Annotated in this window: 225 protein-coding genes, 1 tRNA gene, 2 pseudogenes and 2 riboswitches (1 of these 230 cut by a window edge); of the genes and pseudogenes, 146 read left to right on the forward strand and 82 right to left on the reverse strand. The window is 45.1% G+C overall.

Features of this window, described 5'->3' with window-relative positions; translation table 11 throughout:
* Positions 1-259: 259 nt before the first annotated feature.
* On the reverse strand, positions 260-1,348 hold the full coding sequence (locus tag BM358_RS12310) for an HD-GYP domain-containing protein (protein WP_028540988.1): 1,089 nt from the start codon (positions 1,346-1,348) through the stop codon (positions 260-262).
* Between the two features lie 215 nt (positions 1,349-1,563).
* A complete protein-coding gene (gene gyrA, locus BM358_RS12315) occupies positions 1,564-4,128 on the reverse strand; it encodes a DNA gyrase subunit A (protein WP_028540987.1) in 2,565 nt (854 codons plus the stop codon).
* A gap of 466 nt (positions 4,129-4,594) precedes the next feature.
* Between gyrA and BM358_RS12320 the strand changes: the two genes are divergently transcribed.
* On the forward strand, positions 4,595-5,422 hold the full coding sequence (locus BM358_RS12320) for a YheC/YheD family protein (protein WP_028540986.1): 828 nt from the start codon (positions 4,595-4,597) through the stop codon (positions 5,420-5,422).
* 141 nt (positions 5,423-5,563) lie between these two features.
* On the opposite strand, the gene gyrB is transcribed toward BM358_RS12320, so the two are convergent.
* The 6 genes from gyrB to dnaA all read right to left on the reverse strand — a co-directional run bounded on the left by gyrB (position 5,564) and on the right by dnaA (position 11,884).
* On the reverse strand, positions 5,564-7,474 hold the full coding sequence (gene gyrB, locus BM358_RS12325; RefSeq protein ID WP_013308100.1) for a DNA topoisomerase (ATP-hydrolyzing) subunit B: 1,911 nt from the start codon (positions 7,472-7,474) through the stop codon (positions 5,564-5,566).
* A 30-nt stretch (positions 7,475-7,504) separates the two neighbouring features.
* Positions 7,505-7,756, reverse strand: a complete 252-nt coding sequence (gene remB / locus BM358_RS12330) for an extracellular matrix regulator RemB (protein WP_007433255.1) — start codon at positions 7,754-7,756, stop codon at positions 7,505-7,507.
* A gap of 16 nt (positions 7,757-7,772) precedes the next feature.
* On the reverse strand, positions 7,773-8,888 hold the full coding sequence (gene recF, locus BM358_RS12335) for a DNA replication/repair protein RecF (protein WP_013308098.1): 1,116 nt from the start codon (positions 8,886-8,888) through the stop codon (positions 7,773-7,775).
* Positions 8,889-8,942: 54 nt separating this feature from the next.
* Complete coding sequence (gene yaaA, locus BM358_RS12340) at positions 8,943-9,161, reverse strand: S4 domain-containing protein YaaA (protein WP_023986416.1); 219 nt, start codon at positions 9,159-9,161, stop codon at positions 8,943-8,945.
* A gap of 47 nt (positions 9,162-9,208) precedes the next feature.
* Positions 9,209-10,351 carry a DNA polymerase III subunit beta gene (gene dnaN / locus BM358_RS12345; protein ID WP_023986415.1) on the reverse strand — a complete coding sequence of 381 codons (1,143 nt, stop codon included), beginning with the start codon at positions 10,349-10,351 and terminating at the stop codon, positions 9,209-9,211.
* Positions 10,352-10,537: 186 nt separating this feature from the next.
* Positions 10,538-11,884, reverse strand: coding sequence for a chromosomal replication initiator protein DnaA (gene dnaA / locus BM358_RS12350; RefSeq protein ID WP_023986414.1), 1,347 nt, complete (start codon positions 11,882-11,884; stop codon positions 10,538-10,540).
* 1,072 nt (positions 11,885-12,956) lie between these two features.
* Between dnaA and rpmH the strand changes: the two genes are divergently transcribed.
* From rpmH to BM358_RS12405, 11 genes are all read left to right on the forward strand, one after another.
* A complete protein-coding gene (gene rpmH, locus BM358_RS12355; protein WP_007433250.1) occupies positions 12,957-13,091 on the forward strand; it encodes a 50S ribosomal protein L34 in 135 nt (44 codons plus the stop codon).
* A 264-nt stretch (positions 13,092-13,355) separates the two neighbouring features.
* Positions 13,356-13,706: a ribonuclease P protein component gene (gene rnpA / locus BM358_RS12360; RefSeq protein WP_013312817.1), complete on the forward strand. Its 351-nt coding sequence runs from the start codon at positions 13,356-13,358 to the stop codon at positions 13,704-13,706.
* 71 nt (positions 13,707-13,777) lie between these two features.
* Positions 13,778-14,644 (forward strand): YidC/Oxa1 family membrane protein insertase, encoded by an 867-nt coding sequence (locus tag BM358_RS12365; protein ID WP_023991157.1) that lies wholly within the window; start codon positions 13,778-13,780, stop codon positions 14,642-14,644.
* Positions 14,641-15,402: an RNA-binding cell elongation regulator Jag/EloR gene (gene jag / locus BM358_RS12370; RefSeq protein WP_028540985.1), complete on the forward strand. Its 762-nt coding sequence runs from the start codon at positions 14,641-14,643 to the stop codon at positions 15,400-15,402. The genes BM358_RS12365 and jag overlap by 4 nt, the downstream gene beginning before the upstream one ends.
* Before the next feature lie 128 nt (positions 15,403-15,530).
* Positions 15,531-16,907: a tRNA uridine-5-carboxymethylaminomethyl(34) synthesis GTPase MnmE gene (gene mnmE / locus BM358_RS12375; RefSeq protein WP_013312814.1), complete on the forward strand. Its 1,377-nt coding sequence runs from the start codon at positions 15,531-15,533 to the stop codon at positions 16,905-16,907.
* A 95-nt stretch (positions 16,908-17,002) separates the two neighbouring features.
* Positions 17,003-18,892: a tRNA uridine-5-carboxymethylaminomethyl(34) synthesis enzyme MnmG gene (gene mnmG / locus BM358_RS12380; protein WP_028540984.1), complete on the forward strand. Its 1,890-nt coding sequence runs from the start codon at positions 17,003-17,005 to the stop codon at positions 18,890-18,892.
* Entirely contained in the window at positions 18,892-19,614 is a 723-nt protein-coding gene (rsmG, locus tag BM358_RS12385) for a 16S rRNA (guanine(527)-N(7))-methyltransferase RsmG (protein ID WP_028540983.1), read from the forward strand. The genes mnmG and rsmG overlap by 1 nt, the downstream gene beginning before the upstream one ends.
* A gap of 431 nt (positions 19,615-20,045) precedes the next feature.
* A complete protein-coding gene (gene noc, locus BM358_RS12390; protein ID WP_013312811.1) occupies positions 20,046-20,864 on the forward strand; it encodes a nucleoid occlusion protein in 819 nt (272 codons plus the stop codon).
* 186 nt (positions 20,865-21,050) lie between these two features.
* Positions 21,051-21,812, forward strand: a complete 762-nt coding sequence (locus tag BM358_RS12395) for a ParA family protein (RefSeq protein WP_023991152.1) — start codon at positions 21,051-21,053, stop codon at positions 21,810-21,812.
* A complete protein-coding gene (locus BM358_RS12400; RefSeq protein WP_013312809.1) occupies positions 21,805-22,647 on the forward strand; it encodes a ParB/RepB/Spo0J family partition protein in 843 nt (280 codons plus the stop codon). The genes BM358_RS12395 and BM358_RS12400 overlap by 8 nt, the downstream gene beginning before the upstream one ends.
* A gap of 198 nt (positions 22,648-22,845) precedes the next feature.
* Positions 22,846-23,367, forward strand: a complete 522-nt coding sequence (locus BM358_RS12405) for a DUF4446 family protein (protein ID WP_023991151.1) — start codon at positions 22,846-22,848, stop codon at positions 23,365-23,367.
* On the opposite strand, the gene yyaC is transcribed toward BM358_RS12405, so the two are convergent.
* Positions 23,321-23,926 carry a spore protease YyaC gene (yyaC, locus tag BM358_RS12410; RefSeq protein WP_023991150.1) on the reverse strand — a complete coding sequence of 202 codons (606 nt, stop codon included), beginning with the start codon at positions 23,924-23,926 and terminating at the stop codon, positions 23,321-23,323. The two genes, BM358_RS12405 and yyaC, sit on opposite strands and share 47 nt — an antisense overlap.
* Positions 23,927-24,177: 251 nt before the next feature.
* Between yyaC and BM358_RS12415 the strand changes: the two genes are divergently transcribed.
* The 3 genes from BM358_RS12415 to BM358_RS12425 all read left to right on the forward strand — a co-directional run bounded on the left by BM358_RS12415 (position 24,178) and on the right by BM358_RS12425 (position 25,510).
* Positions 24,178-25,128 (forward strand): mechanosensitive ion channel family protein, encoded by a 951-nt coding sequence (locus tag BM358_RS12415; RefSeq protein WP_025723136.1) that lies wholly within the window; start codon positions 24,178-24,180, stop codon positions 25,126-25,128.
* Positions 25,118-25,342: a DUF951 domain-containing protein gene (locus BM358_RS12420; RefSeq protein ID WP_025723137.1), complete on the forward strand. Its 225-nt coding sequence runs from the start codon at positions 25,118-25,120 to the stop codon at positions 25,340-25,342. The genes BM358_RS12415 and BM358_RS12420 overlap by 11 nt, the downstream gene beginning before the upstream one ends.
* A 77-nt stretch (positions 25,343-25,419) precedes the next feature.
* Positions 25,420-25,510 (forward strand) — tRNA-Ser (locus tag BM358_RS12425).
* A gap of 185 nt (positions 25,511-25,695) precedes the next feature.
* Here BM358_RS12425 and BM358_RS12430 read toward each other — a convergent pair.
* Complete coding sequence (locus BM358_RS12430) at positions 25,696-25,956, reverse strand: hypothetical protein (RefSeq protein ID WP_028540982.1); 261 nt, start codon at positions 25,954-25,956, stop codon at positions 25,696-25,698.
* Between the two features lie 267 nt (positions 25,957-26,223).
* Between BM358_RS12430 and BM358_RS12435 the strand changes: the two genes are divergently transcribed.
* A complete protein-coding gene (locus tag BM358_RS12435; protein WP_028540981.1) occupies positions 26,224-26,589 on the forward strand; it encodes a hypothetical protein in 366 nt (121 codons plus the stop codon).
* A gap of 81 nt (positions 26,590-26,670) precedes the next feature.
* Here the strand turns inward: BM358_RS12435 and BM358_RS12440 are convergent, their stop codons facing one another.
* Together BM358_RS12440 and BM358_RS12445 are read right to left on the reverse strand one after the other, a co-directional pair.
* A complete protein-coding gene (locus BM358_RS12440; protein ID WP_013312804.1) occupies positions 26,671-26,988 on the reverse strand; it encodes a hypothetical protein in 318 nt (105 codons plus the stop codon).
* Between the two features lie 367 nt (positions 26,989-27,355).
* The gene (locus tag BM358_RS12445; RefSeq protein ID WP_028540980.1) at positions 27,356-27,550 is read right to left on the reverse strand and encodes a YjzC family protein; all 195 of its coding nucleotides are present in this window, start codon (positions 27,548-27,550) and stop codon (positions 27,356-27,358) included.
* Positions 27,551-27,869: 319 nt separating this feature from the next.
* Between BM358_RS12445 and rpsF the strand changes: the two genes are divergently transcribed.
* The 32 genes from rpsF to BM358_RS12605 all read left to right on the forward strand — a co-directional run bounded on the left by rpsF (position 27,870) and on the right by BM358_RS12605 (position 61,212).
* A complete protein-coding gene (rpsF, locus tag BM358_RS12450) occupies positions 27,870-28,154 on the forward strand; it encodes a 30S ribosomal protein S6 (RefSeq protein WP_013312802.1) in 285 nt (94 codons plus the stop codon).
* 49 nt (positions 28,155-28,203) lie between these two features.
* Entirely contained in the window at positions 28,204-28,695 is a 492-nt protein-coding gene (ssb, locus tag BM358_RS12455) for a single-stranded DNA-binding protein (RefSeq protein WP_028540979.1), read from the forward strand.
* A gap of 21 nt (positions 28,696-28,716) precedes the next feature.
* The gene (gene rpsR / locus BM358_RS12460) at positions 28,717-28,989 is read left to right on the forward strand and encodes a 30S ribosomal protein S18 (RefSeq protein WP_013312800.1); all 273 of its coding nucleotides are present in this window, start codon (positions 28,717-28,719) and stop codon (positions 28,987-28,989) included.
* 524 nt (positions 28,990-29,513) lie between these two features.
* On the forward strand, positions 29,514-31,253 hold the full coding sequence (locus BM358_RS12465; RefSeq protein ID WP_028540978.1) for an ABC transporter substrate-binding protein: 1,740 nt from the start codon (positions 29,514-29,516) through the stop codon (positions 31,251-31,253).
* 68 nt (positions 31,254-31,321) lie between these two features.
* Positions 31,322-32,284: an ABC transporter permease gene (locus tag BM358_RS12470; RefSeq protein ID WP_023991143.1), complete on the forward strand. Its 963-nt coding sequence runs from the start codon at positions 31,322-31,324 to the stop codon at positions 32,282-32,284.
* Positions 32,285-32,295: 11 nt separating this feature from the next.
* Positions 32,296-33,219: an oligopeptide ABC transporter permease gene (opp4C, locus tag BM358_RS12475; protein WP_028540977.1), complete on the forward strand. Its 924-nt coding sequence runs from the start codon at positions 32,296-32,298 to the stop codon at positions 33,217-33,219.
* A 13-nt stretch (positions 33,220-33,232) separates the two neighbouring features.
* On the forward strand, positions 33,233-34,216 hold the full coding sequence (locus BM358_RS12480) for an ABC transporter ATP-binding protein (protein ID WP_023991142.1): 984 nt from the start codon (positions 33,233-33,235) through the stop codon (positions 34,214-34,216).
* The gene (locus BM358_RS12485) at positions 34,213-35,178 is read left to right on the forward strand and encodes an ABC transporter ATP-binding protein (protein WP_013312795.1); all 966 of its coding nucleotides are present in this window, start codon (positions 34,213-34,215) and stop codon (positions 35,176-35,178) included. The genes BM358_RS12480 and BM358_RS12485 overlap by 4 nt, the downstream gene beginning before the upstream one ends.
* Before the next feature lie 158 nt (positions 35,179-35,336).
* Complete coding sequence (locus BM358_RS12490; protein WP_023991141.1) at positions 35,337-36,278, forward strand: D-alanyl-D-alanine carboxypeptidase family protein; 942 nt, start codon at positions 35,337-35,339, stop codon at positions 36,276-36,278.
* 236 nt (positions 36,279-36,514) lie between these two features.
* A complete protein-coding gene (locus tag BM358_RS12495; protein ID WP_023991140.1) occupies positions 36,515-37,573 on the forward strand; it encodes an LCP family protein in 1,059 nt (352 codons plus the stop codon).
* 45 nt (positions 37,574-37,618) lie between these two features.
* Positions 37,619-38,047 (forward strand): CBS domain-containing protein, encoded by a 429-nt coding sequence (locus BM358_RS12500; protein ID WP_013312792.1) that lies wholly within the window; start codon positions 37,619-37,621, stop codon positions 38,045-38,047.
* 121 nt (positions 38,048-38,168) lie between these two features.
* Positions 38,169-38,471: a MazG-like family protein gene (locus tag BM358_RS12505; RefSeq protein WP_013312791.1), complete on the forward strand. Its 303-nt coding sequence runs from the start codon at positions 38,169-38,171 to the stop codon at positions 38,469-38,471.
* Positions 38,472-38,476: 5 nt separating this feature from the next.
* On the forward strand, positions 38,477-39,394 hold the full coding sequence (locus BM358_RS12510; RefSeq protein ID WP_023991139.1) for a DUF2232 domain-containing protein: 918 nt from the start codon (positions 38,477-38,479) through the stop codon (positions 39,392-39,394).
* Between the two features lie 11 nt (positions 39,395-39,405).
* Complete coding sequence (locus BM358_RS12515; protein ID WP_023991138.1) at positions 39,406-41,394, forward strand: DHH family phosphoesterase; 1,989 nt, start codon at positions 39,406-39,408, stop codon at positions 41,392-41,394.
* The gene (rplI, locus tag BM358_RS12520) at positions 41,391-41,834 is read left to right on the forward strand and encodes a 50S ribosomal protein L9 (RefSeq protein ID WP_023991137.1); all 444 of its coding nucleotides are present in this window, start codon (positions 41,391-41,393) and stop codon (positions 41,832-41,834) included. The genes BM358_RS12515 and rplI overlap by 4 nt, the downstream gene beginning before the upstream one ends.
* A 2-nt stretch (positions 41,835-41,836) precedes the next feature.
* Complete coding sequence (gene dnaB / locus BM358_RS12525; protein WP_023991136.1) at positions 41,837-43,195, forward strand: replicative DNA helicase; 1,359 nt, start codon at positions 41,837-41,839, stop codon at positions 43,193-43,195.
* 376 nt (positions 43,196-43,571) lie between these two features.
* Positions 43,572-44,858, forward strand: coding sequence for an adenylosuccinate synthase (locus BM358_RS12530; RefSeq protein ID WP_023991135.1), 1,287 nt, complete (start codon positions 43,572-43,574; stop codon positions 44,856-44,858).
* A gap of 204 nt (positions 44,859-45,062) precedes the next feature.
* Positions 45,063-45,887, forward strand: a complete 825-nt coding sequence (locus BM358_RS12535) for an ABC transporter permease (RefSeq protein ID WP_023991134.1) — start codon at positions 45,063-45,065, stop codon at positions 45,885-45,887.
* A gap of 53 nt (positions 45,888-45,940) precedes the next feature.
* Complete coding sequence (locus tag BM358_RS12540) at positions 45,941-46,972, forward strand: ABC transporter ATP-binding protein (protein ID WP_028540976.1); 1,032 nt, start codon at positions 45,941-45,943, stop codon at positions 46,970-46,972.
* A gap of 98 nt (positions 46,973-47,070) precedes the next feature.
* Entirely contained in the window at positions 47,071-48,240 is a 1,170-nt protein-coding gene (locus BM358_RS12545) for an extracellular solute-binding protein (RefSeq protein ID WP_028540975.1), read from the forward strand.
* Between the two features lie 2 nt (positions 48,241-48,242).
* Positions 48,243-49,085 carry an ABC transporter permease gene (locus tag BM358_RS12550; protein WP_023991131.1) on the forward strand — a complete coding sequence of 281 codons (843 nt, stop codon included), beginning with the start codon at positions 48,243-48,245 and terminating at the stop codon, positions 49,083-49,085.
* 31 nt (positions 49,086-49,116) lie between these two features.
* Positions 49,117-50,631 carry a hypothetical protein gene (locus tag BM358_RS12555; RefSeq protein ID WP_023991130.1) on the forward strand — a complete coding sequence of 505 codons (1,515 nt, stop codon included), beginning with the start codon at positions 49,117-49,119 and terminating at the stop codon, positions 50,629-50,631.
* Positions 50,628-51,095, forward strand: coding sequence for a hypothetical protein (locus BM358_RS12560; protein WP_023991129.1), 468 nt, complete (start codon positions 50,628-50,630; stop codon positions 51,093-51,095). The genes BM358_RS12555 and BM358_RS12560 overlap by 4 nt, the downstream gene beginning before the upstream one ends.
* A complete protein-coding gene (locus BM358_RS12565) occupies positions 51,088-52,095 on the forward strand; it encodes a CehA/McbA family metallohydrolase (protein WP_028540974.1) in 1,008 nt (335 codons plus the stop codon). The genes BM358_RS12560 and BM358_RS12565 overlap by 8 nt, the downstream gene beginning before the upstream one ends.
* 27 nt (positions 52,096-52,122) lie before the next feature.
* Positions 52,123-52,839 (forward strand): GntR family transcriptional regulator, encoded by a 717-nt coding sequence (locus BM358_RS12570; RefSeq protein WP_028540973.1) that lies wholly within the window; start codon positions 52,123-52,125, stop codon positions 52,837-52,839.
* 147 nt (positions 52,840-52,986) lie between these two features.
* The gene (locus BM358_RS12575) at positions 52,987-53,643 is read left to right on the forward strand and encodes a hypothetical protein (protein ID WP_028540972.1); all 657 of its coding nucleotides are present in this window, start codon (positions 52,987-52,989) and stop codon (positions 53,641-53,643) included.
* Between the two features lie 322 nt (positions 53,644-53,965).
* Entirely contained in the window at positions 53,966-55,489 is a 1,524-nt protein-coding gene (locus tag BM358_RS12580) for a M23 family metallopeptidase (RefSeq protein WP_023991125.1), read from the forward strand.
* Positions 55,490-55,721: 232 nt separating this feature from the next.
* Positions 55,722-56,453 (forward strand): response regulator YycF, encoded by a 732-nt coding sequence (gene yycF, locus BM358_RS12585; RefSeq protein ID WP_028540971.1) that lies wholly within the window; start codon positions 55,722-55,724, stop codon positions 56,451-56,453.
* Between the two features lie 71 nt (positions 56,454-56,524).
* A complete protein-coding gene (walK, locus tag BM358_RS12590) occupies positions 56,525-58,279 on the forward strand; it encodes a cell wall metabolism sensor histidine kinase WalK (RefSeq protein WP_371263083.1) in 1,755 nt (584 codons plus the stop codon).
* The gene (locus BM358_RS12595) at positions 58,276-59,616 is read left to right on the forward strand and encodes a YycH family regulatory protein (protein ID WP_028540970.1); all 1,341 of its coding nucleotides are present in this window, start codon (positions 58,276-58,278) and stop codon (positions 59,614-59,616) included. Before walK ends, BM358_RS12595 begins: the two co-directional genes overlap by 4 nt.
* A gap of 18 nt (positions 59,617-59,634) precedes the next feature.
* Positions 59,635-60,399 carry a two-component system regulatory protein YycI gene (gene yycI, locus BM358_RS12600; RefSeq protein WP_028540969.1) on the forward strand — a complete coding sequence of 255 codons (765 nt, stop codon included), beginning with the start codon at positions 59,635-59,637 and terminating at the stop codon, positions 60,397-60,399.
* A 6-nt stretch (positions 60,400-60,405) separates the two neighbouring features.
* Positions 60,406-61,212 carry an MBL fold metallo-hydrolase gene (locus BM358_RS12605; RefSeq protein ID WP_028540968.1) on the forward strand — a complete coding sequence of 269 codons (807 nt, stop codon included), beginning with the start codon at positions 60,406-60,408 and terminating at the stop codon, positions 61,210-61,212.
* Here BM358_RS12605 and BM358_RS12610 read toward each other — a convergent pair.
* On the reverse strand, positions 61,181-61,387 hold the full coding sequence (locus BM358_RS12610; protein WP_028540967.1) for a hypothetical protein: 207 nt from the start codon (positions 61,385-61,387) through the stop codon (positions 61,181-61,183). The genes BM358_RS12605 and BM358_RS12610 overlap by 32 nt on opposite strands.
* A gap of 503 nt (positions 61,388-61,890) precedes the next feature.
* Between BM358_RS12610 and BM358_RS12615 the strand changes: the two genes are divergently transcribed.
* Positions 61,891-63,126, forward strand: a complete 1,236-nt coding sequence (locus BM358_RS12615) for a S1C family serine protease (RefSeq protein ID WP_023991119.1) — start codon at positions 61,891-61,893, stop codon at positions 63,124-63,126.
* An 87-nt stretch (positions 63,127-63,213) separates the two neighbouring features.
* On the opposite strand, the gene BM358_RS12620 is transcribed toward BM358_RS12615, so the two are convergent.
* On the reverse strand, positions 63,214-64,935 hold the full coding sequence (locus tag BM358_RS12620) for a cellulase family glycosylhydrolase (RefSeq protein ID WP_028540966.1): 1,722 nt from the start codon (positions 64,933-64,935) through the stop codon (positions 63,214-63,216).
* A 233-nt stretch (positions 64,936-65,168) separates the two neighbouring features.
* On the opposite strand from BM358_RS12620, the gene BM358_RS12625 reads away from it, so the two are divergent.
* The 4 genes from BM358_RS12625 (at position 65,169) to BM358_RS12640 (ending at position 67,781) form a co-directional block, all read left to right on the forward strand.
* Positions 65,169-65,933, forward strand: coding sequence for a class I SAM-dependent methyltransferase (locus BM358_RS12625; RefSeq protein WP_028540965.1), 765 nt, complete (start codon positions 65,169-65,171; stop codon positions 65,931-65,933).
* A 105-nt stretch (positions 65,934-66,038) separates the two neighbouring features.
* On the forward strand, positions 66,039-66,206 hold the full coding sequence (locus tag BM358_RS12630) for a CxxH/CxxC protein (protein ID WP_007433184.1): 168 nt from the start codon (positions 66,039-66,041) through the stop codon (positions 66,204-66,206).
* Between the two features lie 122 nt (positions 66,207-66,328).
* Positions 66,329-67,264: an AraC family transcriptional regulator gene (locus BM358_RS12635; RefSeq protein WP_028540964.1), complete on the forward strand. Its 936-nt coding sequence runs from the start codon at positions 66,329-66,331 to the stop codon at positions 67,262-67,264.
* Positions 67,265-67,292: 28 nt separating this feature from the next.
* Entirely contained in the window at positions 67,293-67,781 is a 489-nt protein-coding gene (locus BM358_RS12640) for a DinB family protein (protein ID WP_028540963.1), read from the forward strand.
* Between the two features lie 81 nt (positions 67,782-67,862).
* On the opposite strand, the gene BM358_RS12645 is transcribed toward BM358_RS12640, so the two are convergent.
* Both BM358_RS12645 and BM358_RS12650 read right to left on the reverse strand, forming a co-directional pair.
* Entirely contained in the window at positions 67,863-68,207 is a 345-nt protein-coding gene (locus BM358_RS12645) for a helix-turn-helix domain-containing protein (RefSeq protein ID WP_028540962.1), read from the reverse strand.
* Between the two features lie 59 nt (positions 68,208-68,266).
* Complete coding sequence (locus BM358_RS12650) at positions 68,267-68,614, reverse strand: helix-turn-helix domain-containing protein (RefSeq protein WP_023991113.1); 348 nt, start codon at positions 68,612-68,614, stop codon at positions 68,267-68,269.
* A gap of 165 nt (positions 68,615-68,779) precedes the next feature.
* On the opposite strand from BM358_RS12650, the gene BM358_RS12655 reads away from it, so the two are divergent.
* The 15 genes from BM358_RS12655 to BM358_RS12725 all read left to right on the forward strand — a co-directional run bounded on the left by BM358_RS12655 (position 68,780) and on the right by BM358_RS12725 (position 86,581).
* Positions 68,780-69,631 (forward strand): hypothetical protein, encoded by an 852-nt coding sequence (locus BM358_RS12655; RefSeq protein WP_028540961.1) that lies wholly within the window; start codon positions 68,780-68,782, stop codon positions 69,629-69,631.
* 161 nt (positions 69,632-69,792) lie between these two features.
* Positions 69,793-70,272: a 23S rRNA (pseudouridine(1915)-N(3))-methyltransferase RlmH gene (rlmH, locus tag BM358_RS12660; RefSeq protein WP_013312768.1), complete on the forward strand. Its 480-nt coding sequence runs from the start codon at positions 69,793-69,795 to the stop codon at positions 70,270-70,272.
* 206 nt (positions 70,273-70,478) lie between these two features.
* Entirely contained in the window at positions 70,479-71,054 is a 576-nt protein-coding gene (locus BM358_RS12665; protein WP_028540960.1) for a TetR/AcrR family transcriptional regulator, read from the forward strand.
* A gap of 336 nt (positions 71,055-71,390) precedes the next feature.
* Positions 71,391-72,242: an SDR family oxidoreductase gene (locus BM358_RS12670; protein ID WP_028540959.1), complete on the forward strand. Its 852-nt coding sequence runs from the start codon at positions 71,391-71,393 to the stop codon at positions 72,240-72,242.
* A 53-nt stretch (positions 72,243-72,295) separates the two neighbouring features.
* Positions 72,296-73,387, forward strand: coding sequence for an FAD-dependent monooxygenase (locus BM358_RS12675; protein ID WP_028540958.1), 1,092 nt, complete (start codon positions 72,296-72,298; stop codon positions 73,385-73,387).
* A 117-nt stretch (positions 73,388-73,504) separates the two neighbouring features.
* Positions 73,505-73,828: a putative quinol monooxygenase gene (locus BM358_RS12680; RefSeq protein ID WP_025720756.1), complete on the forward strand. Its 324-nt coding sequence runs from the start codon at positions 73,505-73,507 to the stop codon at positions 73,826-73,828.
* Between the two features lie 94 nt (positions 73,829-73,922).
* Positions 73,923-74,255 carry a chaperone CsaA gene (gene csaA / locus BM358_RS12685; RefSeq protein ID WP_028540957.1) on the forward strand — a complete coding sequence of 111 codons (333 nt, stop codon included), beginning with the start codon at positions 73,923-73,925 and terminating at the stop codon, positions 74,253-74,255.
* Between the two features lie 426 nt (positions 74,256-74,681).
* A complete protein-coding gene (locus tag BM358_RS12690) occupies positions 74,682-76,466 on the forward strand; it encodes a M3 family oligoendopeptidase (RefSeq protein ID WP_028540956.1) in 1,785 nt (594 codons plus the stop codon).
* Positions 76,467-76,703: 237 nt separating this feature from the next.
* On the forward strand, positions 76,704-79,820 hold the full coding sequence (locus tag BM358_RS12695; protein WP_028540955.1) for a DEAD/DEAH box helicase: 3,117 nt from the start codon (positions 76,704-76,706) through the stop codon (positions 79,818-79,820).
* A 226-nt stretch (positions 79,821-80,046) separates the two neighbouring features.
* Positions 80,047-82,011 carry an elongation factor G gene (locus tag BM358_RS12700; RefSeq protein WP_028540954.1) on the forward strand — a complete coding sequence of 655 codons (1,965 nt, stop codon included), beginning with the start codon at positions 80,047-80,049 and terminating at the stop codon, positions 82,009-82,011.
* Between the two features lie 105 nt (positions 82,012-82,116).
* On the forward strand, positions 82,117-82,677 hold the full coding sequence (locus BM358_RS12705) for a DUF4303 domain-containing protein (RefSeq protein WP_028540953.1): 561 nt from the start codon (positions 82,117-82,119) through the stop codon (positions 82,675-82,677).
* Between the two features lie 141 nt (positions 82,678-82,818).
* Positions 82,819-83,346 carry a hypothetical protein gene (locus tag BM358_RS12710; protein ID WP_023991094.1) on the forward strand — a complete coding sequence of 176 codons (528 nt, stop codon included), beginning with the start codon at positions 82,819-82,821 and terminating at the stop codon, positions 83,344-83,346.
* 339 nt (positions 83,347-83,685) lie between these two features.
* Positions 83,686-85,020, forward strand: coding sequence for an SMI1/KNR4 family protein (locus BM358_RS12715; protein WP_023991093.1), 1,335 nt, complete (start codon positions 83,686-83,688; stop codon positions 85,018-85,020).
* A gap of 164 nt (positions 85,021-85,184) precedes the next feature.
* The gene (locus tag BM358_RS12720) at positions 85,185-85,787 is read left to right on the forward strand and encodes a class I SAM-dependent methyltransferase (RefSeq protein ID WP_023991092.1); all 603 of its coding nucleotides are present in this window, start codon (positions 85,185-85,187) and stop codon (positions 85,785-85,787) included.
* 257 nt (positions 85,788-86,044) lie between these two features.
* Positions 86,045-86,581 carry a YceI family protein gene (locus BM358_RS12725; RefSeq protein ID WP_023991091.1) on the forward strand — a complete coding sequence of 179 codons (537 nt, stop codon included), beginning with the start codon at positions 86,045-86,047 and terminating at the stop codon, positions 86,579-86,581.
* 77 nt (positions 86,582-86,658) lie between these two features.
* On the opposite strand, the gene BM358_RS12730 is transcribed toward BM358_RS12725, so the two are convergent.
* A complete protein-coding gene (locus BM358_RS12730) occupies positions 86,659-87,336 on the reverse strand; it encodes a TetR/AcrR family transcriptional regulator (RefSeq protein WP_028540952.1) in 678 nt (225 codons plus the stop codon).
* A gap of 368 nt (positions 87,337-87,704) precedes the next feature.
* Here BM358_RS12730 and BM358_RS12735 point away from each other — a divergent pair, with 368 nt between their 5' ends.
* Together BM358_RS12735 and BM358_RS12740 are read left to right on the forward strand one after the other, a co-directional pair.
* A complete protein-coding gene (locus tag BM358_RS12735; protein WP_028540951.1) occupies positions 87,705-89,411 on the forward strand; it encodes a CocE/NonD family hydrolase in 1,707 nt (568 codons plus the stop codon).
* A 179-nt stretch (positions 89,412-89,590) separates the two neighbouring features.
* Positions 89,591-90,052 (forward strand): hypothetical protein, encoded by a 462-nt coding sequence (locus BM358_RS12740; RefSeq protein ID WP_028540950.1) that lies wholly within the window; start codon positions 89,591-89,593, stop codon positions 90,050-90,052.
* Between the two features lie 76 nt (positions 90,053-90,128).
* On the opposite strand, the gene BM358_RS12745 is transcribed toward BM358_RS12740, so the two are convergent.
* The 3 genes from BM358_RS12745 to BM358_RS12755 form a co-directional block, all read right to left on the reverse strand.
* Positions 90,129-91,070 (reverse strand): NmrA family NAD(P)-binding protein, encoded by a 942-nt coding sequence (locus BM358_RS12745; RefSeq protein ID WP_028540949.1) that lies wholly within the window; start codon positions 91,068-91,070, stop codon positions 90,129-90,131.
* 91 nt (positions 91,071-91,161) lie between these two features.
* The gene (locus BM358_RS12750; protein ID WP_028540948.1) at positions 91,162-92,049 is read right to left on the reverse strand and encodes a LysR family transcriptional regulator; all 888 of its coding nucleotides are present in this window, start codon (positions 92,047-92,049) and stop codon (positions 91,162-91,164) included.
* 120 nt (positions 92,050-92,169) lie between these two features.
* On the reverse strand, positions 92,170-93,258 hold the full coding sequence (locus BM358_RS12755) for a GntR family transcriptional regulator (RefSeq protein WP_023991084.1): 1,089 nt from the start codon (positions 93,256-93,258) through the stop codon (positions 92,170-92,172).
* Positions 93,259-93,548: 290 nt separating this feature from the next.
* Here BM358_RS12755 and BM358_RS12760 point away from each other — a divergent pair, with 290 nt between their 5' ends.
* The 7 genes from BM358_RS12760 to BM358_RS12785 all read left to right on the forward strand — a co-directional run bounded on the left by BM358_RS12760 (position 93,549) and on the right by BM358_RS12785 (position 100,671).
* Positions 93,549-95,162: a xylulokinase gene (locus tag BM358_RS12760; RefSeq protein ID WP_028540947.1), complete on the forward strand. Its 1,614-nt coding sequence runs from the start codon at positions 93,549-93,551 to the stop codon at positions 95,160-95,162.
* A gap of 1 nt (position 95,163) precedes the next feature.
* Positions 95,164-95,859, forward strand: a complete 696-nt coding sequence (locus BM358_RS12765) for an L-ribulose-5-phosphate 4-epimerase (protein ID WP_023991082.1) — start codon at positions 95,164-95,166, stop codon at positions 95,857-95,859.
* A gap of 34 nt (positions 95,860-95,893) precedes the next feature.
* Complete coding sequence (araA, locus tag BM358_RS12770) at positions 95,894-97,318, forward strand: L-arabinose isomerase (RefSeq protein WP_023991081.1); 1,425 nt, start codon at positions 95,894-95,896, stop codon at positions 97,316-97,318.
* 171 nt (positions 97,319-97,489) lie between these two features.
* Complete coding sequence (locus tag BM358_RS12775; protein WP_256253359.1) at positions 97,490-98,053, forward strand: P-loop NTPase family protein; 564 nt, start codon at positions 97,490-97,492, stop codon at positions 98,051-98,053.
* An 8-nt stretch (positions 98,054-98,061) separates the two neighbouring features.
* Positions 98,062-98,352 (forward strand): P-loop NTPase family protein, encoded by a 291-nt coding sequence (locus BM358_RS26885; protein WP_256253360.1) that lies wholly within the window; start codon positions 98,062-98,064, stop codon positions 98,350-98,352.
* Positions 98,353-98,762: 410 nt separating this feature from the next.
* Positions 98,763-100,262: a malate:quinone oxidoreductase gene (locus BM358_RS12780; RefSeq protein WP_028540946.1), complete on the forward strand. Its 1,500-nt coding sequence runs from the start codon at positions 98,763-98,765 to the stop codon at positions 100,260-100,262.
* A 232-nt stretch (positions 100,263-100,494) separates the two neighbouring features.
* Positions 100,495-100,671: a Rossmann-fold NAD(P)-binding domain-containing protein gene (locus tag BM358_RS12785; RefSeq protein ID WP_023991078.1), complete on the forward strand. Its 177-nt coding sequence runs from the start codon at positions 100,495-100,497 to the stop codon at positions 100,669-100,671.
* A gap of 10 nt (positions 100,672-100,681) precedes the next feature.
* Here the strand turns inward: BM358_RS12785 and BM358_RS12790 are convergent, their stop codons facing one another.
* Complete coding sequence (locus BM358_RS12790) at positions 100,682-101,428, reverse strand: SDR family oxidoreductase (RefSeq protein WP_034095129.1); 747 nt, start codon at positions 101,426-101,428, stop codon at positions 100,682-100,684.
* A 185-nt stretch (positions 101,429-101,613) separates the two neighbouring features.
* On the opposite strand from BM358_RS12790, the gene BM358_RS12795 reads away from it, so the two are divergent.
* The gene (locus BM358_RS12795; RefSeq protein WP_028540945.1) at positions 101,614-102,537 is read left to right on the forward strand and encodes an AraC family transcriptional regulator; all 924 of its coding nucleotides are present in this window, start codon (positions 101,614-101,616) and stop codon (positions 102,535-102,537) included.
* 70 nt (positions 102,538-102,607) lie between these two features.
* Here the strand turns inward: BM358_RS12795 and nudK are convergent, their stop codons facing one another.
* Positions 102,608-103,570, reverse strand: coding sequence for a GDP-mannose pyrophosphatase NudK (nudK, locus tag BM358_RS12800; RefSeq protein WP_028540944.1), 963 nt, complete (start codon positions 103,568-103,570; stop codon positions 102,608-102,610).
* 1 nt (position 103,571) lies between these two features.
* Positions 103,572-104,756: a MerR family transcriptional regulator gene (locus BM358_RS12805; protein WP_023991074.1), complete on the reverse strand. Its 1,185-nt coding sequence runs from the start codon at positions 104,754-104,756 to the stop codon at positions 103,572-103,574.
* A gap of 123 nt (positions 104,757-104,879) precedes the next feature.
* Between BM358_RS12805 and BM358_RS12810 the strand changes: the two are divergent.
* Positions 104,880-105,227 (forward strand): annotated as a pseudogene (locus tag BM358_RS12810) (histidine phosphatase family protein); the annotation flags it as partial.
* A 92-nt stretch (positions 105,228-105,319) separates the two neighbouring features.
* Here the strand turns inward: BM358_RS12810 and BM358_RS12815 are convergent.
* Both BM358_RS12815 and BM358_RS12820 read right to left on the reverse strand, forming a co-directional pair.
* On the reverse strand, positions 105,320-106,387 hold the full coding sequence (locus tag BM358_RS12815) for a DUF4367 domain-containing protein (RefSeq protein WP_028540943.1): 1,068 nt from the start codon (positions 106,385-106,387) through the stop codon (positions 105,320-105,322).
* Positions 106,348-106,938, reverse strand: coding sequence for an RNA polymerase sigma factor (locus BM358_RS12820; protein ID WP_028540942.1), 591 nt, complete (start codon positions 106,936-106,938; stop codon positions 106,348-106,350). Before BM358_RS12820 ends, BM358_RS12815 begins: the two co-directional genes overlap by 40 nt.
* Positions 106,939-107,192: 254 nt before the next feature.
* On the opposite strand from BM358_RS12820, the gene BM358_RS12825 reads away from it, so the two are divergent.
* Positions 107,193-107,705 carry a HEAT repeat domain-containing protein gene (locus BM358_RS12825; protein WP_028540941.1) on the forward strand — a complete coding sequence of 171 codons (513 nt, stop codon included), beginning with the start codon at positions 107,193-107,195 and terminating at the stop codon, positions 107,703-107,705.
* A gap of 63 nt (positions 107,706-107,768) precedes the next feature.
* Here the strand turns inward: BM358_RS12825 and BM358_RS12830 are convergent, their stop codons facing one another.
* The 3 genes from BM358_RS12830 to BM358_RS12840 form a co-directional block, all read right to left on the reverse strand.
* Positions 107,769-109,214: a DEAD/DEAH box helicase gene (locus BM358_RS12830; RefSeq protein WP_023991069.1), complete on the reverse strand. Its 1,446-nt coding sequence runs from the start codon at positions 109,212-109,214 to the stop codon at positions 107,769-107,771.
* A 402-nt stretch (positions 109,215-109,616) separates the two neighbouring features.
* Complete coding sequence (locus BM358_RS12835) at positions 109,617-110,063, reverse strand: GNAT family N-acetyltransferase (protein ID WP_028540940.1); 447 nt, start codon at positions 110,061-110,063, stop codon at positions 109,617-109,619.
* Positions 110,064-110,289: 226 nt separating this feature from the next.
* Positions 110,290-110,871, reverse strand: a complete 582-nt coding sequence (locus tag BM358_RS12840) for a TetR/AcrR family transcriptional regulator (RefSeq protein WP_028540939.1) — start codon at positions 110,869-110,871, stop codon at positions 110,290-110,292.
* Positions 110,872-111,189: 318 nt separating this feature from the next.
* On the opposite strand from BM358_RS12840, the gene BM358_RS12845 reads away from it, so the two are divergent.
* From BM358_RS12845 to BM358_RS12870, 6 genes are all read left to right on the forward strand, one after another.
* Positions 111,190-112,251: an LLM class flavin-dependent oxidoreductase gene (locus tag BM358_RS12845; protein WP_028540938.1), complete on the forward strand. Its 1,062-nt coding sequence runs from the start codon at positions 111,190-111,192 to the stop codon at positions 112,249-112,251.
* A gap of 24 nt (positions 112,252-112,275) precedes the next feature.
* A complete protein-coding gene (locus tag BM358_RS12850; protein ID WP_028540937.1) occupies positions 112,276-113,214 on the forward strand; it encodes an alpha/beta hydrolase in 939 nt (312 codons plus the stop codon).
* A gap of 323 nt (positions 113,215-113,537) precedes the next feature.
* Entirely contained in the window at positions 113,538-114,494 is a 957-nt protein-coding gene (locus BM358_RS12855) for an endo-1,4-beta-xylanase (RefSeq protein WP_028540936.1), read from the forward strand.
* Positions 114,495-114,734: 240 nt separating this feature from the next.
* A complete protein-coding gene (locus tag BM358_RS12860) occupies positions 114,735-115,286 on the forward strand; it encodes a TetR/AcrR family transcriptional regulator (protein WP_023991063.1) in 552 nt (183 codons plus the stop codon).
* Entirely contained in the window at positions 115,286-115,657 is a 372-nt protein-coding gene (locus BM358_RS12865) for a DMT family transporter (protein WP_023991062.1), read from the forward strand. The genes BM358_RS12860 and BM358_RS12865 overlap by 1 nt, the downstream gene beginning before the upstream one ends.
* Before the next feature lie 245 nt (positions 115,658-115,902).
* On the forward strand, positions 115,903-116,790 hold the full coding sequence (locus tag BM358_RS12870) for a class I SAM-dependent methyltransferase (RefSeq protein ID WP_028540935.1): 888 nt from the start codon (positions 115,903-115,905) through the stop codon (positions 116,788-116,790).
* Positions 116,791-116,958: 168 nt separating this feature from the next.
* Here the strand turns inward: BM358_RS12870 and gnd are convergent, their stop codons facing one another.
* From gnd to BM358_RS12890, 4 genes are all read right to left on the reverse strand, one after another.
* Positions 116,959-118,362 carry a decarboxylating NADP(+)-dependent phosphogluconate dehydrogenase gene (gene gnd / locus BM358_RS12875; protein ID WP_028540934.1) on the reverse strand — a complete coding sequence of 468 codons (1,404 nt, stop codon included), beginning with the start codon at positions 118,360-118,362 and terminating at the stop codon, positions 116,959-116,961.
* Positions 118,363-118,469: 107 nt separating this feature from the next.
* Complete coding sequence (locus BM358_RS12880; RefSeq protein ID WP_023991059.1) at positions 118,470-119,816, reverse strand: GntP family permease; 1,347 nt, start codon at positions 119,814-119,816, stop codon at positions 118,470-118,472.
* A gap of 27 nt (positions 119,817-119,843) precedes the next feature.
* Entirely contained in the window at positions 119,844-121,382 is a 1,539-nt protein-coding gene (gene gntK, locus BM358_RS12885) for a gluconokinase (protein WP_028540933.1), read from the reverse strand.
* Positions 121,375-122,106 carry a GntR family transcriptional regulator gene (locus BM358_RS12890; RefSeq protein ID WP_028540932.1) on the reverse strand — a complete coding sequence of 244 codons (732 nt, stop codon included), beginning with the start codon at positions 122,104-122,106 and terminating at the stop codon, positions 121,375-121,377. The genes gntK and BM358_RS12890 overlap by 8 nt, the downstream gene beginning before the upstream one ends.
* Before the next feature lie 317 nt (positions 122,107-122,423).
* On the opposite strand from BM358_RS12890, the gene BM358_RS12895 reads away from it, so the two are divergent.
* Together BM358_RS12895 and BM358_RS12900 are read left to right on the forward strand one after the other, a co-directional pair.
* Positions 122,424-123,719 carry a GntP family permease gene (locus BM358_RS12895; protein ID WP_028540931.1) on the forward strand — a complete coding sequence of 432 codons (1,296 nt, stop codon included), beginning with the start codon at positions 122,424-122,426 and terminating at the stop codon, positions 123,717-123,719.
* 21 nt (positions 123,720-123,740) lie between these two features.
* Positions 123,741-124,886, forward strand: coding sequence for a glycerate kinase family protein (locus BM358_RS12900; RefSeq protein ID WP_028540930.1), 1,146 nt, complete (start codon positions 123,741-123,743; stop codon positions 124,884-124,886).
* A 138-nt stretch (positions 124,887-125,024) separates the two neighbouring features.
* Here the strand turns inward: BM358_RS12900 and BM358_RS12905 are convergent, their stop codons facing one another.
* The 5 genes from BM358_RS12905 to BM358_RS12930 form a co-directional block, all read right to left on the reverse strand.
* Complete coding sequence (locus tag BM358_RS12905) at positions 125,025-126,065, reverse strand: CdaR family transcriptional regulator (protein WP_028540929.1); 1,041 nt, start codon at positions 126,063-126,065, stop codon at positions 125,025-125,027.
* 287 nt (positions 126,066-126,352) lie between these two features.
* Entirely contained in the window at positions 126,353-127,474 is a 1,122-nt protein-coding gene (locus tag BM358_RS12910; RefSeq protein WP_023991053.1) for an RDD family protein, read from the reverse strand.
* A 314-nt stretch (positions 127,475-127,788) separates the two neighbouring features.
* Positions 127,789-128,661 (reverse strand): GNAT family N-acetyltransferase, encoded by an 873-nt coding sequence (locus BM358_RS12920; RefSeq protein WP_028540928.1) that lies wholly within the window; start codon positions 128,659-128,661, stop codon positions 127,789-127,791.
* 89 nt (positions 128,662-128,750) lie between these two features.
* Entirely contained in the window at positions 128,751-129,221 is a 471-nt protein-coding gene (locus tag BM358_RS12925; protein WP_023991051.1) for a MerR family transcriptional regulator, read from the reverse strand.
* Positions 129,215-129,943, reverse strand: a complete 729-nt coding sequence (locus tag BM358_RS12930; protein ID WP_028540926.1) for an SDR family oxidoreductase — start codon at positions 129,941-129,943, stop codon at positions 129,215-129,217. The genes BM358_RS12925 and BM358_RS12930 overlap by 7 nt, the downstream gene beginning before the upstream one ends.
* A 150-nt stretch (positions 129,944-130,093) precedes the next feature.
* On the opposite strand from BM358_RS12930, the gene BM358_RS12935 reads away from it, so the two are divergent.
* Positions 130,094-132,046, forward strand: a complete 1,953-nt coding sequence (locus BM358_RS12935) for a BglG family transcription antiterminator (RefSeq protein ID WP_028540925.1) — start codon at positions 130,094-130,096, stop codon at positions 132,044-132,046.
* Positions 132,047-132,211: 165 nt separating this feature from the next.
* Positions 132,212-134,191: a PTS fructose transporter subunit IIABC gene (locus BM358_RS12940; RefSeq protein ID WP_028540924.1), complete on the forward strand. Its 1,980-nt coding sequence runs from the start codon at positions 132,212-132,214 to the stop codon at positions 134,189-134,191.
* An 88-nt stretch (positions 134,192-134,279) separates the two neighbouring features.
* On the opposite strand, the gene BM358_RS12945 is transcribed toward BM358_RS12940, so the two are convergent.
* Together BM358_RS12945 and BM358_RS12950 are read right to left on the reverse strand one after the other, a co-directional pair.
* Positions 134,280-134,447 (reverse strand): EamA family transporter, encoded by a 168-nt coding sequence (locus BM358_RS12945; RefSeq protein WP_305954070.1) that lies wholly within the window; start codon positions 134,445-134,447, stop codon positions 134,280-134,282.
* A gap of 38 nt (positions 134,448-134,485) precedes the next feature.
* Complete coding sequence (locus tag BM358_RS12950; protein ID WP_028540923.1) at positions 134,486-135,400, reverse strand: phosphatidate cytidylyltransferase; 915 nt, start codon at positions 135,398-135,400, stop codon at positions 134,486-134,488.
* A 95-nt stretch (positions 135,401-135,495) separates the two neighbouring features.
* On the opposite strand from BM358_RS12950, the gene BM358_RS12955 reads away from it, so the two are divergent.
* Positions 135,496-136,038, forward strand: coding sequence for a hypothetical protein (locus BM358_RS12955; RefSeq protein WP_023991046.1), 543 nt, complete (start codon positions 135,496-135,498; stop codon positions 136,036-136,038).
* Positions 136,039-136,056: 18 nt separating this feature from the next.
* On the opposite strand, the gene BM358_RS12960 is transcribed toward BM358_RS12955, so the two are convergent.
* Positions 136,057-136,947: a diacylglycerol/lipid kinase family protein gene (locus BM358_RS12960; RefSeq protein ID WP_023991045.1), complete on the reverse strand. Its 891-nt coding sequence runs from the start codon at positions 136,945-136,947 to the stop codon at positions 136,057-136,059.
* Between the two features lie 138 nt (positions 136,948-137,085).
* On the opposite strand from BM358_RS12960, the gene BM358_RS12965 reads away from it, so the two are divergent.
* Both BM358_RS12965 and BM358_RS12970 read left to right on the forward strand, forming a co-directional pair.
* Positions 137,086-137,952 carry an SDR family oxidoreductase gene (locus BM358_RS12965; protein WP_028540922.1) on the forward strand — a complete coding sequence of 289 codons (867 nt, stop codon included), beginning with the start codon at positions 137,086-137,088 and terminating at the stop codon, positions 137,950-137,952.
* 261 nt (positions 137,953-138,213) lie between these two features.
* On the forward strand, positions 138,214-138,552 hold the full coding sequence (locus BM358_RS12970; RefSeq protein ID WP_013312677.1) for a zinc ribbon domain-containing protein YjdM: 339 nt from the start codon (positions 138,214-138,216) through the stop codon (positions 138,550-138,552).
* A gap of 40 nt (positions 138,553-138,592) precedes the next feature.
* Here BM358_RS12970 and BM358_RS12975 read toward each other — a convergent pair whose 3' ends face one another.
* Positions 138,593-139,348, reverse strand: a complete 756-nt coding sequence (locus BM358_RS12975; RefSeq protein ID WP_028540921.1) for an AIM24 family protein — start codon at positions 139,346-139,348, stop codon at positions 138,593-138,595.
* Positions 139,349-139,599: 251 nt separating this feature from the next.
* Between BM358_RS12975 and BM358_RS12980 the strand changes: the two genes are divergently transcribed.
* Positions 139,600-140,652 (forward strand): LLM class flavin-dependent oxidoreductase, encoded by a 1,053-nt coding sequence (locus BM358_RS12980; protein ID WP_023991042.1) that lies wholly within the window; start codon positions 139,600-139,602, stop codon positions 140,650-140,652.
* Between the two features lie 103 nt (positions 140,653-140,755).
* On the opposite strand, the gene BM358_RS12985 is transcribed toward BM358_RS12980, so the two are convergent.
* From BM358_RS12985 to BM358_RS13005, 5 genes are all read right to left on the reverse strand, one after another.
* Positions 140,756-141,265, reverse strand: a complete 510-nt coding sequence (locus tag BM358_RS12985; RefSeq protein ID WP_028540920.1) for a DUF1036 domain-containing protein — start codon at positions 141,263-141,265, stop codon at positions 140,756-140,758.
* Between the two features lie 80 nt (positions 141,266-141,345).
* Complete coding sequence (locus BM358_RS12990; RefSeq protein WP_028540919.1) at positions 141,346-142,854, reverse strand: aminotransferase class V-fold PLP-dependent enzyme; 1,509 nt, start codon at positions 142,852-142,854, stop codon at positions 141,346-141,348.
* 134 nt (positions 142,855-142,988) lie between these two features.
* Positions 142,989-143,465 (reverse strand): DsrE/DsrF/DrsH-like family protein, encoded by a 477-nt coding sequence (locus tag BM358_RS12995; RefSeq protein ID WP_023991039.1) that lies wholly within the window; start codon positions 143,463-143,465, stop codon positions 142,989-142,991.
* A 124-nt stretch (positions 143,466-143,589) separates the two neighbouring features.
* Positions 143,590-144,405 (reverse strand): NAD(P)H-binding protein, encoded by an 816-nt coding sequence (locus BM358_RS13000; RefSeq protein ID WP_028540918.1) that lies wholly within the window; start codon positions 144,403-144,405, stop codon positions 143,590-143,592.
* Between the two features lie 67 nt (positions 144,406-144,472).
* Positions 144,473-144,919: a MarR family winged helix-turn-helix transcriptional regulator gene (locus BM358_RS13005; RefSeq protein WP_023991037.1), complete on the reverse strand. Its 447-nt coding sequence runs from the start codon at positions 144,917-144,919 to the stop codon at positions 144,473-144,475.
* A gap of 233 nt (positions 144,920-145,152) precedes the next feature.
* Between BM358_RS13005 and BM358_RS13010 the strand changes: the two genes are divergently transcribed.
* On the forward strand, positions 145,153-146,115 hold the full coding sequence (locus BM358_RS13010; RefSeq protein WP_028540917.1) for a radical SAM protein: 963 nt from the start codon (positions 145,153-145,155) through the stop codon (positions 146,113-146,115).
* Between the two features lie 162 nt (positions 146,116-146,277).
* Positions 146,278-147,252 (forward strand): aldo/keto reductase family protein, encoded by a 975-nt coding sequence (locus BM358_RS13015; protein ID WP_028540916.1) that lies wholly within the window; start codon positions 146,278-146,280, stop codon positions 147,250-147,252.
* 80 nt (positions 147,253-147,332) lie between these two features.
* Here BM358_RS13015 and BM358_RS13020 read toward each other — a convergent pair whose 3' ends face one another.
* From BM358_RS13020 to BM358_RS13045, 5 genes are all read right to left on the reverse strand, one after another.
* Positions 147,333-147,728: a hypothetical protein gene (locus BM358_RS13020; RefSeq protein ID WP_028540915.1), complete on the reverse strand. Its 396-nt coding sequence runs from the start codon at positions 147,726-147,728 to the stop codon at positions 147,333-147,335.
* A gap of 188 nt (positions 147,729-147,916) precedes the next feature.
* A complete protein-coding gene (locus BM358_RS13030) occupies positions 147,917-149,857 on the reverse strand; it encodes an FtsX-like permease family protein (protein ID WP_028540914.1) in 1,941 nt (646 codons plus the stop codon).
* Positions 149,847-150,608 (reverse strand): ABC transporter ATP-binding protein, encoded by a 762-nt coding sequence (locus BM358_RS13035; protein ID WP_028540913.1) that lies wholly within the window; start codon positions 150,606-150,608, stop codon positions 149,847-149,849. Before BM358_RS13035 ends, BM358_RS13030 begins: the two co-directional genes overlap by 11 nt.
* A 102-nt stretch (positions 150,609-150,710) precedes the next feature.
* Complete coding sequence (locus tag BM358_RS13040; RefSeq protein WP_028540912.1) at positions 150,711-151,715, reverse strand: sensor histidine kinase; 1,005 nt, start codon at positions 151,713-151,715, stop codon at positions 150,711-150,713.
* Complete coding sequence (locus tag BM358_RS13045) at positions 151,708-152,403, reverse strand: response regulator transcription factor (RefSeq protein WP_028540911.1); 696 nt, start codon at positions 152,401-152,403, stop codon at positions 151,708-151,710. The genes BM358_RS13040 and BM358_RS13045 overlap by 8 nt, the downstream gene beginning before the upstream one ends.
* A gap of 187 nt (positions 152,404-152,590) precedes the next feature.
* Here BM358_RS13045 and BM358_RS13050 point away from each other — a divergent pair, with 187 nt between their 5' ends.
* Positions 152,591-153,220: a YfbR-like 5'-deoxynucleotidase gene (locus BM358_RS13050; protein WP_023991029.1), complete on the forward strand. Its 630-nt coding sequence runs from the start codon at positions 152,591-152,593 to the stop codon at positions 153,218-153,220.
* Positions 153,221-153,423: 203 nt separating this feature from the next.
* On the opposite strand, the gene BM358_RS13055 is transcribed toward BM358_RS13050, so the two are convergent.
* Positions 153,424-154,608 (reverse strand): RCC1 domain-containing protein, encoded by a 1,185-nt coding sequence (locus tag BM358_RS13055; RefSeq protein WP_028540910.1) that lies wholly within the window; start codon positions 154,606-154,608, stop codon positions 153,424-153,426.
* Between the two features lie 116 nt (positions 154,609-154,724).
* Here BM358_RS13055 and BM358_RS26890 point away from each other — a divergent pair, with 116 nt between their 5' ends.
* Positions 154,725-155,216 carry a hypothetical protein gene (locus BM358_RS26890; protein WP_028540909.1) on the forward strand — a complete coding sequence of 164 codons (492 nt, stop codon included), beginning with the start codon at positions 154,725-154,727 and terminating at the stop codon, positions 155,214-155,216.
* Between the two features lie 53 nt (positions 155,217-155,269).
* Here the strand turns inward: BM358_RS26890 and BM358_RS13065 are convergent, their stop codons facing one another.
* Entirely contained in the window at positions 155,270-155,977 is a 708-nt protein-coding gene (locus BM358_RS13065) for a phosphodiester glycosidase family protein (RefSeq protein WP_023991026.1), read from the reverse strand.
* A gap of 240 nt (positions 155,978-156,217) precedes the next feature.
* On the opposite strand from BM358_RS13065, the gene BM358_RS13070 reads away from it, so the two are divergent.
* Entirely contained in the window at positions 156,218-157,204 is a 987-nt protein-coding gene (locus tag BM358_RS13070) for an aldo/keto reductase (protein WP_028540908.1), read from the forward strand.
* Between the two features lie 100 nt (positions 157,205-157,304).
* Here the strand turns inward: BM358_RS13070 and BM358_RS13075 are convergent, their stop codons facing one another.
* From BM358_RS13075 to BM358_RS13105, 7 genes and pseudogenes are all read right to left on the reverse strand, one after another.
* The gene (locus BM358_RS13075) at positions 157,305-157,604 is read right to left on the reverse strand and encodes a spore coat protein (RefSeq protein ID WP_028540907.1); all 300 of its coding nucleotides are present in this window, start codon (positions 157,602-157,604) and stop codon (positions 157,305-157,307) included.
* Positions 157,601-157,810 (reverse strand): hypothetical protein, encoded by a 210-nt coding sequence (locus BM358_RS13080; protein ID WP_028540906.1) that lies wholly within the window; start codon positions 157,808-157,810, stop codon positions 157,601-157,603. The genes BM358_RS13075 and BM358_RS13080 overlap by 4 nt, the downstream gene beginning before the upstream one ends.
* Positions 157,811-157,843: 33 nt before the next feature.
* Positions 157,844-158,980, reverse strand: coding sequence for a zinc-dependent alcohol dehydrogenase (locus tag BM358_RS13085; RefSeq protein WP_025719159.1), 1,137 nt, complete (start codon positions 158,978-158,980; stop codon positions 157,844-157,846).
* Complete coding sequence (locus tag BM358_RS13090; RefSeq protein WP_049828363.1) at positions 158,977-159,357, reverse strand: spore coat protein; 381 nt, start codon at positions 159,355-159,357, stop codon at positions 158,977-158,979. Before BM358_RS13090 ends, BM358_RS13085 begins: the two co-directional genes overlap by 4 nt.
* Positions 159,358-159,397: 40 nt before the next feature.
* A complete protein-coding gene (locus BM358_RS13095; RefSeq protein ID WP_028540904.1) occupies positions 159,398-159,649 on the reverse strand; it encodes a hypothetical protein in 252 nt (83 codons plus the stop codon).
* A 98-nt stretch (positions 159,650-159,747) separates the two neighbouring features.
* Positions 159,748-161,187, reverse strand: a pseudogene (locus tag BM358_RS13100) (FAD-dependent oxidoreductase); the annotation flags it as partial.
* Between the two features lie 209 nt (positions 161,188-161,396).
* On the reverse strand, positions 161,397-162,020 hold the full coding sequence (locus tag BM358_RS13105) for an acetate uptake transporter (RefSeq protein WP_023991024.1): 624 nt from the start codon (positions 162,018-162,020) through the stop codon (positions 161,397-161,399).
* 266 nt (positions 162,021-162,286) lie between these two features.
* Between BM358_RS13105 and BM358_RS13110 the strand changes: the two genes are divergently transcribed.
* The 9 genes from BM358_RS13110 (at position 162,287) to BM358_RS13150 (ending at position 170,130) form a co-directional block, all read left to right on the forward strand.
* Positions 162,287-162,955, forward strand: a complete 669-nt coding sequence (locus tag BM358_RS13110; RefSeq protein WP_028540903.1) for a hypothetical protein — start codon at positions 162,287-162,289, stop codon at positions 162,953-162,955.
* A gap of 323 nt (positions 162,956-163,278) precedes the next feature.
* On the forward strand, positions 163,279-164,007 hold the full coding sequence (locus BM358_RS13115) for a YheC/YheD family protein (protein ID WP_028540902.1): 729 nt from the start codon (positions 163,279-163,281) through the stop codon (positions 164,005-164,007).
* Between the two features lie 42 nt (positions 164,008-164,049).
* Positions 164,050-164,949 (forward strand): phosphoenolpyruvate mutase, encoded by a 900-nt coding sequence (gene aepX / locus BM358_RS13120; protein WP_028540901.1) that lies wholly within the window; start codon positions 164,050-164,052, stop codon positions 164,947-164,949.
* Complete coding sequence (gene aepY, locus BM358_RS13125) at positions 164,949-166,109, forward strand: phosphonopyruvate decarboxylase (protein WP_028540900.1); 1,161 nt, start codon at positions 164,949-164,951, stop codon at positions 166,107-166,109. Before aepX ends, aepY begins: the two co-directional genes overlap by 1 nt.
* The gene (locus BM358_RS13130) at positions 166,106-167,218 is read left to right on the forward strand and encodes a 2-aminoethylphosphonate aminotransferase (protein ID WP_028540899.1); all 1,113 of its coding nucleotides are present in this window, start codon (positions 166,106-166,108) and stop codon (positions 167,216-167,218) included. Before aepY ends, BM358_RS13130 begins: the two co-directional genes overlap by 4 nt.
* Positions 167,219-167,234: 16 nt before the next feature.
* The gene (locus BM358_RS13135) at positions 167,235-167,975 is read left to right on the forward strand and encodes a YheC/YheD family protein (protein ID WP_028540898.1); all 741 of its coding nucleotides are present in this window, start codon (positions 167,235-167,237) and stop codon (positions 167,973-167,975) included.
* Between the two features lie 156 nt (positions 167,976-168,131).
* Positions 168,132-168,488 carry a nucleotide excision repair endonuclease gene (locus BM358_RS13140; protein ID WP_023991017.1) on the forward strand — a complete coding sequence of 119 codons (357 nt, stop codon included), beginning with the start codon at positions 168,132-168,134 and terminating at the stop codon, positions 168,486-168,488.
* A gap of 108 nt (positions 168,489-168,596) precedes the next feature.
* Positions 168,597-169,541 (forward strand): helix-turn-helix transcriptional regulator, encoded by a 945-nt coding sequence (locus BM358_RS13145; RefSeq protein ID WP_028540897.1) that lies wholly within the window; start codon positions 168,597-168,599, stop codon positions 169,539-169,541.
* A gap of 67 nt (positions 169,542-169,608) precedes the next feature.
* On the forward strand, positions 169,609-170,130 hold the full coding sequence (locus BM358_RS13150; RefSeq protein ID WP_023991015.1) for a DinB family protein: 522 nt from the start codon (positions 169,609-169,611) through the stop codon (positions 170,128-170,130).
* Here BM358_RS13150 and BM358_RS13155 read toward each other — a convergent pair.
* The 4 genes from BM358_RS13155 to BM358_RS13170 form a co-directional block, all read right to left on the reverse strand.
* Positions 170,063-170,599 carry a Crp/Fnr family transcriptional regulator gene (locus BM358_RS13155; protein ID WP_023991014.1) on the reverse strand — a complete coding sequence of 179 codons (537 nt, stop codon included), beginning with the start codon at positions 170,597-170,599 and terminating at the stop codon, positions 170,063-170,065. The genes BM358_RS13150 and BM358_RS13155 overlap by 68 nt on opposite strands.
* Positions 170,600-170,635: 36 nt before the next feature.
* Entirely contained in the window at positions 170,636-171,376 is a 741-nt protein-coding gene (locus tag BM358_RS13160) for an SDR family oxidoreductase (RefSeq protein ID WP_023991013.1), read from the reverse strand.
* A 31-nt stretch (positions 171,377-171,407) separates the two neighbouring features.
* On the reverse strand, positions 171,408-171,986 hold the full coding sequence (locus BM358_RS13165) for a TetR/AcrR family transcriptional regulator (protein WP_028540896.1): 579 nt from the start codon (positions 171,984-171,986) through the stop codon (positions 171,408-171,410).
* Positions 171,987-172,118: 132 nt separating this feature from the next.
* A complete protein-coding gene (locus tag BM358_RS13170; protein WP_028540895.1) occupies positions 172,119-172,664 on the reverse strand; it encodes a glutathione peroxidase in 546 nt (181 codons plus the stop codon).
* A 281-nt stretch (positions 172,665-172,945) separates the two neighbouring features.
* Here BM358_RS13170 and BM358_RS13175 point away from each other — a divergent pair, with 281 nt between their 5' ends.
* Positions 172,946-173,674 (forward strand): YheC/YheD family protein, encoded by a 729-nt coding sequence (locus BM358_RS13175; RefSeq protein WP_023991010.1) that lies wholly within the window; start codon positions 172,946-172,948, stop codon positions 173,672-173,674.
* 116 nt (positions 173,675-173,790) lie between these two features.
* Here the strand turns inward: BM358_RS13175 and BM358_RS13180 are convergent, their stop codons facing one another.
* The gene (locus BM358_RS13180; RefSeq protein ID WP_028540894.1) at positions 173,791-174,501 is read right to left on the reverse strand and encodes an SDR family oxidoreductase; all 711 of its coding nucleotides are present in this window, start codon (positions 174,499-174,501) and stop codon (positions 173,791-173,793) included.
* A gap of 32 nt (positions 174,502-174,533) precedes the next feature.
* Entirely contained in the window at positions 174,534-175,085 is a 552-nt protein-coding gene (locus tag BM358_RS13185) for an NAD(P)H-dependent oxidoreductase (protein ID WP_028540893.1), read from the reverse strand.
* Between the two features lie 160 nt (positions 175,086-175,245).
* Here BM358_RS13185 and BM358_RS13190 point away from each other — a divergent pair, with 160 nt between their 5' ends.
* Together BM358_RS13190 and BM358_RS13195 are read left to right on the forward strand one after the other, a co-directional pair.
* Positions 175,246-175,596 (forward strand): winged helix-turn-helix transcriptional regulator, encoded by a 351-nt coding sequence (locus BM358_RS13190; RefSeq protein ID WP_013312645.1) that lies wholly within the window; start codon positions 175,246-175,248, stop codon positions 175,594-175,596.
* A 160-nt stretch (positions 175,597-175,756) separates the two neighbouring features.
* Positions 175,757-176,245: a DUF2798 domain-containing protein gene (locus tag BM358_RS13195; protein ID WP_023991007.1), complete on the forward strand. Its 489-nt coding sequence runs from the start codon at positions 175,757-175,759 to the stop codon at positions 176,243-176,245.
* An 89-nt stretch (positions 176,246-176,334) separates the two neighbouring features.
* Here BM358_RS13195 and BM358_RS13200 read toward each other — a convergent pair whose 3' ends face one another.
* Positions 176,335-177,075, reverse strand: a complete 741-nt coding sequence (locus BM358_RS13200) for an SDR family NAD(P)-dependent oxidoreductase (protein WP_028540892.1) — start codon at positions 177,073-177,075, stop codon at positions 176,335-176,337.
* 157 nt (positions 177,076-177,232) lie between these two features.
* Here BM358_RS13200 and BM358_RS13205 point away from each other — a divergent pair, with 157 nt between their 5' ends.
* Positions 177,233-178,138 carry a LysR family transcriptional regulator gene (locus tag BM358_RS13205; RefSeq protein WP_028540891.1) on the forward strand — a complete coding sequence of 302 codons (906 nt, stop codon included), beginning with the start codon at positions 177,233-177,235 and terminating at the stop codon, positions 178,136-178,138.
* Between the two features lie 90 nt (positions 178,139-178,228).
* On the opposite strand, the gene BM358_RS13210 is transcribed toward BM358_RS13205, so the two are convergent.
* The gene (locus tag BM358_RS13210) at positions 178,229-179,098 is read right to left on the reverse strand and encodes an AraC family transcriptional regulator (protein WP_034095127.1); all 870 of its coding nucleotides are present in this window, start codon (positions 179,096-179,098) and stop codon (positions 178,229-178,231) included.
* A gap of 316 nt (positions 179,099-179,414) precedes the next feature.
* On the opposite strand from BM358_RS13210, the gene rlmN reads away from it, so the two are divergent.
* The 5 genes from rlmN to BM358_RS13245 all read left to right on the forward strand — a co-directional run bounded on the left by rlmN (position 179,415) and on the right by BM358_RS13245 (position 184,966).
* Entirely contained in the window at positions 179,415-180,512 is a 1,098-nt protein-coding gene (rlmN, locus tag BM358_RS13220) for a dual-specificity RNA methyltransferase RlmN (RefSeq protein WP_023991003.1), read from the forward strand.
* A gap of 139 nt (positions 180,513-180,651) precedes the next feature.
* Positions 180,652-181,353, forward strand: a complete 702-nt coding sequence (locus tag BM358_RS13225) for a dihydroorotate dehydrogenase electron transfer subunit (protein WP_023991002.1) — start codon at positions 180,652-180,654, stop codon at positions 181,351-181,353.
* Positions 181,334-182,266, forward strand: coding sequence for a dihydroorotate dehydrogenase (locus BM358_RS13230; RefSeq protein WP_023991001.1), 933 nt, complete (start codon positions 181,334-181,336; stop codon positions 182,264-182,266). The genes BM358_RS13225 and BM358_RS13230 overlap by 20 nt, the downstream gene beginning before the upstream one ends.
* Before the next feature lie 379 nt (positions 182,267-182,645).
* Positions 182,646-184,232, forward strand: coding sequence for an ATP-binding protein (locus tag BM358_RS13240; RefSeq protein ID WP_028540890.1), 1,587 nt, complete (start codon positions 182,646-182,648; stop codon positions 184,230-184,232).
* Positions 184,229-184,966 carry a response regulator gene (locus BM358_RS13245; RefSeq protein ID WP_023990998.1) on the forward strand — a complete coding sequence of 246 codons (738 nt, stop codon included), beginning with the start codon at positions 184,229-184,231 and terminating at the stop codon, positions 184,964-184,966. The genes BM358_RS13240 and BM358_RS13245 overlap by 4 nt, the downstream gene beginning before the upstream one ends.
* Before the next feature lie 50 nt (positions 184,967-185,016).
* On the opposite strand, the gene BM358_RS13250 is transcribed toward BM358_RS13245, so the two are convergent.
* The gene (locus tag BM358_RS13250) at positions 185,017-186,036 is read right to left on the reverse strand and encodes a 2-hydroxyacid dehydrogenase (protein ID WP_028540889.1); all 1,020 of its coding nucleotides are present in this window, start codon (positions 186,034-186,036) and stop codon (positions 185,017-185,019) included.
* 17 nt (positions 186,037-186,053) lie between these two features.
* Positions 186,054-187,109 carry an AEC family transporter gene (locus BM358_RS13255; protein WP_028540888.1) on the reverse strand — a complete coding sequence of 352 codons (1,056 nt, stop codon included), beginning with the start codon at positions 187,107-187,109 and terminating at the stop codon, positions 186,054-186,056.
* A gap of 334 nt (positions 187,110-187,443) precedes the next feature.
* Between BM358_RS13255 and mmuM the strand changes: the two genes are divergently transcribed.
* Positions 187,444-188,391, forward strand: a complete 948-nt coding sequence (gene mmuM / locus BM358_RS13260) for a homocysteine S-methyltransferase (RefSeq protein WP_028540887.1) — start codon at positions 187,444-187,446, stop codon at positions 188,389-188,391.
* Between the two features lie 148 nt (positions 188,392-188,539).
* Here the strand turns inward: mmuM and BM358_RS13265 are convergent, their stop codons facing one another.
* The 5 genes from BM358_RS13265 to rhaB form a co-directional block, all read right to left on the reverse strand.
* Complete coding sequence (locus tag BM358_RS13265; RefSeq protein WP_028540886.1) at positions 188,540-190,810, reverse strand: GDYXXLXY domain-containing protein; 2,271 nt, start codon at positions 190,808-190,810, stop codon at positions 188,540-188,542.
* Positions 190,811-190,948: 138 nt separating this feature from the next.
* Positions 190,949-191,842: an AraC family transcriptional regulator gene (locus BM358_RS13270; protein WP_028540885.1), complete on the reverse strand. Its 894-nt coding sequence runs from the start codon at positions 191,840-191,842 to the stop codon at positions 190,949-190,951.
* A 198-nt stretch (positions 191,843-192,040) separates the two neighbouring features.
* Positions 192,041-192,886: a rhamnulose-1-phosphate aldolase gene (gene rhaD, locus BM358_RS13275; RefSeq protein WP_023990992.1), complete on the reverse strand. Its 846-nt coding sequence runs from the start codon at positions 192,884-192,886 to the stop codon at positions 192,041-192,043.
* 52 nt (positions 192,887-192,938) lie between these two features.
* Entirely contained in the window at positions 192,939-194,195 is a 1,257-nt protein-coding gene (gene rhaA / locus BM358_RS13280) for an L-rhamnose isomerase (protein ID WP_023990991.1), read from the reverse strand.
* A gap of 12 nt (positions 194,196-194,207) precedes the next feature.
* Positions 194,208-195,689, reverse strand: a complete 1,482-nt coding sequence (gene rhaB, locus BM358_RS13285; protein ID WP_028540884.1) for a rhamnulokinase — start codon at positions 195,687-195,689, stop codon at positions 194,208-194,210.
* A gap of 351 nt (positions 195,690-196,040) precedes the next feature.
* A riboswitch (purine riboswitch) is annotated at positions 196,041-196,144 on the forward strand.
* Between the two features lie 159 nt (positions 196,145-196,303).
* On the opposite strand from rhaB, the gene BM358_RS13290 reads away from it, so the two are divergent.
* The 3 genes from BM358_RS13290 (at position 196,304) to BM358_RS26480 (ending at position 198,574) form a co-directional block, all read left to right on the forward strand.
* Complete coding sequence (locus BM358_RS13290) at positions 196,304-196,921, forward strand: xanthine phosphoribosyltransferase (RefSeq protein WP_023990989.1); 618 nt, start codon at positions 196,304-196,306, stop codon at positions 196,919-196,921.
* On the forward strand, positions 196,915-198,222 hold the full coding sequence (locus BM358_RS13295) for a nucleobase:cation symporter-2 family protein (RefSeq protein ID WP_028540883.1): 1,308 nt from the start codon (positions 196,915-196,917) through the stop codon (positions 198,220-198,222). The genes BM358_RS13290 and BM358_RS13295 overlap by 7 nt, the downstream gene beginning before the upstream one ends.
* A gap of 181 nt (positions 198,223-198,403) precedes the next feature.
* The gene (locus tag BM358_RS26480) at positions 198,404-198,574 is read left to right on the forward strand and encodes a hypothetical protein (RefSeq protein WP_155990445.1); all 171 of its coding nucleotides are present in this window, start codon (positions 198,404-198,406) and stop codon (positions 198,572-198,574) included.
* 510 nt (positions 198,575-199,084) lie between these two features.
* On the opposite strand, the gene BM358_RS13300 is transcribed toward BM358_RS26480, so the two are convergent.
* Entirely contained in the window at positions 199,085-199,768 is a 684-nt protein-coding gene (locus tag BM358_RS13300) for a hypothetical protein (RefSeq protein ID WP_028540882.1), read from the reverse strand.
* A 544-nt stretch (positions 199,769-200,312) separates the two neighbouring features.
* The gene (locus BM358_RS13305; RefSeq protein WP_028540881.1) at positions 200,313-200,627 is read right to left on the reverse strand and encodes a hypothetical protein; all 315 of its coding nucleotides are present in this window, start codon (positions 200,625-200,627) and stop codon (positions 200,313-200,315) included.
* A gap of 356 nt (positions 200,628-200,983) precedes the next feature.
* Positions 200,984-201,188: riboswitch (cobalamin riboswitch) on the forward strand.
* Positions 201,189-201,404: 216 nt separating this feature from the next.
* Between BM358_RS13305 and BM358_RS13310 the strand changes: the two genes are divergently transcribed.
* From BM358_RS13310 to BM358_RS13375, 14 genes are all read left to right on the forward strand, one after another.
* Positions 201,405-202,985 (forward strand): ABC transporter substrate-binding protein, encoded by a 1,581-nt coding sequence (locus tag BM358_RS13310; RefSeq protein WP_028540880.1) that lies wholly within the window; start codon positions 201,405-201,407, stop codon positions 202,983-202,985.
* A 15-nt stretch (positions 202,986-203,000) separates the two neighbouring features.
* Positions 203,001-203,930, forward strand: coding sequence for a nickel ABC transporter permease (gene nikB / locus BM358_RS13315; RefSeq protein WP_023990985.1), 930 nt, complete (start codon positions 203,001-203,003; stop codon positions 203,928-203,930).
* Between the two features lie 14 nt (positions 203,931-203,944).
* Positions 203,945-204,760: a nickel transporter permease gene (nikC, locus tag BM358_RS13320; protein ID WP_028540879.1), complete on the forward strand. Its 816-nt coding sequence runs from the start codon at positions 203,945-203,947 to the stop codon at positions 204,758-204,760.
* Positions 204,760-205,677: an ATP-binding cassette domain-containing protein gene (locus BM358_RS13325; protein ID WP_028540878.1), complete on the forward strand. Its 918-nt coding sequence runs from the start codon at positions 204,760-204,762 to the stop codon at positions 205,675-205,677. The genes nikC (BM358_RS13320) and BM358_RS13325 overlap by 1 nt, the downstream gene beginning before the upstream one ends.
* Positions 205,674-206,450: an ABC transporter ATP-binding protein gene (locus BM358_RS13330; RefSeq protein WP_028540877.1), complete on the forward strand. Its 777-nt coding sequence runs from the start codon at positions 205,674-205,676 to the stop codon at positions 206,448-206,450. The genes BM358_RS13325 and BM358_RS13330 overlap by 4 nt, the downstream gene beginning before the upstream one ends.
* Before the next feature lie 142 nt (positions 206,451-206,592).
* The gene (nikA, locus tag BM358_RS13335) at positions 206,593-208,218 is read left to right on the forward strand and encodes a nickel ABC transporter substrate-binding protein (RefSeq protein WP_028540876.1); all 1,626 of its coding nucleotides are present in this window, start codon (positions 206,593-206,595) and stop codon (positions 208,216-208,218) included.
* A gap of 46 nt (positions 208,219-208,264) precedes the next feature.
* Positions 208,265-209,209: a nickel ABC transporter permease subunit NikB gene (gene nikB / locus BM358_RS13340; protein ID WP_023990980.1), complete on the forward strand. Its 945-nt coding sequence runs from the start codon at positions 208,265-208,267 to the stop codon at positions 209,207-209,209.
* Complete coding sequence (gene nikC / locus BM358_RS13345) at positions 209,209-210,039, forward strand: nickel ABC transporter permease subunit NikC (RefSeq protein ID WP_080682961.1); 831 nt, start codon at positions 209,209-209,211, stop codon at positions 210,037-210,039. Before nikB (BM358_RS13340) ends, nikC (BM358_RS13345) begins: the two co-directional genes overlap by 1 nt.
* Before the next feature lie 20 nt (positions 210,040-210,059).
* Positions 210,060-210,884 carry an ABC transporter ATP-binding protein gene (locus BM358_RS13350; RefSeq protein ID WP_023990978.1) on the forward strand — a complete coding sequence of 275 codons (825 nt, stop codon included), beginning with the start codon at positions 210,060-210,062 and terminating at the stop codon, positions 210,882-210,884.
* 38 nt (positions 210,885-210,922) lie between these two features.
* Complete coding sequence (gene nikE / locus BM358_RS13355; RefSeq protein ID WP_028540875.1) at positions 210,923-211,732, forward strand: nickel import ATP-binding protein NikE; 810 nt, start codon at positions 210,923-210,925, stop codon at positions 211,730-211,732.
* 142 nt (positions 211,733-211,874) lie between these two features.
* Entirely contained in the window at positions 211,875-212,684 is an 810-nt protein-coding gene (locus BM358_RS13360) for a transporter substrate-binding domain-containing protein (protein WP_023990976.1), read from the forward strand.
* A gap of 30 nt (positions 212,685-212,714) precedes the next feature.
* Positions 212,715-213,431 (forward strand): amino acid ABC transporter permease, encoded by a 717-nt coding sequence (locus BM358_RS13365; protein WP_023990975.1) that lies wholly within the window; start codon positions 212,715-212,717, stop codon positions 213,429-213,431.
* A 4-nt stretch (positions 213,432-213,435) separates the two neighbouring features.
* The gene (locus BM358_RS13370) at positions 213,436-214,203 is read left to right on the forward strand and encodes an amino acid ABC transporter ATP-binding protein (protein WP_028540874.1); all 768 of its coding nucleotides are present in this window, start codon (positions 213,436-213,438) and stop codon (positions 214,201-214,203) included.
* Positions 214,204-214,435: 232 nt separating this feature from the next.
* Complete coding sequence (locus BM358_RS13375) at positions 214,436-215,452, forward strand: asparaginase (protein ID WP_028540873.1); 1,017 nt, start codon at positions 214,436-214,438, stop codon at positions 215,450-215,452.
* 24 nt (positions 215,453-215,476) lie between these two features.
* On the opposite strand, the gene BM358_RS13380 is transcribed toward BM358_RS13375, so the two are convergent.
* Entirely contained in the window at positions 215,477-216,424 is a 948-nt protein-coding gene (locus BM358_RS13380; protein WP_049828356.1) for a Gfo/Idh/MocA family protein, read from the reverse strand.
* Positions 216,425-216,536: 112 nt separating this feature from the next.
* Between BM358_RS13380 and BM358_RS13385 the strand changes: the two genes are divergently transcribed.
* Positions 216,537-217,496, forward strand: a complete 960-nt coding sequence (locus tag BM358_RS13385) for a helix-turn-helix transcriptional regulator (protein ID WP_023990972.1) — start codon at positions 216,537-216,539, stop codon at positions 217,494-217,496.
* 42 nt (positions 217,497-217,538) lie between these two features.
* Here BM358_RS13385 and BM358_RS13390 read toward each other — a convergent pair whose 3' ends face one another.
* Positions 217,539-217,784, reverse strand: a complete 246-nt coding sequence (locus tag BM358_RS13390) for a DUF6953 family protein (RefSeq protein ID WP_013312611.1) — start codon at positions 217,782-217,784, stop codon at positions 217,539-217,541.
* Between the two features lie 213 nt (positions 217,785-217,997).
* Here BM358_RS13390 and BM358_RS13400 point away from each other — a divergent pair, with 213 nt between their 5' ends.
* Complete coding sequence (locus BM358_RS13400) at positions 217,998-219,398, forward strand: helix-turn-helix domain-containing protein (RefSeq protein WP_028540871.1); 1,401 nt, start codon at positions 217,998-218,000, stop codon at positions 219,396-219,398.
* Between the two features lie 212 nt (positions 219,399-219,610).
* On the opposite strand, the gene BM358_RS13405 is transcribed toward BM358_RS13400, so the two are convergent.
* Positions 219,611-221,347, reverse strand: coding sequence for an ABC transporter substrate-binding protein (locus BM358_RS13405; RefSeq protein WP_028540870.1), 1,737 nt, complete (start codon positions 221,345-221,347; stop codon positions 219,611-219,613).
* 147 nt (positions 221,348-221,494) lie between these two features.
* Here BM358_RS13405 and BM358_RS13410 point away from each other — a divergent pair, with 147 nt between their 5' ends.
* The 4 genes from BM358_RS13410 (at position 221,495) to BM358_RS13420 (ending at position 224,419) form a co-directional block, all read left to right on the forward strand.
* The gene (locus BM358_RS13410) at positions 221,495-223,081 is read left to right on the forward strand and encodes a DUF4153 domain-containing protein (RefSeq protein WP_028540869.1); all 1,587 of its coding nucleotides are present in this window, start codon (positions 221,495-221,497) and stop codon (positions 223,079-223,081) included.
* A gap of 13 nt (positions 223,082-223,094) precedes the next feature.
* On the forward strand, positions 223,095-223,661 hold the full coding sequence (locus tag BM358_RS13415; protein WP_028540868.1) for a hypothetical protein: 567 nt from the start codon (positions 223,095-223,097) through the stop codon (positions 223,659-223,661).
* A gap of 9 nt (positions 223,662-223,670) precedes the next feature.
* Positions 223,671-223,820 carry a hypothetical protein gene (locus BM358_RS26485; protein WP_179085434.1) on the forward strand — a complete coding sequence of 50 codons (150 nt, stop codon included), beginning with the start codon at positions 223,671-223,673 and terminating at the stop codon, positions 223,818-223,820.
* Positions 223,821-223,981: 161 nt separating this feature from the next.
* Entirely contained in the window at positions 223,982-224,419 is a 438-nt protein-coding gene (locus BM358_RS13420) for a hypothetical protein (protein ID WP_023990966.1), read from the forward strand.
* A gap of 73 nt (positions 224,420-224,492) precedes the next feature.
* On the opposite strand, the gene BM358_RS13425 is transcribed toward BM358_RS13420, so the two are convergent.
* Entirely contained in the window at positions 224,493-225,608 is a 1,116-nt protein-coding gene (locus BM358_RS13425) for a WG repeat-containing protein (protein WP_028540867.1), read from the reverse strand.
* A gap of 510 nt (positions 225,609-226,118) precedes the next feature.
* On the opposite strand from BM358_RS13425, the gene BM358_RS13430 reads away from it, so the two are divergent.
* The 5 genes from BM358_RS13430 to BM358_RS13450 all read left to right on the forward strand — a co-directional run bounded on the left by BM358_RS13430 (position 226,119) and on the right by BM358_RS13450 (position 230,570).
* Positions 226,119-226,436, forward strand: coding sequence for a PTS sugar transporter subunit IIB (locus tag BM358_RS13430; protein WP_013312603.1), 318 nt, complete (start codon positions 226,119-226,121; stop codon positions 226,434-226,436).
* On the forward strand, positions 226,429-226,761 hold the full coding sequence (locus BM358_RS13435; RefSeq protein WP_013312602.1) for a PTS sugar transporter subunit IIA: 333 nt from the start codon (positions 226,429-226,431) through the stop codon (positions 226,759-226,761). Before BM358_RS13430 ends, BM358_RS13435 begins: the two co-directional genes overlap by 8 nt.
* A gap of 84 nt (positions 226,762-226,845) precedes the next feature.
* Entirely contained in the window at positions 226,846-228,174 is a 1,329-nt protein-coding gene (gene celB / locus BM358_RS13440) for a PTS cellobiose transporter subunit IIC (RefSeq protein WP_023990964.1), read from the forward strand.
* 73 nt (positions 228,175-228,247) lie between these two features.
* Entirely contained in the window at positions 228,248-229,657 is a 1,410-nt protein-coding gene (locus BM358_RS13445) for a glycoside hydrolase family 1 protein (RefSeq protein WP_049828362.1), read from the forward strand.
* A 202-nt stretch (positions 229,658-229,859) separates the two neighbouring features.
* Positions 229,860-230,570 (forward strand): GntR family transcriptional regulator, encoded by a 711-nt coding sequence (locus BM358_RS13450; RefSeq protein WP_023990962.1) that lies wholly within the window; start codon positions 229,860-229,862, stop codon positions 230,568-230,570.
* A 95-nt stretch (positions 230,571-230,665) separates the two neighbouring features.
* Here BM358_RS13450 and BM358_RS13455 read toward each other — a convergent pair whose 3' ends face one another.
* A protein-coding gene (locus BM358_RS13455) for a PadR family transcriptional regulator (protein ID WP_028540865.1) crosses the window boundary here: on the reverse strand, positions 230,666-230,686 show its 3' portion. Its footprint extends 516 nt past the window's final position; only the last 21 of its 537 coding nucleotides appear in the window; the start codon falls outside the window, past its right edge — the gene reads right to left on this strand; its stop codon occupies positions 230,666-230,668.

Here is a 230,686-nt window from a genome sequence, read left to right on the forward strand (position 1 = left end):
AAAATATCTCTTGTTTGATTTTGCGAACAAAATCGTTTTACTCACTCGTTGTTCAGTTTTCAAAGATCAAACATTCAATGTCCGCCTCGGCGTTTCTTTCAACCCCTCAGCAACTTTTATAGTTTATCATATTCCCTAGAGTTATGTCAACACTTTTTTTTCGAAAGTGTTTTTCGCTCTTCTTGATAACACTTGAAGCGACAAGAAATAATATATCATACTTTTCTTGCATTATGCAACTCTTTTTTAAAATACTTAGTTAAGTAACAATACACTCGATATAAAGCTCTCTTTGCAGCATTAAGTTAATAATTTCCCCATCTACTTGAATCAACGGCCGAGTCGGATGATCTCGATCAGCGAAAATAATTTCCCCTGTACGGTTATCATTGAGGCGCACCTTGGTTCCATTATTGAATTGGGTTAACTTATGAATAAAAACTTGTACGACACTTGGGTCCAGCTTTCCAAATGATTCTGACTTGATTTGCTCTAGAACCAGATACGGTGATTGGGCAGGTCGGTATGTTTTCTCTAGAGTCATAGCATGGAATACATCAGCCACTCCAACGATTTTAGCGTAGATGTGGATTTGTTCCCCTTTAAGACGCAGTGGATATCCAGTACCGTCCACTTTCTCATGATGCTGAAGAGCTGCCAAACGCACACCTTCGTTAATAGCTTTCACATTTTTAAGCAACTGGTATCCTAGTGATGTATGGCGACGTATTTCTTCTTGCTCTTCCCACGTTAGTTTGGAGGGCTTATACAGAATGACCGGGTCCATTTTAGCGTTCCCTATGTCATGAAGCAATCCAGCAAAAGCCACTTGCATCCAATCCTTTTGAGGTAATCCGATCCATTGTGCAATGGAATAGGAAGTAAGGGAGGTTAGCACAGCGTTGTGAAAAATATAGTCCACTTCGATCATGGCGGGCGGAGTATAGGTCATTACATTATAGCGCTGAATGTGCACCAGTAAGGACTCCAATTGTCCTCGCAGTTCATATATAGATAAATTAGAGACGAGCACCGATTGAAATGCATTCTTAACGAGCATCACCATTTTGTCATACTCATCCTGAAATTGTTCAGATTCATCTCGTCCATCTAACGAAGGTCCTTGCGATTCAGATGTTCCAGATCGAACAGTCGTAGACTCGCTACTGGATTTTGTAAGATCATCCGTCCCTACCTCAACTTGCTGGATCAGGAACGCCTGTAAAATCTCCAAGTCACGCGGTAGCAGAATGCGCCCTTTCGGTAGCAGCAAGCTTCCCATTTCTGTAAATACATCGCTTTGCAATCTAAGTCCTGCTTTTAATTCGGATACGGGTACAGTTGTCATGGTCAACCTCTCTGTTCTCACAACAGCTGCTCCAGCTGCCAGTTATGATGTCATTATATTACTTGGGAATGATCCTGTACATTCATTTTATGCCATTTAAAGCATACTTGTCTGAATTCGTTAGCCAGAAAAAGAAAAAGACTCCCCGACCAAATAGTCAGAGAGTCTGTTCCATCTGAAATTTAATAACTACTGTTGTTTCCATATTCAGGCTCTTATTCGCCCTCAGAAGATTCTGGGTCGTTACCTTCCGCACCTTCTGTATTCGTTTCGAGAGATGGTTCAACAGATGATAGAGATGAGCCCTCTCCAGCTTCCTCACCCTCTAATAATTCTTCAAGCAGTTCATCCTGCTCCTCATTCTTGTTCGCTCGACAAACAGTTGCAACCGAATCATCATCGCGAATATTAATCAGCCTTACCCCTTGTGTATTCCGACCCATCGTGGAGATTTCCCCCATGCTAGTCCGAATCAAGGTGCCACTAGCTGTAATGATCATCAGATCCTCTTCGGTTTTTACAACCTTGAGACCGACAACCGGACCATTTTTATCCGTAACATTAATCGTCTTGATCCCCTTACCTCCACGGCTTTGGATACGATAATCCACAACAGGGGTACGCTTGCCATAACCTTTGGCCGTTACAATCAGGATATCCAGGCTGGTATCTACGATGTCCATACCAATTACAGCATCACTCTCATCAAGGTTGATCCCTTTGACCCCTGTAGCGCTACGGCCCATAGACCGTACATCACTTTCAGGGAAACGGATAGACATGCCTTGTGCTGTACCAATAATCATTTCCTGCTGTCCGTCCGTCAGCTTCACTTCGATCAGGGCGTCATCTTCACGCAAGTTAATGGCAATCAAGCCACCTTTGCGGATATTTGCATAGTCATCAAGTGGTGTCTTCTTTATGATTCCATGCTGGGTCGCAAAGAATAGATAGCTATCCTCCACAAATTCCTCGATTGGAATTACCGCATTGATCGACTCACCCTGTTCAATCTGAATCAGGTTAATAATCGGTGTCCCCCGGGCTGTCCGGCTAAGGTCAGGAATCTCATAGGCCTTAATCCGATATACCTTGCCCTTGTCAGTAAAGAATAACAAATGATGATGTGAATTCGTAATGAACAGATGCTCTACGAAATCCTCATCTTTGGTATCCATACCCACTACACCACGACCACCGCGTTTTTGACTGCGATAGGTAGTAACAGGAAGGCGTTTGATATATCCCGTATGAGTTACAGTAATAATAACATCTTCACGCGGAATGAGATCCTCATCCAGAATACTCTCTTCACCCACTGTAATTTCAGTGCGACGGTCATCAGCGAAACGTTCCTTAAGTTCATTCAGCTCTTCGCTAATGATGTTGAGTACCAGATGCTCGTTCGCCAAAATCTCACGGTATTCCGCAATCTTTTGTATTAGCTCGTTATATTCGTTCTCGATCTTCTCACGTTCCAAACCGGTTAAGCGTTGCAGACGCATATCGAGAATAGCCTGAGACTGCTCAAGAGTGAGCGAGAAACGCTCAATCAGTCCTTCACGAGCTGCTTCTGCAGTTTGGGAAGAACGAATCAAAGCAATAACTTCGTCCAGATGGTCAAGGGCAATGCGCAAGCCTTCCAGAATGTGTGCTCTGGCTTCGGCTTTTTTCAGATCAAATTCTGTCCGGCGACGAATAACCTCGACCTGATGTTTGAGATAATGATACAAGACATCCTTCAGGTTCAAAATCTTCGGTTCGTTGTTTACAATGGCAAGCATATTAATACCGAAATTCGACTGCATAGCCGTATGTTTAAACAAATTATTCAGAACGACGTTCGGGTTCACGTCCCTACGCAACTCGATAACGACACGCATACCTGTACGGTCCGATTCATCCCGAAGATCCGTAATGCCTTCAATACGTTTGTCACGTACTAATTCGGCAATTTTCTCAACCAGACGAGCCTTATTCACTTGGTAAGGCAACTCATGCACGATAATCCGTGCTTTATTGCCAATCTCTTCTATGGTGGTCTTCGCACGCATGGTCACAGATCCGCGGCCAGTCTGGTACGCCTGACGGATACCAGAGCGTCCTAAAATATAACCTGCTGTCGGGAAATCGGGCCCTTGAATATAATCCATAAGTTCCATCGGCGTAATGTCGGGGTTTTCGATCAATGCTTGTACACCATCGATAACCTCTCCCAAGTTATGCGGAGGAATATTGGTAGCCATTCCGACTGCAATTCCGCCGACACCATTCACCAGCAAGTTAGGATAACGTGCAGGTAATACGACGGGCTCGCTCTCTTCACCATCGTAGTTCGGCATAAAATCAACGGTCTCTTTGTTCAAATCACGTAGCATTTCCATGGCAATCTTGGACAACCGTGCTTCGGTGTAACGCATCGCAGCCGCCATATCTCCATCCACGGAGCCAAAGTTACCGTGTCCATCCACCAACATATAACGCAAAGAAAAATCCTGCGCCATCCGCACCATCGTATCATATACAGCCGTATCACCATGAGGGTGATATTTACCGATAACTTCGCCGACGATTCTTGCCGATTTTTTGTAAGGCTTATCTGGCGACATGCCCAGCTCGGACATCGCGTACAAAATACGACGGTGTACCGGCTTCAGTCCGTCCCGCACATCAGGCAAGGCACGGCTAACAATAATACTCATGGCATAATCCATAAAGGATTCGCGCATTTCCACTCCGATATCCCTATTGATGATTTGCGAGTTATTTTGATCCGCCATGCTGGTCCTCCTTCTTATCCTTCAATACAATGCTCTCTATGTGAAAAGCCTAACAAGATACTGCCTATACACTCCGCTCTCTGCGCAGGATTTTGGCTGAAATCCTCATCTGTATAATTATATTACTTTCACAAAAAGAGCACAATTAAACACATCTGTCCTCTTTACAGCGTAAATCCCTCGTCATTCTCTCTCTGCCTGTAGCAGATCGCTATTCTCTTGTACAACTCACAAGCCCTGATTATAACAAATTCCCCAGAGCTGGGGATTAGCCCCCACCCTAAGGGCCTTTTCCACATACAATACGTATACGGTCAGGGTTCACTTAGCAAAATTCCGAAAAACGCCGTATTTCTCTATTATATCATTGTTTTACGCACTTGTCCTTTAGTTTCCCTTGTTTTGTCAAAGTGTTGCGGATTCCAAGTACATGACTCATATTTCGAAAAGAAAGGGATGAGATTACTTGTCTATTCAGCGAGTATCCAGTAAGTGGACCAAAACAAATGCCATTCTCCCCAATCCGACATTGGCCGCTTATGTACCGGAAACACGGTTGTACACATTTGATCACTTGAACGAAATGTTGGCCGTGTATGGTACTGTCTATATTAAGCCTGATAACGGTACTTATGGAAAAGGGGTTATGCGGGCAGAGAGGCTGACAGAACCGCTTCCGCCGACAGAAGAAGGAATCATCGAAGAGAGAACTTGGTATGTGCTTCGCTATGAAGTAGATACCTTCACCTTCGAAAGTCTAGAAGATCTGCATAGAGTGGTTTCTTCCCGCATACGAAAACGTCCATATCTGATCCAGCGTGGAATTCCACTTCTTCAGCATGAAGCACGCCCTTTCGATCTGAGGGTATTAACCCAGATGAACTTAAGACACCAATGGGAAACAACGCTTATTGTAGGACGCGTAGCTGCTCCTGACAAAGTCGTCACCAATCATCACAGCGGTGGGACAATGCGCTTTTTCAATGAGCTGGTCGCTCCATACATGGATGTAAAGGAAGCTGTACGACTGGAGCAAAAATTATCAAAAATGGGCGAACGGGTAGCCTGGCAGTTGCAAAAAAGATACCCACGTTTAAGGGAAATAGGATTAGATGTAGGACTGGATCAGCAAAATTATCCGTGGATTCTGGAGGTTAACACGAGACCAGCAATCAAGGTGTTCTCTTCCCTTCCAAACAAAAGCCTCTATCATAAAATATTCAGATATGCAGTAGGCTACGGCCGGTACTCTTCATCCACGGGTAAAGCCATACGCTCTAAGAAAAAAGCCTAAAACAATGAGATTAAATATTCAAATGCACCCGGGCTGGTTAATGACAAGAAAAGGGACGCCCCTTTGGGCGCCCCTTGTGAACTCCTACAAAATACTACCTAATGAGCACGTAATACAGCCACTAGGAAAGAACATCACACATTAAAAATCAAGATTTTTCACGTACTTCGCATGTTCTTGGATAAAGTCACGACGAGGTTCTACATTATCACCCATCAAGGTATTGAACAGTGTATCAGCCAGCATCGCGTCACTGACAGTTACCTGAAGCATAGTACGACTCTCAGGGTCCATCGTAGTTTCCCAAAGTTGGGTCGCATTCATCTCACCCAAACCTTTATAGCGCTGTACATTGTACTTCGCGTTTTCTCCAAATTCCCTGATGATCTCATCACGTTCCGCCTCGGAGTTCGCATAACGTACAACTTTGTTACGCTCTACTTTGAATAGTGGTGGCTGAGCAATATAAATATAGCCTGCATCAATGATTTTACGCATGTACCGATAGAAGAACGTCAGCAACAACGTACGAATATGGGCACCATCGACATCCGCATCTGTCATGATAATGACCTTGTGATAACGGGCTTTGGCGATGTCAAAGTCGTCTCCGATCCCTGTGCCCATTGCTGTTACCATCGACCGGATTTCATCACTGGACAAAATACGGTCCAAGCGTGCCTTTTCGACATTCAGGATTTTACCGCGAATCGGCAAAATAGCTTGAAAGTGACGATCACGACCCTGCTTGGCCGAACCCCCTGCTGAGTCACCTTCGACGATGTACAGTTCACTAATCGAAGCATCCTTAGAGGAGCAATCTGCCAGCTTGCCTGGGAGCGAACTGATTTCCAGCGCGCTTTTACGACGTGTAAGCTCACGCGCTTTGCGTGCTGCTTCCCGGGCACGTGCTGCTTGTAATGATTTATCAACCACACGGCGGGAAACAGACGGATTTTCCTCTAGGAATTCCTGGAGTTTCTCTGCGAATAGGGATTCGACAATCCCTCGCACCTCACTGTTCCCCAGCTTTGTCTTAGTCTGACCCTCAAACTGTGGTTCTGGAATTTTGACGGAGATAATCGCCGTCAATCCTTCACGCACATCATCACCGGTCAAGTTGGCATTGTTGTCCTTAATCAAGCCATTTTTACGTGCATAATCGTTAATAATCCGGGTTAATGCACTCTTGAAGCCTGATTCGTGAGTTCCGCCCTCATGGGTATTGATGTTGTTAGCAAAAGAATAAATATTCTCGGTATAGCTGTCGTTATATTGCAAAGCAACTTCGACTTGAATCATATCACGCGAGCCTTCGACATAAATCGGCTGTTCATGTAACGCTTCTCTTTTTTGATTCAAGAATTGCACATATTCACTGATTCCGCCCTCGTAATGGAATGTATCGCTGGCGCCCGTCCGTTCATCAGTCAAGCTGATTGCAATGCCTTTGTTCAGGAAAGCCAACTCACGAATCCGCGTTTGGAGCGTATCATAATCGTATACAGTCGTTTCTGTAAAGATTTGATCGTCCGGATAGAAGGTCGTTTGGGTACCCGTCTCGTCTGTATCACCGATGACTCTGACATCATACTGCGGAGCACCACGGTGATATTCCTGCTCATACAGATGTCCGTCCCGTTTAACATGAACGATCATTTTGCTGGAGAGAGCGTTCACTACCGATACACCAACCCCGTGCAGACCACCAGATACCTTGTACCCTCCGCCTCCGAATTTACCGCCGGCGTGAAGTACAGTCATAACGACTTCCAGCGCAGATTTTTTCATTTTGGCGTGTTCGCTTACCGGAATACCGCGTCCGTTATCTGTAACGGTAACGCTGTTATCTTCGTGAACCACAACTTGAATGCTGTCACAATAACCCGCCAGCGCTTCGTCAATGCTGTTGTCCACAACTTCCCAGACCAGATGATGGAGACCTTTGGCGCTCGTGGAGCCAATATACATCCCGGGACGTTTCCGAACCGCTTCCAGGCCCTCGAGGACCTGAATCTCGCCCGCATCATAAGACGGTTGATTCATAGACATGCCTTTCACCTACTTCTATAGATTCTATGGTTAAGCATTGGCAACAAACTGGTTTGCCCGCTTTTTGAGTGTTGTTGAGGAGATGGGGGAATAATACACCGTATTCTGAGTCACTACGATGGACTTGGCTTCCTCTTCGCCAATCATCTCGACATGCTTTTGCTGTTGGGCGTGGTTCACGTATTGCTTGGAGATTTTAGAGGATTTTTCAATCGAGATATCGAAAATAGCCACAAGCTCTGACGAGCGGATGATTTTTTCTCCACCCAGATGAATATACATAGCGGTCACTCACTCCTTAGTGTTCCACATGCCCGTCGTGGACGTGATAAATATTGGCATCCTTGAGTCGTTCTGCGTTCAAAGTCTCAACCCCGGTTGCCGTGATAAAGGTCTGTACCTTGCTTTGGAAAGTCTCGATCAGCTGGGTCTGACGATAGGGGTCCAGCTCGGACAAAACATCATCCAGCAGCAAGACAGGATATTCACCAATTTCCTCATGGATTAACTCTATTTCGGCCAACTTCAAGGACAGGGCCGTCGTCCGCTGCTGCCCCTGAGAGCCATACGTATGCACTTCTCTGCCGTTAATGGCAAAGGCCAAATCGTCACGATGGGGTCCCGCCAAAGTCATGCCACGGCGGATTTCCTGTTCCCTCATTTGGGATAACTTTATCATAAATCGCTCCAATAAGACAGCTTCATCTTCTTCCTCTGGCTCACTGAAGGAGGGAACATAGGTTAATTTTAACTCTTCTGTCCCACCTGCGATCCCTTCATGAATGGCCTGAGCCCACTTTTGTAGCTTTGTTATAAATTGTTTCCGCTTTTTAACAATTTTAACACCATGCTCAACAAGTTGCTCATTCCATACCTCCAGCATCAGCTGCACTGACGCCATATCCTTACCCCAAGCTTGCTTGAGCAAGTTGTTTCGCTGAACCAATACTTTCTGATATTGCTGCAAATGATACAGATATCCTGGCGCAACCTGTCCGATTTCCATGTCAAGAAACCGGCGGCGAACCCCCGGTGTCCCTTTCACAATTTCCAGATCCTCAGGTGCAAACATGACCACATTTAACGAACCGATAAAATCGCTCAGTTTTCGCTGCTCCAGTCCGTTGATCTTTGCTTTTTTGCCTTGTGTGGATAACGCGAGATCCAGTCTGATTTTCCCGTATTTTTTATCCACATCCGCAGCTAGGTGAGTGGAAGTAGCCCCGAAAGAGATTAACTCCTTGTCGCGGGACGTTCGATGACTTTTGGTTAAAGCCAGTACAAAAATCGCCTCTACCAGATTCGTTTTGCCCTGCGCATTTTGTCCGATCAGCAAATTAACGGGCCCAAATTCATTCAGCTCCAGCTGTTCATAGTTCCGGTACTGCTGCAAAACAATGTTGTTCACAAACACATAGGGTCCCCCTTGTTACTCCGTACCTAAAAGGAGTCCTTGCCACCCAGGCGATCATGCTCCTGCTGTAACTTCGAAACTTCCGTTGTCCTCTACTTCTACGGTATCACCCGGGTACAGTTTTCTTCCACGACGTTCTTCCGGTTCACCATTCACACGGACTTGTCCCTCTTGCAGCAGGGCTTTAGCCATGCCTCCTGTGGATACACAATCGGCTAATTTTAAAAATTGATCGAGCTTAATGTATTCGGTTTGTATAGATATCTGTTTCAAGGCTTGTTCATCCTTTCGCTTGTCCTCGGGTGGGTTAACGCTAAACGTCAGTTGGTTGTGCGATATGGCAGGATGATATACAGCGCATTGCTGGAATCAGCCGGTTTTAAAATAATGGGGCTCATAATGCCGGTAAAAGCAATCGTCAGTTGCTCGCTGTCAATCACCTTCAGCACGTCGAGCATGTATTTAGAGTTGAACGAAATTTTGAGCGGCTCTCCCTCAAATTTGGACACAGTTACTTCCTCACGCACTTTGCCAAGCTCAGAGGAACTAGAGGAAATCTCCAAACCGCCATTTTCCAGCGACTGCATTTTTACAATATTCGTTTTTTCCTCACGGGACAGCAAATAAGCACGGTCAATTGACTCACTTAAACTTTTTGTATCCACAATCAGTTCTGTTTTGTAGGAGGTCGGAATAATTCTAGAAGTATCAGGATAGGTGCCATCCAAGATGCGGGAATAAAATAGCACCCGATCTACTTTGAATAATACCTGATTGTCCGCTACTACGATATCCACAAGCATATTTTGATCTGGAATAATTCTGCTCAGCTCATTCAGCGTTTTGCCCGCAATGACAACATTGCTAAAACGCAAGCCTTCAGACGTCTCCAAATGAGCGCTACGGGTGGCAAGGCGGTGGCGGTCCGTTGCCACAAACTTCAATTCACCCTCAGCCAGATTCCACAACACGCCAGTTAAAATCGGTGTCGTTTCGTGGGTGGAGATGGAGAATACCGTCTGTTTAATCATATTTTTAAGTAAATCTCCTGGAACAGAGATGACTTGATTTTCTTCAATGTTGGGAAGCACCGGGAATTCTTCAGGGTCCAAGCCAACAATCTGAATTTCAGTTGCGCCAGACGAGATAAAGGTTTGAAATTGGTCTTTTACCTCCATATGGATCTCCTGCGACGGCAACTTTTTGATAATTTCGACAAAGAATTTGGCAGGCAGCACAACACTGCCGGGTTGTTCGACCTGAACAACAGTTTGGTCACCATCCTCCATCGGAATAAAGGATTGAATGGAGATGTCTGTATCGCTGGCGGTCAGCGTTACTCCCTGGTGATTCACATCCAGCTTAATACCACTCAGAATTGGAATCGTAGTCCGACTTGATATCGCTTTGGATACATGTTGTATAGCCTCGTTCAAAACGTTTTTCAGAATGCTGATCTTCATAAGTTCCTCCTACGGGTTTTAATCCTTCAAGCACGCGTTGACGCGGGCCTTATTTAGGTGATGTATATCTTTAAAATATATTAGTAATAGTAATAGGCGCACTGAATATGTGGATAAGTCACTGTAACCCTAATAAAATCAAGCCTATCCACATGTGTATAAATTGTGTATAGGCTCTGAACTTATTCAGGTTGGATTTTTGATTTTTTCTATTAGGCTGTTGATAACTTTAAACAGATCCTGATCCACTTGAATGGATTTGGAGATTTTTTCGTGCGCATGAATGACAGTCGTATGATCACGCCCACCGAAGGCTTCGCCGATTTTTGGCAAAGAATAGTCGGTTAGCTCACGAGACAGGTACATGGCAATCTGTCGTGGAAAAGCTACAGCCTTCGTCCGCTTACGCGCTTTAAAATCCTCCAGCCGTAGATTGTAAAATTCCCCGACTTGATGCTGTATATCCTGAATCGTGATCATTTTTGGACGACTGGACGGGATAATATCTTTCAACGCCTCAGCCGCGAGATGACTTGTGACATCCTGATTGGTTAAGGAGGAATAAGCGACAACGCGAATAAGCGCCCCTTCCAGCTCACGGATGTTTGTATCAATTTGATTAGCGATATACATCATGGCCTCATTAGGAATATCCAGGTTCTCCGCCCGCGCCTTTTTCCGAAGAATAGCAATTCTCGTCTCCAGATCCGGCGGTTGAATATCCGTAATAAGTCCCCACTCAAAGCGAGAGCGCAGCCGTTCTTCCAGCGTTGGAATTTCTTTAGGCGGCCGATCGCTTGAGATTATAATCTGCTTGCGTTCCTCATGAAGGGCGTTGAACGTGTGGAAAAATTCCTCCTGCGTCGATTCCTTGCCCGCAATGAATTGAATATCATCAATGAGCAAAATATCAATGTTGCGATATTTATTCCGGAAACTTTCCCCGCGGTTGTCCCGGATGGCATTAATGAATTCATTCGTAAACTTCTCCGACGATAAATAAACGACCTTGCTGGTCGGATTGTGCTCCAAAATATAGTGTCCGATAGCGTGCATCAGATGCGTTTTCCCCAGCCCCACACCACCGTATAAAAACAGCGGATTGTAAGCTTTTGCCGGCGCCTCGGCGACGGCCAGCGATGCCGCATGGGCAAAACGGTTCCCCGATCCGATGACGAATGTATCGAATGTATATTTGGGATTCAGCATATGGGACACAGCTTCTTCATGAACGACCGGCTGCTGCTGAGGTTGTTGCTGAAGGTCGACCTCGGCGGGCTTGTTCTCTTCAATAACGAACTTGACCTCTAGTTGTTTGCCCAAAATTTCATAAACCGTTGCTCCGACTAGCTTGGTATAGCGGCTTTCAAGCCATTCCACGGCAAAAGTTGTCGGTGCAGAAATCACAATGGAGTGGTCATTTAGTTTCGCTGCCTTGGTAGCCTTAAACCAAGTGTCGTAACTCGGCTTACTCAGCTTGGTTTGTATGATGGATAGAATTTGCTGCCATAGTTCAGAGGTATGGCTGTCCACAGACGTCACTCCTTTTAAATCCTGACATTTTACCGAATTAAGCTGCAGAGAGCTGCTCTCGGCGCTTCGGCAAAACGCCTAAATCCCAAAAATGTTGTTGAAGGCCATAAAAAGACATACCGCCGCCTAAATCATGCGGCAGTGTGGTGAGAGAACGCAGCACAAAATGACCCTGAAAAATAGCTAATGGAAATTCCGCTGCTGATCAGCAGAAGAAAGGCGATATTTCTCAGGAGGGAATGTGCGGCACGATCCGTTCTCTTGATCCCGCAGGCCAAAACGGGACTGCAATATGTCGAAATCAAATGAAAAATGTAGAATATATCCCCAGAATCCCGAATCCGCACAAAAATAAAAAGATGGATAAATTGAACTTGTTCACAACTTTATCCACAGGGTGTTGATAATATGGAGGGTAAAACAACATATTCACATTCAAAAGTAATATCATCATAGCAAAAGAAGCCTTGTATTTCAATGACTGGTGGTTATTTATCCACAAATTCAATCTGTTGTGTACAATTTTTATTCACAACACAAGATATTGTTTATAATTTGTTCAGTTTTCGACAATAACTCTTTTTTACTCTAAAATGTTATGCACAGGTTATGACCATTTAAATCACAATTCAGTTCTTTTTGTGGATCTGTGTATAACAGCCGTTGCCTTTTGGTCACAGAGGCTTATTTTTCTGTTGAAAATTTCCGGTAACGTTTCCGACATTATTTTTGAACGAACCTGATAACGTCGATCTGAAAATAGGATGGATTCAAGTTACAGAATGAATAAATGTAAAAAACCGTTTTTGGAGGAGCGAAAACTACAAATAGAATGCTGATGATGGAGGGAGAGGTGAAAGAAGTTTTATGAAGTAAGGGGATAAAAGAGTGAAGTGAGTGAGCGGGAGGAAGGGGAGGAGGCTTCCTGAATGCGAAAAAGAGGGAGAGGATTCACAAGTACATTGACTTTGGCCGCTATTTGTGGTTAAATGTACAAAGGTGTTTTTTGTGGAGATTGCTACGTTAGGTATATTCCATATAAAACGTATTCCTTGTAAGGAGGTGCAGCACAATGAGACCGACTTTCAGACCGAATGTCAGCAAACGTAAAAAAGTTCACGGCTTCCGTAAAAGAATGAGCACGAAGAATGGCCGTAAAGTTTTGGCAGCTCGTCGCCAAAAAGGTAGAAAAGTATTGAGTGCGTAATGCGTGCATAAAGACCACTACGGTGGTCTTTTTTTTCATAATTGAGGTATTCAGGGATCGGATTCCTTCTTTTATTGTTGTAAAAAATGTAGTGAAAGAAGAGGGAGAAGTCCAGCATCCTGTCCTATATTAGATGAAGCTTTTGAAAACGGATATAAAATAAGCGAGATTACCATGTTGGAATGTTGTCCATACTTCTTACTATATAAAAGGTAAAGGTTAGCTTACCGACATGTGTAAAAGAGATGAGCAAGGAGAAGCGCCGTGCAAAAAAAATTGCGTCTACGAAACCGGGCGGACTTTGGGCGCGTATACCGCCATGGCAAATCTTTTGCCAACCATCAGTTTGTGGTGTACTGGTTCCGCCGCAGAGAGGTAGAGCAGTTCCGCGTCGGAATTTCGGCCAGCAAGAAGATCGGCAACGCAGTAGTTCGCAACCGGATGCGCAGAATCGTTAAGGAAATTGTGCGCCATCATGAGCATGAATTGGTGGAGCAGATTGACCTGATTTTTATCGTTCGTAAGGGTGCGGTTACAATGTCGTATCAAGAGCTGGAGAAAAGCGTGCTGCACGTTCTACGCAAAGCCTCGCTGCTCAAGTCTTCACGCCGATAGTCAGTATCTTTGTCCTACAGGATATGGTATGATTTACGTTGGAATGGATTGGTTAAGAAAGGGGTTATGAAGTGTCGCGTTTGAAGACTCAACGAGGAAAATGGTTCCTCCTGATTGCCTTATTGGCACTTGTTGCTGTGCTGTCCGGATGTGCTCAGACGGCCCACAATTCTTACACGACGGCAGACTTGGCCAATGGATCGTTTTGGCAAAGATATGTCGTTTACTGGTTTTCGTATGCGTTAGATACATTTGCCCAATGGTTCTCTGGAGAGTATGGCCTGGCCGTACTGATTCTGGTGATTATCGTGCGAACCATTATTTTGCCGCTTACACTCAAGCAAGTACGTAGTTCCAAAGCTATGCAGGCCATTCAGCCGCAATTAAAAGAAATTCAAGCGAAGTACAAGGATACGCCTGAAAAAGTCCAGCAAGAGACGATGAAGTTGTTCCAGGAAAATAAGGTCAACCCGATGGCTGGCTGTCTTCCTTTGGTAGTACAGATGCCAATTTTCATCGCGCTTTATAATGCCATTTATTATAACTCGGCATTGCGGGATCATGACTTCTTGTGGCTCCAGTTAGGTAAACCGGATCACTTGTTTATCCTGCCGATTTTGGCAGCGATTACGACTTTTGTCCAAACCTGGATGATGATGAAAATGAATCCGACGCCGCAGCAGGGACCAATGCAATTTTTGCTGTACGTCTATCCAGTGCTGATTCTTTTCATGTCGTACAACTTCCCATCCGCTTTGCCGTTGTACTGGTTCTACAGTAATATTTACACGATCATTCAAAACTATTTCCTTTATCGGAATAAGGATAAAGAAGCAGCACTGGCGAATGTGAAAACAGCCAGTCTCGCGAAAACAGGTTCCTCCAATAGTAAGAAAAAAAGTGGCAAAAACACGAAGGGGGCTAAAAAGTCGAGATGACCAAAGTCGTGACATCAGGAAAAACCGTTGAAGATGCTGTAAGACAAGGACTCTCCCAGCTGGGAGTAAGCCGTGAACGGGTAACCGTAAGCGTGTTGGAACAGCCGTCAAAAGGATTCCTGGGGTGGCTCGGGGTCAAGAAGGCGAAGGTGGAGCTTACGCTGCTCTCTGAGCCGTCTCCTGAAACCACACACGCGGCTGAACCTCATGTATCGGCTCAAGCACCTTCTAGCGTGGGACAGGCTTTATCAGAAGAAACTGGGCCTGTTGCACAGGAAGCACAGATGAACATGGGAGCACCCTCGGGACATATAGATCCTTATGAAGAGGCGGTGCGTTTCATCCGTGAAACAGCAGCAGGAATGGGATTGGACGTTAAAGTTGATGTCCGCCACCGCAAGGATGAAAGTACACTGGATATCTCCGGTCCGTCACTCGGTATGTTGATCGGCCGCAGAGGACAGACATTGGATGCATTACAGTACCTGACGAATATCGTTGCCAACCGTCATTCTGACAAATTCATCCGAATTGTGCTGGATGCCGAGCAATTTCGTGCACGTCGGCAAAAAACGCTGGAGGATTTGGCAGATCGGTTGGCAAACCAGGCTATTCGTTATGGCAAGGAAGTGGTACTGGAGCCAATGCCGTCACAGGAGCGGAAGCTGATTCACGCCAAGCTCCAACAGCATGCGCTGGTTAGAACATACAGCAAGGGGGACGAGCCCAATCGGCGCGTCGTCATTGCTAAAAAATAATCCGACGCAATGGCTCTCTGCAAGATGCAGAAGCCATTGCTTTTTTTCTTATATTTCTCGCTGAAACGGCTGCCGTCCTTGATGAAGGACGGCAATGTCGTTTCTACATGATAGGAGGTAGAAACTTTATGCTGAGCGATACTATAGCTGCCATTGCAACGGCTGTCGGCGAGGGAGGCATTGCGGTTGTACGGATCAGCGGTCCAGAAGCGGTCACGGAAGTGGAGGCTTTGTTCCGTAGTAAAACGCCTCTAAGCAAGGCTCCAACTCACACGGTACATTATGGACATATAATAGATCCTCAAAGCCAGGAAAAGGTGGAGGAAGTTTTAGTTACAGTGATGCGGGCTCCACGCTCTTTTACGACAGAAGATGTCGTAGAAATCAGCACTCATGGCGGGGTCGTAGCCGTCAAACGGGTGATGGATTTACTATTGCTGCAAAATATACGTCTGGCTGAGCCAGGTGAATTTACGAAACGTGCTTTTTTGAATGGTCGTATTGACCTGAGTCAGGCGGAGGGCGTTATTGACTTGATTCGCTCCAAATCAGATAAAGCTTTTTCGGTGGCTTTGAAGCAGGTGGATGGACAACTGTCCCAGAATATTCGTCGCTTGCGTCATGTTTTGGTGGAGACACTTGCTCATATTGAAGTGAACATTGATTATCCTGAGCATGATGTTGAATCTTTTACATCTGACTTAATCAAGGATAAAAGCAGTCAGGTCATGACGGAAATTGATCGGCTGTTGCATACGGCGGAGCAGGGAAAGATTTTACGTGAAGGGCTGACCACAGCGATTGTTGGAAGACCAAATGTGGGCAAATCATCACTGCTGAACACATTGGCTCAGGGCGAGCGGGCAATTGTGACCGATATTCCGGGTACAACCCGTGACGTTATTGAGGAATATGTGACGATTAATAGTATTCCGCTCAAGCTGCTGGATACAGCCGGGATTCGTGAAACGATGGACGTAGTGGAACGGATCGGAGTAGAACGTTCGAGAACGGCGGTTAGTGAAGCGGATCTGCTGCTCATCGTCATTAACGCCAACGAACCACTGCATGAGGATGAAATGGCATTAATGGAACAAATCCGCGGTAGACAAGCGATTGTCATTATGAATAAAATGGACTTACCGGCCCAAGTAGACCGGGATTTGTTGCTGCGTTATGTTCCCGAAGAGCTTATCGTACCGATGTCTGTGAAGGAAAATGAGGGAGCGGACCGACTGGAGCAGGCTATATCGAATTTATTCTTTAGCGGCAAGCTGGAATCAGCGGATATGACATATGTCAGCAACGTACGGCATATTGCTTTGTTGAAGAAGGCGCGGCAATCGCTGGTAGATGCCTATGAAGCCGCTGATCAATTTGTTCCGATCGACATGATCCAGATTGATGTAAGGCTGGCATGGGAGCATTTGGGTGAGATTGTAGGCGATACTGCGCATGATGCGTTGATAGATCAAATATTTTCACAATTTTGTCTGGGCAAATAGAACTTTCAAGCATGGCTGATATAAGCCTACTATCGTTATATATACAAGAGCATATTCGGCGTGAAGACCGGAATGTATAAGGAGGTAAGAAAGGTATGGGTTACCAAGGAGGCGACTATGACGTAATTGTCGTAGGCGCGGGCCATGCGGGCGTAGAATCAGCCTTGGCAGCAGCACGGATGGGCTGTCGCACGTTGATGATCACAATTAACCTGGATATGGTCGCTTTCATGCCCTGCAACCCGTCTATTGGCGGTCCTGCAAAAGGGCATGTGGTGCGAGAAATTGATGCACTGGGCGGCGAAATGGGTCGGAATATCGATAAGACGTTTATCCAAATGAGAATGTTGAATACTGGTAAAGGTCCCGCGGTTCATGCATTGCGTGCACAAGCAGACAAGTTCTCTTATCAGCATACGATGAAGGAAACGATGGAAAAGGAACCGAATCTGACCTTACGCCAAGGTATGGTTGAAGAGCTGATTATGGAAGACGGTCATTGCGTAGGTGTAATTACGAAGACGGGCACAGAGTATCGAAGTAAAGCAGTTGTCCTGACCACAGGCACTTATCTGCGCGGAAAAATCATTATGGGCGAGCTGATGTATGAGAGTGGTCCGAACAATCAACAGCCTTCGTTGAGATTGTCTGAGCATTTGAGAGAGCTGGGTTTTGATCTGGTTCGATTTAAGACAGGAACGCCGCCACGTGTGCATAAGGACACGATTGATTTTAGCAAAACGGAAATACAACCGGGTGATGATCAACCGAAGTTCTTTTCCTATGAAACGAAGTCTTCAGATAATGAACAGCTTCCTTGCTGGCTGACATATACTTCAATAGAAACGCATCAGATTATTAATGATAATTTGCACCGTGCACCCATGTTCTCTGGTCTGATTGAAGGAACGGGACCACGTTATTGCCCATCTATTGAAGATAAGGTGGTACGTTTCAGTGATAAGCCTAAGCACCAAATCTTTTTGGAGCCTGAAGGTAAAAACACATCTGAATACTATGTTCAGGGCTTGTCCACCAGCTTGCCAGAGGATGTGCAATTAGCTGTGCTTCGTTCGATTCCGGGGATGGAAAAGGTAGAGATGATGCGCAATGGCTATGCTATTGAGTATGATGCAATGGTACCTACGCAGTTATGGCCTACTTTGGAAACGAAGAAAGTCCCGGGCTTGTTCACAGCAGGTCAGATTAACGGTACCTCCGGTTACGAAGAAGCTGCAGGTCAAGGGATTATGGCAGGGATTAACGCAGCTCGCAAGGTGCAGGGCAAAGAGCCTGTCGTATTGGACCGTTCGCAAGGCTACATTGGGGTTCTGATCGACGATCTCGTGACGAAGGGTACGAATGAGCCTTATCGCTTGCTGACGTCGCGTGCAGAATACCGTCTGTTGTTGCGTCATGATAACGCCGACCTGCGATTGACTCCGATCGGGCATGATATTGGCCTAATTACGGATGAACGATACGAGCGCTTTTTGGATAAAAAGCAAAAGGTAGAGCAAGAGATTGAACGTTTACGCTTGGCGAAGGTTCGTCCGGTTGATATAAATGAGATGCTGGAGCAAGGCGGATCTGCACCAATACAGGATGGCAGTAATTTGTTAACGGTGCTGCGTCGACCAGAGATCAGTTATGCGCAAGTAGCACAAATCTCACCTTCACCTATAGCTCTAACTGAGGAAGAACAGGAGCAGGTGGAAATCCAAATTAAGTATGCGGGCTACATTGAAAAGCAATTGATGCATGTTGAGCGTCTGCAAAAGATGGAGAAGAAGAAGCTCCCAGAGGATATTGTATACAGTGAAGTTCAAGGACTGGCCATTGAAGCCAAGCAGAAACTTGAAAAGATCCGTCCGATGTCGATTGGCCAAGCATCCCGTATTTCGGGTGTAACTCCTGCGGATATTTCCATTTTGCTGGTTTATCTGGAGCATTATAACCGCGTAACGGCAGCAAGGGGATCATAATGGACGCGATACAACAGCAATTTAAGCAGCGGCTGGCAGAGCATAGTATTGTGATTAATGACAGTCAGTTAGAGCAGTTTGAAACATATTACCGTGTGCTGGTTGAGTGGAATGAAAAAATGAACCTGACGGGTATTACTGAGCGTGATGCAGTGTACACCAAGCATTTTTATGATTCTCTTTCCCTGGCCTTTTATGTACCGTTAAAAGATGTGGAAAGCCTAGCTGATATTGGATCAGGTGCAGGTTTTCCGGGCATTCCTTTGAAAATATGCTTTCCGCAGATTCAGTTGACTATTGTAGACTCGTTGAATAAACGTATACAATTCTTGGCACATGTGGTAGAACAGTTGGGTCTGGAAAATGTTGAACTGATTCATAGCAGGGCAGAGGAATTGGGGCGTAAACCAGGATACCGCGATAGTTATGATCTAGTGACAGCCAGAGCTGTTGCTCGTCTCGCAGTATTGAATGAATTTTGTTTGCCGTTTGTCCGTGAAGGAGGACACTTTGCCGCGATGAAGGGCAGTGATCCTACAGAGGAAATCAAGGAAGCTTCCTACAGCTTGAAAGAGCTAAAGGGAAAAATCAAACATGTTCAGGCCTTCCAGCTACCTGTTGAAGATGCAGCTAGACATATGATTATTATTGAAAAAAGAGCGGCGACACCACGAAAATATCCACGTAAGCCGGGTACTCCTTTGAAGACGCCGTTAGTGTAAATGTTTGAAAGAAAGTGAATGTTTCACGTGAAACATTCACTTTTTTTATGGCTGATAGACTCTTTACATAAAAGACTCTTTGCTAACATACGTTCTTGTTTACATTTGGGGAGGAAGATGGCTGATAGTTATCAAAGAGGATGCATAATTTATTCTCTTATCCTTCCGAAAAGCTGGTAGAGACGATAGGATTATGGCTGGAAAAGTGATAGAATAGAGATAATCGTTTTAATGTAAGTTGACTGCTCCTGTACCCATGAATTCAGATATACATATAGGGGAGTGGGACAACAAATGTCAGGGGAGTACGTGGAGTGTACCCGCTTACGGCGCTGTTTCATATAAAAGGGTCTACGATCCGCGTAAGGAACTGTTTTTCACGAAGCGCTGTTAGTATGGTGCTATTATGAAATTAGGTGGTATTATACGGAATGAAAGAACAATTTTCCAAGCTATTTGGTTTGACGGAGCGATCTACTGGGGACGAAATAAAACAAATTCCAGTTCGGGATATTGTCAGCAGTCCTTATCAGCCCCGTACCATATTTGACGACGAGAAGATTGATGAGCTATGCCAGACCATTAAGACGCATGGTGTAATTCAACCGATTGTCGTTCGTTTCCGTAATGGACAATATGAGATTATAGCAGGGGAACGTCGTTGGAGAGCTGTCACCAAGCTGGGTATGGAAACTATTCCAGCCATTGTTCGTGAGTTTAATGATTCACAAGCTGCATCCATCGCGTTGATTGAGAATCTTCAACGGGAAGGGTTAACTGCGATTGAAGAGGCTGTAGCTTACCAAAAGCTGATTGATCTACATCAGCTCACCCAGGAAAGCCTCGCTCAACGACTTGGTAAAAGCCAATCCACTATTGCTAACAAGATACGGCTGCTTCATCTGCCGGAGAGAGTGAAAGAGGCTCTAATGGAACGGAAGGTGTCCGAGCGTCATGCTCGTGCATTATTGTCATTAGAGACCGAAGAACTACAGTACAAGGTTTTAGATGAAGTCATTGCCAAAGAACTCAATGTGAAGCAGACAGAGGCACGAGTTGCCTTTTATAAACAAGTATCCACCAATAAGAAATCGAAGCGGATTTCCTTTACCAAGGATGTCCGGCTTGCGCTGAATACGATACGTCAATCCATTGATATGGTGTCTGGCTCAGGCTTGGATATCAAAACCAAGGAATCTGATCATGAGGATCACTATGAGATTGTCATTCAAATTCCCAAACGTAAGTAAGGGATGAAGCGTACAGGCGGCAGCAATTGCCGCTTTTTCTGTCTAACGCCGAATAAAACCGCAGCATACTCAATTCTATTCTGAAATTGCCGTTATCCGTAAGTTAAGGACTAAGTAACGTCTCCATAGAGCATTTTGCAATCATGGAGTGTAGCAGGATTCCGATTAAATTATGAGGTGAATGAAGTGTCAAAAATAATAGCCGTAGCCAATCAAAAGGGCGGAGTAGGCAAAACAACTACTTCCGTTAATTTGGGCGCCGGACTTGCTTCCCTCGGCAAAAGGGTATTGCTCGTGGATATCGACCCGCAAGGTAATACAACCAGCGGTGTGGGTATCAATAAGGCGGATGTGGCAAATTGCATTTATGATGTACTCATTAACGAGGTTGATCCTAGCGAAGCTATTGTCAGTACACAGGTTGAAGGACTAGATATTATTCCGGCAACCATTCAGTTAGCAGGCGCGGAAATTGAACTGGTGCCGACCATTTCTCGTGAATTGAGATTAAAAAGATCGCTTCAACTCGTTAAGCATAATTATGATTATATATTAATTGATTGCCCGCCATCGCTGGGTATTTTGACGCTCAATTCATTGACGGCTTCCGATTCAGTCATTATTCCAATCCAGTGTGAATATTACGCATTGGAAGGATTAAGTCAATTGTTGAATACCGTGCGATTAGTGCAAAAACATCTGAACACCTCATTGCAAATTGAAGGTGTGTTGTTAACCATGTTTGATGCCCGCACGAACTTGGGTATTCAGGTGATTGAAGAAGTGAAAAAGTATTTTCAAAGCAAGGTTTATCAGACGATTATTCCACGCAATGTGAGACTCAGCGAAGCACCATCACATGGCCAGTCCATTATTACGTATGATCCCCGTTCCCGTGGGGCAGAGGTATATATTGAGTTGGCAAAGGAAGTGGTATCTTATGAGTAAACGGTTGGGAAAAGGACTTGATGCACTCATTCCCTCCCTTACAGTCAATGAAGAGGATAAGGTTGTTGACATTCCGCTCAGCCAGTTGCGTGCGAATCCGTACCAGCCTCGAAAAACGTTTGATGAAGAGTCCATTAAGGAATTAGCCGAATCCATTCGTCAGCACGGTGTTATCCAACCTATTATTGCACGTAGTGTATTGCGAGGATATGAAATCATAGCCGGGGAAAGACGTTTTCGGGCTTCTCAATTTTGTGGGAATCCGACTATACCTGTAGTTGTTCGCAATTTTACGGATCAGCAGGTGATGGAGATTGCCCTGATTGAGAATTTACAGCGTGAGAATTTGAATGCAATGGAAGTGGCAGTAGCTTATCAGGGATTAATGGATCAGTTTTCTTTAACTCAGGAAGAGTTGTCCATGAAAGTGGGAAAATCACGTTCTCATATTGCCAATTTCCTTCGCTTGCTCGCATTGCCTGAAGAAGTTAAAGATCATGTTTCACGTGGAACATTGTCTATGGGACATGCTAGAGCTATTGTTGGGCTCAAAGATCCAGACATGGTGAAACAGTTAGCACAGCAATGTATTGAACAGCAGTGGAGTGTTCGCGAACTGGAGGAAGCTGTACAGCAGTTGGATCATAAGCCTGGTGAGGCGAAAGCCAAAACAAAGGTACGAAAAAAGGACCCCTATATTGACCATATGGAAGAGTCCCTGCGTGAACGCTTTAAAACAACTGTAAAGATCAAGCACAATAAGGATAAAGGCAAAATTGAATTGAATTATTACAGCCAGCAGGATTTGGAAAGATTACTGGAGCTATTACAGTAGTTTGTTGAAATATGGACATGTCTCCTTGAGCAAAATGGAAAGTGAGATATGTCTTTGCTTTGTCTGGAATTGCAGGAATTAGAATGGTTATGATGGATAAACTAATAGCCTTGTGTTATTTGTTTCGCTGTTCTCAAACGTATAAAATATAAGTATGCAGTAACATGATTTTTGAGGTAGAGGAGTAGAAGCAAGCATATGGCTGAATTGAATGGACTAATCATGGAACAGCTTGCCGGAATCGTTGCAGGGATCGTGCTTATTTTGCTCATCCTGTTGATTGTTATTATCGTGCAGGGTGCAAAGCTGAAGAAGATGCGGCGAAAGTATGAAACCATGATGGCAGGCAGCGGTGTCGAGAATTTGGAAACGCTGCTGATTGATTTGAAGGTACAGATGGATACGATTGAGGATGAGCAGGAAACCCATCGTGCAAGTATGAAATCATTACGTAGTAAACTGGCTGGCTTGAAGGGACATATAGGTATCAAACGCTATAATGCCTTTGGTGAGAGAGGAAGCGATTTAAGCTTTTCCCTGGCTATTGTAGACGACAATCAGGATGGTATGGTATTAACCGGCATTTATAACCGAGATGGCTCATATGTGTATGCCAAGCCTCTAGAAGCGGGACAATCCACCTATTCCTTATCACCTGAAGAAAAAGAAGCCGTTACTCTTGCGCAGCAAGCAGGACAGAACGGTAATGCCACTCCTTAATTGCGGAGTATAGGCTGCCAGCAATGATATCTGATAATTTCATTACCAAATTTAGTCTCGTATTTTGCAGCACGAAGTATTCCATGAAGCCGCCGACGTTAACGATACCAGTTAAATGGATATCGCCGACCGGCGGTAATTCTTTATTTACACCTGCTCCAGGCTTGAGAGGACCATCTGAAACCTGAATGCATCCAACGCTGGAGGTTTGTCCAAGACATGCATCTATACCAATGATATAAGGCTGTTCATATCGGGCTTGTATGCCATTCAGCGTCGTTTGCAGGTTCATAGCATGTACAGGCTCCTCTAATGTACCGTATAGGTTAAACAGAGGGCTTTTGTAGCGTGATAAATGCGTACCTACGAGCGGACCCAGGCAATCTCCAGTAGAACGGTCGGTGCCGATGCAAATAATGACGATATTTTGCAGACTCGGCGCCTGATGCAGATGGAACAGCAGACGATGGATGATGGCTGATTGGATCCCGGGGTCTGTGTGTGATATTTTTAAGCTTAGGGGTTCTTGCTCCGGAATGAAGTCAGATGGATGAGTCATGGAATCTTCCTTTCGCTCTGTAATGGAGTGTGAAGGTTGCGCTCGCTGTACCTTGGAGAATAACAATTAGCCTGCGGGTAACATTTATTCTCAAGATAGTAGCTAGTATATGGATAAACTTGTGCTTTTATACTCGAAGGAAGTAGATTATTCATAGCCATATGTTTGAAGTCAGTTGATAAGCTTATATAGTAGGAAATAGAATTCGGGAAGCAGGAAGAGTAGTTCCCTTGTTTAAGGAGGAATACAGCATGACCTTTATACATTGGTTGGCCGGTAATTTAGAAACCGATGACGTAGTGAAAGGTGCGATTCACTGGAAGGATGTTGTATGGAAATGGCTTACCGATAGTGCGATGTGGTCGACCTTTTTGTTTGTAATTTTAAAAATCGCGATTATTTTTATCATCACGCGTATCTTTATTCGAGTTATTAATAAAATTATAGATAAGTCGATGCAACAAAAAGGAGATAACGGCAGATTCCGATTGAATACAAGGCGGTTAACGACCGTTGGGGAATTGCTAAAAAATGTAACCAATATTGTATTCAATTTCATCTTGATTATGCTGGTGCTTTCTCAAATGGGCATTAATCTTGGTCCTCTGATTGCTGGAGCTGGAGTGCTTGGATTGGCCGTTGGTTTTGGGGCACAGAGCCTGGTTAAGGATGTAATTACTGGATTCTTCATTATTTTTGAAGATCAATTTGCCGTAGGAGACGTCATTCAGACAGGTACTTTCAAGGGTACAGTGGAAATGATCGGGCTGCGTACAACCAGACTGGTGAGCTGGAAAGGTGAGGTGTACATTTTACCAAACGGCTCAATTACAACGGTAACGAACTTCTCCATGTCCAACGCGTTGGCGGTAGTGGATGTGCCAATGAAGGCCGAGCGGAGCCTGGAGGAAGCAGTTAGTTTGGTAAAACAGGCAATCGAAGGCATTGAGGAGTCCAATGTACAGATACTTAATATACCAGATGTGTTAGGGGTTCAGTCCATGACCACCTCAGAGTATATTGTGCGTGTTGTGGCAGAATGTATGCCGAATACAGGGGCTGTGGTAGAGCGTGATATTCAGAATAACATCAAGAAGGCCCTAGAGGATGAGGAACATCGTCAGGCCGCCTTGGAGACGGCGATAACCCTAGAAAAAGAAGATGAGCAAGGAAGAAAAGGGGGAGAGAAGGGTGGAGCGTAAGTCATTTGAACTAGGGGACATTGTACAGATGAAGAAGCCTCATCCGTGTGGAACGAATGAAATGGAAATTATCCGCATGGGGATGGATATTCGAATCAAATGTGTCGGTTGCCAGCATAGTGTGCTGATTCCGCGTGCCAAGTTCGAAAAGAATATGAAGAAAGTGCTGCGATCAAAGGCCAACGCCGACGAGCAAAACACGGAAGCGAATTGAGCCAAGAAGGATGAATGGCGATGAACCAGAATCAGCTTGCGTCACAGTTGCAATGATGATATAATTATCCTTGCTGCGGAAAGGTACCCAAGAGGTCTAAGGGGGCTGACTCGAAATCAGTTAGGCGTCGCAAGGCGTGCGTGGGTTCGACTCCCACTCTTTCCGCCACTAACTTCATTTAATAAACCAATCTCTTACGTCTGTGACGTAGGAGATTTTTTGTTTATGGGAGATATTTTGAAGGTATATATGCGGCTAACGTGTCCACGAAGTAAAGAACTTAGAAGGGATTTATGCTTTTTGAAAAGTAAGAATCATATTATTAAAAAAAGTACGCGCTATCCCAAAGTGGATTAGCGCGTATTTTCTGTGCTTTGAGGGACGTACTGAATGATATCTTCAATACCAAATGTTTGTTCCAAGCCGTGGCTACGGGCGATTTCGTTTATCGCATTTAAGATATTAACCAAGGTTTCCAGCTTAATGGTTTTTGTATCGCCACTTGCTAAATCAAGAATTGTAGCAGGTCTTGTTTTCGATTCCACCGCGATCTTGTTACGTGTAGTTCCAATCATTTCTAGTGTTTCACTCAATTTAAAATGAATTTGACTCACGTTAATGAGCCTCCTTAAGGAAATATTGTGGGTTACAAAATTACTAAATTAGTTATTTGTATTATATCCTACACTACCTATATCGTAAAACTTTTTTCGTATATCCTATTGACATACTACTCACCGAGTAGTACTATTTTCTTAATATTATATTACTAATAAAGTAGTACTTATTAAGTTTTATTGGTTTTAGGTTTACATACTTTTGCTCCATATTACTTGGAAAGAAGGATAACTTTATTTTCATTAGGAAAGGGGAAACGATGTATGAGTAAATCGTTGGCATTGGAATGGGCTTCGATGGTATACGGGCCGTATGATTTGCCGCATATGTATGAGATATTCGAAGGGGTTCTATATAAAGGATGCTACTTCTTCTATCTGGACAATGGTGTGCTATGTCTGCGTCAGGTACGCAAGTTGGAGCAGCTGGAACACACACATTTGTTCATTGATGGTGACAGTGCAGGATTACAACTGGCAGAGGGGATTCGGCGTGATTTGATGGAGGTAGTATCGGACATCATCAGAAACTGGAGAGACAAAAGCGGACTTACTTTCCTGTTCGATGAATTGCTGTGTCTGCGAGAAAGGGGAGACATACAGCTCGACCTTGTAAAAGACAAGGGTTAGTTTGTTCCTTCTGAGAGATATCGTTACAGCAAAAAATGCTCCTGACAGCAGAGAAACATTGCCGGTAGGAGCACTCTTTTGTTATAGCTGGTTAGGCGGGTAATGATAGCGTTTTGTTTTTTTTGAGCCAGAGATCATCAGAAGGATCGCTGCAATCAAATGGAGAGCCCAGCCTACAAAGGGTATCCAGGCCAGCAAAGAAGTGAGTACTCCCCATACAGAGCCGTAGATCGCCTCCTGATTGCGTAACGACAGGATAAGTGTTACTGCATGCAGGACAAGCATAAATCCCAGAGCCGAGTAGCCGGTCCCCATGACAATAGCTCCCCCCACAATCGGTACGGCAAGCACCAATTCGAATATACCTGATATCCACTTTAATATTCGAGAATAGCTCATCTTTAAACCTCCGTAGATAGTAGGTCTTTGTACTTGGATATATTCTAGCAGAAGGAGCTGAATTAATCTGCATTTTACCAGGATATGCAAAAAGTCCGATAATGCAACAAAGGAGGACCACAAAGGTCCTCCATCGTAGGCGATACATTTTTAACAGGATACGATCTGTCCAATCACATCATGAAACTCGGTGTACTGACCAGCAATACCAGTGTTGAAAAGACAGTGTCCTTTTACACAAACCTAACGCTTCTAATGCCCGGAATGGATCTCCTAACAGTTTGTCCGGCTACGTCGTCCAACGGAACCACACCTCTCTGTTGTATCGCCTAATCATAATATGGCCAGGATTCCGAGGAAATATACATTAGTGGACACGGGCTTTCGTTTTTTTCTTCCATTTGCGATTATGGTTGGCGGTTTTGGGAAAAGAATCGCCTCTTTCCAGCGTTACTTGCTGCGGGTTTTGGATTTCAGTATGGAAGCTCTTTTCTCCGACCTCCATGTATACGCCGTCGTTTGGGACCTTATCTCCTGGTTCGAACTCAGTCTTTTCACCCATGCGATTGTGCCTCCTTAGATAAATGAATTTGGACTGCAACGGTTATTGTGCGCTGTCTTGAACAGAAACATGCGAAACCGGGTATACAGATACTGAGTGAATCAAATGATTTCCTTTATATATGCGAAATTTTTGATATGCTATAAAATTGTATAAAGCTTATGATATGCAAGTGTTTTTAGACGTTTTAGGCTTGTGTATTGAATTTGTAGGTTGCATTCAGTTGTTGGATTTGGTAAACTGTTTTAGTGCGAGTTTAGGCTCGTTCCTTGCTCTCAACTGAGATTGAGGGCCTTATGTCCATAAGGAGGTGTAAAGAATGCGCAAATATGAAGCGATGTATATTATTCGTCCTGACATTGAACAAGAAGCTGTTCAAGCGACAGTCGATAAATTCCAAGGTATCATCTCTAACGGCGGTGGCGAAATTACGAGTCACGATGTAACTAAACGCCGTCTTGCGTATGAGATCAAGAAATTCCGTGATGGTTCTTTCGTTCTGGTAAACTTCACAGCAGAACCTGCTGTTGTTACTGAGCTTGAGCGTATCATGAAAATTTCTGACGAAGTAATTCGTTATCTCATTACGAACGACGTAGCTTAATTATTGTACGTGATTATGTAATGAACAACGCTCAAAGGAGGGGATTGGATTGTTGAACCGTGTCATTCTGATCGGTCGTTTGACCAAAGATCCAGAGCTGCGCTATACACCGTCTGGTGTAGCAGTAACCCAGTTCACCCTGGCTGTAGACCGTCCGTTTACGAGTCAAGGCGGCGAACGGGAAGCGGATTTCTTGCCGATCGTAACCTGGCGTCAGCTTGCTGAAACATGCGCTAACTATCTTCGCAAAGGTCGTTTAACGGCTGTTGAAGGCCGTGTTCAGGTGCGTAATTATGAGAACAATGAAGGAAAACGTGTATACGTGACTGAAATTGTAGCTGATAATGTGCGTTTCTTGGAATCTAACCGCGATGGCGGTAACGGTGGCGGCAATAGCGGTGGAGCTGTGCGTGAGGAGTCTCCTTTCGGAGGCGGTAACAGCAATAGTGGACGCGGGAATAATAACTCGCGAAACAATCAGGATCCTTTTTCCGATGACGGAAAACCGATCGATATTTCGGATGATGATTTACCATTTTAATTGGGAAAGGACTGACAAAGAATGGGCTTCAGACAAAGAGAAGGCGGAGACGATAACAAAAGACCAGCTCGTCGTGGTGGTCGCAACAAACGTCGTAAAGTATGTTTCTTCACTGTGAACAAAATTACTCACATTGACTATAAAGATACAGACCTGCTTAAAAAATTCATCAGCGAACGTGGAAAAATTCTTCCTCGTCGTGTGACTGGAACAAGTGCGAAATATCAACGTATGTTGACAATCGCTGTTAAACGTTCCCGTCAAATCGCATTGCTTCCTTACACTACTGAATAGTAGTGGGTGGAAAAAAGAGACGTTCCCGATCCCGGGAGCGTCTTTTTTCGTGATTTTTTATATTGACAACAAGTGCCATCTATTGTAACTTACTAATAATACAATCCATGTTTACCCATAAACCATAGTATACCTTTTAATGGCTTGTGAAATTGCAAGCTCCCCAACTCGCCAGAGTAAACATTTCGGCCTTCTGAAATGTTATTTTATATTACATGAAATCCTGTTTTTTTGTCATTTTCCACAAGTAAAATTCATAAACTTTACATAAATAGATATTTTGCATTTTTATATTACATAAAAAAAGATATTGACGTGATATTATTTTACACTTAAGATAAACCTTAATAAAAATGTAATGGTTGTTAGCGCACGAAATTGACCAGAGGTCTAAAACACGTGTTTACGCTATTAAGACAGTAAGGAGGATGTGCAACTTCATTTTCAAACCTCAAGCTTTAATGAATCACCGCAGGAATGAGACAGGCTGTTAAATAAAGAACCGACTAAGGGGGATTAACAGGATGATGCAGACGAAGAAATGGGTTTCTTTGCTTATGATGCTTACGATCGTTGGTGTTCTGTTTGCAGGATGTAGCGGAGGTGCTAATGAGGCACAGCCACAGCAAGGCAATGCGGACAATAAAACAGAGGGAAATGAAGGAAGTGCACCTGTTACGGAGGGTGTTATTAAAGCGACTGATCTGACGCAAAATCCTCCGGGGGCGACTAATCGGAAAGATAACATTGTAGTAGGTATGACATCACCTAAAGGGGTATTTAACCCGCTATTCTGGCAAACGACTTACGATTTATATGTAGTCAGAACAGTATTTGATTCCTTCTTACAGGTGAAGGCGGATGGTACATATGAAAATAGTTTGGCTGACAAGGTTGATGTATCGCCAGATGGTCTAAAATATACATTCCATCTGAAACCAGGCGTGAAGTATAGCGACGGCACGCCAGTAACTGTGAAGGATTATGCCTTTGTTCTTAAGGTACTGCATGATCCGAATTATGATGGAGAAACGGATGTTTTGTCTTTTAAGATTAAAGGCGGTAAAGAGTATCACGATGGCAAGGCGAATGATATCTCTGGTATCAAAGTCATTGATGATAACACAGTAGAGGTAACCGTTACAGAAGCAACAGCGTATACAAAGGATTTTCTGGGTGAGCAATACTTCATGCCAGAAGCTTATTATGGAAAAGGATTCAAAAAGGGTAACCTGGACAGCATCAAGGCGCTTAATAATAAGCCAATCGGCTCTGGTCAGTATGTACTGAAGAGCTTCTCCCCGGGTCAACAAGTCGTATTTGATGCGAATCCAAACTACTTCAAAGGCGCACCAAAAGTGAAGTCAGTTATTTTCAAAACAACAACAGAAGAAACAAACCTGTCTATGCTGCAAACAGGTGAAACGGACATGGACAACATCACTGTTACTGAAGACAATGTAGAGGAATTAAAGGCGTTGGGCTTCTTGGACGTGAATATTATGCCGACAAACGGCTATGGATATATTGCGTTTAATCATAAGGAAAAGAAATTTAAGGACCCTAAAGTACGTCAGGCTCTAACGATTGGCTTAAACCGTAAGGAGATTGTGCAGGGCGTGTATGGTCCATATGCGAATGTTATTAACATTCCACAATCTACAGAATCTTGGTCTTATACGGATGAAGGTATCAACAAATATGAATTTGATACAGCTAAGGCGAAGGCTTTGCTGGATGAGGCAGGCTGGAAGGTTGGTGCTGACGGAATTCGCGAAAAGGACGGAGAAAAGCTGACCATTAACTTCTCTGCGACTGCTGATAATCCAGTAGTAGAGGCCCTGCTACCGATCATGTCCAATAACTATAAGGAGCTAGGCATCAAGCTGACTTCCGAAACTTTAGATTTTAACGCCATTATGGATAAAAAGGACACAGGCAAGTTTGATATGTTCTTCGCGGCTTGGGGCTTAACTCCAGACCCGGATACAACGACTTTTATTACGAATGGTGCACAAAATGATATCGGCTATTCCAATAAGAAGGTCGATGAACTAACGCTTGCTGGTAAGCATGAGCTGGATCAAGAGAAACGCAAATTGATTTACAAACAGCTCTATCAAGAGCTGAATAAGGATCTACCAACTATTTTTATGTACCAACGCAGAGATATGTGGCCAGTTAATGGACGTGTATCCGGCTTGGAAATTACACCATACAAAGATTTTGAGTTCACCCTGCATAACGCTCAGATCGCTCAATAAGGGTTGCCAATCGTATGCTCAGCTCTCACGAGCTGAGCATATCACTTTATTCGTCTGGAGGAATGAATATGAAGCAGTACATTATTCGAAGACTGCTGCAACTCATCCCCACACTTATTGGCATATCCATTATCGTATTTGCGATTTCAGCCATGGTGCCGGGTGATTATATTACAGCCAAGCAGAACCCGAATATGACGGCCGAAAAGGCGCAGCAGCTACGACATATCTACGGGCTGGATAAACCGGAATACCAACGCTATTTTATATGGGCCGGTAATATGTTAAAGGGGAATATGGGGGATTCATTACAGCATAAGCAGCCGGTAACGAAGGTCATTGGCAATTATGTATGGAACTCATTTATTATCGCTTTTTTTAGTCTTATTTTTAGCTGGCTGATTGCGGTTATTGCAGGAGTATTTTCAGCCAAGTTTCAATATTCGTTATTCGATAAGTTTGTCACATTATTCATTTTCTTATGTATGTCGCTGCCTTCATTTTTTATTGGTCTATTGGTCATCAAAATATTTGCCCTGGAGTGGGGAATTCTCCCGGTTGGGGGCATGACCACAGCAGGGATGGAGCCAGGCTCGTGGGCTTATATGGTGGATGTTCTCAAGCATATGTTCCTGCCGACACTCGTACTTACGATGCTGAGCACAGGAAGTCTGACCCGGTATTTCCGTACAGGCATGTTGGAGGTCATTCGTCAGGATTATATTCGTACCGCACGCGCCAAAGGTTTGAAGGAACGTACGGTTATTTTCAAGCACGCACTGCGCAATGCACTGATTCCAGCCATCACACTACTTGGCTTCGAGCTTCCGGCCTTATTTGGTGGGGCGATGATTCTGGAGAAGGTATTTGTGTGGCCGGGTGTGGGTCAGGTCTATCTGGAGTCGATTAGTATGCGGGATTATCCGTTTATGTTGGGCTTCACGATTTTCTTAGCGTTGCTTACGCTTATCGGTAATTTGCTCTCTGATGTATTGTATGGCATGGCAGATCCAAGAATTCGCTTGAAGTAGGAGGGATACTATTGTCCGCAGAAACAGTCACGATTGAAACGAATCAAAAGGCGGCGATCCGTCCTGAAGCGTCTCCATGGAGAATCGCCATTCGCCGTTTTAACCAAAACCGTCTGGCTTTGGCTGGTCTCGTTATATTAATTCTGATGGTTATCATTTGTAGTTTTGGACCGATGATTTCACCTTATCATTTAGATGATTACAAGCTAGCTGACAAAAATTTATCGCCTAATGCTAAGTACTGGCTTGGTACAGATAAGTTTGGTAGAGATATTTTGTTGCGTACGATGCTGGCCGGCCGTATTTCCTTGACGGTGGGACTGGTTGCCACGTTTATTTCGGTCATGATTGGAGCGACGTTGGGTGCGCTGGCAGGGTTTTATCGTAAAGGCGTGGATACGGTTATTATGCGGATTGCCGATATTTTCATGGCACTCCCTACATTACCGCTGCTTATTATTTTAGGTGCTGTTCTGTCGGATTTGAAGGTCGATCCGTCGAATCGCATTTATTTTCTGATGCTCATTATCGGGGTCTTGAGCTGGACTAGCTTGTCTCGTCTGGTCAGGGGGCAGATTCTTACGCTGCGTGAACAGGAGTTCATGCAGGCGACGGAAGCGCTAGGCTTGAGAGACCGTCGCAAAATATTCCGACATTTGCTGCCGAACACGATTCCTACCATTATTGTTACGGCTACGCTTGGAGTAGCGGGTGCGATTATTACAGAATCTGCGCTCAGTTACTTGGGAATCGGCGTTGTGCCGCCCACACCTTCGTGGGGGAATATGATATCGGCTGCAAATAACCTAATTGACTTCCGCAAACGGCCTTGGATATGGGTCCCACCGGGAATGTGTATTCTAATTACAGTTGTAGCGATTAACCTGATTGGCGACGGTTTGCGTGATGCGCTGGACCCTAAAATGAAGAAGTAGGAGACGAACGTTTATGGAAAATGCTTTGATTGAATTTCGTAACCTGAAAACCCACTTTCATACCTCTAACGGAACTGTCAAAGCGGTCAATGACGTCAGTTTTAAAATTCGTGAGGGTGAAACGCTCTGTGTGGTAGGAGAATCTGGTTGCGGTAAGAGTGTAACTGCGATGACGATGATGAGGTTGATTGATTCTCCCCACACCTCAGACGGACAAATCTGGTTTGAGGGCAAAGACCTCCTAAAACTCAATAAAGGTCAAATGCAGCAGATTCGCGGCAATGACATCTCGATCATTTTTCAGGAGCCGATGTCTTCTCTGAATCCCGTGCTTACGATTGGGGAACAGATCACGGAGCCATTGCTGATGCATACATTAATGAGTAAAAAAGAAGCACATGCCCGGGCAATTGAGCTGATTAATTTGGTGGGGATTTCACGTTCAGAGGAAATATTTCATTCCTATCCTCATGAATTGAGTGGCGGTATGCGCCAGCGGATCATGATTGCCATCGCATTAAGCTGTAATCCGAAGTTATTGATTGCGGATGAACCGACAACGGCACTGGATGTGACGATTCAGGCACAGATTCTAGATTTAATGCGGGATTTGAAGGATAAGCTTAAAACGTCCATTATGCTCATTACGCACGACTTGGGTGTCGTGGCAGAAATGGCTGATTATGTGGTCGTTATGTATGCTGGAAATGTCATTGAAGAGGCGCCTGTCATTGAGCTGTTTAAAAATCCGCAGCATCCATATACTCAAGGCTTATTAAAGGCGAAGCCCGTCATTAATCAGAAAATGGATCGACTCTATTCCATCCCAGGACAGGTTCCAAACCCAATTGAGTTGGGAGAAAATTGTCATTTCCATGATCGGTGCTCCCACTGTATGCAAATTTGCAAGGATCAGGCTCCTCCTTTGAATGAAAAGGAGAATGGTCATAAGGTTGCCTGCTGGCTATATGAGAAAGAAGGAGGGCAACGGATATGAGCGAGCCTTTGATTCAAGTGGAAGGGCTGAAAAAGTATTTCCCGATCACAGGCGGGATTTTTCAGCGTACTGTCGGACATGTGAAAGCAGTCGATGATGTATCCTTTAACATTCATAAGGGTGAATCCTTCGGTCTGGTAGGAGAATCGGGTTGTGGCAAAAGTACGATTGGACGCACGATTCTTAGATTGATGGATAAGACAGAGGGATCGGTACGATACAAAGGCGAAGACTTGCACGCGTTAAACAAAGAGCAGATTCGTGCGCTTCGTCCGAAGTTGCAAATCGTCTTTCAGGACCCTTTTAGCTCACTGAACCCGAGAATTAAGGTCGGTGAAGCCATTGGTGAGGCGTTGCTGGATCACGGGTTGATTGATCGTAGTGAGCTGCGGAAGAAGGTCAATGAAACGCTGAATATTTGTGGGCTATCCTCGTATCATTATGATCGGTATCCGCATGAATTTTCTGGCGGCCAGCGTCAGCGGATCGGGATTGCAAGGGCTTTGATTTTGAATCCTGATTTTATTGTGGCTGATGAGCCGGTATCTGCTCTAGATGTGTCTATTCAGGCCCAGATTATTAACTTGTTAAGTGATTTGCAGCAGGAACGCCAATTGACCTATCTGTTTATCTCGCATGATCTAAGTGTAGTCGAGCATCTGTGTAGCCGGATTGGTGTGATGTATCTGGGTTCAATGGTAGAGCTTTCCTCCAAGGAGGAACTGTTCAGTAATCCGCTTCATCCGTACACAAAGGCGCTGCTATCGGCAGTACCGATTCCCGATCCCACGATCAAGAGACAACGGATTGTGTTGAAAGGAGACATCCCATCTCCGGCCAATCCGCCTTCAGGATGCAAGTTTCATACACGTTGTCCTATGGCAGAAGCACGTTGTAAAACAGAGATTCCGGTATACCGCGATGCGGGCGATCAGCATTTTGTAGCCTGTCACTTTGCCTAAAATATATAATTAGGAAGCAAAATATCCGTCATCCTGAAAGCAGAATTGACGGATATTTTGGCGTGGAATACAAAAGGTAAAAAAATTGTATCTTTTTTTCGAAAAATTGCAGACAAAATGGATTTTTCATCGTCTAATAAAGTATGGAGGTTATTACGATGATGAAAAAACATTGGTTACGTTGGGCTATTGTCGTCCCGGTACTTATTATATTGATTTTTATTACGCTTGGACCCCGCCTGTTGATCGGAAAGCCGAATGTGGATGCAGAGGCTGCGGTGCTGATGGACATGCATACTGGGGAATTACTGATGGATGTGAACGGCGATACGCCTATGCCTTCCGCAAATATGTCCAAGCTCATGACTGAGCTATTGGTGCTGGAGGATATTCGGGCCGGACGGTTAGGCTGGAATGATGAAGTGCGAATTAGCCGTTACGCGAGTACGGTGGGCGGTGTGAATTTGTCCCTCCGGTATGGTGAAAGGATGACCGTATCCGAATTGTTCCAGAGTATGGTTGTGTATTCAGCGAATGATGCCGCTGTCGCGTTAGCGGAGCGTTCAGCAGGGAATGAATCAGCTTTTGTGAAGCGTATGAATGGAAAAGCTGCCCAAATCGGGTTGTCATCCGATAGTCGCTTCAGCAATGCCTCTGGAGCAGGGCAGAGTGAATTGGGGCCGAATCACCCTGAGGATATTCGGGGAGAAACGAAAATGACAGCAAGCGACACGGCGAAGTTGGCCTCCTATTTGATTACGTCACACCCGGAGATTTTGAGAACGTCCAGCCGTACGCAGATGGAGTTGAAGGATAAAGGCATCTACATTAGTAATACGAACTGGATGCTGCCTTCCTTGGCTGGACCGTACTCTTACGCGGGAACGGACGGACTGAAAGCAGGATACACAAGCGATGCTGGATACTGCTTCACGGGTACAGCTGAGCAGCATGGAAGACGGCTAGTTGCTGTGGTGTTGGGTGCACCGAGCAAGGAGGAGCGTTTTGAGCAGACACGGAGGTTGTTCGATTATGGTTTTGCCCTGTCGACTTCTTTCCCCGTGCGACTGCAAAATTTGGTGAAACTGGCCCCGCATTAAGGGGGAAAATGATTTTGAAAGCTACATAGGATACGAAAATAAACATGAATTGGGGCTTTGACCGTGAGGTCGAAGCCTTTTTTGGCATGAATTTGAGAAGCTGACCACGCCATGATACTTTTGACAACAGGGTAGCAGACCTTTTATGCTTTGAGGGGAAGTTTTCGCTTCATGTGGGACCAATTCGGTTTAATGAAGAGATGGGATTTGTGACGGAAAGAAGGAAGGTACCTGTTATGGAGAGAAGACATAAGAGAAGGACCAGTGGAAAGCCCAAAAAGAAAAAGAGGTTTACCGCTCTATATATTTCATGTATTGTTTTATTTTTGATTGCAGTGGGAGGCTACCTATTCCGCAAACAGCTGACACTGGTGGCTTTTGATTGGTTTGTATCACCGACGTTGGAGAGCAAGCTGGAGAAATCCTATCAGCCGCGACAATCCGGTGAACAGCAGCAGCAAGAGACAGTTGCTTACCGTAAGGAGCCCTTTTCGGTGCTGTTACTGGGTACAGATGAAAGGCCAAATGAAAAGGCGCGTGGTCGTTCGGATACGGTTATGTATGCAGTAGTACGGCCCGCAGAATCGCGTGTGCTTTTGATTTCCATTCCAAGGGATACGTACGTACAGATTGTCGGACATGATCCGAATCGCGATGGCGAGGATGATTTTGATAAGTTGGGGCATGCTTATGCGTTCGGAGGCGCAGATATGTCCATGGCTACAGTAGAGAAGTTGATGGAGCATAAGGCCGATTATTATGCTACGATTAATTTCCAGGGTATTCAGGAGGCGGTGAACGCAGTGGGTGGAGTTGTGCTTCCCATCGACAAGCCCATTGAGAATAAGAATCCGCTGCATATCAAGTTCCGTATTGAGGCGGGCAAGCCGCTTTATAATGGTGAGGAAGCCATGTATTATGTTAGATATCGGGAAGATAGCGACTTCAACCGTACAAAACGGCAGCAAATTTTCTTGAACGCTATGGCCGATAAGCTGCTGAATATCAACGGAATTACCAAAATCCCGGAGCTGCTCGATATTATGGGAGCCAATTTCAAAACCGATATGGAACCTACTTTTATTACTGGGCTTGGCAAGCAGGCTATTTCGCAGGGGAATCCACAAATTTCAAGTTTTACGATTACGGGGGAAGGGTTCAAGAAGAAGGGCCTGTATTATGACCGGGCTAATGAACAGGAACTTGAATATGCCAGACTTATGATTGCGAACTGGCTAGATTCCGATACAACCCCGCAGACGCTGAGGCTTCCCGACAAGCAGGACATTCAGTGAATAATCAATTGATTTATATTTGATTTTGAGGGGGATTCGTTTCTCATGAACATCGCTTTTTTCTTGCTTCCCAAACAGGAAGTTGCTTGTGTAACGGCGGATGCTACTTTACGGCAAACGTTGGAACGGATGGAATATCACCGTTTTACAGCGGTTCCTATTTTGGATAAAGAAGGTAGATATACAGGTACAGTTACAGAAGGTGATCTGTTGTGGCATATGAAAGAGTCCGAGGGGAAAATCACCTTTGAAAACGCTTCTAAGTTTATGCTTAAGGACGTTCCGTTGCGGGTTACGATGAAGCCCGTATCCATTGACGCGAACATGGAGGATTTAATTAATTTGGCGAAGGTACAGAATTTTGTGCCCGTCGTAGATGATATGGAACGGTTTATTGGCATTGTACGTCGCAGCCAGATTATTGAGTATTGTGAAAAATTTGTGTCCAGGGAATCGCTTAATACTTCAAGCTAAAATAAGCAGCAAAGCTGGTCCGAAAATAACGATTTACCTTATGGGGTAACAGTTATTTTCAGAATAGGATATGCTATAATGGAGAATAAAGCTTTTTCAGAGGGGTGTGACTCTTCATCATATGCCTAAAGAAATGGATGTAGTTAAACGAGCCAAGGTTATTGAATGGCTTAAAACAGAGGTGCTTGACCAAGTCTCCCGTCTGTTTAAGGCGATGTGGGAAGGCAGTACAGCCCGCATTGGTGATTGTTTGGCGAGTTTGGTGATGAGCAGTTATATTTTGGGGAGGCGCCTTGGAGTGTCTTACCGTGAATTGGATGATCTACTCATCGACAAGCTAAGAAAGCACAGAAAAGAAGGACACCAGCTGGAGGATTGGTATCAGGACATTTCCGCACTGGAAGAACATATGCGTAAGAGGTGAAAACGTTGAAATTCCGCTTGGCAACTGTAGCATGGAGCGTCATTTATTTGCTTCTGCTGCTGACTCTATTGACACCATTAAGAATCATTACCGTATTTTTGCTGATTGTGCCTGGCGCTGTATTGTTTTCATCGCTGCCTTTCAAAGGATTTCTGGTCCACGTCATACCGGTGCTGTTAATTATAGCGCTACTCGATGTGTATTCGCTGCTCCCTGCGATTTATTTTCTGATTCCTTCAATAATGATGGGACGGATTTATAAAAAGGGAGGACCTGCTTTTCAGGCGTTGATGACCGGAATGGGCATTATTTTAGCCGAGTTGTTGGTTGTTCTGTTTATCGCTACGTATTCTTTTGGGTTTGATCTTTCGCAGTACCTTCGTGATCAGGCCGCGATATCGGCAAGTATAGTACAGCAGGTTTTGAGTGCTAATCCGATGTTTTCGAACATGAATTGGACAGCGGAGGATACGCAGAAACTCGGTACAATGCTGATTGGAAAAATTCCGTATGTGCTGATCATGACCTCGTTCATATTGGCGGTGATTACGCATGCTTTGGCACGTCCGGCATTGAGCAGTCTCGATGTACCGGTACGCAAAATGAAGCCTGCTCGCGAGTGGAGGCTACCGCGCGCGCTGATCTGGTATTATCTGCTGGCAATTGTAATTGAATGGATAGCAGGGTCTTCCGATAGCAGCTGGATTCAAATGGTTTCCATTAGTATGCTACCGCTGATTCATGCATGTTTTATTATCCAGACGATTGGTTTTGTATACTTTTGGACGCATAGCCGTAAAATGAGCCCGGTGATTGCGTTGCTGCTGTCGCTCGTCGTTCTGGTGTTCCAGCCGCTCCGCATTATAGGTATTATTGATTTGGCCTTTCCGCTGCGTGAAGCTATTACAAGATCAAAGAAATAGGGTGAACAGTCATGCCTAAATTTCTACAAAAACGCTGGCACGGCTATCAGACGGTCTGGGCGTTTTTACTGCTGCTGGTGCTTGTCATATGTATTTCCATGTACAACTGGGAACTGGGTGTGATAGGACTGCTGCTGTCATTCTTGCTCGGCGGACTGATGCTGAAGACGGAATTGGATTTTCGTCGGGAACTGAATCAATATATCAGCGGTCTTTCCTTCCGGATCAAGCGGGTGGAAGGGGAAGCGATTAGTACATTGCCGTTCGGCATCATTTTATACAGTGAAAATCGAACGGTAGAATGGCACAATCGGTTTGCCGGGGAGATGTTCGAGGAGCAATCGCTGATTGGTGAGTCTCTTCAAGATTTGTTTCCTCAACTCGCAGGTGCTCTAAGCACCAAGAAGGAAACAAAGGAGCCTGCTCGTGAGCTGAAGGTGGAGCTACAGCATGATGAGCGTCATTATCAGTTTCTGATCGTGCCCGATGAGCGTCTGATATATTTGTATGAAGTAACGGAGTTGGCGGTGCTACGCAAGCAGTATGAAAACGAGCGGTTGGCGCTCGGTATCGTCATGCTCGATAATATGGACGAGGCTGCTCAGGGAATGGACGATCAGCAACGCACCGCGCTTATTGCAAAGGTGTCAAGCGAGATTACATCTTGGGCTAATCAGTACAATATTTATTTGCGTCGATTATCTTCTGAGCGTTATCTCATTATGCTAAATCATAAAGCGCTTCAGGAGCTGGAGCAAAGTCGATTCGTCATTCTGGATACCGTAAGGGAAATGACGGCGGATTTAAAAGTACCAATGACACTGAGTATTGGCTTGTCCTTCGGTGCAGAGAGCATCAAGGAGCTAGGCGAGCTGGCCCAATCCAGTCTAGATATGGCGCTTGGACGTGGGGGCGATCAGGCAGCAGTGAAGGCGGGACAGCGCCTGTCCTTTTATGGAGGCAAGTCCAATGCTGTCGAGAAGCGTACCAGGGTGCGTGCCCGAGTCATTGCACATGCGCTGCGTGACCTGATGCAGGAGAGCGACCGCGTCCTGATCATGGGACACAAAATACCGGACATGGATGCATTGGGAGCGGCCATCGGTGTGTGGAAGGCTGCGGCACTTTACAATGTAGAGGCACATATCGTACTGGATAAATCCAATCCGTCTATCGACCGAATGATGGAGCAGGTAAACAAGGATGAGAAGTTATCGCAAGCGCTCATGACGCCAGAGCAGTCGCTCCAGCTGATGACTGAGCACAGTCTGCTGGTCGTGGTGGACACGCATAAGGCCTCAATGACGATTGAGCCGCGTCTGGTGCAAACGGCCAGCCGGGTGGTGGTTGTCGACCATCATCGTCGGGGCGAGGAATTTATTAACGATTCGGTTCTGATCTACTTGGAGCCATATGCGTCATCGGCCTGTGAGCTGGTGACCGAGCTGCTGCAATATATCCATGAGAAGGTCCAACTGACACCGCTGGAGGCAACATCACTGCTGGCGGGGATTACGGTGGATACCAAGCATTTTTCGCTGCATACAGGCTCGCGTACATTCGAGGCAGCCGGCTTTTTACGGCGTAGTGGGGCAGATACAGTAATGATCCAGCGCATGTTAAAAGAGGACTTGGATGAATATATTGCTAAGGCGGAAATTATTAAGCATGCTAAAATGATATATGGGCATATCGCAATTGCGGTAACTGAGCCCGGACAGAAAATACCGCAGCTCCTGATTGCTCAGGTGGCGGATTCATTACTCAATATGACGGATGTACTGGCCTCCTTTGTGGTCAGTGAACGTCCTGACGGCCTGGTGGGGATCAGCGCCCGTTCACTCGGACGCATGAACGTACAGGTCGTCATGGAACGGCTAGGCGGCGGAGGACATCTGACGAATGCGGCGGTTCAGCTGGATTGCCCGCTGGAGGAAGCTAAGCGCAGAGTGGTCGACGTGCTGGCCGAAATTGATGGGGAAGAGGGGTTATTTGAATGAAAGTGATATTCATTAAAGATATGAAGGGCCAAGGCAAGAAGGGGCAAATTAAGGAAGTGTCGGACGGTTATGCAGCGAATTTCCTGTTGCCGCGTGGTGTTGCCCGTCCAGCGACAGAAGGAAATATGAAGACGCTGGAAAATCAGAATGCTGCTGAGGAAAAGCGCAAGCAAGAGGAAAAGGAAGAGGCTCAAGCGCTCGGCAAAAAGCTGGAAGAGACAACGATTCAGCTCAAGGCGAAGGCTGGTGAAGGTGGACGGCTGTTCGGCGCGATTACAAGCAAGCAAATCGCGGAGGCAGTAGCTAAAACTGGCATCAAGCTGGACAAACGCAAAATTGAGCTGGAAGAACCGATTCGTACGTTGGGCGTGACTCAAATGACCGTTAAGCTTCATCCTGAGGTCAAAGCTACGCTGAAAGTACAGGTGACTGAAGAATAATTATGGGCGGCGAATTTTTTGATCGGATTCCTCCGCAAAATCTGGAGGCTGAACAGGCGGTTATCGGGTCTATTTTGCTCCAGTCTGAAGCACTGATTACCGCAATGGAGCGGGTGCAGACCGAGGACTTTTATGATAAGGCTCATCAGATGATTTACGAAGCAATGATTGAGCTGGGTGAATCCGGACAGCCGATTGACTTGGTTACGCTGACCTCGAAAATTCAGGACAAGGGACAGCTAGAGGATATCGGCGGTGTCAGTTATCTGGCGAAGCTGGCTCACGGGGTGCCAACAGCGGCTAACGTGGATTACTATGCCCAGATCATTGAAGAAAAAGCGATGCTTCGTCGCTTGATTCGTGCAGCTACACAGATTGTGAGCGAAGGCTATAGCAGTGGCGAAGATGTCGCTGGTATGCTGAGCGATGCTGAGCGCAAGATTATGGAGATATCCAACGGGCGCTCAGGTAGTGGCTTTATTGCCATCCGCGATGTCGTGATGGAAGTGTTTGACCGCGTTGAATTGCTGCATCAGAACAAGGGCAATACGACCGGGATTCCGTCCGGGTTTGTTGATTTGGACAAGATGACGGCGGGTTTCCAGCGCAATGACTTGATCATTGTGGCCGCCCGTCCATCCGTAGGTAAAACAGCGTTCGCTCTGAATATTGCGCAAAACGTTGCAGTTCGGGCAAAAGAGACAGTAGCCATCTTCAGTCTGGAGATGTCGGCCGCTCAGCTCGTGCAGCGGATGATTTGCGCCGAGGCCAATCTGGACGCGAACGTCATGCGGACAGGTGAATTTAAAGGCGACGACGATTGGGCGAAGCTGACGATGGGCATTGCAGCCTTGTCAGAGGCGGAAATCTATATCGATGATACGCCCGGCATCACTGTGGCTGATATCCGTGCCAAATGCCGCCGTCTCAAGACGGAAAAGGGACTGGGTATGATCGTAATCGACTACTTGCAGCTTATTCACGGACGAGGCAAAGCAGGCGAGAACCGGCAGCAGGAGGTATCCGAAATCTCACGGACATTGAAGCAAATCGCTCGTGAGCTTGAAGTGCCTGTAATTGCCCTCTCCCAGCTGAGTCGGGGTGTGGAGCAGCGTCAAGACAAGCGGCCGATGATGAGTGACTTGCGGGAATCGGGTTCTATCGAGCAGGATGCTGATATCGTGGCGTTTCTGTACCGGGATGATTACTATAATCAAGAAACAGAAAAGAAGAATATTATTGAGATTATCATTGCCAAGCAGCGTAACGGCCCGGTCGGTACGGTAGAATTGGTCTTTCTCAAAAATTATAATAAATTCGCTAATTACGAGCGTGCCCATTCGGATGCGTTCGCCGGATAACATATTAGTATCATTAGAAAAGGCTCTTTCGACGCGGATCTCGCGATCTCGAAAGGGTCTTTTTTTATAGAATTCACGTATTTCATATAAGGAATGAAACTCTCAATTACGAACAATACTATTTTCATGTAATATAATGTTCGCTTTTTATTTGACTTTAAAAAATGGTGCTGTTACACTTATAGTGCTGCTTCAACGCAGTGGGGAGAACAATACGCCCGGGGCTTTCCGAACCTACGGAATGTCTGCGACGGACGTTTTTTCCTGCTGTCCGAGAACGCTCCATATCTGCTCGCTCAGGCGGTTGAAGTTGGATATGCGTAGTGTGTCAGCTCAAAATTAGAGTGTCTGTGGGCACTCCACGGAGGAATGAAACATGTCAACTGTAGTCGTTGTGGGAACACAATGGGGAGACGAAGGCAAAGGTAAAATCACGGACTATCTGGCGGAAAGCGCTGAAGTGGTAGCCCGTTACCAAGGCGGAAACAATGCTGGTCATACGATTCTCATTGACGGTAAAAAGTACAAGCTGAGCCTGATTCCATCCGGCGTTTTTTATGAAGATAAAAAGTGTGTTATTGGCAACGGCATGGTAGTAAATCCAGCCGCTCTTATTGAAGAAATTACTTACATTCATGATAATGGCTTTTCCACAAAAAATCTGGTCATTAGTGACCGTGCACATGTGATTATGCCGTACCATATGACGCTGGATGTGCTGGAAGAAGACCGCAAAGGTCCTAACAAAATTGGTACTACCCGTAAAGGGATCGGTCCTGCTTATATGGATAAAGCTGCACGTAACGGTATTCGTATTGCTGATTTGCTGGATGCAGAGGAATTCGAAAAGAAGCTGCGCCATCAAACGAAAGAAAAAAATCAAGTGATTGAACAAGTATACGGCGGCGAGCCGCTGGACGTAGAAGAAATACTGAAACAGTATCTGGAGTATGCTGAATTTATCCGTCCTTATGTAGGAGATACGTCTGTCGTGTTGAATGATGCGATTGACGCAAATCAAAAGGTACTGTTCGAGGGTGCGCAAGGCGTTATGCTCGATATCGACCAAGGTACGTATCCGTACGTTACGTCCTCCAACCCGTCGGCTGGCGGCGTATGTATTGGTTCCGGTGTGGGACCGTCCAAGATTCAACAAGTCATCGGTGTAGCTAAATCGTACACAACTCGTGTAGGTGATGGACCCTTCCCAACTGAGCTGAACGATGAAGTCGGCGATTACATTCGTGAAACAGGTCATGAGTACGGTACGGTTACAGGTCGTGCTCGTCGTGTTGGCTGGTTTGACAGCGTCGTTGTGCGTCATGCCCGTCGTGTCAGTGGGTTAACGGGTCTTTCCCTGAACTCGCTGGATGTATTGACTGGCCTGAAAACAGTGAAAATTTGCACAGGTTACAAGTACCACGGCGAGGTGATTACGCATTATCCGGCTAGCCTGAAAATGCTAGCGGAATGCGAAGCGGTATATGAAGAAATGCCAGGTTGGAGCGAAGACATCACTGGCGTGAAAACGCTGGAGGAACTGCCTGAGACTACACGCAATTACGTACAACGCGTGTCTGATCTGACAGGTATCCCAATTGCTATTTTCTCGGTTGGGCGTAATCGCGATCAAACAAATCAGGTGCTTCCGATTTATTTGTAGGACAAGAATGATATAGCTATTGATACATGTTCAAGGAGAGAGGCTGTTAGCAGCCTCTCTCTTTTTTTTATTCTGTGAAGTGTTAAATGGTTCCTCCCCCTTTACATAATCTTATCTTCCTTGTCGATTTGTGATAACAAACCCTCTCTATAATCCAAATAGAAAAGAGACTCGGACGTCTAGACGTCTTGAGAGGGATGAATTATGAACTGGTATCTTCGCTCACTCGGCACACGCAAAATTGTGGAATTCATCGTGCTTGTCATTTTCGTCATTTTTTTCCTGGGACCTCTGACCAACCTTCTCCTTTTGGCGGTTTCGGGAAAATGGCAGTATCCTGCACCGCTTCCGCAGAGCTTGTCACTGGAATGGTGGAAGTTTGTACTTACCCAGGATGATGTACTCAGCTCGATTTCCCTATCCTTCCTGATTGCGATTACCGTTACGGTCTGCTCCATTATCGTATGTATTCCTGCTGCTTATGCCTTTGCACGAATTTCTTTCCCGCTCAGTAAGTGGTTTCTTTTCTCATTCCTGCTTACGCATGCTTTTCCGAAAATGGGTTTGTATGTGTCCATTGCCGTACTATTCTACCAATTCGGGTTGATGAACACCTTTGCAGGTATTGTGCTTATCCATATGGTAAACACGCTCATGTATATGACCTGGATTCCTTCCTCTGCCTTCCGCAGCGTACATCGTGCACAGGAGGAGTCAGCGCGGGATGCCGGAGCCGGACCATTTCGGGTGTTTTGGAAAATCACCTTTCCTATGGCGCTGCCCGGCATTGTGGTCGCCTCCATCTTTACCTTTCTTGCTTCACTAGATGAAGCACAGGGGACACTCCTTGTCGGAACACCGGACTATAAAACAATGCCAGTCATCATGTATTCCATCATTGCTGATTATCCGAGCACAACGGGCGCTGTTTTCTCTGTCATTCTTACTCTGCCAACGATCATTCTGCTATTGGCAGCCAAGCGTTTTGTAAGTGCGGATGTACTGGCAGGCGGATTTCAGGTGAAATAACGTAATTGGTCAAAAGAGGAGTTTGCAAAATCCTGAAAAAGGAGCCTAAGCTAATGCCCATTCAATTATCCATTCAAGAGTTAACCAAGCGCTTCAAGACAGGAGACGGAGTCAAAGGCATTTCACTTGACGTGATGAAGGGAGAGCTGGTGACACTGCTAGGACCTTCCGGCTGTGGTAAAACAACCGTGCTTCGCTCCATTGGCGGCTTTTTGGACCCGGACAGTGGCGACATTCAGATTCAGGGTAAAAGCGTACTCAAGCTGCCGCCCGAAAAGCGTCCGACGGCTATGGTGTTCCAAAGTTATAATTTGTGGCCGCATATGACCGTGTATGACAACCTGGCTTTCGGGTTGAAGATTCGAAAGGTGAAGAAGACAGAAATTGACCGTCAGGTGAAGGAAGCGCTAGCGCTGGTTCGGCTAGAGAGCGCAGAGCGTAAAACGCCAGGACAGCTCTCGGGCGGTCAGCAGCAGCGGGTAGCACTCGCTCGGGCTTTGCTGCTAAAGCCTGATGTATTGCTGCTGGACGAGCCTTTTTCCGCGCTTGATGCCAAATTGCGCATGGAGATGAGAGAGGAGCTGCGCGATATCCAGACCCAGACAGGGATGACGATGGTGTTCGTCACCCATGATCAGGAGGAGGCGCTGTCCATTTCCGACCGAATCGTCGTTATGAATGCGGGCCGAATTGAGCAACTCTCTTCACCGCAGGAGATTTATGACAAGCCACAGTCACTTTTTGTAGCGGGTTTTATTGGCCGTATCAATTTATTAAAGGGGGTGAGCACAGGTCGCAGTGTCTCTGTGAGCGGAATACCGTTTGCACAAGAGCATGAATACACAGGTGAATCCATGATTGGTGTAAGACCAGAGGATATTGTTCTGACGACGGAAGAAAATGGTTCTCTAGCCGGAACGATCAGACAAGTGATGATTCTCGGGCATTATGCGGAAGTTTCGCTGGATAGCGGTACCCATCATCTGAAAATGTTTGTGCCGCGTGAACGAGCGGCCGAGCTGCGCAGTGGAGAGCACATCAGATTCAGCTTCAGTAAAATTGTTACTTTTCCATCAGCACAGTGAAGATTCACGATCAACCTCTATATCGCATCAATGTCCATCACGAACGCATCATCTGGTGATGCTGCGAACTTGTGCAACTATCTAAAGGAGGCAACAACGTGTTTGGGAAAAAGAATATGGGTCTGGTTTTGGCAGGGGTACTTAGTTTATCGTTGTTGGCTGGCTGTGGAAACGGCGGTAATGCCGCCACGGCTACTGGGGAAGCCAAGTCTACAAAAGCGGGAGCGGCTACGGGAACGACGGAAATTTCCTTGTACACTGGAGGGTCCCTGAACGTCAAAGAGCTGTGGGAAACGTTAATCAAGGACTTTGAAGCTAAAAATGATCACGTTAAGGTCAAACTGGTGTATTTGCCAGCAGGGACCGGAGGCGCATCTACACTGGATCGTCTGATCGCAGCCAAGAAAAGCGGACAAACCGATACAGATATCGACCTGTACGAAGGCAGTCTGGATGACATCACCAAAGGGGTAGGCGAGAAACTGTGGGAAACGGTGGATGCTGCCAAGGTTCCAAATTTGAAGAATGTTGATGAAACATATCTCGAGCAAGTCAACAATCAGGCCATTCCATACCGTGCCTCTTCGGTTGTCCTTGCCTATAACAGTGCAAAAGTAGCAACACCTCCGAAAACAGCCGACGAGCTGTACACGTGGATTCGTCAGCATCCGGGTAAGTTTGCCTATAATGATCCGTCCACTGGTGGGTCAGGCAGCTCGTTTGTGAACACGGTTATCTATAATTTCCTTCCACCAGAGGCGATGAACAGTGATGATCCGGCAAATATGAAGAAATGGGATCAAGGATTCTCACTGCTCAAGGAACTGGGTCCTTCGATGTACCAAAAAGGAGTCTATCCTAAGAAAAACCAAGGCACGCTTGATATTTTGGCAAGTGGAGAGGTTGACATGGTTCCAGCCTGGTCTGATATGGCGCTCGAGCAACTGGCTAAAGGGCTGCTTCCAGACACGGTGAAGCTGACACAGATCGACCCTGCCTTTACAGGTGGACCCTCTTATCTGATGGTTCCTTCGCTTTCCTCCAAAAAAGAAGCAACTCAGGAATTCTTGAATTATATACTGACGCCCGAAGCGCAAACGGTGGTTATTAATAAAATGTACGGCTATCCGGGGATTAAGTGGAATCTGATGCCAACGGAGCTGCAAGAGAAATTTAACAGTGTATCTTCTGGATACCGCAGCTTTAACAGCGGAGAGCTTCAGCAGGAAATCTACAAACGCTGGCAAAGTGAAGTAGCGGGCGGTTGATCATGAGTTCATTGTCCAAAAGGGGGATGCTGGGGCTTGCCCTGGTCATCCCGTCTTTTCTCATTTTGCTGGTCGTCGTTATTATTCCGATTCTCTATGCCGTGAAGGAAAGCTTGATTGATCAATATGGAACGGGCTACGGACTGGCCAACTATATTCGGTTGTTCACGGAACCTGCCATGCGTAGAAATATCATGTATACCATTAATGTCACGTTAGTCTCGACGGCCCTTACTCTGGTCATCAGCTATGCTTTGGCGGTTTATCTGAGATTCGGTAAAGGGGTTGTCGTGAAGTGGATAGGTCGGTTGTATTTTATTCCGATGTTTGTTCCCGGTGTAATTGCAACGTATGCGATCATTACCATGTATGGTAATCACGGTTGGGCTGCACGTCTTTTGCTGCCGCTTGGCATTGAGACGATTCCGAGGATTATTTATGACTACAAAGGGCTGGTGCTGGCTAATTTGTGGTTCAACATTCCGTTCGCAACCATGCTGCTCAGCTCGGCACTTGCCAGCATTCCAAACGCTGTCGTCGAAAGTGCCAGAGATGCCGGAGCCAGCACGATGCAGCTGTTTGGGCGCTTTATTTTACCCCTTTCCTACAAAACGATGTGGGTTGCGGTGACCTTCATTTTCATGGGAATCATGGGAAGCTTTACGGCTCCCTTCCTGATCGGTGCCAACTCGCCACAAGTGCTGGGTGTTGCGATGCAGCAGGTGTTTTCCAGCTATCAGGAGACGCATACGGCCAGTGCAATGGCAGTGTTTATGTTTTTACTGTGTTCTTTTATGGGCTACTTTTATATTCGGACAATGGTGAAGGATGCGGATGCCAGCTAGACCGCCGTTATACACTAAGGAGGTTACAGGGATGAACAGCCAAGCAGAGGTGCAAATTACCGGGTTTAGTGGGCGAGCGTGGGAAAAGGATCTGCTGGATTGTGGTTATCGGATTGCCTTACACAAGGCGGAGGTTGAGCTCAGTCCGGGAAACGGATTCCGGTTTACATTTTCCATGCCAGAAGACGGATACGCGGAGCTTGATCTGTTCGCCAGATCAGACAGTGACTGGGCTGCGACAGATCGAGAATCTGCCTTTGTACGTCTCTACCTGAATGAAGCCTATAATCAAGATGTCATTTTGTACTATGGTAGCAGTCAGGGAGTGTACACCCGTTTGTTGGGATATCTAAAAGAAGGCGATTACGAGGTCTATGCCGAATTTCGCGAACTGGAATCGGCTCCGCTTGTATCTCGAGCATGGATCGACGGGGTTGAACTGCGCTGCGTGGCTGATTCCTCTCCAAGATCGCTGATTTATCGCCATACCCCGCTTTTATATGGCCGTAATCTGTCACATCCTTATGAGAATCGCTTTACGGATACACCGCTTGTTTTGTTCTATTCCATAGAAGTGAACGAGGGGAAGACGGTCATCGAATACCAGATGATGTTCAGCCATGAAGATGAGGGAACGCCCGCGCCGCTGCTTATGAGCAAATGGGGAAGAACCACCGATATCGAATGGATGTACCGCGTAGAGCTAGATGCAGAGGACAATGTTCTGGAAGCTGTTTTCCAGGGGGCACATCATATTACGACTGCGTTTAATGGGAATTATGATCTGGGCGGGCATCCTGTTCTCCAATCCGCAACAACCAACGGAAACTTTAAGGATGACATTTCATCGGACTATCGTTTTATGCTGCCGCCTGCTTTCCATTGGAAACCAGAGGAAGAGCCGCGTGAGGCTGTCATGAGCCGTTTTCCTTTTGCCTATCAGGTCACTGGGTGGGAGATGGAACGTCAGCAGGAGCTGGAAATGCCATCACAAGCGTCTTCCATTACACTTGCACACCAGCGTAGCTATGTGTTTATACAGACTTCCAAACGCCCCTTGCGGGATTCAGGCAGAGAATCGGTTCCAGCGTCCAGACCTGGCTTCAATCGGCGTGAGGAGGATGCCTGTGTCGATGTCCAGCTTCGCCTTCACGGCTCGGAGCAGTGGTATTCATCGTGCCATTATGATCTGAGACTCGGGGAATTTAGAGCCGCTTATGAGGGTGCAGAGTCACATTTTTCTACCACGGTCAAGCTGTCTGGAGAAGCTGTGCTTGAGGATATAGCTGAAATCAGAGCCGTATTGCTGGAAGGCGGTGCGGACAGCATGGAAGTGGTCGGACTGTGTGCTTTTACGTTAAACGAAGATAATCTCCCGCAGTTTCCAGGTATTCGTACAGACCGGGTGATTGAGCTGACGCGGCTTCAACCCGTGGGTGTTTTGTGGGCGGCAGACAAAGACATGTCGGGTGATGAAGAACATACTGTGAATGATATGGTGAAACATGTTGTGGATGAACCGTCTAGCCAGGATGGGGAGTCATGAGCAGACTACTGTATGTGGAAGGAACGGTCGACAGAACCTGCACCCAGAGCCATATTACGTACTCTTTTCATATTCCACAGCCGACTGAAACGATCCGTATTCACTTCTCTTACACGCCCAAGTTATTGGAGGATCAAGAGCAAGCACGAGAAATCATTGAGGAGAGCATGAGCAAATACGGATACGAAGAGCCGGGGCATTCATCCGATCTATGGAAGAAGTATATACCGCTGCAAAATTTATTAACGCTGTCTGTCGATGATCCTCTCCGTCACCGCGGAAATGCGCACCGTCCCGAGATGCAGCAGGAGCATTGGCTCGGTTCGTCTGCGGCTTCCCCGGGATTCCTTGCAGGAGATCATCCGCCAGGCATGTGGCGGATTACGGTCAGTCTGCATGCCGTTGTGACCGAGACGCTTGCCTACCAAATTCATGTATTGGGGGAGGAAGCAGCATATGCTTAAATGGATTCCGGCTGAGCTTCACACCCATACGCTTCACAGCGACGGCAAGCAAACACTGGAGGAGCTGGCCCAAAGTGCAGCCAATCTCGGGCTTGAATGTATCGCTATGACGGATCACAACACGCAATCGGCACTTGCGGATCAGGAACGGATTCAGCGGCAGTTCGGTCTCCCGATCATTTCAGGAATGGAGTGGACGACCTTTTACGGGCATATGCTGACGCTTGGGGTTGACCGCTTTATCGACTGGCGTGTGCTGGGACCAGATGACATCCATGAGGGGATTCGGCAGGTGCATGAGCAGGGAGGCATTGCAGGGATTGCCCATCCGTTCAGGATTGGAAGTCCGATCTGTACGGGGTGCTTTTGGGAGTACACTATTCAGGATTGGCATGAGGTGGATTATATAGAGGTCTGGTCAACGCTTATGCCATCTATTAAGCGGGATAGCCAGCGGGCGTTTGCCATGTGGACCGATTTGTTGAATCAGGGGTATCGCATCACTGCGGTAAGCGGTCGGGACTGGCATGTATCTAAACCAGATGATGCGCTTCCGGCTGTTACGTATCTGGGTGTTCATGATGAAGCAGAAGAGCGAGAAGGTTTAGCAGGCCGGGCAGTTGAGGCGATTCGCCACGGTTCAGTGTCAGTTACGATGGGACCGTTACTGACGATGTGGGCACAGATTAAGGGCAGAGAAAATCGTTATCACATCGGCGAATATATAGAGCTGACTGTAGAGGATTCACTATCGGTGACGGTTCAATTGGATGTGGAAGCAAGAGCATCCCATTATAACCTCAAGCCTCAGAATCTTCGTCTTCTGCTGACAAGTAGTCATGGAATATGCTCCGAGATTCAGATCCCTGCTCAAACAGGAGAATATACGCTGTCATTGCAAGATCCGCTAGGAAAGGGCTGGATAAGAGCCGAGCTTTACGGCTGCATGGAAGACTGCGTGATGATGATTGCTTTTACGAATCCGATTTATATGGCTTAACACAATAGAAAGGCTGGGCTTCGGACGGTGTCAACAAAACAAGAGAACATAAAGCAGCTTATAGAAGAATATATGAAGGTTAATCAAATGGGTCCGGGGGATCGGCTGCCGTCAGAAACTGCACTTTCCCAATCGTTTCGTGTCTCGCGTACGACGCTAAGGGGAGCTATTCGCCAACTGGAATCGGAAGGTAAGCTACTAGTAAAACACGGGAGTGGCACGTTTGCTACTTGTCCGCTGCCGAGTATTCCAAGCTCGCTGGACCGCCTGTACAGCATCGGGGACATGATTCGTTCGGCAGGGTTACGGGAAGACGAGCAGCTGGAATCCATTCAGAGAATTTCGGTTTGTCCTCCTGATATTGCCGAACAGATGAGATTTTCCGAAAATGAGCCCATGATTGCCCTAGAGCGTACACGCACTGCCAACGGAGAGGCTGTAGCCCACTCTATAAACTGGATGCCAGAGAAATTAGCCGGTCCCATTCTGGAAGGTGACTCTTTTTCAGGCTCACTTTTTCAGAGTCTTGAGTTCAAGGCGGGGGTGCGAATCGTCGGAGCGTATTCCGAGCTTACCGTTCCCAACTATGACGACGCACATATGACACGTCTGCTGAAGCATCCGCAGGCTACGGTATTACTATTGAAGCAGCTTCACTATGATGAAATGAACAGGCAGGTGCTGTATTCTCTGGATTATGTCCGCAGTGACATTTTCCGTTTCTGGGTGCGTCGTACGCGCTGATTCAATCAGAATGTGGCATCTTCTATTGAATTGTGCTAGTTTTACATATTCCATGGGTTAAAAATCGTCATATCTCGTCAATACTGATCTATATGCACTTCATGATGATACACACATGGCAGGATGCGTATAAGGAGGTAACGGGATATGAGGTGGCTTGGATGGCTGCTCAAAAAAGGAATGACGGTGGTGTTGGTTAGCGCACTAACGCTGGCAGTGACAGGTGTAGTCGTTAATGCTTATGTTCAATCGCTGCTGCGGCAGTTTAACATTCAGCTCGATCATCAGCCCATATGGGGATTGGGTTGGCTAAAAGGCAGTGCGGGTACGGACCAAAGCACAAACACGGGGAAGAACAAGACGACGGGAAGTGGCTCGGGAAGTGTAACACCGCCTGATGATGCGTTGCCTGTCATGGGACAGGGCTTAGAAGAAAGCGGGAGTGAGGCTGGTGGCGTAGCCAATGGCAAGGTATCTCAGGAGGGGGCCACGTCGGCCGGAACATCAGGCAACGAGTCACGGAAGCAGGCAGAAGGTACAGCTACACCCGGAACGAGTATTGAAGGCCATGATTTAGTGATTACGCCCGACCATTTGACGGAGAAGAAGAACAACTTACCGGCTGCACAGAAGCAGGAAATTTTTGCGATTCTGATGAATAAGCTACCGCCGGAGGAGATGCAGAAAATATCAGCTGCGATGGAAGGCGGTCTCACCGAGCAGGAGCTTCAGGATATTCAGCAGGTGCTTGCGAAGTATTTGACCAAAGAGGAATATAACAAGCTGATGGATTTGCTTAAATAGTATTTTGCAAAATCTTGAATAATAAACGATGAATTCATGGAAAATGTTTATGCTCAAAATAGGACTGTAGAATCCGCGCCATGCGCGGATTTTTTTGCGTGTCAGGAAGGAACTGGAGTGTAGTTGAATTCTTTGTAAAGGCTATGTTAAAGTAAACAGTGTTGTGAAAAGGTTAAATTTTTGAAACCTTTTACGCAACTATGCAATGGTAGATAGCGACTAATATCATAGATGCTTGTGAATACAGGCTAGATTCATAGTGTGAAAGACCAATAACGAACGCATTTATATAGAGATAAGATATGCTGAAAAGGAGAGAGTCATGAAGGTTTTGAGGGAGCAGGATTCACCAGACAGCAGGAATGCAGACTCAAACGTTGCAGACAAGCCTGCTGTGGAAGCGGGGAAAATAGCAAAGTGGTGGAGCGGTCGGAGAAAGTGGTTGAGCTGGACGGCAGGCGGTGTGGTGATTGCAGGCAGTCTTATTTTTGCGAGTAATCAGTATGTCGGGGCTAACACAGTTCCTTATTATAAAGTGTATGTAAAAGGCGTCGAGGTCGGGAATATCTTGAATGAGCAACAACTTAAACAGCTGTACGCAACGAAGAGCAAACAATATAAGGACAAGTATCCCGGCGTCGATATGGTGCTCAATACGAGCGCGGTAACGACAGGCATTGAGAAGGCATATAAAGCGGATATCGACAGCGCGGCCACGCTGAAGAAGCTGGACGGTATGCTGACAGCGTATGCCAAAGGGGTAGAAGTGAAGGTCAACGGTCAGACGGTTGGCATTGTAAAGGACAAAGCGACTGCACAAGCGGCTTTAAAACAAGTACAGAAGAAGTACACACCTGTGGGTGAGGGTACATCTACAGGCATCAAGGGGCTGGTTCGCAAAACATCCGTGGGCAGCAGCCATGCGAGTGCTAGTACTAAAACCCCTAAAGCATGGCTGGAGTCTGCCGGTATCCGTGAGAAAATCGCGTACGAGCCTGTGAAAGCAGACCCGAACAAGGTGCTGACGGAGGCTGAAGCAGTCAAAGTGTTGACTGAGGGGCGCGAGGCTCCTATCACGTATACAGTGCAAGAAGGCGATTCTTTGTCTTCGATTGCAACTAAATTTAATATGACCGCTTGGGAGATTAAGCAGAACAATCCCGGTTCGCGTGAGCTGTATTTGCAAATTGGGGACGAATTGAAGCTTACTGCTCCAAAGGCTCCGGTTACGGTCCGAACAGTAGAGAAGGTCGTCGAACAGATTGCCATCGAGCCTGAGGTTGAGATTCGCCAGAGCGATGAACTGAAGGCAGGAGTTACCAAAGTGGTCAGACCGGGACAAGCAGGTCTTAAAGAGATGGACTATCGTTTGACCAAGGAGAACGGTGAGGTCGTGCAAGAGGAATGGCTCGGTCAAAAGGTGCTGCAGCCGTCTGTTACTGAGGTGGTTCTTAGAGGAACGAAGGTCGTGGGAGAAGGCTCAGGACAGTTCGCTTGGCCGGTGTCCGGCGCATCGATGTCGAGTAGCTTTGGCGCACGTTGGGGACGTATGCATGAGGGTGTGGACTTGGTCGGTAGTGCTGACATTCACGCATCAGATGAAGGCGTGGTATCATTTGCAGGTCAGCAGAATGGATACGGCAATGTTATTATGATCGATCATGGCAACGGCTACCAAACCGTGTACGGGCATTTGAGCAGCATTGGCGTTCATGTAGGACAGGTGGTTCAGCAAGGCGAATCGATTGGAGTCATGGGGAACACAGGACGCTCGACCGGAACGCATCTGCATTTTGAAATTCGTAAAGATAATACGCCACGCAATCCAATGACGTATTTAAGATAGATTGGATGTTTATATCGAGAGTTACATGATTTATGAGAATCAAAGGGAAAGGCCATGTTTTTCTGCATGCTTAACATTAGGTGCAGGCATGGTTTTTTTCTGCTTAAAGAAAAGGGTCTAGAGAAGTAATGGAATGGCTCACGGGTATGATAGAATAGAATAAACATCTTATAGGTACTGACAAACGTAAGTTAATTATAAATTATGATCCGTGAAGAGAGGTGAACGCTATATGCAGGGAACGATTCTGGTAGTGGATGATGAACAGCCGATCGCTGATATTTTAAAATTTAATTTGGAAAAAGAGGGCTACCAGGTGATTTGCGCCTTCGATGGAATCAGCGCGGTGGATATCGCGGTCAAGCAGCAGCCTGACCTGATTCTGCTGGATCTGATGCTACCGGGCATGGATGGCATGGACGTATGCCGCGAGGTACGTGGGCATCAGCTCCAGACGCCGATTATTATGCTGACCGCTAAGGACGGCGAAATCGACAAAGTGCTGGGGTTGGAGCTGGGCGCGGACGATTATGTGACAAAGCCGTTCAGCACACGGGAATTGCTGGCACGGGTGAAGGCACAGATGCGCAGACAGCAACGCGGCGGGGCAAGCGCTTCGGAAAGCCGGCCGCAGGAGGATAAGCAGGGGCTGCGCGTGGGCGACCTCTTTTTTGATACGGATATGTATACAGCTTACAAAAACGGAACACCGCTTGACCTGACGCACCGTGAGTATGAGCTATTGCACTACATGGCGAAGAATGCCGGAAAAGTCATGACGCGGGAGCATTTACTCCAGGCGGTGTGGGGCTTCGAATACTACGGGGATGTGCGGACAGTGGATGTGACCATTCGGAGGTTGCGCGAGAAGATTGAGGAGAACCCGAGCAAGCCGGAGACCATCCTGACACGCCGTGGCCTTGGATATATCGTGAGCGGGGGCAAAGGTGGCCTGCGGGCATGAGATGGCTGTCTTTCTTTCGTACCATTCATGCAAAGCTGATTATTATCTATGTGCTGCTTATCTTGGTGGCCATGCAGCTGATTGGGGTCTACTTTGTCAGCTCGATGAAGAACTCTCTCACGAGTAATTTTACGCAGGATTTGCAAGCACGGGCGGAGATGCTGTCCGTGCTGGCGGAGCAGGATCTGAGTGGCAGTGACGGCAAAATGGAAGAAGACAGCGTGGAAAGCCTGCGTGCACGCGTGAATAATTTGTTTGATTTCAGCGGCGCGGAAATTCAGGTGCTGGATGCCAGCGGTAAAGTGTTAATTACTTCTCAGGGTTCACACGCCGATTATGTCGGACGCAAAAACACGCAGACAGTGGTCAGCCGCGCACTCCAAGGTATCCGTGATAACGAGGAATACATGGTGGACGAGGATAATATCCGCAAGAAGGTCGTCGCCAAACCTGTTATCAGCCAAGGCAAGATTGTCGGCGCGGTGTACATCGCCGCTTCGATGACCGAGCTCTACGATACGATGAAACGCATTAACAATGTGTTTCTCTCAGGTATGCTCATTGCGCTCGCGTTGACGGCTGTGCTGGGCGTGGTATTGGCCCACACGATTACGCACCCGATTAAGGTGATGACACGTCATGCAACGGAGGTTGCCGAGGGCAAATTCGACCAGCAGATGCCTGTATTTGGTGATGACGAGATCGGCAGGCTCAGTGTGGCCTTTAACTATATGACAGGCCGTCTGCGTGAGGCGCTGTCCCAAAATGAAGAGGAGAAGGAGAAGCTCTCCTCCATCTTGACCAATATGAGCGACGGTGTGGTCGCTACTGATGACAATGGCCGGGTCATTCTGGTCAACCGTCGGGCCAGCGCCATGCTGGGCGTAAACGAGAACGAAATGACCGGCAGGCATATCGCGGTACTGCTGGGGATCGACCCGGAGGAAACCGAGGCCCTGTATAGCGGCTCTTCGGCCTCCACGCTCTTGCAGCTGGAGCCAGCCGGTCAGGATGAACCCATCGTCATCCGTGTGACATTCACGCCGATTCATCGGCGTGAATTTGGCATTACGGGAACGATTGCCGTACTCCAAGACGTGACGGAGCAGGAGGAGATGGAGACGACACGGCGGGAATTCGTAGCGAATGTATCACATGAGCTGCGCACTCCGTTGACGACCATCCGCAGCTATGCTGAGGCGCTGGATGACGGCGCGATGGCTGAACCGCAGCTCGCGGAGCGTTTCGTGGGCGTGATCCGCAACGAGACAGAGCGTATGATCCGGTTGGTTACGGATTTGCTGCATCTGTCACGGCTCGATTCCAATGAGGCACCTTTGCGGATGCAGCCTGCAGATGTGATGGAGATGCTGGACGAGGTCGCAGATCGGTTTTCTTTTCAAATGAAGCAAAAGCACATTCGCTCAGGGATGTTCGTAGAGCAGGGAATCGGTAAAGTCGTGATCGACCGGGACCAAATTGAGCAGGTGTTGGACAACCTGATGTCCAATGCGCTGAAATATACGCCAGATGGCGGGAGTATTCGGATTGAAGCTCGCCGCAATAGTGAGGGGATGCTATCCATTTCGGTACAAGACACCGGAATTGGTATTCCCAAAAAAGACCTGGACCGGATTTTTGAACGGTTTTATCGTGTAGACAAGGCGAGATCGCGCAATATGGGCGGCACGGGACTGGGACTGTCGATTGCCCGGGAAATTGTAAAGGCGCATGGGGGCCAGATTTTTCTGGAGTCGGAATACGGTCAGGGAACCTGTACGACCTTTACGCTACCCATGTCGAGTGAAGGGAGGGAAGCACAGTGAAGGAACGTTTGAAGTCCTGGACGCTTATTTTGCTGGTTGCTTCCAGCCTGATACAGACTTATTTTTTGATTTACCGCCTTCCGGGCAGTGATTCTGTACTCACTTCAGAGACGAACTATGTCAAAACCGAAAGCATGGGGCAGGAGAAAAAGATTGAGAACCTCGTGTTTCCTGATAAAATGCTCATTCACCAAGGTGAGAAGAAGCATACCGTTTTTTATCCGGGTGTTACTTTTTACGATTTAATTTATACACGGCTGGAAAGCCGAAGCTTTAACAACTTTCAACGTCGAAGTATTCAATCGGCAGACTGGGCGCGGATTCGCAGCGAAAATGAAGGCATCGAATTATCTTTTTCAGGCGGAGTCCCGGTTTCATTACTGGAGCGGGTCATGCGTCTGACGCCGGATTCGGTGTTTCAGGGAGAGACGATTAACCGCATCTGGATCTATATAGATGAAAAGAATGCCAAGCCGCACGCGCTCTTTTTCAGTGCCAGAGGCGATGTGGTGTATGAGGCGAACCAGTTCGATATGACGGTAGAGGACATCCGACAGCATGTGAATTTCGGTAAAAATGCCCCGTTGTACGAGCTGGTGGATAATCAGTACTACATTCCCGTGAATGACCTGGAAACTACACAGCCTGTGGTGTATGCTGGGTTGTTTACGACGGAGCAAATGCAGCGGAATTTGTTTTTCGATCCTGGGATTACGCGCAATATTCAGGAAAAGGACGGCTCCCAAATTTATACGGACAGCAAGCGTAGTCTGCAAATCAAGCAGGAGCAACGATGGATGAGCTATACCGATCCCAGTGCGCCGGGGGCGGGTGGAAGCAGTCCGATTAGGGATGTGCTGGCCGCGGTTGACTTTGTGAATCAGCATGGTGGTTGGGATGCTTCGTATCAGCTGAAATTGAAGAGCAGTGATGAAAATCGTACAACTGTGATGTTTCAGCAGTATTATGGTGCTTATCCAGTGCTGGACACACCATCGTTCCGCTTTGGTACGATTTCGCTGCAAATCCAGCAGGAAACGGCATCGGTCTATGATCGTTCGTTGCTGTTTCTCAAAGGCGGGGAGCAATCCTCAAAGAAGGTTATGCTGCCGGGTGGCGAGCCCTTGAAGAAGCAACTGGAGACTGTAGGCAGAGGGAAGACGATTCGAGATCTGACTCCCGTATATCAGCCGGAGCTGATTAATGATGGATTGAAGCTTTCTCCTGAGTGGCGCGTTACGCTCAGTGACGGTTCTGTTGCTGAGATTCATGCTGTCCCTGTAACGACAGCATCGAATACAACACAAACGCAGCCAGACCGGGAGACAAAGAGGTGACAGGAAGGGGGAACGGGAATGGATTGGAGTCGCGCCAAGAACGTATTGATTTGTACATTTTTGCTGCTCAATGTGGTATTAGGTTACCAATTGTGGCATGATGCGCAGGAAACGGCAGGGCCGAATCTGGATTTTACTTCATTGGATGAAAATACGCAGCGTTTAATGGAAGAGAAAAGCATTCAGGTGCTGGCTCCGATTCCCGGTGATACCCCGCAGCTGCCTAAACTTTCTTACACATACGTTCATAGTGGAGAAAAGGATGATCGTGTGCAGCTGGTGAAGCCGGTGGACAGCAAACTGGTATTCACCCATGACGCGCTAGTTGAGGCATTGGAGCCACAAATCAAGGATATCGATAACTTTCAGTATGATCCGCTGGATGTTCAAGAGGAGTTGGCATCCGGACAAGCAGATGCTTTTGTACTTCATCCGCTGGTTCAGGGCAAATGGCCGCTATTTAATGTGAAGCTGGCTCTGTTTTACAGTAATCAGAAAATTACAGGGTATCGCAAAATTAAGGTCGATCTCCAGCCTTCGGATGAGGCAAAGAAAATGCTGCCTGCGTCCAAAGCACTGGCAAGGCTGATCGATGGCTATTTGCCGCGTGATACGATTGTGAAGGATATCCGGCTCGGTTATTACGGACAGACCTTTAACTCTGATAGCCAGGTGGCTGCCCCCGTGTGGCGGTTTATGCTGGACAACGGGAAAGGTGTGTATTATGTGCAGATGAATGGAGATGTCATTAGTCCAAAGACAGAACATACAGAAGGGTCTTGAACAGATATGGGGATTTCATTTACCGTGCTGTCGAGCGGTTCGACCGGCAACGCTACCGTTGTGCGGAACGAAGACACGACATTGCTCATCGACGCAGGTCTCAGCGCGAAGCGTATTGACGAATTGCTGAAAGAACGCGATCTGAGCGGAGAAGAGTTGGATGGTATTTTGGTCACGCATGAGCATTCCGATCATGTTAAAGGACTAGGCGCCATGGCGCGTAAATATAATTTACCTATATATGCTAACGAGAAGACATGGTTTGCCATCAGCAATGCTGTTGGGCAAATTGCAGACAATAACCGCAGAATATTGGAGACAGGCGCAACGCGGGAATTTGAGTCACTACGCGTGGAGTCTTTTGGCATATCCCATGATGCGGCTGAGCCTGTAGGATATAGCTTTTATGATGGGGCAGAGAAGCTCAGTGTAGCCACCGATCTCGGCTATGTCAGTGACAAAGTAAAACAGGCGATATCAGACGCGGACGTATTGGTACTGGAGTCTAATCATGATGTGGAAATGCTGCGTATGGGTCGTTATCCGTGGAACATCAAGCGCCGTATTCTCAGCGATATCGGTCATTTATCCAATGAGATGGCGGGTGCGATTCTTAGCGAGCTATTGACAGGACGTACGAAGCGCACGTATTTGGCACATCTGAGCCGCGACCACAATATGATGGAACTTGCGAAGTTGACTGTACGTGGGGCGATGGAAGACCGCGGCTGTTTTTACAAGGACAGTGAGTTTCGATTGTGCGATACGTACTATGATCGTCCTACACCTTGGGATAAGGTAAGTGAGCCATAAAGCTGTCCAGCTCGGCGGCTTTGCGTTCTACCTCTTCACGGGTCACTACGCCTTTGTCCACCAGTAGTTCAATCAATGTACTTAGCGCCAGTGTATTGCGGTAATGCTCGTCTTTCAAATCCGCAAGCTTGGCAGCCATGTGAACTTCATCCATAGCCGAACGATGTGAATTCATCATATATTCCTCCTGTAAAAATATTTTAGAAATGGCGTGCAATGAGCTTGGTTCTGCCTGTGGTTTTGCCGGGTGCTGTGATACAATAAAGCTAACAACGGAAAGCTTTCTGAAGGAAGGCTCTCATCGAAAGTATAGGCAGCTTTAAGCGGACGGGAACAGGCCAGAACGTCTCTATGAGACGATCATTTTGTAATAGAATAGAAGACTTGTTACTATTGTAGTCCATTGGTTTGGAAATCATTCCTCTTTTTTCCTCTATTCGGGGTCAGATTCGGCGTGTATGCTAATTTATGAGATTCGGTTGCTTAGGAAGGCACCATTTGTGGTGATTAATAAGTAGGCCGGAACGATTGGTTGCTGGATTCCGATGATAAGGGATATTCAATCCATTTGAGATGTTCAACGGAGCAGGTTCTCTGTAGCATAGGTTGGCGCAAGCCCGAATAGCCCTAATTTTTTAGTGAGTGTCGGTGCATGACAACGAAGGGGAGAGGATTAGCATGGGCTTGTTTGAGGACGATTTTTATTCAACAAAGGTATCCACACGTGCGGCTAAAAAAATGGCATTTAAGGCGCGCCGTGGAGGACGTGGACGTTGGCCACACAGGAAGCGTGGAGTAAGTCCGGTGCAAGCTGCTGTCATTAGCGGTGCAGTCAGTGCAGTGGTTGCTGTGCTTCTGTTCAGCTTTATTACAGGCCTGCCCTCCACTACGGCGGTAACGGGAGCCAGTCACTATCCCTTGCGGCAAGCAGCGGGTGATCCGTATGATCGGATTGTGCAGGCGGCAGCCAAGGTGCGCCCAGCCGTCGTCAGCATCGTGAATCTGAAAGAGGAAGATGGTAAAAGCACGGAACAATCCGCGCTTGGATCGGGTGTCATTTTCCGAGTGAGTTCAGGCAAAGCCTTCATTATGACAAATAACCATGTGGTCGAAGGATCAGATGATCTGGATATTGTAACGGTAGACGGCGTCAGAAAAGAGGCAAAGCTGATCGGAAAGGATCGCATTAGTGATATCGCTGTACTCGCAGTTGACGATAAAGGCATTAGCACGGTAGCGGATATCGGCGATTCCAGCAAGCTTCGTCTGGGTGAAACGGTCATTGCTATTGGCAATCCGCTTGGCCTGGGAGACACGCTTACCTCCGGTATTGTGAGTTATACGAATCGCATCATTCCGATTTCCATTAACCAGGATGGCGTATATGACTGGGAGCAGCATGTGATCCAGACCGATGCGGCGATTAATGAGGGAAACAGCGGCGGAGCGCTGGTCGATCTGGACGGACGTGTGATTGGCATTAATACGATGAAAATCGCTGATACTGGTGTTGAGGGACTTGGTTTCGCCATTCCCGCCAATGAGGTGATGAAGACGGTGAATGAACTGGTTGAGGACGGCAAGATCACCCGCCCTTATCTGGGGGTATACACGGTGGACCTCAACAATGAATATGCACCGCTGGATGAAACTCAGCGCAAGGAGCTCAAGTTGCCGGACAGCGTGAAAAATGGGGCAGTCGTTCTGGAGGCCCATGGTCCTGCCAAGGAGGGTGGCTTGAAGCTGAACGATGTCATTACAGCGTTTGATAGCGAACCGATTAACTCTACCCTTGATTTACGTCGCTACTTGTACGATAACAAGAAGATTGGCGATGAGCTGAAAGTTACTTTTTACCGGGCAGGCAAGGAAGAAACGGTGATGTTAAAATTAACAGATAAGCCGGAAGGCTAAGGTAACTTATAGGCTTAACTATAAAAAAAGGCGTTCACCGGCTCATTTCCGGGAACGCCTTTTTTCGATCTTCTGCTGAGCCTTTGATTAGGATGTCGTTCCCGTTACACGGGTTCCGCTCTTGGTGATCTTGTATGTCACCACATCGCCGCTCCAAAAATGGAACTTCAGCGTGACTTCACCATCTTTTACACTATTAAAAAATTCAGGTAGCAGCTTGATGCCATTGGCATCATAGGCAGGGGCAAAAGTATTGCCAAACTCTTTATAAGGCGTCCAATCCTGTGGACCGGCATTGCCACCATTGGTATAAACGGCTTCCATCGTGGCGAGCTGGCTACCGTGGAATTCTGTTGGAATGGTAAAGGCTTGTGTAGTCCCTTCGACAGCGCTTAATTTTGGGGTATCATACACGACTACTTTGAAGTTCCAGTCTGCCCCCTTGTTAAACTTAGCGGTAATGACGGCATTCTCCCCATATTTACCGGAAGTGGTCAGGCTGGTGAGCAAGCTGGCTTTTAAGGTTAATGTATCTCCGCTCAGCGTATAGTCGGTGCTCTGTGTTAGTTGCTTACTGCCCACACTGAGTGTTTTCAGCTGATTGCCATTCAGGTTTAAGGTGACCTTGGTGTCCTGAGCAGAGGTGCCTTTCTTCAAGTGAATGAGATCACGGTCTGCATTGGAGGAACGCCCTTTTAGACTGGCTTTAATAACATTAAAGAGTTCAGGATCAGACCATTTGTACGTTGTGCGGTTAAAATGCTGGCCATTATCCCAGAGCATACCTGTTATTTTCTTCTCTTTCATGTAATAGGTTAAATACTCGAAGAATTTCAGCTTTTCGCCTTGTTCAATAACGCCTGTATTTTTATCGAAGCCGAGTAGACCGAATTCACCTACAATAACCGGAATACCTTTGGCTACAAAGGTGTTATAGACGTTATCAAAGGTTTGGATGATATCGTTTTTAGTATCTTTATCAAAAGTAGTATGGCCCGCAATATTTACACTGAAAGGCCAATAACCATAATAGTGGACGGTGGCAATCAGATTGGGATCATTCAGCTTGGTTATCGTGTTGTACAGCTCGTTGATTTTGGCCTGAGCAGGTGAGGTGTCCAAGCCAGGCAGAACAAGGGGACGAGTGGCATTCTTACCGCCAGAGGCGCGGACAATTTTGTGGAAGGATACATTCAGTTCTTGGAGCATCTGATTCATTTTCGCTTCATCCGTAGTCCCTCCTTCGGAGAAACGGGGTTCGTTAATACTTTCGAACATCAGCTTGTTAGGCTGGTCTTTAAAGCGTGGGGCAATTTGTGTCCATAATGCGTTATAGCGAGCCAGCACCTCATCATGTTTGGGCTCCATATTGCTTACCCACGTCCATGAATCATGATGGACATTAATCATGACGTACAGATTGGCATCCAGTGCCCAGCGAACAACCTCTTCCACACGGTTCATGTAGGCAGACTCAACGGTATAGTTTGGTGCTGCTCCAATGTGCTTATCCCAGGTGACCGGGATGCGTATGCTTTTGTACCCTTGGGCAGCAATTTGCTGGATCAACGCCTGGGTAATGCGCGGATTGCCCCAGGCTGTCTCATCCGCCCCGACAGCATCCAGAGAATTTCCTAAATTCCATCCGGGCTGCATGGCTTCCACATACGATTGCATGCTGCTCGCAGCCGCAGCTTGTGGTGCTTGTCCGTCAGATTCGGCAGCAGCGGCAACGGATGCGAACGTAGATAACAATAAGGTGATGGCAAGCGTCAACGACAGCAATGAAACGGGTCTTCGTTTTAACATAACAGGCCCCTTTACAAAGTTATTTTTGAAAGCGCTTTCCTATAAAACACTACCACACTATTTGAATATGGAATACCTGTATAATTCATGTAAAAATCATGTGTTAATTAGATATTTTAATTTTGTAAGCGTTATTATTGAAAAAATACAGAAATGAGTGTAGAATCTATGGCCCTACGTGGATTGTAGTATAGCACCGGATTTGTAAATACAAAAGAAAGAAGGAGATGAATATGAATAAGTGGGACACGGAAGAGGCCATTCGACGCTGGAATATGCATGCAGAAAACTTTACTGCCAAGTACACGGAGGAAGGAGATCGATCTCGCGAAGTACTGCTGAATCCGGCATTGCAAGCTTGTATGGGACCTCTCGGGGGCAAAAAAGTGCTGGATGCCGGCTGTGGCGAAGGCTATCTAAGCCGTAAAATGGCCAGGGCGGGTGCGTTGGTAGAGGCTGTCGATTACTCGACAGAGATGCTGAGGCTAGCCAAAGAGCGGACGCCGTCAGCGTTGGGAATTACATATCACCATGGCAATCTGGAAAAGCTGGAGATGTTCGGGGACCAGAGCTTTGATCTGATCGTGTCCAATATGGTCATACAGGACTTGGCCCATTATGAGCAGGCGATTGCCGAAATGCAGCGATTATTAGTTCCAGGGGGCCGCTTTATTTTTTCTATTCTGCATCCGTGCTTTCAGACGCCGCAGAGTGGTTGGGTGAAGGATGAGACTGGAAAAAAGCTGTATTGGAAAGTGGATCAATATTTCAACGAAGGCCCATTGGAGCAAGCGATCCCTTATGATCAGGAAGAAAAGTTTTTGTACTTTCACCGTACGCTGAGCAGCTATGTACAGACCATTATTGAGGCGGGTTTGCTGTTGGAAGGGATGATCGAACCCAAGCCGTCTGCTGACATGCTGGAGAAATATCCCCATTTCCGTGAAGACCTGAACGTCAGTAATTTTCTCATTTTTACAACCAGACGTCTGGGGTAAAAAGCAAGCCCTTTTCTTTCCGCGTCAAGTGTGGTAGAACAAAAGAAGGCGGTTTTGGCACACCTACAACAGGAAGAGCTTCAAACGGAAAGGGATGCAACTGGAATGTACGTGGTATGTAAAGAGCATGTGGAACTGGCAATTGATATGTTCGTCGATGAATACGAGGATGCACCGGATGTCGTCGATCTCAAGGAAACGAAATTTTCGGATTGGGACCCTCCAGTGAAGTGCAAGGAATGTGAGAACAAAGCAGAGTTTTTGGTCGTCTAAAAAACAAGCACGGGCGTTTCGGGCAGAAACGTCCTTTTTGTATACCAGAATTTTTGCAAAAATACCCCATACATAGAGCTATATTTATTCCCATCACGTGCTGAGACAGGAGTGAACGATGGATGGACCCTTTGCTGCATTCACTATTTCGTCCGCTTCAAGTCAATGGAAGTGATCTCTCCACGTATTATATCGAACAAAAGCCGTCTGCTGCGCTGAAAGCTTACGTGGCCTGTTATTGGGAGTCCGGTCCGGCTAATAGGGTGGTAGAAGAGAATCTAGCAGCTTCGTGCGAAGACACCGCTTTGTTAAGCTTGCCGCATGAAGAAACCATGGAGCGGGTATTACCTGACGGCTGTACGGATATTCTATTTGAATACGACCCGGTGAGTAAGCGTCAGGAACTCTCGTACTGTGGGACATTTACGCAACCGTTTGTGTCTGCCAGACAAGCAGGGTCCGAGACACGCATTTTTGCGGTGCGATTTTTTCCCGGTGGGGCACATTATTTTCACGGTATGCCGACTCATTTGTTTACAGGTGGTAATTATCGCTTGGAAGATCTCTGGCCCGAAAGCATCGCTGTGATAGGTGAGCGCATTATGGAAGCGCAGAATTTCAATGAACGGGTGCGCATAATGGATGAGTATCTTAACCAGCTTCTGCTGCGCCGTAGGATAAGCGATTGTGACCTGATGAAAAACTTGCTGCATCGCATCTTTGTGAGCGGCGGGAGTGTGGGGGTTAAGGAGCTTGCGGAGTGTGAGGCGATCAGTGAAAGACAGCTTAACCGCAAGTTTGGGCAGTGGATCGGAATCAGCCCCAAAAAGTTCAGTGAAGTCGTCCGCTTCCAGAGTGTTCTGCACAGCATCCAAAGCGGCGGGGATCTGGATTGGACGGAGCTGGCATTGAAGCACAGCTTTTTCGACCAGGCGCATTTAATCCGCGATTTCCGCAGGTTTTATGGAGATTCTCCGCTTACTGCGGCTAAGGATTTACGGAAGTTGTCCGATTTTTACAATACACGCCCAGAGGCTTCGGCTATACTCAAAATATGAATAAGAATGGCAAAGGAGAGATGTGAATATGAGTGGAACGCTGCAAGTTCGCGATCATTTGCTGAATGAGCTGGAGACCGGAGTACGGACAGGGGAAGCCTTGATCCGTAAAATACGCCCAGAGGATTGGGGCTTTCGCCCGCAAGACAATTTTCGCTCGCTGCTGGAGTTAGTGCATCACTTTGTGCTTATTCCTGCTTCGGATCTTGCGATAATGCAGGAGAAGTCCGAGGATGAAGTGGGAAGCATTGAAAACAGCCTGTCCGGGGTGGAAGATCCCGAGCGCTTGGCTACGACTTTCAGGCAGAATTTTGAAGCCTATAAGGCTTATATTCTTTCGCTTAGCGAAGACGATTATCTGAATCGTTCAACGAAGGCCTTCTATATGGAGCACGGACATCTACAGGTTCAATGGCAGATTGAGACTGTGACCCATGTGTTCCATCATCGTTCGCAGATTTATAATTATCTGAAGCAACTGGGGCATGAAGTGAGCTTTTTTATGTTGTACGCTTGAGTATTTTTATAAAAGGTTTGGAGGGCACCTGTGCGGTGCTCTTTTTTGGTTTTATTTAAGGCCTTTATAGGGTGGAATGACTTAGTCGAACGCGCGTGATACTTCTTTACTAACTCGTCTGAGAATGCCGATTTGCTCCTCATTCAATCTGCTGGTCAACGCAACAAATTCATCTATTGCCTCTTGCCGAATCATTTCGTCTTTAGTCATATGTTCTTTGGAAAACATCAATTCACTGATAGACACGTTTAAGGCAGTTAACACTTTCTCCAAGGTATCAATCGAAAAGTTTCTTTCGCCACGCTCTACCGATCCAATATATGCATCATCTAATCCTGAAAGTTCCGCAAGTTGTTGCTGTGTTAATCCCTTAGCCTTCCGAATCGTTCTAATTCTTTCTCCAACCGAATTCCGTAATTTTGTCATATTAACCACCTCATAACAAGCTTATGGAAGATGAAGTGTAAAAGTCAGGTAGAAAAGAATTATTCAATTCTTTTTTGTTGTAACTCAACTAAAGCAACAATATTTTTTGTTATAGTAGTAAGAATTTCGAGCTCTGTTGTTTCTCTTGAATTTATGAGTAACATAAGTTCATTTATGATCTGTTTTCGATCCGTATTTTCATCGAATTGAAAAAGTTCAAAGGCTGGAACGTTTAATGCTAGAATTATTTTTTCCAACGTCTCCAATGAAATATTTCGATCTCCACGTTCTACTCCACCAATGTAACTGTAATGAAGCCCTGCTGCTTCTGCCAGTTGTTCCTGTGTCCATCCTTTAGCTTTTCTTAGCTCCCGTATTCGGTTTCCGACACTTTCTGGTAAACTCATGTAATCACCTCCACTTAAGGTTAGAAGAGGAGAGAATATCGTTACAGACCATCTTTTGCAAAATAAACACATATAAAACTGTACTTTTAAGTACTATTTATATTGACCTCCTTTTTCACTTTCTATACAATTGGTTATGAATGGAAATATAAGGAGGAGCTACTCTTGAGAACTTCTATCCTGAAATCACTCAAACCGGACATCATTGTTGAAATGTTAGAGATGGCTGTGGCTTTTGAAAATTGGAAAAAGGTAATGGAGACGGCGGATATTTTGTACCAATGTGTACAGCGCATCTACGAAGAACGGCAGTATCATAAAGCAATGAAATTATCCATCCCGTATGTCAATTTAGAACGTCCATTGGTATATTATTTTGGATTTAGTCACCTGATGTGTGGAATGGCTCATCAGAATCAGGGTGCATATGAACAGGCAAGGGAGTGCATCTATAAGTATGCTGAGCTGGGGTGGATGGAGGATCTAAAGGAAGAAGATAATCAGGTTGTCGAGGAGTTCAGGTTTTTAGCCAAAACTAATTTATATGCAGTAGACATTTTGTCTGGAAATATAGAGCTTGTCGAGGAATACGTAGCCTTTTTGCAGGATAATCTAGAGGAAATATTACCGGGGCTGAATACCGTATTACAGGCAGCGCTTATGTATCATTTGGATGTAGAGGATATTTTACATACGTTTGCAGAGCAGATTGATGAATTCGGGAGTTATGAAGACGCAGAGAACATATCTTACTATTATAGCTACTGCTATCACTTGGCTTTGTACTATCGGGAGTACGATAGATTACAGGATGCAGTGGGACTTACTTTGCAGGCGATGCAACTAGCCGATCAGTCGGGCAAGGATGGTCAATTTAAGAAATGTACAGCATTGTTTGAATCACTGCGTGAGTCAGCGACAGCGGAACAAATCAGTGGATATCAGCAGATGCTAATGCAGAGTCTTGATGAATACGAAACGGATAGACATTTCATTGTGCAGAGCGTAAATGAATGATCCGCTATGATCTGAACAGGGAATATGCTCGTAACAGAGAGGAAATAGATAGGTAAGAGACGTTTCAGGTGCTAAAATAACTATGTTAAGGGTATCTTTTCATGTTAGGGATCGTAAATGCGATTTTACATTATCATTCGACATAGATAGGGGTATGGAATTTGTTTATCCAGCTTATAGGTGTGGGGAAGTTAAAAGAGAAGTATTTGGTCATGGGCATTCAGGAATACGCTAAACGGCTGGGGCCATACATCAAGTTTCAAATGATCGAGGTAGCGGATGAGAAGGCTCCTGACACACTGAGCGAGGCGGAGGTTCGACAGGTCAAGGAGCGAGAGGGCGAGCGTATTCTTGCTCATGTGAAAAGTGAAGCACATGTCATTGTGCTCGCCATCGACGGCAAACTGTGGAGCTCGGAAGAACTCGCAGAGGAATTGGACAAACTTGGCACCTACGGTACAAGCCATGTTGTCTTTGTCATTGGCGGTAGTCATGGCCTCTCTGATGAAGTCCTTCGCCGCGCCCAGCAGAAGCTGAGCTTCGGAAGGATGACTTTGCCACATCAGCTGATGCGATTGGTGCTGGTGGAACAGATTTACCGGGCGGTGAAGATTAATCGGGGTGAACCTTATCACAAGTAGGGCGAACTATATTATTGCGATTTCACTACTAGGTTTGGCTCTGCCAAACCTAAAATATCCACAACAGTAGCTCCATCTCTTCTGTACAATGAGAAAGTTAATCTGAAAGAAAAATGCTCAGTACCTTTTTTGGCTACAGGGATAATGGTCACAGACGTACAACCTTCGTCATGGACATACGAATATAGCACTGCTATAATGGACGTATGAACACATATGACAAAATATTGGCAGCTGCTCTTAAGGTACTCGAAGAGGAGGGTGGAGCCCAATTTTCGACGCGAGCCGTAACTGCGATCGCGCAGGTTACGGCTCCTACACTCTACCACCATTTTGGAAATGCCGATGGACTTCTAAGTGCAGCTATAGTGGAAGCATTCAAACAGTTATTTGAAAGCAAGATTGCCGCAGTGGAGTCCACCATTCCAGAGATGGCTCTTCGTCAAGGATGGGATGACTATGTCCGCTTCGCGGCAGCCCGTCCTCGGATTTATGCGGCGATGATGGGGCGGTTGCTCGAGGGCGCCCATATCGAGGCGGCAGATCATTCGTACCAAGCACTAGTGCAAAATATTCAGGGAGTCGCCGCCGAAGGCAAACTGGCTGTGTCAGCCCAGGCTGCGGCAGATCTGGTCTGGGCTTCCGCCAATACGGCCTCTTGGCTCTATGTGACGGCCCAGATTCGTAAGGCACCCCCACCCCAACCCGACGTCGTTGATCTCATTCGGGAAAGCGTAATGCAGATCATTTTGATCCAAAGGCCGAACGCCGATTCAAAATGAGGGATTTGATGACAGAGCCTGGAGACTCCAGGCAAAGCCCCAATTTAGAAGACGCATAAGAAAGATCGCCTATCCAACCTGGACCTCCAGAGGATGGCGATCTTTTTATGTTTGGAGGATGCGAGCATTAGTTCTCTTGGATTGTGTTGTGTGATAAGTGAAATGTGGTAAGCCGAGTGCATCACGCAACACCCACTAAAACGATGTTCAGACCGCAGGGCAACACTTTAGAAAATATATAGCACCGCTATATACAACTTTGTATAGCGGTGCTATAATACCAGTATAGCGGTGCTATATCGTGATCCATATCTTATCAAACCTAGGAGGGTTACTATGTCATTCAAAACTCAAGAACTGGTCGTCGTCACAGGTACGTCCAGCGGTATCGGTAGGGCTACCGCGGAGCAGCTCGCCGCTGACGGATTTCACGTATTGGCGGGGGTTCGTCGTCAGGAAGACGCCGACAAAATCAAACGCAAAAATATCGAGCCGGTGATCGTCGATGTTACCAATATCGACACACTAAAGACGCTGGCCGAACGGGTGGAGAAAGATCCGCTTGGTCGCCCTTTGCGGGCAGTGGTTAACAATGCCGGCATCGCCGTTAATGCGCCTCTCGAGATGGTTCCGCTTGATGAATTGCGCCGCCAGATCGAAGTCAGCGTGATCGGACAGGTCGCGGTTATTCAGGCACTCACCCCGGCGTTATTGAACAGCGGCGGACGCGTGGTCAATATCGGCTCCGTTGGCGGCAAGGTCTCCATGCCCGGATTCGGAATTTACTCGGCTGCGAAGTATGCGATGGAAGCGATCAATGACAGTCTCCGCAGGGAGATGTCCTCGTTTGGCCTCAAGGTAATCATGATCACTCCGGGTGGCGTCAGCACTGGCCTGTCGGAGCACGGGATTACGACAGCGGAGCGGCTGGCCAAGTTGATGACGCCGGACCAGCACCGACGCCATGATCGTCTTTTTGACGCCGTGAAGGCTCAGGCTGAAACGTGGGCAACGGACGGTATCCGCCCTGAGAAAGTGGCAGCAGTGATTTCACGCGCAATCCACGAAAGAAAGCCACGCACCCGCTATACGGTCGGTCGCGATTCGGCACTGCTGACCCGACTGGTCCGCATTCTCCCAGACAAACTCCTCGACCGGATGCTCCGCAGCCAGATGAAGCTGCAGTAACGGGCAGTTTCACGAATCCTCTTGGACAGAAAGCTAAAATGGGGGAATGAAATATGCCACAAAACAAGTTTGAACATGCCATTATTGTAGGTGGATCTTTAGGTGGTCTAATGATGGGGCTTGCGTTATCCCGTTCTGGTTATACAGTTACCATTCTTGAACGTGCAGATTCATCATTAAGAAATGGTGCTTTTATTCGTTTACAAACAAAGCCTTATAGTAATAGTGAAATTGAACGAGAATTAAGACACTTGGCATCCAATGGTAACAACAATGTTGAAGCCTGGTCAGCCATTCAAGAACGTTTGCGCAATGCGGTTGCTAAAGAACCTGGTATTACCCTTCAGCACAATACACGAATTGTTAGTGTTGGGCAAAATGAATCATCTGCTTGGGCTACCAGTGATGATGAGCAGACGTTTAAAGGTGACTTTTTGATTGGCGCAGATGGATATCGCAGTATTGTCCGCCGCTATTTAAACCCTGACAAACCATTTGCAGATTATGCTGGCTATCTGGTGTGGGTAGGGAAGGTGGACGAAGAACTGCTGCCAAAGAAAGACTGGAAAAAACGGCAACTTTCGAGCGCTTATTTCAACAATAGTGCTGCCGGTACACTGACAACTGCGGTGATGCCAGGTATAGAGGGGGGGACCAATCCTGGCCAGCGATGGATAGGTTTTTGCTGGTTTGATCATTCGCATAATCAATTGCTGTCTGAGTTAGGGGTGTTAAAGGACGGGGTTGCCCAGCATTCCTTATACGGTGGAGATATTCCGGATTCGCTACTGGGAGAACTATCACAAACCAGCCAAGCAAATTGGAATAAAGAAGATGATGCAATTTTGCAAATCGCGATTAAGGACCGCAGTTTAATCGGGGCACCTGTTAATGAATACATCCCTAATATATTGTCAAAAGGAAGAATAGCCATGATCGGCGATGCAGCTCATACCATGTCACCAATGACTGGCGCAGGCTTTAATGACTCACTTGATGATACGGTTGCCATTATGGACTCCATTAAACAGTATCCGAATTCGATAACAAAAGCTTTGGGTGAATACCAAACACGTCGTTTAGATGTGGTTCGTCAAGATGTTCTTGGGGGCCAAGGCTTTAATCGTTCTTTTGGACGATTATAACAGCATTAAACTAAGCCATTGATACACTGGAATTTCAAGCATAAACGGGGAATTCCCCCATTTGAGAAAACGGTAAAGCAAAAAATACGAAGTATTTATAAATTAGGAGGAATTAGTATGAACGATACAAAGAACCCTTACGTTACTGTACTCTGGGAGGCGAGAGCTAAGGCAGGGAGAGAAGCCGAGATGAAGGCATTCATGACTGCTGCTGTCACCCCGTCGCGCAACGACCTGGGCAACATTGACTACGAGGCTCACGAGGTAGAAGGCCAGCCTGGCACATTCATCATCTACGAGCGCTGGGAAAACCGGGATGCCCTCGATCGGCACCTGAGCGCCCCCCGGATGCAGGAACTGGTGCCCCAGCTCTTAGAACTGATGGAGGGATCCATAGAGGAAGGGATTCGACTCCTGCAGCCGTTCCGCCCAGCGCAGTAAAACGCAACAGCGAGCGGAACTCATTAAGTTCTGCCGGAAAGCGTGAGAGATATTTTCGTGAGCGGTTAAAGACTTTAGTGGAGGAGGCAAAACGTTGGCAACGATCGATGATTTTGCAGCACTAGATATTCGTGTCGGAACGATTAAGGAAGCGGAGTTTTTTGAAGAAGCAAAGATTCCTGCGATAAAGCTTAAGATTGATTTTGGACCGGAGATCGGGATGAAATCCTCAAGCGCACAAATAACTAAGCGGTATAAGGCTGAAGAATTGGTAGGGAAGCAAATTATAGCGATCGTTAATTTTCCTCCTCGGCGTATTGCAGGATTCAAATCGGAGGTATTAGTTTTGGGAGGCGTTCCGGAAAAAGGAGATGTTATTCTATTAAAGCCGGATACTGAAATACCCAATGGTACTCCTATTGCGTAAGCTATTGCAGTAAGCTTGAACAGAAAAGAGGATGTACGCTTACGAATTCTCGGATTGGGGCCGCCGACCAAGTGCGCTGAATGCGACGAGAATGCGGAGTACCTGATGGTCTGACCATCACCGCATAGGGGTATGAATAAGATAAAATGAGACGAGTCCTGCGGATGCGGGGCTTTTTGGTGTGAGTGAAGAAGAAGATTGGTCAGCGACTTATCACATATTAGGGAATAAGTGGGCGTGTTATACTTGACATTAACTTTGCTTAACATAGTACCGGAAGAGGTGGAAACATGTAAGTCTTAGCCGCAGAATACAATATTCGAATTATCCCAATAAGATATAACGCAGCCTGCTATACGTCCGATATGGCCGGTTGCCGGGATACGTATAGCATCGCTTGTGTTTACGATAAGGAGATTAACGGCGATGAACTTAACATGGGACTTGGAGAGTCTGTATTCCTCATTCCAGTCGGAGAAATATCAAAAGGATTATAAACATGCAGCAGAGCTTGCAGATGAACTTGGTGCGAGGGCAAAGCTTCATTTACACACTCAAGAGAAGGCTGCGATTCTAACGGAAGATTTTCTTAGGCAATATAATGCATTCAGGAGCGTGTATCTGTGCTTATTCAGCTATGCAGAACTGGTATTCAGCATTGACAACGGGAATATAGAAGCAGCAAATCAGATGGATGTATTGGAAGAAATGGCCGCGGGTTCCGAAGAAGCTCTAGCAAGTTTCAGCAAATGGCTGGCAGGCATGAGTGAGGAAGAGCTTGATACTATTATTGGATCGGGTGAGTATGTGGGTCGGCATGCTTTTTATTTGCGTCAGCTGCAGCAGCAGTCAAGGTATTTGCTCAGTGAAGAAGCTGAGGCGGTCATTGCCCGGATGCAGCTTACCGGCGCCAAAGCGTGGGAGAGGCTGTACATGAAGATACAGTCTACCTTGCGTGTAGAGGTGGAGATGAAAGGGGCAGCGCATCAGCTGTCTTTGACGGAGCTGCGCAATCTGGTGTACGACCATGATTCTCAGGTTAGGCAGGCTGCATATGAAGCGGAAGCCAAGGCTTGCCGCAGTGTTGCCGAACAGAGTGCAGCTTGTCTTAATGCGGTGTGTGGAGAGGCGATAGGAATCTATGAGCTAAGAGGGTACAAATCGCCGCTGCATAAAGTACTGGAGACCTCACGTATGGATCAGGAGACGCTGGAAGCAATGCTGCAAGCGATTAAGGAGAGCCTGCCTGCCTTTCATCAGTATTATCTTCACAAAGCAAAGCTTCTGGGCCACGCAGGACCGCTCCCTTTCCATGATATCTTTGCTCCGGTTGGCGAGGATTCTTCCGTCAAAATTAGCTACCCGGAGGCACAAGAGCTTATTGTTGCCGGGTTTAACTCGTTCAGTACAGAACTGGGTGCGTTCGCCCGCAAGGTGTTCATCTCCAGATGGATCGATGCGGAGTCACGGGCAGGAAAAGGGAACTTTGGCATGTGCATTGATATCGCACCAATCCAAGAGAGCCGGATTATAACCAGCTTCACCGGGAGCTATATGGATGTTGGTGTACTGGCGCATGAGATTGGTCATGCCTACCATAGCAGCTGTCTTGCCGGAAAGACTATGGTCAATATAGATTATCCGATTCCGATTGCCGAGACGGCGTCGATCTTTTGTGAGGGTCTGATTAATCAAGAGTTACTGCTGAGTGCATCGGAAGGAGAAGTCTTGCCGATCCTGGAGCGGAGCCTCTCGGATGCCGGTTATTATATCGTTGATTTCTATGCCCGTTATCTGTTTGAAAGCCAGCTTTATGAGCATAGGAAATCAGGCTCGCTAACGGTGGAAGAACTGAACAGCCTGATGCAGGATGCCATGTCTGCGGCCTATGGAAGCAGTATTGACCCGGATTCTATTCATTCCTACCAGTGGGTTAGCAAGGCTGGTTATTATATGACAGGCAATGAGTTTCTGAATTTCCCGTATTCGTTCGGGCTGTTGTTCTCTAAAGGGCTATTCGCGCAGTATAAGAAACGTGAAGGCGGATTCGCCGAGCAATTTCAAGCCTTCCTGGCCGCCAGCAGTACCACCATGGTTGCAGATGCCGGGCAGTTAATGGGTATCGATGTGCGTTCACCAGAGTTCTGGAGAGATGCGCTGGCCTTGATTGGGGAAGATATTCAGCGCTTCGTTGGGCGTTCTGAAAAATAATACAACAGGAAATGATAAGCATTTAGTAAACCTGCACATGCACAATGTCATTAAGATTAACTCAAAGACAGAGCTGGAATAAGAATGGAATACAATACACTGTTAAAAGCAGTGAAATCTTATATAATTGAATGGTACATTGGTAAGCTCTCTAAGTTGGGGAGCTTTTCTTTTTGTCTTTAGATGACAGGGTGAGAGCTTTATAATAGTAATTACAGATGATAATGGGGGAGACTCATGAATAAACGGCAAGATATCTTAAATGCTTGGATTACGATCGAGCAGTTATCCGAAGGTTCTATTAATAAAAAAGACAAATCGCTAAAGCTCATACATACAATGGAAGAGGATTGGAATCAGTTTTTTTCAGACTTTTTAATGAAGCAAAAAAAACAACAAGATGTATCAGATAAGTTCTTTAAGAAATCGGGCTTAGCATTATATTTCGATATTTTCGATTTTCAAGAAGTTGTTGAACTATTGAGGGAGAAATACAAGATTGCTAAAACCTACGAGGAAGTTAGTAAATCTGACAAATTCACCTTCTCTATCTATTTTGATAACGAATTGAATTTTCTAGCAGACAAATTGTTTTATACAATGAGTGGTTATATCCGCCAACATGGTGAATTACCGAAAGATTTTTTGAAAGTTGAAAACGTATTTAGAGAAGATTTGAACAGCAAATTTGAAGAAGGTTTTCATACCACCATCTCTGAGCTTTTTCATAAATATCATATTTCCGCAGGAAATTTCCGCTATGCATTTGTGAAAAACCTGGATAACGGAGATGTAAATCTACATTCGTTCTTTATTGAAGATCTGAACAAAGCAAAGACAATCACTAATAAAAATTTGGATCGATATTTTAATGGCTTTTCGGGACATAGGCACAATCTGGATGGCAATAAAGAGTCCGTTCATTTTAACCCCCGAATTTTCGAGACAACTATTTTACAACCTAAGTTCTATCCGCTCGGGCGGTTCCCAAGTAATCCTGGTTTCGCGCTTTCATTTATGCAGCAGGTTTCGGTGAATCTAGCTTTAAATGATAAAAATGATATTCGTAGTGTCAATGGCCCGCCAGGAACAGGGAAAACAACACTGTTAAAAGATATTTTTGCTGATTTAGTCGTACAACAGGCAGCGGAAATTGTGCAGCTTTCTGATAAAAGGATTAAAGGGAGTCTGGTTTATTGGAAAGATTTTAAGCTTGGTGTTTTACCACATTCCATTTCAGATAAAAACATTGTTGTTGCAAGTTCAAACAATGGGGCGGTCCAAAATATTGTTAAGGAGTTACCAAAGAAAGAAACGATTGCGGGCGATTTTCAAAAGCTACTAGATGAAGCAGATTATTTTAAAGAGGTTTCCAATTCTAAATTAACCGGTGAAGGTTTTGGACAGAATCGCGAGATTAAAAGTGAGTTTTTACATGAGGAAAATTGGGGTGTGTTCTCGTTAGAGGGCGGCGCGTCAACAAACATGAACAAGTTACTTTTAACCATTGAAGCAATCGAAAAAGATTTAGAGGATCATGATCAAGCGAATAGAGGTGAAAGTGTATATCAAGAATTCTCCCGTCTGTATGCTGAATTAAAAATCGAAAGAGATAAAATGCAAGACTATAGCGAGAAAATGTATGCTCTTCGAAAATTAAAAACCAAGCATAAAGAGCAAATGTCTATATTTGAACAAGAAGAAAAAAAGAAACGAACAGATTTAATCTCACAGGAAGAAGAAGCGAGACGTGAACTAGAAAGACTGGGACAAGAAATTGAAAATCTCCAAGAGGATTGGTCAAATGCTTCTGTTGAGATAGAAAACCTAATTGATCTACAAGCTCAAGTTAAAAGGAATTATGACGTAGTTACTTCTCAAAAGCCAAGTTTTTTGTGGCTTCAGAAAATATTTAATAAGGCAAAAGTTGAGCAGTACTTCAAAGATCTGAATAATGCGAATAATCATTTAAATGATCTATCTAAACAAAAAACGAAATGGTTAAATGACCGTAGGCGACTCGAAAATAGGTTAAGGGAAAATGTTGCGAAAAGTGAGTATGTTCAAAAACAAACTCAGGACACAAGAGCTAACTTCGATCGATGGATGATCAAACAACAAAATGGTTTTAAAAAAGTGGAACGAGAAATTGTATTGTTAGAAAAACTCAAGTATCAAAGTGGCATTAAGGAACCAGATTTTTCACAATCGTATGATGAGCTACAAAAGTCTAATCCATGGTTTACAGTGAAATTCCGTAAATTACAATCAGAGCTATTTATTTCAGCTTTAAAAGTTAGAAAGCAATTTATGTATGAAAACAGAAGGAATTTAAAAGCCGCGAGAAATATTTGGAATAGGCAGTCTGAATACTTGGGAAAAGAGAATGGACAGCAGCTAATTTCAGAATCATGGAATTGGTTGAATTTCACGATCCCCGTTGTCAGCACTACTTTTGCTAGTTTTGGTCGAATGTTTAAAAATCTTAATGAAGATTCAATAGGTAATCTGTTTATAGACGAGGCGGGTCAAGCACTGCCACAAGCTAGTGTTGGTGCCATTTTTAGAAGTAAAAAGGTTATGGTCGTTGGGGATCCATCACAAATAAAACCCGTAATGACGCTAGGTTCAAATGTTTTAACCTTAATTGGAAGACACTATGAAGTCGATGAGAAATTTGTTTCTGCTGATGCGTCTACTCAAACCATTGTGGATGCCACAAGTCAGTATGGTTTCCAAAAAAATGAGGATGAATGGATTGGCATACCCCTTTGGGTACACAGACGCTCGAACTATCCGATGTTTACGATTTCAAATGAAATTTCGTATGAGGGGTTGATGGTACAAGGTAAATCAGCAGATGAGGCACAAGGGAAATCACAATGGTATGATTCAACCGGTAAAGCAAATGACAAATTTGTTAAGGAACAAGCTGACTTATTGAAAAAAATGATTGATAAACGTTTGCAGGAAGATCCGGATTTAGCGGATGAAATCTATGTGATCACCCCATTTAGAAATGTGGCTTATAAGCTTGCCCAGGTTTTAGATGAAATTAAATTCACAAAACGAGAAAACGGGAAGACAACGAATATTGGTACAGTTCATACTTTTCAAGGGAAAGAAGCCAAGGTCGTCTACTTTGTTCTTGGAGCGGACTCTGATAGCAGTGGGGCAGCAAGATGGGCTGTCTCTGATTCCAATATGATGAATGTTGCAGCGACGCGAGCTAAAGAAGAATTTTATGTGATTGGCGATAAGAAATTGTATGCCTCACTCGGTAGTGAAGTGGCAAATAAAACGATGTCAATTATTGACGACTATAACAATAATAAGGTCGGGAATGATGGTTAGGCGAAGTTCTCCAAGTTGGAGTAGATTCGAAGGGGAGTTTCCTTTAATAGTATATTAATTATATTTTAATCTGGAGAAATCACTCAACATAAATGTAACTCGTTGCCTTTATCCTCTGTCTATGAAAAAAGATCCTATCTCAAAACCCAACTCCTACCCGCTCTCCCGATTTCTATGCTTTAATAAAATGAGCAGTATCAACAAGAAGCGTTGAAAGTGGGATTCTATGAAGCGATTAACGATTGGCCTGTTCGCCCATGTGGATGCAGGTAAGACAACTTTTGCGGAACAGCTGCTGTACCATACGAACAGTATCCGGTCGCGGGGGCGGGTGGATCATCAGGATGCGTTTCTAGACAGCCACGACATCGAGCGGGCAAGGGGTATTACGGTGTTCGCAGATCAGGCGTTAATAGAATATAAAGGAGACAGCTATTATTTAATAGACACGCCCGGACACGTCGATTTCTCCCCGGAGATGGAGCGTGCGATTCAGGTCATTGATTATGCCATCCTGATTGTAAGCGCAGTTGAAGGTGTCCAGGGCCATACGGAGACGGTGTGGCAGCTGCTGCGCAAGCATCGGATTCCGACGTTCTTCTTTATCAACAAGACGGATCGGATCGGTGCGGATGCAGGCAGAACCGAGGCGGATATCCGTCAGCAGTTGACGGGGGAAGTATGCTGCATTACACAGAGCTTCACTGACGGCATAGTCGGCGAGCCGCTGCGGGAGGCCATGGCAGAGCGGGACGAAGCCTTGCTGGAAGCATTCCTGGAGGGGAGGGAGGATTCCGGCTTCTGGCAGGAGGCCTTGCAGAGGATGATAGCGGCGGGTCTTCTCTTCCCCTGTGCTTACGGCTCTGCGCTTCAGGATACAGGCGTCATTGAATTTCTGAATCAGCTGCATCTGCTGACGACAACCACTTATGACGAGAATGCTTCGTTCCAGGGGCGGGTTTATAAAATTCGGCACGATGCAGGCGGAGCGAGACTCACGTTCATTAAGGCGCTGGGTGGTCGGCTGAAGGTGAGAGAACAGCTTAGTTACGAGAGCGGCGGAGTTCAATATGACGAAAAAGTTACGCGGCTCTTCTTGTTTAACGGCCTTAAATCGCAGCCGGTGGAACAAGTGGAAGCTGGCGATTTGTTTGCGGTTGCCGGCTTGTCCGCCGCCGGGGCCGGACAAGGCCTGGGGTCAATATCGGACAAGTTAGCTTACGATTCGGAGCCGACGTTACAATCGAAGGTATTATTCGATAATTCGATACACGTACAGAAGGTGCTCGGTGCTTTTCGCACGCTGGAGGCGGAGGAGCCGTCTCTGAACGTCGTTTGGGATGAGAAATTGCAGGAGATTTCTATCCGCGTCATGGGATTGATTCAACTGGAAGTGCTGGAGCAGCTTGTTAGAGAGCGGTTTGGCTTTGCTATCTCTTTTGGACAACCAGAAATCTTGTATAAGGAAACGATTCAATCGGCTGTGAAAGGGTACGGCCACTTCGAACCGCTCAGGCATTATGCGGAAGTGCATTTGCTGATTGAACCGGGAGAAAGGGGCAACGGCATCCTGTTCGATAGCAGATGTCATGCTGATGATCTGAATGTCAGCTATCAGAATCTGATTCGGAATCATCTCTATGAACGGGAGCATCACGGACTGCTGACCGGCATGCCAGTCACCGACGTAAACATTACGCTGCTGAGGGGCCGCGCGCATAAAGAACATACCCATGGTGGCGATTTTCGTGAGGCTGCCTTTCGAGCACTACGGCAGGGTCTGGAGAAGGCCGACAACGTGCTGCTGGAGCCCTATTACGATTTCAAAATCAAGGTCGCTATCGATGAAATGGGTAGGGTGCTGTCCGATATTCAGCGTGCTTCGGGTATTTTTAATCCACCGCAAACAACCGGAACGCAAGCGGTGGTCACGGGCAGGGTGCCCGTGTCGACTTTCATGAACTACAGTACCGAATTTGCATCCTTTACGCATGGACGAGGCAGTATCCGCTGCGTGTTCAGCGGCTACGACCGCTGCCATAATACGGAGGAAGTCATAGAGCGGATGGGCTACCGCAAAGAGGCAGACCCACTGTATACATCCTCCTCTATCTTTTGCGCCAAAGGGGCGGGTTACTCGGTGCCATGGGATGAGGCGGAAGCCAAGATGCACCTTGAATTAGAACCTTAATCGCACACATTTCCAGGATTCAGGCGAAAAGTAGGTAGATTTAGGACGAACAATTTTTATAATGGAAATAAGATATATATTTTATAGGGCTAAGGGGCGATTGTCATGGAACCGACGCATGAAATACAGGCGCTGGCGGCAGAAATTGCTGATGTGGCTAGGACGTCCTTTCGCACTCTTTTTGAAAATGGTGAACGTTACTATTACTGCACGCTATTCACTTCTGGAGAGGGACATGCGCCAAGCATCTCCGCCTGGTCATGGGAGGCCTTGGAGAGGGAAGCGGTCAGGCAAGGAGACGAAAGCGACACGCCGGGATCAACGATTGCGGAACTCATTAAATGGTCCTATGCCGATTCACCCTATTGTTGTTTCAGGGATGAAAACTTCGATGAGGTTAAACAATTGTTTATGGAGCGTCCTTCTATTGCGGAGCTTGAGGCTGACGAAAGGAATCGTGAGTTTGATTCGAGGCTGAAGGCAATGGAGCTGGCGATGAAAACGCTCGATGATGAAGGCGTGTTTGCCTTGAATCAACCGCGAGAGGCTGTATGTGTCCTTGTCGAGGTTATGCCGCCGGATGAGATCAATACGGAAATCGCCCTACGTTTGAATCGGGTGGAGTCTCCGGCTATGCAAGCATGGCTGGCAGAAGCGGCGGAGTAAGGGCATTCGCGTTTCTTGAGGGAGAGTTGTAAAATGCCTAATCATCAAGCGGTTTTTGGCGTGCGTATGTCCCATTCGCACAAGCAGGCAGCCCGCCCCTGGCGTAAACTGAATTATAATCAGTGAGCGAGGTGAACTTCCATGGCACAATCGAAAGAGATGCGTGCACGGGCTAAGAAGTTTCAGGGCCGTCCGGTCTGTGTCACCCTGCACAGCGGAGAGATTTACGTCGGCTACATCACCGACGTTAATTACGGCGGGTTGGTACTTGCCAGCGCCGGAGTCCCCCCACGCGCTTCTTCCGGGAAGCAAGACTCCCGATCTCTCAAACGCAGAGCTGGTGCGCATGCTCCGGGCGTCCGTCTCGGCAACCGGAAAGGCGGCGCGCGCAAGCCGTCTGGCCGTTCGCGCTCCCGCAAGCCGGACGCCAAGGTGTCGGCATTCCTGCCGATGATGGGCTCGCTGTTAGGCGGCCTTGGCGGCTCCACTGCGGGCGCAGGAGGGCTTGGCGGTATGCTCGGCGGCGGCCTGCGGCTGTTCGGCATGATCCAGAAGTTTGTCCCGGTCGTGAAGATGGGCTACGGTATGATCAAATCCATTCGCCCGTTTCTCGGCGCCGTTAAAGGCTTGATGCCCCCGGCCAGTCCGGCCACGCCGGATAACGAATAATCGTGTCCCTGTGAACTTTAAGCCCCCATTGAGTGGTCAAAGGGGGCTAGCCCACACCATCACTTTCTAACAAGAATAAAAATGATCACGTTCTTTGTCATTAAATTTGCCAAGTTTCCGTATCCTAACAAATTCGTGTTGGCCCCATATGGATTCCTTTCATATGCATTTTTTGTATGGTAATCTAAGGTGGTCCAGGGGACCTTAAGAGAAGCTACAATGAAAGATTAATTAAAGATACATATCATTTTAAAGAGGTACGACCCATAGAAAAAATAATAAAATTGCTGGATAAGCAAACAAAGGAAACCTGGCTATGGTCAACAGGAGGGTTCAAATATGTGGTTTGGGAAGAAAGAAACGCAACTAGATCGGATAAAAAACAAACTGAGTCAAGCCATGCGCAAAGACGCCGATTTCTCGGTGTTTGGAGCATCCTCACATCAATATAGGGTTAAAGAGAAGCTTACAGCAAAAGAGCTGGCGGACTGGCAAGCCCACAATCAGGTCACACTTCCTGAGCCTTACGCGCAATTTTTAACGAAAATCGGCAACGGTGGCGCTGGCCCCTACTATGGAATCTATTCAATTGAAAAGGCAGCTTCCTATACCGAGCGCCAGGCACTCCTTGCCAAATCCGTTCTGCATCCCGGGATGACGAAAGAGGAATGGAACCATCTGATTGAGCCCCTGACCAAGGATGAGGACATTCCCGATGAGGAATACGACGAAGCCTGTAATAAGGTGCTGGGCGGCATGTTGTGCATAGGCACCCAAGGCTGCGAATACGACATGTATCTTGTACTTGAAGGGAAATACAGGGGGAGAATTGTGTACACCTCCGATTTTCATCCCGATCATCCTTTTTTCTTTGTCTATGAAGACAGCTTTCTGGACTGGTACGAGCGCTGGCTGGATGAAATTATTCTGGATTATGATATCGGGTGGTTTGGTAGTCGAATGCCGGGTGATGAGAATGCGCTGATCCAGATTTATCAGAGCGCTCCAAACGAAGAAATCCAAGCCAAAGCGCTTGATGGAATGTTCAAGTTTAAGAAAGTCTCTCAGCCAACCCTTGCTTTTTTGAAAAATATTGCGGAGCAAAGCCCAAAAAATCGGACCACAGCCATTTGGCTCATCTGCAAAACTTCTTTTGACACGGGTAGGAAATATCTTCTGGAGCTGTTGCAATCGGATAAACATGAGGATTTTCTGCAAGCTTTACAGATTCTGCATGCTTCCAGTAAAACTGTGAATTTAACAGAGTTTATTCCAGTGATCTTGCAAAGGCTTGACAGGATTCACGACCCGGAAACGTTGCGTTATGCAGGGTATATCTTGGAGGATTACGGTGCGATTACTCTCCAGAACTTTGCGCCTTTCTTGTGTCACGCTGACCCGAAAATGCAAACCACTGCCATCTATGCCGCGCGCAGTTGCGAAAACAAGCTGGGAAGCTGGCAGATTATTGAACAGATGTTGATGGGGGGCGGCCCGCAGGTTCTGAATAACTTAATTTTATACTGGGGCATTATCCCACATGAGAAGTTGCTGCCTTACTATAAGGCGGTATGGCCGCAATATAAAAGCAATCCGAATTTCAGAGAAAAATTTATCGGTTGTTTGCGAGAACTGCATTTGCCAGATGATTATTTCGACAAAGACGAATCGTGAAGAAGGTGTACATGAACCACCCCAAGGTTGTCTCCTCCATTCATACAGAGGTTTTGTTTTCCATAAGCATGAATAAGAATGTGGACTAAATGCTAATGCTTGATAGAATATCATTCTATATTGTTGTATTCAGGATTTTATTAAGGCGGATTGGGGAGGTAATTATGGGAAATACGGATAAGTTTGAAATGATAGCGAATATATATGACACTTCGGAAAGAATTCAAATTGCAAAGGCATCATCTGATGCCATTCGTGAATATGTAGTTGACGCTAATAGTAAGAATGCTATTGATTTTGGGTGTGGAACGGGTCTTGTCGGAATGAACTTGTTAAACGATTTTAATTCTATGCTTTTTCTGGATACTTCACAAAACATGATTAATCAAATAAAACAAAAAATTACTGATCTTCATATTCATAATGCAGATACAATATGCTTTGATTTTGAAAAGGAAGGTCTATCGGATCTTCATGCTGACTATATTTTTATGGCTCAGGTTCTGCTCCATATTCATGATGTTGAATTCGTTTTATCCAGATTATTGGATGTTCTAAATGAAGGAGGACATTTACTAATTGTAGACTTTAATAAAAATGAAAAAGTAGTTTCAGATTTAGTTCATAACGGATTTAATCAAGAAGAGCTGGCTGACATTATGACTAAAATAGGGTATAGAGATATTCAATCCAAAACTTTTTATAATGGAAGTAAAATATTCATGGGACAAGATGCATCTATGTTTATTCTTGATTCTCGAAAATAAACTTTTAGGCAGAAATCAGCTCTCGTTATAGTCGGGATTCTAAAATACAACGAAATAAAAGGCCGCCCCTTATGAGACAGCCCCATGCTTCTTGTACAGTCCGAAATCGGATTTACGAGGAAGCCGAAAAAATGCTAAAACGCTACTGACATCCCGTTGTCAGTAGCGTTTTTGTATATTAGGAGCATGCGAATAGCGCAGTGTTTTGGAGATAGGGCGACCTTTCTCAAATCTTATCATAGAGGTGGAATTTATTTATGAGCAATATCAATTGGGAAGTGGATGCGGACCACAGCTCCGTTGAGTTTTCGGTAACGCATTTAATGATTAATAGAATCAAAGGAGTATTCGAGCATTTCCAAGCGAGCTTGAATTTTGACCCCAATGATTTAACAACCATGGGTATTCAAGCTTCCATAGACGCAAATAGTATCACAACTCGCCAATCGCAACGAGATGAACACCTGAAGAGCGACGACTTCCTTCATGCAGCCAAGTATCCAACCATTACGTTTCAAAGCACCAGCTGCGTCCTTGCTGGCGAAAGGCAATATGAGCTTACGGGCAATCTAACTTTGCATGGAGTAACAAAACCCATCACTTTTCATACCGTTTTTGAAGGACTAAATAAAGACCCTCGTGGCCGGGAACGTGTAGGATTTCATTCAACAGCCAGTATCGAACGCAATGAATTTGGCTTGACATTCAACTCGCATCTGGAAAAAGGCGGGATTGTTGTCGGGAATGAAGTGAGAATCGAACTTTATATCGAGGCAATTAAAATAGTAGATTAGCGGTCCTAAAGGCCATCCTTTTATCGGGATGGTCCTTATTCAAAAACTTGCCACTACAAGTAGATGCCTTGGCGGCCTCATGTTGAGCCTTCCAAGCTTCCATCCGATTGATCTGGCTTGTAGCATAGCTTGGGGGGGATAGTTTTATCAACCTGCGTTATCCGACAATACATGGCCATTCCTTCTTTGGTTAGATGAGGCAGTATAAGGCTCCATAGGATGGACAAGATGTTTTTTGGATTTGGAAGAAATTTTTGGAGAAGAATTATTTCCTGTGTACCATACATATTTATCGATAGTAAAGAAATAGACAAATCTTCATATTGCCCAGCATATAATTCTTCTTTCATAATTCCTTTATTAACAAACCCCTTAAATATGTTGGTAAAAAGCGTATAGAAATCATTAACAACCTTAATTTGCATTTTAGCTATCTCCGGATACAACTTAGGCAATTCTGTAAAACTGGAGAAATAAAAGAAATATTTTTTACGGAATGCATTAAGAATTAAAAACTGCTGATTCAGCCCTTCGATAGAAACCTCCGCTGAGAAATTTAAGTTTTGGTATTCTTCATACTGCATTGCCATAACACCAATCATAAGATCATGTTTTTTTTTGAAATAGTATGTCAAATTACCAGGACTTATATTTAACGCATCGGAAATATCCCTCAATGTTACATATGCATATCCTTTTTTATTAAATAATTCAATTGCAGTCTCAAGGATCTTATCCCTTAAATTAATATCCATTTCTATCTCCTTTAGAGCGTTTGTGCTATGCACTTGAAATCAAAAGCATTATATCATAAATTGTTCCTTCAAGCCGAAATAAGTAGCTTGATTAAGAATACGGAAGAATTCGAGAGATAATTTGCGAAAATCCTCAGCCAAGAGTGCCATTCCCAATAAAGACCAGAGTTGAGTTGCTGTATTTGCAGGAATATACTGATTTTAGTACACGTGTACTAAAACTTTTCTGAATAATTATTGAAGGGAGTGAACCCCTTGCAAGAAATCAGAAAGAGACCTAAAGTTCACAATGCGATTGAACAGGATACAGAAGCACGCTGCTTATTGATTGACTGGTTTGAAGAAAAACTATCAAATGGAGGCAAGCTATGAATCCATTACCTATCGACATTAACGAAAGAAGTAATCACTTTTATGAACTTACTTGGAAAGAAGTACAGATTCCTATGAGAGACGGGAATTATCTCGCCGCAAATCTTTATCAGCCTAATGTGGATGGGAGTTTTCCAGTAATTATGACGATGTGTCCGTATGGAAAGGATCTTCATTTCTCTCAATTTGCTCCTGCTAATCCAACAATCGTAATAGAATATACACACTCGCAGGATAAAGGGCCCTTAATTAGTTGGGAAACACCAAATCCTGAATTTTGGGTGCCGCAAGGCTATACTGTCTTGCGAGTAGATGAACGTGGTATCGGTAATTCTCCAGGAAGGCTGGATATATTATCAAATTCTTTGAAGAAGGATTATTATGATGCAATCGAATGGGCTGGAACGCAACCATGGAGTAATGGAAAGATAGGACTGCTGGGCATCTCCTATTTGGCTATGAGTCAATGGGCCGTGGCATCCGAACAGCCTCCTCATTTAGCTTGTATCATACCTTGGGAAGGTACAGTAGATTATTATGCAGAATTCTGTTATCCGGGCGGAATCCAGGCGAACGGTTTTCTTTCATTCTGGTGGAAGAACGGAGTTTTGGCGCATCAATACAATCCCGATGGAAAATTCTCGGAAGAACAATTGCAAGCCAATCGCACTGATTTCCCGGAGATGGTAAAAAACAATCCATTACGTGATCAATCGTGGACGAATCGATTTTCTGATTTGAGTAAAGTAGAGGTTCCTTTATTATCCGCAAGCAACTGGTTTAGCGCCGGAATGCATACCCGTGGAAATTTTCTGGGTTTTCAGAATGCGGTATCAGAGCACAAGTGGCTTGAAGTACATATCGGGAGCCATGTGGGTGCATTTTACACCGCTCAGGGTCGGGAACTGCAGAAAAAATTTCTGGATTATTGGCTTAAAGGAATCGATACTGGCATAATGAGAGAACCGAAAGTAAAGCTTGCCATCCCTCGCGGAGGCAATAACTACACATGGCGCTACGAGAACGAGTATCCGCTTAAGCGCACCCAATGGACCCGCTTTTACCTTGATGCAAGCTCGAATTTGCTTTCGCAAGAGCCTCCGCAAGCCAAGGCCCAGCTTTGCTATGAAGGCGATAAGGAGTGCGAGTCAAAGCACTGGGCGAAGCCTTTTATGGTGAAAGAATTCTCGAGAGAGGAAAACAATTCAAAGCGTGTTCTGTTTGAAACCGATCCGTTTGATAACGAAACAGAAATTCTCGGGCCTATCAAACTCCGTTTGTGGGCATCGTCAACTACAGATGATATGGACATTTTCGTATCTTTGCGAAATATTGACTCACTAGGCAATGAGGTCGTTAACTCAGGAGCACTAACAGAGAAATTTCCAATTAGCCAGGGGTGGTTGCGCGCTTCCTTACGTAAAACTGATGATGAATTATCCACGGAGTATAAGCCTTATTACACCTTCGATGAGGTTCAAAAGCTGGTTCCAGGAGAAGTCTATTGCTTGGATATTGAGATATGGGATAGTGCAATTGTTGTAGCTAAAGGGAACCGATTGCTCCTGGAAATTGGAAGTCAGAATCAAAGTGGCTGCGCACTGCTGACTCAGACGGGGGATGACAGGGTATGGGATGCAGACATTACTCTATATACAGGGGATGAATTTGATTCTTATTTGTTGCTGCCGATTATACCCTAACTGAGTTCAAGTTGACATGCTTCCCAACGCCCATGTTCCCTCAGACAGAAGGAAGTTGGAGAGAATATTCCTTTGGATCGGTGACGATTTATGTATACCAGTAAGTTGCGAGCGCCAGAACCGTAACATAAATAGCGGCAAGTTTTTTGGGGAATAATGAGATAGAAGGAGAGATGGAAATGCCCTATATCGTTGATTTTAATAATGTGTCTACGGTTGGTTTAGAGTCTTCACCTGTAGTAGAAGCGCTTGCTGGTTTGCGTGCTAATGAAGCCCGTTACTTTATGAACAAATACAAGCATGAATTTACGGTTGTGTCAGCTAGTGAAAGTCAGGAGACCCTAGATTATGTGAACCGAATTCTGAAAGAGCGTGATATTGAGTTTGCGGCCAAACCTTTAGAAACGTCACGTTTTCAAGTGGAAAATATTAAATTTGCTTATGTCTTTTATGAGGATGGTCTTGAGGTCAACGTCATGTATACGGTTGATGACACTAAGAAGCGGGCCGTTGGGTTTAAGCTTTCTGAGGGGATGGAGGTACCAAAGGAGCTAGAAGGGAAGTTTAAGTTTGCTAGGCAGAAGTCAAAAATAGCTGGAACAATTCGGGGTTCGTTTTTTGTAATTAAAGGAGAATACTAAAGTAGGCAAAAGCGCAATTGGAGAAATCGGATGTAAATCAGCTTCCGATCTCTCCGTAACATGATTATGACTTGGATTAATTATCTTTGGAGTGTCGTTCACCCACTTGGTACTCATTCGCATGTACAAACATATATTTCACTGTTACGGGATCTTGGCCCGTCAGCTTCTTAAAGTCGTCCGTAAATATATCCATTTTTCCTAAGCGAATAGCTTGTCCAAAGGTAACCATACCTTCAGAAGAGAAGGGGGCTTCGGAGTCCTCTGCAAATTTGCCATCCGTTGTTCTGGGAACACCCATGGCATCAAATATGGCGTAGTTTTCTTCATCCGTGATCTGCTTGTAGGTAATATGATGACCCGTTACTTTATTTCCAATCTCGATAAAGTCGGACATTGTTATTAATTCGGGACCATTTATATTTAATATCGCCTCATGATAATTGCTTGCTGCTAATGCATAAGCGACAGCTTTTGCACAATCTTTCCGTGAGATATAGGCCATCTTGCCGTCACCCTGGTTGTTTTTCAACACGCCGTCAGACTTCACATAGGTGAAGTAATTGGTAACCATAGCTTCCGCATATTGCGAATTACGCAGGAAAATATAATCTAACCCGACACTTTTGATATAATCTTCTGTATAGACATGGTCCAGTTTTTCAACACTTGGATTGGATTCATCCGCCGCGTTAACCAATGAAGTATAGATGATTTGTTTTACTCCAGCTTCTTTCGCCGCATCGACCACGTTTTTGTGTGCATTTTGGCGTTTTACCCCCACAAAAGGCATGGAGATTAAAGCAAGCTTATCTGCATTAGCAAAAGCTTCTGCAAGACCGTCTATTGTATTGAAATTGGTCACATGCGTTTCAATACCTTGTTCTGCATACCCTTGTAAAGATGCCGGATCATATGCACAAAAAATAATTTGGTCTTTTTCTACTAATTTCAATAAAAATTCAGCCGCTTGTCTGCCCAGATTGCCATCCACACCCGTTAATAATAACTTACCCATGTTTGTCGTCACTCCTTGCTGAAATGAACTATACTTATATATTATGTGAAAAAAATAACAAAGTATAATACAAAAAACTTATGGGCTATTGCTAAAACGAATTTTGTATTTGTTGCAGGAATGAGTATAATGCTGGATTAGAATTATTTTTTAAGTAGCCTATTTCGATTTTAAAAGTATGGTGTGAACCCTGTATGGGAATGAGTCGGACCTCTTCTTTCAGGTCAGCAAGATCATAGTTATCTGGGAAAAAGCCAATTAAATTCTCTGTGATGATATAAAACAGCTTTGTTTCGACATCGTCTGCGGTTCTAAGGATGTTGGGCTGGTAACCATCTTCCATGGCATGCTGAATCATTAAATAATAGGAGTCTCCAATAACCATTGGATTCAGCATGACAAGCGGATACTTATATAGTTCTTCCTTTGAGATGGACTCAAAACTGAAGAGGGGATGTTGTTTACTTACGGCCGCGCAGTATCGTCCGCTATATAATGTATGGGTTAGGATTTCTTCTTTCCCTTTAAACTCTGAGTCAAAGGCAACGGCCACGTCATGTATTCCTTTTTGCAGATACTCAGCGATATCCTTTAGCAATACTTTATTTAATTCAAGTTTAATCTTTGGATGATTTTCTTTAAATGAAGGGATAAATTTTAACAAGCTTTGGATATCTGTGATTGCAGCATATTCGATACTCAATAGTTGGGTATTATATTTTTGAAAATTTTCCATGCTTGTTTTCATATGATTATATTGCTTCCAGAGCACGACGGCCTCTGCATAAAACAGCCATCCCGCTTTGGTGGGCTCAATCGGAATTTGTTTTCTATCAATTAACTGAATGTTGAACTCATTCTCAAGTGAGGCAATTTGTTGGCTAATCGTAGTTTGCGATACAAAATTCTTTTTTGCTGTTTCTGTGAAGTTTCTACATTCAACGAGATCTATAAAATATTTTATCCTTTTTAGATTCATGTTTACCTCCAATTGTATGAAATTTATTAAAACTTACGTTCCCGCCATAAATTCAAGCCAGCATACCCTAATGTTAATGGCAAACTGGCGGTTCATAATTGGAGGTAATGTGAGCACCATCTACTTCAGTTTCTTCTTTACCGTCTCCCCTTCAATCAACACGGGCTGATAATAGGTGTGGTTGCGTAGATCCTTCTTCCCTTGCAGTTTCTTAATAACCCAATCGGCGGCATCACGTCCCATTTGTTCCTGTGGGTGTGTTAATGTGGTTAGCTTGATGTTTGCATTTTTGGAAATATAGGAATTATCTTGACCAATAATGGATATGTCTTCGGGAACAGATATCCCAAGTTGTCTGCATACATGTACAACTTCTAATCCTACCTCGTCGTTATAGCAGACAATTGCGGTTAACCCGTCTCTTTGTTCGGTAAGGAATTTTTTTAAGTTGGCGGACAGGTCCTGCTTCGTCTCTGTATAGAATGAGAGCACTTGCTCTGGGTGAAACCGTAATTTGGCTTCTCCAAGCGCTTTGATATAGCCCTTCATTCGATGCTTTCCTTGTAAATCATCCATTTTGGCAATGATACCAATGTGTGTGTGTCCGTTAGCAATCAATTCTTTTGTTGCCAGATAGCTGGATTGTACGTCATCGAGACAAAAGAAGGGAACTTCCAACTCTTCATAATAAGCATTAATCATGATGAACGGAACATCCTGCTCCTTGAACGTCAAATAGTAAGAGATATTGGGATTATATAGATTGCTCTTCGTAGGCTCAATGATCAAGCCATCCACACCAAAGGACAACATCATCTCCAAAGCTTTCTTTTCCTGTGCGACATCATTATTTGTACTAGCTAATAGCAATGAATAATTATCTTCATTCAATCTAGCTTCAATCCCGCGAATAATAGAAGGGAAGATGTAATCAGAAATATAGGTCGTGATGACTCCGATGGTTTTATTACTGGAATTCCCGCCGGTTTTTGATCGGAATTGGTTGCTGACGTAAGTGCCCGATCCTTTTTCACTTCTTAAAAAACCCTCGTTGGATAGTTCTAAAATAGCCTTTCGTACCGTCTGGCGACTAACTTTATACATATCCTGCAAAGCCGATTCCGTTGGAATTTGTTCTCCTACGCTGTATGCTCCTGATAGAATGTTGCTTTTTATATCCTCAAGGATGACCTGATACTTTGGTTTCACTTTATTCCTTCTTTCCTGGTTGTACTAATACCAATTTACCCACCCATAATATTTGTATGTACATATTTTAGCATAATTATGAACTTATTATAATCCATTGCCCAACATGCAGTAATACTAAAGGAAAAATAGAGAAACATTCAATTCGTAAGAATATTTGTAGGTATAACTACGTATTCGTGTTGACAAATGTACGAACAAAAAATATACTAAGGTTGTAAATTAAAGAAAGCGCCTTCTTTCAATTATTGCGATTATAACAGTTGTTCAGAGAGAGGAGTCACGTGAGCATGGATCAAGACATTAAACAAGCGATTACTAAGGGAGAAACCTCACTTGGTATCGAATTTGGATCCACACGTATCAAGGCAGTGCTGATTGATCATCATTTTGAAACAATCGCATCTGGAAGCTATGAGTGGGAAAATCTCTTGGTAGACGGATATTGGACGTACAACTTAGAGAGTATTATTACGGGTCTACAAGAGGCTTATAGTGAAATGAAGCAAGAAGTTGAGCGAAAATATGGAATCACTCTTCGTACCGTTGGTTCTATAGGATTCTCTGCAATGATGCACGGATATATGGCTTTTGACAGCAAAGGTGAGTTGCTTGTTCCGTTCCGGACTTGGCGGAATGCGACAACCGGTGTTGCGGCAAAAGTGTTAACCGATAAATTCCAATTCAACATCCCTGAGCGATGGAGTATTGCTCACCTGTATCAAGCTATATTGAACGAAGAGCAACATGTCCCTCAGATTGATTTTATGACGACGTTAGCTGGATATATTCACTGGCTGCTGACTGGCAATAAGTCCATTGGCATCGGAGATGCTTCGGGCATATTCCCAATTGATGAGACTACACATGATTATAACGAATCGATGGTTAAGCAGTTCGATGAACTCATTGCAGCCAAAGGTTACGATTGGAAGTTAGAAGGAATTCTCCCTAAAGTTTATATTTCAGGCGAGCAGGCAGGTGTACTAACCGCCGCGGGAGCCAAAATCTTAGATAAATCCGAAGATTTACAACCAGGTATTCCGCTTTGTCCTCCAGAAGGTGATGCGGGAACAGGGATGGTCGCTACGAATAGTGTGAGGAAACGGACTGGCAACGTCTCTGTGGGAACCTCGGTTTTTGCCATGCTTGTATTAGAGAAGGATCTTTCAGCGGTATATCCGGAAATTGATCTGGTGACTACACCGAATGGTAATCCGGTCGGAATGGTTCATGCCAACAACTGTTCAAGTGATCTCAATGCTTGGCTGGGATTGTTCCGTGAGTTCTATGAGGCAATGGGGCAAAAGGCCGATCCAAACCAATTATTCAGTGTGTTGCTGAACAAGGCTTTGGAAGCAGATCCAGATGGCGGCGGCTTACTTAGCTACGGATATTTGTCAGGAGAGAATATCACCGGAATAGAGAAAGGCCGGCCATTGTTTGTCCGCTCCCCTGAGAGCCGTTTCAATTTGCCCAATTTCATGCGGACTCATCTTTTCACTGCGTTTGCTGCTTTGAAAATCGGAATGGATATTTTGACAAAGAAAGAAAATGTCGCAATTGATAGCATACTGGCTCACGGTGGTTTATTTAAAACCCCTATCGTCGGACAAAAAATCATTGCGGCTGCCATGAATGTCCCGGTATCAGTGATGTCAACAGCTGGAGAAGGCGGGGCGTGGGGTATTGCTATTCTGGCTTCTTACATGATGAACAAGGCTCAACAAGAAAGTCTGGAAGACTTCCTCGACCAAAAAGTATTTAGAGATGCTGAGGGGCAAGAAATTTCTCCTGACAGTTCCGACGTTAAGGGATTCGAAGCATTCATGGAACGCTATACACAAGGTCTAGCGATTGAACAGGCTGCTGTAGATAATCTAGTGGAAAACTGGAGGGATTGATGTGTTAGAGCAACTGAAAGAAGAAGTATATCAAGCCAATCTGGATTTGCCTAAACATGGACTCGTGAAATACACCTGGGGTAACGTAAGCGCTGTTGATCGTGAGAGCGGCTTATTCGTTATCAAACCTAGTGGTGTTAGTTATGACACGATGAAACCTAGCGATATGGTGGTTGTTGATTTTGATGGCAATGTTGTTGAAGGAGAAATGAGACCTTCATCAGATACACCGACTCACGCCGTGCTTTATAAGCATTATGCAGAGATCGGCGGTATTGTACACACGCATTCAACTTGGGCGACCATTTGGGCTCAAGCAGGCCTGGATGTACCTGTAATGGGGACTACTCATGCAGACACCTTCTATGGTTCTGTTCCTTGCGCCCGTTTCTTGACACAAGAGGAGATTGATCGTGGTTACGAAGCGGAAACCGGCCGTGTCATCATCGAAACTTTTGAGCAGCGCGGGCTGGATATTTTAGCAGTGCCGGGTGTTCTGCTTAAGGGTCATGCTCCCTTCACTTGGGGGAAAGATGCAAAATCGGCAGTCATGAATAGCGTCGTGTTGGAAGAAGTTTCGAAAATGAATTTATTCGCACGAGAATTGAATCATTTTGCTGAAGAATTGCCGCAACGCATTCTAGATAAACACTATTTACGCAAACATGGGAAAGACGCGTACTACGGGCAAAAGTAATATAAACTAAAAAATTATGAAAAGAGGATGAATGATGTCAACAGTAGGTACAAAACAGTTCTGGTTTGTCGTAGGTTCACAACATCTGTATGGAGAAGAAGCATTAGCAGAAGTCAAAGCACACGCACAAGAAATGACCGATGCCTTAAATAAGAGTGGCGTTCTGCCTTATCCGCTTGTATTGCAGGATCTGGCGGTTAGTGCAGACAAAATTACTAGCCTTATGAAAGAAGTCAACTATCGCGACGAGGTTGCCGGTGTCATCACGTGGATGCATACCTTCTCACCTGCAAAAATGTGGATTCGTGGTACTAAATTGCTGCAAAAGCCGCTGCTTCATCTTGCTACACAGTTCAATGAAAGTATTCCTTGGGCTACGATTGACATGGACTTCATGAACCTCAATCAGGCAGCTCATGGTGACCGTGAATATGGATTCATCAATGCCCGTCTGAAGAAACAGAATAAAGTGGTCGTAGGGTACTGGGAACGTGCGGAAGTGCAGAAGCAAATCGCAGAGTGGATGGATGTAGCGGTTGCTTATAACGAAAGCTTCAATATCAAAGTTGCCCGCTTTGGCGACAACATGCGTAACGTTGGCGTTACGGAAGGCGATAAGGTCGAAGCCCAAATTCAATTTGGATGGACCGTTGACTACTTCGGAATTGGCGACCTTGTTCAGTACGTCAATGCTGTGAAAGAAGAAGAGATTGATGCTTTGTTTGCAGAATACTCCGAACTCTATGAATTTGATTATGGTACTTACAGCAAGGAAGCTTGGGAAGCCAGCGTAAGAGTGCAAGCAAGCTATGAAATTGCCCTTAAACGGTTCCTGGATAATGGCGGCTATACTGCCTTCACTACGAACTTCGAAGACCTCTATGGTATGAAACAGCTTCCTGGTCTTGCCGTTCAACGTTTGATGGCACAAGGATACGGCTTCGCCGGTGAAGGGGACTGGAAGACGGCAGCGCTCGATCGCCTGCTTAAAGTAATGAGCCATAACCAATCCACTGGCTTTATGGAAGACTACACCTATGAATTGGCGGCTGGTCAGGAATCGATCCTTCAATCCCATATGCTTGAAGTTGACCCAACGTTGGCAAGCAACAAGCCTAAAATCATCGTTTCACCGTTAGGTATCGGCGATCGTGAAGATCCAGCCCGTCTGGTGTTTGACGGCAAGGCAGGAGACGGTGTAGTTGTTTCCATGGCTGACTTTGGCACGCATTATAAACTGCTGATCAATGAGGTTACTGCATTTGAACCGACAGTTCCTGCTCCAAATCTTCCAGTGGCCCGTGTACTGTGGAACGTGAAGCCAAACTTCCAAGATGGGGTTAAAGCATGGATTGAGAACGGCGGCGGTCACCATACCGTGGTTTCCTTGAATCTAACCACAGACCAAATTGTTACTTATGCAAAACTGGTTAACCTGGAATACGTGATTATTAAGTAACTAGAAGATAGTCATCTACTAAAAGCATTGGGTCAGTCCTCAGGACCCAGTGCTTTTTATTAGTTTTCTAAGAATGTATAGATATGGGAAGGTTCCTAAGCTATCTGGCATTATAACGGGATAATTGGTTTCTCCTTAAGGTAATCATTTAATTCATAAGGATGTGATACTATGTCCAATTTACCAGCTACGAAAACGAAATTGGTTATCGTTGAAGGTATACCTGGCTCTGGCAAATCCACATTATCTAGGTACATACATGACATGTTAAACACACATCAAATAGAATCCGAACTATTTTTAGAAGGGGACTTACGACATCCCGCTGATTATGAATCGGTTGCATGTATGCCAAACGAAGAACTTGATCAGCTTCGATCAATCTATTCCGAGGCGTTTCATTACATTGATCCGTTTATATCTTTGAATGGCAACGACGCTTTAATCGCCTATGCGCTTGCGCAGCAATCAGCCCAAAATGAAATTCCCTCTAGTTTGTATGAGGAAATCCGGCGTTATGAAATCTACGATGGAGTACCCGTAGAAAAGTATTGCGAGTTGATGATTCAACGTTGGAAGTCTTTTGTTAAAGATCAGCGAGAAAAAGAAAAGTTGATGATACTCGAATGCTGTTTTTACAGAACCCAGGGTGTGCATTACTCGCCCGGCATGATGCTGGAGAAGACCGTTTTATTCAGCATGTATTACAGATTGCGGAGCAAATTCAGGAGTTAAATCCAATTTTGTTCTATTTGAAGCAACCGAATGTGCGTGAGACGATTGAGCGAGTTAAAACAATGAGATCTCAAGAATGGTTAGATTTCGCGATTTGGTACCATACGGGGCAAGATTATGGAAAGAACAAGGGACTTTACGGGTATGAAGGATATATTCAGTTCCTTGAACACCGACGTGAGCTAGAATTGCAAATCATTGAGCAACTCCCTTTTCAATCATTTATTATGGATAACTCCGATTATGCTTGGGAGAATCAACAACAGACCGTTTTGAATATTATGATGAAGTATTTATAAACCGTGAAGCTCATTCCAGAAAACGTTAGTGCAATTAGAAAGGCCTATCCCGTAAAGACATATTTTACCGAATTATTCATATACATGGACTGTTGATTCGATCATTGGAAATCTGTACTCTACATCATTTGCTTCTAAACGCTTTTTTGGTGTCTGTTATTACTGCTAGTAAGTGAAGCTCAAATAATACAGCGTGATCAATTCTTATTATTTCTGCAAAGAAAATTCTCACTTTTTAGCAGAAATGATTTATAATTATCAGATAATAGACAATATAATTTTTAAAAGATTATATTTTAGTTATAATAGAGACAGAAAAGATATGTTCCTGAGTGGAGCCTTGCTTCTTGTATCATCTAAGCAGGAGGGCCTGCTCTTTTTTGCAAATATAAGAGATAAGGAAGGTTTTTATGAATAGCATTCAGAAAAAAACAGACATTATCTTAATTGGTGCCGGAGTCATGAGCGCGACTCTGGGATCATTGCTGAAAGAGTTAGCACCGGAGTGGGAAATTCAAGTGTTTGAGAAACTCGCAAACGCGGGAGAAGAAAGCTCTAACGAATGGAATAATGCAGGTACAGGCCATGCTGCACTGTGCGAACTGAACTATACATCCGAGAAAGCTGATGGATCTATAGATATTCGTAAAGCTGTAGACATTAATGAGCAGTTTCAGCTTTCAAGACAGTTTTGGTCTTTTCTTGTAAACAGCAATTTGATTCGTAATCCACAGGACTTTATCAAACCAATACCTCATATGAGTTTGGTAACAGGAGAGAAAAATGTATCTTTTTTGAAAAAAAGGTTTAAAGCGCTTTCAACTATTTCTCTGTTTCAAGGCATGGAATTTTCCGACGACCCTGAAAAGCTGAAGGAATGGATTCCGTTGATTATGGAAGGCCGTACATTGAATGAACCAATCGCGGCAACCAAAATCGACTCTGGAACAGATGTCAACTTTGGTGCTTTAACACGCATGTTGTTTGAGCATTTAAAAAGTAAAAACGTCGAGATCAATTACAAACATAGTGTTAAGGATATTAAACGTGCGAGCGACGGCTCGTGGAAAGTCAAAGTCCATAATCTGGACAACGGTAAAATCGAATACCATAATGCCAAATTTGTCTTTATCGGTGGTGGGGGTGGAAGTCTACCTTTGCTACAACGAACTGGTATTCCTGAGTCCAAATATATCGGGGGATTCCCGGTAAGTGGACTATTTATGGTATGTAACAATCCTAAGATTGTCGCCCAGCATCATGCAAAAGTATACGGTAAAGCTAAGGTTGGTGCTCCTCCCATGTCTGTTCCGCATCTGGATACAAGATACATCGGTAACCAAAAAGCACTGCTATTTGGGCCGTTTGCTGGCTTCTCACCGAAGTTCTTGAAAACGGGCTCAAATTTGGATTTGATCGGTTCTGTAAAACCCAATAATCTCATCACGATGTTGGCCGCAGGCGCAAAAGAGATGGCATTGACCAAATATCTGATCCAGCAAGTAATGTTATCGAATGAAAAGCGTCTGGAAGAATTACGCGAGTTTATTCCGAACGCCAAAATCGAGGACTGGGGGATTGTGGTAGCGGGTCAACGTGTGCAGGTGATCAAAGATACGGAGGGCGGTAAAGGAACACTTCAATTTGGTACGGAGGTGGTTAGTGCCGCTGATGGTTCGGTAGCTGCACTGCTCGGCGCTTCTCCGGGTGCTTCTACTGCTGTTCACGTTATGCTGGAAGTATTGGAAAAATGCTTCCCACAACATATGGAAGAGTGGGAACCAAAAATAAAAGAGATGATTCCTTCTTATGGGGTGTCACTAGCGGAAAACCCAGAGCTTTACCAAGAAATTTACGATTCCACAACGGAGGTGCTGGGACTGGGCGAAAAAGAACCGCTTCATCGTTAATTTTTGCATGGCTGGTAACTGGATCATCCCACTACTCTTTAATAAAATGTGCAGTAATCTTACGATATATTTTAAAGTTGAATAAATAACAACACCAAGCGGTGGGAAGGAATTCCCACCGCTAAAATGCTTGCTTAACAATACAAAATTTTGCAATCCTTCTGCATTTTCGGTGTCTGCTACAGTGATCACAGTAATTATGTAGAGCGCTATAGGCTCTATTCAGTTCCAGTTGTCCAATAAACTGGTGCAGCGGATTGCTACCCCGGCTTGGTTAAAACGGATGGGCGGAGAAAAGACAGAGCTGTCGGTGGAGGATGTAGCGAAAATGGCGGTCCGACTGGCGACCCTGCCGGAGGGTGGTCCAACGGGCGGATTTAATTACATGGATGATCAGCTTCCAGGGTAAAGCACTTATGTTACATTTGTGCGGTTGGGCGGATCACGATTTCGTTCACATCAATATCATCCGGTTGTTCAATTGCGAATCCAATTGCGCGGGCTACCGCGTCCGGTGTCATGGCTAGTTTATCCCGGATGGCAGCGAGTTGATCTCTCAATGCGGGATTGGTCATACCCTCCGTGAAATTCGTCTGCACAATACCAGGCGAAATGATGGTCACGCGCAGCTTGTCACCAGCCTCCTGGCGCAACCCTTCTGAGATGGCGCGCACAGCGAACTTCGTACCGGAGTAGACCGACTGGTTCGGCACAGTCTTATGTCCTGCTACAGAAGCGATGTTCACGAAGTGTCCGGAACCCTGCTTATGAAAGATAGGCAACGCTGCGGCTATACCGTACAAAACGCCTTTAATGTTGACGTCAATCATGTCCTCCCAGTCCTCGACACACAGATCTTCGAGAGGGGAAATGGGCATAACGCCAGCGTTGCTGACGAGAACATCCAGCTTCCCGTACCGTTCGCAAGCCAAATTAACGAGGTTGCACAGATCCTCGCGCCGTCTCACGTCAGTGCGTGCATAAACAGCTTCGCCACCTCCATTTGAAATGCGTGTCGCCAGCGCTTCAAGGCGATCCGCTCCGCGCGCTCCAAGCACGACTTTTGCCCCACGCTCGGCAAGCAACAGTGCTGTTGCTTCTCCAATTCCGCTGCTTGCACCTGTAATCACGACGACTTTGTTCTCTATTCTTCCTTCCAAATGCATAGCCCAATCCCTCTTCCTCTAATCTATTTGCCTTAGGCCCTTTGTTGGCCTTGCAAGTAAATTTTAAGTAGAATTCGATTGAGACAGGTAGACCGATCAAGTCCAATTCTTGCCTAATCCTATTCGGCGTGCATATAATTAGCACATCAATATTAGCGTTCAACGGAAAGGACGGTGAAGCATGAATGATTTCGTCTCCTCCCCCCTCTGATATTTCTACGAATCTACAAGAACTGATTCATTTAATTCATCAACATGCGTCTTCGGATGGTACGTTTGTCTCGTCTGTGCCAGGACTTTATTTCAGACGTGCAAGCGATGTGTCCGAGCTGAATCATACGGTCCATATGCCCTCCCTGTACGTGGTTGCACAAGGCTCAAAGACAGCAATGCTGGCTGGAGAAAACTATGTGTACGATCCAACAACTTACATGGTCACATCAGTTCAGCTTCCCGTAACTGGTAAAATAACTCAGGCCTCGTCGGAGCTCCCTTATCTAAGTCTTCAATTATCCATTAGTCCAGACGTCATCCTGGACATTATCAAGAAGAGTCCTCCTCAATGTACCGTAAAGACTGGACGCGGCATACTGGTGAGCCAATTTGACCCTCTGCTGCTTGATGCGCTACTTCGGCTTGTCAGACTTTCGGATACGCCTGCGGATATTCAGTTTCTTGCGCCGCTTATCACGCACGAGATCCTTTATCGTGTATTACAAGGTGAGCAGGGGGCTTTAATCAGGCAATTTGCCGTAGTTGGTAGCTATGCACATAGCATCTCCAAAGCGATCCATCTGATAACCCGCGATTACTCTAAGCCTCTTGTGATCGAAGAATTGGCGAAGGAAGTAAACATGAGCGCCTCTTCCTTACACAAGCATTTTAAAAAAGTAACAGCTATAAGTCCTCTCCAGTATCAGAAGGCCATTCGATTGCAGACTGCACGCCGCTTACTGCTCTCGGAGGGATTGGAAGCCGCCACTGCAGGCTTTCGCGTTGGCTATGAGAGCCCATCACAGTTCAGCCGGGAATATGGACGCATGTTTGGACGTCCGCCGATGAGTGATGTTACACATTTGCGTAATTCCCTTAGTGTCTCAGTTGATTGAGAGTTTCTTCGGGTGATCCGTGGAGGATGCCCAGAGGCAAGTTGTCTTTGGTCTGGTCAAAGAGGATATATCACACCAACGGAAGTTCGTCGAGCCGTTCGTAAATCAACAATCCTTTCTCTTTCGCCACCCTTACCATTTCATCGGCACCCTGAGAGGGTCCTCCAACCCGAAGCACGGCGTTACAGCAATCAAGCAGGCGAATGGAAGACGGATGAAAGATTCTGTTAAAAGTCTCGTCTCCCAAAGCAGTGGAACCAGCTGTCGCGATAAGGGGCAAAGCATACCACTCCCCCAGCACCGGCATATGACCAGCCTCGTAAACTTGAAGAGCAATTTCATTCATGTAGTTGACGTTCTTCTCAATTAATATATGATCATCATTCGTTCCAGATCGATACGGGCCTGCGATAAGGATATGAAGGGGTTTCGATTTCACTTTTAAGAGACCCTTGATCTGAGCGTATTGGAGCAGCATTATTGTCTTGGCGTCACGAATCTCGCCGCTTTCGACCATGTTTAGCACTTGAGCAAACGGAAGTTCCATTACTTCAATGTTTTCCTGCTCCTCCTCAAGGCCACCACCGTCACCCGTTGTCATATCTTCACTATACTCGGCTACATAGAAGTGCAGGATTTCGGTTACGGAGCCCGGTGACATATAGGCCTCGCCAACTTTCTGCACACGGTCGATACGGTATCCCGTCTCCTCCTCCGTCTCCCGAAGAATACCTTCTTCCGGTGTTTCTTTATCGAGTAGTCCTGCACAGGTTTCGATAAGCATCCCAGTTTCATTGCCGTTCCGATAAGTAGGCATCCGGAACTGTCTGGTCAGTACAACGGTTTGTTTGTGCTGATTATAGAGCAGGATCGTTGCGCCGTTGCCGCGATCGTACACTTCACGGGATTGTGTCTCCCATTGTCCATTATTTTTTTCAAACTCGAATGTGACCTTATTTAAGATGTACCAGTTATCCGATAGAAGCTCCTCTTTTACAATCCGTACTCTTGGGTGATACTGTTGTGACTTCATCTCATTTCCTCCCTAGAAAGATTCCGTTCTCTTTAGTCATTTCGAGAGTTCCGTTCTGCTGCAGAAGCCGATTGACGTGGTCTCGAAACTTGTCAATAGCCGCTCCGACAAGTCGCTCTCTTGCGTTCATCGGAGTCGAGATTATATATTCGATCAGGGGTTCCGCTTCGTCGACCAACAAACAGTCCTCGTATCGAAGCAACCGAAGATCGGAAAAGCAAGAAGACAGCAAGTCCCCTCCGTTATCCAGGTGGAACCGTTTAATAGCATGATCCAACACATGAAGCTCAGGATCGAACGAAACCGCCAAGTGTTCGACCTCTTGTAGGTGTTGAGTGCTCATTGTAGAGGTGCATACTATACCTCCTTGCTTTAAGATACGGTGCATCTCGCGGATTGCTCTAGGGATGTCTGGCACGTGGTACAGCATGTTGTTAGCGATAACCATATCGAATTGCTCTTCATGGAATGGGATCTGTTGCGCGTCAACAGATAAAAACTTAAACTGCGGATTGTTGCTTCCCAAGCGACAACGTGCTTCTTCCACCATCCCGCTTGACATATCGGTAAGCGTGATACGCCAGCTGCTTGGAATTCGTTCGGCGTTTCTTATCCAAAAGGTCCCGTCGCCGCAGCCCAACTCGAGAATGTGGGCTCCCGGTTGGACCTCCAGTTGTTCAAAGATCCAACGATGCCAGCCTTGGGGATTCGTACTGTACTTGTCGTAAAGATGTATCCGCGTTTGCAGACGGTTCGCCGTCCGATATTGCTCCCCCCAATTTTGCTCACTCTGCACGGTTTGAATAACATCCGCCAAATGGTTCCAATCGGAGCCATAAGCCGACATTTCCATAGCATCTCGTATTGCATGTACTACGTGCTCTGTATGAGCAATTTTCTTTTGTAAAACATCGAGTTGTGCTTGCAACGAGTGTCTGATCTCTCCGTTGGATGGCGACTCTGCATCTAAAATATCCATTATTGTTTGAAGCGATAACCCTAGATACTTCAACATCTGAATTCGCTGTAGTCTTTCCATATCTTTCATGTTGTACAGTCTTATGGATCCAGTGCGATGACCTCCTGGACTCAGAAGTCCAATTTGGTCGTAATATCGCAATGTCCTGACCGTTATCCCTGTACGTTTGGCAAGCTGTCCTGTCGTCAGATAGTTCTCTTTGTCCATCCATTGCTCACATCCAATTGATTGCTCTAGCATGTCGTTCTCAGTCAGTATAGCAAATGACGTAACGTCACCTTCAAGAAAAATTTATGCAATAAGAAACAAGAGAAAACCACCCTAGCAAAAGGTAAAGAAAGAATTTTTTCTAGTGAAGATAACCGAATCCCCGATGATGAATTATTCCCTTTGTTAGATAAGTCATTTTCTGATCCCAACTTTGCTTTAACGGGAGGAGAGTCTAATGCAGTTTGTCAGAACCGAAGTATAACAGTCTTAAAGAAATTGCTAAAAATCTACCGAGGACAGAAAGTCGCATTAGGCACTCATGGAGCTGTAATGACTTTAATGATGGAGTATTATGACAAGCAGTATGATTTGAATTTTTTACTACACACATCCAAACCAGACGTATACAGAATGGAATTCAATGATCAGGAATTAGTTGAGGTAAAAAGATTGTGGAACATGCCGTAATAGTTTGTGAGGAAAAGGTATAAGGACTATTCTTCAAAGAGAGACCACCCTTAAAAAAGGGATGGTCTCTCTTCGAAACTTTTCTTTTATAGCTATTGCGGCGAACCGTTAAGCAAATCTTCAGCTATTTTTACCAGGTCTTCTTTGCTCAGCGGGCTGTCCTGGTTATCAGATATGTTGTAGTGTAACCGTCTTTTTTCATCGAGCCATCCCAGTCGATTTTTTCCTACCTCCAAGGGCTTGCTTGTTTCGCTTGCTCTGATGTAATAGGCCTTGGTTCCTTTAATCATCAGTTCCTCAGCCGAATCCTGTTCATTTTGCATCACGGTCGTCTTTGTGACTTCGGGAGCGTATTTGGTGACGGCGATATTTACATAGTCATTTCCTCTCGCATACCGGGCGAGGGTGAAGTCTGACTTGTCCCAGCTCAGCTTTTGAATAAACAGATTTTCACCTTTCGGTGCAGCTTTAGCCTGTTGCGTCAGTTTATCCGTTAAAGCCCGATATTCCTCTTTGTTCATCATCCCAGGATATGCAGCGACTGGATAGACGTATCCGAAATCAAACCGGTAGCCATTCGGCAGATGAGTGGGACTATGCAACAGCGGAGCTTCTGTCCGCTTGATTTCATCCTGCAGACTGCTGAAGCTAGAAAGTTCAGTCGGCTTGTAGGCAAACAGGACGGGATTAGACGAATTTTGTTGATTCATAGAATCGTCCTTAACGTAATAGGCGGCATACTCTCCAGGCTGTAGACGGTCTGTCACCTCTTCGTTCCACTGTGTGTAGGTGGTTGTATACGTTTTGGAAGCGTCCGTTTCGGCAGGTGTTTTGGCGGTATTTAATACGACATCGCCTTTACTGTTACGGAATTCCAGATATTGCGAAGCGGCGTATCCAGTCACAGAGGCGCCCAATACAAAAAGCAAGATCATGATAGGAGCGGTGATGCGCGGCTGAAGACGCATTTTTACAATGAATCCCTTTTTGGGTTTCGCCTTTTGGTAGACCTGTTCCATCACTTTGTCAGAGACGTCAAAAGCTTGGATTTTTAGGACACTCTCTGGTTCTGTCAGCATGTCCATGTTTTTTAAGCCTCTATCTTTTAGATCGGTGTATTTCAGGCCTTGTTCCTGAGTTCTGTCTTGTAATTCACGCATTTTGGGTCCTCCTTTATGGGCTCCATCATTTTTTTGAGCTTTGTTTTTGTTCTGCCGTATTTTTTCTTGATCGCTTCCTCGCTTTTGTTCATAATTTCCCCGATTTCTCCAAACGATTTTTCTTCAAAAATGCGCAGCACCAACAGGTTTCGCTCCTCTGCATTCAGTTGGTCCAATGCCCGGCTCAGCGGTTCACTGAAAAGCTGACGTTCCATAACCTGCGCAGCACTGTCTGAAGTCATGTTAGTTGAGGTGAACAGGGTCATTTTAAATTTGCGCTGTAGTTTCTTCCTGCGAATCAGGTTTAGGCAGTGATGATAAGCCATTTTATACAGCCAGGAGGAGAAACCCACTGTGGGCCTGTACATACTAATTTTCTCGAAAGCACTAACGAAAATATCCTGTACAGCCTCTTCCGCTTCCTGCTCACTGCCTAGTAGTCGCCAGCAGTACACAAAAATCTGACGCTGATACTCCTTTACAATGTAGGCGTAATCATGGATCTCGCCAGCTTGGACCCGTTTAATTCTATATTCGATTTCCTCATTCAAAGATTTAGGCACCCCCTCTGATTAAAAAGAAAACTATGTCTGTATAACAAATGAAGAGGACCGAAAGGGACACCTTTTCTAAAATTTTTTTAAGTAGTAATCAACTCTCTAAGAGAATACGATAAAGCAGAACAATTATCACCAACGTTGTTGATTTCATAGAGCTTGAATTTTTATTGTGGAAATAAATAGAATGATAAAATATACCTATCAAAAAAGTGGAAATAGATTGTAAAGAAAAAAGGAGATGGGAAATGGGGTTTTATGATAATAGAGAAAATGCTTTATTCCGCACTCTTCAAGAGCAAGTCATAACATTCAAACAATGGGGAGCTAGCATAGCTGAAAAACATGGAGAATGGGAAACGAATTATCTTTATTGGGATAAGCTTTATAATGCTGTTGAGGAAGTGTTAGAACATACTTCATTAGCTGAATGGCAGACAGAAGTTTATGAACTGATCTTATATACACTGGCAAGGGATAATGAAGTTGAGAATGTATTGCAGTTGTTAATTGTACAACCCAAAATATTTTTGTCTTTAGCCTACAGTGCAATTACATACTCTGATTACGAAGCCAGATGGCAAATAGCCTATGGATTAGGTGAAGTAAAAGGAATGAGGGATGAAGTAAATAGTCTTTTGTCTAAGCTCTCGAATGATGAGCACGAATATGTCAGAAGAAGGGCATTAATTGCATTGCAGAAAAAATGGAAAGATGAATTAAATGATCAAGAGATAAACTCGGCAATCCCGCCCGTATAGCTAACGATAACCATCGGCTATGCTGGGCGGGATTGCCTCACTCTCTTTTATGCAGCGTATCTTCTACTTATTCCCTTTGCGTACCTTTAACAGCTTACCCTTTACGGTCGTATTCTTCATAATCTCAAGCACCAGTGGACCTTTACCATTCAGAATCTCAACATCTGTCGCATAATCCAGAATCGTAATGATCCCGATATCATCTGCGGTGACTCCGTCAAGCTTAGCGATGGTCCCCACGAAGTCGACAGCTCTAAGTTTTTTCTTCTTACCGCCGTTAAAATTCAGCTTCATAATCTGTTGGTTTAGTTGCTCGCGCTTATCTTTTTTGAGTGCGGTTTTTACATGCAGTTTCTGCTCAAAATCTTCTCTACGGAGATCAACAGCCTCTTCTGAGGGGGCCTTTACCTGCGGAATCGCGAATCCAATATATGCTTCAATATCAGCTAATCTTCTGCCATCCTTAGGAGTGATGAGGGAAATGGCTTTCCCCGTTTTGCCAGCACGTCCCGTACGTCCTGTACGGTGAACATAGCTTTCCTTCTCAAGGGGAATATCGTAGTTAATGACATGGGTGATATTCGTGATATCAATCCCTCTGGCGGCAACATCTGTCGCAATCAAGTAACGGAATTGACCCCTTCTGAATGCATTCATTACCTCAAATCGCTCGTCTTGCTCCATGCCACCATGAATGCGATCACATGGATATTCGAGATCAGCCAATGCTCTGAATAATGTATCTACATTCTCCTGCGTACGACAGAAAATAATGCAGCTGTCAGGATTCTCAACAATGAGCAGATCTTGCAGTAGTGCCAGCTTGTCTGACTCCTTCACCTGAATAAGAGAGTGATCAATTGTGGCGGTCGTTATACCAGTTGCTTTAATCTCAATTCTAACAGGATCTTTCATATATTTACGTGACAGTGTGGCTACATCCTCAGGGAAGGTAGCGGAGAATAACATGGTAACCCGGTCACTAGGCAGCGCTTGAATAATCGACTGGACTTGCTCGATAAAGCCCATATTCAGCATCTCGTCAGCTTCATCAATCACGAGGTAGGCAATCCGATCTAACGATAGCGTGCCTCGTTCGATATGGTCCAGTACACGTCCTGGCGTACCTACAGCCACATGCGTCCTTTGTTTTAACTCAGCTTTTTGGATATGAAAAGGATGTTTTCCATAAAGGGGTGTTGCTTTTATCCGCTTAAAGCGTCCAATATTCGTGATGTCTTCGGTGACCTGTAACGCGAGTTCACGGGTTGGCGTCAGGATTAAAGCTTGGGGCTTATTCTCATTCCAATCTACTAGCTCACAAATTGGAATACCATATGCTGCTGTTTTGCCGCTACCTGTTTGCGATTTGGCGACAAGATCCTTCTTCTCAAGCGCAACAGGAATAACTTCCGTTTGAATCTCTGTTGGCGTCTCATAGCCCAAGCTATTGAGCGCTCTTACAATTTCTTCACTTAATGCGTAATCTGTAAAATGCTTCTGACTCATTTTCAACCTCTTCTGCGCTGTATTTGAATACCAATACATATATAATGTCATCGTGTATCGAACTTATACTCATCTAGTATACTCTATATCCAGGCTTACTCTAATACATATCCATGTTACTGTTTGTCTAATCGTATCCTTGGAGCGTTTAACGAAGGGCTCGTCCATTTTCTCGTGTATGGTATCTGATGTGTTGGTCGACTGAGCTATTTCGCAATTTAACGACCAACAAACTTTACCCCATATGGATCTACGTTGAACAATTTCATGGAGAATTACTTATCTTCAATTGTATCGGCATTTCCATATCCGCATGCGTGAAAACATGTGTTACGCATAAAGGGCACCAATTAGGTGCCCTTTGAACTGCCGTTAGCGCGGAAAACCGTATCAAAAGTATTGTTACGATGAAAAGTGAACCCAATCTCTCCCTTGGACAGCATCCATTTCTTTAAAGAAAATTTGAGCGCGTTTATTCTCAGTAGAAGTTATCCAGGTCATATGAGCATATCCATAATTTTGTGAGTACTTTTGACATTCTAAAAAAAGCTGTGATTCTACTTCTGTATCTCTAAATGGTTCCAATACAAATAGGTCGTTCATAAAGGTGATTTTGTCTGCTTTCATCGTGCTAAAGGTAAAGAATAATGTAGCAAAGCCGATTAATTCTCCATTTTGTTCCGCCACAAATTGTATACCGTTTTGCTGCTCAAAAAGGGTTTGAATCAAATTATGAATTTTTTCGATAGGTGGCCTAGGGTTTTGATAAAAACCAACGATGTATTCATACATTAACTCGGTTAAATTGTTTAAATCATCAGGCTTAGCGTTTCTTATTAAAAATGACATTAGATGTACTCCCTTTTCATTAGTTTTGAATTAATATACATCGTAAAGTATATATATGCAAAATTAAGATCAGTGAAAGAATCTTTTGAACTCATGCAAATGCGAAGAAGTATGTAATATGAGCGCAACAAAGGCTGCCGAGGAAATGTATCCGGCAGTCTTTGTTGCGCTGAGGGACATGTGCATCGAGAATACACCCATTCGTTAAAATTGAATTTACTCCGAATTACTTAAGAAGTGTAAGTGTCACCTCTATCGTGTTATTAATAAATGATCGTTCTGGACGAGATTTTATCATTACGGTCAGTCCAATTAACGATACGACTAGCGCCTGTGATACAGCCTTCGCATTGAGCCCGATCTCAAGCTCACCTGATTGTATACCTCGTTCAATGGTTTCTTGAAATATAACCGATAGGTACATTTGATGTTCCCTTGTAAGAATTTCAAATTTCTCATCATGAGGTGCAAGTTCAACCATTGTATTGATGCAAAAGCATCCTTTTCTAGGGTTTTCTGTATATTCCTCATCTACCACACCTTCAAAAAAAGCTCGAAATGCTTCTTTTACAGATGGTTTGCTTTGAAGCTTGGCTCGGATCAGAGAAGCACGGGACATCATGTATTTGCGCAGCGCAGCTTCGAACAATTCTTTTTTGCCTCCAAAAGTGGAGTATATACTAGGTCGTTGAATTTCCATTCTGGAAGTTAAATCACTCAGCGAGGTAGCTTCATATCCCTTCTCCCAAAATATTTGCATTGCTGCATCTAATACTTTATCTTCGTCAAATTCGCGGATTCGTCCCATAATCAATACCTCTCATTGCTCGTAATTTTATTCTTAACTCAATAACTCTGATTATAATTGTCAGGGTTTTTTATTTGCGTACCAATTAGTATGTTATTATCTTATAATTAGCCCGTTATATTGTCAAATGCAGATTGGTTTATCGCACCAAGGAGATATCAGTATGAGGATAAAACAAAGTATTTTTACTATATTTATTGACAGTATTCTTTTTAATGAGTTATATTTACTGGGAAAAATATATTACCGATCGGTATGATATTTTATCGGTATTTGATTGTCATACAAAGAAAGCTATTAGAATAGGAGAGATGGACCATGGAGATAGGTATTACTTCGTTTGTAGAAACAAAGCCTGACGTTCAGACAGGTGAAGTGATAAGTCACGCACAGCGATTGCGCGAAGTTGTCGAGGAAATTATCCTTGCTGATCAAGTGGGACTTGATGTGTTTGGGGTAGGTGAGCATCATCGGAAGGATTATTCGGCATCTTCACCAGCAATTGTGCTGTCAGCGGCTGCAGCGCAGACGAAACGGATTCGGCTGACCAGTGCAGTCACAGTGCTTTCTTCAGCTGATCCCGTTCGCGTTTTTCAGGATTTTGCTACGCTGGATGGTATTTCGAATGGACGTGCGGAGATTATGGCGGGCCGAGGTTCCTTTATTGAATCTTTTCCACTGTTTGGCTATGACTTGGAAGACTATGATGAGCTGTTTGAACAACATTTGGAATTGCTCCTTAAAATACGGGAGTCCGAAAAAGTAACCTGGAAAGGCGGACATCGGCCAGCGATTAACAATTTGGGTGTGTATCCACGGCCGGTTCAGAATCCTTTACCGATATGGGTTGGCAGCGGGGGCAGGCAGGATTCTGCTATCCGTGCAGGTCTGTTAGGACTGCCCTTGATGTTGGCGATCATTGGTGGAAATCCGATGAATTTTGCACCGCTTGTACAGCTTTATAAGAAGGCAGCAGCGCACGCTGGTCATGACGAATCGCAGCTTAAGGTTGGATCGCACTCGATAGGATTTGTTGGAGAGAATAATGAACGAGCTGCAGATACATATTTCCCTTCTACGATGGCAGGTATGAATAGATTAGGCAGGGAGCGGGGCTGGGCGCATTATGATCGTTCTAGCTACGATGCCGCGCGCAGCTTTGAAGGTGCGCTGTATGTTGGCGATCCTGAGACTATTGCCCAGAAGATCATTCACCTTCGCAAACATGTAGGTGTTACACGCTTTATGCTGTATGTTCCGTTAAGTACAATGCCGCATGCCGAGGTGATGAGAGCCATTGAACTGATGGGAACAGAGGTAGCACCCCGAGTTCGGAAGGAAATAGCCCAGTGGGAAGCGGAGACGGAAAAAAGATTATAAAAACCAAACATAGGAGTGATTCACATGGATTTTGAAAATCGTTTGTACCCAGAATTTAGGTCGGTAATTGCACAATTTCCTGGATTTCAATTGGAAGAAAATTTAGAACTGAGTAGAAGCTATTTGTCGAGTCCTCCCATTGAGCAGTCGAAGCACGTACACACGACAAGCCGGATGATTCCGAGCGTAGCAGGCGAGATATTAGTTAAAATCTACGAACCTGCCCAGCGAACTGACGTTAGGCTTCCGGCCATGCTGTGGATTCACGGGGGAGGCTATGTGATGGGGCATCCTGATATGGACGATGCTTTGTGCGAACGCTTCGTGCAGGCGGCCAAATGCGTCGTCGTATCGGTCGATTACCGACTTGCTCCCGAGCATCCCTACCCAGCTGCCATCGATGACTGTTATGCCGCTTTGACGTGGATGACCGATGAAGCTGAGCTGCTGGGCATCGACTTAGATCGAGTCGCAATTGCCGGAGCAAGTGGGGGCGGCGGTCTGACCGCAGCACTTGCTTTAATGGCCCGTGACAAAGGCGGGCCAGCCCTCATTTTCCAAATGCCGCTGTATCCGATGATCGATGACCGTAGTATTACGGCGTCAAGTCATGAGATTACGGCCGATAACGCACCATGGAACCGGAAGAACAACTTGGCGGCTTGGAACATGTACTTGGGGGATCGTACTGAAGACACCGAGGTGTCCCTATACGCTGTGCCGTCGAGAGCGGAATGCTTGGCTGGGCTACCGCCGACCTATACGTGCATTGGCCAGCTCGATCTGTTCCGAGATGAGACGATTGAATATGTGACACGCCTTGCCCAAGCTGGGGTAGACGTTGAATTCCATCTGTATCCCGGCACATTCCACAACTTTGAGGGGATGGTTCCGCAAGCAGAAGTGAGCCAACGTGCTAGCCAAAGTTATGTAGATGCAATTGCACGAGCCCTTAATTCTTAAACTATTAAATGGGCAGTCTCCAAAGTGATATGCTTCCAAAAAAGTAGACAGGTTAAATAATAAAACTTGCTACTGTAAGGGGAGCATATCACTTTTTGCAGTAATCTTTTTTGTCGTTTGATACGAGGCTAGATTTTAACCGAAACGATGTGTTAAAGGAGCATCAGGTGTTCAGTCGCCCCGCAATGATGTAAAGTTTTTCGGGTAAAATCTTTACTTTTACATGTAGCGGATAATAACCTTTCATTCTTATAATTGGAAATGTAAGCGATTTATTTAGAGGCGAGGATATTAAAAAACTATACGTATGAGGAGGAGATTGTATGTCGAAATTTAAAGTGGGCAAGTTGGCAAGCAGCTTGGCGTTGGCGGGTGTGTTGTTATCATCAGTTCTGATAAACCCGGCTAGTGCCAGTATGGCGAACGGTGGCAAATTCCTCGGGAATATCATTGCTGGAAGTGTCCCTGCAAGTTTCGGAACATACTGGAACCAGGTGACGCCAGAGAATTCGACCAAATGGGGGTCGGTTGAAGGCAGTCGTAACAACATGAACTGGTCGCAGGCGGATACCGCCTACAATTATGCCCGTAACAATGGCTTCCCGTTCAAGTTCCATACATTGGTATGGGGTGCTCAGGAGCCAGGTTGGATTAGCGGACTGTCGGCTGCTGATCAGAAGGCGGAAGTGACCCAGTGGATTAAAGCAGCAGGCCAACGCTATCCGAATGCGGAGTTTATAGATGTGGTGAATGAGCCCCTGCATCAGAAGCCATCCTTCCGCAATGCCATAGGAGGTGACGGATCGACCGGATGGGATTGGGTCATATGGTCATTCCAACAGGCAAGACAAGCCTTTCCAAATGCCAAGCTGATGATTAATGAATATGGAATTATCAACGATCCCTCGTTAACCGACCAATATGTCAATATTATTAATCAGCTCAAGAGCAGAGGCCTGATTGACGGTATTGGTATTCAATGCCACCAGTTTAGCATGGACACTGTCTCAGTTAACACGATGAACACTGTACTGAACAAGCTAGCGGCAACAGGATTGCCAATCTATGTGTCGGAACTGGATATAACTGGCGACGACAACACCCAGCTTGCCAGATACAAGGAGAAATTTCCGGTATTATGGAAGCATTCCGCGGTGAAGGGAGTTACGCTCTGGGGATACATCCAGGGGCAAACCTGGATATCGAATACACATCTGCTGAACTCAAATGGCACGGAACGTCCCGCACTCCAATGGCTGAGACAATATGTGCAGAGTTAAGCTATAGGTGGCACTTAAAACCCAACAGATGCGAAATTTTTCCGAATGTCTGGGCTGGGTAGATATTTATTTGACGAAGTCTTGGCTGAAATGTTATACGCCCAAGGCTTCTTTTTATTTAGCTTAAACCTAACGTATCAAAACCTAATCCAACTCAATTAGGCTTACATACCCAATCCATAACTTTAACCCACTTGAAATAAAACCGTCTGGACGGTATAGTAAAGAGGGGTGATCAACATGAATACAACTAAAAAAACATTAAAAAGAGAATTAATTCTTAAAGCGGCCTCCATGATTGTGCACGAAGAAGGAGTAGAGAAGTTAACGTTAGAAGCGGTGGCTAAGAAAGCGGGAATAAGTAAAGGAGGATTGCTTTACCATTTTCCGAATAAGGATGAATTGGTTTTGGGAATGGTTGAGCAACTATCGACCAGCTTTGTCTCCGAATTTAATGAGAGAGCAGAAAACGATATGCATTCCAAAGGAAGATGGACTCGCGCTTATATGAATACATCATTTTCTGGCGATCGGAATGCAAGTGACCTGTATACCGCTCTTTCAGCAGCACAGTTTACGAACCCTCAAATGCTAAAGTTACTTCAGGACGAGTATGAGAATATCCAAAACAAAATTGAAAACGACGAATTGGATCCCGTTCGTTCCACGATAGTCCGATTAGCTATAGACGGCTTGTGGTTTGCCGAAATGTTTGGGCTTGCTCCTCCTAATGAGGAAATGAGGCAAAAAATGATGGAAGAATTGAAGACATATATAAAGGAGAATGAATAATGGCTTATCTTTTCTTGGCAATCTCTATTGTTGGTGAACTTATTGGAACTTCAATGCTTAAAGCTTCAGAAGGTTTTACCAGATTGTATCCGACTCTATTCACAATTGTTGCGTTTGTGATCTCTTTCTTCTTTATCTCTCTATCCCTTAAGACGCTTCCTTTAAATATGACTTATGCCATCTGGTCAGGTGTAGGGGCTGTTGCTACAACGCTTATTTCAGTATTGATTTGGAAAGAAAAAATCAATACAGGAAGTATCGCAGGTATTGCTTTAATTGTTATTGGCGTGGTGGTACTGAACCTATTTGGTGCAGGACATGGTGAGGCAAAAGCTACAACAGAAGCAACGGGTTCAATCGTTCAAAAATGAGATAAAGATTTTCGGACCGAGGATATAAGCACGCTTGAAGGCATAAGGGCATTCGTCGAGAAAGTTCTTGTGCCGCACGGCGTGAGGGTATGAATTTTTAGTCATTTAAATTTTTTTGATTGAATTACGGATATAATAAGTCTATAATGTCGATTGTAGGGTGTTTCATATTTACCACCATACGGAAGCAAGGTGTAGATATTAGTAGACTTTAAAATCTAATTAGTAGAAGGGAAGTCTAATTAATGACCCAGTCTTTATTTGATCCCGAAGTATGGAAGGCTGCTTGGATAAACGATCCGGAAGCTGGTGTAAATCGAATGCTTAGAGCGGGAACGGTACCGGCTCATTCGTTTGATGATATGGCAAGGGCAAGAAGCTTCCACAAGCAGGCATTTAATGAAGAAGGAATAAAGAGAACAGCCAGAATTATGGGATGGCTAAGGACACAAGGAGTTACCATTAAAGACTCCTCTATCCTGGATATTGGTGCTGCCTCGGGTGTCTTCAGTATTCCTTTTGCAGAGGAAGGGGCAAATGTTACTGCCGTTGAGCCTTCAGGACCGTTGACAGCCTTAATGGAAGAGAGTATTAAGCCATCAATAAAGGAAAACATTAAAATCGTGCGGGAACAATTTGAGGAGTTATCTATTGAGACGAACGGATGGCAAAACAAATTTGATCTGGTGTTTGCATCCATGTGTCCAGCCATTTTCGGTTGGGAAATGGTAGAGAAGGCGCTCGCCTGTGCCAGCCAGTTTTGTTACATCAGTACGAGTGCTGGGCCTAAGGAGCATAGTCTGATTCAGGAATTGCGCCCTGTAGTCGGAATAAAAGAGGACCTAGTACAAACTTCAGATATGGCATATATCATCCAACTATTAAACATATACGGCTACTCTTTTCAAACCCTGATTACTCGTGAAACCCAAACGGTAATGATGTCGGTGGACGAGGTGGTAAAACATACATTAGGCTGGTTCTCATTCTTCGGGATGCCAACAGATGAACAGTCGCTACAGAAAGCAGAAGCCTATTTAAGAGAGACGTACGCAGGGAAGAGAATCCCTGTTCAGCAAGGAGGACGCTTTGGTAAAGTTCTGGTCCGTATAAAGAATCAGCACATGTATTAATCGTTTTGTCATGTAGCTTCTATTTATTCCCCTTGCCCTTCAGAATCTCAACGTCTGTTACATAATATAGACACAAGAGCATTGTGGGGAAAATGTATTCAAAATAAGAGCCCTAATGAAGGGAAGAACCACTTCATTAGGGCTCTGGAGATTTACTACGGCTATGGATCACTGCCAGTTTGTGTGAAAGAATCCTGCTACATCACTTCGTTCATAAGTATGGGCACCAAAATAATCCCTTTGTGCTTGCAAAAGGTTAGCATTCGAAATGCCTGTCCGGTAACTATCGTAATAAGTAAGTGAAGCACTTAAACATGGAAACGAAGTACCAGAATTAATACCCTCACAGACAACTTTTCGTAATCCTTTTTGATACTCTTTAACCTTTTCAGCAAAATACGGGGCGATTAATAGATTAGCCAAATTCGGCTGTTCTTGATATGTTTCGCTTATTACGTTTAAGAATTCGGCACGAATGATGCAACCACCACGGAAAATAAGGGCAATATCCTTTAAAGGTAAATTCCATCCGTAAAGTTCAGAAGTCATTTTATATTGTATAAATCCTTGCGCGTAGGCACAAATTTTACCCATATAAAAAGCTTGTCTAATGTACTCAATCCACACATCTTTATCTAAACTTCGCTGGTCAATCCCTGGTCCTGTTAGAATATTTTCTGCATAAACTCGTTCTTCTTTTAAAGAGGAGATGTAACGGGCAAACAATGACTCTGTAATAATGGATGATGGGATCCCATTGTCAATTGCTTGAATGCTTGTCCATTTACCAGTGCCCTTTTGCCCTGTTTTATCAAGAATCACATCAATTAGTGGTAAGCCTGTTACATCATCCTTTTTCCGTAAAATCTCTGCTGTGATTTGGATTAAATAACTTTTTAGCTCCCCTTGATTCCATATTTCAAAGATATCAGCAATTTCATTCACAGATAAACGTAACCTTTTTCTTAAAAATGTATAGGTTTCTGCGATTAATTGCATATCTGCATACTCGATTCCGTTATGTACCATTTTTACAAAGTGACCGGACCCTTTTGGACCCATATAAACACAGCAAGGGTCTGCGTCCACTTGGGCTGCTATTTTTGTTAGAATAGGAGCTGCTTTTTCATATACGTTTTTATCTCCACCAGGCATGATCGCAGGTCCATTTAAAGCCCCGACTTCGCCGCCGGAAATACCGATTCCTAAATAACCGATTCCTTTTGACTTCAATTCATCATATCTACGTTCCGTATCTTTGTAATGGGAGTTACCACCGTCCATAATCACATCGCCTGCTTCAAGGAAGGGTACTAATGTACCTATTACCGAATCGACCGGTTTGCCCGCTGTTACCATAAGGAAGATTTTTCTTGGAGTTTTTAAGGAGTAAACAAAATCTTGAATTTCGTAGTAGGGATGGATAGAGTGATCTTCACTTTTTTTAACAAGATCATCCGTTAAATCCCTCGTATAATTATAGACAGCGACTTGCTCACCCTTACCAGCCATGTTTAAAGCGATATTACGGCCCATTACCCCTAAACCAATGACACCAATTGTGTTGGACATTTTTTTTGCTCCTTTTATTTGAAATGAATAGGCCGTAGATCCTCACTTATAGGCTTAGAAAATTCTAAGGAAAATAAGTGGGGGATCTACCGCCCGGGAATCATGGTTTATACGAATAAACTTAGTACTAAAATAAATCCTAATCCAGCTACAGAAATGATGGTCTCAAGCAATGTCCATGTTGCAAATGTTTCTTTCATACTTAAACCAAAATATTCTTTAAACATCCAGAAACCAGCATCGTTAACATGTGAAGCTATTAAACTACCCGCTCCCGTTGCAAGCACAACTAAAGCAAGATTAACGTCGGATTGTCCTAACATCGGAATAACTAAACCAGCGGTTGTTAAAGCTGCAACAGTTGCAGAACCTAAGGAAATACGTAATATTGCAGCGATGATCCAGGCAAGCAAGATGGGTGATAATGTAGTTCCATTGAATAATTCAGCTACATAGTCACCTACGCCGCCATTAATCAGTACTTGTTTGAAGGCGCCGCCACCCCCAATGATTAAGAGCATCATCCCAATATGAGTAATAGCCGTTGTACAAGATGCCATTACATTTTTAATTGGAATTTTCCTTGCTATTCCCATGGTGTAGACAGCTACCAGTAAGGAAATTAACATGGAAGTTGATGCATCACCAATAAAACGGATCGCTGCTAGTAAACTACTATCTTCAAAGCCCATTGTTTTTTGAAGCAAAGTAATAACCGTAGCAATAGACATTAAAATAACAGGAAGCATTGCAGTAAATACACTGATGCCAAATCCAGGAGTTTCCTCGGATTTAAATACTTTTTGTTCACCTAAAGAGGCAATATTACCCGTTTTCGTAAATGATGCAGGTACGAGTTTTTTGGCAAGCTTAGTAAATACAGGTCCAGCTAAAATAACAGTTGGAATGGCAATAATGAAACCGTAAAGTAAAACCTCACCAAGGTTCGCGCCATATTCACCAGCAATAACTGTTGGCCCTGGATGTGGAGGTAAGAAGCCATGTGTTACGGATAAAGCTGCAACCATCGGAATACCGAGATATAAGATAGAAACCTTTAATTCTTTTGAAATGGCAAATATGATTGGAATTAACAATACTAATCCTACTTCAAAAAATAACGCCACACCGATAATGAATGAAGCAGCTACGACTGCCCATTGGATATTTTTTTCACCAAATTTGTCTACGAGGGTCATGGCAATTCGTTGAGCACCGCCAGAATCAGCGATCAACTTACCTAACATCGCTCCAAGTCCAAAGATTAACGCTAAGTGACCAAGGGTTCCGCCTAATCCGGCTTCGATGGTTTTGACAATTTCCTCTAATGGCATTCCAAGTGCTAAAGCGACGCCGAACGATACAATGATTAATGAAATAAAGGTGTTCAATTTGAAGCCCATTATTAAAACTAATAATGCTAAAATTCCAATCGCTACGATAACTAATGGCATTGTAATTACCCCCTGCTTTTTATCTTTTTAGTGTTTAATTAAGCTTCTTTGATAATTGGAAATCCGTGTATAATCGTCTTCTAATACTCTGGATAGGTTAATGAAAATCGGCAGCAATTTCCTATATTCCTTGGTCGCTTCTTCTTTTGGTGTATGTTTGTTGGTACTGCCAATCATTTCAGAAACGACTTCAAAGGACTGGATTTGTCCGGTGGTATACAAGCCTAAAATACAAGCTCCTAGACAAGAACTTTCGTAGCTTTCTGGAACGACGACTTCAGATGCGAATATATCGGACATCATTTGCCGCCAAACAGCTGACCTTGCGAAGCCTCCAGTAGCTTGGATTCGGGTCACAGGACTGTCCATACATTCGGTTAATGCTAAAAATACGGTGTACAGATTGTAAATGACTCCTTCTAGGGCTGCGCGAATCATATGTTCTTTCTTATGTGACATCGTTAAACCGAAGAATGAGCCACGTACGTCTGGGTTCCATAATGGCGCACGTTCACCAGCGAGGTACGGATGGAATAACAATCCGTCAGATCCTGGTCTTACACGTTCAGCAATCTTGGTTAGTACATCATATGGATCAATTCCTAGTCTTTTCGCTGTTTCCACTTCTGATGAGGCAAGTTCGTCACGGATCCAGCGAAGGACCATCCCGCCATTGTTCACCGGCCCCCCAATAACCCAGTGCTTTTCTGTTAAGGCATAACAAAATATTCTTCCCTTTTCGTCTGTCTGAGGCTTGTCTATAATGGTTCGAATGGCACCGCTTGTCCCGATTGTGACGGCAACTTCGCCTTTTCGTATCGCATTTACACCTAGATTAGAAAGGACTCCATCGCTAGCTCCAATGACAAACGATGTTTGTGGATCGATCCCCATCTTTTTTGCTAAATCTGAATCACAGTTGGTAAATATTCTGGTTGTTGGCACGAGCTCAGATAATTGAGAAGGGGTTATACCAGCAATTTTTAATGCCTCTTCATCCCAATCTAATTTTTCTAGATTCATCATACCCATGGCAGAAGCTAGGGAATAATCCACTACATATTGATCAAAGAACTTTTTAAAAATATATTCTTTAATTCCGATATACTTTTTAACCTTGACAGCGGTTTCAGGAAGGTCATTCACAATCCAAGCTATTTTTGTTAATGGTGACATGGGGTGAATGGGTGTTCCTGTTCGTTTATAGACTTCATGGCCATTCAGCTCATCTTTTATTTTATGTGCCCACGCTTCACTGCGATTATCTGCCCATGTAATACAAGGCGTCAGTGGGCGGTCATTTTCATCCATCGCAATGACACTATGCATGGCACTGCTAAATGAAACAAACGATAGCTTTTTTTGTGAGTGATGTTTCATTATATTTGAAGTGGCTTGCAGAACAGCCTGAAAAATCTCTTCTGGGTTTTGTTCAGCTGTTGCTATATCCGGGGTATAAAGCGGGTATCCAATATTCTCTTGTTGGATGACTTCGCCTTTTTCGCTAAATAGAACGGCTTTCGTACTTGTGGTTCCGATATCTACACCTAACATATAGTTAGTCATTTTGTTGCACGACTCCTTTAGATAGCATTTGTTGTGACATCCATAGGTCTTCTACTTTACCTTGAACATCATCAAAGTTTTCATGTAAAGACTTGATCATGAGGTCTCTATCTTTTGCTTTGATTGCTTCAATATAAAGTTCGTGATTGTTTATAATCCGTGTAAAGTCTTCATACTTTTCTTTAAAACGCATACGCATCGACAAAAGAATGAGACTTTCCATAACAGGCTTTAAATTATTCCAGATCATCAGAATATGCGAATGATTGACTGCACGAATAATCGTTTCATGGAACAAGACATCTTGATATGAAAACTCATCAGCATCACTATATTTGAGGGCGACTTTCATCATTTCGAGTATTTTACTAAGTTCCTTTGCCAAATCATTAGTGTCCATCTTTACAAGACGTTCAAATACAAACGATTCTATGAGCAGACGGACATCATAAATTTCTTCTATTTCTTTTTCTGATAGGCCAATAACAACGGCTCCCATTCTTTCTAATCGAATGATATTTTCGGATGCCAGTATTTTTAACGCTTCACGAATGGGTGAGCGACTTACAGTGAAATCAGCAGCTAGTTTATTTTCGGATAATATGGTACCGCTTTCAATCCCGCCAGAAATAATGCGCATTCTAAGCTCGGATGTTACGCGATCACCAGCAGAGGCTTTTAAAAGCCATTTGGAGGGATATAGGAATTCTGATTCGACCATCATTTCACCTTCTCAATTAATCAAGTATACTTGTATACAGGTATTATAATCTGAAATTTTAAATTTGCAAGCGTATACATTAAATTTGTTTTGTAACTCCTCGATACATAAAATGAAAATTGCATATTAAGACATAGATCCTGTTTGGATCTTCTCATATATAATGCTAGACTCAATACTGATTTCATCTATAGGTTCCAATTGAAGTTCGGATTTTTTGTTCAAATGCACAATCAATTTCGTCTGTTCTTCAATATTTTTAACGTGCGGCAATCGATATAATGAAAGCGTAATCAAAAATTACCCGGGGGGTTAGACAGATGGAAGGATTGACGATCAGTTGGATAGGAGCTCTGGCAGGGCTGGCTATTGCAATTATTCTGATATTAAGAAAGCTGAATCCGGTTTACGCTTTATTTTTGGGAGCTATTGTAGGCGCTTTATTGGGCGGAGCCAATTTGGAACAGACGATCAGCGTGTTAATAAGCGGTACGCAAAGTGTGATGGGGACGGTCATTCGTGTGCTTGCCGCAGGTGTATTGGCAGGTGTAATGATGGAATCCGGGGCAGCGGAGACGATTGCGCAGGCTATTGTAAAGAAGTTCGGCGGCAGTAAAGCGATACTCGCACTAGCCTTGGCGACGATGATTATTACGGCGGTAGGTGTATTTATTCCCGTTGCCGTGTTGATTGTGGCACCTATTGCATTGTCGGTCGGTAACAAAATGGGGATTTCTAAGCTGGCGCTCCTGTTGGCTTTGTCTGGAGGCGGAAAAGCGGGGAACATCATCTCTCCCAATCCTAATACGATTGCAGCGGCGCGCGGATTTAATCTGGATTTAAGCCACGTGATGTTGGCGGGTGTGGTTCCTGCGATATGCGGTTTAATCATGACTGTTTTGGTGGCATCTATGTTGAAAACCAAAGGTGTGAAGGTGTCCGACCAGGATATCATGGACAGTGATGTCGATACATCGAAATACCCGGCGTTGGGACGGGCGATTGTAGCCCCGCTGGTAGCTGTTATTTTGCTGATGATTAACCCGATTGGTTCCATCTCTGGTATTGAAGCACTTTCGAATTTCAAGGTGGATGCGATGTACATTTTGCCGATTGCTGGGATTGTGGGTATGCTGGCCATGGGACAAGGGCGCAATATCTTGAAGTATTCGGCCTCCGGTTTAAATAAAATGACGGCGACTGTGCTGATTTTGATCGGTGCGGGCGGGATTGCGGGTCTGATCTCTGCCTCCAACTTGTCTGCTCAGGTGGTTGGCCTGATTGAAGCTTCGGGAGTTTCCGGTACATTTTTGGCACCGCTTGCAGGCATTCTGATGGCAGCTGCTACGGCGTCCACCTCGACGGGCGTTATTTTGGCAACAGGCTCGTTTGGGGAAGCCATTCTGAACATGGGAACGGCCCCACTCGCTGCAGCTGTGATGGTGCATACAGGAGCTACAGTCATTGATTCCTTGCCGCAGGGCAACTATTTTCACGTCACGGCAGACAGCATGAAAATGAGCATTAAACAACGGATGGGCTTGATTCCTTACGAAGCTATTGTGGGTGGAACGATGGCAATTGTAGCGACAATCATGTATGGATTTTTACTTTAATATTCACGATGGGGTGAGAAGATGAGAGAGAAAACGTTTGTGCTGGCACCAGATTCTTTTAAAGAAAGCATGACGGCTAAAGAAGTATGTATCGCGATGGAGAAAGGACTGCGCAAGGTCTATCCGGCGGCGAATTATGTCCACGTACCGATGGCGGACGGCGGTGAAGGAACGGTGCAGTCACTGGTGGATGCGACAGGCGGACAGATTCGTTATATCGAGGTGACAGGACCGCTTGGAGAACCTGTAACTGCTGCATACGGCCTGCTGGGAGACGGCACCACAGCGGCAATCGAGATGGCATCCGCCAGTGGAATCCATTTGGTGAACAAGGATAACAAAAACCCGTTAAAGACAACAACCTACGGAACAGGGGAGTTAATCCGTGAATGTCTGAACCAGGGAATTCGAAAAATTATCATCGGCATTGGTGGAAGCGCGACGAATGATGGCGGTACAGGAATGGCGGAAGCGCTGGGCGCCAGATTTCTGGATACAAAAGGCAATACTCTTCCGCGCGGCGGCGGTAGTCTGGGCGAGCTGGCCAGTGTTGATATTTCATCACTGGATGACCGCTTGCAGCAGGTACAGTTAATTGTAGCCTGTGATGTGACAAATCCGCTGTGCGGAGAGCATGGGGCATCTCAAGTATTTGGGCCACAAAAAGGGGCAACTCCGGAAATGGTGCAGCAATTGGATGCCAATCTTGCTCATTACGCCGATGTGGTGAAGCAGCAGCTGGGCAAGGATGTGCGCGATCTCCCAGGCGCAGGCGCAGCAGGTGGATTGGGTGCGGGCTTATTAATTTTCACTCAGGCGGCGCTGCAAAAAGGCATTGAAATTGTGATTGAATACACAGGTTTAAAACAAAAGCTCGCCACTGCCGATATCGTTTTGACGGGGGAAGGCGGTATTGATTTTCAGACCAAATTCGGTAAAACTCCTTATGGAGTAGCCCAGGCGGCAAAACAGTCTGGTAAAAAGGTCATTGCGGTCGCAGGTTATATCGGGGAAGGGATCGACACGTTGTACAAGGAAGGAATAGATGCGGTGTTCGGCATCGTACCGGGAGCCTTGGAGCTCGGTAAGCTGCTGGCCGAAGGGCCGCAAAACGTAGAGCGTACGTGCGAGAATATCGCAAGAGTACTTCAATTGAGCGAGAAATGAACAGATGGAGAAGCGGGTTTTAAACATAAAACGGCATCATACAAATACGATATAATACGAGCGCTCGCCTGAGAAATTTGGGAGACGGCGAGCGAAAATATGGTGTTACTGGCGCATGGTCTGGCGTGATACAGCAGTTCATTGATACAGTGCCAATAAGCCGTGCGTAAGCTCAAAAAGCTGAAGGAGATTCCGGGGATCTTTACCGGTTAAGGTATGAATGCGCTTCAGGCGGTATTGCAGCGTATTTCGGTGAATATTTAATTCATCTGCGGTAAAGGAGACACTGCCGTTATGGTTAATAAAGCTTCGCAGCGTATCCAGCAAATCCACGGTATCTTCCAGCTTGCTAACCAGATAGATCGTATTCGTCAGGTTCGTTTGACTCAATTTGACCAGAAATTCGACTTCCGCAAAAGAAATTTTTTGCACAGGCGGGCGCAAAGCCAGTAAAACATTCATAGCTGACTTGGCCTGCATATAAACATCCGCAATGTTGATCTCTTGTCTGCTGACCGTAACCAGCACATCGGGATGGCTGCGCACAAGTGGCTCTAGCAGTTTGTCTGTCGGCTCCTGATTTTGTATTAGGATGAGATAGCAGTCTTCCTCCATACGAAAGGATGGATGCTGCATAAATATATTGGACAACTCGGCTAAATGAGCTGGATCAGTAGGCAGGTACTTTACATATACAGCCGAAGTTTTTAGAAGCAAATCAATGTGATATTGGGCTGCTTCTTTTTTTATTTTTTGCGTGTAGGCTCCCTGATGATTTAACAGCATTTCCAGCACAGATTTTTTGCGGTTGGCTTCGTGGGCCAGATGCTCCAAGGAGATCCGCTGTTCAATCAGGAGAGACACCGTAGTTTTAACAATATTGCAAAAAGGACGCACTTCATCAGGATTGCCTGAAATACCAATGACACCAACTAACTCATGATGAATGACAATCGGTTCATTGGTTCCCTTTTTCTCATAGTGGCCGTCCTGCCACACTTCAACCATTTTCCCAGTTTCGAGCGCCTGAACAGCTCCTTGGTGAATGGTTCCGATTCGTTCACTCTCGCCGCTGCCAATGATGATGCCTCGTTCATTCATAATATTGATATTGTATGGAATATCCTTCATCATTTTGTCTACGATGTCTTGGGCTTGTTTTTCGGAGAGCTGAAACAAAATCCGGATTCCTCCTTTATCTATAGTGATATAGCGTATTTTAATGTATCACCTTAATGAAAGGGTTTCCAATTTATTGTGCATCTGAACAATATGATAAAGCGGATTACCGAACATGTCAGTCAATTTTATCATAGATGTGAAATTGCAGCATATTATAATAATCCATTAAACGATGTTATATATTTTTGCATTGAGTGTAATCTAGAGTATAGTTGTACGCAAAAAAACAGGGCTCATAGGAGCACCTGCTTTTTGTCTATCCTTTTTATTGCCAGCCACGCTGTCTAATGACGGACCTCGCGGAAGCTGTAGATAATATCATGTAGCTCTTTCTTAAAACGACTATATTTAGATGCGGGCGTATATCCGAGCACCTGATAATAATCATTTTCGGTCTCAATAATCGCCACATGGGTGACATAATGGTTCACATCTTTTTGTCCTTTAATCGTAAACTCAATGGCAGGATATCCATGAATCGTTGTGTTAGATGAAGGTCCTACAGTAGAGAGATTAAACTCTTTGGTCATGTTGTATTGAATTTTCTTTGTGTAGTGCTGGAGAGTTACATTGCCCAATTCCTTTTTCGAATTGGATACTACCGCAACGGACTTTTGAATGTACGGATTAAATATCGCAATCTCTGCTTTTCCTTCACGGTCCGGGTCTGTTGACCAGTCCAGCGGGGCCGTGATTTGAAATCGTCCATCTTTACTTACATAGCTTTGCTCTTTCTTGCTCACTGGAGCTTCAGGAGGTACGTAACTGTCTGCAAGTATAAAAATAGCATTTACAAACGAGGCTCCCAAGATCACCATTGCAGTAAAAAATATAAAGAGCGAACGTTTCATTGTCTTTTTGTTAATCGGCTCTAAATCCCGTACCTTTACAACATATGTACCTGCAGCTAAATCACCAATTCGTTGTCTTGATGCAGTTACTAACACACTGATACCAGCAGGTATCCCACCCATTAGCAACGGATTGGTGTCTATGAGTCTGAGCAGCGTACGAATGAGTGATTTAAGAAAACCAGGAGGCTTTCCTTCCCCGTTAACCACCTTAATACGAAAAACGAACTTACCCAGCGTATAGCCTGTGTAACCTTCCAAAAGCAAATAATAGCTGAAGAAAGCAATAAGCAGAATACAACGGGTTGCAATCGCTAAAGGCAAAAACCATCTGTCCGTTATTTGAATGACAGAAATAAAAAAACAAATATACCCGATTACAAAAAATATGCAATCAAAAACTGTTGCTCCCCACCGTCTAAACAGAGTAGAATTCCCGTATGTTTTTGATAACGCCGCCATCCTGTTTGGATCTACCCCATAATTTTGACCATGCTGAATGTACGTCTGTCTTGAAGTTTCCTGCGGATTGTGTGATATGTGCTGTTCGTCCAAAAAATACACCTCTTCTTAATAATTGAAAACACACTCCTTATATTAACGGTCATTTTACAATCCATGTTTAGGAAAACATTCTATAAACAAAGAAATTATTATAAATATCCCTTCCTCTCATTGAACCGCATTCAGGCGCTAGTAGAGCCAGAGAATGCACAATCCTTGCGGTTGCTTGAAAAAGCAGGCTTTCGGCAAGAAGGGCTCCTCTCCCAATATGAATTTACGCTAGGGAAATATGATGATCTTTACATGTGCGCATTGGTCAAATCAGAGTATATCAATCGTTCTCAGAAATGATAGATGTAGGTGAATCAAGCGGGAGAGCTTGGATTCAGCGGCATACCCATTTCATATTGCTCAATGGAGTCTTTCGAGAGACCTATTTTTTGGATAAAGCCTTCAAGAGAGTCATTGTCAGACAGACAGATGTACACCTTCTCAATCTTTTGGATCTCTGCTGCTCTATGAAGGAGGGCGCATCCTAATCCTTGGTTGCGATGCTTAGGATCGACCCAAAGAAAGTTGATTTTACCCTTAGCACTCATGCTCACCATGCCGAGGCACGTTTGATTTACTTCGTAGATGCCGAGAAAAGCTTCCTGTGTACTAGTGGCGTAATAAGGTGTGTCACTTTGCCAATGGATGTGGCAGTCGATAAGGGTCTTTCGAAAAGCTGCGATGTCATCAAATGTAACTTCCTTAAGAATATACGAAGATGAGAGGGCAGCGGGTGGGGTGGAGGGCAGAGTGCCGTTGTAGTATTTCAGCGTATAGCGTGGCTGATAGCCTTGCTTTTTATATAATTTGACGGCCCGATGATTATCCTTGATGACTTCGAGCCATAGCTGCTGGCAACCCGCGGAGATGGCTGTTTGTTTATGTAATTCCAGCAACTTGTTGCTAATCCCCTGACCACGGTAAGCCGGGGCGATGCATAGCGTGCCGCAACGCATGGTCTTGTACCCGTCGAACTGCCGGACACCGCCAAGAATTAAGCCGATCGGTTGATCCTCATCCATGGCAAGGAAAGAGTGATTCCGTGTATTACCCTCTGGACCAAAAAAACGTGCTGCGAAATCGTCCTGATCCGTGGTCAGACGAATGGAATAATCCGAGAACCCAAGCGAAAATGCTTGGAAAATGTGTTCCATACTGACGTCATTGCATCTCACATAGGTGATCACCGTTATTCCCCCTAGAAATTCATACTATATTTGGATTATAGGGAATTAAGGGAGCTCCATCAATCTCCCGCTGAAAATAAAAAAACCCCTTAAAAAAGGGGATTGGTGCTGGGTGTTGTAGGGTTGCAATTCGTGTCGCTAAGATCAGGATTGGTAGAGAGGTCACGATAATGGTTGAGCTTATATTCAATAATTTTTTGGGTTTCCATCAGTCTGGAAATTTCTTGTTGAATCTTCTGATTATGTTTTTCAAGTAAGGAGTGTCTGATCGGAATGGTGCTGTTGCCTTGCATCGAAAGTTCTCGATAATGCTTCATTTCCTCTATAGTCATTCCAGTGGCTTTTAATCGGGTTAAAAAGATAATCCCCAGAATCTGATCTCTACTGTAGAACCTGTGTCCGTTAGCCTTTCGTTCTGCATAAGGCAGCAAGCCAATTCGCTCATAATAGCGTATAGTATCTTCTGTTAAACCTGTTAGTTCTGCAGCTTGACTAATAGAGGTTATGGTCTCCGGAATTTCCTGCAAAGTATCCCACTCCTTAATTGTAACGATTACCAAGGCACTTCTCCATTCGAGTCGAAAAACCCTCCTGACGGCCCGTCATTATTTAAAGTGGCTAAACGAACAACGACAGCAGCAGCTTGTTGTACCGAACCCGGTCCTGTAAAGCCATTTAAGTCAGTGGCGGTAAAGCCAGGGTCAGCCGAATTAATTTTGAGAGGTGAGTCTTTGAATTCTTTGGCAAGGGTGACGGTGAACATATTAACCGCTGCCTTGCTGCTATTGTAGGCAAGCAAATTAAATTGTGCATGCTCATGCTCAGGATCGCCATTATAGGTTAACGAACCAAGGCCACTCGACAAGTTAACGATTCTACCACAAGGAGATTCTTGCAATAAAGGTAGCATGGCTTGCGTCACGGCGACCAAACCGAAAAAGTTCGTTTCATACGTTTCTCTTAAATCGTTCAAAGAGAACTGACTTGGAGGAGGGGCTCCTCCTAAAGATATGCCGGCATTGTTGATTAGTACATCAAGGGAACCGAATTCTTGTTTGATCTGTTGGACTGCGGAATCAATCGTACTTTGATTCGTCACGTCTAACAAAATCAATCGGGCTTCTACTCCCTCATTAGCCAACTTAGCCACCGCTTCCCGGCCGCTCTGCTCATTCCGTGAGCCAATCAGGATTGTAATACCCATCCCCCCCAATTGTCTGGCTGTTTCATACCCGATGCCTTTGTTGGCCCCAGTAATAAGAGCTGTTTTCCCAATAGTCATGAGCGATTCCTCTTTTCATTATTCTTGAATTTGGCGGCCACCATGCTTTAAATGTACTACTTGGAGTATACTTAAAGTCAACACAAAACCAGCAAAAATATAGCTCGAAATGCCCTGGACATTCTTTATTTTGGAAGATGGGAGAATGGAATGAATAAAAGGCAAATGGAAATTTTACGCATGTTGTTAACTGAACCGGACCGGTTGTGGTTAGCGCAGGATCTGGCGGATCTGACCGACTGCTCTGAAAAGACGATCCGCAACGATCTGAAAGTAATTGAAGATTATATCGTCAAGCATTCTGATGCCAATCTGGTGAGAAGGCCGGGACGCGGCATTTATCTGGAGATGGGTGAAGCGGATCAGAATGAATTGTTCCATCGACTGTATGCGGACGAGAGTACAGCCCAACATGAGTCGGATGAGGAAAGGGTGCTGCATCTCGCCTATCGGCTCTTGATGAATGCCAAGCCTGTGACCATCCAGGATCTAGCTTCACAGTATTATGTGAACAAGACGGTGATTCGTAGAGATATGGAGAAGATCGATGGCTGGCTGCACAGCTTTGATCTGGCCTTGATTACCAAGCAGCGCGTTGGATTGACCATTCAAGGCTCTGAGAAAAATAAGCGCATCGCTTTGGCGCGGATGAACCAGCTGATTGACAGTCCTGAGTTAACAGGACAGATGATGCGCAAACAGTTTGAATCGCACGAGATTACAACCATAAATCATGAATTAAAAGCATTTCAAAAACGCCATGAGCTCAGCTTTACTGACGAAGCTTTCGAAGCTCTAATGCTGCATATTCTCTTAATGGTCAAACGAACCAAGATGGGACAACCCATTTCGCTCTCCAAGCAGGACATTGCCTTTTTGCAGGAGAGACGCGAATTTACATGGGCTACGTCTTTTTTGCAGCAGTTGCAAAAGTTGTTTGCTGTGCCTTTTTCCAAGGAAGAGACGGCGTATTTAACTCTGCACCTGCTTAGTGGGAAGTTCCGTTACCAGCAGGAGGGAAGAACAGGAAAACAAGGTGAGCTGGCAGATAGTCACCCGCTTTTGCCTGAGTTGATTGAGCAGTTAGTTCGGCGGATGTCCGAGCTGAATATGATTGCCTTTTCCAAGGACAAGATGTTACTGAAAGGGTTGAATGTCCATTTATATACGACCCTGAACCGTCTTCAATATGGGTTGACCGTGTCCAATCCTATGCTGGCCGAGATCAAGAAGATGTACCCCTACATGTTCGACCGAGTTATTATTACACTGGAAGAGGTGGGGAAATGGATCCGGCTATCCTTCCCCGAGGAGGAAGCGGCGTATTTAACGCTGCATTTTCAGGCTTCTGTGGAGCGATTGCACCAGAAAGAGAGTCATCCCCAGAGAGCCATCATCGTGTGTCACATGGGCATCGGTATGTCCCAACTGCTACGCACCAAGGTGGAACGTAAATTTCCGGCTGTACATGTGGAGACAACCCTTTCCAAAGCAGAAGTCCAGGACTATCTGGCAGCCCAGGAGGTGGATCTCGTCATTACCACTGTAGATCTCCCAGAGATGAACATTCCGCACATTCTCGTCTCTCCCTTGCTGGATGTCAAGGACGAACGTCGACTGGAGCAAGTGATCCGACGACTGGATGAGCCGGAACATAGGGCAGCAGAAGAATCGGTATTTTTTAAATATACAACACCTTTTTTGGTCTTTCCCCAGCAGGAAGTGCAGCATCCGGAACAATTGATCTCCAAGCTGGCGCAAATACTGGAGGACAAAGGATATGTGGAGCCTGGTTATGTGGACAGCGTACTGGCGCGAGAAAAAATGTCGGCCACGACGATTGGGGGAGGCATAGCCATCCCGCATGGCGGTTCTGAGTGGATAAGGCAGTCCTCCATTGTAATCGCTACCTTGAAGCAGCCGCTTACCTGGGGAACCGAGAAAGTAGAGCTTGTGTTCTTGCTTGCGGTCAAACAGGATGGGCGGGAAGAAATGCGCCAGTTATTTAAGGAATTGTCCCTGATCAGTGAGCAGCCTGCTTTGGTTCATGCCTTATCTAAGGAGACCGATGCGATGAGATTATTAGGGAGAATGAAGGGATAAACTAAAAAAGCTGTGCTCTGGAACAGGACTTATAGATAAGTCCTGTTTTTTGCCGGTATAATTCCGTTTTTCCGAAAGTTCCGGTAAAAAGTTCGTCCGATAACAGCAAGATAGGCGTTTATACTATCAATGTAAGCGGAAACAACAGAGAGAAGGGGAATGACTATGAAGATATTGGCGATTACCTCATGTCCTAACGGAATTGCACATACGTATATGGCAGCTGAGAATCTGCAAAAGGCAGCAGCAAAGCTGGGCGTCGAGATGAAGGTCGAGACACAAGGCTCCATTGGAGTCGAAAATCAACTGACCGAGCAGGAGATCCGTGAGGCAGATGGCATTATTATTGCAGCGGATAAAACGGTGGTTAAAGACCGCTTCGTCGGTAAGAAACTGCTGGTCGTTGGCGTACAGGATGGCATTCGCCGTCCAGAAGAATTGATCCAGCGGGTGATGAAGGGTAATGTACCTGTGTACCAAGCAGAGTCACGTTCTGCCGAAGGTAGCTCACAGGAGAACAAACCGAAACAAAATCCCATCTACCGCCACTTGATGAACGGTGTATCCTATATGGTACCCTTCATCGTCATTGGGGGATTGCTCATTGCCATTGCGTTGACGATTGGCGGTGAGAAGACACCAGGCGGTCTGGTTATACCGGACGGTTCATTCTGGAAGACGGTTCAGGATATCGGTTCGGCTTCGTTTACCTTTATGATACCGATCCTCGCCGGATTTATCGCGATGAGTATTGCAGATAGACCGGGGCTTGCACCGGGTATGATTGGCGGATTCATTGCTGCGAACGGCAGCTTTTATGGAAGTGAGGCGGGGGCTGGATTTATCGGCGGCATTATCGCCGGTTTCCTGGCGGGTTATGTTGCACTTGGGATTCGAAAAATCAAGGTTGGCCGAGCATTACAGCCGATCATGCCTATAATTATTATCCCTGTATTGGCATCTTTAATTGTAGGATTAATCTTTGTCTTTGTGATTGGTGCTCCAGTCGCACAATTGTTTGAAGCTTTAACAGGTTGGCTTGCAGGTATGCAAGGTACAAGTTCAATTCTACTGGCATTGATTCTAGGTGCGATGATCTCCTTTGATATGGGCGGCCCTGTGAACAAAGTTGCTTTCTTATTCGGTTCGGCCATGATCGGCGAAGGGAATTATGAAATTATGGGGCCAATCGCCGTTGCGATTTGTATTCCACCGATTGGGATGGGACTTGCAGCGATGATCAACAAACGTAAATTTGCACCTGCGGAACGCGAGGCTGGGAAGGCAACATTCACAATGGGGTTGTTCGGTATTACCGAAGGTGCAATTCCATTCGCGGCGCAAGATCCACTGCGTGTTATTCCTAGTATCATGGTAGGATCCATGGTCGGTTCAGTCATTGCGATGTTGGGGAATGTAGGTGACAAGGTAGCTCACGGTGGACCGATTGTAGCTGTACTTGGTGCAGTAGATCATGTGCTTATGTTCTTTATCGCCGTTATTGTCGGCGTAGCTGTATCGGTTGTCCTGGTGAGCTTGCTGAAAAAAGATATTGCAGCAACTGTAACTCCAGATGCTGCTGGGGAAGCTGGACAATCTGCGATTACTACAAAGGCCGCTGCGGAGTCATCTGCATCAACAACTGTCACAAATAACGGGCCGGCCGTGTCTTCGCAAACCATTCACATTGAGAAACTGACGGATATTGTAACGATGGATCTGATTAATTTGGATCTGGAAGGAACGACACGAGATGCTGTGGTTGATGAAATGATCAGAGCACTTGAGAGAACTGGAGCCGTAAGCTCTGCCAGTGATTTCAAACAGGCGATATTATCCAGAGAGGAAGAAGGCTCCACAGGCATTGGAATGAATATTGCCATTCCTCATGGCAAATCGGAAGCGGTCCTGAAACCAAGCGTGGTCTTCGGCATCCAGCAGGGCGGTGTTGACTGGAATAGTGCAGACGGAAGTGAAGCAAAACTGATCTTCATGATTGCCGTACCGCGCAACAGCAAGGAAAATGCGCATCTGAAAGTACTGCAGATGTTATCGCGTAAGCTGATGGATGATCATTTCAGAGAAGCGCTCCTGGCGGTTAAAACGAAGGAAGAAGCATATCAATTGCTGGATCAGGTGCATTAATTCCAAGCGATAAGAACTTGAATCAAAAAAAAGAGGCTCCCGAAGTTTCAGCCGGGAGCCTCTTTTCTTGAGAAGGTCTTTGCGTAAGTCAGCGGCGTTCACCGCGTGATATAAGTATGATGCCGAGAAATACAAAGCCTGCACCAGCCAGATGAGCCAATGAGAAGGATTCACGGAGGATGATATAGGACAGCAACAGTGTACTGACGGGAATACAACCCCGTGAGGATAGGCTGCTTTTTTCACAACAAGATATTGTGTTCCATGATCATCTAGGTTTGAGCCATGTAATCGCTACATAAAGTCAAAAAAATAACGGATCACGTGAAAAAAGACGGGCGAGGTGTAGGTCAAGCTATCCACCCGACTTAAATAGCTTTTTTTCAAAGCATCGAACTTGTCATCATCGCCGATTAATAAATCCCGCTTCAGCACGGAAACCGTTAAGCTACCGAAGAAACCGCTCAAGCTGATCAGCATGCCGAAAATAATTCCAAATTTCAGGTCAAACGGCGTCAGATAGGGATAGATAAGATAGGAAGCCGCTATGGTTACGGGAAAAGCGAATGCAAAGCCTTCCCAAGTTATATTGGGATTGGATGTCGGGACGATTTTCCGCTTTCCGAAATAGAGTGATGCTAGATAGTGTACGACATCATTGAGCTGCGTCAGTACCACTAGAAAAAGTACAAGTTTTGCTCCGTATTGCGGCGTAGCAAACTGAAAATAGGCCAGATGACTCAACCCGAAAACCATCAGCATGAGCCCCCATTGGGTCGAACTGACACTGCGCAAAAAACCAACCGTTCCTTTGTTGATCAATCGCGGGAGCGGTAGCAGTAAGAATACATAGATAGGGATAAAGACAATAAACATTCCGTACCACCCGATATAAATCCAATAAAATTGTACGGGAATCGCTAAGTACGCCCATAGAAACAATCTGCGATCAGCTTTTCTGGATCTAATCATGGAAAAGTATTCTTTTAGCGCAAAAAAGGTGAGTGCCATCAAGGAAAGCAGTGAAACGATCGGATTGAAAAGAGTTGCCAAGCAAAAGATAAGGAACATACCCCACCATGTCTTGATGCGAAGCCCAATAGCTGCATAGTCTTTGTCTGGCTGTGTTTTGACTACCACTATATAAATCAGATGGATGACCAATAAGGCTGTGAAAATAAGGATTAACGTTAATAGCGAACTGTCCATTACCACTCACCAACTTATCGCGAAATAGGATTCCATTAAGGTTCCTATGTTATTATGAAGGAATAATTCAAACTTGATAAGGGGAAATTTCGTAAATGGTAGCAGATCAATCCGTCTTTATCTTGCTTACGAATACGGGAACGTTTCTTACGAGAGTCATTAAAAGCTATACGAGAGCGCCATACAATCACGCCTCCATTTCCTTCAACCGGGAACTTTCGGAGTTATACAGCTTCGGGAGAAAGACCCCTAATAACCCTCTGGATGGTGGTTTCGTGAAAGAGGATATTAAGACAGGTACATACAGCAGATTTCCGAATACAACATGTGTTATCTACGAGCTTCAAGTAACCGACCGTGAAGTTGAAAAAATGAAGCGAGTTTTACATGTATTTATCCGAAGTCGTCAAAAATATATGTATAACTTACTGGGTTTGATTGGTATTGCACTCAAAGAACCAGTTGAGTTCAGCAATTCTTATTTTTGTTCGCAATTCGTCGCAGAAATTTTACAGCGATCCGGCATAAAAATATGGAACAAGTTGCCCGCTCTTGTTACGCCAGACGATTTTCGTCAAAGTGATCGATTCCATTTGATCTACGAGGGGAAATTGAGCGAGTATGATCCTCAAGCTTGAGGATCAGCACCGCATTACTTAAACCTCTTCCGGCACAATTACCTCAATATGACGCGGTAAAATACCAAGCTCGATAGGCAAAGACGGCCCTTCCTCACCATCTACATTCGTACTGACCGGTTCTGCAGAGCTGACACTTACATGCTTTGCGGTAAAGTAAACGATATCACTATGATCCTTCAGGTTGCCTAAAAATAAGGATATGCTGGCCGTCACGGTGTTCAATATATTGAGGTTTTTGAAAATAAAGCAGTGAAGCAGACCATCGTCAACAGCCGCATCGGGCGCCAGTTTCTCGAATCCGCCAACTGAATTGGTCAAAGTAGCCAAAAAGAGTGGGGATTTTCCTTCCCAGATATTGTCATCATAGCGGACGATAAGGGAGTGGGCAGGATGGCTGATAAGCTCTTTCATGCCTTCTTTGAAGTAGGCAAACGTGCCAAACATGGATTTATCGTCTGATGATACAGCTGATAGCGATTCAGCAAGTGAACCTGTGGCAACAACATTGGCAAACATTCGGCCGTTTAAGAGACCCATATCTACGTTTTTCACGCGGGCAGAAGTCAGTGTACGGATCGCTAGCTCGGGACTTAGCGGAATTTGCAAGGCACGGGCAAAATCATTGACTGTCCCCAGGGGAATGACACCCAGTCTTGGACGATGGTCTTGATCAATGAAACCGTTGATTGTTTCGTGAAGTGTGCCATCCCCGCCGATGGAAACGACTAGGTCACAAGCTTCCTCACACGCATTGACGCAAAAACGAGTGGCGTCCAGTTCCTTTGCCGTCTCTTTAACCGTAACAACGTATCCTTGATCACGTAGAATTTCTTCTACGCTTCTGACATGTTGGAGGGATTCCTCTTTGCCGGAAGAGGGATTTACAATAATCATAGCTTTCTTCATATACATGTTCCTTTCTCTGGGGAAAGTCTGGGTTACCAACTCTTACCCGAAAAGCAGACCTTTAGACTCTAGATTAGACATGTGTTATATTTTTAGTTACTATATAAAAGTGAATACAATTTGAATGGAGGATTTCATATGAAAATTGCATTAACAGGAGCAACGGGGCAACTGGGTTCCATCGTGGTAGATACGTTGCTTACATTTGTCTCCGCAAACGATCTTATTGTTAGCGTAAGAAATCCAGAAAAAGCAGAGAACTTACGGTCTCGTGGTGTTGACGTTCGTCATGGCGATTTTGATAAACCGGAGACGCTGGATCAGGCGTTTGCTGGAGTAGATCGACTGCTGATTATATCCGCAGACGGGGATAATGATACTAGAATCCGTCAGCATAAAGCGGCTGTTGATGCTGCTGTGCGTGCTGGAGTAGGCTTCATCGTTTATACTAGCGCTGCCAATGCCGCTGACAGCACTCTATTCCTTGCGCCCGTACATCGTATCACGGAGGAGTTCATTCGAGAGTCAGGTATTCCTTACTCCTTCCTGCGTAATAATTGGTATCTGGAGAATGAGGCAGGCACGATCCAATCCGTACTCGCGGGGGCTCCTTGGCTAACCTCGGCAGGGTCCGGTAAAGTAGGTTGGGCTACCCGCGCAGATTATGCGCAAGCAGCTGCAACCGTTTTGTCTGGCGAAGGGCATGAGAATACAATATATGAGCTCTCCGGTAAGCCGATTACCCAAGAAGAGTTTGCAGCGGTACTTGCTGAGGTTCTGGGCAAAGACGTTCCTGTACAGCAGGTGGATGATGCTACGTATGCCGAGGTTATGCTCGGTGCGGGAGTCCCGGAAGGTGCCATCCCTATTGTGGTCGGTATTCAACAAGCAATTCGTGAAGGAGCCTTGGATGTCGTAAGCAACGACTTCGAGAAGCTGTTGAAACGCCCCCTTACGCCGCTTAGTCAAGGAATTAGTGAACTGATCAAGCAAACCCAAGCATAATAAACGTGCCGTAAAAAAGGATGCTGCCTAGGAAGACAGCGTCCTTTTTAGTTACATGTTTACCTCTCGGCATTTTCAGTAGACAGAACGCTTACATATAAGGTACAACAATACTCAGATTAGTTTCATCAATGAGTGGAATCGTGACGGATTATCCAATATACTTGTAGGGAACTCCAAGGAAGACTTGGAGCAAGCTTGGTCTATCAAGGAAGCTTAGCATAGCAGTAGAATTTGAAAATGAATGGAGTACATAATACCATGTCTAATTTACCAAATTGTCCTGAATGTAATTCAGAATACACTTATGAGGATCGCAGTCTTTTCATTTGCCCGGAATGCGCTCATGAGTGGTCTACCGAGTCAGAAGCAAGCAGTGAAGACGTAAAGGTTGTTAAAGATGCGAATGGTAACATCCTGCAGGATGGTGACTCTGTAACTGTCATTAAAGACCTTAAAGTGAAGGGAAGCTCATCCGTCTTGAAAATCGGCACCAAAGTAAAAAACATCCGTCTGGTAGATGGCGATCACGATATTGACTGCAAAATTGATGGTTTTGGAGCAATGAAGCTAAAATCGGAGTTTGTAAAAAAGAATTAAAATGTAAGAAAGGAGAAGCCGAGGGCTTCTCCTTTTTTATTTACAATGGTGCTAACCATACGGTTCCCGTTCCCCTGTACACATTTACCAGCCCTTCGCCGGAAGCAGCCGAGCCCATTTTGGTTTTCCCGGATTTTTCGACGGTGAACTGTAAGGTATTGGACCACATGAGGGCAAAGTTACCATCCACCTTCAGCACATCATTTTGCAATTCTATAACGACCGCTTCCTCAGAAGGGATTGGAGCTTGAAGTGCCAGAACTCCTTTTCCGCGGGCGCTTAAATTAAATAACCCTTCTCCACCCAGTGCAGCAGAGGAAAGATTACTACGTGCAACGACGGAAATGTCCAGCGTCGTGTCACAAGCCAAAAACAAGCCGTCTTCGATGGCAATATCATCATTGTCGACATCAATAAGCCAAATATATTGGTAAGTAGGCTCCAGCATAATGGTACCCGTGCCTCTATAGTGTGGTTTAATGGCACCTGTTCCCGTTACAGCACCGGACACCAAGTTTCGCATTAAGCCTCCAACGCCTTTTACACCAGTAGTCATTTCCATGCTACCCACAGTATATTGCATGGCTCCCGCCTTCATCATAATCTCGCTATTGTTGATTTCGATCATGAGCTGTTTGCGGCGCATATTACTTTTGCTCATATAGTAATTGTCTTTCGCAGCCATAACCGAGGTAGAACTCAAATCTGTTATGTATTCTAGTACCGTAAATCCACCTAATTGGTCAGTCATGGCAACATTGCTGTTATCCTTTAAATTGTTAATGACAAAAGCCATAAATGTATGTGCCTCCTTGTTGTATTCATGTTGTGGGGATGGGAATCTTCTTTATTCCATAAAATATTCGACAAAGAGACTTCTTTTCCTGCGGCGAATCTGGACACTTCCCTTGGCTGGTTTTCAGACTCAAAAAAGGAGAGCTTGAAAAAGATGTGAAAAAGGTTCAATATAAAGATATCGGTATTTAAAATGATTGGCTTCGAAAGCAGTCGTATGAGAATAGGGCATGAAAATAGGGGGTAGAACAAGTGGAGATAGGTATAAGCACGTTTGTAGAAACAACGCCGGATACCCAAACGGGTGAGGTTATCAGTCACGCACAACGTATACGTGAAGTGGTCGAGGAGATTGTGCTTGCAGATCAGGTAGGGCTGGATGTGTACGGCGTGGGGGAGCATCATCGTAAAGATTATGCGGCATCTGCTCCGGCTGTTATCCTCGCTGCTGCAGCAGCACAGACCCAACGAATTCGGTTAACCAGTGCAGTTACGGTGCTTTCATCGGATGATCCCGTACGTGTGTTTCAAGATTTTGCTACACTGGACGGTATTTCGAATGGACGAGCTGAGATTATGGCAGGCCGAGGTTCTTTTATCGAATCGTTTCCGTTATTTGGGTATGATTTGGATAACTACGATGAATTATTCGATGAAAAGCTGGAGCTGTTATTGAAAATACGAGAATCCGAGAAAGTTACCTGGAAAGGCGGGCATCGGCCGGCAATCAACAATTTGGGTGTGTATCCGCGTCCAGTTCAAAATCCTTTGCCCGTATGGATTGGGAGTGGGGGCAATCAGGAATCTGTGGTTCGTGCAGGCTTGCTCGGGTTGCCGCTGGTTCTGGCGATTATTGGGGGTAGCCCTGTACAGTTTGCCCCGTTGGTGGAATTGTATAAAAAAGCCGCTAGGCATGCTGGTCATGATGCATCGCTGCTTCCGGTTGCATCACACTCGCATGGTTTTATCGCAGAGATGACTGAGCTGGCAGCGGATAAGTTCTTCCCTTCCACTCAGCAGAGCATGAATGTGCTTGGGCGTGAACGTGGTTGGGGCCCTTACACTCGTTCCAGCTTCGATGCCGCACGCAGCTTTGAAGGAGCGTTGTATGTAGGCGATCCCGATACGGTTGCCAAGAAAATCATTCATCTGCGTAAACAGGTAGGCATTACACGTTTTCTGTTGCACGTGCCCGTCGGTACGATGCCGCATGATGATGTCATGAGAGCTATTGAGCTATTGGGAACAGAGGTAGCACCACGGGTTCGTGAAGAGATATCCAAGTGGGAATCCGAGAGTAAATAAGTGGGTTGCCTCATAGATAAAAGAGAAAGGAGCAGGCCATGGGGGGAGGTCGCTCCTTTTTTGGGTTCTAAAAAAACTATATGCGAGCTGATCAGATCATTTTTTATTTGGTCCGTTTTTTATGTGCAATACGTTTTTGCAATAGAGTTTTGCCTTGTTTTAGTCTCTTAGGTGTTGCAGGAACTCTGCGCAAAATAGGTTTCTCTTGGGTTGCTTTGGAAGGCAATGTCATGCGGAGTGTGGATGATGCAGGTTTTCTTTGACTGCTGCTCGTTACAAAGTTGATGGTGTAGTCCAAGACGAACGGACTAACTGCGATTCTCCGCAGTCCCACGCTTCTACAAGTGGTACAGCCTGTATCCCAGCACCAATTGAAGGCATTTTCAGGAACTTGAGTGAAATATGAACCCCGCCATTCGCGTCCAAAATCATCTTCAGCGTAATAAAAGAACGTATTACCTCCTGCGAAGCCGCTCCAAACCTGAATAGTCTGTCCGGGGTTAACACGGTACCAGCCTGCTTTAGAGTAGTTAACAGGAGTACAGCTGAAGTCCGGGTAGGCAAAGACTACAAAGATAGCTGCACTAGTACTGTTGCGAAAATTGAGCCCCATTGTCGTCACTTCTTTCCTCATATAGTAATTTACAGTGTATCCTATGAGAATTTTGAAAGAAGGGAACGGATAGGAGTCTCTTAATCGCTGAAATTGAACCATTTGCTGATGTCTATTTTGTGATGTTCATGCATAGATTGCCATTCGTTTGATTCTGGTTGATAGGTATAATCTTTTTGCCAGGTCATGATGTTTTCCACGATTGCCCGTATGGAAGAGGCGATATAGGAGACTTCCTGATTCGTCATCATGGGATGGAGCGACAGACGCACCCACCCCGGTTTTCGAGATAAGTCTCCCGCATGGATCAGGTCTGTCATTTGTTTAGATGTTTGCTGGTCGATGCCCAGCAAATAATGTCCGTAGGGGCCTGCACAAGAGCAGCCGCCCCGGACCTGAATGCCAAACCGATCATTCAATAGTTTTACAATCAGGTTATAGTGAATATGGCCGACAACGAAAGAAACGATTCCCATTCGTTCTTGGCTACTTCTTCCTAAAATGTGTAGGTCTGGTATGGTACTCAAGCTCTTTAGTAATAGAGATGTCAGTTCCTTTTTGCGCTCCAACAGGCGCTTCTGTCCCATTTGTTCCTTCAGCCGAATGCAGAGCGCCGTTCGAACGGCCTGTAGAAAGGCAGGCGTCCCTCCATCCTCACGGGCTTCAGTATTCTCTTTATACTCGTATCCACCCCAAGGATTGGTCCAGCTAACTGTGCCCCCTCCTGGCTGATCTGGAGCACAATTGAGGCACAGCCTCGAATCCACAATTAAAACGCCACTTGTACCGGGCCCCCCAAGAAATTTGTGAGGAGAAAATACAATCCCGTCCAGCTTCTCAAGCGGATCTGTACGGTGCATGTTGATCTCGGCATAAGGTGCGCTTGCCGAAAAATCAACGAAACAAACGCCACCATGTTCGTGCATTTTTCGGGCTAGCTGGTAAATCGGCACTTCGAACCCTGTAACATTGGAGCAGGCGGTAAAGGCGCCGATTTTGATAGGACGATGCTGGAATTGAAGCAGCAGTCGTTCGAGATGAGTTGGATCGACAATTCCGCCGGGACCCGGAGAAAGACACACAACGTCTCCAATGGTTTCTGCCCAGGAAATATGATTGGAATGATGCTCCATGTGTGTAACGAAAATAACGGGACGTTCTTTTTCGGCGATGGGGTAGAGGGGCTTTAATTTTTCATGTATTTTCAATCCTAACAGTCGCTGAAGCTTATTCACTGCACCTGTCATACCGGACCCGGCGAACAGGATGATATCATGTTCATTGGCATGAACGTGGCTCTTAATGATTTGTTTCGCTTCTTCATAGGCTTGGGTCATCAGAGTACCTGTCAAATTAGACTCCGTATGCGTGTTCGCCACAAAAGGGCCTAATTCATTAGCTATTTTCGACTCGATGGGTCCATACAGACGGCCGCTGGCTGCCCAATCCGCATAAATCAGCTTTTTTTGCCCATATGGAGATTCAAAGGTCTGGTGATATCCGATTGTACTTTCACGATACCTTTGGAAATAAGCCTCGTTAGAAGGCTGATACCTACAATTACTGCTTCCAATTCGAGCCATGAGCATACGGCGCCTCCCAAGTCGTTCTGTCTTCTTAGGGTACGTAGGTAGGCCCGAATAGGTTAAAAAAAATAGGCGAGTGTCATCATTTAGTCACAATAAAGGCCTCATTCAACAGCCGGATAAGGCGCAAGTTTATCTTATATAAACAACTGCATATCGGATTCGAGCGCATCTTTTAAATACGTTTTGGCCTCGATAATTTCCAGTTCAGGTATAAATTCTTCCGGTTTAAAGCCCATAATATCGACCGATAGCTTACAGGCATAAAATTTCACATTTTTCTTCCGTGCTCCTTTCAAGAAATGAATGAGCTTCGGGGCTTCGTTATCTTCGATCATTTCAGTCAGCATCAGCTTGCCAAGGCCGCTAAAATTCATTTTGGATAATGGCAACTCTTCGGGTCCTTTTGGAGTCATCCAGCCCATGATTTTTTCATAAATCGTCTTGTCCTCAAACGTCATCTTGTCAGGATCACGAACCAGAAATAGTCCCCAGAACGCAAAAAACATCGTCACATCCACGTCCAATTCCCGCGCTGTATTTGCCAGAATCAGTCCAGCCATTGCCTTATCATAATCGCCGCTGAACATAAGCAGATTCATCCTTTTATCCACAATTCCTGCCTCCATTACCAATAGATATATTCAGTATGGATTTGGGAATGAGAAGTATGCCCAGTTCACATATCGCTCACAATTTATGGAGTGGGTGTTGGTAAAAAAATTTTAGCGTTGCTTTTCATGTGGAGATAAAGGGACGGATGCTTTCTTTCAGTGAAGTGAGCGGACCACCGATCAACTGTTCCAATTCATCCGACGTGGAGCGCGTATCTATTTTGCCCAAAAACCCAAATATCCAATTTTTGATTTGGGGGTCATGACGGAGGGAGACGGATCTGCCTGTAAGCTCGGTCAAAGCTGCTGTCAAATCTGAAAAGGTCCAGGGACTGGAGGAGACGAATTCATATTTCTTATTCTTATGGCGGTCTGGACCGGATAGCACTGCTGCGATCCCTCTGGCAAGATCCCAACGCGTGACGGTGTTAAATTTCCACTCTCCAGGGTAAATATCGAGTGCGCCCTTCGCTATGGCGGCGTTCAGGTCGAGAGTTTTGACAAAATCGGTATATAATGCATTCCGTAGAAAAGTGTAAGGAATTCCGGTGGTGCAAATGGCGTGTTCTGTAGCCAAATGCAGATTGGAGAGGGGGATAGAGCTGGCTTCAGAAAAGGCAAAGCTGGTGTATAAAATGTGTTCTACTTTACATTTTTTAGCTACTTCTATGATATGAGTATGTTGACGAATACGAATCGTATCGTCGGGATGTGAACTTGAAATCAACAACAGTTGGGAAGCACCCGCGAATGCTTGCTCAAGCGAATCGGGTTGATCGTAGTCACCTAATCGTACTGTAATTCCCTGTGCCTCATAGTGTTTTCCGGTTTCAAGGTGGCGAACACAAGCGGTAATTTCATGAGGTGAGACTTTTTGAAGGAGCTGTTGTATGATTAGGCTCCCCAATTGACCATTGGCTCCAGTAATAACGATCGACATGGAATATCATCCTTTTTATACAAATGGGATTTTAGTTTAGGGCTTAACCAATTGAGTAGAAAAGCCGTTACGTCCTCTTTAATTTGTTGAGCAGGGAAAGGAGCTGCTTCAATTCCTGATCATTCAACACCTGCATTTTTTCCGCAATCCTCTGCCGGTTTTCGGGTAAATTACACAGCAGAAGGCTTTGCCCTTCGCTTGTTATAGAAATTACCGATTTTCTACCGTCCATGGGATGGCCTTCCCGGCGAATGAATCCTTCGTTTTCGAGCGGGGTGAGCAGCAGGCTAATATTTGATTTGGTGACACCGATCCTTTGGGCGAGCACAGATGGGAGAATTGTACCTCCTTCCTTCATGATTTCAACTAGAATTCGAATTCTGGCTCCATTGGTTCCCTTCGAATGCCAGTATTTTTCTGAGACATCAACTAATCCGGCTGTCGTTTCCACCAGTGAAAAGAAAACCAGAGAATGCAGCGGCAAATCAAGTACATAATCCTGTAGGTCTTTCAAACGATCACCACCATAAATGTAGTTAAGGGCTTAACTAATATGAATTTACTAAAGTTCGGCAGTACTTGTCAAATTAATTTTTTCAGCGCTGATAGGAGGATTCCAAGGCCGTTACCGCTATGGTATCTGTTTGGCCCCACCGTTACCAATGTCATATCTACAAACCGCTCCTATTCTGTATAATCTCAAGGGAATTCAAGACATAAGCCTGAGATCGGGAGGATCATGAGAAAGTGAGTATAGACAACAAATATAAAGCACTTGAACTGGAAAAGCCGGGCATCTACGAGCTGGAGGGACTGGAAGTCGGGGTCACCTCTAATTGCAACTTCAAGTGTGATTACTGCTGCGCGTATCAGCGGAACGATGGGCAATGCATTAGCAGCAAAGAGGTCATTGATATTATTGATGACATTCCAACGTTAAAACGTGTGCGACTGTCCGGGGGAGAAGTGACCTTGAAGTATGAGGATTGTCTGGACATTGTGGCTCACTGCTCAAGCAAGGGCATCGCTACCCAGCTCAATACCAATGCCAGCTTGCTCAGCCCTGAACGAATTGAGAAACTACGTGATGCAGGACTTTCCAACATTCATATCTCTTTCAACTTCACGGATGCCGATAAATATGCAACCTATTATCATGTTCATCCTCGCATGTATGAGAAAATCGTTCAAAATATCCGATTATGTACCGAAGCCAAGCTGGAAACGGTGCTGGAGACGTTGCTGTTTGCGGAGACGCAGAACAACATGCCAGCGATTAGCGAAAAGGTATATGAACTCGGTGTGCGCATCCATGAAATCCAAAACAGCATTGTGATGGATCATACGAACTGGAATGCTATTTCCACCAAGGAAGCGCTCGTCCGTTCCGTTCATGACCTGATTGCACATAAGAAAGATGATACTGTGTTGTATTTCACCTGTATGGACCGTTTTGCAGAAGCGCTGGGCTTCAAGGAACAGCCTGGTGTTTATTTTTCCAACTGTGTTGATGGTAAAAAACAGCTCCATCTTCACGGGAACGGGGACATCCTGATCTGTGAGCTATGCCATCCTGTGGTCATCGGCAATATTTATAATGGAACATCCCTAAAGGATATTTACAAAAATAAACCGAAGCAGCTTCAGGAGTTTCTCGACAAACTGCCTTGTCCCGCATATGATGCGCTTTTTCCTGTAGGAAGCAAGTAAATATGATTTGAGATTGTGAGGCTATAAGCATCTACCACCCTAACAGTCAGGGTGGTAGATATCCTTCATATAACTCCATGAGTCCTTTATCAATGATTTTAATGAAAGGGTTTACATGTTAAAATATAAAAATATGATCTTCTTATGAAAGAAGGAGTAGATATGAAATATAGAAATGTAGGCAACAGTGGTCTTAAAATTAGTGAAATCGGTCTGGGTAGCTGGTTAACGTACGGTACAGCTGCCGAGCAGGAAGCAGCTCATACCTGTATTGCCAAAGCCTTTGAACTCGGGATTAATTTCTTTGATACCGCGAACGCGTATAACCGGGGAGAAGGCGAGAAGGCTATGGGAGCTGCCTTGAAGCCTTATCGAAGAGAGAGCTATGTGTTATCTACCAAGGTGTACTTCCCTATGGATTCTGGTCCCAATGACAGGGGACTGTCACGCAAGCACATTATGGAGCAATGTGAAGCGAGTCTGAAGCGTCTTGGCACGGATTATATCGACATGTACTTCTGTCATCGTTATGATTCGGGTACTCCTTTGGAAGAGACGCTGCGAGCGCTTGATGACCTTCAGGCTCAGGGTAAGATTCTGTACGCTGCTGTCAGTGAATGGAGTGCTGCCCAGCTCACGGATGCCTATGGGATTGGAAAAAGGCTGAATTTGCGGCCACTGATTGCCAATCAGCCAATCTATAATATGTTCGAACGTTATATCGAACATGAGGTACTTCCCGTATCCGGGCAGGTAGGTATCGGCCAAATTGTATTTTCGCCTCTGGCCCAAGGTATCCTCACGGGTAAATACAAGCCTGGACAACCTTTACCGACGGGCAGCCGCGGGGCTGATGCCTCTGTCAATAATGTCATCAGCAGTTACATGAACGATACCGTTCTAAACTGTGTCCAGGAGCTGGATAAGCTGGCGAAGGATTTGGGTATTACCCTGTCACAGCTCGCGCTTGCCTGGATTCTGAGAGAACCGGGTATCAGCGCTGCACTCATTGGGGCCACTAAACCGGCACAAATCGAAGAAAATGTAAAAGCAGTCGAAGTGACGCTGCAACCGGAGACATGCGCGGAAATTGAGCGGATTCTCAAGCAAGCAGAGGGGTTTGAACCTTTGCGTTAAGCATTCTAGCCTCTGTAGAGGGGAACCATTAATAAAAAAGTCTCGCTCTTCCTGTCCTTAACAGAGAAGAGCGAGACTTTTTAACTTGCTTCAAGCAGGGCATAAATACCTGAAACCACACTAAATACAATCCCGCTTACTAAAACAAGGATTTGCTTCTTACTGAGATCCAGCGGATCAAAAAAGATAGGCAACAGCCATTTTAGGCTGATGACAGCCCATAAGCCCTCCAGTAACCCTAGCATCAACACCTTTTGTCCCCAGTGAAACTTCATTTGCGGTGTTAGCGGACCTTCAAGAAACAGGTCACCTGAAGTATGGAGATTCCAAGAAACAATAACTACGAATATAAGGAGAGTTAATAGGGTTGACATAATATAGGTGATATCTTTTTTAGCCTTTTTCGTGAGTTTCGGCGATCTTTTAAACTCAGGCAAGCCAATCAGGAAAAAGAGGATTCCTACGATAATAGCCACGCCTACAGAGGAACAGAGTATGATATTGGCTACGATGCCGATGCCATTGATGATTAATAATAAAATAAGCTCTCCCCCTTTGGGGTTACGATGATAGTTATTTTATTGTACACATAGGAACGAAAATGCTCAAATATTTGGAAAAGCCCCAGCGCTTTCGCCTGGGGCTTTTTTTTGCTTTTTGCCGATTACAATGCTGATTTAATGACCTTTTTATAATACAGGATGGATAGTATCCCGAAAATGGAATATAAGGCGGTGTACAGCACCATAACGATGATCATAGGCATCCAAATTTCAGTTCCAAACAAGAACCAGCCAGATTGAACGGCGAAATAGCTATGTGAAAGGCCAATTACTAGTGGAATGCCGAAGTTAAAGAGTTGTTTTATTTTAATGCCTCTAAGCAGGTCACTTTGAGTGAACCCTAACTTTCTTAACACGGTGTAATTGGCTTTTTCGTCTTCACTCTCATCCATTTGCTTAAAATAAAGGATGCAGCCTGATGTAATGAGAAAGGTCAGTCCTAAAAAGCCAACTACAAACATGATCACTCCCATGTTCCGCTTCTGATTGCTGCTCATTTCAAGGCGTGATGTTTGTTGATCATTAAAATTCGCAGCTGCAAAGAGACGATCGGCTTCTTTGATCTGTTCTGTATTTATCATATCAATTCCAATATATAAGGATGACTTCTTTTGAATCTCAGGATTTGCATCTTTCTTTAGCCGCTCAAAGATACTTTCGTCTACAATGACAGTGGGTAATCCACCGGCTGTGAAATAGTAGGGAATCACGTACTCCTTTTTTAGACCCAAATATTGTTGATGTATGACTTCTTTTTTTCCCTTCAAATCCAATGGACCTGAGTTTTTCAAGGACATGAATTTCTGTAACAAATCATTATAGCCTGTTAAAATCGTTTGGCCTGGAGATACATCCGTACCCTTCACAGATTGATCGCTTATGACAGGCAACGTCATGGAATTCGCACCGATATTTAATCCTTCCAGAGGAGTGTCCATAATTTGCGCTGTGTTCACGCTGACTTGAATAACTTCAATTTTCTTTTCTAGATACTTTATGTCATGCTCCTGAAGTAACGTTTTGAATTTCTCAGCATCCGGTACATTCGTCATTGCAAAATGGGAAGGCACATTGTCCTCAGCTGCTTGATCCGCAGAATAATAGGCGATATAGCTTAAGGAGAGTAAACCGATGGCAAGTGCCGATACCGTCGTAATAATGGTCAACAATAAAGCATTGGATTTCATGCGGAACATAATGGATGAGAGAGACAGCACCTCATTAATGTTCAAATAGCCGCCTTTACTTTTTCTGATGATATTGGAAATAAAGCGGATGGATCCTTTATAAAAAAGGAGTGTTCCGATGATGACAGAGCCCAAAATAAACACCATAGCCATAAATAACTCATTCATGGATGTAAAGTCTCCACCAAACAATTTGGAAGAAACATAGTATCCTAAAGCGATGAATGAAACTCCAATGATCCCGATGATCATCTCATAGATCGTTATTTTCTTGATTTTCCCTTCGGTGGTTGAGGTTACTCTGAACAAAGACAAAATACTCTGTCTTTTGATAAAAGAATAATTCATGAGCATGATCAATAGGTAGATGATACCAAAAACGATGAGTGTTTGAGTCAGTGCTTGGTTAGAGAAATATAGAGTGGCAATGGCTTCGACGCCCGTCGTCTTAAATAAAATCATGATCACTAATTTGGAAAAGGAAAATCCAACCCCAATTCCGATGAATAGTGAACTGAAGTATAGAATTAAGTTTTCAGCACTCAGGATGCGAAAAATTTTATTTTTAGTCATTCCGATCAATTGAAATAGGCCAATTTCTTTGCTGCGTCTTTTTATAAAGATATTATTAGCATACAAAAGGAAGATGCAGACAATGGCGACCAGTAAAACGGATGCTGCCCGTATGGAAGCTGCACCTTTAACAGAACCCTTCACTTCGTCCATGGAGGGATCGTATTGTAATGTGACAAAAGCGAAATAGAGCGCAACACTAAAAATGAGAGCAAAAACATAAAGGTAATAATTTTTAAGGTTTTTTTTCAAATTCTTTAGAATGAGCAGATTAATGTTCATATTGGACCCCGCCTAAGACCCCTTGGGTTTTCATGATATCCTGGAAAAAGCTTTGTCTTTCCTGCTCGCCTTTGTGAAGCTGCGTATACATTTGCCCATCTTTAATAAAAATGACCCGACTGCAATGGCTGGCAGCGACAGGATCATGCGTGACCATAATAATGGTTGCCTTGCGTTTTTGGTTTAATTGGCCCAGCTTATTTAATAAATCGGAAGCCGACTTGGAATCCAGTGCACCTGTAGGTTCATCGGCAAAAATAATACTGGGCTCATGAATAAACGCTCTGGCCGCAGATGTACGCTGCTTCTGCCCACCCGAAATTTCATTGGGGTATTTGTCCTTGAGCTCATAAATTCCCAGTTCTGTAGCTACTTCCTGAAATTTTTGGTTGGCTTCTTTTTTAGGGGTTTTGGTGATGGATAACGGTAAGAGGATGTTTTCCTTCACAGTTAGCGTATCCAGCAGATTATACTCTTGAAAAATAAAGCCTAAATGCTTTTTGCGAAATTCAGCCAGTTGCTTTTCTTTCATTTTCGTCATTTCGATATCATTGATTTTAATGGAGCCTTGGCTCACTTTATCAATAGAGGAAAGAACATTCAGCAGTGTGGTTTTACCTGAGCCGGAGGCTCCCATAATACTGACAAATTCTCCTTCTTCAATGACGATATCTATTCCCTTCAAAACCTCCTGCATATTTAACTTATTACCGTAACTTTTATGAATTTTATGGGCTTCTAAAATACTCACTTCGATGCACTCCTTATTGTTCTTGTAGCCTTATTATAAAAATAGAGCCGATGTTTTTCCTTTGATTGGGCGAACAATACATAAAAGCATGTGACATCTCTGTCACATGCTCACCATGCTCACGAAATCATTTCGTTTGGGAAAAATTAAAGTGAAGGTTGTACCCACGTTCGGTTTGGAGTGCACATCTATATGTATGAGCAAGGACTGTGCTGCCTTTTTCGTTAAATATAACCCCATACCCGTTGAAGTATGATCAGAATGTTGGGTTGTGGAGGTAAAACCTTTCTCGAAAATACGGGGTATATCCTTCGGATCAATACCGCGCCCAAAGTCTTGGACCTCAAGTTGTATTCGATCCCTTTGTTCATAGCTGTGAATGATAATATCACTGGCATCGCTATATTTGATGGCATTGGTTAAGAGCTGTCTGATGATAAAAGCCAGCCATTTGGCATCACTCAGCACTTCCATGTGCTCCAATTGGATGTCAAAACCGATCCCTTTTTGGATGCACCATGACTGTAATGCTTTGATTTCATTAAAAACAAGAGATTTTAAATTCACTTGCTCGACATACAGATCATTTTCAATAAAGGATATGCGTTTGTGATGGAGCTGTTGATCCAGCAGTAAGTGAATTCGTAGCCATTCATAGGTTAGCTGAGCTTTTAGGGGCTTATCGTCCAACCGCTCAATCATCAAATGCATGGTGGTCAAAGGTGTTTTTACCTCATGAATCCAGGATAATAATTCATCTTTTTCATGTTCAAGTGTCAATTGATTTTGCGAGATGATCTGTTGTAACCGTACGGTCTGGTCAGTGATTTTTTGTTCAATGATTTGCTCAAACGGACTCTCCGGTTCGCCTATACCCGTTAGTTCAAGAGGGCTCTCCCATTCTTCTAGTGTGGTATAGAATTTGGTTTCCTTGGGATAGCGAATGATTAAAAAAACCAAGAAAATCATCATAGATAAGAAGACAATATAAAGAATCGGCATTAACGGAATTGCTGCATCCACATAAGCAATGAACAGGATCAGGAATTGCTGACACACAAACAGTAGAATCCAGCTCCGCCTCTCTATAAGGTATTTTTTAATCATAGGCAGGTGCCTCTTCTGTAGCCATATAGCCTTGCCCGACTTTCGTTTCAATGAAACGGCCCAAATCCAGCTCGTCTAATTTTTTACGCAGGCGGTTCAAGTTGACGGTCAGGGTATTGTCGCTGACAAAACGTTCATCATCCCAGAGGCTTTTAATTAATTCCTCTCGTGCGACAATTTTATTTTTTTGTTCGATCAGCAGCTTCAAAATAAAAATCTCGTTCTTGGTTAATTCGATGGAGCCAGCCTCATTGGCTACTACGTTTTTTTCATAATCGACCGTCGCTCCACGCCATGTTTTCAGGGAGACAGGTTCTGTATTGTAATTATATACGCGGCGGAGTGTCGCCTGTAATTTTGCAATGAGTACATCAAAATGAAACGGTTTTTGGATAAAATCATCCGCGCCAAGCTGCATCGACATCACCATATCCGTAGGATGATCCCGTGATGATAAGAAAAGAATGGGCACGTTAGAGTGGGATCGAATCATTCGACACCAATGAAACCCATCAAATTTCGGCAATTGAATATCTATCACGACCAGGTCAGGCTTTATCGTTGTGAATTCCTGAATGACTTTATTAAAATCCTGGATGCCATACACATCATAGTTCCATTGAGTTAACCGATCCTTCATTTCATGGAACAAAGTTTCATCATCTTCAATTAGTAGGATTTTGAACAACGATTTCACCACTTTATACTTTTTTTAGGATTTTGCAACTCCCCTTTTATAAAGTGTATAGCAAAAATTGTATATGTGCTACATGTGTGGATTCAACTTGATACTGCGATAATCTGCTGTTAATAGTTGAGGTTTATAGTGGGGTTTATATTGACTATCTCATATATGTTAAAGGATGGATGCAATGATGGGAATTCACACGTATTTTCGGTCGCTAAATGAGCTGGAAAGAATCATCCGTTGTCCGGGTAAGTTTAAATTCGAGGAACACAGCGTATCGGCACATTCTTGGAAAGTAGTACAATACGCTAAAACGCTGGCTGATATTGAAGAGAGAAATGGTGTCAGTATTGACTGGAAAAAGCTATACGAGATTACGAGCAGTCACGATTACGGGGAAATTTTTATTGGGGACATCAAAACGCCTGTTAAGCATTCCTCTAAGGAACTACGATTATTAATCCAGCAGGTCGAAGAAGGTATGATTGAGTATTTTATTGAAGAGAATATTCCCGAGGATTTTAAAGCTATTTTTCGCAAACAGTTACGGGAAGGCAAAGATAATTCAGTAGAAGGTTTGATCCTTGAAGTTGCTGACAAGATGGATCAGGTGTACGAAGCATTTGCCGAACTACAGCGGGGAAATACTGAAAAAGAATTTATAGTCATGTACCGTAATGCACTTGTGAAAATCAAGAATATTCAATTACATTGTGTTGATTATTTTTTGGAAAATATCCTGCCCGATATGGTCAAGGAAGAAACGCCTTCATCCATTGATATCAAAAAGATTACGGAAGAAGCCTTAGCTCTGTAAATGAATTTCCCTACCGTCCAGAAGCTACTGAAGCGCTTCTGTTCATACATAATCATAGTTTTATTTGTAATAAAGCAGCTCTAAATGAAAATAAAAAGCAATGAGGGCAGTTGATTGGACTGCCCTTATTGCTTTTTTGGGGTTGGAAAAAACGGAGGGCTAAGCGTATTCCTTAAACAATTTATTAAGGATAAGAATATTGGTTATTCCGAAAAAGGATTTGGGAAATTCGTTTTCGTGGCAGCATATTGTTCCTTGGTGCTACCGATTCCCAGTTCGCCGTTTTTGTTATATCCCCAGGACCAAACCGTCCCATCGGCTGTCAAAGCATGGGAGTGGGTTCCTGCTGCACTGAATGCTACTACATCGGTTAGTGGCGTGTTTGTGTCATCTACAACTTGGGATGGGACTTTAACAGAAAATACATCGGTCCCGTCACCTACCTGTCCCTCATTATTGGTTCCCCAGCCCCAAAGAGTTCCATCATTTTTAAGTGCAAAAGTTTGAGTTTTGCCTGCTTTCAGTCTACTTACATTGGAAACATTGATCAATACGGGTGATCTTCTAAAAGTAGAGGTTCCATCCCCAAGCTTTCCAGAAGTGTTACTCCCGGAAGCATATACTTCTCCGCTGTTCGTTAGTACATAAATGCGGTCAGTTCCGGCAGTAAAAGTTTTGATATCATCAATTCGATATTGAACAGGGGTAAGCTGGTTTTCTTTGTCATCCTGCCCCAGTGCGCCGTCATAACCACGTCCCCATACCCATAGCTGATTATTTTTGTCCAGGGCTGCGCCAAAACTGTCACCAGCATCAATGGATACAATATCTTCTAAACCTTGTACCTGAACAGGCTTAACGGAAAAGGCGGAAACTCCTTTTGTGCCAATCCCCAGCTGTCCAAAGTTGTTTTCTCCATAAGCCCACACTGTGCCGTCATTTTTGAGCGCAAGCGTAAATTGACCTCCTGCTCTCACTTCCTTAACATTATCAATATATTTGTTTTTAACAGGTACTCTTGCCGTGTCCCTCTTATTCCCTGTCCCTAGTTCGCCGTAACTTGCAAACCCCCAAGACCAGATGGTTCCGTCTTTTTTGAGCAAAGTTGAATGCAAATCACCAGCATCAATCATTGCGATGTCGGATACATCTGCTTGCATTGGGCTTGTTTTATTATTCCCTCCGCCAGCGCCTACGCCGAGCTTGCCATCACTGTTACTTCCCGTTGCATAAAATGAAGATCCATCTTCCATGGCCAGGAAAGCGTTAGTGGTCCCTGCCGAGAGCAAATGATCGTAATTTACAGTAGAATCAGCGCTTGCCGTAATAGAGCTTCCTACTAAAAGTGTTGATGCAGCGAGAGCTACCAAACTGAGTTTTTTTAACATATAATTGCACACCTTTCAAAATGTAATGGATAAATACAGACTAAAGCAACCAAATTGTTCCTGTCCGCGTCTTAATAGTGAACATATTCTATAAACCAGATTAGGGAGGATCACTTATGAAAAATAGAGTTTCTGCCCTTGTCCTTGTCTTGCTTGCGGCAGCATTACTGCCTGCATGTTCTACAACAGAATCGGCTACGCCGGTTAACGAATCTAATGGAGCGGTGGCTCAATCTATTTTTGACTTAGTCCGTCTGGAAAGCACAACGGTATACACAGGGCGTGCCAAAATCGAAAGTATTGAAAGAATTGAAAAAGAAGTAGAACAACCCTTAGCAGCCCCCACCATGGACTATTTGGTCCGATTTGAACAGCCTGTTCAATTTGCTAAAGAACTACCCCAAAGTGATGATCCAACGGAAAAACCTATCCAATCGGTCTATATATCTGTCCCAGATACACATATTTATAAGCAGATGGATGGTCAGCGGAGGCAATTAATCAATCCAGCACAATTACAAGCGGGGCAACCGATTGAAGTTTCTTATGTGTACCCTGTAACACCTGTTTTCCTGGCATTGGAAATCGTTGTGCTGGATGATTTATAGAGGAGGCCGGTAAGGCCTCCTTACTCCTATACAAGCACGTTATATCATAAGGCTTAGGTGATATTAATGAGTTTTACCATGTTGTAGATATAACGTGTTTGCTCATACTTAACCATAGTGCCTGCAGAGTTCTTAACTTGAATACCGGACGAGCCTCCACCATCAAGAAGAATGGCTTCAAAGCAATCCTGTTTAATAAAATAATTGCGAAGTTGTTTCAGTGTCGCATTTTCATGAACAACCAGGTAGACCTGCCAAACATTATTTACGACCTTGAAGCCCAGGCCAGTTCGCCCGGTGGAATCGGTGTATCGCAACGTTCCGTTCAAATCAAATTTTTCAATATCTTTTAAATCCTCAAGCCATGCTTCTTCCTCTTTCTTCAGCGACAGGCTACCGCCGCTAATAATAGACTTATACGTAATCGAAGTCCCCATTTGTTTTTTGAGATCCGTCACACTTGAAGCACGGGTAATCCCTATTTTCGTTTTGTTGCTCTCCGTGTATACAAATGCTGTACCACGGCTATTCCCTTTGGCATTCGCCTTAGTATCATGGGTATTATTAGGTGTGACCGCGATAGACAAACACTCGGTCGGCGCCTTTGTTGTGCTGATTGGGTTAAAGAAGCCCCCATTAATCCCGTAATCGGTTTGCTGTGTGATCCGGCTTCGAATATTTTTATTTTGAATATTCGAAGCTGGCGTGATGATAACATGGAAACCATCGGACGTTTTGGTGTAAGAGTAGTTTGCTGGCATGTTAAACCTCCAATTGGATTATTTTGAAACCGAATCTCGCGCGATAATTCGTTTCTCATATATATAGGAAATTTACAGCTGCCTCTTACAACCCGGAAATCAAATTTTTCTAAAAAATTTTGAAATAGCATATACAAGACAATGCTTGACTTCAAGTTAACTTTAAGTAGTAACATACGGAATGTGACGTAGTGATTAGGAAATGCGATGACTATTCTGATAATTTAGGAGTGATAAAAATTGAAAAAGAAACAACTGGGTAACAGCGACCTTCAAGTATCTGCACTGGGTCTGGGCTGCATGGGAATGTCCGAATATTACGGTGAGTTGAATGATCAGGAGTCGATCAAAACGCTTCATCGTGCGCTGGAGCTAGGGATAAACTTCTGGGATACTGCCGATGTCTACGGTGTGGGGAAAAATGAAAAACTGATTAGCCAAGTCCTGCGGAGCCACCGTGACGAAGTCGTATTGGCCACTAAATTTTCCATTATGCGCGGGGAAGATGGCGCATTTATGGGTGTAAGTGGCCGTCCTGAATATGTAAAAGAGGCATGTGACCGCAGCCTGCAAAGACTGGGTGTAGATGTGATTGATTTGTACTACCAGCACCGTGTCGATCCGAATGTACCTATCGAGGAAACGGTTGGCGCGATGAGTGACTTGGTTCAGGCGGGAAAAGTCCGCTATTTGGGGCTGTCCGAAGCTTCTCCTGGGCTCATTCGACGCGCTCACAAGGTACATCCGATTACAGCGCTGCAAACGGAATACTCCTTATGGAGCCGGGAAGCGGAAGATGAAGTTATACCGACGTGTAAGGAGTTGGGTATCGAATTTGTGGCCTACAGTCCACTTGGACGCGGATTTTTGAGCGGGCAAATTCAGAAGTTTGATGATTTTGCAGAAGATGATTTCCGTCGCTCGGTGCCACGTTTCCAACCTGAGAATTTCCAGAAAAATCTGGACCTCGTGCAGCATGTTAAGGACCTTGCTGCCCAAAAAGGAGTCAAACCTTCTCAACTGGCGTTGGCATGGCTGCTTGCGCAGGAGGGAATTGTACCGATTCCAGGAACCAAGCGGGTTACGTATTTAGAGGAAAATGCAGGAGCAGTTGATGTGGTTTTGTCCGCAGAAGAAATGGAGACTATTAACGCAATTATCCCCAAAGGAATGGCAGCAGGCCTTCGTTATCCGGCAGAGCGGATGCCGAATTGGCAAGCTGAATAATGAAGATAATGAGATAAACCCAAAAGCCTTCTTTCACGCGGATCGGCGTGAAAGAAGACTTTGCGGGTTTCATAGATAAGCAAGAACGTACTTTATCTCTTTACAAAACGGGAGCTTGCAATGCAGTATTGATATTTTGCAGATCCATCGAAAGCTGCTCTTTTACGTTCCAAGGGTGATACCAGCCGCGTTCAATCATGTACGTGGAAATTTGCTCATGCGTATCAATAGCTTCATCCAGTTGCTTTGTGAGAATTGCCTTAATTTCTGGAGTTCCCGCTTCTGTTACGGCCATAGCGTAATTTCTCACACTGCTTTTGGCCGCGTTCAGAAAATCGGCTGCAATGACTTGGTCCGTTAAGGTATGCAGTCCGGTCAAATGCTCCAACAGTGTATTCATGGCTTAACCTCCTGTGAAATGGCTCGATCTAAGAGGGTGCCGAGTTCTTGTAATTGGCGGGTCGATAAGTCAACATCCTGCTGTAATATAGCTTTGAGAGTCGGATCAGAGATTAATGCTTGCATTGTTTTGGACTTGGTAAAACATACTGCTTTGAACGCTGATAGTTCATGGACTTCAAGGGTTTCATGCAGGCCATACACCATATGACGTTTACCTCCAATACTCCAATATATAGTTTAAGGTTTAAGCACAACTTTGATGCAATTATCCTGTCTGGTATCGAAAATTTCATATCCACGTTTGGCGTCGCTTAACGGAATGACGTGTGTAACAACGTCTCCTGGGTCCACCTTTCCCGTATCAATCAGCTCATACATATATGGCATATAGTGAATAACGGGAGCCTGTCCCGTACGCAAATTAACATTTCGCTGAAAAATGTCTCCCAAAGGAAAACCGTTATATCGTCCGCCGTATACCCCGGTAACTTGAATGGTCCCGCCTTTGCGGACAGCTTGTGTGGCTATGACCAACCCTCCTAAAGCTCCACCGTGAAGTTTGAGACCAGAAGCCAAGGATTCCAGCGGAGACATTTTACCACTCATGCCGGAGCAATCAATAACTACGTCCGCGCCTCCTTTGGTCATCTCCTTCAGGTAGTTGCCAACGTTTTCTTGCGATTCCACATTAACGATCTCCACGTGATTGGTGCGCTTCGCGTGTTGCAGACGATAATCCAGATAGTCTGCCGCAATGACTCGTTTTGCCCCTTTGAACCAGGCGAACTTTTGCGCTAACAGACCTACCGGCCCACAGCCAATAACAATGACAGTATCTCCCTTCTTCACTCCGGCATTATCGACGCTCCAAAATGCAGTAGTCATGGCATCAGCAATCAGGCAAAGCTTCTCGTCAGGATGTTCACAACTCTCCGGAATTTTGAAGTGAGTGAAGTTGGCAAAAGGCACACGTAAATATTCAGCTTGTCCACCCGGATATCCACCAGTTGTTCCTGAATAGCCGAAAAAACCGCCCATATCTCCATGCTCATTAGAATGATCACATTGACTTTCCAATTGGTTTTTACAATAAAAGCATTCACCGCACGCTATGTTGAACGGGATGATCACGCGGTCTCCCTTTTTCAAGTTGGTTACGCCGCTGCCGACTTCTTCTACAACCCCCATCGGCTCATGCCCAATTACATAATTCTCTTGTAGATTCGGAATCATTCCATGAATGAGATGCAGATCTGAACCACAAATAGCGGTTGTTGTCAGTCTGACAATCGCATCATCGGCTTTTTGAATACTCGGGTCCGGAACATCTTTAACCACAACATTTTTGATACCTTGGTAGGTCACTGCTTTCATGCCTGGTTTCCTCCCATATGTTCATCGGGCGTGCGATCAAACATACCCTTGCGGGTGGTATTGTCTGGGAACAGTTTCATTTTACTGATGTCCACCGTCTTGTTGGCTGATAGTTGATCCAATTGATACTGCTTTTGCAGATCATAGGGATGAAACCATTTTTTTCGTACCATAAGATCAGTGATTTCCTGATGAAGCGCGATGCCTTGATGCAATTGATTGCGCAACAGAGTTCTAGCATCTGGAGAGACGGTTTCCGTCAAGGCTATGGCTGTATTTCGAACCCCTTCCTTGACGCGAATCAGAAAATCCATCGCTAAGGTCGTGTCTGCCATTTCTGGCATATTTAATGAGTTTTTTGGATCCACATAATCCATTTTAGCGGACTGGATCTGATCTAATGTCACATCATTCACCTCAATTTAATATTGGTGTGGGACGGAATTCTGGAACAGGTGCCTGAAACGGTGCTTTAACATACAATGCTTGCAAATCGGCAATAGCTTGTATAGATTGCTGAACATCTTTTTCCATTAAATCCTTTAGCTCTTGATCGAATACTAAGCCCTGCATTAATTTGGACTTGGCTAAGCATAACGTTTTAAAATTAAGCGCTTCGTGGATCTCTAGGGACTCATGCGCCGCTAATGCAGACCGTTGGCTTATCATAGGATCACCTTTCTTTTATGATTCTCAAAGGTATGTTGTCCAGCGTAACTATGTTTATTCAGAGCTATGAAAAGGTTGGGTTACTGGGGTGTAGCTCTTCATGTAGGGCTCTTGTCGAATTCAACCTTGCCAAGCGATTTTTTTGCCGGTCCTTCAATGACTTCGCCTTGATATGAAAAGCGTGAGCCATGACAAGGGCAATCCCATGTTCTTTCCGCCTCATTCCACTCGACTTCGCAACCCATATGGGTGCATGTTGTGCCCACTAGGTGTAATGCTCCTTGTGGGTCTCGGTATGCGCCCGCTCTTTTTCCGTTTACCCGAATGACCGCCCCTTCGTCGTGCTGCAGTTCTTCGGCTTTTTTGTAGTTGATCCCCAATTTCCCAGCAATCAAATGTTTAGCCACATTCGCATTTTGAGTCACAAATGTTTTAATATCGGGGTCCATATAAAATCTTGGAGGGGAGAAAAAATCCTGGTACGGACTTTCCTCTCTGGTAATCAGATTTGTATTTAATAAAGCTGCCGCTACACTTGTGGTCATCCCCCATTTTCTATACCCCGTAGCAACGAGGATGTTAGAAATGCTCGATAGTTCCTGCCCAATATAAGGGAGTTTGTCTAACGTATACAAGTCTTGAGCCGACCAGCGATAAACGATCTCCTTTAATCCAAATTTTTGCTCCGTGAACTTTTTTAAAGCTTCATAGTACTGGAAAGTACAGATTCCTTGTCCCGTTTTGTGGCCTTCCCCACCGACGATAACCCATCGGTTCTCCGTTAACCATTACGGAGCGAAGCGAACGTTTCGGGGTTTCCGCACTTAGGTACATACCACCCGGATAGATTTTATCGGTTTTGACTGCTAGTACATAAGACCGTTCGGCATGCAATCGCGCAAAATAAAGACCGTTTGGATCATTGAATGGAAAATGCGAGGAGGATACGACATGATTGCGGGGTTTCCTTTTTCCACACCTACAACGGTGGTTTGTTCATAAATTTTCTCGCCCTGACGGATGACTTGGTTTGCCAAATATCTTAAGAAAGGTACCGGATTAAACTGGGCTTGGTTTTTCATCTTAATAGCTGCTTTAGTTGAAAACGGTAGAGGCGTTTGTTCGATATAACTTCCCGGGATGCCAAGTTCCTCGTAGGCTTTATATTCGGCAGATATTTTTTCCACATACGTATCTGCACATGTATAAACGTAGGCATCTTCTTCTGTAAATTGACAATTGATATTAAACTCTTCTACCGTTTGCTTGATAAATTGAAGAGCGTTGTGGTTCGCTTCGTAATAAAGCCGGGTTTTTTCCTTGCCAAAATGTGAAAGAAACTCGCTGTAGATCAAATCATGCTGTGCGGTAATTTTGGCGGTAGTATGGCCCGTTGTCCCATGAAGTATCCGCCCTGTGTCGACGACTGCAATGTTTAGTCCTTTTTTAGAAAGTAAATAAGCAGTGGTAATGCCAGTAATCCCCGCACCTACAATGGCAACATCCACCTGAATATCTTCACTAAGTTTGGGGAAATTGCGGAAATGTGGTACGAGATTCGTCTTGTGTCATTTTTAAAATATCCCTTTGATTGCAATTTATGTATATTGTTATCATTGTGGGCTTTTATATTCACTAAACGACTCTCTTTAGTATTTTTTGATACGGAGGGAGTGATGGAAAAGGAATAAAGCCGTCCTTAACGCGGATCGGCGCGAAAGGCGGCTTTGTGGGTTTACATATACAGCTAAGGACGTGGCTTGAAAATGCCGAAAGGACGTCCGACGGGCAGGAATGTACGGTCAAAATGAGCATTCAGAACGGCAGCTCCTGTACCATACAGTGAGAGCAGACCAATGCCCATTTCAGCATAAGCGGCGATGGTATGGAATATCTCTGGTGCAACGCCGAATGCATCGAAGCTAAGACCGAGGAACAGAAAATCAATCAACACAAAAATAAAGAATAGAACCTTATGCGTCTCCATCGCTCCAATGGTCATAAAGAGCGTAAAGATGAGATAGCCCGCAAAGGCAAAGCCGAGCTGCTTGCCGTCTACAGCAGACGCCAGCTCAGGGCCGAATACGCCCATTTTAATCATCCAGCTACTAGCTACGGCTAACCAGAAGAAGGCGTAAGCACCAAATGCCGTCATGCCGAAGGTATTGTTATGTTTTGCATCCTGAATGGAGGCAAACAGCTGCGCAAAAGCACCGAGAAATATAGCCCAAGGGATGATGAAGCTTAAGCCTTCGGTGAGACCAAGCTTTTGGGATGAAGCCACAAGCGTTACGATAGCCAAGCCAAACAGGCCGATCGCACTCGGATCGGCCGTTATGATTTTTACGTTAGAATGAGATTCGTTTTGCATGAAAAAATAGAAGCCTCCAATAATGTTCAAGTACGCGTCAATCTGCCGATGCCAGAATCACACTGACATATTGTAACGGAAACCGACGTACTCGCATAGTAGGTAATTCATAAAATTTCTACCGATTGCGGTTGCCTGTATTAACGTTATTGCAACCACCCTCGATACTGACTGAGGTAAAAGGAATACTTTCAGCTAGCTTTAATCCTGTTTTCAGCTTGACCGGGTACAATCAAGGCAATTTTCCCGGAGAGGATGCATAACTAATGAAAACGAAAAAGACCGTTTGGATTCCGGCAATCATCGCAGTTACGGTAGCAGCTCTGCTCGTAATCTACTATTACTACATGCCTTCGGTTTCCGGGGGCGGACCTGGCCTGCGACCGCCGGGAGGCGAGGTAAGCAATGTGCCAGGGCACATGGGCGGACGTCCCGGTGAAAAAGGAGGTGGAGGCAACGGGGAATTATTCAAGACTTCGGGTACTATCTCCGTGTTCCTTGGGGCTGCGACCTTCTCTTGGTTCTGGTTTAAGAAGAAGTTGAGATCGCCATCGATGTTGGTTAGAAAGACTGGGAAATTGTTACACTCTATGCATAAACTGCTGGGTTGGGCGACCTTGATCCTGATTGCCGTTCATGGTATTTATTTTTTGATTACCAAGCTTCAAGATAACAAAACCTATACCGGGATTGCGGGATTTGTCATTCTGCTGGCGATCGCCGGGTATGGCTTCTTCATTAACAAAGTTCGTAACAAGTGGATGCGGACTGTGCATCGTTCGCTCGGGCTGCTGTGGGTTCCCGTGCTGCTGCTGCATGCTGGCGGATCGGCGATTATGGCGGTCATCGCTAGCCTTGCAGTGGGGGGACTTGTCTGGGTGCTGGAAAAAATGGTGGGAAAAACGGCGGAACCGTCCCGGGGGATCGATAATTAGCCAAGCAGCTATTCGGCTAAAAGTCATATATCACCTGGCACAATAGCAGGCTGTGTCACCAGCGCTTGCTGGAAATAAAAGCTCCGCTACCGAAAGAGGTTGCGGAGCTTTTATTATTTGGTGACAGCCTATTTTCTGTGGTCCGAACCCCGAGTCTGTCCGAAAGGGTGTTTCCAAGGGGGGCGTATTTATAACAGCTGGGACATGCCTTTTTGTGACATAAATCTTGGTTTCTAGCAGAGGTAGCGGCCCACGCAGAAGGGGATCTGGATGCATATGCATACTGTATGCGCAAAAACCCAAAAAGATAAGAGGGATGACTAGTGCCTATTGGAAAAATGAAAAAGCATAAAGAAATGTTGCAACATCCCGTTTTGCGTCCGCATTTACCTGAAACCCATTGGTTTACAGATTCAAGGACCTCGCGGATGCTGAATACCTATTCATCAGTCTTCATAAAACCTAATCACGGGAGTGGTGGCAGCGGGATTATCCGGGTCAAGAGATTGAAGAAAGGATATGAGGTTCGTAGGGGCTCAAGTCGAAGGATTGTTGGATCTCGTTATGTCTTAAAGGCAATTAAGTCATACCAGAAATCCAGACACATGTATTTAGTACAGAAGGGACTTCGGTTAGCCAAGTACCATGGGTCGATTTTTGACACCAGGATCTACTTACAGAAACCAGGGAGGAAATGGGTTATTTCCGGCGCGGCCGCTCGTGTCGCGGCACCCCATAAGTATGTTACCAATTATCTTAAAGGAGGGCATGCAGCATCTTTGCATCGAGTGCTTTTCAGCCTTTTTAAGCACAACCGCGCGAAAGCAGATGCCTATTTTCGTAGAATCTCCAAACTATCCGTCATTATTGCCAAAAAGATCAATGAACGGCATCCGGTTCGCGAATTGGGGGTTGATATTGCCATAGATAAAAAAGGTCATATTTGGATTATCGAGGCCAATTCACACCCAGGACATATGCTATTTACTCAATTTCCCGATCCTACTATGATCAACACCATCATGAGAAACAAGAGTCTTATTCGAAAGTAGATTCCATGCACGTTATTTTTAGGGGAGAAGGAGAAAGTTTCAATGAAAAAAACAAAGCAACTTAGAGACTTGGTCAATTCACAAAAGCCAGAGTTTATCATGGAGGCTCATAATGGTCTGTCAGCCAAAATTGTGGAGGAGGCAGGATTTAAAGGAATTTGGGCCAGCGGGTTATCCATCTCTGCAGCGATGGGAGTAAGGGACAACAATGAGGCCTCCTGGACGCAGGTTTTGGATGTTTTGGAATTCATGAGTGACGCTACCTCCATCCCGATTTTGTTGGACGGAGATACGGGGTACGGCAACTTCAACAATGCAAGGCGCTTGGTGAAGAAACTGGAGCAGCGCCATATTGCGGGGGTATGTATCGAAGATAAGCGGTTCCCCAAAACGAATTCTTTCATTAACGGTCAAGAGCAGACTTTGGCTGATATCGAAGAGTTTTCCGGGAAAATTAAAGCGATGAAAGATACGCAGACGGACACGGATTTTACGGTGGTGGCCAGAGTAGAGGCATTTATTACCGGGAGTGGGCTTAAAGTGGCGCTGCAGCGGGCGGAGGCATATCGAAAGGCAGGAGCCGATGCCGTATTTATACACAGCAAAAGATCGGATGCCGCAGAGATTGAAGCGTTCATGAAAGAATGGGCTGGAAGATTGCCAGTAGTGATCGTGCCTACCAAATACTATACAACCCCAACCGTCAGGTTTCAGGAGATGGGGATTAGCCTTGTGATTTGGGCAAACCATAATTTGAGAGCATCCATTCAAGCCATGAAACAATTATCTGGCCGAATTTATCGGGATGAAAGCCTTGTTCATGTCGAAAAGGAAGTCGCAACCCTCGAAGAAGTATTCCGGCTTCAAGGGGTCGAAGAGCTGCAAGCTGCGGAAAAGAAATATCTTCCATCGTCAGAACCGGATTCGGGTGAGCGCGTATAATGGACACGAAATTGTTAGGAGAAGAACTGAAAAAATTAGGATTTACCTTTTTCAGCGGTGTTCCATGCTCCTTCTTGAAAAGCTTGATCAATTATGCCATAAACGAATGCGATTATGTTGCAGCGGCTAACGAAGGGGATGCGGTCGCCATTGCATCCGGAGCTTATATAGGGGGGAAGAAATCGGTAGTCCTTATGCAAAATTCGGGGCTGACCAACGCTGTTTCGCCATTGACCTCCCTTACTTACCCTTTTCGTATTCCTCTGCTTGGATTTGTCAGTCTGCGCGGAGAACCGGGGATACCTGACGAGCCTCAGCATGAACTGATGGGCCAGATTACAACGCAAATGCTGGATTTGATGGATGTGGAATGGCAGTATCTCTCCAAGGATTTAGAGGAGGTAAAAAATCAATTGATCCAGGCTAATGAGCAAATTGCCCGGAATCGCCCGTTCTTTTTTGTCGTTAAAAAAGGCACGTTCGACAAAGAGCCATTGAAAAAACAGCAAACCTCCATCCATTTAAATCAGATCCGGCAGCATGGTCGTGCGAATCATCAAATGCCTACGCGCTATGATGCATTATGTGCGATTAACTCCATGAAAGACAGCCATACCGTCCAGCTTGCAACAACTGGTAAAACTGGGCGCGAACTATATGAAATTGAAGATGCAGATAACAACCTGTACATGGTAGGTTCTATGGGGTGCATCGGTTCTTTTGGACTGGGGTTAGCTCTGAGCCAACCAAGCAAAAATATTGTCGTGATTGACGGAGACGGATCTCTGCTGATGCGTATGGGGAGCCTGGCAACCAACGGGTACTACCATACGGCCAATATGATTCATATCATGCTAGATAATAATGCCCATGAATCAACAGGCGGGCAAAGTACGGTATCGCATAATATTGATTTTATAGATATTGCTGCTTCCTGTGGGTATACAAAGTCGATTCTTGTTCACAGTCTCGAGGAACTAAAAGTCTTTTTACAAGAATGGAAAATGAATAGAGAACTTACGTTTTTGTGTCTGAAAATATCCAAAGATTCTAAGGATCAGCTTGCTCGTCCGCATATGAAGCCTCACGAAGTAAAAGAACGTCTGCAGCGTTTTATTCATAACGATCCTTTGAAGGGCAAGGAAGTGGGCGGTTCATGAGTTCTGTCGTCAAGAAAAACATTTTGCTAACACCTGGGCCGGCAACGACTACAGAAAGTGTGAAATGTTCACAGGTGGTTCCGGATATTTGTCCTCGTGAAGCCGAGTTTGGCCAAATCATGGAGTACATTTCTACAGAACTGACCCGGTTGGTTGCTGACCCGGATGATTATGCGACCGTATTGTTTGGCGGATCAGGTACTGCAGCGGTGGAATCCATCATCAGTTCGGTCCCGAATCACGATGCAGTAATCATTGTCAGCAATGGGGCCTATGGAAAACGGATGTGCGAGATAGCGAAGGTTTATGGAGTGGATTATTTTGAGTTCAAAAGTTCTCCCGATGATGCTATTGATTTGGCCGAATTAGAGAGGTATATCCAATCTTCCGAACGCACTGTCTCCCATCTGGCCGTCGTACATCATGAGACGACAACTGGCCTGCTTAACAAGGTGAAGGATATCGGAGAATTGTGCAAAAGATATCAAATCGACATGATCGTGGATGCCATGAGCTCATTTGCGGCCGTTCCAATTCAATTGAAGGAAATGAACATTGCCTACCTGGCGGCAAGCTCCAACAAAAACTTACAGGGAATGGCCGGGGTTTCGTTTGTGATCGCCGAAAAAAGCAAATTGGAGAATTTGAAAGGCCAGAAACCAAGAAGCTATTATTTGAATTTGTATGCTCAATATAACTATTTTGTGGAACATGGGCAGATGCGGTTTACTCCCCCAGTCCAAACCTTATATGCGCTTAGACAAGCGATTGAGGAATTAAAGCAAGAGGGGGTGGATAAAAGGTACGAAAGGTACGCGACATCCTGGAAAACCTTAATTAACGGGTTAGCCCGGTTAGGTCTAACCTATATCATTCCCGAAGAGCATCATTCCAAGATTATTACTTCCATTCTTGAACCTCATTGTCCAGGTTATGATTTTCAATCTATGCATGATTATTTTTATAGCAAAGGCATGATGATTTATCCCGGCAAGCTTGAGAAGCTAAATACGTTCCGGATTGCCAATATAGGTGATATTACGTATAAGGAAATGGAGTTATTTTTGGAATTGCTTGAACGCTATCTCAGTAGCATAAAATGCGGATGAGAAAGGTGGAGTCCCCATGGCATCAGGAGCAAAAGATAAGTGGTACAAATATTTGTTATTGAGAAGGTATGCGTCTCTGAGGTCTTATGTCCCCGAGACGAGGCTCCTGGATAGGCATAATTTCTCGAAACTTCTCTCCAAGTACGTGCATGTTATTGTGAAACCGGTGTGGGGGAGTCGTGGACGGGGGATCTTCCAGGTCTCCTGGTTAGGAAACCATAAGTACATCGTACATTACGAGAATAAAAGAGTTTTAGTAAGGGGTAGAACCAATACGTATCATTATATTAGAAGAAAAATCGGGAACGACAGTTATATGGTTCAACGCAGAATTACCCGTCCGACCATCAACAAACGCCCTTTTGATATGAGAGTCATCATTCAAAGGAGAACCGGCTCACCTGTATGGGTAGTCACAGGGAAGGTTATCAAAGTTGCAGGCAAAGGTTATATTGTTTCCAACAATACACGGAGTAAGGGAACTTTACTCAGTTTTAAATCCGGCATAAAACAATCTTCTGTTCGGCACCTGTCAGCCAGTGCCCTAGAGTCCCATATTAATCGTGTTTCCATCCGTTCCGCGAAGAGATTAAGTAATTTTTTTCCGGGACATCGTATGTATGGACTGGACATTGGAATAGACCGGAAAGGACGTATCGGGATTATTGAGGCTAATCTTTATCCGGCAAGGTCCCATTTCCGTAAGTTGAAGGATAAAACGATGTATTACCGCATTACGGATTACAAAAATGGATAACATAAATGAAAAGGTGGCTCTGTATTCATCAGAGTCATCTTTTTCTCATACAGTTTCTAAGTCGGGAGTTTTAGTCATGGGACAAGGATTATTAAATGGTGTTACCACGGGATTTGTGATAATATTTACACCTATATAGAATGAGGAAGTGACATAGTGATTAATATAACAATTCCAACTCCGGATATCACAATTACCAAACAGGTTAACCCTGAGCTCAGCCATATTTACGGATTTACCGACTTTCACCTGATCCCTAGAGATAAGGCTGGTATCTTTATGTTCTACAACACACAGGAGGAATTGCTGTTCGTTGGTAAAGCAAGAAAGCTGAGACAAAGAATCAAAAAGCATTTTGAAGATACCGTATCGCCGATCAAGGACAAGCGGAACGAAGTAGCGATTATTGAGGTTTGTATTGTGGAAGATGCTGTAGAGCGAGAAATCTATGAAACCTACATCATCAATTCACAAAAGGCTAAATATAACGTCGAAAAAGTGTTTTTTAAATAATGAAGTAACTTCCGTATGAAAAAAGAGCAATAAGTCGCAGTGACTGTACTGCCCTTATTGCTTTTTTGTATTTCTGCATTTTAGATCCTTCCAGAGAGGGGCCGTGGCATGAATAAAACAGATCGTTTGCTAGCGATCTTGCTAGAGTTGCAGCGTAAGGATATTTTACGAGCCGAGGATTTGGCAGCCATATTCGAAACGAGTGTGAGGACCATCTATCGGGATATTCAGGCTCTAAGTGAATCGGGCGTACCGATTGTAGGAGCACCGGGCATTGGATATTCCTTGATGGAGGGGTACTTCCTGCCCCCCTTGAGCTTTACCGCAGAAGAGGCTGTGGCGTTGCTAATCGGAACGGATTTTGTCGAACAAAAATTTGATACAGACTACGGTATCAAGGCGCAAACCTCCCGCAGGAAGATTGAAGCCATATTACCGGAGAGCGTTCGTAGGGAAGTTTCCCGGGTGCGTACGACCATCAGACTGCTCGCGGTGGGTGAAGGGGTAAACCATAGCGAGAAAACCTGTTTGGAAACGTTGCGTCTCGCAGTATTGGAAAAACGGAAAGTACAGTTTGGCTACTCCAAGAGAATGCCAGAGGCTGACGGGAATCGTCAAAGTGTGCGTGTGGTCGCTCCTTATGGTCTTGTACTGCTCCGTGGTTCTTGGATGTTAATTGGGCAATGCGAATTGCGACAGCAGCTTCGCCATTTCCGTCTGTCACGTATGGACAAGCTTATCGTGCTGGAGGACAGGTTTCAGTTGCCTGTCGATTTTCATTTGCAGGATTACAAGCAAACCGATGACCGTCATGTAACTGTTCGCATATTAGCACGTTCAGATATCGCAGATAAGGTGAAGGAAGCGAACAACTTTTATATGGAGGCCATAGAGGAGCGTGCAGATGGACTGCATGTACTCTTCCGCGTCAGACAGCCAGAGGAACTACTGCAATGGATACTTGGATGGGGCGCGGATATGGTTGTGCTGGAGCCTGAGTCGCTCAGGGAGCGGATACGTGTGGAAGTGGAAAAAATGTTGAAATGCTACTGACATAATGCTGTCAGTAGCATTTTTGTATAGTAAAGCTACTTTGATAGAGAGGGGCAATTATTAATATATGAATACAACTGAAACATTGCAGCGTTTCGAAGAAACGGCACAACACTATCTTCTTGAATTGGACAGCTTTAGCTTGGAGGAACTGCAATACACACCTCAGGAGGGTCAATGGTCGCTTGGACAAATGTATCTTCATTTGGTGAACTCTGCACTGTATATGCATCTTAAGAACATTGATCTTTGTCTACAGCCTAATGGGGAGACAGGAGTTAAAACGGAGGCAGGCACAGCCATTTTTAATCTGGGGAGCTTTCCGCCAATGCGTATCCAAGTTCCACCATCCCCTCAGTACACTCCCCAACAACCCACTAGCAAAGAAGAAATTGTGGAGGGATTAAACGTCGTGATCCGCAAGATGAGAGAGATTGAGCCGACCGTTGGGAAATCAACAACGCTGTTCACCGTCTCTCATCCCAGTTTTGGTGCGTTGAATGCTGGAGAGTGGTTTGAGCTCATTGAGATGCATTATCGTCATCATCTTTTGCAGAAGGAGCGCTTGAAGCACGCAATAGCCGATTAATCGTCTCCCGACGCAGCCCAATAAACTGGCCGATTTCCTCCTGCGTCAGCACGTCCGTTAACGTGGCGGGTGCGATGTAGGAGTGGAACCAGCGTTGGAGCTTCCGAAGCTTCTCGGCAGGTGACACCTCGGTGAGCTGGTCAATTCGTTGCTGCATCATGCGTAACTTGTCCTGTAGCTGCAAAGCGATAGCCCGACATTGAGCCGGATCTTGCTCCAGCGCCTGATACCATTCTTTTTGCGACAGAACCTCGACCTCAGAGGTTACCAACGCCACCGCTGTACCATAATAAGGATTGGGGCTGATCAGGGAGTGGTGCGGGATGATTTCATCGGGCACAATCACATTAACTAAAATTTGCGAGCCGTCTTCATGGACTCGGACAATTTTTAACAAGCCGCTCTTTAAGTGATATAAAGGGCCGGATTCTCCTTGTCGAAATAAGGTCTCGCCTTTGTTTAATATCATGAACGTAAACAGCCTCCATTCCATGTATTCCAGCTTTTAGATGAACCCGCCATTGACGCGGATCGTTTGCCCGGTAACCCACTGTGATTTGGCGCTGACCAGGAACTCAATCACATCAGCGATATCTTCCGGTTCGCCGAGCCGACCCATAGCATTCATTTTTTTCATGCCTTCGATTTGCTGCTCGGTTTTTCCTGCTTGGAAAAGCTCGGTGTTCACAGGACCGGGAGCCACAGCGTTGATCGTAATTTGCTTGCTTCCGAACTCTTTGGCTAGCTGACGGGTAAATTGCTCCACTGCGCCCTTGGTACCTGCATATACGCTATAGGCCGGGAACATTTGTCCGATCACGGATGTAGACAGGTTCACGATTCTTCCGTAGTTCTCCATATATTTCATGGCTTGCTGACATGCAAAGAAAGTGCCTTTTACATTGAGTGCGAATTGTTTGTCAAAATCAGCTTCGGTCACCTCAGCCAGAGGTTGGGTGATCATCAGCCCAGCGTTGTTAACCAGAATATCCACTTTACCGAATTCAGCAATCGTATTTGTAAATAATGCTTCAATATCACTCATTTTGCCCAGATCAGCGTGAAGTGCAATGGCTTTGCCGCCTTTTTGAAGAATGCTCTTCACGACTTCTTGGGCTTTGTCCGGACTGCTGGCATAATTGATGACTACATTAGCGCCTAGATCAGCCAGTTGCTCGGCAATGGCACGTCCAATCCCTCTGGAGGACCCGGTGATAATTGCTGTTTTTCCGTCCAAATGCTTCATATGTGTTTTGTCCTTCTTTCCTTTATCTATTTTAAGTGATTCCTTTTTCTAAAAGCATCCACACATCCGAAAACTCCTGATTAATCACGGGACTCTTCCATTCGTAAGCATGAGCGGGATGATGAAAACGGGCTGTGGCATAGAAAAGGGTACGCGCCAGTTGGGCTGGCTGATCCGATGTGATGTCCCCGCGTGCAATGATATCAGCGAGCTGATCCACAATGTGTGTGATATGCAGGTCGATTAAATCAGCGGCTTGCTCGGTGACCCTCGTATACATCTCAAACATTTCCTCGTCATCGCGGGCATAATGCTGCTTAAGTTCGACCAAGGTCTGTATATATCGTTTTAAATGTGGCGTTCCCAGTATAAATGAATTCTGACAGACCTCCGTTAACGGGCCAATAATCTTTTCATTCAGCCATTTTTCGGTCACGCCTTCAAGAAGCTCGGCCTTACTTTTAAAGTGTCGGTAAATGGTGCCATGACTTACTCCCAGTACTTTGGCAACATCGGTCACGGAAGTTTTGGCTACACCAAAACGTCTAAGGGTGTCTTCTGTAGCGATGAGAATCTGTTCCTTGGTTAGCACATCTGAGGATTTTTCCATAGGGACACGGTCAAGTGCCGTGTGAGTCACCTCCTTGAAGTCAGGATAACACAAAGAGTATCAAATGACAAATATTCATTTTTGTCATTTGATACTCTTTTTTTAAAGAATCCAAAGAAGTGAACGGAAAAATTACAATAGCGATTCGATGACAGGATCAATGGCACAGGGCTCGGTTGTTACTTCAAACCTTCCTTTTACATGGCCATCGCGATCGACCAAGAATTTAGAAAAGTTCCACTTGATACCGTCGCCAGCGTATATTTCTGGATACTTATCCCGCAGGAAATCCTCCATCCATTGACCGTCTTTGGTCTGGGTATCGAAGCCTTGAAACGGTGCCTGTTGGGTCAGATATTGAAATAAAGGATGAGGAGATAAGCCTCTTACATCCGTCTTCTCAAATAGCGGGAAGGTTACTCCATGGTTCATTTGACAGATTCCCTGAACCTCCGAATGGCTACCCGGCTCTTTTTCATTGAATTGGTTACAAGGAAACGCAAGGATTTCAAAACCTTGTTCCCTCCGTCTTTCGTAGAGCCTCTGCAGATCAGCGAATTGACTGGAGAAGCTACACTTGCTGGCTGTGTTTACAATGAGGAGAACCTTTCCTCTGTAGTCTGAGAATTCAATCGGTTTCCCGTTAATTGAGGTTGCCTGAAAATCATAAATAGACATATTAACGTTCCTCCTCACGTTATTTTTTAATACATCATATATCCAGAATTATTATTGGTCTAATATATTATTGGAATCAACTTTATAGGTATTTGCAATAACTTCGTCATGCAAAGAACACTTTGTTCATTTCTCTCTTGAAATCAAAGAAGACTCGCCTTAAAGAAAGTAGGAGATTTGCCTCTTTCATAGCAAACTGTGGCATTCGCCGTTACCAAGATAGAATATAGATGCATATTCATGTAATGTGTGCAAAAACCCAACAGAATCGAGGGATATTCGTGCCCATTGGAAAGATGATTCAATACAAGGAAATGCGACAACATCCCATTTTACGTTCTCACTTGCCCGAAACCCGCTGGATCAGTAATGCAAGGACTTTACGGATGCTGGATACCTATCGCACAGTCTTCATCAAGCCTAATTATGGGAGTGGAGGAACTGGCATCATACGTGCGAAAAAGCTGGGGAGGAAATATGAGATTCGTTGTGGCTCCAGTCGCAGAGTCGTTAGATCCCACGCCGTAAGAAGAGCAGTTAGAACCTATCGGAGACCTCATCGCCGTTATTTGGTACAGCAAGGACTTAAGTTAGCCAAGTACAAAGGTTCCATTTTTGATGCCAGAGTGTATATGCAGAAGCCGGAATCGGAATGGGTCATTTCAGGAATAACCGGCCGTGTCGCTGCACCTCGAAAAGTCGTTACCAACTATCGGAAGGGAGGACATGCGGCGCCGTTGTCCAAAGTGCTTTTAAGGGTCTTTAAAAATGACAGAACAAAAATGAAAGAGATTCTGGACCAGATCACCGAGCTTTCTAGAATCATTGCCGACACGATAGATACAAATCATCCGGTTCGCGAGCTGGGCATCGATCTTGCTATTGAAAAGAGCGGTCAAATCTGGATTATCGAGGCCAATCCGCATCCCGGACATATGTTGTTCAGGCAGCTCCCCAATCACAAGATGATTCGCAACATTTTGAGAAACAAACGTCGTATTCATCACTAGGATAAAGTTTGTGAAATCATTCATTGATAAGAAAAGAGGAGAACGCCCAAGCAAAGATGCGGGAGCGTTCTTCGTTTTTTTTTTGTTAAATGACTGACGGATTTAAGACGAAGCTTTTATGTTAAAATGTGTCCGCCATCCACATGAAGGACTGTTCCGGTCACAAACTGATTTTGAATCAAATAAATTACACCTCGTGCAACATCCTCCGCAAGTCCAACTCGCTTCACAGGAAGCTTATTCGCGATCGTATCATAGAATTGATTGCGCGTATTTTCAGGCATTTTGCTGCGTGAAGGTGTATCAATAATGCCGGGTGAGACGACATTCACGCGGATGGGAGCAAGCTCTAACGCCAAGGTTTGACCAAGATTCGAAACCGCTGCATTCACAGCACCGAGCGCAGAGGAGCCAATCATCGGCTTGTATGCCACCACTCCTGAAAATAAGGTAATGGAACCCTCGGTTGAAAGTTGGGAAGCTCCGTATTTAGCTGCATAATACTGGCCCCAAAATTTGTTTTCGAAAAGCTTGCGGGCTTGATCCGTCTCCAACTGAAGGAATGACCCACCTGAGGTTTCTGCCGCGCTAACGATAAGATGATCATAGGGGCCGACTTTTCCGAAGAAGGATTTTACCTGCTGCTCATCTGACGTGTCCAGCACATGTATTGCAGCACGAGGGCCCAGCATTTCTTTGGCCTTGTGCAATTTATCCTCCGAGCGGCTGGCGATTACCACTTCCGCTCCAAGCGAAATGACTTGCTTAGCTGTTTCTAAACCAATACCTGAGCTTCCACCAATAATGACAATCTTTTGGTTTTGCAAATGGATTCCCTCCTAGTGTTCATCTGGATTTGTTAATCATGTAATACGGCTTGTAGATGTATATCGAGATCAGCAATAAATTTAGGTATATTTGGATTTTTAATAACATCGTAGCATGCAAAGCTTTTCAAAGGCTCCATACCGAGAAATGCATGTGCAGAATGCAAATGCCTGAGTGCGGCTTCTAGACTAGCGCCATTAAAAAATTGAGTTGGATCATTAAAAGCTTTTTCCGGAGCATTCCAAGTCGTGGAGAACATATATTTTTTGTCGGTTAATAAACCTCCGCTACCATATTTATGAGCACCCGTGAAGAATACACCGTAAGCATAGACTTCATCCATATAAGTCTTTAATAATCCAGGAACGCTGAACCAATAGATTGGGGTTTGGTAAATGACTACATCCGCCCATAAAAATTTTTCTTGTTCTTCGCTGAGGGTATAGCCATTTTGAACAGACGTTGTTTTGATTTTGTTCTCTTCACTTAAGAGACGCACCATATTGTCCATCAATGTTCGGTTCAATTTCCCTTCAGACGAATCATATTTTTGATGACCGTTAATGATTAGTATATTTTTCATCTCTTCACCTCCTCGTATTAGAGAAAACATGACTTGCTACACCGATATTGTATATGTAGTAAGTTTATTTAGGGAAGTAGTGATATTTAATTCATATAGTTTCCTAAATGGAACTATTGTGATACCATTGGGTTTAACAGATATTTTTGGAGGAGTTCCTATGCACGCCCAAGAACCTATTGAATTGACCAAAGGAATACCAGGTAAGCCGTGTCCTATTGCCCAAACACTTGATTTGATCGGAACGAAATGGACTTTTTTAATCATCCGCGACCTTCTTATCGAAGGAACACTGAGATTCAGCCAACTTCAAAAATCCATGAAGGGGATTAGCCCCAAAACGCTTTCCCTACGCCTGAAGGAACTTGAAGATAACGGCCTGTTAGAAAGAAAGGTATATGCCGAGGTTCCCCCGCGTGTTGAATATTCGTTAACGGAAAAAGGGAAGCGACTGGAAGGTGTTTTTATTGAGCTGAAGAGATTTGGCTTAGATTTAAAAGCAGATCATTGAGGGACATGACGCAGTATTCCAAGGTATCGTTGAGATGAACGATGCCTATTTCTTATATACAAAAAAGGAAGCGTTTACTATAAAGTTCACAGAAAGTTCACTTATGTGGAGGTTTTGACTATTTATATAATTACCAAGGTACACAGAAGGGATGATGGAATTGCCAACAACGAAGAAAGAAGATTTTTATTTTGGTTTAATGATGTGCTTGGGGATGGTCGTATTCATGACATTTTATAATCTATATACAAATGACTTGATTGGCACAATATCTCTAAAAGTAATGTTTCTTCAATTTATTTTATGTTTTATCATTGCTTTCGTATTGGAATTATTTATTGTCGGTCCACTAGCAAAGAAAATAGCCTTCTCATTACCATACGACAAATCTAAAAAGGTATTTGTGATTCTGTCCCTCTCATGCTGTATGGTCATTGGAATGGTTCTCTGTATGTCACTTTATGGATTGGGGACAGCTTACTTTTTTAATGGTCTTTCGGGAGACTCATTATTTAAAAATTACTTGTCTTTAGTTTTTAAGAATTTTATTTTTGCTTTCCCTCTGCAGCTCTTAATTGTAGGGCCGCTTGTTCGGTACTTATTTGTTAAATTCGTGAAAGGTACACGAATTGCGGTATCTCTAAGCTAAAAAACGTAGTCAACGACGGTATACGATAGCTCAAAAGCCGCCTTCTGTCTGAGAAGGCGGCTTGTTTTTACGCAGAAATCCCAGTATTTTTACAGCGTTTGTCCGCTGTCCACCGTAATAGTCTGGCCTGTCATGGCTTCCTGTTCCAAAGCAGAGCAGATCATGCTAGCAATATCCTCGGGCGTAGAAATGCGCTGTAGGAGCAAATGAGGAAACAGTTGCTTCATTTGTTCTTCCCTGCCTGCCCACCATCTTGTCGCTACGGCTCCTGGCACGATGCAATTGACGCGAATATCCGGTGCCAGTGCTCGTGCTAAAGATTTGGTCAGCCCGTGGACGGCCGCTTTGGATACCGCATAGGGAAGCGAGGAACCTAGCCCTGTTTGCCCTGCTATACTTCCCAGATTGACGATAGCTCCTTGCTTACTACGCTTCATAAAAGGAGCTACGGCTCTGGCACAGTAAAACATGCCTTTTACATTTACATCAAATAGATCATCCCATACCTCTTCCGTGGCTGCCTCCAGATCATCCATAGGAATGTGATGTGTAATGCTAGCGTTATTCACAAGTATATCAATCGTACCGAATTGATGGACAATCTGATCAACCATAGTTCGAACTTCCTGATCTCGGGAAACATCTGCCTGTAATGCGATAGCACGTCCGCCCTTTTCAAGGATCATACGTACAGTTTCCTCAGCATCGTTTTTAGAGCGGGAATAGTTTACGACTACCGTAGCTTTTCGATCTGCCAAGGCCATACATACGGCTCTCCCAATTCCTGTACCTCCACCTGTAACCAGTGCTACTTTTTGATGTAAATCCATATATATTCGCTCCTTCCCATCCAGTTCATTTTGCGTCTGAAAAATAATATGATCTGATATGTATCATTGTAGAAGATGTATTGTGTTCTGTATAATTGAATTAACTGAATTTACAATTCAATAAAATTGAATTAAATGTGCATATAGGAGTTTGAGAATGGACATTAAAACACTCAAAACATTTCAAATGATTGTGAATTACGGGAGTTTTATTCGTGCAGCGGAAGAGTTTAATTATGCACAATCTACCGTGACGATGCAAATACAGAAGCTGGAGTCCGATATGGGAATTCAACTGATCGAACGGGGCAAGAAAATAAAGTTAACTGAAGCGGGCAGGATGTTTTACGAGCAAAGTCTACATATTGTAAAGGATATGGAGCAATTGCAGGAAAATATGGACAATCTGCAAAGAGGAACCGCAGGCGACCTTCGTATAGGAGTGACCGAACCGACTGCCAGTTACCGACTACCAGAAATTTTAAAACGATTCTTAACCCATTATCCGAACATTCGAGTTTCTGTTGAGTTTGGGAATACCCCTACTCTAAGCGAGCGTGTTCTCAAGGGGGATATTGATTTAGCGCTGTGTTCCGCACCGGATTTGGGCACAGAGCTATATTTTGAACCTTTATTTAGGGAGAAATTTGTAGTTTTAATGCCTGAAAATCACCCGCTTGCGCAAAAAGAAAACATTGGGCCGGAGGATTTACAGGGGCAGCGGTTGCTTATTACGTCGGCCACCTGTCCATATCGTCGCAAACTTGAAATGGTCATGAAGGAATATGGAATAACCATATTAAACACGATGGAAATTGGCAGCATGACGGCTCTGAAATTTTATGTGGAGAGCGATTTAGGTATTGCACTTGTGCCACAAGTTCTGGTCAGTTCTGTCCCAGCAGGAACAGCGGTGAGGGAATTAAGCGGCAGCCTGATCGATATGACCTTCGGCCTTCTTTGCAAAGCAACAGACTATCCGCTAAAGCCGGCAGGTTCAAGGCTATACTCTGTGTTGAAGCAGGAGCTTGGGGAGTTGCCTGGGAGCATTAAGCTAGAGTAGCGAGTATGCAGGGAGTTGTGTTTTCTGCCACCTTATGATGTAAATGCAGTACGGTATAAAACCGACTGCAATAGGCAGTCGGTTCGTTGTTTACTTTTTCTTAATCGGAATCCAAACTTCACTTCGGTAGTCTTCAGCATGTGAATCCCCCATAGTATACACTTCCAGTTCCGGGCCGCCTGAATGCTCATAATTACTGGCAGGGAACCATTCCTGAAAAATTCTTTGCCATACCTTTTGGATCGAGTGAGGCATAGGGCCGATGGATGTAAACACAGCCCAGGTTGAAGCCGGAATGGTTCTGGCTTCCAGCCCATTCGCGGTCGCTACGTCTTCGCTGCCTTCTGCGGCAATCAGGTACGTGAATTTCTCTTCCCCATGCTTGAAATCCAAACAAATACCGAGGATGTCGTCGCCTGTTCCCAAGGCATGAATCTGATCCGATGTACCATCCGCATTCAGTTCGTTCCAGAATTTTGGGATTTCTCGAAGATTATCGCCGTTCTTAGTGGTGACTTGAATGGACTTGCCAATGACCGTAAAGGCCGCCTTCTCTATAATTTTGTAATCCATTTCCTGATCTCCCTTCAACGATAAATGGAAGGTGATGCGTGGAAAGGCTTTCAGGTTTACCCCAGGGCTTCTGGCCTCAGAGGGAGAAATACCGTGTACCTTTCGGAACGCTTTAGAAAAAGATTCGGGGGAATCATATCCGTATTTGAACGCTACATCCAGCACCTTGGCGGAAGAAAGACTCAATTCCTGAGCAGCCAAGGTCAATCGACGTTTGCGCATATATTCTGCAACCGTGACGCCGGTTAGCATATGAAACATACGCTGAAAATGGAAAGGAGACGAGTAGGCTGCCTTTGCAATTTCATCGATATCGAGTGGCTGCTGCATTCTCTCTTCCATCAGATCCAGTGCGTTCTTGATCCGAAGCAACCATTCCAACCGCATCACCTTCCTTAGTTGTAATCATATCATTAGGAGTATCTGTAATCCTGTCTTTGCGTGCTCTTGTTGAACAGGTTCTGTCGCCTAGTTTAATGTGGCTTGTACTTTGTTTCAAGATATAATTTCACGCTAAAATTTTGGAGAAACCATGTGCCTGCCCCCTTGTGTTCATAATTAAAATTTGGGACAATGGAAGAGGCGTTTAAATAGCGCAGATTACTTAAACATGCTATGATGCAATGATGGTTGAGACGAATGGTGCGTGCTTAGTTTCATATAGAGGAAGACGAATTTGAATGTTTTGAAAAGAGGATCGAACATGAAAAAAGAATCCATTTATGGATTAACGCTAGATCAATTGACAGCTTGGCTCATCGAGCATGGACATAAGAAATCCCGGGCATTGCAGGTATGGGACGCATTGTACCGGAAGCGGGTTACTGATTTTGCAGCGATGGCAGAGGTTCATGAGGATTGTACTCGCCTGTTGGCCGAGCATTTTTCCATTGAAACACTTGAAGAACACGTGAAGCAACAGTCAGCAGACGGGACGGTCAAGTTCTTGTTCCGGCTTCAGGATGGTAATTTGATTGAGACAGTATTGATGCGGCATAAGTTTGGCTTATCTGTATGTGTGACTACGCAGGTAGGATGTAACATTGGGTGCAGCTTCTGTGCGAGCGGATTGTTGAAGAAGAGCCGTGACCTGTCCAGCGGTGAAATTGTAGAGCAAATTATGAAGGTCCAGCTGTATCTGGATCAGGAACGACCGGGCGATCAGGTCAGTCATGTTGTTGTGATGGGAATTGGCGAACCGTTTGATAACTTCGTGAACCTGTCCGATTTCATTCGGGTCATTAAGGATCACAAAGGGCTAGCGATTGGGCCACGGCATATTACCGTTTCCACAAGTGGACTGGCTGATAAAATCATTGAATTTGCAGATTCCGACCTGCATGTCAATTTGGCGATCTCCCTCCACGCTCCGAATAATGAGATTCGTACTCGCATTATGAAGATCAACCGGGCGATTCCGATTGAGAAACTCATGCAGGCGATTGATTATTATTTGGACAAAACAAATCGTCGGATTACGCTGGAGTACATCTTGCTGAAGGATGTTAATGACGGTAAGGAGCACGCGCTCGAACTGGCTGAGCTGGTGGGCCATCGCCGTAATCTGGCCAATGTAAACCTGATTCCGTACAATCCGGTGGATGAGCATAGCCAATACCAGCGGAGTGAGTCGGAGTCGATTACTGGCTTCTATGATGTTCTGAAAAAACAAGGCATTAGCTGTAGTGTTCGGCTGGAGCATGGAGTCGATATTGACGCGGCCTGCGGGCAGCTACGCAGCAAGCAAATCCGCAAGGATGCCAAGGGTAGCCGCAATGCGGAGCGCGAAGCCATTAGTTAAATACACAAGCGTACTCTCTAACAGGAGTACGCTTTTTTATATCACGAGCCGCAGGGCGAAACGCTACCCGAAAATGTGAAAATAGTCACGTAATAGTTGCTGCTTTTACGTTATAGTGAGTGGTTAGTGGAGGGGTTATATGGCTAACGTAATTTCGAATGTGGCGCTCGTTCCGGGCATTTATGTGATGAAAATAGAGGGAAAGTTTAAAGGGAACATGGGGCAGTTTTACATGCTGCGCAGCGGGACAGGTTACCCACTGCTGCCCAGACCCATCAGCATTTATGATATCGGGGAAGAGAGTATTTCCTTTTTGTACCGGGTTGTTGGAGAGGGGACAAATTTGTTTTCCCAATTACAGCCTGGTCAGGAGATTCATTTAGAAGGACCTTTCGGAAACGGTTTTCCGCAGGTAGAGGGTAGTTTGGCTTTGATCGGCGGTGGCATGGGTACAGCTCCGTTGCTGTTGGCTGCAAAGTATTACCCGCATGCGCACGTTTATTTGGGGTTTGCACAGCAAGCCTTCGGGGTTGAAGCGTTCGAAGCTGTGGCGGCATCTGTGCAGGTCAAGGTAGGGGGAAGCATCGTCGAACAGGTTGATCCGACGCTTTATGCAAATATGTTCTCCTGCGGGCCAACTCCGATGTTGCAAGCACTCGCCATGAAAACGGTGGATACGTCATCCCGTTTATATATTTCAACTGAAAGACACATGGCCTGTGGTATTGGCGCATGTTTGGGCTGTACGATGCGTACCCGTGGAGGCAATCGAAGGGTATGTAAAGAAGGGCCTGTATTCCCGGTGGAGGAGGTGGAGTTTGATGATCTCCATGGTGTGTAATATTGCGGGTGTACCATTCAAGAACCCGATCATCATGGCTTCCGGTACGTTTGGATTCGGACGTGAGTATGCGGAATTTTATTCTCCTGAATTATTGGGTGGTATCGTCGGCAAGGGACTGACCCTGCATCCGAAGGCTGGTAATACGGGATCACGAATACATGAGACAGCATCGGGCATGCTCAATAGTGTGGGGCTGGAGAATCCGGGTGTTGCCGCCTTTTTGAAGGATGAGCTGGATGACATGACACGCTGGAACACGGCTGTTATTGCCAATGTGGGGGGCTCCAATCTGGAGGAATACGTTCAGGCCGTAGCGATGATTACGGAAAACGCGCAAAAGCGTCGTACGATGAACCGCAGAGGCGTTGATATGCTGGAATTGAACATTTCATGTCCCAATGTGAAGCAGGGTGGAATGCAATTTGGTATCCAGACGGAGGTAGCACGGGAGGTTGTGCGTCAGGTGCGCAATGTGACGGCGCTTCCGTTGGTCGTCAAGCTGTCTCCAAACGCAGAGAACATCACGCAGATGGCCGTTATGTGCGAGGAAGAAGGCGCAGACGGAGTTTCGCTGATCAATACATTTTCTGCAATGAAAATAGATATACGCCGGCGTCGCAGTGTCTTCGCCAACACGTATGCTGGTCTTTCCGGCCCGGCAATTAAACCGATTGCCTTGCGCATGGTTCACCAGGTGGCACAGGCGGTGTCGATTCCGGTGATCGGGATGGGCGGGATTAGCTCGGTGGAGGATATTATTGAATTCACCATGGCAGGGGCCGCTGCCATTCAGGTGGGGACGTACAATTTTGTTCATTTACATGCAGGGGCTGAGCTGGTACATGGCCTTGAACAATGGATGCAGCGGGAAAAGGTGCAGTCATTGGATGAGATACGGGGAATTTTGTGAATTTGGAACCTTTTTGCATACACTAATTCATATAGAACCGGCTTGTCTTTAAAAGACAAGTCGGTTTTATTTATTTTACTGAAATAGCCAAGCATCAACTAGTGGTTAATATCGCACTTGTTCAAGATGAACGAAATTTGATTTTCCAGCCGATGAATGGCTTCCTCGGACGCCTGGTCGTTCGCACCTTGTTTCTGAAGCGCGCAGAGCTTGCAGAATAAGAAGGAAATTGTCAAACGATGTCGAATATCAAGGGAATATAGGGTCAGAGATAAGCTCTTCTTCCTAATGGGGAGCTTAACAAAGAAGCTAGGTGATGGGGTTGCGATTAAAAAGTAAGTCGAAACCGAGACGACAATTCAAGGTTTCGCTACAATTCATGATTATTATTTTGGTTGTTTTAGTTATCATTATTTCTTTAATTATATCCTTGCTTCTCATTCGTAATTTCGTGATTAACAAGCATTTTGATAATACGAAGGAAAAACTTTCGGGTATTGCCAAGATGGTTGCCAGTGACAACGATGTTATTCGTAATGTTGAGCAGGGAGTTCCTGTGAAGCAGATCCAAGACTACTCGCTTGGAGTCATGCATAACGTTAATGTGGATTTTGTTGTCATTTTGAACCACGATTTAATTCGGCTATCTCATCCGAATGCCGCGATGGTTGGCAAACCGTTCTCTGATTTGAATGATGCCAGAAGAGCGCTATCCGGTCAGGGACATTTTTCTGAGAATATAGGTATTTTGGGCAAAGGTTACCGATATTTTACGCCGATATTTAATCAACAGCATGAGGTCATTGGCATTGTATGTGTAGGGCTGACCATGAGAACCCTAAATCATGATTTGATGCAGGCGCAGTATACCATTTTTGGGGGGCTGATGCTGGGGCTCTTTAGTGGAGTTCTGGGCGCGATCATTCTGGCTCAGAAAATCAAAACGATTTTATTTGGGCTTGAGCCGCAAGAGATAGCGACACGATTGCGCGAAAAAGAAATTATTGAAAATGAGGTCGCTGAAGGAATTATAGCCATTTCGGCTGACAAGAAAATTATGCTCATGAACAAAGAAGCTCAGGCCAAGTATCAACTGGCAAACCAAGAGATGAAAGCCCCGATTGGCGAGCAGCTAGATACCAACTTTTATAACGTGCTCTTCAAGAGAGTGTTTGATGATAAAAAGAAAATCAAGGATCGCTCATTTTATGTGAATGGTATAGAAGTCATTGCGACAGTAACCCCTATATATATTGAAAATGAGTTTTTTGGGGCAGTTGCAACGCTGCGCGACCAATCCGAGATGATCCATCTCAGCAACCAGTTAAGTGGTACAAAATATTATATTAACTCCCTTCGCGGACAGACCCATGAATTTATGAACAAAATGCACGTAATATCCGGCCTGATTGAAATGAGGAAATATGCGGAGGTCAGTCAATATATTCAGCAGCTAAATCACCGGTATCAAGATGAGGTAGGCTTTTTGACTGAGAGAATTAAAGTTCCGGCATTAGCAGGTTTTATTATGGGTAAAATCAATGAAGCACGCGAACAGAATATTTCGGTTCTTCTTGCAGAAAGCTCGGATGTCTCTAATGTGGAGATGCAGGATATCGTTCATGATGTCATACACATCCTGGGTAATTTTTTTGACAACGCCATAGATTCCATCTTACAAAAAAAAGAACCCGGCAAAATTGAGCTGAAATTGAATTATGAGTGTGAGGGAAATGTATTCATTTTGAAAGTGAAAGATAATGGGTTGGGGATTGATTTTGAGATGCAAAAAAGGATATTCGAGCATGGCTTTTCAACCAAAGGAGAAGACAGAGGCTACGGCTTGAATCTGGTTAAAACCATGGTGGAAAATCATCAAGGAATCATTGAGCTTGATAGCCAACCGGGTCTCGGAACAAGTATATATGTAGAGTTGCCCTGTACATTGGAGGTGACAAATGAATGAAAGTTCTAATTGTTGAGGATGATCCGATGGTTGCTGAGCTCAATCAACAGTTTATCGAGCGCATGGACAATTTGGATGTTGTATGTAAGGCAGATACCGTCAAGAAAGCACAGGACTGCCTTCAAAAATGGTCACCGGATCTGGTATTACTGGACGTTTATTTACCTGGAAAAAGCGGATTAACTTTATTATCACATATGCAGGAGCATCAGTATCATGCTTCAGTTATTTTAATTACGGCTGCAAAAGATATTCAGACGGTGAAGGAAGCTGTTTTTTATGGTGTTGCAGACTATTTAATTAAGCCCTTTACATTCGAACGCTTTAGACTGGCTGTTGAGAAAATCCAGCGTCTGGCCACGGTGATGGAGGAAGGGAACGGAATTAATCAAGCTGTTATTGACCATTATTTTAATAAAGAAGAGCATGCGGGTGTGGAAAAGAAAAAACCTGTTGAACATCCATCGCATAATCTACCGAAAAACCTATCTAAAAATTTGTCCAAACTAACCATGACCACGATACTGAAGAATATTCAAGAGCTGGACGGACCATTCTCGGTTGAAACATTAGCCAGAGAAGTGGACTTGTCCCGTATCACGGTAAAAAAATATATTCAGTTCCTGGTGGACGATGGCTTTCTAGTTGAATCGATAGAATACCACAAGGTTGGCAGGCCGCTAATGCTCTATCAGTTGAATCCTGATATAAAAGAACCGCCATTTCCGATGTAATCTGGAAATAGCGGTTCTTTTTTGTTCAACAAGAGTACCGAGCTTCCTAATTATTTCATAGAGAGAACAGGAAGTGGGACTAGGTTATCCGAAGAATGAGTTGTAACGATATCATGGAAGTTGTCGTAGCTAGTTTCAATCATGTTGGATAACGCCGTAACGGTATTCGAGCCAGCATGAGGTGTTACCAAAACTCTTGGATACAGCTCCACAAGCTTCTGGATCGTTGGGTCTGGGAGCATTTGCCATGGTTCAAATGCTCTAAAGAATAATTCATCTTCTTTAGGGAAGACATCCGTAGCGAAGCCTTCCAGATGGTTACTGAGCAAAGCGTCCAAAATGGCTTGGTTATCTTGTAATTCTCCACGTGAGGTATTGATGAGAATAGATCCCTTTTTCATTTTTGCCAAAAAGCTGGCGTTAATCATTTTGTCGTTCTGTCCCGGCAGATAAGGAACGTGCACACTAACGACATCACTCTCTGCCAGTAATTCATCCAAGGTCGTGAATGGAATGACTTCCTTGGCCGCATCTGATTGGTACACATCATAACCAATAACAGAGGCTCCCAATCCTTTAAACAATTTGGCCTCCGTCAGACCAATGCGACCAACCCCGATAATCCCAACTTTACAGTTATGGATCTCTTTGCTGAATGTATGCTCATCCACAATAAAATTTTTGAACGAGCTTTTGGTAGTCATATAAGCGGTGTGTCGGAACAGCATCATTGCTAAAGTTAGGGAGAGCTCGGCGATGGCATTCGGAGAGTAGGATGGCACGCGTGCCACCTTCATTCCGAATTCGCTGCAGGCATCCAAATCAATGTGGTTGATTCCGACTGTTCTGGTGAAAACATATTGAATGCCGTATTCATTGAATTTTGTGATATTTTCCCGATTGGCAGCACAGTTTCCTCTTAGCAAAACGGCATCGTGATGCTGTGCCAATTCTGCATTGCTGGTGGTTAACAACTCTTCTACTAGCGTTAGTTGGAAGTTATATTTATTGAGATCCTGGAAATAGGGTTTCTCATAAGAACGGACACCATAGCAAATGATTTTTAACATGTTGTTTTCCCCCTGATTTAGAAAATTCCAATTTTATCAATGACATTGAGCGTAATGATCCACACTGGAATCATGACGACAGAAGTGATAGTAGATAGAAGCGATGCATTAGAAGTTAATATGGCTTCCTTATCAAAACTGATGGCATAGGCTGCGGCTACGGTAGCTGTAGGAGTAGCCATCATGATGACAATAGTAGCTAAAGCGACAGAATCGACTGACAGAATATGGGATACAGTCAACAAAGCCAGCAAGACGATGTTAACAATAGGAACAAGCCAAACCTTAACTATGCTGTAATACCAAGAGGTCTTATCAGTAGCTGCCGACTTGAAGCTGATCTCCCCCAATGTCGAGCCAATCGATAACCAGGCTAATGGAGAAGCTAGTCCAGCTAGGTAGGTCATGGGCTTGAACAGCCAGACAGCGGTTTGATCAATTCTTAGAAAGGCGAACTGCTGAATGGCCCCACCCTCTGTAGCTACACTCATCTGTGGCAAATAACCTTGAAACAACCAAACAAACAAGCCTAGAAACGTGGCGATAACGATGGGATTCAAAAACATGGTTTTGAGATTTTTAAGCTCCATTTTCAAGCCGCTCATTTTGATATAGCCATAGGAGTATAAGAAAATGCGGTACCCTATGTTAAAAATGGAACTGTACATCACTCCGGTAGGACCGTAAATGGCTCCGACAATTGGAATTCCGAAGAAAGTAGTAGAACCGAAAATGGTTAACACCCGCAAAACATCCTGTTTATCCTTGTTGTAGCTCAGGAAGAACGGTTTAGAAATAAAGATGAGAATAATATAAATTAGAATTCCCCATATTAAAACATTCATTCCTTGTTTTAACATTGTAGGATTAATATCCTGCATGAAAGAATTAAAGGCTAGTGCTGGTAGAGCCACGGTTAGAACAACCTTGGATAACATCTTTCCTACTGCTGCGTTAAAAATCCCCTTCTTCCGGCAAAAGAAACCAAGAAGGATAATAAAAACGGTGGAAGCGATAGAACTGAGAATTTTGTTATCTGTTAAGGTCGCTGTAATCATTTCTAGTAAAGACATAGATAAAACCCTCTCTTGTACCTTTTTTCACATAAATGACGATGCAGAATGTGACGATGCAATTCCCTGATCTTTTGGCCAAAGTGTTGGTTTGCACTTTTATAGTAAAATGACTTTGTGAAAAAAAGAACAATATCTAATTAATTTAACTTATGAAACTAATTTAAAAAATTTATACGTTACATCAGATGGTAAATGAAACGAGAGGGCACGTCTTCACGGAATGATTATTTATTGGCTTTGTGAGTGCTCATCAACATCCGTGCTATAATGTAAATCATTAAACCCTACTTGATTAGTGGGTTAAATAGAAAAGACGAGCAGGAGGGGTCACATGAACCCGATACAATATATACTGGACGAATTTCAGCTGATCGTGCTGGACGGCGCCATGGCGACTGAACTGGAGCGTCATGGACATGATCTGAACGATAGCTTATGGTCAGCTAAAATCCTCCATGAGCATCCGGAGTCGATCAAGCGTGTACATAGAGATTATTTTGAGGCTGGGGCAGACTGTGCGATTACTGCGAGCTATCAGGCTACCGTTGAAGGCTATGTTAAACGGGGCCTAAGCGAAAATGAGGCGCTGGAACTGATTCAATCATCGGTGCGGATTGCTGTGCAGGCACGCGATGAGTTTTGGGCTGACGTGACGGCTACTGCTAGTCAGCGGCATCGTCCCAAGCCGCTAGTCGCGGCCTCTGTTGGCCCTTACGGGGCGTTTTTGGCAGATGGGTCAGAGTATCGCGGCGATTACAAGCTGAGCGAGGAACAGCTAGTGGAGTTCCACAGGCCGCGTATGAAAGCTCTGATTGAGGCGGGTGCAGATATTTTAGCTTGTGAAACGATACCCTGTCTGGTTGAAGCCAAGGCCATCGCCCGATTGCTGAAGGAATTCCCAGGCACGTATGCCTGGATCAGCTTTAGCGCAAAGGATGGGCAGCATATCAGCAATGGTGAGTCTGCCGCTGCATGTGCTGAGTGGCTGAATGGGCATGAGCAAGTGGCCGCTGTAGGAATCAATTGCACTTTGCCGAATTTCGTTCCATCGCTTATTCACGAAATACGCAGTCACACGGATAAGCCTGTGGTGGTATATCCCAATCTGGGGGAGGAATATGACCCGGTCAGCAAGACATGGCACGGCAGCACTTGTACAGAGACATTCGGACAAAGTGCCCGCCAATGGTATGAAGCGGGAGCTCGTCTGATTGGCGGCTGTTGCCGGACTCAGCCGCTGGATATTGAGGAAATAGCATCATGGACGAGAGATGTATAAACGAGGATAAGCGTAGCGTAGGGATAAAGGTTATCTATAAGAGGTAACTCGATGGCCCGAAAAAGAACAAGCAGGCTGAACCAAGTTGTGCTCCAGCAATGGAGCAGCTTGGTTCAGCCTGCTTTGTTAACTACCTGCGCCGATCCGGTCAGCTTTCTGCCAAACGTTCCAGCAGCGCGTCCCCATTGCGGCTCACCCGAATATGGGCAAAATGTGCGTTCTGTTCTACAGTACGTCCGGTTCCCTCAGGGATGAAATAATTCTCAATACCGTACAGAATACGAGAACCATACCATTGTCCATTTAGAACGACCTCATGACTGGCAAGTTTTTCACCATCTTGATATAGGCGATCCGCGACGTATACTCCTTGGCTATCTGGTGTGAGAACGACTTTGACCTTGCCTCGGCTCCATTCCTCCTCCTGAAGAGGGGTCTTGGAAGGCGGGGTAGATATGTCGTAATTCAGTGCCACATAATCGCCTTGCAGCAGGGAGCGCGGGTCTATAGGAGCCAGTTTGAGCTTAATGGAAGCCCCTGTGGCGAGCAGGGTTTCACTTCTCGCCGTCTGATAGCCGATGATCCCCAGCTGTAGCACGATGACAATAGCGATGAGTAACGGGCTTAAGCGCATGAAGCTAAAGCTGCGGTGGTCGGCATCAAATGCTGCTTTGCCGCTATGGGCCATTCGCCGATCCGCCCACCAGGTCAAGCCGAGTGCAATGACTCCTAGAAGCGCCAACGTAAAAGACTTATACAGTAGCGTCCACAATAAATCATAGTATTTGAAGCCGATAAAAATAAACCAGAAGACAACGCTCATGAGGGTCTCCGATTTTTGTTTCAGACGGGCAAAGGCAAAGATCATCCCGGTAACGATAACAAAATAAAAAATGTTAATGAACATATAAGAGTGTGGAATGACATCCTCGAAAAACGTCGCCCACAAAAGGAACAACAAGCTGAAAAATAATGAACTATTCCGCAGATGTTCTTTTAACTCCGTCTTGAATTTAAAGTAACTTACCCCATATAACACGGCATTGACGATGAAAAGAGAGAAGATGATGAACTTATAGGTCCAGTTCCAACCATCCCACTCCTGATACTGCTGAAATAAAATGGTCGCCAGATTCAGGTTTACAAAGGTGTAGGCAAAAAACAACTGCCTTTTCCCCTTGGAGCGAAACCATCCAGCGATGGAAACGATCAGAAATAATACCGAAAGCAGCGACTGATCTGACCATAGAATGGCCGCCAAGCCTGTTATATAGCTGATGGTCAGCAGTGTATAACGTATTACCGAATCCAGCTTGGATTCCGGTATGACAATCATCAAAATCATAAGCAGCAACGACACAACCAACAGTACATATTCGGTGTGGTTTACATTCGTGCTAATCATAATCAATCCGATGAGAGATATACTACCGATCAGCACTCCAACCACTTTGATTACACGGGATACGGTTTTGCTGATCCATTCACTGCCATGTTCCTCGGGAACGGTCGTCTCAGTCTTTGATGTACTAATGTCCGTTATCCCTGCTTCCGGCGGTGTTTTTCCCAAACGATTCAAATAACGGAAAAACCACACGTTACCCGTCAGCAGCAGCGCCACAAAAATCAAACCAAACACAAAAAACAGAGATGAGGAGTACGCCTCTGCCAGCTCTATAAATTTAAAGACAGCAAACGCTGAGAGCGCCAATGCATTCAAGGTCAGTAGCGTTTTATTCAGTCGCACCTTGATAAATATATAAAATCCTAAAGCAATCACAGCGATATACGGTATATTCATGACCAGCCCATACCCATCAAATGCAAAAGAGTTGGTCATCGCTAACATGGCTATATGAAAAACAGTAAAGCTCATATATTGTAGTGGAGCAGAGCGTATACGATGAAGGAACGCCAATAGAAACAACACCAGATTGACCAGTGCGAACACTCCGGCAATCGACAATGATCGAAGTTCGCTATAAGGCACACTTTGCATCGTAGGGTAAAAATAAAGCCACAAACCAAGTTGAATCAGTACATAAGACAGCATATAAAAGGGATTGTAGCGAGTAATCCAGCTAAGTAGCAGAGCCGGCACCGACCAAATGAAAAACAATCCGTAGCTGTCCGCATGGGAATTGTAAATTTGACCGAGCAATGCCACGGAAACGCCAAAGGCTATACAGCCAGCCACCAAAAACATATTAGACAGAAAAGCTTGTTGGCCGGGAACAGCACGTATCCGTGCAAATACAAAAGACAAGCCATAGAACAGAACAATAAGAGCAGCAGCAAGTACAATCTTGGATGTCCGATCCAGTCCGCCCCAATTGGAGGCGAAAAAATAAATAATTGCGGCCAGTATCAGTGAGATGCCCAGCAGATAGCCCGTACGTATCGCATTGAATCGCAGCATGGATTTCACGTACCTTTCCTGTTGGTTTGAAGCCTATTATAGCGTTGAAAGGGTTCAGAACCAAGTGTAAGTTAGGATCAGGTCATAAAAAGAGAGCCACCGTATACGGCGGCTCTCTTTAACGTTACTGGATTCCGACTAAGCGTTGACGGTACGAATCTCTTGCCGGGACTGATGTCGGAAGCGATACTCACGCGGTGGAATCCCTGCCGTTTTCTTAAATGCCTTGGAAAAGGTGGACATATCGGTATAGCCGATGGACTGGGCTATGATCGACAAATTGTAAGTTGTCTGCTCCAGTAATCTTTTGGCTTCGTTAATCTTGAGGTTTTGCAAATACTTGGCGGGAGAGATGAGGAAGGTGGAATGGAACTTACGTGAAAAATGCGCACGATCCACACCTACATGCTCGGCAATTTGCTCAATCGTAACACGGTCACAATAATGCATTTCAATGTAATCTTTCCCCTGCTGGAGCCAATAATCAGAGCATACAAAGTTGCGCAGCACGTCAGATGTGTTGCGGGACAATTCCTCGAAGATCTGGTGCAGTGTAATCAAGCGGGCCAGATCGCTGCCTTGTCTGCTGTTGTCGTGTACGATGGAAAACAGGTTGGAGATAAGTCCGAGGATTTCCTCGCTCACTGCGTTAGCCATAAATGGCGTAGAGGGATTAATTCCGATCCGCTCCAGCAATGCGAGGGACTTGGGTCCCTCAAAGGCAATCCATACCTTTTGCAACGGGTGCTCCTGATCGGTGTAATATTCATGGGCAAGATGCGGAAAAAAACAGAATAAATCAGACTTTTGGACACGGTAATTCTGCTGCTTATAAATAAACTCAGCCTGACCTTCAAGTACAAAAATCAAATAAAAATAAGGAACAGCCTTGGGACCGACATGGCAGCTTGTTTTCGAAATATCCATACCCAGTCTGACTGGCCAAATGGCGCTGGATTTTTCCAGTTCGGTAGCTGTGAAATAATGGTCTTCCACGATGTCGAAGTGATCTTCATTTTTTGCTCTTTTCATAACTTGTCACCTCTCCTTTGGTGGAGATAAGGGAATTTTGATTTTATTGTATATAAAGGAAAGCATAATTACAAGTTAATTCATTGGAATTTAGGGTTATATAATTAAAGCTAGGTATGCCAAAGGCTCCATGGCCGATTTGAGACGAGCCATGGAGCCTTTTAAGTTCTGTATTATGAGATGAAGATTAGCCTACATTTATACGTTCAGGATGCCTTCTTTTGGAGTAACGTTGAAGGCTTTGGCCAGATCGGCCAATTCCTGATCTGTAATCCGTTGCTGAATATCATGGTGTGCAATGAGCATATAAATTTGCGCTGCCTTTTCAATCGTTTCAATCAGGCCAAACGCTTCATCAATGGAGCTGCCCGTTCCGAAAATGCCATGATGAGGCCATAATACAGCGTGATGATCCTTCATTTTTTTAGCCGTTTCGCGGCCGATTTCGCTGGAGCCCGGTACCATCCAAGGGATTACACCGATACCGTCTGGAAAGACGACAATACATTCGGTACACATTTCCCACAGCGTTTTGGTGAATTGGTTTTCGTCCAGACTATGAATGAAGGTCATGGCAATAACATGGGTGGCATGATTATGAATCACAACACGATGGTTAGGATCGACCTTCAAGCGCTCAATGTGGCCCATAAAATGGGATGGTAACTCACTGGTAGGCACCGCCCCGTGTTTGAGGCCCCACAAGACTTCCAATTGCTCGCCATCCTGCGAGACACGAAGAACTCCTAAATTGGCTTCCGGATCGGCAATTACGTTTTTGAAATATTTTCCTGATCCGGTGACGATAAAATATTTACCAGCCAGTTCATTCACCGGAAAAGCAGGTTTAATCGTCCGAATGACCTGATGAATATCTATATATTTTGCAACCTCAGCTTCATCCAGAATATAGCTTACATTACCTCCATTGCGTTCATCCCAGCCGAATTTCCACATGTTTTGTGTAATTTCCGCCATCTCGCGAACAAATGGGATATCCAGTCCCGATTTGCGTTCTTTTTGATTCTCCAGCACAGTAGTCATGGATAATCTCTCCCTTTGTATGATATGAATATAAGCATTATCAGTGCAGTAGTTACCGTTTCAGCAGTACCTGTTGTTCATAGTTTTTTACTTCGGCCAACCATTCCTCACGAACAGGAACGCCGTTTTGAGCGCAATAGTAATCCCATATGGCACCAAACGGATACGATTTAAACTCTTCGACCAGAGCAAGACGAGTGGTGAAATCCTGTTCCTCTTCCGCCTGCTTTAATGCTTCAATCGGTTCGAGCATAGCGCGAAGTAGCGCTTTGATCGTGTTGCGTGTTCCGATGACCCATGCTGCTACATGATTGATACTTCCATCAAAGAAATCAAGACCGATATGGGTTCGGGAAAGCAATTCACCGCGAACCAGCTCACGGGCAATGTCCAGCAATTCGTCGTCCATCGTCACGACATGATCACTGTCCCAACGAACCGGTCTGCTGACATGGAGCAATAATTGATCGGTGAACATCAGCACAGAGGACAGTTTGTTCGAAATGACTTCGGTTGGATGGAAGTGACCAGCGTCGAGACAGATGGATTTACCGCGTGTCAGAGCGTATCCCATATAGAATTCATGTGAGCCTACGACATAGCTTTCCGAGCCGATGCCAAACAGCTTGCTTTCAACCGCATCGATGTTGTATTCCTCGCTGATTTCCTCGCTAAAAATTTCGTCCAGCGCATCACGCAGACGTTCTCTTGGAGCCAACCGATCAACCGGAGTATCTTTATAGCCATCCGGCATCCAGTGGTTTGTGACACAGGGCTGACCGAGTTCTTTGCCAAAATGCTCTGCAATCCTGCGTGATTTTTTGCAGTGTGTGATCCAGAAATCGCGGATTTCCGAATCCTTGTGACTCAGTGTGAAGCCGTCTTCCGCTTTGGGATGGGAGAACAAAGTTGGATTAAAATCAAGCCCGAGCCCTTGCTGTTTGGCCCAGTCTACCCAGTTCTGAAAATGGCGTGGCTCCAGTTGATCCAGATCCACTTGTTCTGTGGTGTCCGCATAGATTGCGTGCAGATTGACCTTGTGTTTACCCGGAATAAGCGATAGAGCTTTTTCTAAATCCTGACGCAACTCATGCGGCGTGCCTGCTCTGCCCGGGTAGCTGCCCGTTACGGCAATCCCCCCGCTAAGCTGTTTGTCTTTGAACAGAAATCCCTGAACATCATCTCCCTGCCAGCAGTGCAGTGATATTTTGATTTGTGAAAGCTTCCGTAAAATGTCGTCAACTTGAATACCGTGGCGGGCATACAGCTTTTTCGCTTCGTTATAACTGGCTTCAATAGCTTCATTCATGGCTTTACTCCTTTATTGAGATATCTGAATAGAGGATGTTGCTTGTATCTTGAGGCGCTCCCAGCGATCCAGGAGTTCTTGCAAGCCTTCCACCGATTTCGGTTCATATAGCCGAGTCGGAAAGGAGCGGGCGATGGTACGGCCAGCAGCTTTGAGATCCTCAAGAACACCAGAGCTGATTAATTGCACGACAATATTGCCGATGGCTGTAGATTCGGAAGGACCTGCCTGAACCTCAATTCCCAAGAGATCGGCTGTAAGCTGACATAGTAATTCGTTGTTAGCGCCTCCGCCGACAATGTACAATCTGGTAATCGTTTCGTCTGTTAAACGTTGCAGTTCGTGTAAGGCATCGCGGTAGCTTAAGGCCAGACTGTCGAAAATACAGCGGGCGAGCGAACCCGGCGTTCTGGGGCTGGGCTGGCCTGTTTCTTCACAGAATCGCTGGATTTCAAGGGTCATACTATCCGGGTTTAAGAAGGATGACTGGTTACAGAGGACGAGACTGACAAACGGTGTCTCTGCTGAAGCCAGTTCGGCCAATTCAGCAAAGCTATGTGCGGAACCGCCCTCCCTCCTAACCTCCTGAATCATCCACAATCCCATAATATTTTTCAGAAAACGGTACGTACCGTAAGCACCCCACTCATTCGTGTAGTTCGCCTGCATGGCTGCCTTGGTATTCAAGGCTTTGGAACGTTCCATTCCCAGTAGTGACCACGTTCCGCTGCTAATATAGGCCCAAGATTCTTCCCGCTGTGACGGAACACCTGCAACAGCCGATGCAGTATCGTGAGTAGGCGCAAGAATGATCTGACAGTCCGGAAGATCGTATTTTTGAACAAGCTCCGGCAAAAGAGAACCCAGAACCCGTCCAGGCTCGGCAAGCTCTGAAAACTGATTGCGTCGCAGTTGGAGCAGGGACAGCAGGTCTTCATCAAACTCTCGTGTGTTCACGTTGAGAAGCTGCATCGTGGACGCATTCGTCATTTCATTGATCATGATGCCTGTCAGGCGATAGTACAGATAATCGGGGACCATCAATATTTTATCCGCCTGGGCAAGCTGTTCCCGATCATGGACAAACAGTTGATACAGGGTATTAAAGTTTAGTTCCTGAATGCCTGTTTTCTCATACACAGCCTCTCGACTGATGATCTGGTGCAGCCTGTCGGGCGCATGGAGGGTACGTGCATCCCGGTAAGCGTATACCTCATGAATGCGGTTTCCTTTCTGATCAAGCAGCACGTAATCTACAGCCCATGTATCAATGCCGAGCGTACAGGAGTGAATCCCCGTCTGTTTAGCTTTTTGCAAGCCCTGAATAATCTCATTCAATAGTTCGTCGATATTCCAGTAATCGTGTCCGTTTTTTTCGGTAAAGGAGTTGTTGAAACGGTGAAGCTCTTGCAAGTGTAGCTGGTCACCTTGCAGAGTTGCACTTACGAGCCTTCCGCTTGAAGCTCCAATATCAACAGCAAGATAATTATTCATACCCAATCTCCTTGCATGGATAAAATACTGGCAGCCTGAAAGTCTGCCTTTTGCTTTCTTAACTAACTCCATACTACTTCCGTTTTTCTTTGTAGTCAACATAAACGGAAGTATAATTTGTGGTTTTATTTTTGTTTTCTAAAATTATAATTAAAATTAAATGTTGTTTTGCATGTATTTTTGTTTTTTATCTGTTTTCTACAATCAGGATTATGCAAAGTCCTTACAATATATATACCTTGAACAAAGGTCGGCTTGATTTACGATATTCCAATTGTGGAAGGTTCTCCAAATGCCGCTGTCTGTATGAAAAATAGTCTTGAAACCGCCCGCCAGAGGGTGTAGTATACAAGATATCAATTTCATATGACTCGTATAATATTGGGGATATGGCCCAGAAGTTTCTACCGGATGACCACTGTAATCGTCCGACTATGAGTGATAGCGCATCGGCTTTGGATGAATGCGGGCATTTATTTGTGCGCCAATCCGTCAGGGATTACAACCCCCAAGGACAGGCTTCACTTGAGAAACAACTCAAGGGAGCCTGTCCTTTTTTTGGTTTTGGCAGGTTTTATACTATTTTAAAGTACAGAAGGAGCGATACTCGCATAATGAAAGCTTTGGAGGAACGTATTCGTCAAGAGGGACAAATTTTATCTGACACCGTATTAAAGGTAGATTCATTTTTGAATCATCAGGTAGATACAGCATTAGCATTGGAGATTGGTAAGGAGTTTGCACGCCTTTTCGGCAGTGCTCCGATCACCAAGGTGCTTACAATTGAAGCTAGTGGTATTCAATTTGCTATGGCTACTGCTATTGCCTTGGGGGTCCCGTTCATTTATGCGAAGAAAAAGAAAGCAATCACGCTGAATGAGCAGGTATACTTCGCCGAGGTTCATTCATTCACTCGGCAGGAAACCTATCAGGTGAGTATTTCCCAAAAATATCTCGATGCCAGCGACCATGTGCTAATCGTAGATGATTTTTTGGCTACTGGCGCAGCATTGGTTGGACTTACGGATATTGTGAAGGAAGCAGGAGCGGAGCTGGCCGGGGTTGGCTGTGTGATTGAGAAGAGCTTCCAGGAAGGTCGTGGACTGTTGGAGCAGAGAGGCATTGCTGTGCGCTCTCTTGCGCGTATCGCTTCCATGGCACCAGGCGAGGTTCATTTTATAGAGGAAGCTGGCGTGGTGATTCCTCCCGTTAAGGAGAATGTGGGATGTTAAGTAAACAAAAGTTATTCGCGCTGGGCTTCCAGCATGTCATGGCGATGTACGCTGGAGCAATTGCTGTACCTCTAATTGTAGGGGGAGCATTGCACCTGACGCCAGCCCAGATGGCTTATTTGGTGGCTGCCGATCTGTTCACTTGCGGGATTGCTACGTTATTACAGATTATGGGCACACGCTTTTTCGGTAGTAGACTGCCTGTCATTTTAGGCTGTACGTTTACGGCAGTAGGGCCCATCATCGCGATTGCTTCGACCTCAAATTTAGCGACAGCGTATGGTGCCATTATTTTGTCTGGTATATTTGTGGTGTTAGCAGCACCGTTGTATGGCAAGCTGCTACGCTTTTTCCCGACGGTGGTTACAGGTTCGGTCGTTACGATTATCGGTCTATCCCTTATTCCGGTGGCGATGAACAATGTAGCAGGGGGTCAGGGCAGTTCGGACTTTGGACAGCCACGTAATTTACTGTTGGCCTTAGTCACACTACTGGTTATTCTGCTTGTGAATCGGTTGGCAAAAGGCTTTTTGCGCTCGATTTCCGTGCTTATTGGGTTGTTCGCGGGCACAGTGGTTGCTTATGGAATGGGAATGGTGCATTTTGCTCCCGTGGCGGAGGCTTCATGGGTGAGTGTTGCACAGCCGTTTTATTTTGGTAAGCCTGAGTTTAGCATTATGGCAGTTTGTACGATGATTATCGTCAATATTGTCAGTATGGTTGAGTCTACAGGCGTTTATTTGGCAGTAGGCAAAGCAATTGATCAGAAGGTGGAGCAGAAGCAGATCGTCAATGGTCTGCGTTCCGAGGGACTTGCGATCATGCTTGGGGGTATTTTTAACGCGTTTCCTTATACAGCTTTCTCGCAAAATGTGGGTCTGATCTCACTCACACGCGTCAAATCGCGGAACGTTATTTTTGCTGCGGGCGGTATCATGGTTGTTCTCGGTTTGCTGCCTAAGCTGGCTGCTTTAACGACAGTGATTCCTAACGCTGTGCTGGGCGGGGCGATGATCGTCATGTTCGGCTCGGTCGCTGCATCAGGCATGTCTATTCTGTCAGAAGTGGATCTGCGGAAGGAAAGCAATCTGCTGATCGCAGCATGCAGTATTGCCGTGGGCCTAGGCTCTGCCGTTCTGCCACAAATGTTCGACCAGCTGCCGAGCTTTGCCAAAATGCTGTTGCAAAATGGTATCGTTTCAGGCTCGATTACAGCGATTGTCTTGAACATCGTTTTGACGAGAAAACAAGGGGACTCGGTCAAAAGCGTGACGGTTCAGGAGGTTCCACAGAAGGTTTGATGATTAAGAATAAATAAAGATAGCCGGAGAGAGGACATATGCCTCTTTTCCGGCTTTTTGGCATGGAGTTATCCAGGGAAGATGAGCAGAGAAGATAGGCTGTGCAAACTGGTATCTATTACGGCAGGCGTCAGGCTGGCCGGAGCCAGACGCAGCACACCCAAATTGATTGAGTTTGGAGTTGGACAGCTATAACCTAACGAAGCTGCTTACATTGGTTCGCAGCCAGCGTAAGCAGATGCGCAACAGTCGCGGATCGTCAACAAGGGGGCTGCTTTATTTCCTGGATTGGGACAAGCTAAAGCAGGGGGCCAGAATTATGACTATTGGACGTGAAAGTCGTGGACGATAGAAAATATTCTTTGGAAACGTGTTGGTTTTTTTATCCTAGCAAAAATCACGGAAGATTATTCGAACCGTATGCGTTAGCAGATAGATAAAGTGAATGCCTCCCTATGCTGATACAGTAAGATTCCATACGAAATTAAATTCCAAAACCCAGAGTTTTGTGAGTGCATATGTCCGGTCTTCCAATCCTCAAATTTCGCTGTCTTGTTAGTTTCATCACCCTCCGTGCTTGTCAATAAAAAGCCTGTAGTACCAAGTATTTAATTGTCCGTCACGACGAATTACAATCCTGTTTCATCATTTTTTTACTTGCCCGCTCTATTCGACATTCTTTCGTGTAACCCTGTCTAGGTATGATATAAAGTCCTTTGAACGCAATAGATCGTTCGGACGCCACAGCTCCAGTCCAAAGTAACTGAGTAGACTCGCGAGAGTCCCGCTACTTTCCGCTATAAAAAAAGAAGCCGTGTTGGTTGCAACGGCCTCTCTTTTTATTTCAATTTATTTGATATGATTAGTGCTTTTCTACTCTGAAAGCAATTCCCACAGGCTTGTCTACTCTCACATAACCTATGAAAGGATCACCTATGAATGGAGCTGGCCAATACATTCCTAATCTATGTTTTTCATATCGTGGAAAAGCACTAATAACCCATCTTTCTCCTTTAGGAACATTGATTGAATATTCATCATCTAGGCCAATATCAGCTTCTATACCAAAACCCAATGTGCCTTCTATAGCTTTAACACCACCTGTTATTGCTCCTTCCGCTTTCACTTTAATATTAGTTTTCACTGTAATTTTTGCAGCAGCAGGCCCAGTATATGTACTTACACGAATTGCATTGTTTGTATCAACCCAATAACCTAGATTTTCATGGGTTTTAACAATAGGAGTCACCCCAATGGATTGGGTACTAATTCTATCATTATTACCTTTTTCTTGATTTAAATTGTCGTAATTGACATAATAGTAATAAACATCATCGTTAACACTACTAGGATCGATATATTTGTAGACTTGTCCTTCCTTGGCCTTTATTTCATCTGTCGGTTCCCATTTTCCGGCTTCTGATTGTATCGTCGATGACAATGGATTCGGCGCATCATTTGCAGAAGCAATGGCTCCATATGGTAATAATATTGCTGTCAATGCTGCAATTATTGCTGTTTTAGTCATGACTTTGAATGGTTTCATAGTATTAAAATTCTCCTCTTCGAAAAATATTATTGGGGGCTAAGAAATGAGTAAATTTGAAAAAAATCTGTTTAAGTATTTGTCTTACGGTTTTTTGGTAGGAATATATTATTCCTTTATTCAAGGACCAACGACGACAACTTCTTCGCTTAACGGCTCATTGCAACTTTACACAGTGTCCGCATCTACTTTTATTTTCAGAACATTATCAACCTCATTTCTACTAAGTCTCCTCTCTGGAGTCGTGTATACAATTGTTTTTTTATCCATAAGAAGGAATAAGTAAATATTACCTGTAAATTTTATGTTTGTAAATAATTTTATTTAATGGATAAAATTTAAAATGAGATAGAAGAGAGCCGTATTGATCGCAACGGTCCTTTTATTAACTGACGGTTTAATAGCAAGTGCCTCCCCGTTTGGTTGTTCGTACAAAACTCTTTAGCTCCACAACTTTTCGAGCGTAAAAGCAAGCCGTCGCTTCGTCCTGGTTTACAGTACGACGCTGTGAACGACCTGCAAGATCCCTCGCTTCGCTCACTTACTAGCTAAAAAATAACTTGACTGCTAGGCACCTAAACGGCACGCTGACATGGCTTGTCAGGAAATGGTCAGTTAACAAATTAAGCCCCCGGCTAATCACCGGAGGCTTTTCAAACTCATTCTCTAAATCACTAAGGAATGTTTTACGGGTAAATTCTCTAATAGTTAAATTTGTCTCAAAGGCTGTCTGAGAAGAATCAACAATATAGTTCTTTTGTTTGGTAGCTGCCCCCAATGCTGTTATCCTTATAATAGAAATTCCACAAGGTTTGCTCACTAAATTTCCGATCAACTCTTTGGTTTTGTCGCTTTTCAAATTTTTTTCTTCCTCAATTTTTTGGAGAAGGAATAACCAACTGCTTTTTCAGGCCTTTGGAATAATGTATCTTTTTTAATAGCTTGTACAAATTGATCTGCAATCTCGCTGCTAAATTTTCGTTCTTTTAGATTCATTAAGTAGTCTGGTACAGTTTTCGGGACATCATGAGGGAGACGGAATGCCCGTCATTTCGTGCACGCAATGAATAGACATCACCTTCATTCTCGCCACATCGTTCAAATTTAAATTATTGTGCAGCATTTATTGACAAGCCTGTGACAACAAAATAAGATCGTAATGGAAAGAAATAAAGGAAGAAAACAGGTGTGAGCCGGACGACTCTATGTACGGGGTTTTGCTGAGACCATGTAGATGGTTGTTGAGCGTGTTCACTTAAAAGGGAAGTTCGGTTGATTCCGACACGGGCCCGCCACTGTATACAGGCATCAGCAGGATACTGCTGGAGCTTTCAGAACAGCCACTGGAACTGTGAAGAACCGGGAAGGCCTGAAAGATGCGCCTGGAGTCAGGAGACCTGCCTGTTTTGACATCACTGTCAGACCCACGGGATGCTGGGGAGGTGGTTAGGCGTGCTGCATACGGAATGTCTGAAACCGATCTGATCCCTTCTATGTTTTTGGAGTTGGCTTCGAGGTGAGTTTTGACATTTTATAATGAAAGCATTTCTGACTGCTGATCAAGTGGTCCGGAATGCTTTTTTCGCGTTTTGCGTTAGGTTTATATGATTTTACAAGATAGAGGGGGATTCATTGAATGATTAGCAATCGTAGCAGGCGTTCATGGTTGATATGTACAGGGGTGATGCTGCTGCTGGCAGTTATGGCTCTTTCGGGATGTGCCAGCAATAAGACGTCGGATAGCTCCGGCAAGGGTGAAAACGCGTCAGCACAACAAACAGCGACAGATAAAAAGCTGGTAATGGCGTATACATGGAAACCGTCAGGCGTTGACCCGCACGGAGATAATAGCTGGGATGTGATGCGATCCGGTGCAGGTGAGACACTGGTACGTTTGAATGAAAAGCTGGAGCCTGTGGCTTGGCTGGCAAAGGAGTGGAAGCAGGATAGTCCTACAGTTTGGACGTTCAGCTTGCAGGATAAAGTCACTTTTCATGATGGAAAGAGTATGGATGCAGTAGGTGTAAAAGCGTCTTTGCTGCGCTCTATCGAGAAAAGCCATCTGGCTAAGGATTTACTGAATGTGAAGTCCATTGATGTAAGCGGCCCGCTGGCTTTGAAAATCACGACAAACCAGCCGAACGCGGCGCTGGTGTCCAATCTAGCTGATCCATCGACAATTGTACTGGATGTGGCATCGATGAAAGATGAGCAGAGTTACCCAGCGATGACAGGCGCCTTTAAAATCAAAGCGTTCAACAAGGACCAATCGTTGGTCGTAGAGCGTTATGACGGATATTGGGGCGAGAAGGCACGACTGGCTGAAGCGACGATGAAGTTCATTACGGACGGGAATTCGCGTCTGATGGCGCTGCAATCCGGCGAGGTGGACGTAGCGACGGATATTCCGGTTGATAACGCAGAGGTACTGAAAAAGAACGACAAGCTACAAGTGCTGTCGGCTCCCTCCTTGCGCACCCATATGATCGTGTACAATATGGAATCGCCAGTATTCAAGGATGCGGCGAACCGTAAGGTGGTGGACAGCCTGATTCCGCGCACATCGATTGTGAGCGCCGTCATGAGGGGCTTCGGTACGGAAGCAAGTAGTCCGTTCCCGAGCATTCTTCCCTTCGGTAAAGTTGAGCGTAAAGCGCTGGATGGAACGGCAGAGCAGCTGTTGACGAAGGATGGCTGGCAGAAGGACGCTCAAGGGACATGGACTAAGCAAGGCAAGCCGTTCGAGGTTACGCTGCTGACTTTCCCTCAGCGTCCAGAGCTCTCTGTTATGGCTGAGGTCATCCAAAGCCAATTGCTGAAAGAGGGAATCCAGGTCAAGATTCGCAAGGTGGAAAATATCGACGAGGCGTTGACCAAAAACGATTGGGATTTTGCAATGTACAGCATGCTTACTGCTCATACAGGAGAGCCGCAATATTTTATGGACATGTTTTATTCTTCGAAAAGCGAAGCCAATGTAAGCCGGTATAGTTCCAAACCGCTAGAGAGTATTCTTAACAGCTTGAAGCTGGCGAAGGATACAGCGCAGCGTAATGCTGTGACACTACAAGCGCTGGATATCATCAATGCGGATTTGCCACAGTCGTTCATTGTGCATCCTGATAATGTGTTTGGTGTGAAAAAAGGGGTGGAGGGTTTTACACCCCATCCGATCGAGTATTACTATATTACAGCGCAATCTGATATTACGGAATAACGAGCTGCGTATCCTATGATTCGTTTTATACTGGAACGTGTGGCGCAGCTGCTCATCATTGTATTCGTTGTATCCACGCTGACTTTTGTACTGATGCGGCTCGCTCCTGGTGACCCTGCTACTATTTTGCTCACCGCGCATAATGTCCCTGCCTCTGAGGAGGCGTTGACGACGCTACGGCAGGAACTGGGCTTAAACGAGCCGCTTCATATTCAATATGTGAACTGGCTGCGAGATGTGTTCACGGGGCATTGGGGCACCTCGTATGTATCCAAGGAATCCGTGCTAGCCGAACTATGGAACAGACTGCCTGCTACTGTGGAGCTAGCTGCTGCGGGCTTTGCCGTCATGACGGTGCTTACGCTGGGGCTGGGACTGGCTGCCTCGCTAAAAATCAGCGGCCCACTGGATCGTCTGGGCAGGCTGTTTGCCCTGCTGGGATCGTCGATTCCCTCTTTTTGGCTTGGTTTTCTGTTGATCTATCTATTCTCCGTTCGCTTGGGCTGGCTCCCATCCATGGGAAGGGAGGACTGGACACATCTAGTGCTCCCAGCGCTGACTCTTGGCGCAGGTTTGGGAGCGGTGCAAGCCCGTGTACTGCGCGCTCAAATGCTGGAGCTGGGTGACCGGAATTTTGTGAAAGCAGCGAAGGCTCGAGGCTTTTCGCGTATGCATATCCTGTTTTTTGAGATATTTAAGCATGCGGTTCTGCCTATGATTACACTGCTAGGTACCAATCTATCATTTATGCTGGCAGGTAATGTCATCGTCGAGACCATTTTTTCATGGCCGGGGTTAGGTAAGTATTTTATAGATGCGATTACCCAGCGAGATTATCCGGTGATTCAGGGGTATGTTATTTTTGCCGTATTTTTAATTGTAGGTGTTCAGTGTTTGGTGGATTTGGTCCAGACGGCGATAGATCCGAGGCTACGTTTGCGTTAAGGGGGAAGCTGAAAATGAAAAAGATACGGCTTTCCTTTCAAGGGAGCTTGCTGGCAGGAGGCGTACTTTTTGGTCTGATCGTGCTGCTTGGGTTATTGGCTCCATGGGTCGCTCCTCATGATCCTCTTCAAGTGGATCTTTTGAACCGTCTGGCACCACCCAGTCGGAAATATCCTTTCGGTACGGATCATCTGGGTCGGGATGTGCTGTCACGGCTAATTTACGGGATTCGGACGAGCGTGCTAATCGCATGTGCAATTACTGTAGCTACGTTGTGCTTCAGTCTGCCTATAGGGTTGCTCATTGGTTATGTGCGTGGACGTGTAGATCAGCTGATCATGCGGGGAATCGATGGCGTATTGGCTTTTCCTGATATTATTTTAACGGTGGCAATTGTGGGCATTTTGGGCCCGGGTTTTGTTAACATGACCCTTGCGATTATTGCGGTACGGTGGGCGGGTTATGTCCGGTATATCCGTAGTCTGGTTCAAAAAGCCTGTCAGGAGGACTACGTTCGGTATGCCCGTTTATCCGGCAATTCACACGCGCGTATACTGAGACGTTATGTATTGCCACAAGCGTTGCCGCAGTTGTTGGTTTATGCGGTATGGGATATCGGACGCGTGGTGCTGATGATCGCTGGGCTGTCCTTTCTTGGACTGGGTGTACAGCCGCCCAAGCCAGAGTGGGGCGTGATGCTGCATGATGCAACCTCATATTTTCAGGTGGCTCCGCATGTCATGATTTTCCCAGGCTTGGCGATTATGCTATTCGTACTTGCCTGCCAGCTTTTGGGCGACCGCTTTTCGGAAAAGGGGGCGACCAAATAGTGGGAGATCAAATAGCCCTTGGGGGCAAGGATACGATAGAACAAGTGGCAGGGCGAAAACCGTTGTTACACGTGGAACATTTGGAAATCTGCCGCACAGGCGTAGGAGCAAGCGGAAGTGGGAGCAAACCACTGCTGCGGGATGTGAGCTTTTCCATATATTCAGGGGAGATTGTGGCCCTGACCGGACCGAGCGGGTGCGGCAAGAGTCTGACCGCACACGCAATCGCAGGCATGCTGGAGCCAGGTATCGGTGTTACGGAAGGGCGTATCTACTATAACGGGGAAGACACTCTCCCGTTCCAGGAACGGCGCTGGCAAAGGCTGCGCCGAGAGGATATTGCCCTGCTCATTCAACAATCGCTGAGCGGGTTGAATCCGATCCGGACTGTCCGCGCCCAGCTGATGGATACGCTTAGACTGCACGGGCGGCGTCGGATGCCGCACGACCAGATGGAGCCGGGGCACGCTGGTGCTGCCCCATCCCACACTGCACCGCAGCAAGTCCACCCGCTGGGCGTGCTGCCACGGATGCGGCAGATGCTGATCCGTGCCATGGAGATAGCCAGAGGAGGCGCTACTCCAGTGCGGGAGGCCTATTTGCGCTCTCTGCTCCGCAAGGTTGGGTTTACAGATCCTGAGCATATTTTGTCGTCATATCCTTTTGAACTAAGCGGAGGCATGTGTCAAAGGGTGCTGCTGGCTGCAATGTTAAGCTCAGGTCCAAGCCTTTTTATTGCCGATGAGCCTACTACGGCGTTGGATGTTATCAACCGCGACAAGGTTTTGGCATTGCTGCAACAATTGAGAGAAGACTTTGATCTCACCATATTGTTGATTTCACATGATCGCCAAGGTATGAGCCGCATAGCAGATCGAGTGTTGGAGATGAGCCCGGAAGGAAGGATGCACCAGTGATGCTGGAATTGAAGAATGTGACCAAAGCATACCCTGTCCGCAAACGGAGAAAAGGCTGGTTCAGCACGCAAGATAGCGAGCAGGCCGTGAAAAAGGTGAGTCTGGAGTTACGGCAGGGGGAGTGTCTTGGATTGGTTGGAGAAAGTGGAAGTGGCAAAAGCACGCTGGCACAATGTATTCTAGGGCTGGAGTCGTTGACCTCAGGGGAGATTTGGCTGGATCATCAGCCTATACATTTCGAAAAGACGAAGGACGTTCAGCTGTACAAGCGAATCCAGTTGGTTGCACAGGATTCGTCCTCCTCATTGCATCCTCGTATGACCATTCGAGATATTTTAATGGAGCCGATCCACAACTATTTTCCTGAGCTAAAAGCACAGGCGCTGGATATTTGTCTGTCTCTATTGGAATCAGTAGGAATGGAGGCTGACAGTCTGGAAAAATACCCAGCACAGCTGAGTGGCGGGCAAAAACAGCGGGTATGTATTGCCCGAGCGTTGGCGGTGGAGCCGGATATTATCTTGTTCGATGAATCGATCGCCAATCTGGATACGACAACGCAGTCTTCTGTACTGGACATGCTCAAAAGAATGCAGATGGAACGTCAGTTGTCCTACCTATTCATCACTCACGATCTCCAATCTACTCGCCAGTTTTGTGATCGAGTTGCCGTCATGGTTCAGGGGGAGATCGTGGAAATCTTTAAGGAATGGGATGAAGACTTGTTACAGCATGAGTACACGCGTACTCTGTTTCAAGCGTTGGAGAATTAAGCCATAAATTTAATATTATACAAATTTAAAATAAATAAGAGGATTGCTTGTCGAATATTGTTGACAAAATAGAACGTGGTACCTATTCTAAATATGATTATGATAATCATTATCACATATATAGAAAAGGGGAAATACATTGATGTCCGTTCGACACCGCAAGACTGCCACCCTTATGTTGGTGGCGCTCCTCTTATTATCCGTTGTTTTGGGCTGCGCGAAGCAGGAAAAAACCCCTGCATCCACCTCTACTGACGGAGCTGCCAATGAAAAGTCGATCACGCTATCGTGGCCGCGTGACATTGGTACGATGAATCCTCACGTATACAATCCTTCCCAACTTTTTGCACAATCCATGGTCTATGAGCCGTTAGTCAGCTACAAGCAAGGAGGCAAGCTGGAGCCTGCTTTGGCTGAATCCTGGACTATTTCCAAGGACGGCAAAATATATACGTTTAAGCTGCGCAAAGGTGTGAAATTTTCGGATGGAACGCTATTTAATGCGACCATTGTCAAAAAGAACTTTGACGCTATTATGAAAAATGAGAAAACGCACAGCTGGCTTGGTATAGTAGGCGTTCTCGACAAAACTGAAGCTGTAGATGACAGCACCTTCCGAATGACGCTCAAAGAGCCATACTACCCAGTGCTTCAGGATTTGTCTGTCGTTCGCCCGTTCCGTTTTCTGGGTGAAGCGGGGTTCCCGGATGATGGAGATACGTCCAAAGGAATCAAGAAACCTGTAGGTACAGGACCTTGGATGCTGGATGAATACAAGCAAGATGAATATGCAACCTTTAAGCGTAATCCGAACTATTGGGGTACTGCACCGAAGGTGGATAAAATTACGGTAAAAATCATTCCCGATGGCGAAACCCGTGTAATGGCCTTTGAAAAAGGCGACCTGGATCTGATTTATGGAGAGGGTGTCATTAGTCTGGATGCTTTCAAACAGCTTCGCGACACGAATCAGTATGTTACCACGCTGTCCGAGCCTGTAGGTACAAGAAGCCTGTTACTCAACTCATCCAATCCCAAGCTGGCAGACCTTCGGGTACGTCTGGCACTCCAGCATGGCTTTAACAAGCAGGCAATGGTGGAAGGTGTAACCTCGGGGCTGGAGGAAACAGCGGATACGGTTTTATCCAAAAACTATCCGTATACGAATGTAAACTTACAGCCTGTTGGCTATGATGTGGAAAAATCCAAATCGTTGCTGGATGAGGCTGGCTGGAAGCTGCCCGCAGGCGGTACAGTACGGGAAAAAGACGGACAACAGCTGGATTTTGAGCTGATTTTTGATAAGACTGATCCGATCCAAAAGGCGATGGCTGAAACCATTCAGGCTGAATGGGGAGAATTGGGTGTCAAAGTGAACCTGACCGGACTGGAGCTGACGGTTCAAATCAAGCGCCTTAGATCCAACCAGTTTGATCTGTACTTCTGGTACAACTATGGTGCACCTTATGATCCGCATTCCTTTATTAATGTCATTGCCAAGAAGAGCTTCGGAATTTCCGAGGTGCTGAGTGCCCTCCCGATGAAGAAAGATCTGGATCAGCAAGTACACGAAGCGCTCTCATCGACAGATGAAACCAAGCGTCAAGAGCTGTATGCTTCGATTCTGAAGACGCTTCAGGAGCAATCTGCCATTGTGCCTATTTCTTATATTAAGAAAACGGCAGTGTACCAGAAAAAGATTACAAACTTTGTATTCCCGGCTAATCGGGATGAAAATCCGTTTGAGGGAATTGAAATCGGAAAGTAGCTGAAGCCGATAGGTAACGGTAGTTTACAGGATAGGAGGACAACTCATGATCAGCTATATCGGGAAGCGAATGGTAGCGGTCATTCCTATTGTTCTCTTTGCCACCCTCGTTACCTTTGCACTGATTCATATTTCACCAGTTGATCCGGCCGAGGCTTATTTGACGGCTGCTCATATTTATCCTACTCCAGAGATTCTGGAGCAGAAAAGGCATGAGTTCGGGCTGGATCAGCCTTTGCTGACGCAGTATATGCATACACTTCAAAGAATCAGTCAATTGGACTTTGGTACTTCGTATCTGACCAACAAGCCGGTGTGGGATGAGGTCAAGGTTCGGCTGCCCGCCACTTTTGAATTGGCTGTGAGCAGTATGGTGCTATCTATTGTGGTGAGTATTCCACTGGGCGTGCTGGCGGCGATGCGTAAAAATGGATGGATCGACATGCTTAGTCGAGGAATTTCATATTTTGGCGCATCTATACCCCAGTTTTGGCTGGGATATTTGTTAATCTTCTTTTTCTCTGTCCGATTGGATTGGCTCCCTGTAGAGGGGCGAGGAACGTGGCAACATCTGGTGTTGCCCACTTTGACCCTGTCGCTGGTTCTGATTGCTTTATATACGCGCCTGCTGCGTTCCAGTGTGTTGGAGCAGCTTCAGGAAACGTATGTGCAGTATGCCAGAACTAGAGGGATTCGTGAGCGGGTGATCATGCTCAAGCATGTACTGAAAATTGCCATTGCTCCACTGATTACAAGTATGGGTATGAATCTGGGCAAGCTTCTGACCGGAACAATTATTGTGGAGCAGGTGTTTTCATGGCCCGGGTTTGGCCGTTATTTTGTGGAAGCGATTTTTAACCGGGATATTCCCGTCATACAATGCTATGTGTTTTTGGCGGCATGCCTGTTCATCGTATGCAATTTGCTCGTTGATCTGGTGCATTTGTATATGGACCCCCGAATTTCATCGAAGGGACGAGCAGAGCTGTGATGATAAGGTTGCGTACAATGTTCAAAGGTCAAAAGGTAATCGTGGTCTGCTCTGTCGTACTGGCTGCTCTTTTTATCATTATGGCGCTAGCTCCTTGGCTGGCTCCCCATGATCCGGTTAAAGTCAATTTACTGCACAAGCTGGAGGGACCTTCGAAAGAATACTGGCTGGGGACCGATCATTTGGGTCGGTGCAATTTATCCCGGTTGCTGTATGGAGCGCGGATTTCCCTCGGCTTTGCGACATTAATTTTCCTGTCCTCGCTTAGCATCGGCGTTGTGGTCGGGTCGCTTGCAGGTTATGTAGGTGGCTGGGTCGATAGTGTGTTGATGCGGTTTTGCGAAGGTATTATGGCGTTTCCGAATTTGGTGCTTGTGCTGGGCATTGTCGGTATTTTTGGACCGGGCCTCATGCAGGTGCTGCTTGCCTTGATGATGGTGCAGTGGGTGTATTATGCCAGAATGTGCCGCAATATGGTCGTCAGTCTGAAAGAACGGAATTTTATAGCTGCTGCAAGGATTAGCGGGTCCTCCTCAGGGGCCATTATCCGGCGGCATATTATTCCGAATGTGCTGCGGCCGATTGTGGTCATTGGTACACTGGAAATGGGTTGGGCGATCATGGATATTTCCGCGTTGTCGTTCCTTGGTCTAGGCATTCAGCCGCCGACCCCCGAATGGGGAGCGATGATTCATGAGGGAACGGGATACATTCGCAGTCATCCGGAATTAATGATCTATCCGGGGGTTATGATTCTGGTGGTGGTGATGGCCTTCAATATATTGGGGGAGGCGCTGTCCGACCGATACGGAATTGCCAAACGTCAGTAAAACGGGAGTGAGTTACAACGATGGACGACAGGGCGAAGGTGCTGGAGGTCAGCGGCTTACAGGTGAAGCTCAAAACCGGTGCCGGGGCGGTATCTCTGCTGGAGCCAACTCATTTTGAGCTGAAAAAGGGACAGGTACTGGGTCTTGTCGGCGAGAGTGGAAGCGGCAAAACAGTGACTTGTAAAGCGTTGCTCCAACTGCTGGATCGCCAGACGATGGACGTGGAAGGTAGTGTCCGTCTGAACGGGCGTGAGCTGAACGGAATGGTGGCCGAGGAGATGCGCCGTATTCGGGGCAAGGAAATCGCGTTTATTATGCAAAATCCGATGAGCGCTTTTACGCCAGTGTATACGATCGGAGCTCAGTTTATGGAAACGGTCCGCACGCACACCGGATTAACCAAACGACAGGCCCATGAACTTGCCATAACGGCTCTGGAAAATATGAATCTGCCCGATCCAGCCAAGCTGATGAAGCGGTATTCGTTTCAGTTGAGCGGCGGGATGTTGCAACGGGTCATGATCGCCATTTCCATGTGCCTACGGCCAGCAGTAGTTATTGCGGATGAACCAACGACGGCGCTCGATGTGGTCAATCAGCTACAGGTGCTAAGAGAGCTGGATCGCTTGCGTACGGAATACAATACGTCCATTTTGCTGATCTCGCATGATCTGGGCGTCATTTCCCAATTGGCGGATGAAGTGGCTGTCATGCAGCAGGGTCGTATTGTTGAGCAGGCTGAGGTCCATCAGTTATTCGATCACCCGCAGGATGAATATACGAAAATGCTGCTGCATGTCAGACCCAAGTTGTCTATTCGGGGCATAAATCAGGTAGGTGGTTAGTCGCCTGTTCGACGGTTACACTTTCAAAAGGGGAGCGAATGCGCATGCTACAAGTGAAGAAAGTAACTCATAGCTATGGAAGGCGCAAATGGCTGGGCCGCTCTGAACCACGTCCTCCTGTGTTGGCTAACGTTTCGCTTACTATAGAAAGTGGGTTTTGCCTAGGCTTACTTGGTACCAGCGGAGCCGGTAAAAGCACGCTGGGCAAGGTTATTCTGGGGCTGGAGAAGCCGCAGGAGGGTCAGGTGCTGTTCCAGGGACAGGACATTTATAATGCGAGCCCCCAAGTCCGCAGGGGACTGCGACGGGATATGCAGGTCGTATTTCAGGACTGCTACTCTGCTGTAAATCCCCGAATGACCGCCGGGCAGATTATTGGTGAGCCATTGGACAATTACGAACGGTTATCGGTGCAGGAACAAAAAAGAACGGTCGAAAGCCTGCTGGAACGGGTCGGCCTCAAGCCGGAAGATCGGATTAAATATCCGCATCAATTCAGCGGCGGACAATTGCAGCGGATCAATATTGCACGAGCGATTGCGCTTAAACCAAAGCTGATCGTGCTGGATGAGTCCGTCAGCAGCCTCGATATGGTTCACCAGATGCATATTTTATCCCTGCTGGGAGAACTGAAATCTTCGTTTGGATTGTCATATCTGTTCATCACGCATGATATTCGGGCGGCATATGCCGTCTGTGATGGCATTGCTGTGATGGAGCAGGGAAGATTGATTGAGCGCTGTGATGAGAAGGATCAGATTTTTGAATCTGCTCATCCGGCTGTACGACGGTTGATCTCGTCCATTTTGCCGGAACATCCAGCAGAGCGTTTTCCGCTTCATGGATAACAGTGGACCCGCAAGGGTCCTTTTTTTGTGCAACATATGGATAAATAATCGAAATGAAATTTACTTGTTGTATTATTTGAATAACCCGTTATAATATAAAATCATAGTAAATTACTTGGATATTAAAAAGGGGATGTCATATATGAAGAAATCTGCTTTGGTAGCAGCGATTGGCCTATCTCTTGTGTTATTAACGGGTGCCTTGAGTGGATGTTCCTCGAAGGATGCGGCATCGGGGGATAAGGTAATCTATGTCGGCACACAAAATGACTACCCTCCGTTTGCTTTTACGAATGAAAAAAACGAGCTGACCGGATACGATGTGGAGGTAGTCAAGGAGATCGACAAGAAGCTGGACGGCTACAAGTTTGAGTTTGTACCTTCTGGCTGGGACGGAATTTTCATGGCGCTGGAATCGAACAAGATTCAGGTCGTAGCAGATGAAATCGCCAAAAATCCTGAGCGCGAGCAAAAATATTTGTTCTCGGATGAATCCTACTTTCAAGCACAATCCGTCATTGTTGTGAAAAAAGGCAGAACGGATATACACTCTCTCAAGGATTTAGAAGGCAAGAAGGTAGCCGCATCAGTAGGCGACTCCTACACACAATTGCTGGAACAATATAATGCGAAGAATGGGAATAAAATTATTTTGAAATACAATGATACAGGCACTTCGTCCGATAACCTTCAAGACGTACAAAATGGCCGGGTGGACGCTTATGTGAATGATCCAGTCATGACGGCTGCTACGATCAAGAAGGAAGGTTTGCAGGTCGAAGCGATAGGTGATCCTGTGCAAACGGATGATATCAATCTGGTGTTCAAAAAGGATAAGCAGGGCGAAGAGCTGAAAGCTAAAATCGACCCGATTATTAAAGAGTTGAAAACGGACGGAACACTGAAAAAATTGTCTGAACAATGGACAGGTGGGGAATATATCCCGCAGTAACAACAATGTAAAGGGTAAAGTGAGGTTCCTATGGAAAAGCTGTTTGACCTTGATTATATGCTGAAAAGCCTTCCCCGGATCGTTGAGTATCTACCCGTTACGCTATGGATTGCATTTTTGTCCATGCTGCTGGGTACGATTATCGGGTTGGCAACGGCGTTAATTCGGATATACAAGGTGCCTGTCTTGGCGCAACTGTCTACGCTGTATGTCTCCTACATCCGGGGAACACCGCTCATTGTGCAGCTGTTTCTCGTATATTATGGAATACCCAAGTTTTTATATTATTTTCAGAGCGAATACGGTTTCTTACAGCAATTAAATATCTACGTGATTCCACCCGAGGTTTTCGCATTGTTGTCATTTTCACTAAATCTCGGGGGTTATCTGTCGGAGACGTTCCGGGCGGCGATTCATTCAGTCGACCGGGGACAATTTGAGGCAGCTAATTCCATCGGCATGAGCCAAACACAAATTATGCTCAAAATTGTATTGCCGCAGGCGTTGACGGTGGCTTTGCCCAATCTGGGAAACACGCTGATCAGTACGGTGAAGGATACGTCTTTTATTTTTATGATCGGTGTCGTCGATATGATGGGACAGGCTAAAATTATGGGCGCGCGGGCGTTGGCTTTTTTTGAGGTATATGTTGCGGTGTCCCTGATTTACTGGTTGGTGTGCATTATTATTGAGCGCGGGCTTGTCGTGCTGGAGAAGCGTATTCGAATTTACGAAAGAAGTGAGTAAGAGCATGATCAAGCTTCATCAAATTCATAAGCATTTTGGACAGCATCACGTGTTGAAGGGCATAGACCTGACGGTAGGCAAGGGAGAAGTCGTGGTGATCCTGGGCCCAAGCGGATCGGGGAAGTCCACGTTGCTGCGCAGCATTAATTTTTTGGAGCAGCCGACCAGCGGAGTCATTGAAATTGACGATGTAAAGGTCGATGCCGCTAAGGCGGGAAAAAAGGACATTCTCGGACTACGGATGGCAACGGCAATGGTATTTCAGCAATATCAGTTGTTTAAAAATTTGAATGCACTCCATAATGTGATGATTGGTCTGACCAGTGTGAAAAAGCTGGATCGTAAGCAGGCGAGGGAGATCAGTGAAGGCATTTTGGAAAAGGTCGGGTTAAAGGATCGTATGACCTATTATCCTGCCCAGCTTTCGGGTGGACAGCAGCAGCGAGTTGCGATTGCCCGTGCTTTGGCACTAAATCCGCAGGTGTTGTTGTTCGATGAACCGACATCCTCACTTGATCCTGAACTGGTGGATGAAGTGCTGTCCGTGATTCAAAAGGTGGCGAGTGAAGGCAATACGATGATTATTGTCACGCATGAGCTTGGTTTTGCGAGAGATGTAGCGGATCGGGTTGTGCTGATGGAGCATGGTGTGATCGTGGAGCAGGGACCCGTGGAGCAGTTTTTCACCAATCCGAAGGAAGAACGGACACGGCAGTTTCTGGGCAAAGCGTTGGTACAGAGAGCGCCACAGGATCAGCCTGTATCCCCATAAAAAGTACGTGGATGGGTTATAGGTATGTACAACGCTTTAGACTTATTGCACCTATAGTAAAAAGCACGTTAGACAAGTCGCAGGAGGAAGGAAGGCCCGCGCTTGTTTGTCGTGCTTTTTTGGCGCCTCTTATCCCAAATTCTTTTCCATTGCAAAGTAGCTTATCACACTTATTCATGATAAATTCTAAGAACAATACAGTGAAGATGTAATCGGGAAGGAACATTGGCATATGAAAAAGGTTTTGTTCATTAATACCGGAGGGACCATTTCTTCCTCTTATCAGGAAAACGGCCTGACACCGACCCAATCGGCTGAAAATATTTTGGCGGAAATTCCGGAGCTGAAGGAGATTTGCGAGATTGATGCCCATAATCTGATGAGCATTGATAGCACAAATACACAACCAGAGGATTGGGCTTCCATCGCCCGGATGGTACATCGTTCGCTCGATCAGTACGACGGCATTGTCATTGCACACGGTACGGATACGATGGCTTATACGGCTTCAGCCTTGAGTTTCATGCTGGGAACCGTAGACAAACCCGTCGTTGTGACAGGTTCACAAGTTTCCATTTTGGCGGAGCACAGCGATTCCAAAAAAAATGTAATTGACTCATTCCTGACCGCATGTGGCGAGGTGGCCGGGGTTTTTGTCGTGTTTAACGGCAAAATTATCAATGGTAGCCGTAGCTCGAAAATCAGAACACGCAGCTATAACGCCTTTGAGAGTATTAACTATCCGTACATTGGCCTCGTGGAGAACGGTAAGGTGGTCTATACGGAGGGCGTATTTGCAAATCGCAGTACCGTTCGTTATCCATACAACGACGGGTATGCTTCGGAGGTATTTCTGCTCAGGCTGATTCCGGGTACGAATCCGGCGATTTTCGATGCCATTCAGGGCTTGGGCTATAAAGGTATTGTCATTGAGGGCTTTGGTATGGGCGGCGTCCCTTTTAAAGAAAGAAGCCTGATCAGTAAAATCGAGGAACTGATGAAGGACGGTATGAGTATTGTCGTGACTACTCAATGTCCTTATGAGGGCGGGGATTTGACGATTTACGAAGTGGGGCAAAAGGTACTGGAGAAGGGGGTTATTCCGGGGTATGACATGACAACGGAAGCGCTGGTGACGAAAATGATGTGGGCGTTGGGGCAGACGACCGATCCGGCCGGGGTAGCCAAGATTATGGCAACGAACTACGCAGACGAAGTTTCCCTGCCTGCGGATACAGCTTCCTTATAGGAAGCTGATTTCCGTAGAGCCGGGTTAACGCTGGCCTTGCCCCAGTCTGCTTTTAATCTCAATAGCCACTTTCAGCGCTTGTACAGCCGATTCCAGTGGAATCAGGCTTTCCGAATGTCCACCAAAGCATTCAAGTGCATGATCCAAACTTTTTTCGTATGGATTGGCAGATTCGAGGTTGATTTTTTGCTGTCCTGATGCGGTATACTCATATAATGCGGTAGGTATAAGATCGTTTTCGTCGCTTTCATGGAATACCAGCTTGGCCTTTTCAAAATAAGCTTCATAGGCCACTGTGAACGGGTAGCTTCCCGGCATATGGGATGAAGCGATGACTTCTGTGAATGTATCCCGATGCTGAAAGTAAGCACGAACCTGTGCTTGTTCAGGATGGGTAACTTCTGTACCCCAGACTGTACATGGGTCACAGGGGCCCAATAGCCAAGTCAATAAATCCAGTTCATGAATCATGAACTGAGTAGGGATGGAGCTTAGTCCAAGATCTCCCCACAGGGGAGGCGTTTCTCTTTTCAAAGATAAGGAAATGAGCTTTCCGTACTTCTGTTGGCGGTATGCCTCATACAGATAGGTATAGGCGGGATCAAACTTAATGAACTGGTTGACCAGAATCTTTTTGCCATATTGCTCCGCAGCTTGTTGCATAAGAAGAGCGTCTTCGAGATTAAAGCAAACGGGTGTTTCACAAAATACATGCTTACCGTGCTTTAGCGCATCCACAGCATATGACCTATGCAGGTGGGAGGGTAGGCATAGATCGACGATATCCACGTCTGGATCCAGCAGAATATCCTCTATATTTTGTGTGACTTCTACGTTTAGCTCCTCTTTCAGCTTTTGCAGCTTGGTTTCGTTCCTTCCAAATACCATGATTCTGTTTACCTTGGGATGGTTGTTTAACAATGAGGCATGATATGCGCCGAATCCCGTCCCCAATATTCCAATATTCATCATCCATTACACCCCTTTACTTCTATGATACACACCTATTGCTGCCAACAGGGTGTCAACAATCTTTGCATCATCTTTTCAATTCGGGTTAACCATCTATTGTGGAGGTATGATTGTGAGACTGCATCGTTTAATCGCGATTTTATTATGTATCGAATCTAGAGGGAGAATGAAGGCCAAGGAATTGGCGTTGGCACTGGAAACCTCTGTACGCTCCATTTACAGGGATATCGACCTCCTGGCTGAAGCCGGCGTTCCGATTGTTACCGCATCCGGACCGAAGGGCGGAATTTATTTAATGGAGGGTTATACGGCGAACCTGAAACAGTTGAATGGCGGGGATGTCATTCAGTTGTATTTAACAGGGATGGGCATTTATACAGGTGGGCCCACCGAATCGGGTTTGAAGTTAAAGAATGCTCTGCTCAAACTGGAACAGACGATGCCAGACCCGTATCAGTCCGATATTAAGAAAGCCAAAGCACGGTTTTATTTTGATGATACGCCGTGGTGGACGGAACGTATAGCCATTCCTTGTCTTGAGGCCGTGAGAGCTGCAGTGTGGGGGTCCCATAAAATAACCATTCAATATGAGAAGGCTGACGGAATCTGTTCTTCCCGTCATGTGCATCCCTATGGACTTGTGGTGAAAAAAGGAGATTGGTATCTCATTGCCTTCTGTGAAGTTGGGCAGGAGATTCGGACCTTTAAATGTGAGCGAATCAAGGAGGTTCAGCCGTCTGCGGAAGTGTTTGAGGTTCCGGTCGATTTTTCGCTGGAACATCATTGGATGAGGCAAGAAACCGCGTTTAAGCAGCTTTGTACAGAGAAAGAATACTATCCCGTTCTGATCCGAACGAATAAGAAGCAAGCGGGAATTATAGCGAAAAGAATGGAAATCATCCAGTCTGTACAGGAAGGCAGTCATTTCATTCTAAAGGTCAACATGTATAGTTATGAAGCGGCTTGTCGCGATGCTATGGATTGGATCGGTAGGGTTGAAGTTTTGGAGCCTGCAGTACTCCGACAGTTTGTGAAGGAAGAAATTAACCGACTCCAGAGGATATATGGATAAATGATTAAAAAAACACCTGCCTAGGGCAGATGCTTTTGCTTGTTAAGTCCAGGCCCAGAGAAATCCGTCACGATCCCAGGCAATTCTACCACCATGAAGCTTGCGGAATGCTTTTTTGATTTCTTTTTCCAGAGATACATGACCATGCTCGCTTATAAACACATACTGCTCTCCATACTCAGAGCGTACATATGCAATTGCATCTTCTTGTTTCAGGGTGCCCACTTCACGGATCTGCGCGACCATCCATTGTGCAATCTCTTGTTCTGTTGTAGGGGTGTTGTCCATTTGTCGTATCCTTTCCTGCGTACCGATTGGGTGTAGCTGTTCGGCTCACCTCCCCGTAGTATACGGCAATTCGGAGAATTATTGAATTTTCTGATATAAATTTACTTGAGCGGTTGGCTAAGTGGGCTTTCTTTTGTATAATTAAGGGAATATTCACGGGAATTTTCTTTTTTTGTATTGTAATCATGCAAGTAATCCCTGGGGGTGCCTGATTTGAAGGAAACAACCACAATTCGCGCAGAGCTGGAGCAGTACATCAGACGAGAAGGAATTACGATTAGTAAGTTTGGGGAGAACACAGGTATTAATGCAGGAACGATCAGTGCCATTATTAACGGTAATCGTCCGATTGCGATGCTGCTGTTGGATCGGATTGGTGAAGGCATGGGGCTTGAAGAAGGGAGCCTCTATGAGTTATACATTGATGAATTTATACGGAATACGGCACCGAATTGGCGACGGGTTCGCCCCTTTTTGCATCGCTGTGCAGAGCTGAACAAGCTGGATTGTATTAAGCAAGTCGTGGAGTTTATGATGGACTATCTCATATACGCCCCAGCTTTGTTTGAGACAGCAGAAGAATTATTCAGTGAAGGTAAGTTCGAGGCTGCGGCAATTATTTATAAAAATGTTTCGGAAAGTGAAAAGTACCAACATTCAGAGCGTCTGGCGCTCTGCCAATACCGTTTATTTACGATTGCCGTTGGCGATGACCAGGACGAAAACTTATGGGCAGCCACACATTTCGAAAGCTTTGTGGACCGACTGGGTGAAGCAGACCAACTGGATGCCTTAAGAGACTTGGCCAATACCTATGCCTCCTTGCGGCGTTGGGATAAAGTAGAATGGTTTGCTGAAAAAATGGCTCAAAAAGCCAAGGTACAATACGAGCAAAAATACGGAAATACCAGAAGATCGGAGCGTGGCAAGGAACCTAAGGGTCCTTTGTTTATGTATATTGTATACTCTTATGTGCTGCGCGCCGGGGTGTGGGATGAGCGCGGGGATTATCAGAAGGCGCTGGAATTTGTATCCCTATACTCTGATTTGAGCTGGGTGCAAGAGGATACGGAAGAAGCTCAGCGTTTGAAGGCCCTTTGTAGCAACTGGGCTGAGGCCAACGGGTATTTATATCAATTGATGTCCGGCAGCCTGGATGTGATCCCACAGTATGTAGATTATTTGGAAAAAAACGAAGGTGAAATTCTGGTGGGGCTACATAAAATTATGGTAGCGGCCAACCGTTATGATTTTAATGTAGATCATGTACTGCAGCGCTTTGAAAAACAAATTGAGGCATTTGCAGATCAGCATGTCAAGGTAGGGACCTATACGGAGCAAATGTCAGCAGATCTCTATGCACGATTTTTGGCAGAGATGGCTTGTTATGATCTCAACAAACATCGTTATTCCAAAGGTATGAAATTCCTGCTCGAGAGCCTTTCCTATTCCGTCGTGCTGAATGGTAATCCTGTCACAATCAAATGTGTAGGATTATTTGAAAAGTTTCGGCATACTGCCACTTCTGAGGACAAAGAGGAATATAAAAACTTACTTGGAGAGGTAGAGTACATCCATGATAAAAAAGATCGTTTTTTCTCTGCTCGCATTTAATGTTTTTGTCCTATTGAATTTTTCACCCGTTCCCCCCCCTATGGAAGATCCTAGCGACGTCCACAGTCATGGGCTGGGGGGATGGGCTTTTTCATCCCTTGATACATCTACCTGAAAAGGTCTAGATTGTCGTAACCCAAAAGGTATCCTCTTATGAAGAAGAGGATACCTTTTTTTGATGTGGAAGTGCATTTGAAGGAGCACTTTTGCCGTCAAGAGTGGGTAGTTGGAAGTTGAGCAGGCGGAAACCAGACATGACGCAGATCCACCCAGCCCTGACTGTTAAAAGATACACCGCGCACAGAAGGAAGATAGGCCGTCTGAACGGGCTTTTCATATAAAATATGCAGCTGGTGCTCATCCATGAGCCGAGTTTCGATATGTTCAAATTGCTGCGCCCTAACAGTATGATCGGCCTCCCGTGCAATTTCACGCAGCAGTCTTTCGATATCCACACGGCTATGAGGCTCCACATGCCCAGATACATTGAGATACAAGTCAAACAGGCGTAATTGCTCATCACGGTCACGAAAGAGAGAAAAGATGATTAAGTCTGACTCCATACGGATAGATGAGCTTTTGAATTCATTCATAGATGCGGCCACGATGTTACAGGTATACCCACAGGATTCGAGCTGAGCCGCAACCCGGTCTGCGTCCGCTTTATACTCGGGAATGGTAGCAATTTGTAGTGCCGCCAGTGGTTCATAAGAATCGTTAGATGAATCCACTGCTGGAGGAAGGGAGCGATGATCCAGACATGCTACAATGCGGGCACGTATTTCTGGGTTGCGCAACGGTCCATCCTTGTGTGTATTACATGTGATAAATTTGCGTACCGAAGCCGCCGAGTGAATCTGGCTCCATGCGGTATCCGTATCTCCCGCTGATACGGGATTATGGATAATGTGAAAAGAAGAAGCGGTGTCTTCCGTATCCGACGATTCCAGCTTAGTCGCCCACGGGAGTTGGACAATTTCCACTCGGTCCAGATGAGCCCGGCCTTGAAAATAAGGTGCGAAAGCCTCCAGTGTACACAGGCTTTCGTTCATTTCCGTGACTTTGAATGCCCCTGTACCGATAGGGCGGATGCCAAAGGCGGCCTCACCCACCTGATTAAGCTCACGCGGCACAATCGCAGCCCGGCTGGTACACAGGAAGGATAGAAATAGCTCGTTCGGCTCTTTTAGTACGAAGCGTACCATCGTCGGGCTCAACGCCTGGACGTGCTGAATTTGCCGGACGATAAAATGATAAAGTCGCCTTCCCGGCGCCCGACTCAGTCGCTCAAAGGTATAGACGACGTCTTCAGCGGTCAGTATTTTTCCGTTATGAAACAGCACTTCTTTACGCAGGAAAAAGGTCCACTGTGTACGAGTGGCGTCCACCTCCCAAGCGTGCGCCAATCCCGGCAAAATCTCACCGCTTTCGTTCGCCCGGCGGGCCAGGCCATCAAAGACGTGGCTGGATACGAAGGACTCGGCGAGCCAGTTCAAGTACAACGGGTCCAGCGTATAGAGTTGCTGGCGAATAGGCAGACGCAGCGTGTCGATCTGCTGCTGATCACTGCGCACCTCTGCGTGATGCCCAAAATAATTCAGCAGCCAGCCTTGCAAATGCTCCTGCATGGTGGAGGAGCGTGAATGAACTCGGATCTCATCCAGCGCGCGTTTGATATCATGGCGGTCTATGGCTTGCATCATGGATTGCACGGCAATGTCTTCCGGCTGAATGAGGAAGCGCAGACTGGAGCGGCGACCTCTGCCTCGGCGAGGAGTCCATTGTATCCAGTCGTGCTGCTCCATTTTCTGAATGATCATCAAGGCGTTGCGGTGAGTACAGTCAAAAATAGCCGCCAGCTCATCCAGCGTCGTCTCTATGGTATGGTTTTCGTCCTTGTCGTCAGCTGCGTGTGAGTGAAGCCGTAAAAATTGGGCATGGAGTTTCATTCAAGGTTGCTCCGTTTCCCCTATATTTGATTAAAAGCGTAGCCACTTTTATAAAATAGGAAATTTTGTTTGAATTAATTTCTCTTTATCTTCTTATTTTATCATCTACAATAAGGGTTATAAAGCATATTTGTGGAGGTATTTACCATGCATGACAAGATGAATGGAACGTCTTTGCCGAAAACGTCGTTTCTGTCCGCCTTTGCTGGCGCAATTGTGTTAGCGCTGGTTCATCAATATCTGTTTTACGGACATGGGCTGGGCGTGTCTATGCCAATTTTTGTTATTGTGTTTTACGCCTATATGTATGCCTTTAATCGAGATCGTTTCCAGTTAGGATCATGGATAGGGCGTTTACTGTTTGTGATCATTTTCATGCTGGCATTGACATATGCGCTGTTCAATAATCCGGTCCTATATGTGTTAAATGCGCTGGCGATACCTGCTCTGATTAGCGTACATATGGTGCTGCTGTTTGGGGAGAAAAGGCATGGCTGGTCGGAACCCGGTATTATTGGTCAGGCGTTAAGCCATTGGTTTTATCAAAACTTTCGTCATATCGTGACCCCGTTTCGGATGGTTAAGACAGTAGCCCTTCGGAATGTGAAGGATGAGCGTAAGCGTGTATTGGGCAAAGTGATAATCGGTTTGCTTATTGCCTTGCCGCTACTGTTCATCATCATATCTTTGCTGGCTTCGGCAGATGGGATGTTCGAAAAGCTGTTATCTGGCATACCCGATTGGATCGGCACACTGTCCTTTGGGAGTGGCATGCTGCGGCTGATCTGGACCTGCTTTTTCACCTTCTGTTTCTTCTGCTACTTGTGGGGATTTGTACAGCCTGCTCCGCGTAATACGCAAAGAGAGACTCAATCATGGCACGGGTTAAATGAGCGCACGAATGGTCCAACCACCGAGTATGATGGTCATTCTTCAGTGATGATTGACCGACCAACGGTGCCTTACCACGAGCCGGTCGCGATCAAGTTTGATCCTGTAATTACCGCTACGGTGCTGATTGTCATGAATTTGGTGTATGTTGTGTTCGTTGTGTTGCAGTTCGGATATCTGTTTGGTGCATGGGAAGGTGCTCTGCCCGAAGGAACCTCGTATGCTGAATATGCGAGAAGAGGATTCGGGGAGCTGGTTATGGTAACAGGTATCAACTTTGTGCTGATGATCAGTGTATTGAAGTGGACTGAATTTGGATCAGGTATAGTGCAAAAAATGAACAGCGGCCTGCTGTACATACTCGTGGGTTGTTCGGGTGTGATGCTGTACTCGGGATATACCCGGCTGGTTATGTACGAAGAAGCATACGGCTATACGTACACCCGCTATTTGGTACACGCGTTTATGATTTTTCTGGGCTTGCTACTGCTTATTGCAGCAGTGCGCATTCATTTCCGTCAACTGCCGTTGGCGAAATATTATATTGTACTCGCTCTGGTCGCCTATGTCGTCGTGAACTATGTGGGCATTGATATACGGATTGCTGAAAATAATCTCGAACGATATCGTACGACATCGGTGATAGATAAGGAATATTTGAGTGAGCTATCGGCAGACGCGATTCCGCTGCTGATTGACTTTAGCCGTAAGGAACATGGAGCGCTGGATGAGTTTTTACAAGCCCGTTTGACAAGCATGACGAGAGAAGAATCGGCTTGGCCTGAATTCAATTGGGCAAAGTATCGAGCGCAACGGGAATTGCACGACTATATTTTGGAATGAGAGGTGTTTGGGAATGATCGGAATAGATGCAGTACAGGGTATGGTATTGGAGCTACAGGATGAGATGTCACAGTATCAGCATCAGTTTGGGGTAAGACGAAACCATTTTCTCGCGGAGGCTATGTCCTACGGAATGAGTGAGGAGGAATGCCAGTCTTATGCTATCCAGAGTATTGGTCCGGTCGTTCCCGTCGCCTGTATGCCTACGTTGGCCCCCGGCAAAACCCGACCGCTCAGTCCAATGTTGGCAGCGCGGTACCGATATGCGGGGGATTGGAAGGACATCGACGAGCATCTGCTCCTGCCAGATGAAGTGCTGCGGATCGCAGGTACAGAGCAGTTCCGCAGCTGGATCAGCGATATGCGGAATTACTGGGTGGAATCGGCTCCATACCGATTCGGGGATGATCGTCTTTCGCTGCTGTCGGTTGCGAGCGAGGAAGAGGGTCACTTTTCCATGCTCGTCTGGAAGGAGCCTGGTGAAGAGCCTGAAGTATGGACGTATGCTTTGCAGCATGAATACCGATTCAGTCATCTGCTCCATTGGTTCAAGTGGCTGAACGGGCGCAGTGAAGAATGAGAGGTACAGATGATGAAAAAGAATCGTAATTGGGTCGTGCTATTTATCGGCATCGCTCTGATGATGGGGGCAGCAGACTATTTAACACAAGCTAAGCCTACGACTCCTCCTGAGCTTATCGTTCCAACCGTAATCAGTGAAGAAAGCCTTCAGTTGTGAGAATGAAGTTAATTTTTTGTAGTATTACGTTGTTAAAGTAAGCCGGAAATCACCCTAATAGTTGAGAGGGAATTGAGGCCAACATCAATGAATGTGGAGCCATTCAGATGTTCAAGCGACTCCGTCATTTCCTCTACAGCTTATATTCAGGGGGAATTTCAATGGCTAGAAGTGCAAGTACTTACGCGTCTGTAATTGACGGTTTTAAGGTAGAAACGAACAAAAAGTATTCGCCAGTAGGTGGAACGAAGTGTAATATTTTTGCACAAGATGTGATGTCTGCGATGTCGGCTTCCCTGCCAAGTGGCTTAGCCAATCAAATGGCTGATGCTTTACTGAATAAAAAGGCGCCGGGCTGGGACTCTGTAACCTTTCAGGATGCTCAAAAAAGAGCAAATCTAGGGTATCCTACCATCGGGATCAAAAAAGCGGATGGGCATGGTCATGTAGTCGTTGTCAGACCGAAGGGTTCATCGATTACGATTTTGAAAGAGGTACAGGTTGCTCAGGCGGGAACCAAAAATTATAACAGTAATACCATTAACTACTCGTGGGTGGCAGCAGATCTGCCTGGAGTGAAATTCTACACACACGACTAATTATATTCAAGGTATTGGAAATCTAATGACCCCGGAAGCAGATCCACTCGATCTGTCTCCGGGGTCGTCTTTTTTATTTTGAAACGGAATGTTTAGATACAATGAACGCTTTGCCTGGCTTGCTAAAAGCAACAGCATAGCCATTGGAGAAGGAGGAGGATTCCACTCTGTACTCAAGTTTAGTCAGCAGTTGCCCCTGACGATTGATGTAACCGAATTTGCCTTCTGAGACGGATGATTGTGTTTGTTTACCGACTAAAGCTAAGCCTTCTTTGAACGGAGAGGCAACATCGTATTTTTGTTGATATTTAATGACCAGCGTTCCGTTTTTATCAATAAATCCGACTTCGTTTTTTGCATTTTTCACACTCGCCAGGCCTTCACTAAAATCCTGGGCATCTGTAAATTTAAAGGGAATCACGACTTTTCCCTGTTTATTGATGAATCCCCATTTCCCCTTGGTATTTTGCACCGGGGCCAATCCTTCCGAAAAGTCTCCGCCAGATTTATATTGAGGAGGAATGACTTCTTTCCCTACTGTATTGATATATCCGTATAGCCCTTTGCTATTCTGAACAATAGCCAAGCCATTCGAGAAACCACGACTGTATTTGTATTTATAAGGAATCGCTAGTTGACCAGAGGCATTCACAAAACCGATCTTACCAGTGTTAGGGGCGTAGGCGAGGGCCAGACCGTCTGTAAATACATATTCTGACTCCACATTTTCTTTAAAATGAGAAAAGATTTTTCCCGTTCGATCTATAATTGCATTTTCTTTGGTGTCTGCTATGGTTACCTTTGCTTTTCCTTCAGAAAAGAAATTGGCTTCGGTATATTGGCAAGGGATGACCAGTGCCCCTTTGGTGTTAATGTATCCATAGAGATTGGTTTTTGTATTTTTGACTACGGCTCGCTGCTCATGAAAATCACCAATGGGTTTAAGCTCGGCGGGAAGTGAGAAAGCTTTCTCTCCTTTGGAATTGTAATACACGAGGTTTCCAGCAGATGTTTCAGCGGCTAATAAGCCATCATGAAAAGCACCATCGCTCAGCGGGCGAGCAACGTTGTAATCCAGAGCAGTTTTAGAAACTTCAATGGTTGTTGTGCTGGATGCGGCCCAGCCTGTTCCAATAACGGAGAGGCTAGTAACCAGAATCAATGCAGCTAATCCTAACTTTTTTAACATGCATAAGCTCCTTTGTGAGTTGACTTTTTAACTTCAGGCTTCGAAAAATCTTACCCTCATACGTAAGGTCTTCCATAATATAGACGATAAAAATGTAGGAATGTTTCTTGATATTCTAAATTTTTCTAATTTTCAGCACATGAGAAAGCCCTGCTTCCAAGTATGACACTTGCTATTCTCATCTCTACTCATCTCTTCTCACCCCAGCTATTCTTTGGCTACGGAGGGGCTATCAAGTTACTCCGTAAGCTCATGTTAGCATTTTACAGAATCGAATAACATATCATTTGGCAGAACCTCTTATAGTGAAAATCGATTACTATTGAGAGATTAAAGATAAGAGATCACGTTCATTTTCAAGAAAAAAAGTGAAGAAACAGTGTCATTTTAAAAAAAGTCTATACATATAAATTAAATGTATAGACAAATCAAAAGACTGGATTTATAATTACGCTGTAAACGTTTTCTAGTACTTAACATCCAATCAGACCTTGAAGGGAAGGAACAATCATGAAGAAAATTTTGCTGGCGTGCAGCTCAGGTATGTCTACAAGTTTGCTGGTTACTAAGATGCAGGATTATGCTAAGTCCATTGGAGACGAGGCTGAAATTTGGGCAGTAGGTCAAGATCAGGCGGCAGAAGATATGGCTAAGGCTGACGCAGTATTGATTGGCCCGCAAATGAGTTTTCTTAAAGGACAGCTGGAAAAGGAAGCAGCCCAATATGGTATTCATGTAGAAGTGATTGACATGATGGCATACGGGATGGTTGACGGTAAGAAAGCCTATGAGCAAGCAGTGAAGCTGGTGGAACGCAAAAATGGATAAAGTCAATATAGCTGAACTGACGGAAGAGCAAATTAGTTTCCAACTTATTCTTCATAGTGGAAGCGCTCGCAGTAAAGTAATTCAGGCGCTGACCGAATATCGAAATGAGAATGTAGAAGGTGCGGACGAACTGCTCAAACAAGCCAAGCAGGATTTACGTGCTGCGCATGATATCCATTTTCAAATGGTTAAGAAGGAAGCGGGAGGTACCCAAACTCCTTTCTCGCTCCTTCTAATGCATGCCGAGGATCATCTGATGTCCACGGTTACCATGAAGGATCTGGTTCTAGAATTGCTGGAACTGTTCAAATCCAGAAATTTATAACGGAACATGTAAGTTTGAGAAATTTGGGACATGAAAAGCTTGCAACCCTATTGATGCAAGTCACTTCGCGGGGAGGAATAGGCTTTGTTTGAAAAATTAAGCCGGATACTGATACCTATTGCCGGTAAACTGAACAACAACCGCTATCTTACTGTACTGCGTGATGCATTTATGCTGTCATTTCCATTAACGGTTTTTGGCTCCATTATCGTCGTTATTATCAATCTGCCGTTTCTAAAAGGGTGGATGGGCGACGGCAATTATGCGACTTTTAGCAGTCTGCTGAACATTGCGCCTAATGCCACACTGAATATCATGACCTTATTTGTAATCGTCGGGATTGGGTATTACCTATCTCGAAGTTATAAGGTCGAGCCCATATTTGGCGGCATGATTGCGTTGGCTAGTTTCTTGATGCTCACCCCGTTTGTGTTGACACAAGAAAGCGGTGCCACGATTGCTGGTGTCATTCCGGTTGATCGGATTGGTGCCAAAGGCATGTTCCTTGGTATGATCGTCGCTTTTATTGCGGCAGAGATATACCGAAAGGTGACGCAACGAAATTTTGTCATTAAAATGCCTCCAGGCGTTCCGCCGGCAGTTGCCAAATCATTTGCCGCTTTGCTTCCGGCATGTATTACATTGGGCATATTTTTGATCATTAATGTTGTAGTTACACTGACCCTTCATAATAACCTGCATGATCTGATTTATCATGCTGTACAGGCACCTCTGGTGCATTTGGGCAGTGGCATTATACCTACATTGATTGCTATTTTCTTTGTTCAGCTTTTATGGTTCTTTGGGCTTCATGGTCAAATTATTATTAACTCGGTTATGGACCCAATCTGGAATACGCTGGCACTTGAAAACTATGAAGCGTACTCCAAAGGAGCAGAACTGCCGCATATCATCACCAAGCAGTTTGTGGATATTTACACCGTAGGTATCGGTGGTACAGGTATGACACTGGCTGTCGTGCTTTCGATTCTGATCTTCCTGAAGAGTAAGCAATTGAAGCAGGTCAGTAAGCTGGCCCTTGGACCGGGTCTGTTTAATGTCAACGAACCCGTCATATTCGGTCTGCCGATTGTGATGAATCCGCTTATTTTTGTTCCATGGGTTATTTCTCCAATGATCGTTACGCTGATTACTTACTTTGCCATGACCACTGGGATTGTGCCGCCGCCAAACGGAATACAGGTTCCTTGGACGATGCCGTTGTTCTTTAGTGGAATGATGGCTACGGGCTCCCTGATGGGTGGCGTGCTGCAGTTGTTTAATATGGCTGTCGTCTTTGTCATCTGGTTCCCGTTCCTGAAAATTATTGACCGGATGAACGTTCGTAAAGAGCAGGAAGAGGAGCTTAGCCAAGCAGCCATTGCTGGTAAGGATCAAACTGTTGGAATGTAATGTGGATAAGCTGCTAGATTAGCAGCTTATTCATTGCAAAAGAGAGAGGAGTAGAGCTGTGAATCATACCGAAATGAAAGATATAGAGCAGCAAACCATTCAATACCGTTTTCCATCCGACTTCTGGTGGGGCTCATCGGCCTCGGCTACCCAGACAGAAGGAACCGTGGAGGGAGACGGCAAAGGACCGAACATTTGGGATTATTGGTTTGAGCAGGAGCCGAACCGTTTTTATGACGGGGTTGGACCTGGCGAAACGTCCCGTTTCTATACCCGTTACAAAGAAGATATTGCACTCATGAAAGAGCTTGGTCACAACTCCTTCCGGTTCTCTATTTCCTGGTCACGTCTGTTTCCGGCAGGGAGAGGTGAATTGAACCAGCAGGCGGTTCAATTCTATAATGCCGTCATTGAAGAGTTGCATCAGACGGGTATTGAGCCGTTTGTGAACTTGTATCATTTTGATTTGCCGATGGCTTTACAGGAAAGTGGAGGCTGGGTGAACCGGGAGACGGTCGAAGCTTACGTGGATTACGCTAACACTTGCTTTGAGTTATTCGGGGATCGTGTAGCCAAATGGTTTACACATAACGAGCCGATTGTCCCGGTGGAAGGCGGCTATCTATACGATTTCCACTATCCGAATGAAGTGGATTTCGGTAAAGCCGTACAGGTGGGATATCATACCCTGTTATCGAGCGCCAGTGCCATTAAGGCTTACAGAGAAGGCGGTTATAAGGGCAAAATCGGAATTATTTTGAACCTGACGCCAACTTATCCGCGTAGTCAGCATCCGGCAGACGTGCAGGCTGCTGAAATATGCGATGCGTTCTTTAACCGTTCCTTTTTAGACCCATCTGTGACGGGAGAATTCAATCCTTTGCTCGTGGAGCTGTTACGCCAAGAGGGATATGTACCAAGCATGGAAGACGGAGATCGGGAGATCATACGCCAGGGCACTGTGGACCTGCTGGGGATTAACTATTATCAGCCACGCAGAGTTAAGGCTCGCGAAAGTCTGCCGAACCCGGATGCGCCTTTTGTGCCGGAACGTTTCTTCGATTATTACGTCATGCCTGGTCGCAAGATGAATGAAATGCGGGGCTGGGAGATTTATGAGAAAGGCATTTACGACATTCTGACCAATGTCAGAGAAAATTATGGCAACATTGAATGCTTCATTTCGGAAAACGGAATGGGCGTTCAAGGTGAAGAAAAGTTCAGAGATGAACAGGGCATGATCCGCGATGACTATCGCATCGATTTTATCCGTGAGCATCTCAAATGGGTCCAACGAGCGATCTCAGAAGGCTCCAATGTGAAGGGCTATCACTTATGGACGTTTATGGACAATTGGTCCTGGACGAATGCTTATAAGAATCGCTATGGTTTTGTGTCTGTCGATCTTCAGGACGGTGGCAAGAGATCCGTTAAACAGAGTGGGCACTGGTTCAAACAGGTGATCGAGAATAACGGATTCTAAGGTGGTCCTCTGGACCGCCTTTTTTTCTTCATCATCGTCAAAGAACTGTGCTGTACGCCGCTGGTGAGAAAGTATAATGTTCGGTATACTTACTTATACCGTAATACCTTAACGTCCCGCCTGCAGAACAAAAGGAACCAGCGCTACCGATGTTTTGGTAAAATGCTGACATAAAACAATTTTTAGTACAGGTGGTAGACAGATGAACAAATACGAGCGGATTGCACAAGAGGTCAAAGAGCGGATTATGAATAAGACCTATAGCAGTGATGATCCGATTCCCGATGAGATCTCACTGGCAAAAGAGTTTCGTGTAAGTCGGATGACGATTAAGCGGGCATTGGACACATTGGTGATGGATGGGTTGCTGAATCGTAAAAGAGGACACGGAACCTTTATCGTCAAATCAGTTCACAATGGCCCTGTTAACGTTGTCGTAAATGAAATGCTGGGGTTAACCAACGTACTGCGCGGGAAAGAGATCAAAAATAAAATCGTCGCCTTTGACGTTCAATTTCCATCCGAAGAGGTAGCGACCCATCTATTTATTGATGCCAATTCTCCTGTATATCATGTGATCCGTCTGCGTGTCGTGGAGGGTGAGCCCTATGTTATCGAGCGCACATACATGCCCACGAAGCTGATCAGCGGTATTACAGAGGAGGTGCTGTACGGCTCGGTGTACAAACATATTAAGGAGGAGCTGGGACTTAATATTGTCGGTTCACACCGTACCATCCGGGCCTCCAAGTCAACGGAACTGGATCGTGAGCATTTGGACTGCGCAGCGGATGATCCAATCTTGGAAATTGAGCAGGTGGGTTATCTGGATACAGGTATACCATTTGAATACTCGTTCTCGCGGCATCGGTACGATAAATTTGTGTTTACCACAGTGAATCGAATGCGTTGATTAGTAAAAAAATAAGCATAAGGGTTCGAGCTACATATTCTCGAATCCTTGTGCTTTTTTGTGTTTACAATAAGTTTAAGGGAAAATGAGATGCTTTATTTTTTACAATAAGCAAT

Origin of the sequence: Paenibacillus sp. cl130, assembly GCF_900116035.1 — a bacterium.
GTDB lineage: Bacteria > Bacillota > Bacilli > Paenibacillales > Paenibacillaceae > Paenibacillus > Paenibacillus polymyxa_B.

Coding starts and splice junctions, on each gene's coding strand:
- BM358_RS12310 (WP_028540988.1), bottom strand. CDS start 1,348: ATGACAACTGTACCCGTATCCGAATTAAAAGCAGGACTTAGATTGCAA.
- gyrA (WP_028540987.1), bottom strand. CDS start 4,128: ATGGCGGATCAAAATAACTCGCAAATCATCAATAGGGATATCGGAGTG.
- gyrB (WP_013308100.1), bottom strand. CDS start 7,474: ATGTCTATGAATCAACCGTCTTATGATGCGGGCGAGATTCAGGTCCTC.
- remB (WP_007433255.1), bottom strand. CDS start 7,756: ATGTATATTCATCTGGGTGGAGAAAAAATCATCCGCTCGTCAGAGCTT.
- dnaN (WP_023986415.1), bottom strand. CDS start 10,351: ATGAAGATCAGCATTCTGAAAAACGTTTTGAACGAGGCTATACAACAT.
- rpmH (WP_007433250.1), top strand. CDS start 12,957: ATGAGACCGACTTTCAGACCGAATGTCAGCAAACGTAAAAAAGTTCAC.
- jag (WP_028540985.1), top strand. CDS start 14,641: ATGACCAAAGTCGTGACATCAGGAAAAACCGTTGAAGATGCTGTAAGA.
- mnmE (WP_013312814.1), top strand. CDS start 15,531: ATGCTGAGCGATACTATAGCTGCCATTGCAACGGCTGTCGGCGAGGGA.
- mnmG (WP_028540984.1), top strand. CDS start 17,003: ATGGGTTACCAAGGAGGCGACTATGACGTAATTGTCGTAGGCGCGGGC.
- rsmG (WP_028540983.1), top strand. CDS start 18,892: ATGGACGCGATACAACAGCAATTTAAGCAGCGGCTGGCAGAGCATAGT.
- noc (WP_013312811.1), top strand. CDS start 20,046: ATGAAAGAACAATTTTCCAAGCTATTTGGTTTGACGGAGCGATCTACT.
- BM358_RS12400 (WP_013312809.1), top strand. CDS start 21,805: ATGAGTAAACGGTTGGGAAAAGGACTTGATGCACTCATTCCCTCCCTT.
- BM358_RS12405 (WP_023991151.1), top strand. CDS start 22,846: ATGGCTGAATTGAATGGACTAATCATGGAACAGCTTGCCGGAATCGTT.
- yyaC (WP_023991150.1), bottom strand. CDS start 23,926: ATGACTCATCCATCTGACTTCATTCCGGAGCAAGAACCCCTAAGCTTA.
- BM358_RS12415 (WP_025723136.1), top strand. CDS start 24,178: ATGACCTTTATACATTGGTTGGCCGGTAATTTAGAAACCGATGACGTA.
- BM358_RS12435 (WP_028540981.1), top strand. CDS start 26,224: ATGAGTAAATCGTTGGCATTGGAATGGGCTTCGATGGTATACGGGCCG.
- BM358_RS12440 (WP_013312804.1), bottom strand. CDS start 26,988: ATGAGCTATTCTCGAATATTAAAGTGGATATCAGGTATATTCGAATTG.
- BM358_RS12445 (WP_028540980.1), bottom strand. CDS start 27,550: ATGGGTGAAAAGACTGAGTTCGAACCAGGAGATAAGGTCCCAAACGAC.
- rpsF (WP_013312802.1), top strand. CDS start 27,870: ATGCGCAAATATGAAGCGATGTATATTATTCGTCCTGACATTGAACAA.
- rpsR (WP_013312800.1), top strand. CDS start 28,717: ATGGGCTTCAGACAAAGAGAAGGCGGAGACGATAACAAAAGACCAGCT.
- BM358_RS12465 (WP_028540978.1), top strand. CDS start 29,514: ATGATGCAGACGAAGAAATGGGTTTCTTTGCTTATGATGCTTACGATC.
- BM358_RS12470 (WP_023991143.1), top strand. CDS start 31,322: ATGAAGCAGTACATTATTCGAAGACTGCTGCAACTCATCCCCACACTT.
- BM358_RS12480 (WP_023991142.1), top strand. CDS start 33,233: ATGGAAAATGCTTTGATTGAATTTCGTAACCTGAAAACCCACTTTCAT.
- BM358_RS12485 (WP_013312795.1), top strand. CDS start 34,213: ATGAGCGAGCCTTTGATTCAAGTGGAAGGGCTGAAAAAGTATTTCCCG.
- BM358_RS12490 (WP_023991141.1), top strand. CDS start 35,337: ATGATGAAAAAACATTGGTTACGTTGGGCTATTGTCGTCCCGGTACTT.
- BM358_RS12495 (WP_023991140.1), top strand. CDS start 36,515: ATGGAGAGAAGACATAAGAGAAGGACCAGTGGAAAGCCCAAAAAGAAA.
- BM358_RS12500 (WP_013312792.1), top strand. CDS start 37,619: ATGAACATCGCTTTTTTCTTGCTTCCCAAACAGGAAGTTGCTTGTGTA.
- BM358_RS12505 (WP_013312791.1), top strand. CDS start 38,169: ATGCCTAAAGAAATGGATGTAGTTAAACGAGCCAAGGTTATTGAATGG.
- BM358_RS12515 (WP_023991138.1), top strand. CDS start 39,406: ATGCCTAAATTTCTACAAAAACGCTGGCACGGCTATCAGACGGTCTGG.
- rplI (WP_023991137.1), top strand. CDS start 41,391: ATGAAAGTGATATTCATTAAAGATATGAAGGGCCAAGGCAAGAAGGGG.
- dnaB (WP_023991136.1), top strand. CDS start 41,837: ATGGGCGGCGAATTTTTTGATCGGATTCCTCCGCAAAATCTGGAGGCT.
- BM358_RS12530 (WP_023991135.1), top strand. CDS start 43,572: ATGTCAACTGTAGTCGTTGTGGGAACACAATGGGGAGACGAAGGCAAA.
- BM358_RS12535 (WP_023991134.1), top strand. CDS start 45,063: ATGAACTGGTATCTTCGCTCACTCGGCACACGCAAAATTGTGGAATTC.
- BM358_RS12540 (WP_028540976.1), top strand. CDS start 45,941: ATGCCCATTCAATTATCCATTCAAGAGTTAACCAAGCGCTTCAAGACA.
- BM358_RS12550 (WP_023991131.1), top strand. CDS start 48,243: ATGAGTTCATTGTCCAAAAGGGGGATGCTGGGGCTTGCCCTGGTCATC.
- BM358_RS12555 (WP_023991130.1), top strand. CDS start 49,117: ATGAACAGCCAAGCAGAGGTGCAAATTACCGGGTTTAGTGGGCGAGCG.
- BM358_RS12560 (WP_023991129.1), top strand. CDS start 50,628: ATGAGCAGACTACTGTATGTGGAAGGAACGGTCGACAGAACCTGCACC.
- BM358_RS12565 (WP_028540974.1), top strand. CDS start 51,088: ATGCTTAAATGGATTCCGGCTGAGCTTCACACCCATACGCTTCACAGC.
- BM358_RS12575 (WP_028540972.1), top strand. CDS start 52,987: ATGAGGTGGCTTGGATGGCTGCTCAAAAAAGGAATGACGGTGGTGTTG.
- BM358_RS12580 (WP_023991125.1), top strand. CDS start 53,966: ATGAAGGTTTTGAGGGAGCAGGATTCACCAGACAGCAGGAATGCAGAC.
- yycF (WP_028540971.1), top strand. CDS start 55,722: ATGCAGGGAACGATTCTGGTAGTGGATGATGAACAGCCGATCGCTGAT.
- walK (WP_371263083.1), top strand. CDS start 56,525: ATGCAGCTGATTGGGGTCTACTTTGTCAGCTCGATGAAGAACTCTCTC.
- yycI (WP_028540969.1), top strand. CDS start 59,635: ATGGATTGGAGTCGCGCCAAGAACGTATTGATTTGTACATTTTTGCTG.
- BM358_RS12605 (WP_028540968.1), top strand. CDS start 60,406: ATGGGGATTTCATTTACCGTGCTGTCGAGCGGTTCGACCGGCAACGCT.
- BM358_RS12610 (WP_028540967.1), bottom strand. CDS start 61,387: ATGAATTCACATCGTTCGGCTATGGATGAAGTTCACATGGCTGCCAAG.
- BM358_RS12615 (WP_023991119.1), top strand. CDS start 61,891: ATGGGCTTGTTTGAGGACGATTTTTATTCAACAAAGGTATCCACACGT.
- BM358_RS12620 (WP_028540966.1), bottom strand. CDS start 64,935: ATGTTAAAACGAAGACCCGTTTCATTGCTGTCGTTGACGCTTGCCATC.
- BM358_RS12625 (WP_028540965.1), top strand. CDS start 65,169: ATGAATAAGTGGGACACGGAAGAGGCCATTCGACGCTGGAATATGCAT.
- BM358_RS12630 (WP_007433184.1), top strand. CDS start 66,039: ATGTACGTGGTATGTAAAGAGCATGTGGAACTGGCAATTGATATGTTC.
- BM358_RS12635 (WP_028540964.1), top strand. CDS start 66,329: ATGGACCCTTTGCTGCATTCACTATTTCGTCCGCTTCAAGTCAATGGA.
- BM358_RS12640 (WP_028540963.1), top strand. CDS start 67,293: ATGAGTGGAACGCTGCAAGTTCGCGATCATTTGCTGAATGAGCTGGAG.
- BM358_RS12645 (WP_028540962.1), bottom strand. CDS start 68,207: ATGACAAAATTACGGAATTCGGTTGGAGAAAGAATTAGAACGATTCGG.
- BM358_RS12650 (WP_023991113.1), bottom strand. CDS start 68,614: ATGAGTTTACCAGAAAGTGTCGGAAACCGAATACGGGAGCTAAGAAAA.
- BM358_RS12665 (WP_028540960.1), top strand. CDS start 70,479: ATGAACACATATGACAAAATATTGGCAGCTGCTCTTAAGGTACTCGAA.
- BM358_RS12670 (WP_028540959.1), top strand. CDS start 71,391: ATGTCATTCAAAACTCAAGAACTGGTCGTCGTCACAGGTACGTCCAGC.
- BM358_RS12675 (WP_028540958.1), top strand. CDS start 72,296: ATGCCACAAAACAAGTTTGAACATGCCATTATTGTAGGTGGATCTTTA.
- BM358_RS12680 (WP_025720756.1), top strand. CDS start 73,505: ATGAACGATACAAAGAACCCTTACGTTACTGTACTCTGGGAGGCGAGA.
- BM358_RS12690 (WP_028540956.1), top strand. CDS start 74,682: ATGAACTTAACATGGGACTTGGAGAGTCTGTATTCCTCATTCCAGTCG.
- BM358_RS12695 (WP_028540955.1), top strand. CDS start 76,704: ATGAATAAACGGCAAGATATCTTAAATGCTTGGATTACGATCGAGCAG.
- BM358_RS12700 (WP_028540954.1), top strand. CDS start 80,047: ATGAAGCGATTAACGATTGGCCTGTTCGCCCATGTGGATGCAGGTAAG.
- BM358_RS12705 (WP_028540953.1), top strand. CDS start 82,117: ATGGAACCGACGCATGAAATACAGGCGCTGGCGGCAGAAATTGCTGAT.
- BM358_RS12710 (WP_023991094.1), top strand. CDS start 82,819: ATGGCACAATCGAAAGAGATGCGTGCACGGGCTAAGAAGTTTCAGGGC.
- BM358_RS12715 (WP_023991093.1), top strand. CDS start 83,686: ATGTGGTTTGGGAAGAAAGAAACGCAACTAGATCGGATAAAAAACAAA.
- BM358_RS12720 (WP_023991092.1), top strand. CDS start 85,185: ATGGGAAATACGGATAAGTTTGAAATGATAGCGAATATATATGACACT.
- BM358_RS12725 (WP_023991091.1), top strand. CDS start 86,045: ATGAGCAATATCAATTGGGAAGTGGATGCGGACCACAGCTCCGTTGAG.
- BM358_RS12730 (WP_028540952.1), bottom strand. CDS start 87,336: ATGGATATTAATTTAAGGGATAAGATCCTTGAGACTGCAATTGAATTA.
- BM358_RS12735 (WP_028540951.1), top strand. CDS start 87,705: ATGAATCCATTACCTATCGACATTAACGAAAGAAGTAATCACTTTTAT.
- BM358_RS12740 (WP_028540950.1), top strand. CDS start 89,591: ATGCCCTATATCGTTGATTTTAATAATGTGTCTACGGTTGGTTTAGAG.
- BM358_RS12745 (WP_028540949.1), bottom strand. CDS start 91,070: ATGGGTAAGTTATTATTAACGGGTGTGGATGGCAATCTGGGCAGACAA.
- BM358_RS12750 (WP_028540948.1), bottom strand. CDS start 92,049: ATGAATCTAAAAAGGATAAAATATTTTATAGATCTCGTTGAATGTAGA.
- BM358_RS12760 (WP_028540947.1), top strand. CDS start 93,549: ATGGATCAAGACATTAAACAAGCGATTACTAAGGGAGAAACCTCACTT.
- araA (WP_023991081.1), top strand. CDS start 95,894: ATGTCAACAGTAGGTACAAAACAGTTCTGGTTTGTCGTAGGTTCACAA.
- BM358_RS12775 (WP_256253359.1), top strand. CDS start 97,490: ATGTCCAATTTACCAGCTACGAAAACGAAATTGGTTATCGTTGAAGGT.
- BM358_RS12780 (WP_028540946.1), top strand. CDS start 98,763: ATGAATAGCATTCAGAAAAAAACAGACATTATCTTAATTGGTGCCGGA.
- BM358_RS12790 (WP_034095129.1), bottom strand. CDS start 101,428: ATGCATTTGGAAGGAAGAATAGAGAACAAAGTCGTCGTGATTACAGGT.
- BM358_RS12795 (WP_028540945.1), top strand. CDS start 101,614: ATGATTTCGTCTCCTCCCCCCTCTGATATTTCTACGAATCTACAAGAA.
- nudK (WP_028540944.1), bottom strand. CDS start 103,570: ATGAAGTCACAACAGTATCACCCAAGAGTACGGATTGTAAAAGAGGAG.
- BM358_RS12805 (WP_023991074.1), bottom strand. CDS start 104,756: ATGGACAAAGAGAACTATCTGACGACAGGACAGCTTGCCAAACGTACA.
- BM358_RS12815 (WP_028540943.1), bottom strand. CDS start 106,387: ATGCGTGAATTACAAGACAGAACTCAGGAACAAGGCCTGAAATACACC.
- BM358_RS12825 (WP_028540941.1), top strand. CDS start 107,193: ATGGGGTTTTATGATAATAGAGAAAATGCTTTATTCCGCACTCTTCAA.
- BM358_RS12830 (WP_023991069.1), bottom strand. CDS start 109,214: ATGAGTCAGAAGCATTTTACAGATTACGCATTAAGTGAAGAAATTGTA.
- BM358_RS12835 (WP_028540940.1), bottom strand. CDS start 110,063: ATGTCATTTTTAATAAGAAACGCTAAGCCTGATGATTTAAACAATTTA.
- BM358_RS12840 (WP_028540939.1), bottom strand. CDS start 110,871: ATGGGACGAATCCGCGAATTTGACGAAGATAAAGTATTAGATGCAGCA.
- BM358_RS12845 (WP_028540938.1), top strand. CDS start 111,190: ATGGAGATAGGTATTACTTCGTTTGTAGAAACAAAGCCTGACGTTCAG.
- BM358_RS12850 (WP_028540937.1), top strand. CDS start 112,276: ATGGATTTTGAAAATCGTTTGTACCCAGAATTTAGGTCGGTAATTGCA.
- BM358_RS12855 (WP_028540936.1), top strand. CDS start 113,538: ATGTCGAAATTTAAAGTGGGCAAGTTGGCAAGCAGCTTGGCGTTGGCG.
- BM358_RS12860 (WP_023991063.1), top strand. CDS start 114,735: ATGAATACAACTAAAAAAACATTAAAAAGAGAATTAATTCTTAAAGCG.
- BM358_RS12865 (WP_023991062.1), top strand. CDS start 115,286: ATGGCTTATCTTTTCTTGGCAATCTCTATTGTTGGTGAACTTATTGGA.
- BM358_RS12870 (WP_028540935.1), top strand. CDS start 115,903: ATGACCCAGTCTTTATTTGATCCCGAAGTATGGAAGGCTGCTTGGATA.
- gnd (WP_028540934.1), bottom strand. CDS start 118,362: ATGTCCAACACAATTGGTGTCATTGGTTTAGGGGTAATGGGCCGTAAT.
- BM358_RS12880 (WP_023991059.1), bottom strand. CDS start 119,816: ATGCCATTAGTTATCGTAGCGATTGGAATTTTAGCATTATTAGTTTTA.
- gntK (WP_028540933.1), bottom strand. CDS start 121,382: ATGACTAACTATATGTTAGGTGTAGATATCGGAACCACAAGTACGAAA.
- BM358_RS12890 (WP_028540932.1), bottom strand. CDS start 122,106: ATGATGGTCGAATCAGAATTCCTATATCCCTCCAAATGGCTTTTAAAA.
- BM358_RS12895 (WP_028540931.1), top strand. CDS start 122,424: ATGGAAGGATTGACGATCAGTTGGATAGGAGCTCTGGCAGGGCTGGCT.
- BM358_RS12900 (WP_028540930.1), top strand. CDS start 123,741: ATGAGAGAGAAAACGTTTGTGCTGGCACCAGATTCTTTTAAAGAAAGC.
- BM358_RS12930 (WP_028540926.1), bottom strand. CDS start 129,943: ATGACTATTGGGAAAACAGCTCTTATTACTGGGGCCAACAAAGGCATC.
- BM358_RS12935 (WP_028540925.1), top strand. CDS start 130,094: ATGAATAAAAGGCAAATGGAAATTTTACGCATGTTGTTAACTGAACCG.
- BM358_RS12940 (WP_028540924.1), top strand. CDS start 132,212: ATGAAGATATTGGCGATTACCTCATGTCCTAACGGAATTGCACATACG.
- BM358_RS12950 (WP_028540923.1), bottom strand. CDS start 135,400: ATGGACAGTTCGCTATTAACGTTAATCCTTATTTTCACAGCCTTATTG.
- BM358_RS12955 (WP_023991046.1), top strand. CDS start 135,496: ATGGTAGCAGATCAATCCGTCTTTATCTTGCTTACGAATACGGGAACG.
- BM358_RS12960 (WP_023991045.1), bottom strand. CDS start 136,947: ATGAAGAAAGCTATGATTATTGTAAATCCCTCTTCCGGCAAAGAGGAA.
- BM358_RS12965 (WP_028540922.1), top strand. CDS start 137,086: ATGAAAATTGCATTAACAGGAGCAACGGGGCAACTGGGTTCCATCGTG.
- BM358_RS12970 (WP_013312677.1), top strand. CDS start 138,214: ATGTCTAATTTACCAAATTGTCCTGAATGTAATTCAGAATACACTTAT.
- BM358_RS12975 (WP_028540921.1), bottom strand. CDS start 139,348: ATGGCTTTTGTCATTAACAATTTAAAGGATAACAGCAATGTTGCCATG.
- BM358_RS12985 (WP_028540920.1), bottom strand. CDS start 141,265: ATGGGGCTCAATTTTCGCAACAGTACTAGTGCAGCTATCTTTGTAGTC.
- BM358_RS12990 (WP_028540919.1), bottom strand. CDS start 142,854: ATGCTCATGGCTCGAATTGGAAGCAGTAATTGTAGGTATCAGCCTTCT.
- BM358_RS13000 (WP_028540918.1), bottom strand. CDS start 144,405: ATGTCGATCGTTATTACTGGAGCCAATGGTCAATTGGGGAGCCTAATC.
- BM358_RS13015 (WP_028540916.1), top strand. CDS start 146,278: ATGAAATATAGAAATGTAGGCAACAGTGGTCTTAAAATTAGTGAAATC.
- BM358_RS13030 (WP_028540914.1), bottom strand. CDS start 149,857: ATGAACATTAATCTGCTCATTCTAAAGAATTTGAAAAAAAACCTTAAA.
- BM358_RS13040 (WP_028540912.1), bottom strand. CDS start 151,715: ATGATTAAAAAATACCTTATAGAGAGGCGGAGCTGGATTCTACTGTTT.
- BM358_RS13050 (WP_023991029.1), top strand. CDS start 152,591: ATGGGAATTCACACGTATTTTCGGTCGCTAAATGAGCTGGAAAGAATC.
- BM358_RS13055 (WP_028540910.1), bottom strand. CDS start 154,608: ATGTTAAAAAAACTCAGTTTGGTAGCTCTCGCTGCATCAACACTTTTA.
- BM358_RS26890 (WP_028540909.1), top strand. CDS start 154,725: ATGAAAAATAGAGTTTCTGCCCTTGTCCTTGTCTTGCTTGCGGCAGCA.
- BM358_RS13065 (WP_023991026.1), bottom strand. CDS start 155,977: ATGCCAGCAAACTACTCTTACACCAAAACGTCCGATGGTTTCCATGTT.
- BM358_RS13075 (WP_028540907.1), bottom strand. CDS start 157,604: ATGAATACACTGTTGGAGCATTTGACCGGACTGCATACCTTAACGGAC.
- BM358_RS13080 (WP_028540906.1), bottom strand. CDS start 157,810: ATGGTGTATGGCCTGCATGAAACCCTTGAAGTCCATGAACTATCAGCG.
- BM358_RS13085 (WP_025719159.1), bottom strand. CDS start 158,980: ATGAAAGCAGTGACCTACCAAGGTATCAAAAATGTTGTGGTTAAAGAT.
- BM358_RS13090 (WP_049828363.1), bottom strand. CDS start 159,357: ATGGATTATGTGGATCCAAAAAACTCATTAAATATGCCAGAAATGGCA.
- BM358_RS13095 (WP_028540904.1), bottom strand. CDS start 159,649: ATGATAAGCCAACGGTCTGCATTAGCGGCGCATGAGTCCCTAGAGATC.
- BM358_RS13105 (WP_023991024.1), bottom strand. CDS start 162,020: ATGCAAAACGAATCTCATTCTAACGTAAAAATCATAACGGCCGATCCG.
- BM358_RS13110 (WP_028540903.1), top strand. CDS start 162,287: ATGAAAACGAAAAAGACCGTTTGGATTCCGGCAATCATCGCAGTTACG.
- aepX (WP_028540901.1), top strand. CDS start 164,050: ATGAAAAAAACAAAGCAACTTAGAGACTTGGTCAATTCACAAAAGCCA.
- aepY (WP_028540900.1), top strand. CDS start 164,949: ATGGACACGAAATTGTTAGGAGAAGAACTGAAAAAATTAGGATTTACC.
- BM358_RS13130 (WP_028540899.1), top strand. CDS start 166,106: ATGAGTTCTGTCGTCAAGAAAAACATTTTGCTAACACCTGGGCCGGCA.
- BM358_RS13135 (WP_028540898.1), top strand. CDS start 167,235: ATGGCATCAGGAGCAAAAGATAAGTGGTACAAATATTTGTTATTGAGA.
- BM358_RS13145 (WP_028540897.1), top strand. CDS start 168,597: ATGAATAAAACAGATCGTTTGCTAGCGATCTTGCTAGAGTTGCAGCGT.
- BM358_RS13150 (WP_023991015.1), top strand. CDS start 169,609: ATGAATACAACTGAAACATTGCAGCGTTTCGAAGAAACGGCACAACAC.
- BM358_RS13155 (WP_023991014.1), bottom strand. CDS start 170,599: ATGATATTAAACAAAGGCGAGACCTTATTTCGACAAGGAGAATCCGGC.
- BM358_RS13160 (WP_023991013.1), bottom strand. CDS start 171,376: ATGAAGCATTTGGACGGAAAAACAGCAATTATCACCGGGTCCTCCAGA.
- BM358_RS13165 (WP_028540896.1), bottom strand. CDS start 171,986: ATGGAAAAATCCTCAGATGTGCTAACCAAGGAACAGATTCTCATCGCT.
- BM358_RS13170 (WP_028540895.1), bottom strand. CDS start 172,664: ATGTCTATTTATGATTTTCAGGCAACCTCAATTAACGGGAAACCGATT.
- BM358_RS13185 (WP_028540893.1), bottom strand. CDS start 175,085: ATGAAAAATATACTAATCATTAACGGTCATCAAAAATATGATTCGTCT.
- BM358_RS13190 (WP_013312645.1), top strand. CDS start 175,246: ATGCACGCCCAAGAACCTATTGAATTGACCAAAGGAATACCAGGTAAG.
- BM358_RS13200 (WP_028540892.1), bottom strand. CDS start 177,075: ATGGATTTACATCAAAAAGTAGCACTGGTTACAGGTGGAGGTACAGGA.
- BM358_RS13205 (WP_028540891.1), top strand. CDS start 177,233: ATGGACATTAAAACACTCAAAACATTTCAAATGATTGTGAATTACGGG.
- BM358_RS13210 (WP_034095127.1), bottom strand. CDS start 179,098: ATGCGGTTGGAATGGTTGCTTCGGATCAAGAACGCACTGGATCTGATG.
- rlmN (WP_023991003.1), top strand. CDS start 179,415: ATGAAAAAAGAATCCATTTATGGATTAACGCTAGATCAATTGACAGCT.
- BM358_RS13225 (WP_023991002.1), top strand. CDS start 180,652: ATGGCTAACGTAATTTCGAATGTGGCGCTCGTTCCGGGCATTTATGTG.
- BM358_RS13230 (WP_023991001.1), top strand. CDS start 181,334: ATGATCTCCATGGTGTGTAATATTGCGGGTGTACCATTCAAGAACCCG.
- BM358_RS13240 (WP_028540890.1), top strand. CDS start 182,646: ATGATTATTATTTTGGTTGTTTTAGTTATCATTATTTCTTTAATTATA.
- BM358_RS13245 (WP_023990998.1), top strand. CDS start 184,229: ATGAAAGTTCTAATTGTTGAGGATGATCCGATGGTTGCTGAGCTCAAT.
- BM358_RS13250 (WP_028540889.1), bottom strand. CDS start 186,036: ATGTTAAAAATCATTTGCTATGGTGTCCGTTCTTATGAGAAACCCTAT.
- BM358_RS13255 (WP_028540888.1), bottom strand. CDS start 187,109: ATGTCTTTACTAGAAATGATTACAGCGACCTTAACAGATAACAAAATT.
- mmuM (WP_028540887.1), top strand. CDS start 187,444: ATGAACCCGATACAATATATACTGGACGAATTTCAGCTGATCGTGCTG.
- BM358_RS13265 (WP_028540886.1), bottom strand. CDS start 190,810: ATGCTGCGATTCAATGCGATACGTACGGGCTATCTGCTGGGCATCTCA.
- BM358_RS13270 (WP_028540885.1), bottom strand. CDS start 191,842: ATGAAAAGAGCAAAAAATGAAGATCACTTCGACATCGTGGAAGACCAT.
- rhaD (WP_023990992.1), bottom strand. CDS start 192,886: ATGACTACTGTGCTGGAGAATCAAAAAGAACGCAAATCGGGACTGGAT.
- rhaA (WP_023990991.1), bottom strand. CDS start 194,195: ATGAATGAAGCTATTGAAGCCAGTTATAACGAAGCGAAAAAGCTGTAT.
- rhaB (WP_028540884.1), bottom strand. CDS start 195,689: ATGAATAATTATCTTGCTGTTGATATTGGAGCTTCAAGCGGAAGGCTC.
- BM358_RS13290 (WP_023990989.1), top strand. CDS start 196,304: ATGAAAGCTTTGGAGGAACGTATTCGTCAAGAGGGACAAATTTTATCT.
- BM358_RS13295 (WP_028540883.1), top strand. CDS start 196,915: ATGTTAAGTAAACAAAAGTTATTCGCGCTGGGCTTCCAGCATGTCATG.
- BM358_RS13300 (WP_028540882.1), bottom strand. CDS start 199,768: ATGAAACCATTCAAAGTCATGACTAAAACAGCAATAATTGCAGCATTG.
- BM358_RS13310 (WP_028540880.1), top strand. CDS start 201,405: ATGATTAGCAATCGTAGCAGGCGTTCATGGTTGATATGTACAGGGGTG.
- nikB (WP_023990985.1), top strand. CDS start 203,001: ATGATTCGTTTTATACTGGAACGTGTGGCGCAGCTGCTCATCATTGTA.
- nikC (WP_028540879.1), top strand. CDS start 203,945: ATGAAAAAGATACGGCTTTCCTTTCAAGGGAGCTTGCTGGCAGGAGGC.
- nikA (WP_028540876.1), top strand. CDS start 206,593: ATGTCCGTTCGACACCGCAAGACTGCCACCCTTATGTTGGTGGCGCTC.
- nikB (WP_023990980.1), top strand. CDS start 208,265: ATGATCAGCTATATCGGGAAGCGAATGGTAGCGGTCATTCCTATTGTT.
- nikC (WP_080682961.1), top strand. CDS start 209,209: ATGATAAGGTTGCGTACAATGTTCAAAGGTCAAAAGGTAATCGTGGTC.
- BM358_RS13350 (WP_023990978.1), top strand. CDS start 210,060: ATGGACGACAGGGCGAAGGTGCTGGAGGTCAGCGGCTTACAGGTGAAG.
- nikE (WP_028540875.1), top strand. CDS start 210,923: ATGCGCATGCTACAAGTGAAGAAAGTAACTCATAGCTATGGAAGGCGC.
- BM358_RS13360 (WP_023990976.1), top strand. CDS start 211,875: ATGAAGAAATCTGCTTTGGTAGCAGCGATTGGCCTATCTCTTGTGTTA.
- BM358_RS13365 (WP_023990975.1), top strand. CDS start 212,715: ATGGAAAAGCTGTTTGACCTTGATTATATGCTGAAAAGCCTTCCCCGG.
- BM358_RS13370 (WP_028540874.1), top strand. CDS start 213,436: ATGATCAAGCTTCATCAAATTCATAAGCATTTTGGACAGCATCACGTG.
- BM358_RS13375 (WP_028540873.1), top strand. CDS start 214,436: ATGAAAAAGGTTTTGTTCATTAATACCGGAGGGACCATTTCTTCCTCT.
- BM358_RS13380 (WP_049828356.1), bottom strand. CDS start 216,424: ATGATGAATATTGGAATATTGGGGACGGGATTCGGCGCATATCATGCC.
- BM358_RS13390 (WP_013312611.1), bottom strand. CDS start 217,784: ATGGACAACACCCCTACAACAGAACAAGAGATTGCACAATGGATGGTC.
- BM358_RS13405 (WP_028540870.1), bottom strand. CDS start 221,347: ATGAAACTCCATGCCCAATTTTTACGGCTTCACTCACACGCAGCTGAC.
- BM358_RS13410 (WP_028540869.1), top strand. CDS start 221,495: ATGCATGACAAGATGAATGGAACGTCTTTGCCGAAAACGTCGTTTCTG.
- BM358_RS13415 (WP_028540868.1), top strand. CDS start 223,095: ATGATCGGAATAGATGCAGTACAGGGTATGGTATTGGAGCTACAGGAT.
- BM358_RS26485 (WP_179085434.1), top strand. CDS start 223,671: ATGATGAAAAAGAATCGTAATTGGGTCGTGCTATTTATCGGCATCGCT.
- BM358_RS13420 (WP_023990966.1), top strand. CDS start 223,982: ATGGCTAGAAGTGCAAGTACTTACGCGTCTGTAATTGACGGTTTTAAG.
- BM358_RS13425 (WP_028540867.1), bottom strand. CDS start 225,608: ATGTTAAAAAAGTTAGGATTAGCTGCATTGATTCTGGTTACTAGCCTC.
- BM358_RS13430 (WP_013312603.1), top strand. CDS start 226,119: ATGAAGAAAATTTTGCTGGCGTGCAGCTCAGGTATGTCTACAAGTTTG.
- BM358_RS13435 (WP_013312602.1), top strand. CDS start 226,429: ATGGATAAAGTCAATATAGCTGAACTGACGGAAGAGCAAATTAGTTTC.
- BM358_RS13445 (WP_049828362.1), top strand. CDS start 228,248: ATGAAAGATATAGAGCAGCAAACCATTCAATACCGTTTTCCATCCGAC.
- BM358_RS13450 (WP_023990962.1), top strand. CDS start 229,860: ATGAACAAATACGAGCGGATTGCACAAGAGGTCAAAGAGCGGATTATG.